General features: G+C 43.2%; 214 protein-coding genes, 15 tRNA genes, 1 other RNA gene, 2 pseudogenes, 1 riboswitch and 1 other annotated feature (2 of these 234 running past the window's edge). Of the genes and pseudogenes, 184 read left to right on the top strand and 48 right to left on the bottom strand.

Annotation, left to right across the window (positions count from 1 at the left end; translation table 11 throughout):
* From rnr to M3M37_RS04095, 6 genes are all read left to right on the top strand, one after another.
* Positions 1-2,058 carry the 3' portion of a ribonuclease R gene (rnr, locus tag M3M37_RS04120; RefSeq protein WP_252794313.1) on the top strand. 297 nt of this gene lie to the left of the window's left edge, so only the last 2,058 of its 2,355 coding nucleotides appear in the window; its start codon lies beyond the left edge, outside the window; the stop codon is at positions 2,056-2,058.
* A gap of 12 nt (positions 2,059-2,070) precedes the next feature.
* A complete protein-coding gene (smpB, locus tag M3M37_RS04115; RefSeq protein WP_252794312.1) occupies positions 2,071-2,544 on the top strand; it encodes an SsrA-binding protein SmpB in 474 nt (157 codons plus the stop codon).
* Positions 2,545-2,606: 62 nt separating this feature from the next.
* Complete coding sequence (locus M3M37_RS04110; protein ID WP_252794311.1) at positions 2,607-3,299, top strand: uracil-DNA glycosylase; 693 nt, start codon at positions 2,607-2,609, stop codon at positions 3,297-3,299.
* 9 nt (positions 3,300-3,308) lie between these two features.
* Positions 3,309-4,283 (top strand): phosphate acetyltransferase, encoded by a 975-nt coding sequence (gene pta / locus M3M37_RS04105; RefSeq protein WP_252794309.1) that lies wholly within the window; start codon positions 3,309-3,311, stop codon positions 4,281-4,283.
* Between the two features lie 14 nt (positions 4,284-4,297).
* Positions 4,298-4,774 (top strand): tRNA (adenosine(37)-N6)-threonylcarbamoyltransferase complex ATPase subunit type 1 TsaE, encoded by a 477-nt coding sequence (tsaE, locus tag M3M37_RS04100; RefSeq protein WP_252794308.1) that lies wholly within the window; start codon positions 4,298-4,300, stop codon positions 4,772-4,774.
* Positions 4,767-5,261 carry a GNAT family N-acetyltransferase gene (locus tag M3M37_RS04095; RefSeq protein WP_252794307.1) on the top strand — a complete coding sequence of 165 codons (495 nt, stop codon included), beginning with the start codon at positions 4,767-4,769 and terminating at the stop codon, positions 5,259-5,261. The genes tsaE and M3M37_RS04095 overlap by 8 nt, the downstream gene beginning before the upstream one ends.
* A gap of 37 nt (positions 5,262-5,298) precedes the next feature.
* Here M3M37_RS04095 and M3M37_RS04090 read toward each other — a convergent pair whose 3' ends face one another.
* Positions 5,299-5,832: a 3'-5' exonuclease gene (locus tag M3M37_RS04090; RefSeq protein ID WP_252794306.1), complete on the bottom strand. Its 534-nt coding sequence runs from the start codon at positions 5,830-5,832 to the stop codon at positions 5,299-5,301.
* 122 nt (positions 5,833-5,954) lie between these two features.
* On the opposite strand from M3M37_RS04090, the gene murB reads away from it, so the two are divergent.
* Positions 5,955-6,854, top strand: a complete 900-nt coding sequence (murB, locus tag M3M37_RS04085; protein ID WP_252795918.1) for a UDP-N-acetylmuramate dehydrogenase — start codon at positions 5,955-5,957, stop codon at positions 6,852-6,854.
* Between the two features lie 56 nt (positions 6,855-6,910).
* On the opposite strand, the gene M3M37_RS04080 is transcribed toward murB, so the two are convergent.
* A complete protein-coding gene (locus tag M3M37_RS04080; RefSeq protein ID WP_252794305.1) occupies positions 6,911-7,564 on the bottom strand; it encodes a DUF1361 domain-containing protein in 654 nt (217 codons plus the stop codon).
* A 161-nt stretch (positions 7,565-7,725) separates the two neighbouring features.
* Here M3M37_RS04080 and cdaA point away from each other — a divergent pair, with 161 nt between their 5' ends.
* The 29 genes and pseudogenes from cdaA to M3M37_RS07460 all read left to right on the top strand — a co-directional run.
* Positions 7,726-8,565 carry a diadenylate cyclase CdaA gene (cdaA, locus tag M3M37_RS04075; RefSeq protein ID WP_252795917.1) on the top strand — a complete coding sequence of 280 codons (840 nt, stop codon included), beginning with the start codon at positions 7,726-7,728 and terminating at the stop codon, positions 8,563-8,565.
* Positions 8,565-9,293, top strand: a complete 729-nt coding sequence (locus M3M37_RS04070) for a CdaR family protein (protein ID WP_252794304.1) — start codon at positions 8,565-8,567, stop codon at positions 9,291-9,293. Before cdaA ends, M3M37_RS04070 begins: the two co-directional genes overlap by 1 nt.
* A 23-nt stretch (positions 9,294-9,316) precedes the next feature.
* Positions 9,317-10,663, top strand: a complete 1,347-nt coding sequence (gene glmM, locus M3M37_RS04065; protein ID WP_252794303.1) for a phosphoglucosamine mutase — start codon at positions 9,317-9,319, stop codon at positions 10,661-10,663.
* 164 nt (positions 10,664-10,827) lie between these two features.
* The gene (glmS, locus tag M3M37_RS04060) at positions 10,828-12,642 is read left to right on the top strand and encodes a glutamine--fructose-6-phosphate transaminase (isomerizing) (RefSeq protein ID WP_252794301.1); all 1,815 of its coding nucleotides are present in this window, start codon (positions 10,828-10,830) and stop codon (positions 12,640-12,642) included.
* 77 nt (positions 12,643-12,719) lie between these two features.
* Positions 12,720-12,854 carry a hypothetical protein gene (locus tag M3M37_RS07440; RefSeq protein ID WP_274705504.1) on the top strand — a complete coding sequence of 45 codons (135 nt, stop codon included), beginning with the start codon at positions 12,720-12,722 and terminating at the stop codon, positions 12,852-12,854.
* Positions 12,855-12,864: 10 nt separating this feature from the next.
* On the top strand, positions 12,865-13,179 hold the full coding sequence (locus M3M37_RS04055; RefSeq protein WP_252794300.1) for a hypothetical protein: 315 nt from the start codon (positions 12,865-12,867) through the stop codon (positions 13,177-13,179).
* Positions 13,180-13,242: 63 nt separating this feature from the next.
* Positions 13,243-14,289, top strand: a complete 1,047-nt coding sequence (locus tag M3M37_RS04050) for a lactonase family protein (protein ID WP_252794299.1) — start codon at positions 13,243-13,245, stop codon at positions 14,287-14,289.
* Between the two features lie 329 nt (positions 14,290-14,618).
* The gene (asnS, locus tag M3M37_RS04045; RefSeq protein ID WP_252794297.1) at positions 14,619-16,010 is read left to right on the top strand and encodes an asparagine--tRNA ligase; all 1,392 of its coding nucleotides are present in this window, start codon (positions 14,619-14,621) and stop codon (positions 16,008-16,010) included.
* 93 nt (positions 16,011-16,103) lie between these two features.
* Positions 16,104-17,510: an MFS transporter gene (locus M3M37_RS04040; RefSeq protein WP_252794296.1), complete on the top strand. Its 1,407-nt coding sequence runs from the start codon at positions 16,104-16,106 to the stop codon at positions 17,508-17,510.
* A gap of 85 nt (positions 17,511-17,595) precedes the next feature.
* On the top strand, positions 17,596-18,252 hold the full coding sequence (locus tag M3M37_RS04035; RefSeq protein ID WP_252794295.1) for a class A sortase: 657 nt from the start codon (positions 17,596-17,598) through the stop codon (positions 18,250-18,252).
* Between the two features lie 82 nt (positions 18,253-18,334).
* Positions 18,335-19,435: a M24 family metallopeptidase gene (locus M3M37_RS04030; RefSeq protein ID WP_252794294.1), complete on the top strand. Its 1,101-nt coding sequence runs from the start codon at positions 18,335-18,337 to the stop codon at positions 19,433-19,435.
* Positions 19,436-19,579: 144 nt separating this feature from the next.
* The gene (locus M3M37_RS04025) at positions 19,580-20,932 is read left to right on the top strand and encodes an FAD-dependent oxidoreductase (RefSeq protein ID WP_252794293.1); all 1,353 of its coding nucleotides are present in this window, start codon (positions 19,580-19,582) and stop codon (positions 20,930-20,932) included.
* A gap of 187 nt (positions 20,933-21,119) precedes the next feature.
* Positions 21,120-23,465, top strand: a complete 2,346-nt coding sequence (gene secA2 / locus M3M37_RS04020) for an accessory Sec system translocase SecA2 (RefSeq protein ID WP_252794291.1) — start codon at positions 21,120-21,122, stop codon at positions 23,463-23,465.
* A 27-nt stretch (positions 23,466-23,492) separates the two neighbouring features.
* Complete coding sequence (gene secY2 / locus M3M37_RS04015) at positions 23,493-24,686, top strand: accessory Sec system protein translocase subunit SecY2 (RefSeq protein WP_338028729.1); 1,194 nt, start codon at positions 23,493-23,495, stop codon at positions 24,684-24,686.
* Positions 24,687-24,710: 24 nt separating this feature from the next.
* Positions 24,711-26,291 carry an accessory Sec system protein Asp1 gene (gene asp1, locus M3M37_RS04010; RefSeq protein ID WP_252794290.1) on the top strand — a complete coding sequence of 527 codons (1,581 nt, stop codon included), beginning with the start codon at positions 24,711-24,713 and terminating at the stop codon, positions 26,289-26,291.
* Position 26,292: 1 nt separating this feature from the next.
* On the top strand, positions 26,293-27,870 hold the full coding sequence (gene asp2, locus M3M37_RS04005; RefSeq protein ID WP_252794289.1) for an accessory Sec system protein Asp2: 1,578 nt from the start codon (positions 26,293-26,295) through the stop codon (positions 27,868-27,870).
* Between the two features lie 4 nt (positions 27,871-27,874).
* Positions 27,875-28,642 carry an accessory Sec system protein Asp3 gene (gene asp3, locus M3M37_RS04000; RefSeq protein WP_252794288.1) on the top strand — a complete coding sequence of 256 codons (768 nt, stop codon included), beginning with the start codon at positions 27,875-27,877 and terminating at the stop codon, positions 28,640-28,642.
* Entirely contained in the window at positions 28,643-30,118 is a 1,476-nt protein-coding gene (locus M3M37_RS03995) for a glycosyltransferase (RefSeq protein ID WP_252794287.1), read from the top strand.
* Positions 30,096-30,950 (top strand): hypothetical protein, encoded by an 855-nt coding sequence (locus M3M37_RS03990; protein ID WP_252794286.1) that lies wholly within the window; start codon positions 30,096-30,098, stop codon positions 30,948-30,950. Before M3M37_RS03995 ends, M3M37_RS03990 begins: the two co-directional genes overlap by 23 nt.
* Before the next feature lie 23 nt (positions 30,951-30,973).
* Positions 30,974-31,159 carry a hypothetical protein gene (locus M3M37_RS03985; protein ID WP_252794285.1) on the top strand — a complete coding sequence of 62 codons (186 nt, stop codon included), beginning with the start codon at positions 30,974-30,976 and terminating at the stop codon, positions 31,157-31,159.
* A 150-nt stretch (positions 31,160-31,309) separates the two neighbouring features.
* Positions 31,310-37,384 (top strand): KxYKxGKxW signal peptide domain-containing protein, encoded by a 6,075-nt coding sequence (locus M3M37_RS03980; protein ID WP_252794284.1) that lies wholly within the window; start codon positions 31,310-31,312, stop codon positions 37,382-37,384.
* An 824-nt stretch (positions 37,385-38,208) separates the two neighbouring features.
* Positions 38,209-40,563, top strand: coding sequence for a preprotein translocase subunit SecA (secA, locus tag M3M37_RS03975; protein ID WP_252794283.1), 2,355 nt, complete (start codon positions 38,209-38,211; stop codon positions 40,561-40,563).
* A 23-nt stretch (positions 40,564-40,586) separates the two neighbouring features.
* Entirely contained in the window at positions 40,587-41,828 is a 1,242-nt protein-coding gene (locus M3M37_RS03970; protein ID WP_252794282.1) for a preprotein translocase subunit SecY, read from the top strand.
* A gap of 12 nt (positions 41,829-41,840) precedes the next feature.
* On the top strand, positions 41,841-43,436 hold the full coding sequence (asp1, locus tag M3M37_RS03965) for an accessory Sec system glycosyltransferase Asp1 (protein WP_252794281.1): 1,596 nt from the start codon (positions 41,841-41,843) through the stop codon (positions 43,434-43,436).
* On the top strand, positions 43,429-45,048 hold the full coding sequence (gene asp2 / locus M3M37_RS03960) for an accessory Sec system protein Asp2 (protein WP_252794280.1): 1,620 nt from the start codon (positions 43,429-43,431) through the stop codon (positions 45,046-45,048). The genes asp1 (M3M37_RS03965) and asp2 (M3M37_RS03960) overlap by 8 nt, the downstream gene beginning before the upstream one ends.
* A gap of 5 nt (positions 45,049-45,053) precedes the next feature.
* Positions 45,054-45,839, top strand: a complete 786-nt coding sequence (locus M3M37_RS03955; RefSeq protein WP_252794279.1) for an accessory Sec system protein Asp3 — start codon at positions 45,054-45,056, stop codon at positions 45,837-45,839.
* Positions 45,836-47,296 carry a glycosyltransferase gene (locus tag M3M37_RS03950; protein WP_252794278.1) on the top strand — a complete coding sequence of 487 codons (1,461 nt, stop codon included), beginning with the start codon at positions 45,836-45,838 and terminating at the stop codon, positions 47,294-47,296. Before M3M37_RS03955 ends, M3M37_RS03950 begins: the two co-directional genes overlap by 4 nt.
* Positions 47,274-48,125 (top strand): hypothetical protein, encoded by an 852-nt coding sequence (locus tag M3M37_RS03945; RefSeq protein WP_252794277.1) that lies wholly within the window; start codon positions 47,274-47,276, stop codon positions 48,123-48,125. Before M3M37_RS03950 ends, M3M37_RS03945 begins: the two co-directional genes overlap by 23 nt.
* A gap of 277 nt (positions 48,126-48,402) precedes the next feature.
* A pseudogene (locus M3M37_RS07460) lies at positions 48,403-48,498 on the top strand (KxYKxGKxW signal peptide domain-containing protein); the annotation flags it as partial.
* A 287-nt stretch (positions 48,499-48,785) separates the two neighbouring features.
* Here M3M37_RS07460 and M3M37_RS03940 read toward each other — a convergent pair.
* The 12 genes from M3M37_RS03940 to M3M37_RS03885 all read right to left on the bottom strand — a co-directional run bounded on the left by M3M37_RS03940 (position 48,786) and on the right by M3M37_RS03885 (position 58,895).
* Complete coding sequence (locus M3M37_RS03940) at positions 48,786-49,007, bottom strand: hypothetical protein (protein ID WP_252794276.1); 222 nt, start codon at positions 49,005-49,007, stop codon at positions 48,786-48,788.
* A 1,383-nt stretch (positions 49,008-50,390) separates the two neighbouring features.
* On the bottom strand, positions 50,391-50,693 hold the full coding sequence (locus M3M37_RS03935) for a hypothetical protein (protein ID WP_252794275.1): 303 nt from the start codon (positions 50,691-50,693) through the stop codon (positions 50,391-50,393).
* A gap of 933 nt (positions 50,694-51,626) precedes the next feature.
* A complete protein-coding gene (locus tag M3M37_RS03930) occupies positions 51,627-52,154 on the bottom strand; it encodes an MSCRAMM family adhesin SdrC (RefSeq protein ID WP_252794273.1) in 528 nt (175 codons plus the stop codon).
* A 513-nt stretch (positions 52,155-52,667) separates the two neighbouring features.
* Positions 52,668-53,066: an MSCRAMM family adhesin SdrC gene (locus tag M3M37_RS03925; RefSeq protein WP_252794272.1), complete on the bottom strand. Its 399-nt coding sequence runs from the start codon at positions 53,064-53,066 to the stop codon at positions 52,668-52,670.
* Positions 53,067-53,219: 153 nt separating this feature from the next.
* Positions 53,220-54,098, bottom strand: a complete 879-nt coding sequence (locus M3M37_RS03920; protein WP_252794271.1) for a hypothetical protein — start codon at positions 54,096-54,098, stop codon at positions 53,220-53,222.
* Between the two features lie 105 nt (positions 54,099-54,203).
* Positions 54,204-54,722 (bottom strand): MSCRAMM family adhesin SdrC, encoded by a 519-nt coding sequence (locus M3M37_RS03915; RefSeq protein WP_252794270.1) that lies wholly within the window; start codon positions 54,720-54,722, stop codon positions 54,204-54,206.
* A gap of 3 nt (positions 54,723-54,725) precedes the next feature.
* Positions 54,726-55,049, bottom strand: coding sequence for a hypothetical protein (locus M3M37_RS03910; protein WP_252794269.1), 324 nt, complete (start codon positions 55,047-55,049; stop codon positions 54,726-54,728).
* Between the two features lie 12 nt (positions 55,050-55,061).
* Complete coding sequence (locus M3M37_RS03905) at positions 55,062-55,610, bottom strand: MSCRAMM family adhesin SdrC (RefSeq protein ID WP_252794268.1); 549 nt, start codon at positions 55,608-55,610, stop codon at positions 55,062-55,064.
* A gap of 195 nt (positions 55,611-55,805) precedes the next feature.
* Positions 55,806-56,228, bottom strand: coding sequence for an MSCRAMM family adhesin SdrC (locus tag M3M37_RS03900; protein WP_252794267.1), 423 nt, complete (start codon positions 56,226-56,228; stop codon positions 55,806-55,808).
* Positions 56,229-56,621: 393 nt separating this feature from the next.
* Positions 56,622-57,164, bottom strand: coding sequence for an MSCRAMM family adhesin SdrC (locus M3M37_RS03895; RefSeq protein ID WP_252794266.1), 543 nt, complete (start codon positions 57,162-57,164; stop codon positions 56,622-56,624).
* A gap of 483 nt (positions 57,165-57,647) precedes the next feature.
* On the bottom strand, positions 57,648-58,055 hold the full coding sequence (locus M3M37_RS03890) for an MSCRAMM family adhesin SdrC (RefSeq protein ID WP_252794265.1): 408 nt from the start codon (positions 58,053-58,055) through the stop codon (positions 57,648-57,650).
* Positions 58,056-58,226: 171 nt separating this feature from the next.
* Positions 58,227-58,895 carry an MSCRAMM family adhesin SdrC gene (locus M3M37_RS03885; RefSeq protein WP_252794264.1) on the bottom strand — a complete coding sequence of 223 codons (669 nt, stop codon included), beginning with the start codon at positions 58,893-58,895 and terminating at the stop codon, positions 58,227-58,229.
* 148 nt (positions 58,896-59,043) lie between these two features.
* Between M3M37_RS03885 and M3M37_RS03880 the strand changes: the two genes are divergently transcribed.
* Positions 59,044-59,754, top strand: a complete 711-nt coding sequence (locus M3M37_RS03880) for an LPXTG cell wall anchor domain-containing protein (protein ID WP_252794263.1) — start codon at positions 59,044-59,046, stop codon at positions 59,752-59,754.
* A 513-nt stretch (positions 59,755-60,267) separates the two neighbouring features.
* The gene (locus tag M3M37_RS03875) at positions 60,268-66,351 is read left to right on the top strand and encodes a KxYKxGKxW signal peptide domain-containing protein (protein ID WP_252795883.1); all 6,084 of its coding nucleotides are present in this window, start codon (positions 60,268-60,270) and stop codon (positions 66,349-66,351) included.
* Positions 66,352-66,502: 151 nt separating this feature from the next.
* Here the strand turns inward: M3M37_RS03875 and M3M37_RS03870 are convergent, their stop codons facing one another.
* The gene (locus M3M37_RS03870; RefSeq protein ID WP_252795881.1) at positions 66,503-67,645 is read right to left on the bottom strand and encodes an ArgE/DapE family deacylase; all 1,143 of its coding nucleotides are present in this window, start codon (positions 67,643-67,645) and stop codon (positions 66,503-66,505) included.
* Positions 67,646-67,771: 126 nt separating this feature from the next.
* Between M3M37_RS03870 and M3M37_RS03865 the strand changes: the two genes are divergently transcribed.
* The 4 genes from M3M37_RS03865 to M3M37_RS03850 all read left to right on the top strand — a co-directional run bounded on the left by M3M37_RS03865 (position 67,772) and on the right by M3M37_RS03850 (position 71,433).
* Positions 67,772-68,479: a type 1 glutamine amidotransferase domain-containing protein gene (locus M3M37_RS03865; protein ID WP_252795879.1), complete on the top strand. Its 708-nt coding sequence runs from the start codon at positions 67,772-67,774 to the stop codon at positions 68,477-68,479.
* A gap of 331 nt (positions 68,480-68,810) precedes the next feature.
* Positions 68,811-69,599, top strand: coding sequence for a 2-keto-4-pentenoate hydratase (locus M3M37_RS03860; protein ID WP_252795877.1), 789 nt, complete (start codon positions 68,811-68,813; stop codon positions 69,597-69,599).
* A 59-nt stretch (positions 69,600-69,658) separates the two neighbouring features.
* Positions 69,659-70,183 carry a GNAT family N-acetyltransferase gene (locus M3M37_RS03855; RefSeq protein WP_252795876.1) on the top strand — a complete coding sequence of 175 codons (525 nt, stop codon included), beginning with the start codon at positions 69,659-69,661 and terminating at the stop codon, positions 70,181-70,183.
* Positions 70,184-70,206: 23 nt separating this feature from the next.
* A complete protein-coding gene (locus M3M37_RS03850) occupies positions 70,207-71,433 on the top strand; it encodes an ArgE/DapE family deacylase (protein WP_252795874.1) in 1,227 nt (408 codons plus the stop codon).
* A 14-nt stretch (positions 71,434-71,447) separates the two neighbouring features.
* On the opposite strand, the gene M3M37_RS03845 is transcribed toward M3M37_RS03850, so the two are convergent.
* Positions 71,448-72,074 (bottom strand): SAP domain-containing protein, encoded by a 627-nt coding sequence (locus M3M37_RS03845; protein ID WP_252795872.1) that lies wholly within the window; start codon positions 72,072-72,074, stop codon positions 71,448-71,450.
* A 282-nt stretch (positions 72,075-72,356) separates the two neighbouring features.
* Here M3M37_RS03845 and M3M37_RS03840 point away from each other — a divergent pair, with 282 nt between their 5' ends.
* The 9 genes from M3M37_RS03840 (at position 72,357) to M3M37_RS03800 (ending at position 79,533) form a co-directional block, all read left to right on the top strand.
* On the top strand, positions 72,357-73,826 hold the full coding sequence (locus M3M37_RS03840; protein WP_252795870.1) for a glutamate--cysteine ligase: 1,470 nt from the start codon (positions 72,357-72,359) through the stop codon (positions 73,824-73,826).
* Between the two features lie 3 nt (positions 73,827-73,829).
* Entirely contained in the window at positions 73,830-74,546 is a 717-nt protein-coding gene (locus M3M37_RS03835) for a gamma-glutamyl-gamma-aminobutyrate hydrolase family protein (protein ID WP_252795868.1), read from the top strand.
* 174 nt (positions 74,547-74,720) lie between these two features.
* Positions 74,721-76,403, top strand: a complete 1,683-nt coding sequence (gene dld / locus M3M37_RS03830; protein WP_252795867.1) for a D-lactate dehydrogenase — start codon at positions 74,721-74,723, stop codon at positions 76,401-76,403.
* A 209-nt stretch (positions 76,404-76,612) separates the two neighbouring features.
* Positions 76,613-77,239 carry a 3-hexulose-6-phosphate synthase gene (gene hxlA / locus M3M37_RS03825; RefSeq protein ID WP_252767433.1) on the top strand — a complete coding sequence of 209 codons (627 nt, stop codon included), beginning with the start codon at positions 76,613-76,615 and terminating at the stop codon, positions 77,237-77,239.
* A gap of 10 nt (positions 77,240-77,249) precedes the next feature.
* Complete coding sequence (locus M3M37_RS03820; protein ID WP_252795865.1) at positions 77,250-77,570, top strand: SIS domain-containing protein; 321 nt, start codon at positions 77,250-77,252, stop codon at positions 77,568-77,570.
* Positions 77,546-77,794, top strand: coding sequence for a phosphoheptose isomerase family protein (locus M3M37_RS03815; RefSeq protein WP_252795864.1), 249 nt, complete (start codon positions 77,546-77,548; stop codon positions 77,792-77,794). The genes M3M37_RS03820 and M3M37_RS03815 overlap by 25 nt, the downstream gene beginning before the upstream one ends.
* Before the next feature lie 173 nt (positions 77,795-77,967).
* On the top strand, positions 77,968-78,141 hold the full coding sequence (locus M3M37_RS03810; RefSeq protein ID WP_338028735.1) for a type II toxin-antitoxin system HicA family toxin: 174 nt from the start codon (positions 77,968-77,970) through the stop codon (positions 78,139-78,141).
* A 43-nt stretch (positions 78,142-78,184) separates the two neighbouring features.
* A complete protein-coding gene (locus M3M37_RS03805; RefSeq protein ID WP_252795861.1) occupies positions 78,185-78,571 on the top strand; it encodes a type II toxin-antitoxin system HicB family antitoxin in 387 nt (128 codons plus the stop codon).
* 203 nt (positions 78,572-78,774) lie between these two features.
* Positions 78,775-79,533 (top strand): NADP-dependent (R)-specific alcohol dehydrogenase, encoded by a 759-nt coding sequence (locus M3M37_RS03800; protein WP_252795859.1) that lies wholly within the window; start codon positions 78,775-78,777, stop codon positions 79,531-79,533.
* 70 nt (positions 79,534-79,603) lie between these two features.
* Here M3M37_RS03800 and M3M37_RS03795 read toward each other — a convergent pair whose 3' ends face one another.
* The 5 genes from M3M37_RS03795 to M3M37_RS03775 form a co-directional block, all read right to left on the bottom strand.
* Complete coding sequence (locus M3M37_RS03795) at positions 79,604-79,819, bottom strand: hypothetical protein (protein ID WP_252795858.1); 216 nt, start codon at positions 79,817-79,819, stop codon at positions 79,604-79,606.
* A 139-nt stretch (positions 79,820-79,958) separates the two neighbouring features.
* Positions 79,959-81,635, bottom strand: coding sequence for a nuclease domain-containing protein (locus M3M37_RS03790; RefSeq protein ID WP_252795856.1), 1,677 nt, complete (start codon positions 81,633-81,635; stop codon positions 79,959-79,961).
* Entirely contained in the window at positions 81,619-83,682 is a 2,064-nt protein-coding gene (locus tag M3M37_RS03785) for an McrB family protein (RefSeq protein WP_252795855.1), read from the bottom strand. The genes M3M37_RS03790 and M3M37_RS03785 overlap by 17 nt, the downstream gene beginning before the upstream one ends.
* Positions 83,637-84,006, bottom strand: a transfer-messenger RNA (tmRNA) gene (gene ssrA / locus M3M37_RS03780). Before ssrA ends, M3M37_RS03785 begins: the two co-directional genes overlap by 46 nt.
* A 35-nt stretch (positions 84,007-84,041) precedes the next feature.
* Entirely contained in the window at positions 84,042-84,815 is a 774-nt protein-coding gene (locus M3M37_RS03775) for a Cof-type HAD-IIB family hydrolase (protein ID WP_252795853.1), read from the bottom strand.
* A gap of 112 nt (positions 84,816-84,927) precedes the next feature.
* Between M3M37_RS03775 and M3M37_RS03770 the strand changes: the two genes are divergently transcribed.
* The 4 genes from M3M37_RS03770 (at position 84,928) to M3M37_RS03755 (ending at position 89,936) form a co-directional block, all read left to right on the top strand.
* Positions 84,928-86,103 carry a class I SAM-dependent rRNA methyltransferase gene (locus M3M37_RS03770; RefSeq protein ID WP_252795852.1) on the top strand — a complete coding sequence of 392 codons (1,176 nt, stop codon included), beginning with the start codon at positions 84,928-84,930 and terminating at the stop codon, positions 86,101-86,103.
* 129 nt (positions 86,104-86,232) lie between these two features.
* Complete coding sequence (locus tag M3M37_RS03765; protein WP_252795851.1) at positions 86,233-87,135, top strand: ROK family protein; 903 nt, start codon at positions 86,233-86,235, stop codon at positions 87,133-87,135.
* A gap of 5 nt (positions 87,136-87,140) precedes the next feature.
* Positions 87,141-88,490, top strand: a complete 1,350-nt coding sequence (locus tag M3M37_RS03760; RefSeq protein ID WP_252795850.1) for a glucose-6-phosphate isomerase — start codon at positions 87,141-87,143, stop codon at positions 88,488-88,490.
* Positions 88,491-88,751: 261 nt separating this feature from the next.
* Positions 88,752-89,936, top strand: coding sequence for an NlpC/P60 family protein (locus tag M3M37_RS03755; RefSeq protein ID WP_252795848.1), 1,185 nt, complete (start codon positions 88,752-88,754; stop codon positions 89,934-89,936).
* A 463-nt stretch (positions 89,937-90,399) separates the two neighbouring features.
* Here M3M37_RS03755 and M3M37_RS03750 read toward each other — a convergent pair whose 3' ends face one another.
* Positions 90,400-91,341 carry a dihydroorotate oxidase gene (locus tag M3M37_RS03750; protein WP_252795846.1) on the bottom strand — a complete coding sequence of 314 codons (942 nt, stop codon included), beginning with the start codon at positions 91,339-91,341 and terminating at the stop codon, positions 90,400-90,402.
* A gap of 380 nt (positions 91,342-91,721) precedes the next feature.
* Between M3M37_RS03750 and M3M37_RS03745 the strand changes: the two genes are divergently transcribed.
* The 15 genes from M3M37_RS03745 (at position 91,722) to M3M37_RS03675 (ending at position 106,152) form a co-directional block, all read left to right on the top strand.
* A complete protein-coding gene (locus tag M3M37_RS03745; RefSeq protein ID WP_252795844.1) occupies positions 91,722-92,663 on the top strand; it encodes an aspartate carbamoyltransferase catalytic subunit in 942 nt (313 codons plus the stop codon).
* A gap of 3 nt (positions 92,664-92,666) precedes the next feature.
* A complete protein-coding gene (locus M3M37_RS03740) occupies positions 92,667-93,935 on the top strand; it encodes a dihydroorotase (RefSeq protein WP_252795843.1) in 1,269 nt (422 codons plus the stop codon).
* A gap of 119 nt (positions 93,936-94,054) precedes the next feature.
* Positions 94,055-94,921 carry a DNA/RNA non-specific endonuclease gene (locus M3M37_RS03735; protein WP_252795841.1) on the top strand — a complete coding sequence of 289 codons (867 nt, stop codon included), beginning with the start codon at positions 94,055-94,057 and terminating at the stop codon, positions 94,919-94,921.
* A 509-nt stretch (positions 94,922-95,430) separates the two neighbouring features.
* Complete coding sequence (gene brnQ, locus M3M37_RS03730) at positions 95,431-96,810, top strand: branched-chain amino acid transport system II carrier protein (protein ID WP_252795837.1); 1,380 nt, start codon at positions 95,431-95,433, stop codon at positions 96,808-96,810.
* A 415-nt stretch (positions 96,811-97,225) separates the two neighbouring features.
* Positions 97,226-98,596 (top strand): branched-chain amino acid transport system II carrier protein, encoded by a 1,371-nt coding sequence (brnQ, locus tag M3M37_RS03725; RefSeq protein WP_252795835.1) that lies wholly within the window; start codon positions 97,226-97,228, stop codon positions 98,594-98,596.
* Between the two features lie 131 nt (positions 98,597-98,727).
* A complete protein-coding gene (locus tag M3M37_RS03720) occupies positions 98,728-99,657 on the top strand; it encodes a DMT family transporter (protein ID WP_252795834.1) in 930 nt (309 codons plus the stop codon).
* A 34-nt stretch (positions 99,658-99,691) separates the two neighbouring features.
* Entirely contained in the window at positions 99,692-100,261 is a 570-nt protein-coding gene (locus M3M37_RS03715; RefSeq protein ID WP_252795833.1) for a GNAT family N-acetyltransferase, read from the top strand.
* Between the two features lie 15 nt (positions 100,262-100,276).
* Positions 100,277-100,409, top strand: a riboswitch (FMN riboswitch).
* A 139-nt stretch (positions 100,410-100,548) separates the two neighbouring features.
* Positions 100,549-101,589, top strand: coding sequence for a bifunctional diaminohydroxyphosphoribosylaminopyrimidine deaminase/5-amino-6-(5-phosphoribosylamino)uracil reductase RibD (ribD, locus tag M3M37_RS03710; protein ID WP_252795832.1), 1,041 nt, complete (start codon positions 100,549-100,551; stop codon positions 101,587-101,589).
* Positions 101,589-102,197: a riboflavin synthase gene (locus tag M3M37_RS03705; RefSeq protein WP_252795831.1), complete on the top strand. Its 609-nt coding sequence runs from the start codon at positions 101,589-101,591 to the stop codon at positions 102,195-102,197. The genes ribD and M3M37_RS03705 overlap by 1 nt, the downstream gene beginning before the upstream one ends.
* Positions 102,175-103,380 carry a GTP cyclohydrolase II gene (ribA, locus tag M3M37_RS03700; protein ID WP_252795829.1) on the top strand — a complete coding sequence of 402 codons (1,206 nt, stop codon included), beginning with the start codon at positions 102,175-102,177 and terminating at the stop codon, positions 103,378-103,380. Before M3M37_RS03705 ends, ribA begins: the two co-directional genes overlap by 23 nt.
* Positions 103,380-103,841, top strand: coding sequence for a 6,7-dimethyl-8-ribityllumazine synthase (gene ribH, locus M3M37_RS03695; protein ID WP_252795827.1), 462 nt, complete (start codon positions 103,380-103,382; stop codon positions 103,839-103,841). Before ribA ends, ribH begins: the two co-directional genes overlap by 1 nt.
* A 103-nt stretch (positions 103,842-103,944) precedes the next feature.
* Positions 103,945-104,544 carry a TetR/AcrR family transcriptional regulator gene (locus tag M3M37_RS03690; RefSeq protein WP_252795826.1) on the top strand — a complete coding sequence of 200 codons (600 nt, stop codon included), beginning with the start codon at positions 103,945-103,947 and terminating at the stop codon, positions 104,542-104,544.
* 32 nt (positions 104,545-104,576) lie between these two features.
* Positions 104,577-105,170: an NAD(P)H-dependent oxidoreductase gene (locus tag M3M37_RS03685; RefSeq protein WP_252795824.1), complete on the top strand. Its 594-nt coding sequence runs from the start codon at positions 104,577-104,579 to the stop codon at positions 105,168-105,170.
* Between the two features lie 86 nt (positions 105,171-105,256).
* Positions 105,257-105,700: a LytTR family DNA-binding domain-containing protein gene (locus tag M3M37_RS03680; protein WP_252795823.1), complete on the top strand. Its 444-nt coding sequence runs from the start codon at positions 105,257-105,259 to the stop codon at positions 105,698-105,700.
* Positions 105,700-106,152, top strand: a complete 453-nt coding sequence (locus M3M37_RS03675) for a DUF3021 domain-containing protein (RefSeq protein WP_252795822.1) — start codon at positions 105,700-105,702, stop codon at positions 106,150-106,152. Before M3M37_RS03680 ends, M3M37_RS03675 begins: the two co-directional genes overlap by 1 nt.
* A gap of 42 nt (positions 106,153-106,194) precedes the next feature.
* Here the strand turns inward: M3M37_RS03675 and M3M37_RS03670 are convergent, their stop codons facing one another.
* Both M3M37_RS03670 and M3M37_RS03665 read right to left on the bottom strand, forming a co-directional pair.
* On the bottom strand, positions 106,195-106,398 hold the full coding sequence (locus M3M37_RS03670) for a hypothetical protein (RefSeq protein ID WP_252795821.1): 204 nt from the start codon (positions 106,396-106,398) through the stop codon (positions 106,195-106,197).
* A 58-nt stretch (positions 106,399-106,456) separates the two neighbouring features.
* Positions 106,457-106,530, bottom strand: a tRNA-Glu gene (locus M3M37_RS03665).
* A 107-nt stretch (positions 106,531-106,637) separates the two neighbouring features.
* On the opposite strand from M3M37_RS03665, the gene M3M37_RS03660 reads away from it, so the two are divergent.
* The 3 genes from M3M37_RS03660 to M3M37_RS03650 all read left to right on the top strand — a co-directional run bounded on the left by M3M37_RS03660 (position 106,638) and on the right by M3M37_RS03650 (position 108,170).
* Positions 106,638-106,710: transfer RNA gene (locus tag M3M37_RS03660), tRNA-Gln, on the top strand.
* Between the two features lie 304 nt (positions 106,711-107,014).
* Entirely contained in the window at positions 107,015-107,305 is a 291-nt protein-coding gene (locus M3M37_RS03655) for an MFS transporter (protein ID WP_252795820.1), read from the top strand.
* Positions 107,274-108,170, top strand: a complete 897-nt coding sequence (locus M3M37_RS03650; RefSeq protein WP_252795819.1) for an MFS transporter — start codon at positions 107,274-107,276, stop codon at positions 108,168-108,170. Before M3M37_RS03655 ends, M3M37_RS03650 begins: the two co-directional genes overlap by 32 nt.
* Positions 108,171-108,180: 10 nt before the next feature.
* On the opposite strand, the gene M3M37_RS03645 is transcribed toward M3M37_RS03650, so the two are convergent.
* The gene (locus tag M3M37_RS03645; protein WP_252795817.1) at positions 108,181-108,534 is read right to left on the bottom strand and encodes a winged helix-turn-helix transcriptional regulator; all 354 of its coding nucleotides are present in this window, start codon (positions 108,532-108,534) and stop codon (positions 108,181-108,183) included.
* 234 nt (positions 108,535-108,768) lie between these two features.
* Here M3M37_RS03645 and M3M37_RS03640 point away from each other — a divergent pair, with 234 nt between their 5' ends.
* Both M3M37_RS03640 and M3M37_RS03635 read left to right on the top strand, forming a co-directional pair.
* Positions 108,769-109,047, top strand: a complete 279-nt coding sequence (locus M3M37_RS03640) for a type II toxin-antitoxin system RelE/ParE family toxin (protein ID WP_252795816.1) — start codon at positions 108,769-108,771, stop codon at positions 109,045-109,047.
* Positions 109,048-109,061: 14 nt separating this feature from the next.
* A complete protein-coding gene (locus M3M37_RS03635; protein WP_252795815.1) occupies positions 109,062-109,361 on the top strand; it encodes a HigA family addiction module antitoxin in 300 nt (99 codons plus the stop codon).
* Between the two features lie 72 nt (positions 109,362-109,433).
* Here the strand turns inward: M3M37_RS03635 and alsS are convergent, their stop codons facing one another.
* Positions 109,434-111,098 (bottom strand): acetolactate synthase AlsS, encoded by a 1,665-nt coding sequence (gene alsS, locus M3M37_RS03630; RefSeq protein ID WP_252795915.1) that lies wholly within the window; start codon positions 111,096-111,098, stop codon positions 109,434-109,436.
* 53 nt (positions 111,099-111,151) lie between these two features.
* Here alsS and budA point away from each other — a divergent pair, with 53 nt between their 5' ends.
* From budA to M3M37_RS03615, 3 genes are read left to right on the top strand one after another with little or no spacing between them, the layout of a single operon-like run.
* A complete protein-coding gene (gene budA / locus M3M37_RS03625) occupies positions 111,152-111,865 on the top strand; it encodes an acetolactate decarboxylase (protein WP_252795814.1) in 714 nt (237 codons plus the stop codon).
* 28 nt (positions 111,866-111,893) lie between these two features.
* Positions 111,894-112,895 carry a serine hydrolase domain-containing protein gene (locus tag M3M37_RS03620; RefSeq protein WP_252795813.1) on the top strand — a complete coding sequence of 334 codons (1,002 nt, stop codon included), beginning with the start codon at positions 111,894-111,896 and terminating at the stop codon, positions 112,893-112,895.
* A 56-nt stretch (positions 112,896-112,951) separates the two neighbouring features.
* Positions 112,952-113,764: a hypothetical protein gene (locus tag M3M37_RS03615; protein ID WP_252795812.1), complete on the top strand. Its 813-nt coding sequence runs from the start codon at positions 112,952-112,954 to the stop codon at positions 113,762-113,764.
* A 255-nt stretch (positions 113,765-114,019) separates the two neighbouring features.
* On the opposite strand, the gene M3M37_RS03610 is transcribed toward M3M37_RS03615, so the two are convergent.
* Together M3M37_RS03610 and M3M37_RS03605 are read right to left on the bottom strand one after the other, a co-directional pair.
* Positions 114,020-114,724 (bottom strand): type 1 glutamine amidotransferase, encoded by a 705-nt coding sequence (locus M3M37_RS03610; RefSeq protein ID WP_252795810.1) that lies wholly within the window; start codon positions 114,722-114,724, stop codon positions 114,020-114,022.
* Between the two features lie 2 nt (positions 114,725-114,726).
* Positions 114,727-116,076 carry a Mur ligase family protein gene (locus M3M37_RS03605; RefSeq protein ID WP_252795808.1) on the bottom strand — a complete coding sequence of 450 codons (1,350 nt, stop codon included), beginning with the start codon at positions 116,074-116,076 and terminating at the stop codon, positions 114,727-114,729.
* Between the two features lie 171 nt (positions 116,077-116,247).
* On the opposite strand from M3M37_RS03605, the gene M3M37_RS03600 reads away from it, so the two are divergent.
* The 22 genes from M3M37_RS03600 to M3M37_RS03495 all read left to right on the top strand — a co-directional run bounded on the left by M3M37_RS03600 (position 116,248) and on the right by M3M37_RS03495 (position 135,118).
* A complete protein-coding gene (locus M3M37_RS03600) occupies positions 116,248-116,829 on the top strand; it encodes a thymidine kinase (RefSeq protein ID WP_252795807.1) in 582 nt (193 codons plus the stop codon).
* 43 nt (positions 116,830-116,872) lie between these two features.
* Entirely contained in the window at positions 116,873-117,961 is a 1,089-nt protein-coding gene (prfA, locus tag M3M37_RS03595; RefSeq protein ID WP_252795914.1) for a peptide chain release factor 1, read from the top strand.
* A complete protein-coding gene (gene prmC / locus M3M37_RS03590; protein ID WP_420842980.1) occupies positions 117,954-118,814 on the top strand; it encodes a peptide chain release factor N(5)-glutamine methyltransferase in 861 nt (286 codons plus the stop codon). Before prfA ends, prmC begins: the two co-directional genes overlap by 8 nt.
* Positions 118,814-119,842 (top strand): L-threonylcarbamoyladenylate synthase, encoded by a 1,029-nt coding sequence (locus tag M3M37_RS03585; RefSeq protein ID WP_252795805.1) that lies wholly within the window; start codon positions 118,814-118,816, stop codon positions 119,840-119,842. The genes prmC and M3M37_RS03585 overlap by 1 nt, the downstream gene beginning before the upstream one ends.
* 21 nt (positions 119,843-119,863) lie before the next feature.
* Complete coding sequence (glyA, locus tag M3M37_RS03580; RefSeq protein ID WP_252795804.1) at positions 119,864-121,105, top strand: serine hydroxymethyltransferase; 1,242 nt, start codon at positions 119,864-119,866, stop codon at positions 121,103-121,105.
* Positions 121,106-121,159: 54 nt separating this feature from the next.
* The gene (upp, locus tag M3M37_RS03575) at positions 121,160-121,786 is read left to right on the top strand and encodes a uracil phosphoribosyltransferase (RefSeq protein ID WP_252767391.1); all 627 of its coding nucleotides are present in this window, start codon (positions 121,160-121,162) and stop codon (positions 121,784-121,786) included.
* 230 nt (positions 121,787-122,016) lie between these two features.
* A complete protein-coding gene (gene atpB / locus M3M37_RS03570) occupies positions 122,017-122,727 on the top strand; it encodes a F0F1 ATP synthase subunit A (RefSeq protein ID WP_252795799.1) in 711 nt (236 codons plus the stop codon).
* A gap of 18 nt (positions 122,728-122,745) precedes the next feature.
* Positions 122,746-122,958, top strand: a complete 213-nt coding sequence (gene atpE / locus M3M37_RS03565) for a F0F1 ATP synthase subunit C (RefSeq protein WP_252750032.1) — start codon at positions 122,746-122,748, stop codon at positions 122,956-122,958.
* A 40-nt stretch (positions 122,959-122,998) separates the two neighbouring features.
* Positions 122,999-123,505, top strand: coding sequence for a F0F1 ATP synthase subunit B (atpF, locus tag M3M37_RS03560; protein WP_252767389.1), 507 nt, complete (start codon positions 122,999-123,001; stop codon positions 123,503-123,505).
* A complete protein-coding gene (gene atpH, locus M3M37_RS03555; protein WP_252795797.1) occupies positions 123,492-124,037 on the top strand; it encodes an ATP synthase F1 subunit delta in 546 nt (181 codons plus the stop codon). Before atpF ends, atpH begins: the two co-directional genes overlap by 14 nt.
* A 31-nt stretch (positions 124,038-124,068) precedes the next feature.
* Entirely contained in the window at positions 124,069-125,610 is a 1,542-nt protein-coding gene (gene atpA, locus M3M37_RS03550) for a F0F1 ATP synthase subunit alpha (RefSeq protein WP_252795796.1), read from the top strand.
* Between the two features lie 20 nt (positions 125,611-125,630).
* Positions 125,631-126,551 (top strand): F0F1 ATP synthase subunit gamma, encoded by a 921-nt coding sequence (locus M3M37_RS03545; protein ID WP_252795795.1) that lies wholly within the window; start codon positions 125,631-125,633, stop codon positions 126,549-126,551.
* Positions 126,552-126,573: 22 nt separating this feature from the next.
* The gene (gene atpD, locus M3M37_RS03540; RefSeq protein ID WP_252767385.1) at positions 126,574-127,986 is read left to right on the top strand and encodes a F0F1 ATP synthase subunit beta; all 1,413 of its coding nucleotides are present in this window, start codon (positions 126,574-126,576) and stop codon (positions 127,984-127,986) included.
* A gap of 12 nt (positions 127,987-127,998) precedes the next feature.
* Entirely contained in the window at positions 127,999-128,427 is a 429-nt protein-coding gene (locus M3M37_RS03535; RefSeq protein ID WP_252795794.1) for a F0F1 ATP synthase subunit epsilon, read from the top strand.
* Positions 128,428-128,570: 143 nt separating this feature from the next.
* Positions 128,571-128,786, top strand: a complete 216-nt coding sequence (locus tag M3M37_RS03530) for a DUF1146 family protein (protein ID WP_252795793.1) — start codon at positions 128,571-128,573, stop codon at positions 128,784-128,786.
* 32 nt (positions 128,787-128,818) lie between these two features.
* Positions 128,819-130,090, top strand: a complete 1,272-nt coding sequence (murA, locus tag M3M37_RS03525; protein ID WP_252795792.1) for a UDP-N-acetylglucosamine 1-carboxyvinyltransferase — start codon at positions 128,819-128,821, stop codon at positions 130,088-130,090.
* Between the two features lie 65 nt (positions 130,091-130,155).
* Positions 130,156-131,181 carry a rod shape-determining protein gene (mreB, locus tag M3M37_RS03520; protein ID WP_252795790.1) on the top strand — a complete coding sequence of 342 codons (1,026 nt, stop codon included), beginning with the start codon at positions 130,156-130,158 and terminating at the stop codon, positions 131,179-131,181.
* Between the two features lie 3 nt (positions 131,182-131,184).
* A complete protein-coding gene (yidD, locus tag M3M37_RS03515) occupies positions 131,185-131,427 on the top strand; it encodes a membrane protein insertion efficiency factor YidD (RefSeq protein ID WP_252795789.1) in 243 nt (80 codons plus the stop codon).
* A gap of 13 nt (positions 131,428-131,440) precedes the next feature.
* The gene (locus tag M3M37_RS03510; protein ID WP_252795787.1) at positions 131,441-131,650 is read left to right on the top strand and encodes a DUF2969 family protein; all 210 of its coding nucleotides are present in this window, start codon (positions 131,441-131,443) and stop codon (positions 131,648-131,650) included.
* Between the two features lie 47 nt (positions 131,651-131,697).
* Entirely contained in the window at positions 131,698-132,876 is a 1,179-nt protein-coding gene (locus M3M37_RS03505) for an FtsW/RodA/SpoVE family cell cycle protein (protein ID WP_252795913.1), read from the top strand.
* Positions 132,877-132,972: 96 nt separating this feature from the next.
* Positions 132,973-134,112, top strand: a complete 1,140-nt coding sequence (locus tag M3M37_RS03500) for a D-alanine--D-alanine ligase family protein (protein ID WP_252795786.1) — start codon at positions 132,973-132,975, stop codon at positions 134,110-134,112.
* A 115-nt stretch (positions 134,113-134,227) separates the two neighbouring features.
* Positions 134,228-135,118 (top strand): helix-turn-helix domain-containing protein, encoded by an 891-nt coding sequence (locus M3M37_RS03495; protein WP_252795784.1) that lies wholly within the window; start codon positions 134,228-134,230, stop codon positions 135,116-135,118.
* Positions 135,119-135,148: 30 nt separating this feature from the next.
* On the opposite strand, the gene M3M37_RS03490 is transcribed toward M3M37_RS03495, so the two are convergent.
* The 5 genes from M3M37_RS03490 to rpsD all read right to left on the bottom strand — a co-directional run bounded on the left by M3M37_RS03490 (position 135,149) and on the right by rpsD (position 138,464).
* Positions 135,149-135,637: a universal stress protein gene (locus M3M37_RS03490; protein ID WP_252795782.1), complete on the bottom strand. Its 489-nt coding sequence runs from the start codon at positions 135,635-135,637 to the stop codon at positions 135,149-135,151.
* A gap of 76 nt (positions 135,638-135,713) precedes the next feature.
* Positions 135,714-135,995 (bottom strand): hypothetical protein, encoded by a 282-nt coding sequence (locus M3M37_RS03485; protein ID WP_252795780.1) that lies wholly within the window; start codon positions 135,993-135,995, stop codon positions 135,714-135,716.
* Positions 135,988-137,286 (bottom strand): replication-associated recombination protein A, encoded by a 1,299-nt coding sequence (locus M3M37_RS03480; protein WP_252795776.1) that lies wholly within the window; start codon positions 137,284-137,286, stop codon positions 135,988-135,990. The genes M3M37_RS03485 and M3M37_RS03480 overlap by 8 nt, the downstream gene beginning before the upstream one ends.
* Positions 137,287-137,306: 20 nt before the next feature.
* Positions 137,307-137,759 carry a YueI family protein gene (locus M3M37_RS03475; protein WP_252795774.1) on the bottom strand — a complete coding sequence of 151 codons (453 nt, stop codon included), beginning with the start codon at positions 137,757-137,759 and terminating at the stop codon, positions 137,307-137,309.
* A 99-nt stretch (positions 137,760-137,858) separates the two neighbouring features.
* Complete coding sequence (rpsD, locus tag M3M37_RS03470) at positions 137,859-138,464, bottom strand: 30S ribosomal protein S4 (protein ID WP_252767372.1); 606 nt, start codon at positions 138,462-138,464, stop codon at positions 137,859-137,861.
* Positions 138,465-138,794: 330 nt separating this feature from the next.
* Between rpsD and ezrA the strand changes: the two genes are divergently transcribed.
* The 32 genes and pseudogenes from ezrA (at position 138,795) to trxA (ending at position 176,901) form a co-directional block, all read left to right on the top strand.
* Positions 138,795-140,504: a septation ring formation regulator EzrA gene (gene ezrA / locus M3M37_RS03465; RefSeq protein ID WP_252795773.1), complete on the top strand. Its 1,710-nt coding sequence runs from the start codon at positions 138,795-138,797 to the stop codon at positions 140,502-140,504.
* A 61-nt stretch (positions 140,505-140,565) separates the two neighbouring features.
* A complete protein-coding gene (locus M3M37_RS03460; protein WP_252795771.1) occupies positions 140,566-141,711 on the top strand; it encodes a cysteine desulfurase family protein in 1,146 nt (381 codons plus the stop codon).
* 20 nt (positions 141,712-141,731) lie between these two features.
* On the top strand, positions 141,732-142,955 hold the full coding sequence (gene thiI, locus M3M37_RS03455) for a tRNA uracil 4-sulfurtransferase ThiI (protein ID WP_252795769.1): 1,224 nt from the start codon (positions 141,732-141,734) through the stop codon (positions 142,953-142,955).
* 20 nt (positions 142,956-142,975) lie between these two features.
* Positions 142,976-143,473, top strand: a complete 498-nt coding sequence (gene tpx / locus M3M37_RS03450) for a thiol peroxidase (RefSeq protein WP_420842976.1) — start codon at positions 142,976-142,978, stop codon at positions 143,471-143,473.
* A gap of 49 nt (positions 143,474-143,522) precedes the next feature.
* Positions 143,523-143,731 (top strand) — a binding site (T-box leader).
* Positions 143,732-143,776: 45 nt separating this feature from the next.
* Entirely contained in the window at positions 143,777-146,452 is a 2,676-nt protein-coding gene (locus tag M3M37_RS03445; RefSeq protein WP_252795768.1) for a valine--tRNA ligase, read from the top strand.
* Between the two features lie 46 nt (positions 146,453-146,498).
* Positions 146,499-147,803 (top strand): bifunctional folylpolyglutamate synthase/dihydrofolate synthase, encoded by a 1,305-nt coding sequence (locus M3M37_RS03440; protein ID WP_252795764.1) that lies wholly within the window; start codon positions 146,499-146,501, stop codon positions 147,801-147,803.
* Between the two features lie 92 nt (positions 147,804-147,895).
* The gene (locus M3M37_RS03435) at positions 147,896-148,909 is read left to right on the top strand and encodes a rod shape-determining protein (protein WP_252795763.1); all 1,014 of its coding nucleotides are present in this window, start codon (positions 147,896-147,898) and stop codon (positions 148,907-148,909) included.
* 57 nt (positions 148,910-148,966) lie between these two features.
* Complete coding sequence (mreC, locus tag M3M37_RS03430) at positions 148,967-149,812, top strand: rod shape-determining protein MreC (protein ID WP_252795761.1); 846 nt, start codon at positions 148,967-148,969, stop codon at positions 149,810-149,812.
* 12 nt (positions 149,813-149,824) lie between these two features.
* Positions 149,825-150,346, top strand: coding sequence for a rod shape-determining protein MreD (mreD, locus tag M3M37_RS03425; protein WP_252795760.1), 522 nt, complete (start codon positions 149,825-149,827; stop codon positions 150,344-150,346).
* A 13-nt stretch (positions 150,347-150,359) separates the two neighbouring features.
* Positions 150,360-151,037 (top strand): septum site-determining protein MinC, encoded by a 678-nt coding sequence (locus tag M3M37_RS03420; RefSeq protein ID WP_252795758.1) that lies wholly within the window; start codon positions 150,360-150,362, stop codon positions 151,035-151,037.
* 2 nt (positions 151,038-151,039) lie between these two features.
* The gene (minD, locus tag M3M37_RS03415; RefSeq protein WP_252795756.1) at positions 151,040-151,837 is read left to right on the top strand and encodes a septum site-determining protein MinD; all 798 of its coding nucleotides are present in this window, start codon (positions 151,040-151,042) and stop codon (positions 151,835-151,837) included.
* A gap of 50 nt (positions 151,838-151,887) precedes the next feature.
* The gene (gene yfmF / locus M3M37_RS03410; RefSeq protein ID WP_252795755.1) at positions 151,888-153,156 is read left to right on the top strand and encodes an EF-P 5-aminopentanol modification-associated protein YfmF; all 1,269 of its coding nucleotides are present in this window, start codon (positions 151,888-151,890) and stop codon (positions 153,154-153,156) included.
* Positions 153,140-154,405 carry an EF-P 5-aminopentanol modification-associated protein YfmH gene (yfmH, locus tag M3M37_RS03405; protein ID WP_252795753.1) on the top strand — a complete coding sequence of 422 codons (1,266 nt, stop codon included), beginning with the start codon at positions 153,140-153,142 and terminating at the stop codon, positions 154,403-154,405. The genes yfmF and yfmH overlap by 17 nt, the downstream gene beginning before the upstream one ends.
* Positions 154,406-154,472: 67 nt before the next feature.
* Positions 154,473-155,369 (top strand): helix-turn-helix domain-containing protein, encoded by an 897-nt coding sequence (locus tag M3M37_RS03400; protein WP_252795751.1) that lies wholly within the window; start codon positions 154,473-154,475, stop codon positions 155,367-155,369.
* 65 nt (positions 155,370-155,434) lie between these two features.
* Complete coding sequence (pgsA, locus tag M3M37_RS03395) at positions 155,435-156,022, top strand: CDP-diacylglycerol--glycerol-3-phosphate 3-phosphatidyltransferase (RefSeq protein ID WP_252795750.1); 588 nt, start codon at positions 155,435-155,437, stop codon at positions 156,020-156,022.
* A 34-nt stretch (positions 156,023-156,056) separates the two neighbouring features.
* Positions 156,057-157,298: a competence/damage-inducible protein A gene (locus tag M3M37_RS03390; protein ID WP_252795749.1), complete on the top strand. Its 1,242-nt coding sequence runs from the start codon at positions 156,057-156,059 to the stop codon at positions 157,296-157,298.
* 129 nt (positions 157,299-157,427) lie between these two features.
* Positions 157,428-158,987, top strand: coding sequence for a ribonuclease Y (gene rny / locus M3M37_RS03385; RefSeq protein WP_252795748.1), 1,560 nt, complete (start codon positions 157,428-157,430; stop codon positions 158,985-158,987).
* Between the two features lie 87 nt (positions 158,988-159,074).
* On the top strand, positions 159,075-159,884 hold the full coding sequence (locus tag M3M37_RS03380; protein WP_252795746.1) for a TIGR00282 family metallophosphoesterase: 810 nt from the start codon (positions 159,075-159,077) through the stop codon (positions 159,882-159,884).
* 16 nt (positions 159,885-159,900) lie between these two features.
* Entirely contained in the window at positions 159,901-162,522 is a 2,622-nt protein-coding gene (gene mutS / locus M3M37_RS03375; protein WP_252795744.1) for a DNA mismatch repair protein MutS, read from the top strand.
* 7 nt (positions 162,523-162,529) lie between these two features.
* Positions 162,530-164,470 carry a DNA mismatch repair endonuclease MutL gene (gene mutL / locus M3M37_RS03370; protein WP_252795743.1) on the top strand — a complete coding sequence of 647 codons (1,941 nt, stop codon included), beginning with the start codon at positions 162,530-162,532 and terminating at the stop codon, positions 164,468-164,470.
* Between the two features lie 18 nt (positions 164,471-164,488).
* Complete coding sequence (gene ruvA, locus M3M37_RS03365) at positions 164,489-165,088, top strand: Holliday junction branch migration protein RuvA (RefSeq protein ID WP_252795741.1); 600 nt, start codon at positions 164,489-164,491, stop codon at positions 165,086-165,088.
* A gap of 9 nt (positions 165,089-165,097) precedes the next feature.
* Positions 165,098-166,117 (top strand): Holliday junction branch migration DNA helicase RuvB, encoded by a 1,020-nt coding sequence (gene ruvB / locus M3M37_RS03360; RefSeq protein WP_252795911.1) that lies wholly within the window; start codon positions 165,098-165,100, stop codon positions 166,115-166,117.
* A 56-nt stretch (positions 166,118-166,173) separates the two neighbouring features.
* A complete protein-coding gene (gene yajC, locus M3M37_RS03355; protein WP_252795740.1) occupies positions 166,174-166,551 on the top strand; it encodes a preprotein translocase subunit YajC in 378 nt (125 codons plus the stop codon).
* 127 nt (positions 166,552-166,678) lie between these two features.
* The gene (gene dinB, locus M3M37_RS03350) at positions 166,679-167,734 is read left to right on the top strand and encodes a DNA polymerase IV (RefSeq protein WP_252795910.1); all 1,056 of its coding nucleotides are present in this window, start codon (positions 166,679-166,681) and stop codon (positions 167,732-167,734) included.
* 69 nt (positions 167,735-167,803) lie between these two features.
* A complete protein-coding gene (locus tag M3M37_RS03345) occupies positions 167,804-168,763 on the top strand; it encodes a DHH family phosphoesterase (RefSeq protein WP_252795738.1) in 960 nt (319 codons plus the stop codon).
* Positions 168,763-170,124 (top strand): DEAD/DEAH box helicase, encoded by a 1,362-nt coding sequence (locus M3M37_RS03340; protein WP_252795736.1) that lies wholly within the window; start codon positions 168,763-168,765, stop codon positions 170,122-170,124. Before M3M37_RS03345 ends, M3M37_RS03340 begins: the two co-directional genes overlap by 1 nt.
* A 246-nt stretch (positions 170,125-170,370) precedes the next feature.
* Entirely contained in the window at positions 170,371-173,013 is a 2,643-nt protein-coding gene (alaS, locus tag M3M37_RS03335) for an alanine--tRNA ligase (protein ID WP_252795734.1), read from the top strand.
* 31 nt (positions 173,014-173,044) lie between these two features.
* Positions 173,045-173,467, top strand: coding sequence for a Holliday junction resolvase RuvX (gene ruvX / locus M3M37_RS03330; protein WP_252795733.1), 423 nt, complete (start codon positions 173,045-173,047; stop codon positions 173,465-173,467).
* 14 nt (positions 173,468-173,481) lie between these two features.
* Positions 173,482-173,778 carry a DUF1292 domain-containing protein gene (locus M3M37_RS03325; protein ID WP_252795731.1) on the top strand — a complete coding sequence of 99 codons (297 nt, stop codon included), beginning with the start codon at positions 173,482-173,484 and terminating at the stop codon, positions 173,776-173,778.
* Positions 173,779-173,867: 89 nt separating this feature from the next.
* Positions 173,868-174,143: a cell division protein ZapA gene (locus M3M37_RS03320; protein WP_252795729.1), complete on the top strand. Its 276-nt coding sequence runs from the start codon at positions 173,868-173,870 to the stop codon at positions 174,141-174,143.
* Between the two features lie 18 nt (positions 174,144-174,161).
* Positions 174,162-176,517: pseudogene (locus M3M37_RS03315) on the top strand (endonuclease MutS2).
* A gap of 72 nt (positions 176,518-176,589) precedes the next feature.
* Positions 176,590-176,901, top strand: a complete 312-nt coding sequence (gene trxA / locus M3M37_RS03310) for a thioredoxin (RefSeq protein WP_252795728.1) — start codon at positions 176,590-176,592, stop codon at positions 176,899-176,901.
* 35 nt (positions 176,902-176,936) lie between these two features.
* Here trxA and M3M37_RS03305 read toward each other — a convergent pair whose 3' ends face one another.
* The 3 genes from M3M37_RS03305 to M3M37_RS03295 form a co-directional block, all read right to left on the bottom strand.
* A complete protein-coding gene (locus tag M3M37_RS03305) occupies positions 176,937-177,152 on the bottom strand; it encodes a hypothetical protein (protein ID WP_252795727.1) in 216 nt (71 codons plus the stop codon).
* Positions 177,153-177,241: 89 nt separating this feature from the next.
* Positions 177,242-178,705 (bottom strand): APC family permease, encoded by a 1,464-nt coding sequence (locus M3M37_RS03300; RefSeq protein WP_252795726.1) that lies wholly within the window; start codon positions 178,703-178,705, stop codon positions 177,242-177,244.
* 390 nt (positions 178,706-179,095) lie between these two features.
* Positions 179,096-180,268 (bottom strand): MFS transporter, encoded by a 1,173-nt coding sequence (locus M3M37_RS03295; protein WP_252795725.1) that lies wholly within the window; start codon positions 180,266-180,268, stop codon positions 179,096-179,098.
* 92 nt (positions 180,269-180,360) lie between these two features.
* On the opposite strand from M3M37_RS03295, the gene M3M37_RS03290 reads away from it, so the two are divergent.
* Positions 180,361-181,971 (top strand): ArnT family glycosyltransferase, encoded by a 1,611-nt coding sequence (locus M3M37_RS03290; RefSeq protein WP_252795724.1) that lies wholly within the window; start codon positions 180,361-180,363, stop codon positions 181,969-181,971.
* A 28-nt stretch (positions 181,972-181,999) separates the two neighbouring features.
* On the opposite strand, the gene M3M37_RS03285 is transcribed toward M3M37_RS03290, so the two are convergent.
* The gene (locus tag M3M37_RS03285; protein WP_252795723.1) at positions 182,000-182,497 is read right to left on the bottom strand and encodes a DUF2507 domain-containing protein; all 498 of its coding nucleotides are present in this window, start codon (positions 182,495-182,497) and stop codon (positions 182,000-182,002) included.
* A gap of 114 nt (positions 182,498-182,611) precedes the next feature.
* Here M3M37_RS03285 and murI point away from each other — a divergent pair, with 114 nt between their 5' ends.
* Entirely contained in the window at positions 182,612-183,427 is an 816-nt protein-coding gene (gene murI / locus M3M37_RS03280; protein WP_252795722.1) for a glutamate racemase, read from the top strand.
* A complete protein-coding gene (locus M3M37_RS03275) occupies positions 183,417-184,010 on the top strand; it encodes an XTP/dITP diphosphatase (RefSeq protein WP_252795720.1) in 594 nt (197 codons plus the stop codon). Before murI ends, M3M37_RS03275 begins: the two co-directional genes overlap by 11 nt.
* Before the next feature lie 37 nt (positions 184,011-184,047).
* Here the strand turns inward: M3M37_RS03275 and M3M37_RS03270 are convergent, their stop codons facing one another.
* Positions 184,048-185,025, bottom strand: a complete 978-nt coding sequence (locus M3M37_RS03270; protein ID WP_252795718.1) for a mechanosensitive ion channel family protein — start codon at positions 185,023-185,025, stop codon at positions 184,048-184,050.
* A 155-nt stretch (positions 185,026-185,180) separates the two neighbouring features.
* On the opposite strand from M3M37_RS03270, the gene M3M37_RS03265 reads away from it, so the two are divergent.
* The 16 genes from M3M37_RS03265 (at position 185,181) to M3M37_RS03190 (ending at position 198,738) form a co-directional block, all read left to right on the top strand.
* Positions 185,181-185,594 (top strand): DUF948 domain-containing protein, encoded by a 414-nt coding sequence (locus M3M37_RS03265; protein WP_252795716.1) that lies wholly within the window; start codon positions 185,181-185,183, stop codon positions 185,592-185,594.
* Between the two features lie 21 nt (positions 185,595-185,615).
* The gene (locus tag M3M37_RS03260) at positions 185,616-186,071 is read left to right on the top strand and encodes a hypothetical protein (RefSeq protein WP_252795715.1); all 456 of its coding nucleotides are present in this window, start codon (positions 185,616-185,618) and stop codon (positions 186,069-186,071) included.
* Between the two features lie 167 nt (positions 186,072-186,238).
* Positions 186,239-187,189 carry a catabolite control protein A gene (ccpA, locus tag M3M37_RS03255; RefSeq protein ID WP_252795909.1) on the top strand — a complete coding sequence of 317 codons (951 nt, stop codon included), beginning with the start codon at positions 186,239-186,241 and terminating at the stop codon, positions 187,187-187,189.
* 78 nt (positions 187,190-187,267) lie between these two features.
* A complete protein-coding gene (locus M3M37_RS03250) occupies positions 187,268-188,005 on the top strand; it encodes a YebC/PmpR family DNA-binding transcriptional regulator (protein WP_252795713.1) in 738 nt (245 codons plus the stop codon).
* Between the two features lie 85 nt (positions 188,006-188,090).
* The gene (gene comGA, locus M3M37_RS03245; RefSeq protein ID WP_252795711.1) at positions 188,091-189,050 is read left to right on the top strand and encodes a competence type IV pilus ATPase ComGA; all 960 of its coding nucleotides are present in this window, start codon (positions 188,091-188,093) and stop codon (positions 189,048-189,050) included.
* A 97-nt stretch (positions 189,051-189,147) separates the two neighbouring features.
* Complete coding sequence (locus M3M37_RS03240; RefSeq protein WP_252795710.1) at positions 189,148-190,038, top strand: type II secretion system F family protein; 891 nt, start codon at positions 189,148-189,150, stop codon at positions 190,036-190,038.
* Positions 190,038-190,343: a competence type IV pilus major pilin ComGC gene (gene comGC / locus M3M37_RS03235; protein ID WP_252795709.1), complete on the top strand. Its 306-nt coding sequence runs from the start codon at positions 190,038-190,040 to the stop codon at positions 190,341-190,343. Before M3M37_RS03240 ends, comGC begins: the two co-directional genes overlap by 1 nt.
* On the top strand, positions 190,327-190,782 hold the full coding sequence (locus M3M37_RS03230) for a hypothetical protein (RefSeq protein ID WP_252795708.1): 456 nt from the start codon (positions 190,327-190,329) through the stop codon (positions 190,780-190,782). Before comGC ends, M3M37_RS03230 begins: the two co-directional genes overlap by 17 nt.
* A 137-nt stretch (positions 190,783-190,919) precedes the next feature.
* Positions 190,920-191,363, top strand: coding sequence for a competence type IV pilus minor pilin ComGF (locus M3M37_RS03225; protein WP_252795706.1), 444 nt, complete (start codon positions 190,920-190,922; stop codon positions 191,361-191,363).
* 210 nt (positions 191,364-191,573) lie between these two features.
* Positions 191,574-192,596, top strand: coding sequence for a class I SAM-dependent methyltransferase (locus M3M37_RS03220; protein ID WP_252795704.1), 1,023 nt, complete (start codon positions 191,574-191,576; stop codon positions 192,594-192,596).
* A gap of 10 nt (positions 192,597-192,606) precedes the next feature.
* The gene (locus M3M37_RS03215) at positions 192,607-193,806 is read left to right on the top strand and encodes an acetate/propionate family kinase (protein WP_252795703.1); all 1,200 of its coding nucleotides are present in this window, start codon (positions 192,607-192,609) and stop codon (positions 193,804-193,806) included.
* A 144-nt stretch (positions 193,807-193,950) separates the two neighbouring features.
* Entirely contained in the window at positions 193,951-195,288 is a 1,338-nt protein-coding gene (locus tag M3M37_RS03210) for an amino acid permease (protein WP_252795908.1), read from the top strand.
* A 119-nt stretch (positions 195,289-195,407) separates the two neighbouring features.
* Positions 195,408-196,802, top strand: coding sequence for a bifunctional metallophosphatase/5'-nucleotidase (locus M3M37_RS03205; RefSeq protein ID WP_252795701.1), 1,395 nt, complete (start codon positions 195,408-195,410; stop codon positions 196,800-196,802).
* Positions 196,792-197,328, top strand: a complete 537-nt coding sequence (locus tag M3M37_RS03200; RefSeq protein ID WP_252795699.1) for a YutD family protein — start codon at positions 196,792-196,794, stop codon at positions 197,326-197,328. Before M3M37_RS03205 ends, M3M37_RS03200 begins: the two co-directional genes overlap by 11 nt.
* Positions 197,329-197,330: 2 nt before the next feature.
* Entirely contained in the window at positions 197,331-198,110 is a 780-nt protein-coding gene (locus M3M37_RS03195; RefSeq protein ID WP_252795698.1) for a TIGR01457 family HAD-type hydrolase, read from the top strand.
* Positions 198,094-198,738, top strand: a complete 645-nt coding sequence (locus tag M3M37_RS03190) for a TIGR01906 family membrane protein (RefSeq protein WP_252795696.1) — start codon at positions 198,094-198,096, stop codon at positions 198,736-198,738. The genes M3M37_RS03195 and M3M37_RS03190 overlap by 17 nt, the downstream gene beginning before the upstream one ends.
* Before the next feature lie 23 nt (positions 198,739-198,761).
* Here the strand turns inward: M3M37_RS03190 and M3M37_RS03185 are convergent, their stop codons facing one another.
* A complete protein-coding gene (locus tag M3M37_RS03185; RefSeq protein WP_252795694.1) occupies positions 198,762-199,403 on the bottom strand; it encodes a VTT domain-containing protein in 642 nt (213 codons plus the stop codon).
* A 239-nt stretch (positions 199,404-199,642) separates the two neighbouring features.
* Between M3M37_RS03185 and M3M37_RS03180 the strand changes: the two genes are divergently transcribed.
* The 11 genes from M3M37_RS03180 (at position 199,643) to M3M37_RS03130 (ending at position 200,670) form a co-directional block, all read left to right on the top strand.
* A tRNA-Asn gene (locus M3M37_RS03180) sits at positions 199,643-199,715 on the top strand.
* Between the two features lie 6 nt (positions 199,716-199,721).
* Positions 199,722-199,812, top strand: a tRNA-Ser gene (locus M3M37_RS03175).
* A gap of 11 nt (positions 199,813-199,823) precedes the next feature.
* Positions 199,824-199,895, top strand: a tRNA-Glu gene (locus M3M37_RS03170).
* A gap of 8 nt (positions 199,896-199,903) precedes the next feature.
* Positions 199,904-199,976, top strand: a tRNA-Val gene (locus M3M37_RS03165).
* A 5-nt stretch (positions 199,977-199,981) separates the two neighbouring features.
* Positions 199,982-200,057: transfer RNA gene (locus tag M3M37_RS03160), tRNA-Asp, on the top strand.
* Positions 200,058-200,115: 58 nt separating this feature from the next.
* A tRNA-Phe gene (locus tag M3M37_RS03155) sits at positions 200,116-200,188 on the top strand.
* Positions 200,189-200,193: 5 nt separating this feature from the next.
* Positions 200,194-200,279: transfer RNA gene (locus tag M3M37_RS03150), tRNA-Tyr, on the top strand.
* A gap of 3 nt (positions 200,280-200,282) precedes the next feature.
* A tRNA-Trp gene (locus M3M37_RS03145) sits at positions 200,283-200,353 on the top strand.
* 14 nt (positions 200,354-200,367) lie between these two features.
* A tRNA-His gene (locus M3M37_RS03140) sits at positions 200,368-200,440 on the top strand.
* A gap of 55 nt (positions 200,441-200,495) precedes the next feature.
* Positions 200,496-200,566, top strand: a tRNA-Cys gene (locus M3M37_RS03135).
* Positions 200,567-200,585: 19 nt separating this feature from the next.
* Positions 200,586-200,670 (top strand) — tRNA-Leu (locus M3M37_RS03130).
* Between the two features lie 196 nt (positions 200,671-200,866).
* Here M3M37_RS03130 and M3M37_RS03125 read toward each other — a convergent pair.
* The 5 genes from M3M37_RS03125 to M3M37_RS03105 form a co-directional block, all read right to left on the bottom strand.
* Positions 200,867-201,466 (bottom strand): TMEM175 family protein, encoded by a 600-nt coding sequence (locus M3M37_RS03125; RefSeq protein WP_252795692.1) that lies wholly within the window; start codon positions 201,464-201,466, stop codon positions 200,867-200,869.
* A gap of 182 nt (positions 201,467-201,648) precedes the next feature.
* Positions 201,649-201,993 (bottom strand): fluoride efflux transporter FluC, encoded by a 345-nt coding sequence (locus tag M3M37_RS03120; RefSeq protein ID WP_252795691.1) that lies wholly within the window; start codon positions 201,991-201,993, stop codon positions 201,649-201,651.
* Between the two features lies 1 nt (position 201,994).
* Entirely contained in the window at positions 201,995-202,375 is a 381-nt protein-coding gene (locus M3M37_RS03115) for a fluoride efflux transporter FluC (protein ID WP_252795690.1), read from the bottom strand.
* A gap of 3 nt (positions 202,376-202,378) precedes the next feature.
* Complete coding sequence (locus tag M3M37_RS03110; protein WP_252795688.1) at positions 202,379-202,525, bottom strand: hypothetical protein; 147 nt, start codon at positions 202,523-202,525, stop codon at positions 202,379-202,381.
* Between the two features lie 80 nt (positions 202,526-202,605).
* Positions 202,606-202,690: transfer RNA gene (locus M3M37_RS03105), tRNA-Leu, on the bottom strand.
* Between the two features lie 170 nt (positions 202,691-202,860).
* On the opposite strand from M3M37_RS03105, the gene M3M37_RS03100 reads away from it, so the two are divergent.
* From M3M37_RS03100 to M3M37_RS03085, 4 genes are all read left to right on the top strand, one after another.
* Entirely contained in the window at positions 202,861-203,388 is a 528-nt protein-coding gene (locus tag M3M37_RS03100) for a MarR family winged helix-turn-helix transcriptional regulator (RefSeq protein WP_252795687.1), read from the top strand.
* Positions 203,389-203,563: 175 nt separating this feature from the next.
* Complete coding sequence (locus M3M37_RS03095) at positions 203,564-205,099, top strand: UDP-N-acetylmuramoyl-L-alanyl-D-glutamate--2,6-diaminopimelate ligase (RefSeq protein ID WP_252795686.1); 1,536 nt, start codon at positions 203,564-203,566, stop codon at positions 205,097-205,099.
* A 51-nt stretch (positions 205,100-205,150) separates the two neighbouring features.
* Positions 205,151-206,404, top strand: a complete 1,254-nt coding sequence (locus M3M37_RS03090) for a carboxylate--amine ligase (RefSeq protein WP_252795684.1) — start codon at positions 205,151-205,153, stop codon at positions 206,402-206,404.
* Between the two features lie 6 nt (positions 206,405-206,410).
* The gene (locus M3M37_RS03085; protein ID WP_252795683.1) at positions 206,411-207,130 is read left to right on the top strand and encodes an aspartate/glutamate racemase family protein; all 720 of its coding nucleotides are present in this window, start codon (positions 206,411-206,413) and stop codon (positions 207,128-207,130) included.
* 35 nt (positions 207,131-207,165) lie between these two features.
* On the opposite strand, the gene M3M37_RS03080 is transcribed toward M3M37_RS03085, so the two are convergent.
* On the bottom strand, positions 207,166-207,501 hold the full coding sequence (locus M3M37_RS03080) for a DUF1516 family protein (RefSeq protein ID WP_252795682.1): 336 nt from the start codon (positions 207,499-207,501) through the stop codon (positions 207,166-207,168).
* 90 nt (positions 207,502-207,591) lie between these two features.
* Here M3M37_RS03080 and M3M37_RS03075 point away from each other — a divergent pair.
* From M3M37_RS03075 to M3M37_RS03050, 6 genes are all read left to right on the top strand, one after another.
* Positions 207,592-207,662, top strand: a tRNA-Gly gene (locus M3M37_RS03075).
* A gap of 219 nt (positions 207,663-207,881) precedes the next feature.
* Entirely contained in the window at positions 207,882-209,573 is a 1,692-nt protein-coding gene (gene argS, locus M3M37_RS03070) for an arginine--tRNA ligase (RefSeq protein WP_252795681.1), read from the top strand.
* Positions 209,574-209,723: 150 nt separating this feature from the next.
* Positions 209,724-211,835 (top strand): transglycosylase domain-containing protein, encoded by a 2,112-nt coding sequence (locus M3M37_RS03065; protein ID WP_252795680.1) that lies wholly within the window; start codon positions 209,724-209,726, stop codon positions 211,833-211,835.
* Positions 211,836-211,884: 49 nt separating this feature from the next.
* A complete protein-coding gene (locus M3M37_RS03060; RefSeq protein WP_252795679.1) occupies positions 211,885-212,232 on the top strand; it encodes a YlbF/YmcA family competence regulator in 348 nt (115 codons plus the stop codon).
* A 56-nt stretch (positions 212,233-212,288) separates the two neighbouring features.
* On the top strand, positions 212,289-213,527 hold the full coding sequence (locus M3M37_RS03055; protein ID WP_252795678.1) for a metallophosphoesterase family protein: 1,239 nt from the start codon (positions 212,289-212,291) through the stop codon (positions 213,525-213,527).
* A complete protein-coding gene (locus M3M37_RS03050) occupies positions 213,517-216,051 on the top strand; it encodes an ATP-binding protein (protein ID WP_252795677.1) in 2,535 nt (844 codons plus the stop codon). The genes M3M37_RS03055 and M3M37_RS03050 overlap by 11 nt, the downstream gene beginning before the upstream one ends.
* A gap of 46 nt (positions 216,052-216,097) precedes the next feature.
* Here M3M37_RS03050 and M3M37_RS03045 read toward each other — a convergent pair whose 3' ends face one another.
* Entirely contained in the window at positions 216,098-216,982 is an 885-nt protein-coding gene (locus M3M37_RS03045; RefSeq protein WP_252795676.1) for a peptidylprolyl isomerase, read from the bottom strand.
* A gap of 121 nt (positions 216,983-217,103) precedes the next feature.
* Positions 217,104-217,544, bottom strand: a complete 441-nt coding sequence (locus M3M37_RS03040) for an HIT family protein (protein ID WP_252795675.1) — start codon at positions 217,542-217,544, stop codon at positions 217,104-217,106.
* 104 nt (positions 217,545-217,648) lie between these two features.
* Between M3M37_RS03040 and M3M37_RS03035 the strand changes: the two genes are divergently transcribed.
* From M3M37_RS03035 to trmB, 3 genes are read left to right on the top strand one after another with little or no spacing between them, the layout of a single operon-like run.
* Positions 217,649-218,416: an ABC transporter ATP-binding protein gene (locus M3M37_RS03035; protein WP_252795674.1), complete on the top strand. Its 768-nt coding sequence runs from the start codon at positions 217,649-217,651 to the stop codon at positions 218,414-218,416.
* Positions 218,409-219,644, top strand: coding sequence for an ABC transporter permease (locus M3M37_RS03030; RefSeq protein ID WP_252795673.1), 1,236 nt, complete (start codon positions 218,409-218,411; stop codon positions 219,642-219,644). Before M3M37_RS03035 ends, M3M37_RS03030 begins: the two co-directional genes overlap by 8 nt.
* The gene (gene trmB / locus M3M37_RS03025) at positions 219,641-220,291 is read left to right on the top strand and encodes a tRNA (guanosine(46)-N7)-methyltransferase TrmB (RefSeq protein ID WP_252795672.1); all 651 of its coding nucleotides are present in this window, start codon (positions 219,641-219,643) and stop codon (positions 220,289-220,291) included. The genes M3M37_RS03030 and trmB overlap by 4 nt, the downstream gene beginning before the upstream one ends.
* Here trmB and M3M37_RS03020 read toward each other — a convergent pair.
* Entirely contained in the window at positions 220,288-220,608 is a 321-nt protein-coding gene (locus M3M37_RS03020) for a hypothetical protein (protein ID WP_252767301.1), read from the bottom strand. The genes trmB and M3M37_RS03020 overlap by 4 nt on opposite strands.
* A 97-nt stretch (positions 220,609-220,705) precedes the next feature.
* Here M3M37_RS03020 and M3M37_RS03015 point away from each other — a divergent pair, with 97 nt between their 5' ends.
* The 9 genes from M3M37_RS03015 to M3M37_RS02975 all read left to right on the top strand — a co-directional run.
* Positions 220,706-221,032 (top strand): thioredoxin family protein, encoded by a 327-nt coding sequence (locus M3M37_RS03015; RefSeq protein ID WP_252795671.1) that lies wholly within the window; start codon positions 220,706-220,708, stop codon positions 221,030-221,032.
* Between the two features lie 16 nt (positions 221,033-221,048).
* Complete coding sequence (gene ytpR / locus M3M37_RS03010; protein ID WP_252795670.1) at positions 221,049-221,678, top strand: YtpR family tRNA-binding protein; 630 nt, start codon at positions 221,049-221,051, stop codon at positions 221,676-221,678.
* A gap of 50 nt (positions 221,679-221,728) precedes the next feature.
* Positions 221,729-224,080, top strand: coding sequence for a DNA translocase FtsK (locus M3M37_RS03005; protein ID WP_420842975.1), 2,352 nt, complete (start codon positions 221,729-221,731; stop codon positions 224,078-224,080).
* Between the two features lie 33 nt (positions 224,081-224,113).
* Positions 224,114-225,463, top strand: a complete 1,350-nt coding sequence (gene murC, locus M3M37_RS03000) for a UDP-N-acetylmuramate--L-alanine ligase (RefSeq protein WP_252795669.1) — start codon at positions 224,114-224,116, stop codon at positions 225,461-225,463.
* An 82-nt stretch (positions 225,464-225,545) separates the two neighbouring features.
* Positions 225,546-228,233 carry a DNA polymerase I gene (polA, locus tag M3M37_RS02995; RefSeq protein WP_252795668.1) on the top strand — a complete coding sequence of 896 codons (2,688 nt, stop codon included), beginning with the start codon at positions 225,546-225,548 and terminating at the stop codon, positions 228,231-228,233.
* Between the two features lie 19 nt (positions 228,234-228,252).
* Positions 228,253-229,095, top strand: coding sequence for a DNA-formamidopyrimidine glycosylase (mutM, locus tag M3M37_RS02990; protein ID WP_252795667.1), 843 nt, complete (start codon positions 228,253-228,255; stop codon positions 229,093-229,095).
* The gene (gene coaE, locus M3M37_RS02985) at positions 229,088-229,660 is read left to right on the top strand and encodes a dephospho-CoA kinase (RefSeq protein WP_252795666.1); all 573 of its coding nucleotides are present in this window, start codon (positions 229,088-229,090) and stop codon (positions 229,658-229,660) included. The genes mutM and coaE overlap by 8 nt, the downstream gene beginning before the upstream one ends.
* A 4-nt stretch (positions 229,661-229,664) precedes the next feature.
* Positions 229,665-230,162 carry a transcriptional regulator NrdR gene (nrdR, locus tag M3M37_RS02980; protein WP_252795665.1) on the top strand — a complete coding sequence of 166 codons (498 nt, stop codon included), beginning with the start codon at positions 229,665-229,667 and terminating at the stop codon, positions 230,160-230,162.
* Positions 230,149-230,686 carry the 5' portion of a DnaD domain protein gene (locus tag M3M37_RS02975; protein ID WP_252795664.1) on the top strand. It continues 794 nt past the right edge of the window, so the window shows 538 of its 1,332 coding nt (coding positions 1-538); its start codon is at positions 230,149-230,151; the stop codon falls past the right edge of the window. Before nrdR ends, M3M37_RS02975 begins: the two co-directional genes overlap by 14 nt.

Raw genomic sequence — 230,686 nt, 5'->3', positions numbered from 1 at the left:
GATGACACCATGAAAGCCATGAACCTGGATAAGGTGCAGATGCAGATTACGAAGGCCGCCCAGAAGAACTCTGACCGGGGGCCCCAAGGAAAAGTCATGGAAATCATGGAACATCACTACGACCACGTGGTGGGGGAATTCGTGAAGACCAACAATGACCTGGGGTACCTGGGGCAGGTTAAGCTTCGCGATAAAAAGTTGACCGGTATGAAGTTCTACGTTGCTGACGCTGGGATTCACCCAACGCCCGGTGAAGTCGTGACGGCCGATATTACCGAATACCCGAACGCTAAGCACCCAGACTACATGGTTGGGGTGGCAAAGCAGGTCATCGGAAGTGTTGATGATCCGGGGATTGATATCCTCCAAATCGTGTACGCGAACGACGTTCCCTCCGAATTTCCGACCGACGTCTTAGAGGCCGCGGATGAGATTCCAGACCACGTTCTTCCTGAAGAAACCAAGGGACGTGAGGACATAACTGATCAAGACCTGGTGACGATTGATGCGGAAGAATCCAAGGACTTGGATGACGCCGTGACCGCTTGGAAGTTACCCAACGGAAACTACCATTTGGGAGTTCACATTGCGGACGTTAGTCACTACGTGAAGCCCGGCAGCCGCTTAGACGAAGAGGCTTATACCCGGGGTACGTCTGTTTATCTGACCGACCGGGTAATTCCAATGTTACCGCGACGGTTATCAAACGGAATCTGTTCGTTGAACGAAGGAGAATTGCGGCTCTGCATGAGTTGTGAGATGGAAATCAATCCGCAGGGACGCGTCGTGAAATCCCGGATTCATCCGAGTGTGATGAAGTCGACTGCCCGGATGACGTATAACGCCGTTAACGAAATCATTGAAAATCATGATCCCGAAACCCGCGCGCACTACGCGGGATTGGTTCCCATGTTTGAAACCATGAACGAACTGCACCAGATTCTGTACAAAGCCCGGCGTCGGCGGGGAGCCATTGACTTTGCTGATGACGAAGCTAAGATCATCGTGGACGAAGCCGGCCACCCAATTGACATTCAGGTGCGGACCCGGGGAACGGCCGAACGCTTGATTGAATCGTTCATGTTGGCTGCTAATGAAACGGTTGCCGAAACTTACCACAAGGCGAAGGTTCCGTTCATCTACCGGATTCACGAAAATCCAGATCCAACTAAAGTGAAGGACTTCTTTGAATTTCTAACTGCCTTTGGAATTAACGTCAAAGCCGATCCCGATCACTTACAACCCAAGACCTTGCAAAACATTTTGACGAAGGTCGAAGGCCAACCGGAAGAAGCTGTAGTTTCCGTAATGCTGTTGCGGAGCATGCAACAAGCCAAGTATAACGAAAAATGTGTTGGTCACTTCGGACTGGGCGCCAAGTACTACACGCACTTTACTTCCCCCATCCGGCGGTACCCTGACATGTTTATCCACCGGCTCATTCATTATTACGAAGACAACGGAATTAATGACACCACGAAGAAAACCTATGCTGATGTAGTAGGGGACGTGGCAGTCCATGCTTCTGAAACCGAACGCCGGGCTGTGGATACGGAACGGGATGTCGACGCGATGATGAAGGCTGAATACATGAGTAATAAGATTGGCGAAGAATTTGACGGAGTGGTTAGTTCCGTGTTGAAGTTCGGGGCCTTTATTGAACTCCCCAACACGGTTGAAGGCCTCGTGCACATTAGCCGGATGACGGATGATTACTACGAATACGTGGAAAAGTACCTAGCGTTAGTCGGCCGCAACACGAAGCGGACCTTTAAGATCGGACAAGACGTCCGCGTGAAGTGTGTGGGCGTGGACGTTGACCAAAGCGCGGTGGACTTCGAAATTGTGAATCCGGAAGAAACGCCAACTAGTGATTTGTTACCCAAGCGAGCTCAGCACAATAACTCTAAGCGGCGGTATAACAATAATAGTCGGCGGCCGGGGAACCACAACGGTTCCAATCAAAACCGGAATCACAACCAGAACGGTGGGAACAAACCAGCCGGACAACGCGCCACCGACCACAAACATCAATTTACGATTCAGAAACGAAAATAAGGACTGATTTACATGGCGCATACGAAACGGAAGCCCCAAACGGATAACGTGGTGGCGACTAACCGCAAGGCTCGCCACGATTATTTCATTGAGCAAACGTACGAAGCAGGGCTGGTGTTGACCGGAACGGAAATCAAATCGGTGCGGGAACGCCGGGTGAACCTGAAGGATGGCTTTGTTTCCATCCGGAATGGGGAAGCCTACCTGATGAACGTGCACATCAATGAATATACCGAAGGCAACCAATTTAATCATGATCCGTTGCGCAACCGGAAACTGTTGTTGCACAAAAAAGAAATCAAGCATTTACAAGAAGCGGTGCAGACTAAAGGGGTCACTATTGTTCCTTTGAAGATGTACTTAAAACACAACTTTGCGAAGGTTTTAATTGGGATTGCCAAAGGGAAACACAGTTACGATAAGCGGGAAACCATCAAGCGGCGCGACCAACAACGTCAAATTGATCGGGTTATGAAACATTATTAGGGGACGGGGGACCGTCCTTTTTTGTTATAATAAGGGTGTAGGATTTGGAAGGGAGCATCACAATGAAACGGTTTATTGATAATGACTGGTGGCCGATTTTAGAGCCAGAGTTTCAAAAGCCTTACTACCAACAGTTACGGCAGTTTTTGGTCAATGAATACCGGACTCAAACCATCTATCCGGCCATGCAGCGGATCTTTCAAGCCTTTGAATGGACGCCGTTTTCAGACACCAAAGTGGTCATCCTGGGACAGGATCCTTACCATGGCCCTCACCAGGCAATTGGCTTGAGTTTTGCGGTGGAGCCCAACGTTACAGTTCCTCCGTCGTTGCGTAACATCTACAAGGAGTTGGACAATGATTTGGGGATTAAACCGGTGCAACACGGTTATCTAAAGCACTGGGCAGATCAAGGAGTACTACTCTTGAACTCCGTTTTGACCGTTCGCAATGGTCAGGCCTATTCGCACCAGGGGCATGGCTGGGAGCAACTGACGGATTATGCGATTGCCAAGTTGTCAGAACGGCCGGAACCAGTGGTTTTCATTCTGTGGGGTCGTTCGGCTCGTAATAAGCTTAAGCTCATCGACCAAGAAACCAACGTTGTGATTCAATCCGCACATCCCAGTCCGCTGTCTGCTAATCGGGGATTCTTTGGCTCGCGACCGTTTTCAAAAACCAACGCGGCCCTGACCGCAATGGGAGAGACCCCCATTGACTGGCAATTGCCAGAACACGTTACGATGACAAATTAGGAGGTTACCATGGATTTATTTGAAAGTTTAAAAAGTAAAATTAAAGGGCAATCCATTCGGATCGTTTTTCCCGAAGGAAATGATGAACGAATCATTAGTGCCGCACATGGTTTACAAGCAGAAGAACTAATTCATCCGATTTTACTGGGACAAGAAGCTGACATTACGGCTGTAGCTGCCAAAATGAACGTTGACCTGACGGGAATTGAAATTATTGACTATCAAAACGTTGATAGTGCACAAACACAAGCCATGGTGCAAGCAATTGTAGACCGGCGGGGTGGTAAAACGTCTGCCATGGAAGCCTTAGAATGGCTGAAGGATCCGAACTACTTTGGCACGGCCATGGTTTACATGGGTCAAGCCGATGGAATGGTTTCTGGAGCTAGTCATCCAACGGGCGATACTATCAGACCTGCTTTACAAATCATTAAAACCAAACCAGACGTGAACCTCATCAGTAGTGCCTTCATCATGCAACGTGACGAAACCCGCTTAATCTTTGCGGACTGTGCCATTAACATTAACCCAGATGAAAATCAGCTCGCTGAAATTGCGACGGAAACCGCAAAAACGGCGGCCTTGTTTGACGTGGATCCCAAAGTGGCCATGTTGAGCTTTTCCACCAAGGGTTCCGCTAAGGGTCCTGAAGTAGAAAAAGTCCAAAAAGCGACGGAAATTGCGCACGAACAAGCTCCCGACCTAGCTCTGGACGGTGAATTACAATTTGATGCGGCCGTGGTTCCAGCAGTTGCTAAAGCCAAAGCGCCGGACTCACAAGTAGCGGGCTCAGCCAATGTCTTCGTCTTCCCGGACCTCCAATCCGGAAACATCGGTTACAAGATTGCCCAACGACTCGGTGGCTTTGACGCCATTGGACCCATCTTGCAAGGTTTGAACAAACCCGTTTCGGACTTGTCTCGGGGTTGCAACGCGGCGGATGTTTATAAGGTTGCTATCATTACGGCCACCCAGGCCTTATAAGCGAGTTGAAAGCAATGGAAAAACAGGTAGTGGTCACAAAGTCAGCGGAAACAGAAGTCCTGGGCGAACAACTAGCGCAGCAACTGCAACCGGGGGACGTAATCCTGTTAGATGGAGATCTGGGTGCAGGCAAAACCACCTTTACGAAGGGAATTGCTCGCGGCTTGGGGATTCGGCAGACCGTTAAGAGTCCCAGTTTTCCGATTATCCGAGAGTATCAATCAGGACGGCTACCACTCTACCACATGGACGTTTACCGGTTAGAAACCGGTGGAGCCGCCGACCTCGGGTTAGATGAGTACTTCACTGGTGATGGCGTAAGCGTGGTGGAATGGTCGCAGTTTGCGGCGACCGAACTGCCCGAAGACTACCTCCGGGTGGCAATTGAACGCCAAGATGACGTGGATGCCAACCAACGCCGGTTAACCCTGCGAGCGCACGGAGCACGGTTTGAAGCATTGTTAGACCGGTGGGGACTATCCAATGAGTGAGGATGTGCGGTTACGTGCCGCGGTTTCAGATGATGCGACCACGTTATTAACGCTAGCAAAGCGACTACGGCAGGAAACGGATTTAATCATGGTTGATGAGCAATTAGACCACTTGACTCCGGCGATGGAAGCCGCCGCGGTTGAACGCTTAAACGCTTCGGGTACGAACTTGGTGGCTGTGGCTGCTGTAAGCACGAAATTGGTTGGACTGGTAACCATTACGGAGCAGAACCCGGCCGTGGGAGAGCTCGGGATTGCAGTTTTAAAAGACTACCAGGGTCTAGGCCTGGGTGCTGCACTCCTTGACCTAGCCGTGGATTGGTTTATAAATCTTAGTCGGTTAGAACAATTAAGGTTAACCGTTAAGGAGAGTAATCAACGGGCGCTCCATTTATATCAGCACTCCGGATTTCAGATTACTCAACAGCAACATGATATTTTTACCATGACATACAAAAACGACCGGTCGGAATCAGCTTCTCGATAAGAAGCCGAACGATGACTGGTCGTTTTTTAGTGACAATTTAAACGTTGTTAATAAAGGGACGGAGCGCTGCCGTGCCAAATTGTTGCTGCTGGACGAGTAAAATGTTAGCACACGCTAAACTATCGTCAAGGGCGTTGTGATGGTGTTCCAACGTAATCCCCAACCGGTCGCTGACCGTGTTGAGTTTGTGGTTCGGAAACTCAGGATAAAACTTTTTGGCGGTTTTAACCGTATCCAGCGTTTGGTAGTGAGGCACTGGAAGCTCGTAGCGTTCTAAGCTCTTTTTTAAGACGCTATTATCAAAGCGATTGTTGTGGGCGATTACCAAGCGATGGGGTTTGAAAAAGGGTTTGATGATTTCCCACACCTCTGGAAACGTTGGCGCGGTTTGGACGTCACGTTGGTGGATCCCATGGACTTGAATGTTGCGCCAGTTAAAGGACGTTTCGGGGTTAATCAACGAGTAGAACTCGTCAACGACCTGGTCGTTACGCACGACCGTTAGCGCCACGGAACACGCGCTGGCGCGCTGATTCGCCGCGGTTTCAAAATCAATGGCGACAAAATTCACAAAAATTCCTCCTTACGGTTGAAAGTAGTGGAACTGATGCTCTTAGTATATCATTTTCCAAGTAGTGTTCCCCGAATGAGCGTGGTAGAATGAAGGAAGATGACCGAAAGGAAAACAGTACGATGACAGTTGATTTAACTACTAAATTTACCGATTTTAAAATTTTAAAAGATGAACCATTAGCTCATTATTCCTGGACCAAAACCGGCGGACCAGCCGATTTTTTGGCGTTTCCAGAATCTGACCAACAGGTGGAAACGTTGGTTCAATATGCTGATCAAATTGGCATGCCGATTACGGTGTTGGGCAATGCCAGTAATTTAATCGTGCGTGACGGCGGAATTCGGGGACTGACCATTATCCTAACCGCGATGAATCACATCCACGTCGACGGCGAGCGGGTAATCACAGAGGCTGGCGCCGCTTACATAGAAACTACCAAGGTCGCCCAACAAGCCGGCCTCACGGGGTTAGAATTTGCCGCCGGGATTCCCGGTAGTATCGGGGGCGGAGTCTTTATGAATGCTGGAGCTTACGGGGGTGAAACCCAATTCGTGCTGGAATCCGCTACTGTTTTAACGCAGGATTTGGCCGTTGAGGTATGGCCCCACGAACAGTTGGACTTTGGCTACCGACACAGTGCGATTCAGGATCAACACGCGATTGTCTTGGGCGCCACTTTCAAGCTCCGTCAGGGTCACAAAGGTCTAATTCAACACGAAATGAACCACTTGAATTACCTGCGCAAGTCCAAGCAACCACTCGAATATCCGTCCTGTGGGAGCGTTTTTAAACGGCCTAAGGGTCACTTCGCTGGCAAGTTGATTCACGAAGCGGGATTACAAGGTTATCGGTTTGGTGGCGCCGAAGTATCGAAAAAACACGCAGGCTTCATCGTTAACGTGGACCATGCTACTGCTACTGACTACCTGCAGGTAATTCACCACGTCCAGGAGACGGTTTTTGCGCAAACTGGGATTCACTTGGAAACCGAGGTCCGGATTATTGGAGTGGAACCATAAAAAAGGCTCATTAAGCTGGTAACGCCTAATGAGCCTTTTTTATTTTCCAATGATTTTTATGCATCTGAACCATTATCCTGGATGATGGTGTAAATCCAGTAAATCACGAGCTGAATGATGGTCATCAAGATGACAAAAATCAGCATTTCCCGGTTCCACATGTTAGCAAACATATGGATGTAAAATTTGGGATTGGTAATCAGGTAAACGGTGTGCACTCGTAGAAAGCGACCAATGTAGAGGCCGACTGAACTTAAAAAGATCAGTACAAAAGTCACCAGCATATTGGTAAATCCCATTTGCAGGTGGAGCTTGGCGGTAATGGCCTTGGCCACGTGAATCAGACTCCAAAAGCCTAGAAAGGCACAGGTTAACGCGCTGATTAAGAGGCAAGTGTAGAGGAACCAAATGTGACCATCTAACTTCAACATTCCGTTAATGTCGTTTGGGTGGAGCCACGACAGGTGGAGCAAATCAGTTAAAATGTAGGGGGCATTGGGATAAAAGAGCAACCAGGCGCAGGTTAAAAGCCAGAAAATTATTACATTTTGCTTGGGTTTGCCGATGTGAAAGCTCAGTTCAATTGGGATGTAGCCTAAAAATGTATTTAACAATAGAAATCCAAAGAGCGAGTCCTTAATAAAGAGCTTGATAAACACCAGCCATACGATGAAAAACAAGCGAACTTGCCATTTTTTTCTGTTTGTCATATTCCAATCACCTCAAAATAGTCTCCTTTCATTAAACCGCAAATTAAGCAAAAAAACTATTAAAGTGTTTCTAAAACCATACCGACCGCCCTATTAAAATCAGCTTGGGGAGTGCTATAATGATTTCTGAAGTCGCCTTAAGTAGGAAGGAACACGAACGAATGGAAATTAATTGGAGTAACATTCTGACACTACATAACCTCAGCAACGTCTTGGACATTTTGGTAGTGTGGATTCTAATCTACGAATTATTTATGCTGTTAAAGGGGACTCGTTCCATCCAGCTCCTACGCGGGATTGTGGTGCTAGTGATTGCCAAAGTGCTGAGTTGGTATCTTGGACTTACCATGACTTCTTGGATTTTGGATCAAGTCATTAATTGGGGAGTGATTGGCTGTATCGTGATTTTTCAGCCTGAAATTCGGCGGGGGCTCGAAAAATTGGGTCAGCAGTCGGTTTTTAAACAATCCCAACAGGCCAATGAACGAACCGAAAAGGTGATTAAAGCGTTGGACGGGGCGATTCAGTACTTGTCCAAACGTCGGATTGGAGCATTGATTGCGATTCAAATGAAGACCGGGCTGGAAGAATGGATTGAAAAGGGAATTGCTTTAGATGCGGACGTTTCCAGTGAACTGTTGATTAACATCTTCATTCCGAACACGCCGTTGCATGACGGAGCCGTGATTATCAAGGATGATCGAATTGCCGCTGCCAATGCGTATCTACCACCCTCAGATAGTAATCTGATTCCCCGCGAATTAGGAACGCGGCACCGGGCTGCTGTCGGTCTTTCCGAAGTCACTGATGCCATTACCATTGTAGTTTCTGAAGAAACGGGGGAAGTGTCTTTCACCCAGAACAATGAATTACTGCGTGGAATGAGTCGGGAAGACTACCTGAAGTACCTGCGCAGTCATTTGTTGCAACCAAGCCAGAAAAAAACGTGGCACGGTGAAGTGCATGACTTTTTTGCTAAACTAATGGGAGGTGGCAAGTAATGCACCGCTTTGTGGATAGTAAAGCATTTGCACTGCTTTTTTCGCTTGTGATTGCCGTGGGTTTGTTCTTCATCGTGAACCAAGCTAAACTAGGCACTCCGAATGCCCGCAATAATCAGGCGAACCAGCAGTTAAGTTCGGATACGCGTAAGCAAATCGAGGTTCCGTTACAACTCAACGTGAACTCTGAGAAGTACTTCGTGGTCGGATATCCCAATCAGGTTCAGGTTCAATTGAAGGGACCCTCGGCACTAGTAACTACCACCGCGAATACCCGGAATTTCAAAGTGATTGCTGATTTAAATGACCTTGGTCCGGGAAAGCACACGGTGCGGCTACAACAAACTGGATTGAATTCGCAACTCCAAGCCACGATTAAACCAGCCAAAATTACCGTAAACATTCAACCACGGGAAACAAAAACTTTGCCCGTAACGGTAGAGTACGATAAGAATCAAATCATGGATGGTTATAAGGTGAACCGGGTGGACCAAGATCTCAAAAAGGTCAGCATTACCGGACCGGAAAATGAGATGGAACGGATTGATAAGGTCGTTGCCAAGGTGAACCTACCAGATGACGTGCACAAGTCAACCGATAAGGCTGCGGTGATTGACGCTGTGGATGCTAAGGGAAAAACGGTTAATGTGGTTATTTCCCCGTCAACTACGGACGTGAAGCTTAACGTGCAAAAAGAAAATCAAAAGAATAATGAAGAGAATAAGTAATTAGAAACGATAAAGGAGTAGCAATGAAATATTTTGGAACTGATGGAATTAGAGGAATCGCGAATCAAGAACTAACCCCAGAATTGGCCTTTCGGGCTGGCCGAGCTGGGGGTTACGCACTCACGAAGCGCAGTGCTGAAAACCACCAGCCCCGGGTTTTGGTCTCACGTGATACTCGAATTTCTGGACAAATGCTAGAAGACGCTTTGATCGCAGGCTTATTGTCTGTCGGAATTGAAGTACTCCGGCTGGGAATTGTAACGACGCCTGGGGTTGCTTACTTAGTTAGAGATCAGGATGCGGATGCCGGCGTGATGATTACAGCTTCGCACAATCCAGCAGAATACAACGGGATTAAGTTCTTCGGTGGTGACGGTTACAAGTTGTCTGACGAGATTGAAGCCGACATCGAAGCCATCCTCGAAAATCCGGTGGATGATTTACCACGTCCAGCTGCCAAGGGACTGGGAACGGCCGATAACTACACGGAAGCCGGACAAAAGTACCTTCACTTCTTAGCACAAACGATTCCAGAAAATTTAACCGGCATGAAGGTGGTGGTGGATGCTGCTAATGGAGCCACTAGTTCGCTAGTGCCACGCTTATATGCTGACCTAGGCATTGACTTCACCACGATGGCCACCACACCGAACGGAATTAACATCAACGACCAGGTGGGGTCCACGCATCCTGAACAATTGCAACGGTTAGTGGTCGATGAAGGCGCCCAACTGGGAATTGCCTTTGATGGGGACGGGGATCGATGTATTGCGGTTGATGAACTCGGAAACATTGTGGATGGTGACAAGATTATGTACATTTGTGGAAAATACATGAATGAACACGGTCGTTTAAAACAAGATACGATTGTTACCACGGTGATGAGTAATCTGGGAATGTACAAGGCCATGGAGGCCCACGGCTTAAAGAGTGTAAAAACCAAGGTGGGGGATCGGTACGTGGTGGAAGAAATGAATCGGAAAGGGTACAACCTCGGTGGTGAACAATCCGGTCACATCGTCTTCTTAGACTTCAATACCACCGGAGACGGCATGTTAACCAGCTTGCAACTGATGTCGATTATGCAGGCGACCAACAAGCCATTATCCGAACTGGCAGCCGAAGTTCGGAAATACCCGCAAAGCCTGGTGAACGTCCAGGTAAAGGATAAGGTCCACGCCATGGATGCTCCTGAAGTTCAGGAAGTAATTCAACAGGTCGAAACGGAAATGAACGGAAACGGACGAATTTTAGTCCGACCGAGTGGGACTGAACCATTGCTTCGGGTGATGGTCGAAGCAGCGACGCAAGAAGATAGCCAGCGGTATGCTGACCAAATCGCAGCGGTCGTGAAACAAGCTAATCAATAAAACGATAAGAACGGTTCTTTGCGAACGGTTCTTTTTTATTGGGCGTAGACCAATTTGTGGTTATGGTTTGACAAGTATTCATGAAAACTCTAATATATAGATTGTGTTAACAAATCAAAAATAATTTAAACATCTATACCAATTTAGAAACGAGGACATTCAATATGTGTGGAGTAGTTGGAGTAACCGGAAATAAGGATGCAACTGAAATCTTAGTCAGTGGTTTAGAAAAATTACAGTATCGGGGCTATGATTCAGCGGGAATCTTTGTCGATCAACCGGATGGAACCGATTACCTGGTGAAAACCACAGGAAGCATTGCCGACTTACGCAAGAAAATTGGACCAGAAGTTCAGGGAACGGCCGGCATTGGTCATACCCGCTGGGCAACTCATGGTGGGGTTACAATTGAAAATGCTCACCCCCAATTTTCGAGTGACGAACGCTTTTACCTGGTTCACAATGGTGTGATCGAAAACTTCCAAGCATTAAAGGACGAATACCTCCAAGGAGTGCACTTCCACAGCCAAACTGATACTGAAGTGGTGGTGCAATTAATTGATAAGTTTGTCAAGGAAGGGATGAGTACCAAGGACGCCTTTAACAAGACGTTAGCACTCTTAGAAAACTCATCGTATGCCTTCATGTTAATGGACCGTGAAGAACCGGAAACAATTTACGTGGCCAAAAACAAAAGTCCGATGTTGATTGGATTAGGCGATGGTTGCAACGTAGTTTGTTCTGATTCGATTGCCATGTTAAACGTGACCCATACTTTCTTAGAAATTCAAGATGGCGACATGTGCATCGTGAAACCGGACGAAGTGATTGTAAACGATGCAGACGGAAACGTGGTCGAACGCGAAACCTTTGAAGTTAGTGTGGATCCAAGTGCTTCTGATAAGGGCACTTACCCATACTACATGCTAAAGGAAATCGACGAACAACCAAACGTAATGCGGAAGCTTTCTGCAGAATATTTAGACGAAGCTGGGCACCCGAAGCTTGACGCCGACTTAGTGGACGCCATTAAGGGTTCCGACCGGATTTACATCGTCGGAGCAGGAACTAGTTACCACGCTGGCTTGGTCGGAAAAATGCAGTTAGAAAAGCTGACTGGGATTCCTGCTGAAGTTCATGTTGCTTCTGAATTTGCGTATGAAGACCCGTTACTTTCTGAAAAGCCATTCTTTATCTTCCTTTCGCAAAGTGGGGAAACGGCCGACAGTCGGCAAGTATTAGTCAACGTTAACAAACAGAAGCTGCCCAGCCTGACGATTACAAACGTGGCCAACTCTACGTTGTCACGCGAATCAACTTTTACTTTGTTATTACAAGCTGGTCCAGAAATTTCCGTGGCTTCTACCAAGGCTTACACCGCCCAAATTGCGCTCGAAGCCATTTTAGCTAAGGCCGTGGGTGAGGCGAAGGAAAACCAAGCTGCCCTTGATTTTGATCTTAAAGGTCAGTTAGCTGTGGTGGCTCAAGGAATGCAAAGTATTGTGGACGAAAAGAACGAAATTAATCAGATTGCGGAAGACTACTTTGTCGACGCTAACCAAGCCTTCTACATCGGACGGGGGATTGACTATACGGTTTCAATCGAAGCTGCTTTGAAGCTGAAAGAAATTTCCTATGTGCACGCTGAAGGGTTTGCCTCTGGAGAATTAAAGCATGGCACGATTGCTCTGATTGAACCCGGGACACCGGTGATTGGCATTATTACCCAAGCTGGCACCGCTGGTTTGACCCGGAGTAATCTGGAAGAAACCGCTGCCCGGGGTGCTAAGACGTTATCGATTGTGAAAAAGAGCTTGGCTCGTCCGGAAGATACCTTTGTAATTCCGGATGTCGACGAACTATTGACGCCACTCTTGAGTGTCATTCCCGCCCAGCTGTTGGCTTACTACACCAGTTTGAACAAAGGTTTGAACGTGGACTTGCCACGGAACTTGGCTAAGAGTGTGACTGTGGAATAAAAAATTGTATAATTAGACAGAAAAGGATTGTTGCGACAATTCTTTTCTTTTTCGCTTAAATAAAGAAGGTGAGTTAAATGAAATACACAAAAAAAACAAAACAAAATAAACACGATCGCAAGGAAGCAACTTGGGAAAAATTTAAGCAACAACAAAACAAGTTAAACGCGGACCGGCGGGGGTTACGGTCGGTCTCAAAACGGCACTGGTAAGGAGCGTTACATGGCACAAAAAAGTCACGAAACCTTCACGTTGATTGAAGAAATTACGCGTTTAGACGGTAGCAAGTACCTAGAAATCAGCAACATGGTTCAGAACGGGCGGGCAGAACTGGCTGCGGAACGGAATTTAATCAAGCAAGTCCGGATTCTGCAACTTAACATTCCGCACTCCGTTCATGTGATTAATTATGAAAATTACATTAATCAGCACTACACGATGCCTGATGAAAACTTGCAAGCATTTGAAGAGTGGGAGAAAACTCCCGCAATGGAGCAGGAAGTCGCCCAAATTTTGAAAGAAAATCACATTGGTTAACGTTGCTTTACCGGATTTTTAGTTTGTGGGATAATGAACAAAAAGAACACGGAGGCAGGAAACATGATTGAAAAATTTCTGATCGGAACGTATACCAAGAATCAAAGTAAAGGAATTTACCAAATTGAATTGGATACGGACAAGCCCGCTTTGCAAAACCTGCAGTTAGTTGCCAAGGCCGGTTCACCAACCTACGTTGCTGAATCAAAGGCCCACCGGATTTATGCCGTGGAACGGGTCATGGAAGATAACGAACTACACGGGGGAGTGGTGGACTTAGACGGGACTACTATTCCAGCGAAGGAACTACAAAAGATCGTGGAAATGGGGAGTAGCCCGGCTTACATTACGGTCGACGAAAAACGTCAATTTGTGTACACTGCCAACTACCATACTGGAGATGTGACCATCTTTAAGATTGGACCGGACGGCTTACTGGCCGCTACCGATCGGGTTCATGATCACGGTCAGGTGGGACCGCGCCCAGAACAGGCTGATGGTCCGCATCCTCATTACGTCGACATCTCGTTTGACGGCCGGTTAGTGGTTTGTGATCTTGGTCTCGATCAGATTTTTCTGTACGATTTAACTCCGGAAGGCAAACTCGAATTAGTGAGTGGCTTAACCTTAGAACCAGGCTTTGGGCCACGTCACATTACTTACATTGAGGAACTGGGTAAGGCTTACCTAGTCGGAGAATTAAGTAGTAAGGTGGCGGTCTTAAACTACAACGAAGAAACCGCGCAGTTTGAAATTGAACAAGTAGTGTCCACTATTCCAGCTGACTGGACGGAACACAACGGAGCTGCTGCCATTCACTTGTCGAGTGACCACCGCTTTATCTACGTTTCTAACCGGGGTAACGATAGCATCGTCGTCTTTTCCGTCCAATCAGACGGAAAGTTAAAACAAATCCAACGGGTTTCTACGGAAGGTGAATTCCCCCGGGACTTCAACTTTAACCGGTCGGAAGACTTCCTGATCGTTGCTAACCAAAACACCGATAATGCCACTTTATTCCAACGGGATGTTGCTTCTGGCAAGTTAACCTTGATCCAAAAGGACTTCACTGTTCCGGAAGGAACTTGTGTGGCCCACCGCCAGGATTAATTGCTGACCGAAAAAGATTGCGTTTTCAGCAGTAGTATTGTATATTGAAATTAAATTAAGACCGCGTCAGGACGAGCGTAAGCAGGATCGTGACCAGCGAGCTAGGGTAAGGTGGAAGCCTAGTACACGGAGCTTACAATTAACACCTGAAGGGTTCTCGACTTGAGAATCGCGGTACCGGTAGTTCGGCCGTTATTGCGAACTAGAGTTGGTTTTTCTTGGAAAAACAATTTGGGTGGTACCGCGAAGACCTCGTCCCTTTCGATGAGGTCTTTTTCTTTGTCCTTAATTAGGGTCCAGCGGTTAATTTAAACAGGGGGAGTAACAAAATGGATGTATTAGTAAAAGATTTATATACAAAGTCGCGTAACGAATTGACAACTCCAATCACCATTTCGGGATGGGTGCGGACGATTCGGAACTCGAAAAAGATTGCCTTTATTGAAGTCAATGATGGTTCGTACATCAAAAACGTGCAGGTGATTGCGAAACGGGATCAACTGAACAATTTCGAAGATGTGATTAAATTACCGATTAGTTCCACGGTTAAAATTACCGGTCAACTTGTGGAAACACCGGATGCTCCACAACCATTTGAACTGCACGCGGATGAAGTGACCATTGAAGGAGTTTCTGATCCAGACTACCCACTGCAAAAGAAGGCGCACTCGTTAGAATACCTGCGGACGATTGCCCACTTACGGCCGCGAACCAACACCTTCTACGCCGTGTTTAAGATTCGATCGATGGCAGCTTTTGCCATTCATGAATACCTGCAACACCACGACTTCGTGTACGTAAACACGCCGATCATCACCAGTAGTGATGCCGAAGGAGCCGGGGAAATGTTCCGGGTTACCACGTTGGATCCAGATCAACCGGAACAAGACGACAATGGTAAAACTGATTTTAGTCAGGATTTCTTTGGTCAGGAAACCAACCTGACCGTGAGTGGACAACTGCAAGTGGAACCGTTTGCCTTGGCCTTTCGCAATGTCTACACCTTTGGACCGACGTTCCGGGCTGAAGACTCACATACAAAACGCCATGCCGCTGAATTTTGGATGATTGAACCAGAAATGGCCTTTGCTGGTTTGCCAGAAACAATTGACGAAATCCAGGGCTTGTTGCAGTACGTGGTGCAATACTTGTTAGACCACGCCCAAGCCGATTTGCAATTCTTAACCGATCACGTGGACGAACACTTGCTGGACCGGTTACAACAAACGGTTGCTGAACCATTTGCTCGGATTACTTACACGGAAGCCATCGAACGCTTGGAACAAGCCGATGCCGACTTTAAGTTCCCCGTGAAGTGGGGGATTGACTTAAAGGCGGAACACGAACAATATCTGGCTGAACAGGTTTTCCACAAACCGGTCTTTGTGACTGATTATCCCCGCGACATTAAGGCCTTCTACATGCGCGATAACGCGGATGAAAAAACGGTGGCAGCGGTAGACTTGTTAGTTCCCCGGATTGGTGAATTGGTCGGAGGAAGCCAACGAGAGGAACGCGAAGACGTGCTGTTGGATAAGCTCCACGAATTTAACCTCCAGGAATCTGACTACGACTGGTACTTGGAACTCCGTAAGTACGGAGGCACGAAGCACTCTGGTTTTGGAATCGGATTTGAACGCTTGTTAATGTACGTAACCGGAATGGACAACATTCGGGATGTTATCCCTTACCCACGGGTACAAGGGAGCATCAATTTTTAAATAAAGGAAGAACGTTTGGACGTTCTTTTTTTCGGGCTTCAAGTGGTTTATAATGATTATCAGTAAAAGATTGATATTGAAAGGATGGTTCAAATGCAAACGGAAACTCCAATGAAACCCCTCACGCGGTGGCTGTTCATCGCGACCATGTTGGTGGGAACCTTTACCATGTCGATTAGTCAATCTTCCTTATCGACGGCATATCCGACCCTCATGAAGTATTTTCTGATTTCGGCGGACACGGTGCAGTGGTTAACTACCGGATTTATGATCGTGATGTGTATCACGATGCCAATCAGTCCATGGTTGTTAAATAACATCAGTTTTAAAACGCTCTTCATGGGTGCCTTACTGCTGTTTGACGTGGGAACGCTGATTATTTTCTGGGGACCCAATTTCTACCTGGTAATGCTAGGCCGGATTATGGAGGCCGCGGCCGTCGGGGTCCTCTTTCCTTCATACCAAACGGTGCTGCTGGAAATCACGCCCGAGGCCAAACGGGGGACCATCATGGGAATCGCCGGTCTGGTAATGGGTTCGGCGCTCGCCTGTGGTCCCATCATCTCTGGAATCGTGCTTCGTTTTACTAGTTGGCGGGGTCTCTTTATCTTCTTCATGGTGGTCATCACCATCGTGTTATTATTGTCATTCTTCGTTATGCGTGACGTGATGCCACGGATTCCGTCTAAGTTAGACTGGCTTTCGGTCTTCTATTCACTCGGGTTGATCGGGCTCTTGTATGTGATTACTAAGGCAGGAGAACCAGGCGCTAATTGGCCTACGTTAATTGGGATTCTCGTGGTTTCCGTGCTCTTACTGACCTTCTTTGTTCATCGACAGTTAAATCTGCCCGAACCGATGTTGGATCTGCGGGTGATGAAGACCTTTAACTACGATCTGGCCGTGTTATTAACCGGTTTTTCTTATATTTCCTTGATTGTGGTGACCATTATCTTCCCGCTTTATTACCAACAAGTGCTAGGGGCTTCGCCGTTTGTTTCTGGAATGGCTCTAGTTCCTGGGGCAGCGCTCTTGAGTCTTTTGAACCCCATTACTGGAACCCTAGCTGACAAGATTGGATTTAAACCTACGATGTTAGTTGGAATGGGCATGATTGTGGTCGGTTGGGGGATTCTCGCCCTCGTCCATATTAACAACATCTGGGGGATGATTGGATTAGCGATGCTAATTGAAGGAGGAAATGCCTTCGTTATGATGCCCGCAGTGACCCTAGGAGCAAACTCATTACCAAACGACCTAGTTTCGCACGGAACTGCTGTGATTACGACGGTGCGACAGGTTCTCGGTTCCACTGGAGTAGCGGTTGCAACGTTGATTCTGGTTAACGTAACCGGGAAAGCCCTACACGGTGGTTCATCGTACATGATGTCTAACCAGACTGGTTTCCATGCCGTCTACTGGACCTTCTTTGGAATTGCGGTGCTTGGTTTCATCATTGCCACGCTGATTCGCTCGACCAGGTCAAAAGATGCAGAATAGCACGACTAATGTGCTAAAATTAAAGTAAACTAAAGACAGTCATCGGTTACCGCATGGCTGTCTTTTTAACGAGAGGATTGGAAACATGACACAGCCCCCCAAAAAACGACGATGGCTCAAATGGGCAGAACGGATTTTGTTGCTTCTATTACTAGTGGTGGGAATTGCCCTGGTTTTTAGCTCCCAACTAGAGGGTTATTGGATTCAGTGGCAAAGTCACCAGAAGGTTACCAATATTTCCCAGCAGGAAGTGAAGCGTGGAGAAACTAAGAACGCGAATTATAACTATCAAAACGTCCAGGCGGTTTCTGAAAATGCGGTATTAGAGAGCGAAAAGGCTCGCAAAACGGATGCAATTGGTTCAATTCAAATTCCAGATTTAGACATTAACTTGCCGATTTTCAAGGGACTCAACTCTGAAAACTTGACGATTGGAGCTGGAACGATGAAACCGGGGCAAAAATTAGGCGAAGGTAACTATGCCTTGGCAGGGCACCACATGCAGAACCCGAAGATTCTTTTCTCACCCTTAGCCAAAGCGAAAAAAGGACAGATTGTGACGATTAAGGCCGGGAAGCAAACCGCTCGCTATCGGATCACTAAGATTAAAGTGGTGCCAGAAACGGACGTCTCGGTAATTAACGATGTACCGGGCAAAAAGCTGTTGACCTTAGTTACTTGTGCCAGTGGTAATCCGGGGGAAACTCGCCGTTTGATTGTGACGGGTGAATTAATTAAATAACCGAACGAAGTCATTTAACTTTTAGGTTAGATGGCTTTTTTAGTTAGTTGTGGTAAGATACGGGCAAACAGGAGGGATAAGCATGGAAAAATTAGCACAGTTACAAGAACATTTACGCGACCAGCAACTAGACGTTGCCTACGTTAGTGACCCCGAAACGATTGAGTACTTGACCGGCTTTGGGAGTGATCCGGTTGAGCGAGTCTTAGCATTATTAGTATTCCCTGATCAAGAACCTTTTCTCTTTGCACCGGCTTTAGAAGTTGAAGATATCCAAAGTACAGGTTGGACGCATCCTGTTTATGGTTACCTTGACCACGAAGCTCCGTTTGCGATGATTGCTAAAAATGTGCGGGATCGGGTCGAAAATCCCATTCACTGGGGGATTCAAAAGAACCAGCTCACCGTGGAACGGCTCCAAGCCCTACAAGCGGAGTTTCCAAAGGCTCAATTTGCTGCTGATTTGACACCTGTGATTGAACGGATGCGCCTGATTAAAACTCCGGATGAAATTGAAAAGTTACGGGCAGCCGGTAAAGAAGCCGACTTTGCCTTTGAGGTGGCCTTTAACACGATTGCACCAGGCAAGACTGAGGCCGATGTCGCAGCTGAAATCGAGTACCAGCTGAAAAAGCGCGGGGTGATGGAGATGAGCTTTGCCACTTTAGTTCAAGCTGGTAAGCATGCCTCTCAACCCCATGGGGACACTGGGATGAACCAGATTAAAGAACACGAACTGGTCTTGCTGGATCTCGGAACGGTGCATGATGGTTACATCAGTGATGCCAGTCGGACGGTCGCAGTCGGGACGCTTAGTGACCAATTACAAGAAATCTATGCCGTGTGTTTGAAGGCGCAGTTAGCTGCTCAAGCAGCGGTGAAGCCTGGAATTACCGCTGCTGAATTAGATAAGGTAGCTCGCGATATTATTGACGAGGCTGGTTACGGTCAGTACTTCATTCACCGGCTTGGTCATGGAATGGGAATGAGTGAACACGAATTCCCGTCCATCATGGAAGGCAACGACCTGAAGCTCGAAGAAAACATGTGCTTTTCGATTGAACCCGGGATTTACATTCCAGGCGTTGCCGGCGTGCGGATTGAAGATTGTGTCCGGGTCACCACGGATGGTTGTGAACCATTTACACATACCGCGAAGACGTTACAAAATGTTTTAAAGTAGGGTAAACGTTGATATAAACGGGAACTAACCGGAATTAGCTAAATTTGCGTAAAAAAATAAACCGTTTTCATTGTACCTTTTTTCACAACGTGGTATATTTGTTTTTAGTAAATAGTAAGCATTAATTTGAAAGAGGGATTAACCATGAAAGTCGTTGTAGTTGGTTGTACTCATGCCGGAACCTTTGCCATTAAACAAACCTTAGCTTCTCATCCAGAAGCTGAAGTGACGGTCTACGAGAAGAACGATAACATCTCGTTCCTTTCCTGTGGGATTGCTTTGTACTTGGGTAAAGAAATTAAGAACAATGATCCACAAGGATTGTTCTATTCTAGTCCTGAAGAATTAAAGAGCCTCGGGGCCGACGTGGAAATGAAGCACGAAGTTACAGAAATTGATCCAGACCAAAAGGTTGTTAAAGTAAAGGACCTTGAATCTGGTTCCGTTACAGAGACTCCGTATGACAAGTTGATTATGACGACTGGCTCATTGCCAGTGGTTCCTCCGATCGACGGAATTCAAAGTGACAAAGTTTACCTGTGCAAGAACTGGCATGACGCTAAGAAGTTGTTTGATGAAGCTCCGAAAGTTAAATCAATCACGGTCATCGGTTCCGGTTACATTGGTGCCGAACTAGCTGAGGCGTACTCTAAGCAGGGTTATCAAGTAAACTTACTGGACGGTTCTACCCGGGTGCTTTACAAGTACTTTGACAAGAAGTTCACTGACATTCTAGCTGCCGATTACGAAAAGAACGGTGTTAACCTGGAATTAGGTTCAAAGGTAACCGGTTTTGAAGAAAAAGATGGCGGGATTTCTGTTTTAACCGCTAACGGGGACGAAATTCACTCTGACATTGCCATTCTTTGTATCGGTTTCCGTCCGAACACCGGTTTATTAAAGGGCAAAGTCGACATGATGCCAAATGGAGCTATCATCACCGACGAATACATGCACTCATCAAACCCAGACATCTTTGCTGCTGGGGACAGTGCTGCCGTTCACTACAACCCAACCGGCCAAAATGCTTACATTCCGTTAGCTACTAACGCAGTGCGGCAGGGGATTTTAGTGGGTGAAAACCTAACGGAAAACAAAGTTAAGTACATGGGGACTCAATCGTCCTCTGGTTTGAAACTCTATGACCGGACCTACGTTTCCACTGGATTGACGATGGCTGCTGCTAAGGACCAAGGAATTAACGCTCGTCAAGTAGTTGTCGAAGATAACTACCGACCAGAATTCATGTTAACCACGGAACCCGTGTTGATGTCATTGGTTTATGAGCCAAATACCCGGCGGATTCTCGGTGGTTCCTTAACCAGTATGTACGATGTTTCACAATCAGCTAACGTCTTGTCTGTGGCAATTCAAAACCAAAACACGATTGATGATTTAGCCATGGTTGACATGCTCTTCCAACCGCAATTTGACCGACCGTTCAACTACTTGAACATTCTGGCTCAAGCTGCTCAAGCGCAAGAGGCAAAAGATTAGATACAGTTTATTTAAAATAATTAAAACCCTTTAAGTTATGTATTTATAACTTAAAGGGTTTTGTTTTTTATATAGTGATTGTTTAATTAATTATTTATTGATGGTACTATTAGAAAATGAGATTCAAATCTCCTTTTTTAATTTTGACTTTATTAGTATTAAGATAAGAAAAATTTGGGTGTATTTCATGCATAAGTATCGTAAATTAGCAAAGAAAATAAAGCAACGAGCTCAAGAACTGCAGACTATGACAGATCAAGAGCTAAAACGACAGACAACTGAGTTACGAGATCAACTTAAGAATGGAAAAAGTTTAGATGACATTCTCATAGAAAGTTATGCAACCGTTTGTGAAGCCGATCGGAGAATTTTAGGATTAACTCCCTATCTAACGCAGATTATTGGAGCCCTTGTATTGCATGAAGGTAATATTGCTGAAATGAAAACTGGAGAAGGGAAAACGCTGACGGCAACAATGCCGCTCTATCTTCATGGTTTAATTGGAAACGGAGTTTTTCTAATTACAGCTAACCCTTATCTAGCTCGAAGAGATGCTGAAGAAATTGGAAAGGTATATCGTTGGCTAGGATTGACGGTTGGATTAGGAGTTCCCAATGATGATGAAGAGGATGATGACGAACGTGAATTAGACCAAATTTATGCTTCTGATATTGTGTATACAACACATAGTAGTCTTGGATTTGATTACTTATTTGATAATTTAGCAACCACTCCAGACAAACAGCACATTAAACGGCTGAACTATGCAATTATTGATGAAATTGATTCAATTTTATTGGATCAAGCACAGACTCCACTAATTGTTTCAGGAGCACCAAACGTTAAGTCTAATTTATATGAACTTTCTGAGTTGATGATTCACCAATTAAAAGAGGGAATCGATTTCAAAACAGCAACTGACGCTAAGAGCGTGTGGTTGACTCCGGCTGGAATCTCGCATTTAGAAGAATTCGCTGGAATTAAAGATTTACTAAGTGAAAAGCACCATAATCTTTATCGGCACCTTGTTTTAGCTCTAAAAGCCAATTATTTATTTACTAAGGACAGAGATTATGTGGTTGAAGCTCAAACCGTTGTTTTATTGGATAAAATGAATGGGCGTAAGTTACCGGGAACTAAATTACAGGCTGGATTACACCAAGCAATTGAAGCTAAAGAAGGCGTAAAACTTAGTGATGAAACTAAGGGCATGGCCAGCATTACATATCAAAACTTATTTAAGTTATTTACTCGAATCTCAGGAATGACTGGAACAGCATTGACGGATGCTGATGAGTTTCGGGATACTTATCATCTTAACACCATCGTGATTCCGACAAATCAAAAGGTAATTCGCAAGGACCATCCAGATCAGGTTTATGTTACTAATCAGGCTAAAATCGAGGCGTCGCTTGCTAAGCTAGAGGAAATTACCCAGCAAAACCGACCAGTTTTAATTGAAACCGGTTCGGTGTCGATGTCAGAGTTATATTCTCGTTTGCTACTTGCTAAGGGTTATGCGCATAACGTTTTGAACGCTACTAGTGCAGCAAAAGAAAATCGGATTATTAAAGAAGCCGGAAATGTTGATTCAATCACAGTGGCCACAGCCATGGCTGGTCGGGGGACTGACATCAAACTTTCTAATGATGCTAAAAAAAACGGTGGGTTATATGTGATTGGAACGGAGCGGATGTCTTCTGCTAGAATTGATAACCAATTGCGTGGACGATCCGGACGCCAAGGAGAACCGGGAGACAGTATGTTTTTTGTTTCATTGGAAGATAAAATTGTGACTGAAAATGCACCTAAATGGGTAAAAAAATTTCGGAAACAATGCATTTCCAATCCTAATTTTGATATTAACCAACCATTAACAGAATTACGGATCAAGCACGTTGTTGATCGGGCTCAAAGTGTACAAAAAAATAGTGAAGTTTCTGGAAGGAGACAAACGTTAGCATTTGATGAAGTTGCTAAGGTACAAAGGAATTATCTATATCAATTAAGAAATAAAATTATGAGATCTGCCGATTTAGATCAGCTAATGATTACTGCGATTAGAACGGTCATTTCAAATTTTGTTAGTTATGTGCATAGTTATACTGAAGTGATGGACTTCATTTATAACAATATTGATTATTTCTTTGTTGATGAAAAGCAGATTTTGGAACAATCTTGGGAAAATCCCTCATTTTTGACCGAATTTCTTTTGAAATTGATTAAACAGCAGGAACAGAAAGTTTTTAAACAGTTTAGTAGCGATGATCAACTTTTATATTACAAACGATTAGTATTATTAAAATCAATTGATTTGATGTGGATTGAACAAGTAGATGCACTACAGCAACTAAAAGAAGTAGTTAGCAATCGAAATTGGGGGCAGCATAAACCAGTTTATGAATATCAAACCGAAGCGCAAAGATCGTTTGAAGCAATGAAAAATGAAATTTATCTACTGATTCTGAAAAATACTTTATTATCTGAAATCGTCTATCAGGATGATGGAACAATTAAACTTGTTTTTGTTTAGATTTGGAATTAATGATGGGGGAATAAAATGAAAGTAGTCTTAAAAAGAGTGATGTTTACTCTGTGGTTGTTAATTATTTTTGAATTAGGGAGCTTAATCCTATTGCCAGGTTTTGCGCCGCGTAATTATGTTAATTCAGTTTTGCAAAATTCATATATTAACGTAGTTTCAGGCAATTTTGGAAGTCAAATTACGGTTCCCAGTTTGTTTGCTTTAGGAATGGGTCCGTACATGACAGCGTTGATTATCTGGCAGACAATTGCTTCAATTAGTGAAAAAACAACGCAACGATTATCACAAAAAGCAGTTGGAACAATTCAAAAATTGTTGACGCTAATCTTCGCTATTTTACAGGCCGTTATGACGGCTTTTTTATTCCTAAAATACAAACCCGATTATTTTGGTTATTCAGAGGCACTATTTTACCTTTTTATCTTAATGATTTTGGTGGCCGGGGCAATGTTAATTGTCTGGATGGCTGATTTAAACGCTAAATTTGGAATCGGCGGAACTAGTATTTTCATTATTCCTGGACTAATCAAAAGTTTACCCAATGTTTTAAATTCCGGGCGAACGGAGCCCCTTCATTTTTCGATACTAGGTTGGTTGATTGTTTTACTGATTGTCTTAGCTTTCGTTTATATTTCGGTGTTTATGAATAATTCGGAAACTAGAATTGAAATTCAGCGAATTAATATTAATAATCGTCTGACTAATTCATATATTCCGATTAAGGTGTTAGTTTCAGGGGCAATGCCGTTCATGTTTGCTTTGTCACTGTTCTCAATTCCTAGTATTTTATTTGCCCAGTCAAACTTGGAAACCTCATTTTTAACTACACTATTTTCCTTTCATAATTGGCAAGGAATCTTTACATATGGAGTTATTATTGTAATTCTCGGCTATGGTTTTGCGTTTGTTAATTTTCAGCCTTCTAATATTGCGAAGTCTTTGAAAAAAAGTGGTGATTACATTATGGATGTGACACCTGGAATTACAACTGAAAAATATTTAACGAATAAATTATTTATAATGGCCTTTTTAGGGAATGTTTTTATGTTAGCAGTGGCACTCATTCCATTAATAATTGGATTGTTCTACGGACCGGCTACGAATTTTTCTTTTTTATTTGGCTCAATTCTAATTTTAGTCACCATGTTAGATGGAATCTTTCAAGAGATTAAAGCTTTATTGATTAAAAACCAATATCAAATTTTTTAGCACTAATACCGCAGGAGCACATTTATGTTTTATTTAATCCCGAACTGGGAAAAAGATTCGTTAAATTTAGATTACGATGTAATTTTAAATTATGCACTGATGTTAGAAGAAAATGATGAGCCATATGTGCTTGTTACGGACACTTTTTCTCCTTTTTTACCATACCAATTAAATCGGTTTAATTTGCTTCATTCTTGCTATTTTCAAACCTTTGATGCGATTCAAGGAGTTTCAAGTCACTTAGGGAAACCACTAGCGCTGGAGGATCTTCCGGAGCTAGATGGATTGGAAAGAATCTATTCGCCCAGCGGAATAATATTGGCTAAAGACGGAGTAAAAGTAGCCTTTGCAGAAATGTTCGCTGATCAATTTTTACAAAAAATCACCTATTTTTCTAATGAAAATCAACGGATTGACCAATTCGATGCCCGTGGCTTTTTAGCACGACGTCAATTTTTGCTTGATTCTAAATTACAAAAGGAAGTTCTGTATGATCCAACCGGGGAAGCGGTGCTGAACATTGATTACACTGCTGCTGATCAAGTTACAATTTTGGCGCATAGCAAGCGCTTTGATAAAACAAAATATACAAGGATGGATGATTTAAAACTAGAAGTCCTAGAAAAGTATTTTGCTAAGGAATCAAATCAGCCCCGCATAATTACAGCAATTGGTCCAGAAAATAAAGAGGTTACGAAGAAATTAAACCAAAATTACCAACTTGCCCTAGCTTTTAATGATACTGATTATCATAATCGTGATTTGATGAAAGCGGCTCTTGCTCTAAATGCACCGATGCTCCTGCCAAGTTCAAACATTGCCACTCAAGTCCAACAAATTAGTGGGAATAATCCAGCTAATTTGCAAGTGGTTTCACCATATACAACTAAATTAGATTTGGGAAACAGTAATAGTAACGACACTCAGATTATCCTATGGTACATCCGTTCAATGGATTCTAAACGATTTGCTAAAATGGCGGTTCCGGTGATTCAAATGATTGTGGCAGATGAGGATTTAGCACTTACCATTGATACACCAGCGCAAGCCATTTTTAATTCGAGTCAAGCACTGATTAAGCAAGCAATTGAGAATTTCTTCCAAATTTCGCTGGATTCCGAAGACTTTCAGTGGGTTCAACATTATTTGCAACAGAAGGCGCGTCACTTAGTCACCGTTGGGTTAGCTAAAGAAGCGAAGATGCGGAAACAAAAATCCAACTGGAAACGCTTAATAAAAGCAGCCGAAACCGTGGATCGGATACGGGTGCAGGGTAATAGTTCAGTTGATTTTTATGACTATGAATTTAATCGAATTCGTGTTTTGGTTGACCTGTCTCAGGTTCCGGATACTTATTTACAAGTAAAAGCAATCAGTGCTGGAATCCCACAAATTAACCACGTAGCCACTCAATTTGTTAAAAACTATCAAAATGGAATTGTGATTAAAGAAGATGATAAATTGGTTGCTGCACTTCAATATTTTGTTCACACCTTAAAAAATTGGAATCAAGCTTTGGTTGACAACGTTAAGGAAATTTCCGCCTTTTCGGGGGCAGCTAATATTAAAAAATTAAAATCAATTTTTAAAGATGGAGGTGCATAGGGTGGTACGACAAACAAAAGTAATTCAATTAGGTGGTTCAGAGCTACCAATTAAAGAGCATTTTAGTGAAAGTTTTACTTTTCAATATTTTTCTTTGAAACTACCGGAAGATGTGGTGGCAATGGAAGATGAATTGTTTAAAGAGGACCAATTACGAAATCGCTATCAACTGGCCGTTTTTATTTTAGGACCGCAGTCGTTCGCATATTTAATGCCACAATTGTTAAAACAATTGCCAGCTCATCAAATCATCTATGGTCAAGCTGATAAAACGACTGTGGAGATTGATGATTTACTGCAGTCTAAGTTTGCAAAACAAGTTGATTTGTTGCGACCTGGTGCAGTGGTTAAGTTCATTGAGGACGTCTTTTTCAAAGGGCAATTTGGATTGCGACTTGAATTTGAGCAAATGGAGGTTACTTCTACTTTTCGGGGTAAAATCACGCAATTAGGGAATGGCCGGATTAGCATCCACGATGCTGATTTAAATGGTTGGACACAGGCGATTAACCAACGGATGACGTTGGCGTTAGAAAAAGAAACTAATTATGAATTTTGGCCGGAATTTAAATTGAATTCAGGGGCAGAGGTTCAGTTTAAACTTTATCTTTTAGATAAAACGGGCGTGGAAATTAAGGAGTGCTATTTAGTTAAAGGGGACGAACTTAAAAAGGGGCAGGCCTTTCGCTTTAAAACTCCTAATGAAGAATGCATGTTGTATGTTTCCGTTTTTTTGAATGGAAATGTGACCGTGTTTTCGTTGCAAAATTTACATATTCGAAAATTTCGTCGTGAATTTGGAACTTATCTAGTTGATGCAAAGCTGATTTCTGATCCGATTAATGATAATGGGCAGATTGCTTACTACTTCAATCCAGGAGATTTCAAACCACCTTTAAATGTTTATTTCAGCGGATTTAGAACAGCAGAGGGGTTTGAAGGAAATCGGATGATGAGTCAGTTAGGAGATGGGCATGCCCCCTTTCTTTTGATTGCTGATGAGCGATTAGCGGGTGGAGCGTTTTATATTGGTAGCAAAGAATTCGAAACCGAAGTTGTTAAAATGATTTGCGATCATCTTAATCAGCTTCATTTCTCTTCTAAAGATTTAATCCTATCAGGGCTATCAATGGGAACTACAGCGGCGCTTTATTATGCTGCTAAATTAGCTCCGTATGCGGTAATAGTGGGGAAGCCCTTAGTTAACTTAGGAACCATTGCTGCTAATGAACGGATTAATCGTCCGCATCAATTTGAAACCGCTTTAGATTTACTCCTGTTACGGGAAGGGTCAACTGAAATTGCTGCGCAAAATAACTTAAATCAATATTTTTGGGATAATTTTTCCAGTGGCGACTTTACCAATACAACTTTTGCCATTGCTTATATGCGTCAGGACGATTATGATCGAGAAGCTTTTCATGACTTATTTAACTTTTTGAAGAATCAAAATCCGTTTATTCGGATTCTGTATAAGGGCCTAACTGGGCGCCATAATGATGATACTAGTGGAGTAGGTGCATGGTTCCAGCGACAATATCAGAACATTCTTGCGCGTGATTTTAACCGAAAGGCATAGACAAATGGATAGTGAATGTACAATTTTAACTTGGGGGCAAGCTTTAAACGCTGCTGAAACGCACGGGGCTCTCGTTAATTATGAAATGGATGGAGTTGAAATTTCAGCCCCCATGCTTCCTCCGGGAACTGATTTATATACGTGGAGATCACAGCAAAGCTTTGATGTGACCCGTTCTCAAGGAGCATTGCCACTCTTAGAAGTAAAAAAGGAATATCAACTAATTAGTAAAATTAGGATGAATCCCGAACAATCAATTTATTTTAAAATTAATACTTATGACCGTAATCAGCACTTGGTTAAAGAATTTATATTAGACGAATCCAATCCTACTTTTCGGTATCCAGAAACAGCGCAATCGTATGAAATTTCGCTAGTTATGAAGGCTAACCATGATTTTACCTTTCATTGGGTAGCACTAATGCCAGTTGACGTCATTAAAAGAATGCGTTTGTCAGTAAGTAATGATTTAAATGCAACGTGGGTTCAGGATCAACATCCCAATATGATTGCTTTGTACCTTGGTCGGAGAGATTCTGAGAGTTGGTTGATTCCAATAAAACCACATCAAACTACGGTAGTCGTAAGATTATCTCCGACTGAACTTAATGACTTATCGCTTGCCAAGTCCGTGCTACAAAAGTTAATTACCAGCATTCAGAGGGAAAATACATTGGAATTACCACTTATGATTAATGGTTATGGATATCCAATGCCTCAGCTAATTAAAATGGTAAATGAATTGATTATAAGTGCAAAAAAGGATAGATAAATGCAGACTAAATCCAACGTCCCACCAATGAATTTTTTTGTAAATCGAGCAATGGGAGTCGGTAATTCTGGAATTGAACATGCTGAATTTTACCGAGCTCATCGCTTTGACGAGGCTCATTTACCGTATCGCTTGGTGTTTGTTCAATTAATTAAAAACTTGCACGAAGCGATGGATAAATGGCATTTGAAAAATCAACAAGTAGTTAATATGTATGAATATTTCGTGTTGGGAGAACGTTATTTAACGGATGGAGTTCAACAATTTTATGAATATCAAGATCGTCAGGTTGCTGATAAGCATGGGGTTCCACTCTTGTTAGAAACAATCACGAGTTCCGGAATTCATATTGTTGAAACGATGATTCGCTACCAAAAACCCCAAGACTTATTTATGGCTTCTAAAGTTGAACTTTTTGAACAAGCTACGGGAGATCGAAAGGTTACCTTTAATTTTTACCGGACTAACCATCAGCAAACCGTAATTCGGAATATTCACCTGTTTAAGCAAAATGGAAAACATTTATTCTTCTGGAATGAAATTCAAGTGCAACGATATTTCTTTGCTCAGCTCGATCTGGCGTTTGGTTCTAAAAGTAATTGGTTCTTGGACCGGGGGGAGGAAAGTGAAGTAGCCCTTTTTTACCCTAAATTTCCCAATAGTAAGGTTATTGAAATGGTGCATGCGGATCACTTGTCCGATCGAAATGATCCTAACCATCCTTTATGGAATAACTATTATGAATATTCCTTAACCCATTTAGACCAAATTGATTTGGTGATTTCTGCAACAGAAATCCAAACCCAAGACTTTCTCAAGGATTTCCCCAATGATAAGCATAAATTTATTACCATTCCTGTCGGTGGAGTTAGCGACAATCACAAGCCCATTAAACCAAAGTGGCATCCTGGAAAACAACTTCACCTAGTGACGGCCTCACGGCTAGCTGGTGAAAAACATATTGATATTGCAGTTCGTGCTGTTGCTAAAATCAAACAACAAGGGTATGACGTCACTTTTGATATTTATGGGATAGGAAGTCAAAATAAGATTATTAGTGACATAATTGCCACTTCATCAGCTGGAGATTACATTCACCTCAAAGGATTTTCAAGTGAATTGGAAAAAGTCTATCCTAAGTATGATGCTTTTTTAACTGCATCATTTTCTGAAGGATTTGGGTTATCAACCGTTGAAGCTTTGAACGCTGGATTACCCGTGATTGGATATAATGCTCGGTTTGGCTCATTAGAAATGATTCACGATGGCCAAAATGGATTCTTAGAACCATTTAAAGTTGGAGACGATAATTTATACTTCAACGTAAATAGTTTGGCTAGGGGGATTAAACGGTTGCTAGATTGCGATTACCCCCAAGTTTGTCAAGCAACGCAGACCACAATGGAACAATTTCGCCATCGTGAAATTACACGGAAATGGGAGGAAGTCGTTCATGCACTACGAATTAGTGAATAAAATTGATGTAAAAAATCCCAGTTGGCCGATCCAAAAACAACGATTAATGGACAAAAATGGGCAACTGATTACACTGGCCCCGGATCCAAATTTGAGAAATCAATTAAATCAAGAAAAAATTAATGGAATTAATGTTTTAGACCAATATACGGGTCGAAAAATTGATTTTAATCCAGATCAATATCTTTACTTTAATCAAGTTCCTACTGTTACTGGAGCAGAAATCTTCATGAATCCCGATTTTAGTGTTGATGTAATTGCTGATGGGGACGTAATCGGGAATGTAATCTTGCGTTCGTTAACTCGTCGACATGTCCAACAAGTAAATTACGTATATCCCAATGGTGAACGTGACTTTACCGAAATTTATGCAAGTGATGGGAAAAAATTCAGTAATGAGATTTACACTGATAATCAATTACAGCGGACGGATTTTTATGATAATCAAGAACGACCAGTGGTTCGTTTTTATTATGACGATGGACAAGTGCAACGAATAACAATCGAGAACTTTACAACGATGCAAATCACAGCAACTTATGAGGTAATGCACCAATTTTTTGCTGCAAAACTCAAACAGATTTTAACGGAACAAGATACTGTGAACATTAACTACCTGGGGATTGAAATGTGGTCGCTAGACAACACTAAATCGCATAATACCTTATATTTAACGGAAGACCCTTTGAATTCTGATGGAAAGATTAAACGTAATTTGTATGATATTTTGCTTGATAACATTAAATTTATTCAAAGTGTTCATATGAATCAAAATCAGTTTGAAAAAATAAAATCCACGAAATTATCCACCGAAAAAATTGTAGTTGAATAGTCTTAATCCAGAGAGGAAATTTCATGAATGCTAAAAAAGATAGTTTGCAAGAGGACATTCAAAGGCGTTTTAATCACGAAAAAAAATTTATTGCGGATGCGGATGACGAAAAACCGAAGGGACATGGATTTATTATCGGAATGTCAGCAATAATGATGGTTATTATTTTAATTAGCACAGTGGCAACCTTTATTTCGATTATGAAGTAGTTAATTAAAACGGTATTGCAAGAGAATGATAATTGATATTAAATATTTTTCTATAATTATATTGTAATTTGTCTCTGAATTTTATAAGCTAGATAGTAACCGTTTATCCGGTTTGTAGAGTAGGAAAATTTTATGATAGGAGAGGTTTGGATGGAGAAGAATGAAAAGCATAAGCAAAATCTTAATCGTCTAGTCCATGAAAATGGAAAGATACATTATAAAATGTATAAGGACGGTAAGAAATGGGTTTTTGCTGGAATTACCATGATGGGTGGGATTTTAGGTGCCGGAGCTACAGTTAATGCTGCGCATGCGGATACAACTAGTGGTGCGGGGAACAATCCTAGTAAAGAAGCAAATAAGGATGTTTTAGCTGGAAATGATTCTGCTACGATTCCTTCTACTTCAGCCAATGATTCTATTGCTAATAACAATAGTAAACAAGACTCACAAGCACATTTAGATAAAGTTTCAGCTAGTATGAGTGAAGCACTATCTACATCAACAAGTGCCAGTCATTCGACTTCAGCTAGTAATTCTGTTAAAAGTAGTAGTAAACAAGATTCCCAATCCAAATCTGATAAGGCTAGCAATAATGAAGCTTTGACAGCTTCAAATATGAACAGTCAATCAAACTCAAATAGTACGAATGCAACGATCAAGAATTCTGCAAATAATGATTTGATTGATTCGCAAGCTCAATCTAGGATTGCTAATAAACAAGGTTCTGCATCAGGAATTATTAGAAGTAGCCAAGTAAGTGATAGCGGATTCAATTCTACTGTTACTTCAAATTCAGTTACAAATTATAATGAGGAGCAGAATGCATACAATGACATTAAAAAGCAAGCACCTAAAGATGCTGTGGTTACTATTAATGTCGATAATAAGATTGCTAACATTGGTCTACCAACTAATGTTGCTCCAAGTGCGGCAGTCTTATCAGCCGTTACAAATGCTGGAAATCAACATGATTTAAAGACCAACTTCCTATACTTGACAGCAACTGCAAACAAACAAGATACATTACATGTTTCACCTGATCCAGATAAAGGTCGGGATGACTTTAATAAAAGTGTAGAGTCTGGAGCAACTTCTAAAACTCCAAGTTCAGTGACTGTTTTAACTCCTGATCAAATTATTAATAATGATCAGTACAAGAATCAGGCAATTAAGGATGGTACATACGCAAATGTAACCGATTTTGCTGGATTAAAACAAGCTTGGGAAAATAACAAAATTCGTTACATTGATATTCATAATGACATCACTCCTAGTGATGGAATAACTTTAAATAACCGGGAAAATGGCAATGATATTATCATCAATGGTAATAATCATAATGTTGATCTTGGTGCCAATGGATTTAAGGTTCAAGGGAATCAAGCACAATCAACTAATGTTACTTTATCTAACATGATGATTAAACAAGGATTCAGCGATAATGTTAGTGAATCTGAATCATTAGTTTATGCTAATAGTGCAAATCAACTAATTGTGAATGTTAATAATATTCATTTAACTAGTTCTTCTAATGGAAAGTATCCGGTTCGGGCCATCTATGGTGAAGGAGCAAAGGTAACTTTCTCTGGAAACAATATTTTTGATGTTACTAGCGAAGTAACTCGTGGGGTTGGTAGAGTAGAAATTGCTGACAATGCGAATGTTACTTTAAATAGAAAAGATAATAGCAATAATACTACTGCTGCTGTTATAACCCCAGATGGAGAGTTTAACTTTAGTACCGTAGCTCCAGAGGGCAGCGTTGGTTATGGTAATGAATTAAAGATTGGAGACGGGGCATCTAATGCCGCTTATACAGTTGAAGGTTCTGTTGCCACTCAATCTCCAGTTACTGGTCAAATTGCTAAGATGAACGTTGGTAATAGTGTTACTTGGACGCAAAAAGGATTCCAAGGATTTATTAATGGGACTCAAGCTACGGTATATCCAAATGCTGAATTTATTTTTGGACAAAGCTTTAAGTTATATGCTCCAATCACGGTTTATCCTGGTTCAATTACTTTGATGGGGAACCAAAAAGTAATCTTTAACGCTGGTTCATTAATTGATATTAGACAAGTTTCAGATGGTTCAATCATTCGTTTGAATGATAAGTCTAGCATTCGATTTATTTCACCTAAGTCTTTACATTTGGCAATCATTGATAAAGATGGTAACCCTGGAACTACCACCGAAGGAATTATTTCTGGTACCGGTAAATTTACCATGAATAACTCTAAGATGATTACTTGGGATAGAACTAATTCCAAGGCCAACATGCCACAAGGACAAGCTTCAATGTCGTTTGACACGTTATCAGTTGAAAATGGAACTAAGACCATGGAAGGATTAGACGGTTCTTCTGGTAGTGGATTTGCAATTATCAGTAACTATACTCGAGAACTAGAAACAGATAATGCTTCTGTTGGTCCGATTGAAATTCAATATGTAGATCGAAATGGTAATGTAATTAGAACAACGACGATGCAACGCTCCAGTGATGATTACATTGGTAAGTACGTTCCTTTGAATAGTGATGAATACGTTAATAAGGAAATGCCAGAACACTACATGTGGGCACTCGGTGATCAAGTTCCAAGTTCTGCCAAGAGTGATGCTCAAAGTGGTGGGGACCCCACGAATATGGAAGATAACGGTGATGATACCGGTCAAGCTGGGATAGCAATTTTACCTCGTGGAAGTAAAAAATATGTTTACAAAATCTACGTTTATGGTAAACCCAATCCAAACGTTACCTACCAGTACATTGATGTAATGACTGGTAAACCAGTTCTAGTTACCGGTGAAAATTCTGAACAAGAAAATGTTCTTTCGAAGCATCAACCAGCAAACTATGGAAACACGATTAACTGGACCGATCCTTACTATACTCAAGAAAATGCCCCAGATAGCTATCATTATGCAACTGGCGAAGAGCTAAAGGGGAATAAACAACCTACTTCAACTTTTGTTACTGAAGATGCCATTAACGTTAAGATTTACGTTTACTCTAACAATTATCCATCACAATCTACTTCAGCAAGCATGAGTGATTCAGCAAGTTCTAAAGAAAGTATTTCTACAAGTACTAGTTCATCAACGAGCACTTCCGTAAGTAGTTCTGATAGTCTAAGTACGTCAACAAGTTCGTCTGACAGTTTGAGTGCATCTGTAAGTAGTTCTGATAGTCTAAGTACGTCAACAAGTTCGTCTGACAGTTTGAGTACATCTGTAAGTAATTCGGATAGCTTGAGTACATCAACAAGTTCATCAGACAGCTTAAGTACGTCGACTAGTTCGTCCGATAGTTTAAGCACTTCCGTAAGCAGTTCAGATAGCTTGAGTACGTCAACAAGTTCGTCCGATAGTCTAAGTACTTCAATTAGTGCCTCTGACAGCTTGAGTCAATCGGAAAGTAATAGTAATGCTAGCGATTCTGACAGTACATCAGTTAGCTCTTCCGATAGTCTAAGTACGTCAACAAGTTCATCCGATAGTTTGAGCACTTCTGTAAGCAATTCGGATAGTCTAAGTACGTCAACAAGTTCATCCGATAGTTTGAGCACTTCCGTAAGCAGTTCAGATAGCTTGAGTACGTCAACAAGTTCGTCTGACAGTTTGAGTACATCTGTAAGTAATTCGGATAGCTTGAGTACATCAATAAGTTCATCAGATAGTTTAAGTACTTCCGTAAGTAATTCGGATAGCTTAAGTACGTCAACAAGTTCGTCCGATAGTCTAAGTACTTCAATTAGTGCCTCTGACAGCTTGAGTCAATCGGAAAGTAATAGTAATGCTAGCGATTCTGACAGTACATCGACTAGCTCTTCCGATAGTTTGAGTACATCTGTAAGCAATTCGGATAGTCTAAGTACGTCAACAAGTTCATCCGATAGTTTGAGCACTTCCGTAAGTAGTTCGGATAGCTTAAGTACGTCAACAAGTTCGTCTGACAGTTTGAGTACATCTGTAAGCAATTCGGATAGCTTGAGTACATCAACAAGTTCATCAGATAGTTTAAGTACTTCCGTAAGTAGTTCGGATAGCTTAAGTACGTCAACAAGTTCATCAGATAGTTTGAGCACTTCCGTAAGTAATTCAGATAGCTTGAGTACTTCGACTAGTTCTTCCGATAGTTTAAGCACTTCCGTAAGTAGCTCTGATAGCTTAAGTACGTCAACAAGTTCATCAGATAGTTTAAGTACATCTGTAAGTAATTCGGATAGCTTTAGTACATCGACTAGTTCGTCCGATAGTTTGAGCACTTCTGTAAGCAATTCGGATAGCTTGAGTACATCAACAAGTTCATCAGATAGTTTAAGTACTTCCGTAAGTAGTTCGGATAGCTTAAGTACGTCAACAAGTTCATCAGATAGTTTAAGTACTTCCGTAAGTAGTTCGGATAGCTTAAGTACGTCAACAAGTTCATCAGATAGTTTGAGCACTTCCGTAAGTAATTCAGATAGCTTGAGTACTTCGACTAGTTCTTCCGATAGTTTAAGCACTTCCGTAAGTAGCTCTGATAGCTTAAGTACGTCAACAAGTTCATCAGATAGTTTAAGTACATCTGTAAGTAATTCGGATAGCTTTAGTACATCGACTAGTTCGTCCGATAGTTTGAGCACTTCTGTAAGCAATTCGGATAGCTTGAGTACATCAACAAGTTCATCAGATAGTTTAAGTACTTCCGTAAGTAGTTCGGATAGCTTAAGTACGTCAACAAGTTCATCAGATAGTTTGAGCACTTCCGTAAGTAATTCAGATAGCTTGAGTACTTCGACTAGTTCTTCCGATAGTTTAAGCACTTCCGTAAGTAGCTCTGATAGCTTAAGTACGTCAACAAGTTCATCAGATAGTTTAAGTACATCTGTAAGTAATTCGGATAGCTTTAGTACATCGACTAGTTCGTCCGATAGTTTGAGCACTTCTGTAAGTAGTTCAGATAGCTTGAGTACGTCGACTAGTTCTTCCGATAGTTTTAGTACATCTGTAAGCAATTCGGATAGCTTGAGTACGTCGACTAGTTCGTCTGACAGTTTAAGTACATCTGTAAGCAATTCGGATAGTCTAAGTACATCGACTAGTTCGTCCGATAGTTTGAGCACTTCTGTAAGCAGCTCTGATAGTCTAAGTACATCGACTAGTTCGTCCGATAGTTTGAGTACATCTGTAAGCAATTCGGATAGCTTGAGTACGTCGACTAGTTCGTCTGACAGTTTAAGTACATCTGTAAGCAATTCGGATAGTCTAAGTACATCGACTAGTTCGTCCGATAGTTTGAGTACTTCCGTAAGTAGTTCAGATAGCTTGAGTACATCAACTAGTTCGTCTGACAGTTTGAGCACTTCTGTAAGCAGCTCTGATAGTTTGAGTACGTCGACTAGTTCGTCTGACAGTTTAAGTAATTCAGATAGCTTAAGTACGTCGACTAGTTCGTCAGATAGTTTAAGTACATCTGTAAGTATTTCTGATAGTTTGAGTACTTCCGTAAGTAATTCAGATAGCTTGAGTACGTCGACTAGTTCATCAGATAGTTTGAGTACATCTGTAAGCAATTCGGATAGCCTAAGTACGTCAACAAGTTCATCCGATAGTTTGAGTACTTCTGTAAGCAATTCGAATAGTCTAAGTACGTCAACAAGTTCATCCGATAGTTTGAGCACATCTGTAAGCAATTCGGATAGTCTAAGTACGTCAACAAGTTCATCCGATAGTTTAAGTACATCTGTAAGCAATTCGGATAGCTTGAGTACATCGACTAGTTCGTCCGACAGTTTAAGTACATCTGTAAGCAATTCGGATAGCTTAAGTACATCAACAAGTTCGTCTGACAGTTTAAGTACATCTGTAAGCAATTCGGATAGCTTGAGTACATCAACAAGTTCGTCTGACAGTTTAAGTACTTCTGTAAGTATCTCGGATAGTCTAAGTACATCAACAAGTTCATCCGATAGTTTAAGTACATCTGTAAGTAGCTCTGATAGTTTGAGTACTTCAACAAGTACCTCAGTAAGTGCTTCCGATAGTTTAAACGGTTCAAATAATTCCAATGGTAGTAACGTTTCAGCTAACGGTTATGAAGTAAATAGTGGTAAGAAAGTAGAAAAACAATCTAAATTACCACAAGCTGGTGATCAATCAAATAACTTTACATTATTAGGGTTGTTGACAATGTTATTGGCTGGAATTGGAATCAAGCTTCGGAAACGTAATGAAAAATAGTTGATATAATAAAAGACGATTGATTAAAGTTGTTTTATTTAAATTTTAATCAGTCTATAAATGAAGATCCTATGGAAGATAGATTTTAACTACCTTTCATAGGATCTTTTTTTGAACAAAATACAAGTTTATTTAAAGCTATTCTCAAAAACTTCAATATTATTTTTAAGTTTATTAATTTTTAGTGGAAGATTAGTGACTGCCTTCAATAATTCAAAAACAACATTAAGTCATGATGGGTTTCAAGTGAAAAACGTATCTAATTCCGATTTAGTAAAGTTAGTCTGGTCGTTAATATAACTATGTCGGACTTCAGATGATAAAAGTTGGAGTAAACAAAAAAGTCTTATTTCGACTCAATGGCGGAATAAGACTTGAAAGTTGATAAAAGATAATAAATAACTTTTAATCTGTTTATTTTGTTATTAGAATAATAATATTTATGAGTAATTTGTTGAGTGCTCAAAAAAATGATACAATGAACTCAATTTTAATTTTGTTTCTATTCTTATTTTCTTCATTAAATTTACGAAAATGAAAAAATCTATATTTTCTTAAGTTTAGCATCTAAAAGTTAATCATAGAGCTCAAAATTAATGCGACTAACGCAAAACCAATGACTCCCATGACAATTTTAAGGCAAACACTCTTTAAGTCAGTTTTTTCTGGTTCAGGACGGCTTTCTTCAAGATGCTTAAATCTTTTTTCAAGGTCCTGATTAAGTAGTTTATGGTTGTTTTTCATAATGAGTGAATTATATAATCATTATCTGTAAGAATCAATTAATTTTAATTATAAATTTGTGAAAGAGGTTCAAGCGGAGAATGGCGTTATTGCAAAAACATCAATATAAAAAAACGGTTCAGCAAATTCTTGATCTAGCTGATCAATATCATGGGATGTCGGATGAAGAATTGCAACAACAAACGAACCTTTTGAAACAAGAAGTTGACGGACAACGCACCCGCTTAAAAGCTATCTTACCGAAAGCTTATGCCGTTGTTTGTGAGGCCGCCAGTCGTGTTTTAGGAATGCGTCCTTTCCCAGTCCAAATTCTTGGGGCAGTGGCCATGGAAGATGGGAACATTGCTGAAATGAAAACCGGAGAGGGAAAAACTTTAACTGCTACGATGCCGATGTATCTGCATGGGTTAACCGGAACAGGGAACTTTTTAATTACTGCAAACGAATACTTAGCTTCTCGCGATGCGCATGATATGGGTAAACTGTATCGGTGGCTTGGATTGACTGTTGCCAGTTCGGTTCCAGAAATTGGACAAAAGCCAGAAGATCGAGATTTGGACAAAATTTATGTCGCTAACATTGTGTATACTACGAACAGTACATTAGGGTTTGATTATCTGTTCGATAACTTAGCCAAAGTGCCGGAGGACCAACACCTACAGGCGTTAAATTTTGCCCTATTGGATGAAGCTGATGCGGTATTACTTGATACAGCGCAAACTCCCTTGGTGATTGCTGGGGTGCCACGGGTGCAGTCTAACTACTACCAAAGTGCAGATCGGGTGGTAAAGTTACTGGATAAAGAAGAAGATTACCAAATTAGTGATGACTTAAAAAATGCCTGGTTTACTCCGCAGGGAATCGTCAAGATGGAAAAATATTTGGACGTGGATAACCTGCTTTCAGGAACTTGGGCTGAGCTTTACCGGCACCTTGTGTTAGCCTTACGAGCGAACTACATTCAAAAAAGAGACCGGGACTACGTAGTCAAAGACGATGAAGTGGTACTAATTGATGCCGAAAATGGGCGGGAACTACCCGGTATGAAGATGCAGGCCGGAATGCATCAAGCCCTGGAAGCCAAGGAAGAAGTGAAGATTTCGATTGAACAGCGAACGATGGCCACAATTACTTATCAAGACTTATTCCGAATGTTCAACCAACTAGCCGGAATGACGGGAACTGCTGCGACGGATCGCAAAGAATTCCTTGAAGTATACAATCTGTCTGTCTTTAAGGTTCCCACCAATCGTCCAGATATTCGAAAGGACTACCCAGACCACCTGTTTATTAGTAATCGGGCCAAGTTGATGGCAACTTTAGACGTGGTCAAGGAAGCTCATGCTAAGGGTCGTCCTGTCTTAGTGGAAACTGGCTCATTGGATCTCTCAATTTTATATTCTAATTTATTGTTAAAGGAACGGATTCCACACAGTTTGTTAAACGCTCGCAGTGAGGTGAAGGAAGCAGAGATTATCCGTCACGCTGGAGAAGTTGGGTCCATCACGGTTGCAACTTCCATGGCCGGGCGGGGAACTGACATTAACATTACACCCGAGGTTGAAAAACTTGGAGGCCTATTAGTACTTGGAACTGAACGAATGCAAAGCAAGCGGATCGATAACCAGCTCCGAGGGCGAGCCGGACGTCAAGGAGCTCCGGGGGCTAGTGTCTTCTACGTTTCCCTCGAAGATAAAGTGGTGGTTGAAAACGCTCCAAAGTCGATTCGGAAATTTGCTTATGAACACGCGCATGATCAAAAGCAAATGCTGAATGATCACGGGCGTTTTCGTGATGCCATTGACCGATCTCAAAAGATTTTGACCAATCAAGAACGAAACGCTCGCTTTGAAACTCTCCAATATGGTGAAGTTTCACGGATTCAAAGAGAGAGTATCTACCAAACGAGAAATTGGATTATGCAGTCTCCCAACCTGGACGCAGTAATCAATCCGTGCTTTGAAGCAGTTGCCAAACAGTTTGTGAATAAGCAAGGACCATGGCTTAATTCTAATCAAACTATGTTGGAATTCATTTATCAAAATATTGATCCAGACTATCAACCCCAACAAAATTTGAAACAAGAGTCGCGTCCCGAAAAATTGAACCTACTTAAGGAAGTAATGGCGAATCGAATTAAGTTGATGCACCAAAAGTTACCGTACCAGGACCAGTGGCTCTACTTCGAACGCTTAGCAGTACTGCGGGAGGTTGACCAAGCATGGGTCGATCAGGTCGATCAACTGGATATGTTGATGCGGGTCACTAAGAGCAGAGCTATTGCCCAGGTGAATCCCATTTTCGAATACCAAAAGGAAGCTCAAAAGGCCTACCAAAAGATGCGGGATAAGATTAAGTTACAAGTGGTTAGAAACTTGACTAACTCAGAAGTGATTCCGCAATCAGACGGAACCGTTGACATTGAGTTCCCATAAGCGAAAGAAAGTGGTTATTACAAATGAAATTTTTACGGAAACATCTTTTACTAACCCGCGTGTTGTGGACATTAGCAATTTTGGTGATTTATCTGCTGGGACAAGCCATTATTATTCCTGGAATTGATCCGGCCGTCGCTAAAGCCATTTTACATCAACAAACCTATCTCCAGATGATGGGAATTACCATTGGAAGTCAATTTCAAGTGCCAACTCTATTCTCACTGGGACTCGGTCCTTATATGATTGGATTAATTGTCTGGCAGGCTATTACGGCATTAGATTTAGACTGGGTCAACCGATTAACAGTCAACCAAACGGGATACATTCAGAAGATTATTTCGTTATTCCTAGCAGTGCTGCAGGGTTTCCAAATGTTAGTATACATATCCCCCGCCTTGGTACCCGTATCGTTTATGAACATGACGATTCCGATGGAGTTTGTGCAAACTGGAATCCTTGTGATTTTGATTGCGGGAGCGATGTTGACCATCTTCATGGGAAACATGAATACCGAAAAAGGGCTTGGGGGGATTTCCATTTTGATTCTACCCGGCGTTTTACTGGGAATGCCTCGGATGTTACAAGCCGGTTGGCAAACTCTTAACTACAAGCTCACGGTGCCGCATTTAATTACAGCTGCAATTGTGTCGCTGGTAGTGATCATTCTGATTGTGATGTTGTTACAAATTGAACTACGGATTCCGTTACAGCGACCTTTGATGGAGGGAAGCGGGGCTGCTTCATATCTGCCATTTAAGCTATTACTGGCTGGTGCCATGCCGTTCATGTTTTCTTCGACGTTGTTCTTGGTTCCACGGGGTCTATTGTCTTCGAACGTAGCGTTACGGAATAACGGTTTTGCACAATTCGTCCAAGCAATTACGAACCAGCAAACGGTTGCCGGAATCATTAATTACGCTGTAATTATTATGCTGTTAACCTACGGATTCGGCTTTATTACGGTGCAACCGCTCCGGTTATCAAAGCAGATGAAAGAAAACAACGAATACATTTTAGATGTCTTTCCCGGACATGCGACAACTGAATACTTAATGAAGAGTTTCTGGTTAATGGCTACCATAGGTGGACTATGCCTAGTAGTCATTGCCACTGTTCCGTTGATTATCGGACTTAAGTGGCCGGGAATTGCCAACTACACTATTTACATTGGGAGTTTGGCCATTCTGATTACCTTGATTCAAGGTCTTTGGGAACAAATCCGAGCACTGTACAGTAAATCACACTATCGCGTTTTTGATTAAGGGGGGTTCAGGGTGGTTTTAATTATTCCAAATTTTGCTGATCGGCAAGGTCAACCACTGGAAGATTTACCGGAGGTAGTACTTGCGCAGATGTTATTACAAACTGAACAACCAGTCGAACTTGCCTTTTTGCAACCAACGTTGTCTTTAAGACGTGATTTGCAGGAACTTGGCATGCCGGACATTCCGTATTGGGATGCATTTGCGGATCTTCAAGAAGTCCACGACGTTGAAGGAATGCCAGTTACAATTCATGATCTAACCTTATCTGGCGACTTGATACCGTTTTTTAACGTTGGGGGGAATCGGATTCTTCTTTATCGTGAGCAAAAATTAGTTGCCGAAGTTCAGACGCGCAATCAAATAGAAGTTGAACGGATTACGCATTATTGTGACGATGGTGGTCAACAACTGGATGAGTATTCGGCCGACGGCTTCCTGAGTACTACAACCTGGCTTAATCTGTCCGGAGAAGTTGAAAAAAAGGCCTGGTTCACTCCATTTCATGAACCAGTTTTTACTATGGGTCCAACGGGAAACTTATCGATTGAAGCAGATTTTCAAAGTCACTTTAAGCAACCAACCTATGCTTGCTTAGAGGATTTGGTACAGGAACGTTACCAAAAGCACTTTCAGGTTCCAAAGCAGGTCATTGTGGCTTACCGAGCTGGTGCGACCCAAACGAATCAATTTCATTTATCATTACCAGCCGCCCAAACGGTGGGATTGCTAGAAACAGGTGTGGATTTTTCATCAATTGTCCAACTTAGTCAGACTTATCCGCAATTACAGTGGGTTTTTCCCAGTCAAAAGCTGGTGGATCAATTCCAACAAACGACCGGGGTTAAACTAGCTAATCCTGTGACGGCGATTGAACCCTACCCAACTACTTTTTCGCCTGGTGGTAGTAACGAATTAGAAGCGCAGTTGGTTTACTGGCAAATCCAGCAGCAAACCGCAGAGCAGCTTGCTCAAACCGTTCAGATCTTAATGCCAGAGTTGTTAGCAAACGATAAACTGGTCTTACTGGTGGGGGGAGATGAAGCTACGCAAAACTTTATTCGTGCTCAACAGGATGAATGGATGACCACTGAACTGGGTGTCGACGTCAATGGTAATGATTATCAAAGTTACATTGAACTGGGGCCCCCTAAGAATTTCCAAACTGAGGCCGAGTGGCTAGACTACATCGATGATCAGATTACGGATGACGATGCCGAGTTCAATGAGGCTGACTTGCATCACTTTTACCAGGCCAGTCTCTTTAACGAACAAGTTCAATATCTCAAACCTAAAGAACAAACGGCTGACTTGTTCCGACGAGTTCGATTGTTCCTGGACATGGGACCACAAGCTGATTTGAAGCGCCAGGTAGAAGCAATTTCTGCCGGGGTTCCAATGATTAGCACTGCACCTACCGACTTAATTAAGGAAGCAGAGAACGGGTTTGAAAACCAGAATCTTTTTGATTTAGCAAAACAAATGAACTATTTTCTTTCTAATTTGCAGCATTGGAACCAAGCGGTTGTGGCCAGCGTGGATTTAATGGAAGCTTATGAGCGCGATCAGCTTTTAGGTCGTTGGAAGGGAGTATTAGACCATGGCTAAGCCTAAATTTGTAACGCCCGTAATTCATGTGGGTCAGGATGACTACACGCAAGAAGCAGAGTACTTTACTCCCGACTACGAGTATTATCAGAGTGATGACGATGCTCTGGACCAAGAAATCCTGGAAGGTCAACCGTTATTTAAAGCCAACGGGAAGTTAAACGGTAAGTACCGAAACGCGGTCTTTATTTTAGACGCTGGCTTTCCGTGGTTTTTAAACGACCGAGTTATGGAGCAGTTACCTGCTAATCAAATTTTGATGCAGTCCAATCTGAACCTTTCAGAAACAACGCGTTCGTTGTTGAAGCTCAAGGGGGCCTTTGAGTTTAATCCTCACGACCCCCAACGCTTAATTGGTGATATCCAACGGTTTTTCTACTATGATCCGGATGGCTATCGGTTCTCACCGCAGGCCTGGCACTATAACTGGGATCAAATACAATCAGTTAGTCAACGAGGAAATGTTTACCATCAGATTAATTTAAAACCTACGGACGACTGGCAGTTAATTATGTCCCCGATGGACTCCTTTTATTTGCCACTCAAAATGGCAAACAAGGTGGCCTTGGAATACCACTTGGGGCCAGAAAACGAACTCGCTCTGAAATTAATTCAGATTGATGCTGATACAAAAGAAGTACTGCGTTCCAGTTTTATTAGTGGTAACGAATTACAAACGAGCATCGACGTAATCGGAACTGAGCGCCCAACTTTTTTTCAGGTCTTGCTGTATGCCCGTGGTAAAGGACAATTAGAAGTGGGAAATCTTCATGTTCGGCGGGCCCGTGGTCCATACGGAGAAATGATGCCCAACGACTGGGTTATTTCTGATCAAAAACAGCATGGAAGTACGGGAGTTTACTTTGACGCGGGTGACATGAAACCGCCACTAAATGTTTACTTTGCCGGATATCGAACCAAAGAAGGTTACGAAGGGCGGCGGATGATGCAAAACTTTGGGGCGCCGTTTCTTTTGATCTCTGACTGGCGACTTGAAGGGGGCGCCTTCTACATGGGCGATACCGAGTTTGAACAACAGATTGTGAACATTATTAAGCAAACGCTACAAAAGTTGAACTTTAAGGATTCCGATCTCATCTTGTCAGGAATGTCCATGGGTACCTTTGGGGCCATGTACTACGGATCCCGTTTAAATCCTGCGGGAATTGTGCTGGGGAAACCGTTGGCTGAACTCGGAACGATTGCTCAAAACGGGCGGGTTAAACGTCCCAACGATTTTCGCACCGGCGAGGACATGCAGTTGTACTACGAACCAGATTTGTCGGATCAGTCAAGTCATGACTTAGACCAACGATATTGGCATAATCTGGAACAGGGAGAGTTGAGTAACACGACCCTTGCGATTGCCTACATGTTACAAGATGACTATAACAAAGACGCTTATCAGGGGATTCGGGATCGGTTTATTGGACTGAACCCGAACGGAAAGTTACTAGCCAAGGGATTTGAAGGTCGACACAACGACCAAACTGGCCCTATCGTCGAGTGGTTTCAGCGACAATACTGGTACCTACTATCACAGTTTGGACGGAAGCAACCCCGTAAGCCCCAAACAACCAATTTGAAAAAGAAACAGCGAAGGGGGTCCTGAAAACGGTGGACATACTATATAGCTTAACCTGGGATGCTGCTGATCCGAATACGGATATGTATGGAGCGCAGATTAATTACAGTGCTGATGGTGTGGTTGAATATCAAAACGAATTGCAACCAGCTGGAAAGAAAATTCACTGGTGGAGTACTAAGTTGCCGGAGGATACCCCGCAGTCAATTGGATACGGGAGCAAGTTACTCCCACAGATTCCGCGGCATGAACGATACCATCTGATGTTAGACGCTGAGATTGAACCAGCTAAATCGGTTGGCCTTCTAGTAGCATCATACGATGCACAGGGTCAACTAGATAAAGAAAAAATGGAATTGGATCAGGAACTGGATTTTGAACTGGGTGAAAATGCTCATGACTATGAGATTGCCTTAGAAAAATTCAACAATGAAAAGGTTACGTTCCGTCGAATGTATGTCATTCCCACTTCGTTGTGGGACGAGATGACGATTGAACCTAGAGCTGATGTGCCTGCCGTTGACTTGTTACCGCGGCAGGACCGGGGAGATCCATCCGGGACCGGAAATTTGATGATTCGGACCGAAAAACGGGTGGTTGATTCCGCGCCGTTGGACGCAGAGCTACTTCATGATCCACTCCGGATTGTTCGGGTGCCGTCTAGATGGTCGGCACTACAACTGGCAGACGTGCTGCAAGAGTTTAAGGATCGTTACAATTTGAAAAACGTTAACTGTTGGGCTGACGATGACACGACACAAAAGTTGATGAGTGAGGCACAAGCTTTGATGTTGAAAAGAAAGAAGGGGATTTTATGAATTTTTTCATTAACCAAGCAATGGGATTGGGAAACTCAGGAGTAGAACATGCTGAGTTTTATCGCGCTGATCGGTTTCGACAGGCTGATTTACCGTTTCGTTTTTTATTTTTAAATTTGGTTCCTGAACTACATGAGGCCATGGATCGTTGGAGACTTAAGGATTCCGAGGTTTTAAACCTGTGGGAATATCTAGTTCTCGGCGGTGACTACCTTAAAACTGGTTTAGCCCAACGGGTTAAACCGCAGAAGTCTGTAATGATTGTGGATGATACCAACACGAACCGGAAACAAGAATTTGTGACTGATTCTGGAATGCGAGTAATTCAACACTTTTACAAGGGGCGCGATAAACAGCATCCTGATAACTCCGTTTTACAAGTGGGTGTTTCGCGGGTTGAATTGTTCAATGCTAAAAACAATGAACGTAAGGTAATGTACTCAATTGAAAACGACCAACACCGGGGTTCAAACGTGGTTAACATTCACCTCTTTGACGAGAAGGGTGAACACCTCTTCTTCCGTAATCTTTACAGTTTGCACCGCTACTTCTTTGAACAAGTAGATCAGACTTATGGTGGTAACAGTAATTTCATCATTGACCGTGGGGAATTTGCCGACGACGTGTTGATGCAAAATCGGATTCCCAATTCGAAGATCATCTACATCGTGCATGCTGACCAACTTTCGGATCGTGACGATCCCAAGTATCCACTGTGGAACGACCACTACGAATACATGTTGGAGCGGTTACACGCTGTCGATAAAGCTGTGACGGCCACGAAGTTACAACGGGATGACATGTTGATTGATGATCCGACTGCTAAAGACATTGTGGTAGCCATTCCGGTGGGGGGAATCCGTGACGGAGCTACGAAACAAAAACGCCGGCGTGCCCATTCACCATTCCGCTTGATTACCGCTTCGCGGTTAGCGGCAGAAAAACACATTGACATCGCAATTAAAGCAGTGGCTGCTTTACATGACCAAGGTGTGAAGATTAAATTTGATATCTACGGTCAAGGAGAAGAACACCAGAAGTTAGTGAAAACGATTGAAGACTGTCATGCCGAGGATTACATCACCATGAAGGGGTTATCCCACGACTTGGAACACATTTATCCGAAATACGATGCTTTTATTTCAACGTCCTTCTCCGAAGGTTTTGGATTAACCTACATTGAGGCTTTAAACGCCGGATTACCAGTAATTACCTTTGATGCTCGGTTTGGCGCTCAAGAGTTGGTTCAAGACGGTGTAAACGGATACCTGACGGAATTTAAACGGAATGATGACGACTTTAACGTGAAAAACATTGAAGCTGCTCTGGAAAAATTAATTAATGGAAAATATTCGAAGTTACAAGGTGCTACTGCTAAGTCGGTGGCAGAGTTCCAAGATCACATTACCGCGGAAAAATGGAGGGATTTAATCGATGGATTACGTACTAGTAAATAACATCGTTGCTGACGACCAATGGCAACAGATTAAGGCGGAAAGTCCAAGCAAACACCCTAACGTGATTTCGCTGGTGTCTGCACCTCTGATTGGTAAGTTTTTTGGTGAAGATGGTGTGAACGGGGTAAACGTTTTAGACCGGTTAACACATCGGAAGTACCATCTGGGTAGCTACCGTTTCTTTAACGACGTCCCAGTCCCTACCTGGTCCAAGATCTTTGTGAATCGGGACGGTAGTATTTCCATTTACGACCACGGTAGTGAAATTGGAAAGGAATTTTTATATTCGAATACCCGGCGGGCTGCTCAAGATGTACGTTATACTAATTTGGATGGAACGCTTGACTACATTGAAGAGTATGCATACGATGGTACGATTTTTAGTAACTTGTTTTATGCTGAAAATGAGATGCTGGAAATGGTCTTTTATGATCAACAGAATCGTCCCGTTGTTCGTTATTACCTCTACCAGGGTGTCATTAACTTGATTACGGTGGAAGATCCGGTAACGCACAAGGTTAAACAGCGATATAATACCTTGAACGAATTTTACAATGCGCAAGTGCGCTCAATTGTGACCGAAAAAGACACCGTGATGGTTAACTATATGGGGGTTGAGTTGGCGGCGTTGAGTGGAACGAAGTCGCACAATGTATTACGGTTAGTGGAGAGCCCACTTGATGATGACCAAAACGTGCGGGGGAACTTGTTAGACATTCTAACCAATGCGATTGATACGATTCAGGAAGTCGAAGTTACTCAAGCTGACTATAATATTCTTAAACAACACAATGTTCCGTTGGATAAAGTTAAGATAATCAAAAAATGAGTTCAAAAGGTTCCTCTAGGTTAATTTAGAGGATCTTTTTTAGTTAGCGATTATTTCTGCTCCTCCCAAATGGGATCCTTATTTAAACAGTTTGTAATTAAATACCGTTAGTGCTTTTTAATTGCTAAAAACCAATCTAATATGGAATAATGTAACTTTGTAGAGATTTTTCAAGTGCTAAAGGATTATTTCGATTAATCGATTTATTTCAGAAACAATTAGTCGTTAATCAGCTGTACTTGATAGTTGTTTAATTAAGAAAGGCAGAGTAGGGAGAATGAAAAAATTTAACCAGCTCCGGTTTGAACAGCTTGTTGATACCAACAAAAAAACTCGGTATCGAATGTATAAATCCGGGAAACAATGGTTAGTGGCAGGAACGGCAACCGTGTCAGGGATGGTTGCTAGTATTCTGCTGGGGGGACCAGTGACAATGGCGGACCCAACCCAAACGTTAAAGCGGGAAGTTGATGGTAATGATCAATTATTAGTGAACCAACAATCTGCTACAGTTCCCGTCCACTCAGAATCATCGCAGTCTACGGACACGACTAGTGCTTCGTCTACGACTGAGAGTGTGCAGAGTGAGTCTGAAACTAGTTTGTCTACCAGTGAATCAACGACGGATACTGCAACAGCTAATGCAGTGATCCATGATAATTATTCACAACATACATATTCAACTTCTACTAGTAATGACACTCCACAGAGTATCAGTAAGGCAGACCAGTTAGATGCGACAACTAAGTTAACCACGGCTACCAGCACTTCACAAAATGTAACTGATGCTAAGTCAATTACGACGAATGATTCGGTAACGTCTACTTCAGTCAATAAGATTAGCACCACCACTAATTCCACCAAACTGGATCGTAGTACCATTTCTGATTCCAATAGTGGAACATCTTCTTCAGTAACCAACTCTGCTACGAGTTTATCTGATTCAACGGGAAGTATTTTTGCGTCTGAAAGTCAGGGGAGTGAACAACCAGGTTCAGTTTCCACTTCACAAAGTTATAGTCAAAGCCAACGGGACAGCGAATCCGACTTAGTTCAAGATCGGATGGACAAGTCTTTGGAAAAAGACCGTTCTTTAAGTGTGTCTACACAAGATTCTATTGTTACTTCGACGAGTGGAAGGCAATCACGTTTGAGTAGTGACCAGGTCGTTTTGGCTGCGACGGGACAACCGGGAACGAAGATTCCTAATCAACCAGCTGGTGAAGATGGTAATACGAATGTGTTTATTAATGGGATTAATAAAGCTATTGATGACATTAATTACGGTTTGAAAAAAATAGGAATGCAACCAATTCCTAATTTGAATGACTTAGGTCTTTCACCAAATGTGGATGGGGTGATTAGCGGTAACCATTTCATTTATGATGGGGCTTCTGGAACCATTAAAATTGAAACCAGTAAAGGATGGTTAACGCTCGGAAATGAGCAGCAAACCACTCTTTATATTTGGGATCCAGTTCTGGGTAAATGGGTTCAAGTTAACAAGAATCCTTATACTACCAATCGATCTAAGCAGAGTATCACGGTTGGTGTAAATCCACGAGATTATCACCTTCAGGTTGGAGACAATATGTACATCCAGGTGGGAGTTGAATCTAAGGATTTAATTAACCAGATTGCTAAATCATTGAAAGACTATGTCGGCCAACGTTTTTCTGGTAGCACTGGAGAAAGAATACTTGTTGCGGCATTTGATGGGGCAGTAGATATTGCCTTAGGTATTTATAATGGCGCCATTGGAACTACTAATGCCCAAACCTTCTCCAAGATTCAAGCGGTTCCCGTTATTGAGAACCTGCCATCAGAATCGGCCTCTGCTTCCATTAGTTTGGAACATTCGATGGTGAATACGTTATCAAATAGTATGTCCAATAGTTGGGGATCAACGAATGGATCTTATACTGATTCTGAATTAAGTTCTCTTAGTGCGTCTCAGAAAGATTCGATTTCTCTGAGTTTGAGTAATTATCATAGTACTTCTGATCAGACTAGTTTTAGCCTGGAACATACTTCCACTGACATTCAAAGCGTAGTTGATTCAGCCATTGCGGCCGGAAAATCTGGATTGAATGCTGATAGCAGCATGAGTGCCTCAACTTCACTGCAAAGTATGCTTAATTCGCAACTTAATTCTACGAGTACTTCGTTGAACTCTGCTGATAGTAATAGTTCTAAGCTTTATTCACAAAGTACATCTGGAAGTAAGTATGTAGCGCAATCGATTCAAGATTCCCAATCAACTTCTCAATCAATTATTGATAATAGTATTTCTTTAAGTGGATATAATTCTGTTTCCTTTAGCGTTTCTAAGTCATCAAGCCAAAATGATGAGCTACCTTCTTGGCTTAATCCTTTTGAAGCTTCAAAAAGAAAGTCGATGATTGCTTCATACTCGCTTTCTGATGCTAATTCTTTGACTGCTTCTGCCTCTAAATCAGCTTCCGAAGCACCTGCTTCTAAGAGTACTTCAACTTCAATCTCTGATTCGATTGCTGATTCGTTAAGCAAGAGTACTAGTATCTCAGCTTCTACCAGCCAATCTACCACGGAATCAACCAGTGCTTTAAGCGCTTCTACATCAAAATCAACCTCTGTGGTGCTTCAAACAATTTCTGAAAATGAATCGGAAATCTACAAGAATTCAATTGTTGATAGTTTGCAAAGTTATTACAGCTCTTTAAGTGCGCAAAATAGTGTTTCTAAATCTGAATCTGCCAGCATGGCATCAAAATCAGCATTAAACTCTGAATCTGTTTCAGCTGCCAAATCAACCTCTACCAGTGAATCTACTGGACACAGTCTGTCAGGTTCAATTTCTGCCTCGTTGTCAGGCAACTCAGACTATGATTCTGGTTCGGTGTCAACCAGTGCATTAAATTCAGCGATTGATAGTCAATCCGCTGAGAGGAGTCAATCAGATTCAGCCAGTGCATCACTTGCTGAACGGAACAGTAATAATTCAGCTAGTGCATCAGCTTCTAAATCTGTTGAACAGAGTGCTTCAACTTCAGCTTCGAAGAGTCAATCCACTGATGATATTATTTCAGCATCAGCTTCTAAATCTGCGTCATCAAACAGTGAATCTGATGATACGACGGATGACATTGGATCCCAATCTCGGAGTACATCTACTTCGATTCTACAATCCAACTCATTTTCAGCCTCAGCCAGTACTTCAACTAGTAAATCTGACTTTACTTCAACCAGCAAATCGAAGAATGACAGTATTTCCACATCCTTGAGCATTTCCAATGCAGAAGATAGTACGAGAGATTCACAATCGGCTTCAACTAGTCAAAGTAATTCGAACTCGGTTTCAAAGAGTAAGATTGATTCAGAATCTACTAGTGTCGTAACTTCTGTTTCTGCTTCAAAATCTCTGTCAGATAGTAAGTCTAAGAGTATTTCCGAATCCGATAGTGCTTCATTAAGTGCATCTAGTTCTAAGGTTGCTTCAACTTCACAATCGGATGTAAATAGTCAATCAACTTCGACTAGTAAAGTTGCAAGTATGGCAAAATCGATTTCAGAAAGTGAATCGTTGTCTGAATCGACATCGACAAGTGGTTCTGCTTCGAAATCAACGTCTGAAAGCGACTCTACGTCATCATCATTGAGTGGTTCAAAGTCTGAATCACTTAGTTTATCGGCTTCGAAGTCGTTTTCAGATAGCTTATCCACTTCAATTAGTTCATCTAGTTCGAAGTCAGCATCCGGAAGTACGTCGGCGAAATCATTGTCAGACAGTCTGTCTACGTCTACGAGTGATTCAGCATCGGTAAGCGGGTCAAGTTCGAAGTCTACTTCTGTAAGTGACTCTATATCCACATTAGCAAGTGAATCTGAATCAATTTCAACGAGTGACTCGTTATCATTGAGTGTTTCAGAATCGTTATCTACTTCTACCAGTGTTTCAACATCAGTAAGTGGATCAAGTTCGAAGTCGATTTCTACAAGTAATTCGACATCTGTATCCGAAAGTGAGTCTAAGTCAATTTCAACGAGCAACTCACTGTCATTGAGCAGTTCAGAATCGTTATCTACTTCTACTAGTGGTTCAACGTCAACAAGTACAACTCAATCGATTTCTACAAGTGATTCGTTATCTGTATCTGAAAGTGAGTTTAAGTCAGTTTCAGATAGCAGCTCGTTATCACAAAGTGTTTCAGAATCTCTGTCTACTTCTACTAGTGATTCAGTATCTACTAGTGGGTCTAGTTCGAAGTCCTTGTCATTAAGTGACTCATTGTCAGTTAGTGGTTCGAACTCGAAGTCATTATCAACTTCATTAAGCGATTCATTATCTGGTTCAGAACATGTTTCTAATAGTGATTCCACTTCAATGAGTGAATCTAGCTCGAAGAGTGGCTCATTATCTTTGAGTATTTCAGAATCATTATCTACATCGACCAGTGATTCAACTTCGACGAGCGGATCTAACTCAAAGTCTGCTTCCGTAAGTGACTCTACATCTGCATCAGCAAGTGGATCTAAGTCAATTTCAACGAGCGACTCGCTTTCTCAAAGTGCCTCTGAATCGAAATCTTTAAGCGATTCGTTATCAGGTTCAACGTCAGTATCTGATTCATTATCTACATCGACGATCGATTCAGCATCTACAAGTGGATCCAGTTCAAAATCAATTTCCATAAGTGATTCCGCATCTGCATCAGCAAGTAAATCTGATTCTATTTCAACAAGTGACTCACTTTCACAGAATGTTTCTGAATCAAAATCAGTATCAGAAAGTAACTCGTTATCGCAAAGTAGTTCAGGGTCATTATCAGCTAGTGGTTCGACATCTACTTCTCTAAGCGAATCATTATCAGGTTCAGAACATGTTTCTATCAGTGATTCTGATTCAATGAGTGCATCTGAATCGAAGAGTGGGTCGGCTTCTAAATCAGTTTCAGAAAGCAACTCGTTATCATTGAGTGGTTCAGAATCATTATCTACATCGACCAGTGATTCAACTTCGACGAGCGGATCTAATTTGCAATCTACTTCTGTAAGTAATTCGACATCTGTATCAGCAAGCGGATTTAAGTCAATTTCAACGAGTGACTCACTTTCTCAAAGCGTTTCTGCATCTAAATCATTGTCAGATAGTAGCTCGTTATCACAAAGTAGTTCAGAGTCACTGTCTACTTCGGCTAGTGATTCAGTATCTACTAGTGGTTCGACTTCTAAGTCGGCATCTACTTCATTAATAGAATCATTATCTGGATCAGAAAATGTTTCTACCAGTGATTCCTCTTCAATGAGTGCATCCGATTCAAAGAGCAGTTCAGAATCGCAATCCCTAAGTGAATCATTATCATTGAGCATTTCAGAGTCACTATCTACATTGACTAGTGATTCAACTTCAACGAGCGGATCTAATTCGCAATCTACTTCTGTAAGTGATTCCACATCTGCATCAGCAAGTAAATCCGAGTCCATTTCAATCAGCAACTCTATTTCACAGAGTGCTTCTGCATCTAAGTCAATGTCAGATAGCAGCTCGTTATCGCAAAGTAGTTTGGGGTCATTATCAGCTAGTGGTTCGACATCTACTTCTCTAAGCGAATCATTATCAGGTTCAGAACATGTTTCCATTAGTGATTCAGCTTCGATGAGTGAATCAATTTCTAAGAGTGGCTCATTATCTTTGAGTATTTCAGAATCCTTATCTACTTCTACTAGCAATTCAACATCAGTAAGTGGATCAAGTTCGAAGTCGATTTCGGTAAGTAATTTGACATCTGTATCAGCAAGCGGATTTAAGTCAATTTCAACGAGTGACTCACTTTCACAGAGTGATTCTGAATCGAAATCTTTAAGCCATTCGTTATCAGGTTCAACGTCAGTATCTGATTCCTTATCAGCTAGTGGTTCAACGTCTAAGTCGGCATCTACTTCATTAAGTGAATCATTGTCTGGATCAGAACATGTTTCAAACAGTGATTCCACTTCAACGAGTGTATCTGGTTCTAAGTCATTGTCATTAAGTGACTCAATGTCAGTTAGTGGATCGACGTCTAAGTCAGAATCAACTTCGACAAGTGACTCACTTTCTCAAAGTGTTTCTGCATCTAAGTCAGTATCAGAAAGCAGCTCGTTATCGAAAAGTGGTTCAGAGTCATTGTCTACTTCAGCGAGTGATTCAAATTCAACTAGCGCATCTAGTTCCATGAGCGATTCCTTATCTGGATCATCTTTCATATCAGAAAGCACTTCTACTAGTGATTCGTTATCAGTAAGTAAGTCTAGTTCTGAATTGAGTTCAACAATTGATTCATTAAGTATTTCTTCCTCGAAATTAGATTCAGAGGTAAATTCACACTCGATGTCTGTATCTGACTCATTGTCAATTAGCGGATCAGCGTCAATATTAGACAGTAAATCTAATTCATCATCATTAAGTGGATCAACGTCATCATCTGACTCAAGTTCAATTGTTGTATCGACATCGAAATCTGAATCAGAAAGTACTTCTACACAAACTTCTGTCAGTGAATCTAATTCCAAATCACTTTCAGAAAGCAAATCACAATCATTAAGTGATTCAGATTCGCTATCTACATCAACAAGCACAACTCAATCGATTTCAACGAGCGACTCACAATCAATGAGTGCATCTGGTTCTACATCAGTTTCGAAGTCTGAATCTACTTCATCAAGGGGATCATTATCTGATTCAGAACATGGTTCTACCAGCGATTCTGTTTCAATTAGTACTTCTACCTCAAAGAGTGAATCGGCTTCTAAATCATTGTCAGATAGTCTTTCCACTTCGACAAGTGAATCAACATCCGTCTCACTAATCGATTCGATTTCTACAAGTGGGTCATCCTCAAAGTCCTTATCATTAAGTAGTTCAGAGTCATTATCCACTTCAACTAGTAGTTCAGCTTCAACCATTTCATCAAGTTCTCAGAGTAATTTGGTATCAACATCATTAAGTGATTCTGTATCTGGATTAGCTTCTGCGTCAGGAAGCACCTCTATTAGTGATTCATTATCAGTAAGCAAGTCTAGCTCTGAATTAAGTTCAACAATTGACTCGGTATCAACATCGTTGGCAGATTCACTGAGCATTTCTGTATCAAAATTAGGTTCAGAAGTTAACTCACACTCGATGTCTGTATCTGACTCAAGTTCGGTTGTTGTATCGACATCGGCATCAGAAAGTACTTCGACAAAGACTTCTATCAGTGAATCAACTTCGAAATCACTTTCAGCAAGCAACTCGTTATCGCTGAGTGGATCTGAATCTACAGCTCTTTCATCGAGTGAATCTGGCTCTACATCAACTTCTAAGTCAATTTCTGATAGTAATTCAGTAAATAGTTCAGAATCCACTTCCAAATACGAAAGTGATTCGGCCTCGACTTCACTTAGTGAATCATTATCTGGTTCAGAATCTATTTCCACACACACATCTGCTATTGGTTCAGATTCTAGCTCTGTTTCAGCAAGCAATTCATTATCACTGAGCGGTTCAGAATCTAAATCAACTTATGAAAGCAACTCAACCAGCACTTCAAAGGGAAATTCAGAATCGACTTCGTTGAGTGAGTCTGATTCTAAGTCACTTAGTGAATCCAACTCAACGTCTACTTCAACGAGTGGCTCATCATCGCAGTCCTTATCAGTAAGCAATTCATTGTCGACTAGTCAATCTGATTCCGAATTGAGCTCTGCAATTGATTCTGCATCGCAGTCATTATCTGCTTCATTGATTGCATCTGAATCCAAATTAGTTTCAGAGGTAAACTCACACTCAACTTCTGTCTCCGATTCAATGTCAGTCAGTGGTTCCACGTCAATGTCTGACAGTAAATCCACTTCGATATCATTAAGTGGCTCAACATTAGCATCAGATTCAAGTTCAGTTGTTTCATCAACTTCTAAATTGGAATCAGAAAGTGCTTCGATGAAAGCATCTGCGAGTGAATCAGAATCAATGAGTGGGTCTGCTTCAGGTTCATTAAGCGAATCATTATCTGGGTCAGAACATGTTTCCGCTAGTGAATCTAATTCGGCAAGTACATCCGACTCTAAGAGTAATTCTGGAGCAACATCACTTTCAGTAAGCAACTCGCTATCCATGAGTGTTTCAAAATCTAAATCAACTTATGAAAGTAATTCAACGAGTGCCTCTACGAAGAATTCCAGATCTACTTCCTTAAGCAATTCAATTTCAACGAGTGGATCTACTTCCTTAAGCCTTTCCGACTCAAACTCAATAGTTGCTTCTGCATCGCAGTCGTTATCTGATTCATTAAGCGCATCCGAATCAATCTTGATTTCAGAAGTAGAATCACATTCAGTTTCCGTCCTTGACTCAATGTCAAACAGCGGTTCAACTTCGCAATCAGTATCAAATTCTGCGTCTACGCAAACTTCTGTTAGCGCTTCAACGTCAATTTCAGATAGTGCTTCGATTTCACTAAGTGCCTCTGAATCTAGTTCAATTTCTGCCAGTGATTCTCAATCCGAATCTCTGAGTGCCTCATTATCAGTAAATAAAGCTGATTCCGAAGAAAACTCAGCAATTGATTCGGCTTCAACCTCAGTAAACGATTCACAGAGTATTTCAGAATCGACAATTGAATCGCAAGTTAATTCACACTCGGCTTCTGTATCTAATTCAATGTCAGTTAGTGGATCCACTTCGAAGAGTGGATCAGTTTCAGACAGCGCTTCGGTTTCATTAAGTGAATTTGAATCATCATCAACTTCTGCCAGTGATTCAGCAAGCGCATCAACAAAGAACTCTGAATCTTCATCGTTGAGTGAATCAACGTCGAAGAGCACGTCTGTTTCGAAGTCGTTAAGTGAATCTGTATCAATATCAGTGTCTGAATCGACGCAGACTTCTGTTAGCAATTCTGTATTCCGGTCAACATCAGAGAGCAAATCTACTTCAACATCATTGAGTGGCTCTACTTCGGTTAGTGGATCAGTAGCAAAGTCTACTTCAATTTCAAATAGTTTATCTGCATTGCTGAGCACATCATTGTCAGATAGCACTTCTGTTTCTGAAGAAAATTCAGCAATTGATTCCGCTTCAACCTCAGTTAGTGGTTCATTGAGCGCATCCGAATCAACGTTAGAATCACAATTAGATTCGCACTCAACCTCAGTATCAGAAAGTACTTCTGTATCGATGTCATTAAGTAGTTCTGTTAGTGCTTCAGCATCAAAGCAGGGGTCTGCATCAGCTAGTGCTTTTGGTTCGCAATCCTTAAGTGCCTCACTTTCAACATCATTGAGCAGGTCTACATCTGTATCGGTGAGTTCATCGCTATCTACGTCAATTTCTATCTTTGGCTCAACTTCAGTCAGTGGCTCAATTTCTGTTAGCGATTCTGTTTCAATTTCATTGTCAGACAGTCAGTCTGATTCTGAATTGAACTCGGCAATTGATTCTGCATCGACATCAGTCAGCGGATCGTTGAGTACGTCAGCATCAACGTTAGAATCACAAATTAACTCACATTCTGTTTCTGGTAGTCAATCAGCATCAGTTTCAACTTCCAATTCGGTCAGTGAATCGCAGTTGATTGATTCTATTTTCAACTCGGTTTCTAAGTCCATCAATGACTTTGAGAGTGCCTCGTTGTCAGAACTTGAATCTGGAATTGCATCACATTCTGCTTCGTTGTCAACGAGTAAGGATGCTTCAGCTTCCGAGTCTGTATCAGTTCTCGGTAGTGAATTGAACTCGAAGTTAACCTCATTGAGAGATTCTGTTTCAACCTCAACCTCTGATAGTTCGGTTACCTCACAGTCTGCTTCAACTTCAAGCAGCACTTCGAACTCAGTAAGTACGTCCGGATCAAACAGCACATCTATTTCTGGATCATCCTCAGCTTCTATGAGCGTCTCAACGTCTGCAAGTGCATTGGTGGTTGATAGCATCTCAACCTCACTGTCAATCGATGCTAGTCAATCAACTTCGACGTCAGTAGCTGATTCAATCAGTGAATCTGAATCGAAGAATGCGTCTGCAAGTACGTCTGTTTCGGTCCATGGTAGTGAACTGAGTTCGAAGCTTACGTCTGTGATTACATCAATTTCAACATCTGGAAGTCAATCGGTTTCAACGTCACTGGTTGATTCGACCAGTACTTCAGACTCGCAGTCAGTATCAACGAGTGTCTCGGTATCGGACAGCGATTCTGAATCAATGTCCGTTTCTGATCGCAATTCGGGATTAACTTCAGCAAGTGAATCAACTTCTATTAGTGGTTCAACTAGCAAGTCGTTATCCGACTCCATTAGTGAATCAATGTCGAAGTTGATTTCTGAAGATGACTCAATGAGGAAAGCAGAATCGTTAAGTGCCTCAGTGTCTGTTAGCGACTCAATGAGCATCTCAGGTTCACAGTCGTCATCAACTAGTACATCGGTATCCGAAAGCACTTCAAAATTAGAATCTATCTTAGATAGCCAGTCCACATCGACGTCCATCAACGACTCGATGAGTATTTCCGACTCCGAAAGTACTTCAACTTCAGAAAGTAGTTCTACTTCAACGTCAATAGGGGATTCGATGAGCACTTCAATTTCGCAATCAGGCTCAGCCAGTTTGTCGACATCTGCATCATCTTCTAATAGTAAGTCCAGTTCGATGAGTGATAGTACTGCTGTTTCAATGAGTGATAGTACTGCTGTTTCAATGAGTGACTCCACAAGTAAGTCCTTATCAGCTTCTGCTAGCGAATCACTTTCGGAATTGGTTTCTGAAAGCAACTCCATTAGCGCTTCCAAATCAGCAAGTGCTTCTGCATCAGCTTCGACGTCAGAGGTTCAATCAATCTTTGAATCCATAAGTAATTCGATTTCGAATTTAACTTCACAGAGCATGTCAATCAGTGCCTCGGCAGCTGACAGTCTCTCTGGAGCAATGTCTAACGCTGTCAGTCAATCAACATCGACTTCGTTGAGTGGCTCCATGAGTTTTTCAACCTCGACAAGTGTCGTTGATTCGATGGTTGATGCTGAAAGTAGTTCGATGAGTGCGTCTACTTCAGTAAGTACTTCAAACAGTTCTTCTGAATCAGATAGTGCGGTTGCTTCGTTGAGTAATTCAATAAGTAAGTCAGTTTCTGAATCAACTTCGCTGAGCGCTTCGATTTCTCAATCGGATTCAGCAAGTGATTTAACATCTAGGGATGTATCACAATCAACTGCTGATCGTCATTCAAACTCTGGCAGTACTTCAGCTAGTCTTTCGACATCTATCAGTCAATCTTCCTCAGTGTTAATTTCAACGAGTGATAGTAAATCGATGGTTGACGTTGAAAGTAACTCGATGAGTTTGTCATCTTTGGAAAGTCGGTCTGCAAGTACCACTACAAGTCAATTAACTTCTAATTCAATGACTGAAACTAGTGCGGGTAGCTTAACTTCAGCTGTGAATTCCAACTCGGCTTCGATGAGTAATTCTAGTTCTGTAGCCAGTGCCACAAACTTTGTTACTCAGAGTGAGCACAAGGCTAAACAGCAGGTGTTACCACAAACAGGTGATACCACCAAGAGCCTGGTAGTTGCTGGATTTGCAATCATGGCTTTGGCCGGATTGGGGATTAAGCGTCGTAAACGTAGTAAGAAATAGGGTAGAACAGCAAGTTTAGATAATTTTATTTGTTACCATGTGACTTTCAATGCAAGTTAACATAATTGGGTAAAATTTATTTTGATGTTATGGTAAATAACCGTAGTTGGGATACGCCTCTTTACTATGAAAAGATCAAATAAGCCTCACTGACTTTAATTAGTCAGTAAGGCTTATTTTTTTATATATTTTAAGGATTATTGACTTTTCAATGCGTTTTATGTACCAAAATATTAAAGATTTTAATCTTCTGACATCCCTAACTTCATACCAATCACATACCCAACCATAAAATTGGCATGTTATATTTTATAACATTATATTCATGTGAAAAAGTGAAGCCTTTGTGTTGATAAAACATTTTTTTAGTGTGATAATCTGTACACAAATGGATTTTTAGAAGAGAATTAGATAGAAATTGTTATCCGATTTTTACGGTAATTATTTCTGTATTATGACTTTTTTTAGAGTCCATGGTATCCAATATTTTATAGGAAAGGCAGAGTAGGGAGAATGAAGAAATTTAACCAACGCCGTTTTGAATCACTTTTCGATACCAACAAAAGAACAAGGTATCGGATGTATAAAGCCGGTAAGCAATGGTTAGTTGCAGGAACTGCTACTGTTTCAGGGATGGTAGCTAGTATCTTGCTGGGTGCTCCAGTTACAATGGCAGACTCTACCCAACAGCTAAAGCGAGAGGTTGATAACGACGACCAACTTCTTGTTAATCAACAATCTGCTACGGTCCCTGCTCACTCTAACTTGAATTCCGAAGCCTCTCAGTCGACTTCATCGTCTGAAAGCGAAAGTAATTCAATTTCTAAGAGCGAGCAGGGTAAGTCCACTGTTAGTAATTCAAGCAGTGAATCAACTACACTGAATACAACTAATAACAGTTCATTAACCAGTTCTAGTAGTTCACAAAGTACAGAATCAAACTCTAACCACCAAGATTCACAGAAGAGTATTAGCAGTGCATCAGCAGAGAATTCCAACGCTAAGTCCACAACAAATACTAGTACATCACAAGCTGATAGTAATACCGTAACTAACGCAAAAGTTTCAACTAGTGATTCTAATGCAGCTGCTAAAGACCTTAATAACTCTATTGCTAGTGAATCAATCATTCAATCAACTTCTAATTCAGAAGATAGCTTGACTGATTCGACAAACAGCATTTTGGGTTATGAAAGTCAAAAGAGTGAAGAACCGAGTTCCGCTTCGACTTCACAAAGTTTTAGTGAAAGTCAAAAGGTTAGTGAATCTGCATTAGTACAAGAAGCATCAGACAACTCACTTTCAAATGACAAGTCATTGAGCATTTCCACTAATGATTCGGTTGCTGCTTCAACTAGTAACAGTGAATCAAGGGTTAACAGTGACAAGCTGGTCTTGGCTGCCAACAATAATGCTGGTCAACCAGGAATGAAGATTCCTAACAAGCCGGCTGGTGAAGATAGCAATACGAATGTCTTTATTAATAGTATTAACAAGGCGATTGATGATGCTAATGCTGCACTTCATACGCATATTCCTACTCTTAATGAGTTAGGGCTTGCTCCTAACGTAGATGGCGTTGTTAACGGAAACCATTATATTTACGATGGTAACTCCGGTTCCATTAAAATTGATACCAGTAAAGGTTGGTTAACGCTTGGTAATGACCAAGAAACTACTCTTTACATTTGGAACCCAGTTACAGGTCAATGGGATAAAGTTAACCAGAAGCCTTACGTAACTAACAATTCTAGAAGTAGTATTTCAGTTAACGTAAACCCACATGATTATGGACTTCAAGCTGGAGATGAAATGTACATCCAAGCTGGAGTTCAGTCTAAGGATTTCATTAACAAAGTTGCACAATACTTTGAAAATTATGTTATCGAACATTTCGGTGATCACTATGCAACTGAAGCATTGAATGCTGCAATTAATGCAGCTGTTAACGTTTATAATGCTGCTATTTCATCTACTAACGCTGAAACTTTCTCTAAGATTCAAGCAGTTCCAGTTATTGAAAACCTTCCATCACAATCAACTTCAGCTTCAGTTAGTCTAGAAAAATCAATGAACACGACTTTATCAGACAGTATGTCTAATAGTTGGGGTTCGATTTCTGGTTCTTACAATGACTCTCAATTAAGATCATTGAGTACTTCTCAATCAGATTCAATCTCATTGAGTTTGAGTAATTTCCACAGCACTTCTGAAGCTACCAGTTTTAGTGCTGAACACACGTCTCTTAATGCACAAAGTGTTGTAGATTCAGCAGTTGCAGCTAACCAATCAGGACTGGACTCAAACGCAAGTCAAAGTGCTTCAATTTCATTGTCAAATGAACTTAGTTCACAACTCAATTCGGTTAGTTCATCTATGAACTCCGCAGATGAATATAACTCTGGTTCATACTCACAAAGTGCTTCTTATAGTTTGCAATCACAAACTTCTGCTCAAGCTGAGCAATCTAGTTTAAGTAACAGTTTCTCTACGAGCATTTACAATAGTAAATTTACTTCAATTCAAACTAGTGGATCAGTTCAAAGCTCTGAAGATGCTAATTTACCGAATGGAATTACCCATCCTTTTAATAGAGCTAGTGCCGTAGATTCGTTATCTCTAGTTCGTTCTACGTTGAATTCTCAATCCGCATCACAATCTGTTGCTGATGCACCCGCATCAATGTCTGCTTCTGCAAAAGTTTCTGAATCGATGTCCGCTTCGATTTCTTTAATTGACAGTAAATTAGCTGCAGATAGCCAGAAAACTGCTGATTCAATGAATGATGCGAGTCAATTGACTTCGAAGTCAACTTCCGTGCAACTTCAGGATCGTTCGGAAGCAGAATCTCAGATTTACAAGAACTCAATTGTCGATAGTTTGCAAAGTTACTACAGTTCACTGAGTGCTAATGCAAGTACGTCTAAATCTGAATCAACTAGTATGACTTCTCAGGAAAGTTTGAATTCTAAGTCTAATTCAGCTGCTAAGTCTACTTCTGCAAGTGATTCTACTGCAAAGAGTCAATCAGCATCTGCTTCAACTTCATTATCAAACAATCCTAGCTACAATCCTGATTCAGTATCCAAGAGTGCTTCTACTTCAGCATTTGACAGTCAATCAGCTGAAAAGAGCACCTCTGAATCGATTAGTACGTCAGTCTCTGAACGAAACAGTAACCAATCTGCTAGTGCATCAGCATCTGCTTCAACTGAAGCAAGTTACTCAACTTCAGCATCGAAGAGTACTTCGATTCAAAGTATCATTTCTTCCTCTGAGTCGAAATCAATGGCAAGTGAATCAAGCGAAACTACTGATGACCGTGGATCTGCTTCACGGAGTACTTCAACTTCAACTCGGCAATCAGACTCTGATTCCAATTCATTAAGTTCTTCTAAGAGCTTCTCTGAATCGGCCTCCACTAGTAAGTCGAAACATGACAGTGTTTCTACATCAGCAAGTATTTCTAATTCAAAAGCTAGTCTTAGCGATTCCAACTCAGAAGTAGCTAGTGTAAGCAGTTCGAAGTCTGTTTCTCAAAGTCTGATTGATTCAACGACGGCGTCAGCTACGCAATCAACTTCGAAGTCTAATTTTGACAGTATTTCAAAGAGTAACTCAATTAAGAGTGAATCAGAATCAACATCGAAGTTAGCGTCTGAAAGTACTTCGACTAAGTCGTTATCGGATAGTGAATCAACGTCTAAGATGGAATCTGAAAGTACTTCAACGAAGTCATTGTCAGACAGTGAATCGACATCGAAGTTAGCTTCAGAAAGTACTTCAACGAAGTCATTATCGGATAGTGAATCAACGTCGAAGATGGAATCTGAAAGTACTTCAACGAAGTCGTTGTCAGACAGTGAATCAACATCGAAGTTAGCTTCAGAAAGTACTTCAACGAAGTCGTTGTCAGACAGTGAATCGACATCGAAGTTAGCTTCAGAAAGTACTTCAACGAAGTCGTTGTCAGACAGTGAATCAACATCGAAGTTAGCTTCAGAAAGTACTTCAACGAAGTCGTTGTCAGACAGTGAATCGACATCGAAGTTAGCTTCAGAAAGTACTTCAACGAAGTCGTTATCAGACAGTGAATCGACATCGAAGATGGTATCTGAATCGGCTAAGAGTCAATCAGACGCATCACTTTCAGAAGCGTCATCAGAATCAGAATCAACCTACCAGTCAGGTTCAGCTTCAGTATCCAAGTACGGTAGTGAACTGAACTCACGGATTGATTCTATAAAAGCCTCTATTTCACAAAGTGAACTTAATTCAACAATTAAATCCGCTCAAAATTCAATTAGTGGTTCGCAAAGCGCTTCTGAATCCACGATTACCTCCGGGATTGCATCACATTCAGAATCAATGAGTGCCAGTGTATCCGAATCTACCGCAATTGATTCAGTCGAGAAGTTAATTAGTGATTCTGAAAGTGCATTCGAATCCGTAATCACTTCTGGGATTGCATCGCACTCAGCATCAATGAGTACTAGTGCCAATGATTCGGCATTAGGATCTAATTACGCATCAGGTTCAGCTTCAGTATCTAAGTACGGTAGTGAACTGAACTCACGAATTGATTCTATAAAAGCTTCTATTTCACTAAGTGAACTTAATTCGACAATTAAGTCCGCTCAAAATTCAATTAGTGATTCAGAGAGCGCTTCTGAATCCACGATTACCTCCGGGATTGCATCGCATTCAGAATCAATGAGTGCCAGTGCATCTGAATCTACCGCAATTGATTCAGCCGAGAAGTCAATTAGTGACTCCGAAAGTGAATTTGAATCTACAATTACTTCCGGGATTGCTTCCCATTCAGAATCAATGAGTGCCAGTGCATCTGAATCTACCGCAATTGATTCAGTTGAGAAGTTAATTAGTGATTCTGAAAGTGAATTTGAATCTACAATTACTTCTGGGATTGCATCGCATTCAGAATCAATGAGTACTAGTGCCAATGCTTCCGCATTAGGATCTAATTACGCATCAGGTTCAGCTTCAGTATCCAAGTACGGTAGTGAACTGAACTCACGGATTGATTCTATAAAAGCTTCTATTTCACAAAGTGAACTTAATTCGACGATTAAGTCCGCTCAAAATTCAATTAGTGATTCAGAGATTGCTTCTGAATCCACGATTACCTCCGGGATTGCATCGCATTCAGCATCAATGAGTGCCAGTGTATCCGAATCTACCGCAATTGATTCAGTCGAGAAGTTAATTAGTGACTCCGAAAATGCATTCGAATCCATAATCACTTCTGGGATTGCATCGCACTCAGCATCAATGAGTACTAGTGCCAATGCTTCCGCATTAGGATCTAATTACGCATCAGGTTCAGCTTCATTATCCAAGTACGGTAGTGAACTTAACTCACGAATTGATTCTATAAAAGCTTCTATTTCATTAAGTGAACTTAATTCGACAATTAAGTCCGCTCAAAATTCAATTAGTGATTCAGAGAGCGCTTCTGAATCCACGATTACCTCCGGGATTGCATCGCATTCAGAATCAATGAGTGCCAGTGCATCTGAATCTACCGCAATTGATTCAGCCGAGAAGTCAATTAGTGACTCCGAAAGTGAATTTGAATCTACAATTACTTCTGGGATTGCATCGCATTCAGAATCAATGAGTACTAGTGCCAATGCTTCCGCATTAGGATCTAATTACGCATCTGGATCTGCTTCAGTATCTAAGTATGGTAGTGAATTGAACTCACGAATTGATTCTATAAAAGCTTCTATTTCGCTAAGTGAACTTAATTCGACAATTAAGTCCGCTCAATCATCAGCTAGCGGTTCGCAAAGCGCTTCTGAATCCACGATTACTTCTGGGATTACTTCCCACTCTGCTTCCGTATCTGGGAGCAACTCGGCTTCTAAGTCAAGCTCTGTAGTTGCTTCTGAAAATGGATCAGTATCAACTTCATTGGTTGATTCTACGTCAACTTCTGTGAGCGATTCTGAAAGCAGATCATCGTCAGAATTAGAATCTGGGATTGCATCGCACACCGCTTCCGTATCTAGTAGCGATTCAGTATCATTATCTGCTTCTAAGAGCGCTTCGTTATCTGGTTCGGCAGTTGAATCAATTTCGAAGTTACAATCAGAAATTAGCTCCTTGAGTACCACTGACTCTTTATCCACGTTAGGGTCAACGTCAGCTAGTGAAAGTGCTTCATCTTCAACGGCTTCTAAAGCAACGAGGGAATCGTTATCAGACCGTGGAAGCCAAATCGCTTCAAACGAAAACTTGTTAAGCACATCTGTTTCAGCAAGTGCCAATGCTAGTGGTAGTTCCTTGAGCACTTCTTTGTCTAATCGTTCAAGTCAATTTGCTTCGAACAAAGCTTCCTTGAGTACTACTGCTTCAACATCAACGACTGGAACTTCATTGTCTACGTCCGCTTCAAATGCTAATTTAAGTTCTGCTAACGCCGCTAATATGAACGCTCAGAACAAGAACAAGCAAACCAAACAACAAGCATTACCACAAACTGGTGACGCCTCACAACCGACGACGGTCCTTGGTTTGTTGATGATTCTTGCAGGTCTTGGTTTCAAGCGACGCAAGGACGACAAAGAATAGTTAAATGATTAGTAAAAACGTTCATTAATTACCTCTCGTAATTAAATCGTTTTGAAAGGATTTATCCTGAGTAATTTAAGCAGGGTGAATCCTTTTTTTGTGCACAAAAAAATCTCCTTTCCTAAGCTGGAAAAGAGATTGGTTTCGTATTTTAATGAGTAATTCCGTTATTGATCATTAATTTTTTATAAATGTCTACAAAGTTAAAGTACATTGATTTTTCAATGTATTCGTTAGAACTGTGCAGAGATTGATTTCCGGGCCCAAAAATCATAAAGGGGAAGTCCTGCGATTTATTGACCAAGAACTTGGCCGCGTCGGTTGTGTAAGTTCCGCCAAAAGTGGTGATAGTCTGACCAGTCACTGCTTGACCGACTTCCTGTCCTCGTTGCACCAATTGGTTTTCAGCGTGTCCGTCTACCGGAGGGAGGTCCATTAAAACGTTCAGATCAAAGTTGTACTTCGAATCTTGTTGTTCTAATTGAGCAATGGCAGTACGCAGAATATTTAACACGGCTGCATTATCAAATTCATCAATGGTGCGGGCATTTAGAGAAACGCCCGCCGTTCCTGGAATGGAGTTAACCTGGGTGCCACCGTTTAGGACAGTGAAGTTAAATAAGAAGTCACCCATAGCGGGATCTGTTGCGGAGACAGTTTGAATCTGATGATTGATTACTTCAATTAAATCAAGTAAGTTTTGCAGCGCATTATTACCAAGTTGTGGCATCGAACTGTGTGCGATTGTTCCCATTGCCGTAATTTGTACATCGAGAGAGCCCTTGTGAGCGTAACAAATTTCATAACCAGTTGGTTCGCCAATGATGAGTGCATCTACGTCTTTCATGTATCCTTCATTGGTTAATTGTTCAGCCCCGTATTCTCCAACTTCTTCGCCTACCGTCAGTAAGAAGCGAACTGTTCCTGGGAATGGATCTGCTTGTTCATGCAAATCCAACATGGCAATTACCATGGCAGCGAGGGCACTCTTCATATCACACGCCCCCCGGCCGTATAACTTTCTGTTCTTTTCAGTCAAGACAAAGGGAGGAGTGCTCCAATCTCCGCCAGGATCAACCACGTCGGCGTGGCCACTAAAAACGGTAATCGGGTGACCATGGCCAATTTCAACGACAAGATTCGCCCGTCCTGGCTGGTAGTTGATGATTTGAGCCGGAATTTGATGACGTCGAAAGACCATTTTAAGGTACTCCGCTACCTCAGCTTCGTGATTGTTGACAGATTGAATTGCAACTAAATCTGAGAGCAGTTTGATCCGTTCTTTTGAATTCATAGTGATCTCCCTTTCGTTTTTTCTTAGGATAGCGGAAAAACAAGAAAAGTCAATTATCCAAGTTGATTTTAGCAGTAATTGCTAGAATTTGATTTAAAATAGTAATGAACAAAAAGGAGGATTATCATGAATCAGAAAATTTTAGTTGTAGAAACCAACGTTGCTAACTTTGCGGGAACTACCCATTTAACTGGACTATGGCTAGGGGAGTCGGCTGAGTTTGTTTCTGTGATGGAGCAAGCCGGGTTTGACATTGACTATGTAAGTCCCAACGGTGGGTATGTCCCATTGGATCCACGGAGCATGAAAGATACATACGTTGATGAAGTTACTTTAAAAACTTATCTAAAGCATGACTACCAGGTTCGAGGATTAGCTCAAACGTTAACTCCCGCCCAGATTAGTCCGGAAGACTACGACGCAATTTACTTTACCGGGGGTCATGGAGTTATGTTTGATTTTCCGGATAACCAGGATTTGCAGAAATTAACGGTAGCTATTTATGAAAATGGGGGCTATTTGTGTTCAGTTTGTCATGGAATTGCCGGCTTGTTAAACGTAAAATTGGACAACGGCAACTACCTGATTGACGGCAAAAAGGTAACTGGGTTTACCACCAGTGAAGAGTTACTGAGTGGGAATTCGAAGCGGGTGCCATTTTTAAACGAGAAAGTGGCGACTAGTCATGGCGCTGAATTTGTGAAGGAACGTCCGTTTAAGAGTTTTGTAGTACAAGATAAACAGCTGATTACAGGTCAAAATCCAGAATCACCTAAAGCAGTGGCTGAACAGCTCTTAAAGAATTTGACTGCTGATGTAGCGGGTTCAAACTAATAAATAATGTTCTTTCCGTGCCTACACAAGAAGCACTCATTGCCAAATTAGCACTAAATTGGGATTCCTTAATTAGAGCTTCAATTACTTTAAATAATAGTCATTAGACCAACTAAAAACGTGCTTATTTGCCAAGTGACTTTTCAAAGGACTTATCTTTTGCGGTGAGTCCTTTTTTTGTGGAACAAATTAAGATAATATCCGAACAATAACTTTATCACGTTTCCTAATGATAGTTTAAAAAATCATTTGACTTCTTTTCTCAATGCGCTATACTGACAAAAATCGAACATTGGGTTGGATTTAATTTAAAGGAAAAGGAAGTGTTAAGATGACTGACCAAGTAGCAAATGCAGATCAAGTAGAGGTGCTGGCTCAAATTCTGTACCAAGCCTACGCCGACCAAGAGCCGTTAGAAATGGCTGATTTTCCTACTTTTTCTGACGAACAGGCCTATCAGGTTCAAGACCGGCTCATGAAGCTCAAACAGCATAAAAGAGGCGGTTACAAGATTAGTTTGACTAGCGCGGAAACGCAGTCGATGTTTGACGCTACGGAACCATTATACGGTGCCCAGTTAGACGAACGCTTCTTTCGTTCCGGTGCTCAGCTACCGGCTAGTTTGTTTTTAGCTCCGTTAGTTGAGGTGGAACTGGTCTTTACTGCACAAGCAGACTTGAGCGTTCAGGACGACTTAGAAGACTTACTGGAGAGAACGACGATTGCTCCGGCGGTGGAAATTCCAGACTGCCGCTTTCGTGATTGGTTCCCTAAATTACCTAAACATCTTGTGATTGCAGATGCAGCCGTTGGCGGTGCCGTAGTATACGGAAAGGAGATGCCTGGGACTAATTTCCAACTAGCAGAGCTAGCTGAGGTTAACACCAAGCTCTTCCATGATCAGGAACAGGTGGCTACAGGAACTTCTAGTGAAGTACTCGGAAATCCAGTTAAATCCTTACGATGGTTGGTGCAAAAATTAGCTAGTCGTGGTCAACAATTACGCGCTGGTGAACACGTTTCGACTGGAACGTTTTTACTTCCTGTTCCATTAACAAAGGGTCACTGGCGGGCTGATTTTGATCACCAACTCGGTTCGGTTGAATTTGACGTCAAGTAAAAAGGGCCCTTCTCTAGGGAAGGGCTTTTTTCACGAAATAAATTAATATTGGAGTTCACATGACAACTGAAATTAAACATTTAACGAATAGTAAACAGACGGTCCGGAATTTACACCAAATGATTGTGAAAACCTTTTGGGATACTTATCGGGGGACGTCTGCTGACCATAACATTGCGGATTATTTGGAGCAAAATTACTCCTTGGAGCAAGTTAAAAAGCAGCTGCAACAACCCAATTGTGCCTTTTACTTTATTTTGGTGAATGGTAAAATTGGAGGTTATATGAAGCTAAATTTTGACGAAGCGCAAACCGAAACTTATCAGGGGAAGTCACTGGAAATTGAAAAACTCTACGTTCTGCCCGCCTTTAAACGGCAGGGGTTAGGGACGAAACTTTTGACTTTTGCTGAAGAGACCGCAGTCAATCGGGATGAAGATTATATGTGGTTAGGGGTATGGAGTGAAAATGAAAAGGCTAAGGCTTTTTACCAAGAAATCGGCTTTCATCAAGAAACTACCCATACCTTTGAACTTGGTGATGACCCGCAAACCGATTTAGTCTTCGTTAAAAAATTAAAATAAGTTGTAAAGTTAGGTGGATAAAAATGGAACAACAGGAAAAACTAGCAGTCTTACGGCAGTTAGTTGGGTTTAAAACAATTGGTGGCAACGAACTCGCGGCCGCTGAGTACATTCGGGATTTATTGGCAGAACACGGAATTAAAAGTGAAATCCATGATTTAGGCCACCAACAGGCGAACTTAATTGCAGAAATTGGCACGGGCCAAAAGCCCGTTTTTACCGTGAGTGGACACCTAGATACGGTAGCCGTTGATGAAGCTGATTGGGACACGAATCCGTTTGAACTGGTGCAAAAAGATGGTCAGTTTTACGGAAGCGGAGTCACCGACATGAAGGGTGGGGTGGCTGCTTTAGTAATTGCCATGATTGAACTCCACGACCGCCAGGTGCCTTTAAACGGAACCCTTCGCCTCGTTTTAACTGCTGGAGAAGAAAGCGATATGCGGGGTTCCCGTGCCTTGCACGCGGAAGGGGTAATGCAGGACGTTGATACGTTGCTAATTGCGGAACCAACGGGTTATCGGACGGTGTATGCGAACAAGGGAGAAGTTGATTTTGTCGTCACTTCCGTCGGCAAAGCAGCGCACAGTTCGCGGCCTAACTTTGGGATTAACGCCATTCAAAACCTGATGGACTTTTTAGAAGCGGTTAAGACCAAGATTGAACAAAAAGCGGAACAACGTCCTGATTCTGTGTTGGGGAAGACCACGTTTACAGTTGATATTTTCCAAGGGGGAATCCAGATTAATGCGATTCCTGCTAAAGCTGAAGCTCAAATTAATACTCGGATTGTCCCGGAATATAATAATGAAGCCGTGATTGCAGATTTTAACGAAACGTTAGATGAATTTAACGCAAACCACGAGGGTGAAATCCAGGTTAAGTTACTGATGAACATTCCGCCGGTGGTTGCTAACCCCGACTCCCGCTTAATCCGGGAGATTGTGAAAATTGCCACGCCATACATGCAGTCGATGCAATATTCGGCAGATGAACAGCAACAAGGAGCTGAAATGTTGGAAAAGCAGGGATTTAATCCCTTTGCGACTGACAAGCTAGCCGTGTTGAGTGCGGCTGGTGGAACCGACGCTTCGGAATTGTTACGTGATAAGTTGGAAGGCGCTAATTACGCCGTCTTTGGTCCTGGAAATCCACTGAAGATGCACCAAACTAATGAAGCTGCCTCGGAACAAATGTGGTTTGACTTCATTGAAATTTATGAAAAATTATTTGCAGAGTACTTAAAGTAAAAAGCGACCGTTGTTTAACGGTCGCTTTTTGGGTGCTGTAATGGTCGTAGTTCAGCCGAAAAACGTTGTAGTAAGTCTGCTGAAAATTTTTTTGTTCCTGGTTGTTGTTTAACATGTTTCCAAAGGATCGCGGCGGTTGCTAGTTTATTGGGGAAAATATTGGTTTCTGGATCCTGGCAAAAATCTTTGACGAAATGATTCCACTGGTAAGTTTGCTCTTCTGAGGTGGATTGAAGTTTCTCTGTACTTAATTCATTTACAGTTAAAAGGTCTTGTATGGTTAAGCGGGAATCATGTTCTTTACGCGCTTTTCTTCGTAGAGCGGCCATTTTTTTGGTGAAATGAAATTCTTTTTGGTTTAAAGCGGTGGCCAAAAAGGTTCTAGTTGCTTTATTAAATTTAAAAGTAGGGTCAATTAGTGGGGTATTTAACGATAATAAATTTGGTGAAGTTGATTTTGGTTGTGAATAAGATTGTTTGATAGTAGAAGGAACCGGATTTCCGTTAAAAAACTCCACTAAGGAATTAAATAAATCAGCCTTGGTACCAGTGGTGGGAAGATTGCGTTCTCGACAAAATTGCATTAGTTCGGTTTTGTAAAAATATTGTTGTTCAAGTTGTTGGAGCGTTAATTGGTTCATTAGATTTCCTTCTTTTAAAAAATAACTTGACATGATGATTGGCACTTAATATATTATATCAAATAATTGAAGGAGGAATTGTCATGAACCGTCGTAAGCAAAACTTAGCCATTATTAACCAAGCTATTATTTTCACGACGGTGAGTGAATGATTCTTGGTTATTTTTACTAGCTAATTAATCAGAGCCTTCCGTCTTTTAAAACTGACGGGAGGCTCTTTTCATTAATAGAAGGGGAGCCATCCAACTTGGATTGGCTCCTTTTTTAGTAGGAGGAAAAACTATGAAAACTGGAACTACGTCACAAACACTGCAATTACCAAGTTACTTGTATCAAGGAACCTTTGGCGTTGAAGTCGAAGAACATCGCGTTAGTTCACGTCACCAATCTTTATCGCAACAATTGCATCCAGCTAGCTTAGGAGAACGCCGTGGGCATGTCTTTTTTCAAAATGATTTTGCTGAGAGTCAGGAAGAATTGGTCACATTACCACATCATTCTACGCGTTCCTGCTTAAATCATCTCCATACGTTACAAGCCGTTTTACAACAGGCCTTACCAGACGATGATTTAATTTGGCCACTGTCAATGCCACCGCGATTAGGAGAAACTGATTTAAATTACTTACCGCAGGGATTTCGAGCGCGACCGTGGTATCAAAAATACCTCGAAAAAATGTTAGAGAAGTATGGTCCTTTTTATGGATTGATGTGTGGAGTGCACGTTAATTATGCGCCCACGACGGCATTGCTTAGTTGGTATCAAAACCAGCACCATCTCACTGATGTAGTTCAAGCTCGCAACCAGATGTTGTTTCAAATTGTCCAACAGGTCCTGGGGTATCGATGGTTATTAACTTATTTATTTGGGGCGGCACCAATTAGTGAGAATCCGGGAGATACCATTCCCACTGACTTACGAGGTTTGCAACCGGTCCGTTCATTTCGCTCAAGTAAGTATGGGTTTAATAATGATGCTAATTTTGAACCTGATTACAGTAGTTTTACTCACTTTGTTAATCAGTTAGAACACTATGTTGCCACTGGGGATTTGGTGGCGCCAAGTGATTTTCATGGACCAATTCGCTTAAAGGGAGTTCCAACTTTTGCTGCTTTACAAGAAGTAGGTGCCCAGTATTTAGAGTTCCGGTTTTTCGATTTGAATCCTTTCTCGCAGGATGGGATTAATCAATTAACCCTGAGTTTTTTACATCTGTTAGTGATGGACGCAGTGGTTAATCCTCGGCAATGGGAAAAAGCGACGTTAAGCCAAGCAGCTGATTATCATGATCGAGTAGCATTACAGCATCCAGAAACGCCAGTAACCGCTTCGGCAAATGCTCAGGTAGAACAACTATGGCAGCGGTTAGATAAAATTGTAGCGGCTGCGCCAGCTGATTTACGCATTAGTCTTAATAAAGCACTTAACTTTGCAAAAATGGCGGTTCACAATCCGGAACAAACGGTTAGTGGGAAGCTAGTTACCTTTATGGAACATGGCTCTTTGATGAATTATGGATTGCGGCGGGGTCGGATGCTAAAACGGGATTATCAGGTGGAGCCCCAGTTGGCTCAGGTGAAAAATGTGCCCGAACAATGGCAAGGTTGTTATCGTGATTGCTGTCGACATGGCTGGAAGGCTGATGTAAAAGATGAGCAATTATTAGTCAAATGCAACCAAAACAGCTATACTCTTAGTAATAAAGCGCAATTTGAAGAATTGTTACAGCGACTAACTGAGAAAGGAAGATGACCAATGAGAATTGGAATTACAGCTAACGTGAACCTTGGGGAACCCAACCTTTACTGCCAACCATTGGCCAATTGCTTGCCCAAAACGTTTATTGACGTGGTAACCAAGCATCAGCACATTCCGGTGATTTTACCGGTGGTTAAACCAGAAATGGCTCCAGAACTAGTTAAAATGGTGGATGCGGTGATTATTCCTGGGGGACAGGACATTGATCCAGAATTTTTTAATGAGAGTCCACAGGAAGAAACCACTGATAGCTATGAACTGCACGATGAATTTGAATTTGCAGTCGCTAAAGCGGCGTTAAATCAGCACAAACCAGTCCTAGGGATTTGCCGTGGCTATCAACTGTTAAACGTAGCGTTTGGGGGGAGTTTGTATCAAGACTTGCCGACCGAATTTCCTGGTCATCCCCGGATTCACGAGCAACGCGGTAAATTAGCGAAAGCAGAGGTACATGAGGTCGAAGTAGAACCAGGTACCCAGCTTTCACGAGCATTAGGAACCCAAACCGGAGTTAATTCGCGGCATCATCAGGGCTTAAACCGAATTGCTCCGAATCTTCATGTGGTAGCAGAAGCCGCCGACGGGGTGCCGGAAGCAGTGGAAGATGATTCGGGATTGTTGCTGGGCGTCCAGTGGCATCCCGAAGATTTATGGCAAACGGATGTCAGTCAGGAACGATTATTCACTACTTTTTTCCGACGGGCTGATTTGTGAAATTAGACAATTAAAGCGTAACATTAAGCATCTTTCATCATTTTTTGATTGAAGGTGCTTTTTAATTTGTGAAGTTTACATTAATATTGTGAAAATAAATTAGATGAATTATAATAGTTTTAGGTTAAGAAAACGGTTACAAATTAACTGTACATAGAAAGAAGATTGAGGACAATGACAGTAATTAATGACTTAGAAAACATCGTGGGGAACCGCTATGTGATTACCTCGAAGGAAAAATCACTGCAGTATCGGGAAGGGTATCGTTCCGGTCGTGGAGACGCCTTAGCCGTGGTTCGTCCAGGTTCGTTATTAGAACTCTGGAAAATTTTGCAAGTGGTCCAAAAAAACGACTTGATTGTAATCATGCAGGCTGCTAATACCGGCTTAACGGAAGGTTCTGTGCCTACTGATGGTGGGTACGACCGTGACGTGCTGGTGATTAACGTGATGCGGATTAAGGGCATGCAGCTGATTGACGATAACAAGCAGGTGATTGCCTTTCCGGGAACCACGTTGCATGAACTAGAAACGAATCTGGATAAGGTTCATCGTGATCCGCACTCTGTGATTGGGTCTTCTAACATTGGAGCCACGGTCATTGGTGGAATTAACAACAACTCCGGTGGAGCTTTGATTCAACGGGGACCAGCTTATACTGAGTTAGCGCTGTATGCCCAAATTACTGCTGACGGGCAACTTAAGTTAGTTAACCACCTCGGCATTGAACTGGGAAGCACGCCGGAAGAAATTTTAACGAATCTTGAAAACCACAATTACTCTGCTAAGGACGTTCAATATGATCCAGACCGGGTGGGGCACAACCGGAACTATGAGGAACGGGTGCGGAACGTCACTTCTGACCAACCGACGCGTTACAATGCAGATCCACAGGAACTCTACGAAGTTTCTGGTTCTGCTGGTAAGTTAGTCGCTTTTGCCGTTCGGTTGGATACGTATCCGAAGCCCAAGGAAACCAAGGTCTTTTACATTGGAACCAACGATCCGGATGTCTTAGAAAAATTAAGACGGCACATCCTGACGAAGTTCAATCACCTGCCAATTTCTGGAGAATACATGCACAAGGATGCTTATGATCTGGCGAAGAAGTACGGAAAAGACTCCCTGATGGTGATTGAATATCTAGGAACCAATCCGCTACCGTTCCTGTTTAGTTTCCGTGCCGCTACCGAGCGAAAATTACGTCATATTCCAACCTTTAAACCCGACTTCATTGACCGGACCTTGCAAAAGTCCAGCGTACTCTTCCCGAACCAATTGCCGAAACGAATGGAAGAGTTCCGGAACAAGTATGACCACTATCTACAACTGAAGGTGGCGGATGATGGGATTGCCGAAGCAAAACAATACCTCGATGAGTTCTTTAAGGACAACGAGGGGAGCTACTTTGAATGTACGCCACACGAAGCGAACGTGGCGGCCATTCACCGGTACGTGGCTGCTTCCGTGCCAATTCGGTACCAAGAAACTCACCAAAAGCAGGGCAACCAAATCTTGCCGTTGGATGTGGCGTTACCACGGAATGAGGAAAAATGGTTTGAAACCTTACCAAAGGAAATTGATGACCAGATTCAATACAAGATGTACTACGGTCACTTCTTAGACCACGTCATGCACCAAGATTACATTTTGAAACCAGGCGTGGATGCCCACGAATTGAAAAAGGAAATGTTAAAATTATTTGACGCCCGGGGAGCCATTTACCCAGCTGAACACAATGTGGGACACTTGTACCACGCTCCAGAGGCATTGGTACATCACTACCAAGAAAATGATCCGACGAACACGTTTAACCCGGGAATTGGATTGACTTCAAAGAAGAAAAACTGGCAATAAATTTCTCTAGGTTTAATCACAATTAAGCAATACCCCATAAATTAAAGATGTAATTTATGGGGTATTTTTATGATTATAATTCTCGTACATATAAGTTAGGACACCATAAATTGCGTTCTTATTGACGCTGTAAGCACATCTTTTTGTAGATGGAATTCAGTATGATAAGGTATTACAGCATACAAAAAATAAGTAAGGGGTAATTAATCATGAAAATTCAACTCGCAATTGACCTAGAAGATGTGGACGGCGCCATTCAATTAATCGACAAAACGAAGGACAGTATCGATATTTTCGAATACGGAACTCCATTGGTAATTAACTTTGGTCTGGAAGGGTTAGCTAAGATTAGAAAGCAATTTCCAGACATCACTTTGTTGGCAGACTTAAAGATTATGGACGTGGCTTCCTACGAAGTAGACCAAGCCTTTAAGTACGGTGCTGACATCACTACTATTTTAGGGGTAGCTGAAGATCAATCCATTAAGGATGCCGTTAAAGCCGCTCACGATGCTGGTAAGGAAATCCTGGTGGACATGATTGGGGTGACTGATGTGGCTAAACGGGCTCGTGAAATTGATGCCATGGGAGCCGACTACATTGGAACTCACACTGGTTATGATTTACAAGCCAAGGGTGAAACGCCATTTGCTACTTTTGCTAAGATCAAGGAAAACGTTACACACACCAAGACGGCGATTGCTGGGGGCATTAAGCTCGACAACGTGGACGAAGTTAAGGCTGCGGATCCGGACCTCTTGATTGTCGGTGGTGGAATTGCCACAACTGACGACCCTGCGAAAACTGCTGCTGAATTCAAAGCTAAATTAAAGTAGGCGCAGACTGATGTGGCAAACGATTCTGGCAGAATTAGGCCGACAAGACGTGACAATCACTAAGGCAGAGTTGGAACGGCTGCAACAAGCACTACGGATCTTTGTCTACGGCGGTGGCCGTTCTGGTCTCGCACTGCGAGGCCTAGCGATGCGCTTGATGCAGTTAGGGAAAACGGCCTACGTGGTGGGTGAAACCACGACCCCAGCGATTCAAGCCGGTGATTTGTTGCTGGTTGCTTCGGCATCGGGAACCACGACGGGGACGGTTAACATTGCTAAAGCCGCGCGGCAAGCGGATGCTGACGTGTGGTTGTTGACGTGTGGTTGTTGACTACGACGGATCAATCACCATTAGCTGATTTAGCTCAGCAAGTGACGCTGTTGCCCGGAAAGAGCAAAGACCTAGTGGGCGAAGAGCAGGCTTCTGTCCAACCGATGGGGAGTTTGTTCGAGCAATCCGTGTGGTTGTTTGGCGATGCACTAACGCTGGCTTATATGCAATTTGCCGGAGTTAGTGAACCGGACATGCGCAAGCGGCATGCTAATTTAGAATAAATGAGATGAAACGGGACTGACTGATGGGTTGGTCCTGTTTTTTTGTGGGGCGATTTAAGGAAAGTTTCCGTAATTAAATAGGGAAGAACAATTTTGTTTTTGTATACGCATTTTATGTGTATAATATATCTATAGAAATGAGTGTGGATTAGTTGCCAATTACCCCTAAAAAGATGGTTAAGTTATTAGAGCAACATGGGTTTATCAAAAAATCTCAAAATGGGACATCACATTTAAAAATGTACAATCCTATTAGTAACGTTACTGTAATCATCCCTCAACATGCGAAGGAACTTGGAAAAGGATTAGAAAATGCCATTTTAAAACAATCAGGGATTAAAAGGTGATCAATTTATTACAAGTTACTAATGAAAAATTGGAGGCAAAATTATGGCAGAAAAAATTTTGGTTTACCCAGTGATTTTGAAACAAGAAGCACATGATGTTTTTGTGACCATTCCAGACATTGATGGTGGTTATACGCAAGGTGACAACGTTGAGGATGCAATTCGAATGGCTCAGGATGCAATGGGAAATTTGTTAGAAGATGTGGATGAAAAGGATTATCCGCAAGCATCAAATCCCAAGGATTTAAAGCTACAAGATGATGAAAATTTAGTTTACGTGGCGATTAACATTGATGATTTTAAAAAACGGTATTCCAAAACGGTCCGGACGAACGTGACCATTCCAAGGGCGTTAAAGGAAAAGGCCAAACGGGAACACATTAATCTTTCGCGAGTTTTAACGGATGCTTTGTATGAAGTAGTGAAATAATTGTGATTAAATGCAAAAGGAACTCCCTCAATGATTGGGGAGTTCTTTTTTGTATTTTTACTTATTTAAATCGTGCTTAATTTTTATAAGATACTTTAAATAAAATTATTCGTTTAATCTATTAGTTATAGGTTATAATTAAATCAGGATAAGTGATAGCGCTTACACCAATTTGAATATTGATTAACTGGAGGTTGATTTTCATGGCAGACCGAATGAAAGATAAAGTAGCAATTATTACTGGTGGTAGTAAAGGAATTGGTTATGCAGTCGCAGAACAATTTGTGGAAGAGGGTGCTAAAGTTACCATTACCTGTCGAAAAGACGATGAAGGGCAAGTAGCGGTTGAAAAACTTAATGCGAAGGTGGCTGGTTCCGCTAAGTACCTCAAACAAGATGTTTCTAATTCTAAACAGTGGAACGAAATCTTTGCGGAAACAGAAAAGGACTTTGGACCGGTAACAACCTTGGTTAATAATGCTGGGGTTGGATTAGGTAAGACCATTGCTGATACGACTGATGAAGAATGGGACCAGGTTCTTGCAATTGATTTGAACGGGGTTTTCTATGGTCTTCGAGAAGCAATTAACCAAATGAGAAAACATTCTATTGCGGGATCAATTATTAACATGTCTTCCATTGAAGGAATTGTCGGAGATCCGATTTTAGGGGCATATAATGCTTCTAAAGGTGCAGTTAAAATGATGACTAAGTCGTCTGCCTTAGATTGTGCTTTAAAAGACGATGGAATTCGGGTTAACTCCGTTCATCCTGGCTACATTAAGACGCCGATGATTTCAGCCGATTTGGAAAAAGCAATGTCACAAAGAACCAAGACCCCGATGGGACATCTAGGAGCACCGGAAGATATCGCGTATGCCTGCGTTTACCTTGCTTCAGATGAATCGAAGTTTACCACTGGAACTGAATTAGTTGTTGATGGTGGTTACACAGCTCAATAATTTGTAACATAAAAGCGCACTTCAGATTATGAAGTGCGCTTTTTGAATTTCTAAATTCAATGATTAATCGTTAATCAACTGATTCGTGGATTAAGATATTTTTGATTTCATTATCAACGATTTCGAGGGAAATTAGATTAACATCTTCTAGGTCTAAAGCCACTTGCCAGAACTCATTGCGGGATAATCCGGTTTGCTGGCGAATGGCTTTAATTCTTGAAGTTGAAGTGGGACGTTCGGTGGGAGCAACAGCTCTAATTGCGGACAAGACTCTTTCTGTGTTCATAACATCCACCTCCTTAGGCTTCAGTCTAACTAAAAAAGAATCATTTGTAAAAAATACTAATGTGATATTTGTGAATCCGAAGTGATAAACATATAATGAAAACAACATAGTTAAAGTAAAACGATATTTATATTAATTATTAGTCATATATATGGCGTTCTTTAATTATATAAGAAACTTGTGCATCAATTTGAGAAGTTATCTTTTTTTTAAATTGATTAAATCCAGTTGATGGATTAAGTATTAAAAATGAAAATGTAGTTTCTTCAAATTCATCTTTATTTATTTTTTTTGATTCTTCACCTGAGGCTGCAATTGCATCAACATTTGCAATTGGCCTAATTCTGTGGTCAATTTTTAGAAGATCAGGATTTTTGGGATCATTTGCGTATGAATGTAGTTGTTTGTGAACCCTATCTTTATTTGATATCTTATGCAATTTCATATATTTCGCATCTAATATAATAGATCCTAAGTAGTTGTTTGTGCTTTTTTTGAAAATATCAATTCTTATGTCAGGCCTTCTTTTATTAAATTTATCTGTTTTTAATGGATGTGTTAAATTAAGTTCCTTTTCAGTTGCTTTTAGTTCTTCATCATAGACAACATTTAAATAAATGTTGTCTTTAAGAGAATCAAATCTTACCAATGTTCCTTGATGTAATTCATTATTTTTATCATTATCAAATATCCATCTGCTAGGTTTATATCCAGATTCATTCAAGGCTTTTAACGTTTTTATGAAAACCCATATTTCATATAATTTTGCTGTATCTTTCCAATAATATTTAAAGGGAACATCAGGATCTAATTTATCTTTAGGATTATTAATTTCGTTAAGTATTTTGTATAAACCATTATATCTTTGATTTAAAATAACGGATCTTGGAATATTTTTTTCTTGAGTTGTATTAACTTTTCCAAAAATTGGACCATTAATAATATTATATAGAGCGAATATTAAACCGCTTATTTTTGATATACTTATTTTTATTTTTCTGGATCTTAAAGAACTGTTTTTTTCGTTTTTTATTTGCTTGTTTATTTTTTCCAAATCTAATTTAGTTGAAATGCTGATACGTAATAATTTATTAAAAACATTTTTAATAAATTGATTTGGAGGAATATTATAATTAGATATTCTTGACGGGGCTAGTACTTTTGTAGACATGTTAGAATAATGCTTTAATGTTTTCCCGTCGATAAATTTTTCTTTACCTTTATTGATCCAATCGTACTTTTTTTGAATTTTAAATTTTGGATGTTTTTCAATTTGGTTAGCAAGGTATTCAATTTTATTACAATAATAAATTAATTTTTCTCTACTTGCTTCTCTAATAATAAAGTTTCTATTTTCATCAAAAGGTTTGTATTTTCCTGATTTATTACTTGATTGAGCAAGCCCAATTGAAGTATTTTCAATATCATCAATCATTCTTTCCCAATCATTTTCGCTTAAATCTTTAAGATCTATTTTAAATTGTCCAAAAAATTTATTTTTTTGATAATTAACGATTATTACATAAATTCCTGGTAAAATTGGAACTCTTTGATTTTCACTTTCGTAAAGATATATTGGCGTATCGTTCGGATAAATTTTTATTTCGTCATTAAAATCTAATTGATTGATTTTTTTGATTGGATAGTCCATTAATGATGGAATTTCCAAACTTATATCATCTACAGATGATTTAAATATTAATTCCAAATTATGGAACTCTTTGAACGTTAGAATTTTATTGGTATTTAAATCTTTCTTGTTTTTACTAAAGATTATTGGTTGACCATTTAAATAAACATTAAATTGTGAATCCATAATCTTCTAGCTCCTTCTTTTTCTGATTTATTATTTTTTTAGTTTTTTCAAAGCTAGAAATTGATTTGTATGCTTCTAAAAGATGATAAATACTTTTTTCATTATTTAAATCTAAATCTAAAAGATCTTTAAGTTGTGATTCAGATCCTTTTATTTTTGTCATTATTCTCTGAGAAATTTGTAAATCAATTGCATTTTTTTTATTTAATTCAGTATTTTTCGGGATATTAGCTATATAATTATTCATTTGATTTATTACTCTCCAACCAATACCTAAGTTTTTGTTTATTTTATATAACAATTCATGCAATGACCATAAAAAGTGAAGGTCAATATCCTCTAAAGATAATTCAGAATTTTCCTTCATTGAATTTAAAATTGTAGTTGTTATTGGACTATCATCAGAATCAGTACTTTCATCAGTATCTATATTTTTAATTTTATAAAATGGAATCAAATCTAATGTAATTATATTTGATCTATCTAGAACTTTATCTGAGAAATCATTAGTTGATTCATCAGTATTTATAGTTCCTACAAATTTTATATTATTTGGTATTTCCATGCTTGAAGGGTACTTGTTAGAGTTAAATATTCTGGGTTCAATTGATTTGTCATATAAAGTTAACTTTCTTTCTCCCTCATTTCTTTCTAAAATTGATAAAAATTGTGAAAAATAATGTTCAACTTTAGCTAAGTTCATTTCATCAAATACCACAATAAATATTTTATCAGGATTTTTTAATGCTTCGTTTATAGTATCTAAAAGTCCACTTTCTCCAGGACGATAAATTGAATTTACTGTATCTAAATATCCCAATAAATCAGAATCATCATCCCAAAACGGTCTTACAGAGATAAAGTTTAAATTAGAATTTGATTTTTCTTTAGGATTTAAAGCATTTGCATAACATGTAACTAATTGTGATTTTCCTGTTCCGCTTAAACCAGCTAGAATTACTAAACCATCTGATTTCATAGACGTGTGAAAATTAATTAAATCTTTTTCACTGTAAAATAATTTAGATTTTCTAGTTATTGACTTAAATCTATTTATAAATTTTAGTTCTTTACTATTTTGTTGGATGTTATCGTCAGTGTGCTTTTTAGTTAATGTAATTTCATCTTCATTTATTTCTGAAATTGATTCATAATCTTCGTTAACCATTAGATCATTTAGTTCATTTACATATTTATTAGAAAATACATTGATAAATTTAATATCTTCAATACCATTATTACTTGGCATGAATAGTAAATCATTTCTTCTATATTGTTTTGATATCCATTCCTCTGATATATGAGATCTTTCTATGTCTTCGGGAAATACACTTATAGTATTTAAATTATTATTTTGTAGCTGTGTATCTTCATTCTCTTTTATTTTATATATATAAGAATCATCTTTATTTTCCCAAATTATATAAAGAGGGATATCTTTCTCAGAATCAGACCATAGTTCCGCTAAACTACCTAAAGATTTACCTGCTATTAAGTTTGCTTCAAAAATTTTATGATTATTAATATTAACGTTTGTGTTTTCAGTTGAAAAAACTGGAATTCTATCAAAATATTTATCATCTGTTTCTACATCGTATTCCCCCAGTATAACCGCATTTTGACCTCTAATTTTTGCACCATCTTGAAAGTATTTTTTTTGTAGTTGTGAAGAAATAATCTTATTTTTTAGATAATTATAAATCTCCTTCCTTCTTGCAAATGTTTCCATAAATTCATTGTCAATTTGTTCTTCTTTAAATGCGGTTGTGTAGACCTGTATTTTTTCATTTTCTTCTATTTCATGTTCATCGTATATGCTATTAGGAATAGAAAGTAATTTTAAGAATATATATGAATTATCATTTCTATCTATTCTTACGTCATCTATTGATTGTAGATAACCAATTGTTGTTATATTTAAAGATTTTTCTCCGCGCATTTCCATATTTGATTCTCCTAAATTAAAATAAAAAGCCTGGCAGAATTTAATCTGCCAGGCTTCAATGGAGTCGGCGGGATTTGAACCCGCGTCCGAATATGCTGCCACCTGAACGTCTACACTCATAGGTCAATTACTTAAATTTCACTTTCCATCACGCCATTAACCGAGGCTAATATGGAAAGCTAACCTGATTGGTCTCTTCTTTCTGCCCCAGGTGGAGACAGAGAAGCGTAAGTCCACTAAATTTAGGACCCAAGACTAACCCATGGACGAAGTTAGCTGGATCTACGTCAGCTGGTGTTTAGGCAGCTAAGGCGTAAGAGTTGGTATTATTTTTTGCAGTTATAATTTAAACTGAACGATTTGACGCATCGTCGTACGGAGTGCAGTTCAAGCACGGACCATACCCGTCGAATCCATAACGACCCCGAAAGATACAATGTACATTGTACCATATCCATTGGTTAAATTAAATCAAAATGACGCAGACCATTGACAATCCCGTGGTTGGTGTTGGCAGTGGTGACAAATTCTGCATGATCCTTGACACGTTCACGTCCATTTTCCATTACAACGGGGTGGTCAACAAAATCTAGCATCGGAATGTCATTGTTTCCATCCCCAAAGGCGTAAGTTGGAATGCCGGTTAAGCCGGTCATTTCCATCAGTTGTTTAATCCCACTGGCCTTAGAAGCTCCGTGGTCAACCACGTCGATACTAAATGGTGAGTTCCGGTAGAAACTTAGCCGGTCGCCAAATTTTTCTTCGTAGACGTCGTCCAAGTCGGTCGTCGTTACAAACATCATGTCAATCGGCCGGTCGTACCAGTACTGACGGTCGACTAATTTGGGAAGGGGAGCGTGGACAAATGCGCAGGCTTTCTTCAAGAGTACGTCGTGACGAGAAGCTCCCTTACCTTCTTGATCCAGGACGGTGATGGAGTTGCCGTGTTGTTTGGCAAAGTCATCGAGTTCGTCGATGGTGTGAGGGTCAATCCGACGTTCAAAGAGTTCCTTGCCTTTGTACATTCCGTGGTCACCGTTTGAAGTAACCGCCGTGTCAATTTTGGTCTTTTTAAGGGTTTCCGGGATTTCGTAGAGAGTTCGTCCGGTGGCAATGACCGGCAAGCCTCCCTTAGCCCGGATTTGATCCATGGCTTCCGCGACTTCGTCCGTCACCTGGGAGTTTTTATCAAAGAGGGTACTATCGAGATCAAAGAAAACTAAATATTTATACATAAATGGGACTCCTTTCAAAACAAGTTTTTATTATAACATTCAATCGCTACTAATTGGTAATGATTCAAGTTACAATGAAACTAACTACATTATAGAAAAACGAGGGATTCAGATGCGAGCAATTGAAATTACAGGTGCTGCTGCCAGTAAAATTGAAGGTGGCTATCCTAAACTAAGCTTAAAGGATTTGGAACAACCAGTTGATGCGACGGACAACGGTGAATTTGTGGCGTTACAAAAGAGCGGGCACTTTGTTGCCAGTGCTTACTTAGCCCAAGAAGGCAATGGGATTGGTTGGATTTTGAGTCGCAAGGAGAACCAAGCCATTAACGCGGCCTTCTTTGAACAACTTTTCCAGAAGGCATTTCAGCTCCGTGCTCCGTTAGTGGGTCAACGGGTAACGGCTTACCGGTTATTTAATGGCATTGGGGATGGCTTAGGTGGTTTAGCCATTGATAATTTCGATGGACAGATCCTATTAACTTGGGAAAACGCTGGACTTTACCACCAACGGGCTTTCATTATGGATGCTCTAAATCAGGTCCTAGACGAATACAAGGGTGTGTACGAGTTAAAACGGTACCAAGCCCAAGCGGCCATTACGCCCGTAACCGACTTAGCCGCTTTTCCTCAGCAACAACAAGTGGTAACGGAAAATGGAATTAATTACGAAATTCAACTGGCCGGGGGAATGAAACCGGGATTGGATTTAGCCTACCGGGAAGTTCGACACCAATTGAAGAACAATTCACACGCTAAATTAGCGTTGCACCTGTTGTTTGACCAAACCGGCTTTGTGACGGCTTCCATTATTGGGGGAGCGGTGCAAAGTGAAGCCGTGGACCAAAAGAATAGTGCGAAGACGAACCTAGTGGCAGAACTGAGTGCTAACGAAATTACCCAAAAGATGCCGAAAGTTCGAACCATGGACCTGCTGGGGTATTTGGATTACGCCACTAAGCACGAGTTGAAATTTGACGTGATTACGATTAACTTACCCGCCTTTCTGCGTTCCAAAAAAGGGAATTTCAACATCCGCAAGGACTTGAATAATTTGTTACAACAGGTCTTTACGTTAGCCACTAAAGAAGCGGACGTCTTCATTACCACTGAAACGCCCGCGGTAACCATCAAGGGCTTGCGCCAAGCTGCACAAACGGCCTTGCAACAATTGGGCCAATCTTTCATCGAAAAGGAAGCCTTCAAGCAACCACTGGATTTCCCGTTTAACCCCGAATACCAACGTGAAAGCCCGATTAAAGGACTCTGGTTTAAGTTCCAACGGTAATTTAAATCCACTAGAAATAGCGAAAGTTTAAAAACTTTGTGTAAACGTTTACAAAAGTTATTGCATTCCAATTTTTCCAGCCCTATAATAAGATTGTAAGATGAATTACCGTCCAAGGAGGATAAGATTATGTTATATGGAAGTATTGAAGCTGGTGGAACTAAATTTGTGTGTGCGGTTGGTGACGAAAACTTTAACGTGGTTGACCAAACCCAATTTCCGACCACAACTCCTGACGAAACATTAGCAAGAACTGTAAAGTACTTTAAGAAATTTGATCACATTGATGCCTTTGGAATTGCTTCCTTTGGTCCAATTGATATCGACAAAAACTCTGATACCTACGGTTGGATCATTAAGACGCCGAAAAAGGGTTGGAGTAACATCGACTTTTTAGGCAAGATGAAGGAAAGCTTCCACGTTCCCATGTTCTGGACGACAGATGTAAATGGTTCTGCTTACGGTGAATACGTAAGTGCTAAGCGCCATGATGAAAACATCAAGTCGGTTAGTTACATTACGATTGGAACTGGAATCGGAATGGGTTCAGTGATTAACGGTGACTTCTTAGGGGTTAAGGGGACACCTGAATTTGGTCACATCAAGGTTAAACGCCATCGTGATGACCTTGATTTCAAGGGAACTTGTCCATGGCATGGTGACTGTCTTGAAGGAGTTGCTTCCGGTCCAACTTTTGAAGCTCGGAACGGTGTGAAGGGGCAAGATACACCAATTTCTGATCCAACTTGGGATATCATTGCTTACTATGCAGCTCAAGCAGTAGTTGATTTAACGGTCACTTTCCGGCCTGACAAAGTTGTGTTAGGTGGAGGAGTCTGCACCCCAGAATTTATCGACAAAGTCCGGGCTCAGTTTACCTTAATCTTTAACAACTACCTTAGCGTGGGTTCATTAGAAAAATACATTACGGGTCCTGAAATTCAACACAACGGTTCTGCTACATTTGGTGACTTTGTGTTAGCCCAAAAAGCAATTGATGACGAAAAGAAGAATATTGAAGTGGGGGAGTAGCACAGATGGCTTACATTAAATTTGATGATTCGAAGGTTGCTCAATTTGTTCACGAAAACGAGTTACCAGAAATGCAAGCCTTAGTAACCGCTGCCGACCAAGAATTACGGAACGGAACTGGTGCGGGAGCTGACTTCCGGGGCTGGTTAACGTTACCAACGGATTATGATCACGAAGAATTTGCGCGGATTCAAACAGCTGCTGAAAAAATTAAGCAAGATTCCGACGTGTTGGTCGTAATCGGAATCGGTGGTTCCTATTTAGGGGCTAAAATGGCTGTAGACTTCTTAAACGGAAGTTTCTACAATTCCAAACCGAAGTCAGAACGCCGGGGCGTCCAAGTGGTCTTTACCGGGAACTCATTGAGCGCTTCTTACTTACAAGAACTCCAAGACTTCGTGGGCGACCGGGACTTCTCAATCAACGTAATTTCTAAATCGGGAACGACGACGGAACCTTCGATTGCCTTCCGAATCTTTAAAGAAAAATTGATTAAGAAGTATGGTAAGGAAGAAGCTAACCACCGGATTTACGCTACGACGGATGCTAAAAACGGTGCTTTACGCCAAGAAGTTGAAGCTAACGGTTACGAAAGCTTTATCATTCCAGATGACGTGGGTGGTCGGTTCTCCGTTTTAACGCCAGTTGGTTTATTGCCGATTTCCGCTACGGGAGCCGATTTAAACGAATTAATGCACGGCGCTGCTGATGCAGCCCAAAATTACCAAGACGCTGATTTAACTAAGAACGACGCCTACCGGTATGCTGCCTTACGTAACATTCTGTACCGGAAGGGTTACGTAACGGAATTAATTGAAAATTACGAACCAAACCTGCGGATGTTGGCCGAATGGTGGAAACAACTGATGGGTGAATCCGAAGGTAAAGATCAGAAGGGGATTTATCCTTCTTCTGCTAACTTTACGACGGACTTGCACTCGTTAGGGCAATACATTCAAGAAGGACTGCGGAATCTGTTTGAAACGGTTGTCAAAGTGGAAAAGCCACCTTACAACGTTGACATTCCAATGGAAGCAGATAACTTGGATGGGTTGAACTACCTGAAGGGTCAATCTTTGAATGAAGTGAATGACAAAGCGTACGAAGGAGTGGTTTTAGCCCACAACGATGGGGGAGTTCCGGTCTTGACGGTCGAAATTCCTGACGAATCTGAATACAGCTTGGGGTACTTAATTTACTTCTTTGAAGTAGCCGTTGGCATTTCTGGTTACTTAAATGGAATTAATCCCTTTAACCAGCCAGGAGTGGAAGCCTACAAACAAAACATGTTTGCTTTGCTAGGTAAACCCGGCTACGAAGAATTAGCTGCTAAATTAAAAAAAGAAACTGATTAATTTCAGTAATGAAAGTGGAGGATGTTTTTGACGTTCTCCACTTTTATTATGGACTGTAAGGTTGGTTAAGGTTAGAGTAGCCTGGTTTGACCTGACTTAAGTATTTCTTAATATTTTCGCAATATATTTCAAAACGATTACAGTTAGATTAAGAACAAGTTGAAGCACCCACAAATGATTTTTGCCATGCTAAGATATGTCTTGTAAGTTAATTAAATTAAAACCTAAAAAGACAATTTCGAAGAGGAGATTATCGTTATTATGAAAAACACTAAAGTTCACTTTAAGATGTACAAAGCAGGAAAGAAATGGTTGTTCGCCGGAATCGCAACTTCAATGATGGCAGGTGCCTTCATGTTTGCTGGTAGCAATACTGCTTCTGCCGATGTTATCTCAACTGGACAACAACACGTTGGAACTTCTTACGCTTGGGGTGGAAGCAATCCTGGTGGATTTGACTGTTCTGGTTTCACGCAATATGTTTACGGTCAAAATGGAGTTAGCTTACCACGGACTGCTGCTGCTCAAGCTGCTGCTGCTCAACCAGTTAGCGCTTCCGAAGCTCAAGCTGGTGACTTAGTGTTCTTCAACGATGGTAGTGGAATTTACCACGTTGGTATCTACCAAGGAAACGGTCAAATGTTGGATGCTCAAAACCGCGGTGTAATTAGTGGTGACTCCATTTCTTACTTCCCAGGTCAAGTAACTTACGGCCGAGTTGGTGGTGGTGCTTCTGCTGCTCAAGCTCAACCAAGCCAAGCACAAACGCAAGGTCAATCAGCAGCAGCTACTGACAATGGTCAACAAGCACAAGCTGCTAATACTGCCCAACCAGCAGCTGATACGCAAGCACAAACTGCTAACACTGATCAACAACAAGCAGCCGCACAACCAGCTGCTGATGACAGCCAAGCACAAGCTGCTAATACCGACCAACCAGCAGCTGACACGCAAGCACAAACTACTAATACTGATCAACAAGCAGCCGCACAACCAGCTGCTGATGACAGCCAAGCACAAACTACTAATACTGATCAACAAGCAGCCGCACAACCAGCTGCTGATGACAGCCAAGCACATACCGCTAACACTGACCAACCAGCAGCTGACACGCAAGCACAAACTGCTAATGCTGATCAACAACCAGCTGCTGAAACTAAACCAGTTCTTACTGATGCTAAGTTGGTTTCCCAATCATCAAACGAAGGTAAGTTTAACCCTGAAACTGGTTACTTCATCAACGGTGACACTCAAATCGCCGTTCGGAAATCAGCTAGTTTGAAGGACAAGATTACTGGTTACCTTCCTGCCGGAGCTAAAATCAGTTACGATGGTTACGTAGTCAAAGATGGGCATGTTTGGGTTGAATACACTGGTTACAACGGTGACAAGTTATACTGCCCAGTTCGTGAAACTCACAAGGTAGCTTGGGGTTCATTCGAATAATCAAATAAACTTTTAAGAAACACTAACTTCGGTTAGTGTTTTTTTATTACTAATGATGAATATTCCATCTGCTATTTCTCATTATGAAGTGAAATCTTTAATTGAAAATGAAATTAAGGTTTTGATTCTAAAATTTTAAAATGAACTTAAAACATATTAGATATTCAGCTGATATGTTTTTTATTTTTATCAACCGCTACCTAAAAGAATTTAACTAAAATCGGTTTGAAGCTCTATTAGATGAAATCCAAAAGATAAGGATTGAATGTATAGATCCGTTAAGCATCGGTTAGTTACAAGAACTGTTACCGCGTCATCTACAAGAATCACTTCAACTTCTGAAAAGAAAGGAGCAGAACAAGTCCGTTTAACCCACTATAGGTTCGGATTTAACCTAGATTTGTTTACCAACAATCTAAAAAGGCACCGTGTCGATTGTGACACGGTGCCTTTTAGGTTCTAATTAAGCATCATATTCTTGTAAGTGACCCCGGAAATCAGCTAGATTTTGGTAACCCTTGGCTGCCATGAGGTCGGCTAACTCTTGGTTAATGCGGGCAAAGGCATCCAAACCTTCTTGCATGACCACCGTTCCTAATTCCACGATGTCAGCCCCACAGAGAATCAGTTCAAAGACGTCGGTTCCTGTGGTGACACCACCAGTTCCGATGATCTTGATTTCCGGACGCAGACGTTGCCGGAAAGCCCGGACGTTGGCTAACGCTACCGGCTTGATATATTTTCCCCCGATGCCACCAAATCCGCCCTTAGGTTTAATTATCACTCGTTCGGTTTCTGGATCGACCACGAGCCCGTTCCCCACACTATTAATGGCGTTGATGTAAGTCAACGGGTATTGGTTTAAAATCTCGGCCATGGCATCGTACTGTTGCAGGTCAAAGTAGGGTGGTAGTTTAACTCCCAGGGGCTTGGTGTAGAAGGCAAATACTCGGTCCAAAATTTCTTTAGTGGCCTCTAAATCGTACCCAATTTGGGGTTTACCCACTACGTTGGGACATGACAAGTTTAGTTCACATAGTCCGGCAAAATCACTGGCTTGAATTTGTTTGAGCGCGTCAATTTGATCTGCCATTTTGGTTCCGGTTACGGATAAATCAATTGGTTTGTTCGTATCGGTATTAGCGATAAAATCAAGGTAGTACGCTAAACCTTGGTTAGGCAATCCCATCGAGTTGATGCTCCCGAGGTCAGTATCAAAATAACGAGGTTGGGGATTTCCCGCTCGTGGGGCGAGGGTGGCACTCTTAGTGGTTAAACCGCCGGCGTCTGACGCTAACACCGCGTTCATTTCTGTTGCGGTTTCGTCCCACACTCCGGCCGCGTTAATCAACGGGTGCTGAAAGGTTTCATTTCCAATCGTTGCGCTTAAGTCAATTGCAGTCATACTCTTCTCCTTTGCACACTGCTGGAGAGCAGTGCCGTTTAACGAAAAAACGCAGTTAGTACGGTCCTGGTTCAGAGAAAAAGACCGCACTAACTGCGTAATTTTACTATCATGCTGAAGATCTCTTGGTCTCTCTGAACCAAATTAAGATTAATTGTATTAATCCTACTGAAGAAGGGCGAGCTTGTCAAGCAGCGGAGGATTGACTTTTGCGCTTAAATTCGTTAAAGTAAGCACCAATTAGACAACTCGATAAAGCGGGTGCTTTAATTCAATCCAGAGAGGTTGACAAGTTAGCTGGCGCTGTTTATTTAGGGACATGCTCGGTTAATTTGGGCATGTCCCTTTATTGTTAGCAAGACAAGCATGAGGAGGAACCAATGGTGAATGCAGCTCAACATGATTTGGTCTCAGTTAGTGATTTAAGTGAAGCAGACGTTCTACATAAGATTCGCTTAGCGCAGTTGTTTCAGGCCGGCAAAACGGTTCGGTTACAGCGACCAACGTTTGCGATGAATTTATTTTTTGAAAACAGTACGCGGACTCACACCAGCTTTGAAATGGCCGAACGCAAGCTAGGGATGCAGGTTTTACAATTCGTGGCTGACGGTAGTTCCGTGACTAAGGGAGAAACGCTGGGGGATACTATCAAAACGATTCAAGCGATTGGCGTTGACGTGGCCGTGATTCGGCATCCGGAAAACGAATACTACCAATCACTGTTAGCTGATGACTTAGACATTAGCATTGTCAACGGGGGAGACGGGAGTGGGCAACATCCGTCCCAATCGTTGCTAGACATGATGACCATTTACCAAGAGTTTGGCACGTTCAAAGACTTAAACATCACCATCGTGGGAGATTTGAACCACTCCCGGGTCGCCCGCTCCAACATGGCATTATTAACCCGACTAGGGGCCCACGTCTCGTTTGCTGGGCCAGAACAATGGTATAACGCCGAGTTTGAACAATACGGGAACTACACCACGATTGATGAAGCAGCGGAGAATGCTGATGTTATGATGCTCTTGCGGGTGCAAAAGGAACGGTTGGGAACTGAACTCCGGGACTTTGATGAAGCCAGCTACCACCAAAAATTTGGACTCACTAAGGAACGGTATGCCCGCTTAAAGCCGACGGCCATCATCATGCACCCGGCACCCGTGAATCGGGGGATTGAGATTGATTCTAGTTTGGTGGAAAAGCCCCAATCTCGGATTTTTAAACAGATGGAAAACGGAGTCTTCATTCGGATGGCGATTTTAACGGACGTGTTGGTGGTCAAGGGTTTGATCAATCCCGCAGAAATCAAAGGAGAATAAGCGATGACAAAGTTATTAGTGAAAAATGGTCAGGTTTATCAAGACCAACAACTGGTGCCTGGTGATGTTTTAATCGAGGATGGCAAGATTGCAGCCATCGGCGAAAACTTGGATCAACCCGATCAAACGGTGGTTGATGCGACCGGAAAAGCCATTTTACCCGGCTTAGTGGACGTCCACGTTCATTTCAGAGATCCCGGACAAACAGCTAAGGAAACGGTGTCTACGGGAAGCGCAGCCGCTGCGCACGGTGGCTACACGACCGTGTGTGCCATGCCGAACGTAACGCCGGTGCCGAACACGCCGGAACAATTAAGCCAGATGATTGCTAAAAACCAGCAACAGGCGCAAATTAACGTGTTACAGTATTCACCCGTGACCGTGGACGAACGGGGCGATGAACTGGTTGATTTTGCTGTCATGAAAGCCGCTGGCGCCATCGGCTTTAGTAATGATGGAATTGGGATTCAAACTGCCAAAACGATGTACGATGCGATGGTAGCAATTGCTCAAACCGGGTTGCCACTCGCTGCTCACGTTGAAGATCACGCTCTAATGAATGGCGGAGTGATGAACGCGGGACAACGCGCTCAAGAGTTGCACTTACCGGGGGCGGTTTCCGTCGCAGAAACGAGCCAATTGGCCCGGGATCTAGAGTTAGCTCGAGTTACTGGTGTGCACTATCACGTTTGTCACGTTTCCACCGCTCGTAGTGTGGAATTAATTCGGCGGGCCAAGGCCGATGGTATTCACGTGACGGCCGAAGTGACCCCGCACCACTTGTTGCTGGATGACAGCATGATTCAGAACGATAATCCGATGTTTAAGATGAATCCACCCCTGCGGACTAAAGCAGACCGGGAGGCCCTGTTAGCCGGCTTACTGGACGGTACGATTGATATGATTGCGACCGACCATGCCCCGCACACGGTAGCGGACAAGGGCAACAGTTTTAAGGATAGTGCCTTTGGGATTACGGGACTGGAAACGGCCTTTCCGCTGTTGTTCACGCAGCTGGTAGAGCCAGGAACGGTTTCTCTGGAACAATTGCTGAACTGGATGAGTTTCAACCCTGCCCGGATTTTTGCGATTCCGGCGCCGACGGACATTAAGGTCGGAAGTGCGGCCAACCTTTCCATCTGGGACTTAGAGGTTGACCGGCAGATTACTGAAGTTGAAATGCAATCAAAAGGGAAAAATACGCCGTTTATCGGCGCTCCGGTCGTTGTCGAACACTTTAAGACGATTTGTAACGGCGAACTAGTTGATTAAAAAATAATGGTAAAAGCCAGAGCACGCTCTGGCTTTTAGTTTGGGCATTTTGACAGCTGACAGAGATTCCCGTAAGATAGATGAGGGCAACAAACGTTCGGACTCAAAGGAGAAAAACGATGAAAAAAATCATGCACTGGCTGGTGGGACTGGTCGCCGGCGTCACCCTGAGTTTAGGGGCGGAAGCGACCGTTAGTTACGCCCAAACGGCAGTGACCACGGCGCCACAAACGACGGCGCTCTATCAACAATTACAACAAACTAACTATCAATCTGGTTCCGCGGCCTATGACGTCTTGAACAACGACCAACCGGATACCATTGCTCCGGTTGATTATTCAGTCAGCCACATCGATTTTTCTAATCTAGATCAGTTAAACCGGGTGGGAACGGCCACGGCTTACCTAACCAAGGATAATTTAGGCAAATCACAAGGAAGAGCCGCTCAGGTCTTTAAACCCACAGGCTGGTCAAACCAACCCAAACGGGTTAACGGCGAACGAGTTTATCCGGTGAACCGGGGGCACCTAATTGCGTACACTTGTACCTTTAACTTGAACCAAAACGGGAAGTACACGCCAGGCGCCAAGGGCTCGATTGATAATCCGAAGAACCTCTTTACCCAAACGGCGTTTGCAAACCAAAAGGTGATGACAATTAACGAGCAAGCGGTTCGGAATGCTTTATCGGCGGGGAAAAAAGTGATTTATCAGGTTACGCCCGTCTTTCAGGGGAATGACCTGATGGCCAAGGGGGTCTGGGTGCAGGCTGTCAGCACGGATGGATCATTTCATTTGAACCGGTACTTGTACAACGTCCAACCGGGCTTGGCCTTTGATTATGCAACGGGGCGGTCGACGGTTGATCACAACATGAACGTGCCGACGCCGATGAACTATGAGAATTATCACGCCAAATCCTATCACAAGGTTGCCGGGGGCTATCGGCACCACAAGGTTCACGTGAACCACCATCATTTCTTTTAAAAAGCGGTTGACAAAATTAGAAACTTCCGTAGAATGAAATTTAACAATTAAGAAAAATTAAAAACGAAGCGTAGCCCAGTTCTAAGTGCCATAATCAAAGAGAGTTCTAGGTTGGTGCGATAGAATGTTTATCCACTTAGACAGATCAGCTACAAGTTGCAACCACGAACGTTTAATAGTGGTTGTTGGGATTGCCCATTATCGCAAACGAGTATCGTTGCCAAGCAACCGTACTTAGAGCCGTTTCATTATGAAGCGGGAAATACTGGGTGGTAACACGTGGAAAAGCGTCCTGGACTGTGCATGAAGCATGGTTAGGGCGCTTTTTTGTTTGCAAGACTACCGGGAGCTAAGAAACCGCTGGGCGGCCGCACTCAAGAGATGGCTAGTGGATCCGGACCACTAGCTAAGTAAGGTGGTACCGCGTTTTTAACGTCCTTGTTCAGTAATTGAACAGGGGCGTTTTTTCTTAGTTGCATTTGATTAAACTAAAGTCAGGAGAATTTTACATGAATGAGTTAGAAACGCCACAACGATTAAAGGGTAAGCAATTAATGGTCTTAGCCTCATTGCTGTTTGCGCTTTTCTTTGGAGCTGGGAATCTGATCTTTCCGGTTCATCTAGGGCAAACGGCCGGGGTCAATTGGGTTCCCGCCGCCATCGGCTTTTTACTATCAGCCATCTTATTACCCCTGTTTTCCATTTTTGCACTGGGAATCACGAAAAGTAAAAATATGTTTGAACTGTTGTTGCCGGTGGGAAGCACCTTTTCTTTACTATTTTTACTGGCGGCCCATGGATCAATGGGGCTTTTGATTGGTTCACCGCGACTTGCAACGGTCACCTTTACGATGGGAGTCCAACCATTCTTGCCGTCTAGCTGGCAGCATCCAGCGTTATTGGTCTTTTCGGGGTTATTTTTCTTAGTAATTGTGCTATTGGCGTACCGGCAAACCAGCATTACCAACAGTGTGGGGAAAGTTTTAAATCCGTTGTTTATTTTGTTAATCCTGTTCCTGTTTGTAGTTGCATTCCTGGTTCGCGGCGACGTGACTCACTTACCGCTAGCTCCCGCTGCCGGTCAGGGCACGACTTCGTTAGTAACCGGATTTTTGGAAGGTTATAATACCATGGATGCTCTGGCCGGCTTAGGCTTTGGCGTTACCATCATTGCTGCAGTGCGCTCGTACACGAAGTCTGATCGTCACCAGGGTCGAAACATTGTTAAAATTGGTTTGGTAGCGATGGGCTTAGAAGCAGTGATTTACGTGGGCCTAATTGCCCTGGGGGTGGTTAGCCTTAGCTACACCAAAGCGAGTGCGGATGGGGGTACCGCCTTTACTCAAATCATGGCGCACTATACTGGGGTGTTTGGCGCTGCTTTACTAGCAACGTTAACGTTATTGGCGTGCTTAACGACGGCGGTCGGAGTTTTAACCTCTTTTGCTCAGGACCTGGGGAATCGGTTCCCGCGGATTGGGTATCACAAGTTTTTAATCGGGGCGAACGTGATTGCCTTTGCGATTGCCAACTTTGGTTTAGACCAAATCATTGCCTTTTCAGCACCCATCCTAAGCCTACTGTATCCGATTGCCATTACCGTAATCGCCTTAGCACTTTTGAACAAATGGGTACAACAAAATCCGGTGGTTTATCGTGGAACGGTGGGACTAGTGCTGATTCCAGCCAGTTTAGACTGCTTGCATACGTTGCCACCGGTGTTGCACCAATTAGCGCCCGTCACGGCTATCGACAATTGGTGCAGTGCGGTGATTCCGTGGTTTAAGCTCGGATTATATTTCATTCCATTCCTGTTAGTAGGATTAGTGGGAAGCAGCTTGGTTGCTTGTTGGCAACAACAAAAGTTAAAAAAGAGTTTGACAAACTAAGCGAGTTCCTGTAAATTAATGACAACTAATTAATTCGAAAAACAAAGCGGAGGAGAGTAGTTTTCCAGTGGCTGTAAGAGAGTTCCCGGGTGGTGCAAAGGGAATCAGCCGCTTGTAAATGAAAGTAACCTCCAAGTTGCAACTGCGAAAAGCCGAGTAGTTGTTGGGAGTGCCCATTATCGCACTGAGTATGTTAGTTTTAACTACATACCTGGAGCCAATCAATGTGATTGGGAAGATGGGTGGTAACACGTGAGAACGTCCTGGACTGTTTCTAGAGCAGTACAGGGCGTTTTCTTTTTGAACTAACATACTCGCAGAGCCCCCAGCTGTGAAGCTGGGGGAAAATAAGGTGGTACCACGGTCACACGTCCTTAGGGAGTGACAATTATGAATTACACTAGGAGGATGCATCATGACCACGATTACTACGGAATCTCAGTCCAAGCTGAGTTTTAAACAATATTTGATCTTAGCCTCACTGCTATTTGGACTCTTCTTTGGAGCTGGAAACCTAATCTTTCCCATTCATCTCGGCCAAATTGCGGGTCACAACTGGTTGCCAGCGGCGATTGGTTTTTTACTGTCGGCGATTTTACTGCCGTTGTTTGCCATTTTAGCCCTCAGTATTACGCAAAGTAACAGTATGTACGACTTGGCGTTGCCAGCCGGCAAGTTCTTTGCAATTGGCTTCTTGGTTTTAACCCACGCCTCGCTGGGTCTGTTAATTGCAGCGCCCCGGACGGCGACGGTTACCTTCTCGATGGGAGTACAACCGTTTATTCCGAAGGCTTGGGCAACCCCAGCGCTCCTGATTTTCTCGCTGTTCTTCTTTGCCCTCACCTTTGGGTTGGCTTACCACGAAGGGAGCGTTACCAAAAACGTGGGAAAAGTTTTGAACCCGATTTTTATTTTACTGATGGTTTTTCTGTTCGTCGTTGCATTTTTATTGTACGGTGACATTCGGGGACTTCCATTGATGCCGCAACCCGGTCAGGGAACCGGTTCGTTGATTAACGGTTTCTTACAGGGTTACAACACGATGGATGCCTTAGCCGGCTTAGGCTTTGGGGTTACCATCATTACGGCGCTGAAAGCATTTGGACAATCCAGTCGGGATCGCTCTTGGTCAGTTGCCAAGGTGGGAGGCCTCACGATGGGCTTTGAAGCCTTAATCTACACCTTCTTGATTGCCTTGGGAGCTGCTAGTTTATCCTTTACTAAGGCTAGTGCTGACGGGGGAACCGCCTTTACAATCATCATGCGGCACTACACCGGAATCATGGGAGCTGGGGTATTAGCAGCCTTGACCTTCTTGGCTTGTTTAACCACGGCGATTGGACTGTTAACTTCGTTGGCTCAGGATTTGAGTCGCCAACTTCCTAAGATTGGTTATCACAAGATTTTACTAGCGGCAACCACCATTGCCTTTTTGATTGCTAACTTCGGATTGGAAAAGATTATCGAATACTCAGCCCCGTTACTGAGTTTCTTGTACCCCTTAGCGATTACCTTAATCCTGTTGGGCTTGTTAAAACCACTGTTAGGGACGAAAACGTTAATCTACCGGGTAACTACCGGAATTGTTTTGATCCCAGCTCTGCTTGATTTCATCCACACGTTGCCCAAACCGCTCTTGAGCTGGACTCCGTTGACTACGATCGATCAATGGGCCTTACACACGATTCCACTGTATCAAGTGGGCTTGGACTTTGTGCCGTTCTTAATCATTGGGTTAATCTTGAGCCTCCTGCTTAATTACGGGAAAAAGGCGCTTACGAACTAAATTAAACTGAGAGTCACCATTGCTTTAGGAATGGGGCTCTTTTTTAGTTGATGTAGCAAAAAGTGACATGGATTGTTTACCTTTGTAATTTTTCTATGTAAGCTAAGGTGAGAAAATTAGGAGGAAAAATCATGAAATCAATGAATCGAGCTACGAAAGGGTTACTATTTGCCATTTTTGCATCCGTATCCTGGGGTTTTTCAGGAACGTTGCAGCAGTTTGTCTCACAGAACGAAACGATTCCGGCTGGTTGGTTCTTATCGGCCCGGACGACGATTGCTAGTCTGATTTTGCTGGGGTTAAGTGCGATTATTTATCGCGGTAAAATCTTTGGCGTCTTTAAGAGTTGGCGTTCGATTGGCTGGTTAGTCGCCTACGGGTTGTTTGGACTAGCCGGGAACATGGGGAGTTTTTACGTGGCCATTCAACAAGGGGGCAGTAACGGTGCCAGCATGGCTACCATCTTGCAGTACTTAGCGCCACTGTTTATCCTCCTGGGGGCCTTGATTTTTCAACGACAACGCCCGAGCAAAGTAGACTTGATCGTCTTTATTTTGGCCTTATTAGGAGTCTTTTTGGCCGTGACAAAGGGGAACTTGAACGAATTATCAATTCCGATGATTTCCTTGGTCATGGGAATTATTTCCGGGATTACGGCCGCGGGTTACGTGGTGCTACCGAAGGAAATTGGGAAGGATAACCCGCCCTTTGTGATCTTGGGTTGGGGAACTTTGATTGCCAGTTTGGCCTTTAACCTCCACCAACCAATCTGGGTGGGGGTTCCGCACCTCAGCATGGGTGGCGTGCTCGGAATCCTCGGAATCATCTTCTTTGGAACGTTGATTACGTTCCCCGCCATTATTTACGCTACTCGCTACACGTCATCTGCTGCCATTAGTTTGGTGGATGCGATTCAGCCGGTAATTACCTTCGTGATTAGTATTTTCTGGTTCCACGCTACTTTAAACATCGTGGAAATGATTGGGGCCGTGTTAATCATCGTAGCCATCTACATCTTGCAGTACTCCGAACGGCACCAAGTTGACCAGTTATCACAATGAGTTTATACTGATTCCAACCTAAGGGGGGATTCAGATGGAACTAATTGTGAATGACGAACTGACGTTGCGCACGCCGGAACCGGAAACGGATGGACCGCGGTTAGCAGCCATCATTGCTAAAGATCGGGAGACATTACAGCAATGGTTGCCATGGGCGGCGACAACCACAACTGCTAGTGAAATTAGTTTTTTACAGGAGTTGGTCACGCAGGCGCAGCAGCACCGCTCGCTACAACTAATTGTTTTGTGGCACGACGAACCGGTCGGCATGGTCGGTTTTAATCGGTACGACCAACTGGATTCCGGGCAACAAAACGCCGAAATTGGCTACTGGCTCTCTAATCAAGCCGTGGGTCATGGCATCATGCACCAGGCCGTGCTCGCACTGTGTCAATATGGTTTTTCGGATTTGCAACTCGATGCGATTACAATTGTGGTGGCGGTGTTAAATCAACGCAGCAATCACGTGGCTCAACGAGCTGGTTTTCAGTTAGATCACGTGGTGCCGAACCAGATTTCCCTTTACGATGGGAGTCAGGTGGACGCGAACTACTGGCTGAAATTTAAACCGGATGGACAATTAGCTCAAAGTCAGGTATATTAAAAGCGACAATTAAATCAGTTTCTTCGGGGCAGGGTGTAATTCCCGACCGACGGTAACGGCAACAGTCGAAGTCCGTGACCCGCATTCGTGCGGTGGATCTAGTGAGAGTCTAGAACCGACAGTATAGTCTGGATGGGAGAAGAAACCAAACAGTTTTTGGACCAGGAGGTGCTCATGGGCACGGACTCGGTCGAAAAGCTTCTTTGCATTAACTTAAAAAACGGGAGCCCCGCAGTTTTTGACTGTGGGGCTTTTTGTTTGCCATGAAAATGAGGGGGTAAAACAAATTGGACGAAATCGCATTGTTACAACAAGCGCAAGCGGCGGCCCGGCAAGGAAGCGGGCACACGTATACTAATCCGGTGGTCGGAGCTGTGATTGTCCGAAATGGTCAGGTGCTGGCCACCGGCTATCATCAGCGCTTTGGAGGACCCCATGCTGAGATTAACGCACTACGGCAGTTAGCGGATCCGCAACTGGCTGAGGGCGCCACGATGGTGGTGACTTTAGAGCCCTGCAGTCATTACGGGAAAACGCCGCCGTGTACGGCTAAGTTAATTGAGGTCGGAATTAAACGAGTCATTATTGGGCAACTAGACCCAAATCCGGTGGTTGCCGGTCGGGGGAAACGAATGTTAGAGGCAGCTGGCATTGATGTTACCGTCGTTAATGACCCGGGGGACTTGAACCAGGCCTACAACTTCTTTTATCAACACCAGCGCCCCTTGGTAACGTTGAAAATGGCCCTGACGCTGGACGGTAAAATGAATCAGATGGGCCAGCAACGGACGTTGATTACCGGGAAAGCGGCTTACCAAGATAGTCAACGACTGCGAGCTGAGCAACAAGCCATTTTAGTGGGCGAACGCACCCTATTAGTGGATGATCCGCAACTGACGGTTCGCAACCAATCTTTGGACTATCCCCCGGTTCGAGTGGCAGTAGTAAATGATGCCGACCAGTTGCCCACGCAGCTCCACCTGTGGGATGACCAAGCACCGACCTGGATTTTAAGTCGGCAACCGAGTCAGCGTGAGTGGCCAGCAAACGTGCGTGTGGTTCCAGATTTGGAGTGGCAGCCGAAAACAATCGTTAATTTTTTGGCGCAGCAAGGGGTTCAATCCCTGTTAGTTGAGGGTGGGAGTACCTTGCAATCCCGCTTTTTAACGGCTGCTTTGGTTGATCGGTTGGTGGTATATCGAGCTCCAATCGTGCTTGGCCACGGGCTAGCGGCCTTTAACGATTATCAGGGGCGACCGGTTGAGTTTGTGCCAGTTCAAGAACAGCAATTAGGCCGGGATTGGCGCTTAGATTTAAGGAGAGAATGATGTTTACAGGAATTATTCAAGGTACCGGGAAAATCCGACGGTGGGATTCCGCTGCTAATTCAGGCCGGATGACGATTGCCAGTCCCTTGCCGCACCAATGGCAGAGTCGGATTGGGGATAGCATCGCGGTGAACGGGATTTGTCTGACGATCGTGGGTTATGACGAACGGGAGTTTAGCGTGGATGTGATGCCGGAAACGACTAACCGCACAAATCTGAAACAGTTAAAATCGGGAGCATCCGTCAACTTGGAACCAGCTTTATTAGCGACCCAACGTCTCGACGGTCACTTTGTGTTAGGGCACGTGGACGTTACGGTTCCAGTGGTGCAGTTAGACCAAGACGAAAACGCCATCCGGATGCGGATTGAATTACCTAGTCAGTACCGAGCAGAGATTGTGGAAAAGGGCTCGGTCACGATTAATGGCGTTAGTTTAACCGTGACAAATGTGGGACCGCAGGACTTTGAAGTTAGTCTGATTCCGCACACGTTGCAGCAGACTAATTTAGGCGACGTGGCAGTGGAGGACCTGGTTAACCTAGAAACGGATGTTTTAGCCAAATACGTGAAAGGAATGATGAGTGATGACAAGAGCAGAACGCGTTAAGGCCGCCGTTCGTCAGTTACAACAAGGGGGCTTGGTGGTCGTAGCTGATGATCAGGATCGCGAAGGTGAGGGCGATTTAATTGGACTGGCTGAAAAGATGACGCCAGCAACGGTGAATCGGATGGTGACACAGGCCCGCGGGTTGTTGTGTGTACCGATGGCGCCGGAGCAGGTGCAACGACTTGGGTTACAGCCAATGGCGCACGAACAGGATGCCTTTGGGACGGCTTTTTTGCAGGGGACGGATGCCAAGGCGACCAGCACGGGAATTTCGGCGGTAGACCGAGCCACCACGATCCAGCGATTGGCTAATCCCCACGCCACTCATGATGATTTTTATCACCCTGGGCACCTCTTTCCACTACAAGCACGGCAAGGTGGGGTGCTCGCTCGGAACGGTCATACGGAAGCTGCCGTCGACTTAGCCAAATTGGCGGGAGCGATGCCGGTGGCAGTCATCATTGAAATTTTGCGACCGGATGGCACCATGATGCGTCAGGCGGAGTTACAGGAGTTTGCCCAACGGCAGGGATATCCATTTATCACGATTGCCGACTTACAGGCTTATCGGAAAGAGCAGGTGCAGCAACAATTGCAACGCCTGGAACCGGTACAGTTGCCGACACAATTTGGGACGTTTCAACTGACGGCGTATCAAACGACTACAAACGAAGAACCGGCATTATTGATTAGTAAGGGTAGAGTGACGGCGGACGAGCCGTTGTTACTACGCGTTCATTCCGAGTGTTTCACCGGTGACGTACTGGGATCGTTACGGTGTGATTGTGGCGAGCAATTAGCCACGGCGTTCCAAACGATTTCGGCTAATAGCCACGGCGCCGTTTTGTACCTACGGCAGGAAGGTCGAGGAATCGGTTTAGCCAATAAATTAGCGGCTTATCGCCTGCAGGAACAGGGATTGGATACAGTAGAAGCTAACCAGGAACTGGGCTTTGCACCGGATGAACGTGATTATGAGCTGGTGGCGGCTATTTTACGTGATCAAGGAGTTACGACGATTGATTTAATGACTAATAATCCGGATAAGATTGAGCAGTTAGAGAGCGCTGGAATCATAGTCCGAAAGCGGGTGCCGTTAGAAATTCCGCCACATGCTACGAACCGGGCGTACTTAGAAACGAAAAAACACAAGATGCAGCACATGCTAAAGGAGATTGACTAATGAAAATGGTAACGGGAAGCTTGAACGGGAACGAACGCAAAGTGGGAATTGTAGTGGCTAAGTTTAACCAACTGGTGACGCAAAAGTTGCTAGACGGAACGATCGCCACCCTGAAACAATGTGGGGTGGAAGATGTGGACATCCAGGTTTACTGGGTCCCAGGTTCCTTTGAAATTCCGCGGGTCGCTAAGTTAGTGAGTGAATCCGGAAACGTAGCTGGTGTGATTGCTTTAGGGGCCGTGGTGCGTGGCGCCACTTCACACTATGATTACGTGTGTTCCCAAGCTACGGCTGGGATTGCGGAGGTTTCGTTAGCTAGTCCCGTTCCGGTGATGTTTGGCGTGCTGACGACGGATGACATGGCGCAAGCGCTGGATCGAGCTGGCGGTAAGGCTGGGAATAAAGGAAGTGAGTGTGCGCAAGGTTTGTTAGAAATGCTTAGCGTGGAAGACCAAATTTAACGATTACGCTTGGATGAGAACGGGGAACCGTTCTTTTTATTTTGCTTAATTTATTTAGGTATGGTATATTTTGGTGGACACTGTCCACAAGAAGGGAGAATTTATGAATCTACGCCAAAAATTATTACAGGCAGGGTTAGAAATAGTTGACCAATCTGGAAGTAAAAATATTTCTCTACGTCAGCTAGCAGATCAATGTGGGGTAACCCACAATAGTCCATATCGTCATTTTAAAAATAAAAATGAATACCTATGGGCGTTAAAGCAGGAAATTTCATTGCTGTTTGGAAATGAAATTTCCAAACAAGTAGCAGATAAGCAATCGGCTGATCAAGCTTTGGTTCAGTTAGGGGTAAACGTGGTTCGATTTGCAACTAATCATCCTAATTACTTTGCGGAACTGTTTTATCCGGATCAAGATGTACCGATTAATTTAGAGACTGGAATGGTGGAATGTAATTATAATGCTCCAGGCTTGGATAAATTTACTCAGTTGGTGAAACAATTGAAAGCAGAGAATCAGTTACAAAGTCCATTTAATCTAATCATGATTCATTTTTGGAGTTTCATCGTTGGGTTAGCTATTTTGGTGCAACATCAGGAACAAAATCAGTTTGTTGAACGGAAAATTAGCATGCAAATTGAAACGATGATTAAGATTTACATCGATGGCGATGGTAAAGCTAGTCCCAAAATTAAATAAGAGCTAGAAGAATATAACTCAAAGGAGTTCTCATGAAAACATTAGTTATTTACGCCCATCCGTATTCACAAAGCTTTAATCATGCGATTTTTAATACCGTAACTACCGAGTTGCAGTCCAATCACATGGAATTTCAAACGTTAGATTTATATTTGGAACAATTTAATCCTGCTTTTTCTCAGTCTGAGTTAGCGTTGTATCACGAAGGAAAGGCACTCGATCCCTTAGTGAAAAAATATCAGCAGGCGTTTAAAGAAGCCCAGCAAGTTATTTTTATTTTTCCAATTTGGTGGAATGACGTTCCCGCCATCGTTAAAGGTTTGGTTGATAAAGTTATGCTGCCGCATTTTAGTTATGAAGAAAAAGCCACTGGATTAACTGGTCAATTAACTAATATTAAACAGACATATGTAATTACCACTTCGAAGGGACCAACCTTCTATTTGAAATATATGATGGGCAATCATTTGCAACGGGTTTTTGTCAATCAAACGTTAAAACAGGTGGGAATGCGCAACCGCCACTGGGTCAATTTCGGTAGTATTAAAAAAAGTACTCCGCAATCTCGAGAACGTTTTCTACAAAAAATTGAGCGACTTCCCATTTTAAAATCGAATCCATACTAACCATTTATCCGCACAAACTGACCACTTAACCAACTAGCCATTGTTTTATCAGCTGGGCTTGCTAAGCTAATCAGCAAGGAGGGAAGATGATGAAAGTTGAATTTGATTTACAGCCCCAATTTGTCCAACCATTTGCAACGTTACACGCTGAGCAAAAGGACGAAGAGTTGCAAAAACTAGCGACAGAAGTCGAACAGTGGGGACGACCGCGCGTAATAACTGGTTATCAGAACCAACAGTCGTTTGCGTTGCCGGTAGCGGAAATTATTCGGATTTATACCGAAAATAAAGCGGTCTATGCCGAAACAGCCACAGGAAAATATCGGCTGCAACAACGGATTTATCAGTTACGTAAAACGTTACCCCGGCATCAGTTCATTCAGATTTCGAGTGCTGAAATTGTGAATTTAGCGGTACTGGATCGATTGGCGCTGAGTCGGACGGGTCAGTACGAGGTACGTTTGAAAACGGGGCAGATTAGCTATGCTTCCCGGCGGTTTGTGCAGAAAATGAAAAAGGAGTTGGATTAATGATGAGACGGATTTGGAATTATACAGTTAGCGGGGCAATTGGCGGCCTATTTATTGGTTTTTGGTTAGCCATGTTGTTTTCAAAACTAAACAGTTTGAATCGTTTGTTTCCATCTAGTCCGGCCTTTATCAGTCATTTTGATTCGGAATTGACAGCCACGGCGGTGGCCGGAGGAATGTGGATGGCAATGGGAGTCGTCTTTTCGCTGAGTAGCTTGATTTTTTGGGTCGAACGCTGGAGCATCACTAAGAAAACGGTTTTGCATTTTATCGTGACCTACGTGCTTTTTTCGACCCTAGCGGTTGTTTCGCAATGGTTCCCATTTAATTTTGCTTATTTTGCAAACTTTACCATCATTTTCATCATCATCTACGTGGTGATGTGGATGATTGAAATGAGAAAGGCCCGGCAAACGATTGCGGAAATTAACCAAAAATTAGCGAAGAAATAAGAAAAACCGACGAACTTCTCGAAATTGAGAGGTTCGTCGGTTTTAATTGTGATTAAAGTAACTGACAGCGGCATAAATCATCAAACTAGCAATTGCAAAGGCGGCGAAGAGCCAAAAGTAAGTGATGAAAAAGCAAAGGATAATTAAAAAGAAGATGATTCCTAGACATCCACAACAGTTACTCCGAAAGCCAGAGATGATTGCTAGTAACAAGAGCAAGGGAAAAACAAAAAATAAGAAGATCATTAATAACCTCACAATTTAAGTGATAGAAAAAGCCGCTCAATGAGCGACTTTTTAGTAATTACCCGTACGAGACTCGAACTCGTAACTCCGCCTTGAGAGGGCGACGTCTTAAACCAGTTTGACCAACGGGCAATAATCATCATATAACGGTTTTATTTTACTCTCCGCGATGATAAAAGTCAATTGAATTAATGTTTGACAAGTTTCCGTTGGCATTGTAGTATATTTAATGTACTTATTGGGTATTAGCCAAACTGGTAAGGCAGTGGACTCTGAATCCATAATGTACTGGTTCGAATCCAGTATACCCAATTACGTGTTTTCACTGATTTTCATACACTTGCAAAAGCTCGCTACGGCGGGCTTTTTTGCTACCTTGGGTTTCACTGGTTTTCGGTTCACTCGTAATATTTTTCGTAACACGCAAATGAAGATCGTTATAATCATAAAGCTGTTAAACACAATAAAAATAAAGAGGCATTCAAATTGATTGGATGTCTCTTTTTTAGGCTCTACTATTTTAATTAACAATAAAATGTTACCTAGTAATTATTTATTCACTTGAATGAATTTTATTTAAGATCTAAATTTTAGGAAATGAAAGGGGAATCATTAGATGTCAAAGAATAAAAAGTTTTTCACTATTTTAGGATTATTTTTTGGAGTATTTGTAACTGGAGCTGATTCCTTTATCATCTCCCCGATGCTTCCAGAAATTGCTCATAGTTTTGCTACATCAATTACTTTGGCCGCTTATGGAGTCACTATTTATGCAATTTGTTTTGCCGTGGGGTCTCCGTTATTTGGGCCATTAGGAAATCGATACAAAAAAAAAGTTGTTAATTATTGGCATTTCAATATTTTTGGTTGGCACTTTGTTATGTGGATTTTCTCACACCTTAATTGAGTTTTATATATATCGTGCAATTGCCGGAATTGGTGCTTCATTATTTGTACCTAATGTTTGGGCATTTATCGGTAGTAACTTTGATGGTAAACAGTTGGATATGGTTATGGGAATTGTAATGTCTGCATTATCGCTTTCAATTGCAGTCGGAGTTCCATTAGGAACCACGCTTGCACAACTAAGCAATTGGCATATGGCATTTTGGGGATCGGCATTATTAACTTTGTTGGCTTTTTTGTTAATCTTATTTGCACCTGAACAAAATCCGATTAACGGTAAGCCATTTTCTTATTTAACTTCATTTAAAAATGTATTTTTAGCAAAAAATGCAGTTCCGGCATTAATGATTACTTTGAGTTGGATGATTGGATTTTACGGTGTTTATACTTTTTTAGGAAGTTATATTCAAAGTGACTTTAATTTAAACATTGCAATGACAGGATATGTGTTTGTTGCATATGGTTTATCTAATTTCATTGCTAGTTTTTTTGGTGGAAGGGTAATGAGTATTTTAGGAAAGAAAAAATCGATTAATTTAAATGCGATTTTTTCCATTATATTAATTTTGGGTTTTATTGTTTTTAAAAATAACATTTGGCTAATTTTGATATTACTTGTTCTATTAGCTTTTGCTCAAGGATTTGGAGTTACGTCTTTAAATGCGTATATTGTTAATGTTGTTCCATCAAATCGATCAACTTTAATGTCATTGAATAGTTCATTTTTGTATTTAGGATTAACATTTGGTTCCGGAATAGGAGGAATTATCTATGAATCATTTGGATTTACAGGGGTATGCTTAATGGCTTCATTAGGATTATTCGTTGCCATGATTATTACAAATCTTTTAAAGAACAAAAATTAACAATAATAAATTATTTATTTTGTTCTTTCTTAATATAATTTTCTCCCCATTTATCCATTTCCTTAATTAAGGGAACCAATGACTTACCTAAATGTGTTAATGAATAATAGGTAGTTACATTTGTTTGATCTTTAATCATAACGTTCTTTTTTACTATATCATCGTTAATCAATTGTTTTAATTGGAGTGCGAGCATTCTACGCGAACACTTGTTAATACTACGACTCAATTCATTAAAATGAAGATCCTTATTCATTAATCTACACAAAATGATTGATTTCCATTTTCCAGATAGGATTGCTAATGTACTATCTAGCGGACAAATTTCATGATGTTTAAGTTCACTTTTAGTAGCGTTATTCATTAAAATCAGCTCCTTAAAGATATTTATCTCAGTATAGTTCATTTATTGGTTACCAATAAACTTGGGACCTTTAATATTTATTTTAAATAGAAACCGTAATATTTTTCGTAATATATCCCATACAGAGTTTAATTTTTTCGCTAATTAATTATTTAAGCTAGTATGAAAACATTATTGACGCGTACACGTGAAACGTGTAGGATTATAGAATATAAAATGGGAATTTTTTATCATATGAAAATTAGATTTAAAGATAAGGAAACACGGAAGTTATTTCAGGGAAAACCCAACAAATTACCAACTGAAATTCAGAGAATGGCTGCAATTAAATTAGTTATGTTAGCTGGGATTAACAACTATAATGATCTAAGAGTGCCACCTTCTAATCATCTCGAAAAGTTACATGGAGATAGAGAGGGGCAATTTAGTATTAGAATTAACAATAAATATAGAATTTGTTTTACAGTTGAGAAAAATAAATTGGATAACGTTGAAATTACAGATTATCATTAGGACGGTGAATTATTATGAATGATGCAGTAAAAATCACGATGGGGGATATTTTAAAAGAAGAGTTCATGATTCCCTACAAACTTTCAGCTTCAAAGTTGGCAAGAGACATTGATGTACCAACCTCTAGAATTCAGGATATCCTGCATGATCGGAGAAAAATCAGTTTGGATACCTCAATTCGCTTAGGTAAATACTTTGGCGCTAGCGAAACTTACTTTTTAAACATGCAAAATTCTGTTGATTTACGTAACTTAGATGATGATGCCGTTAAGGAATACACCAAAATTAAACCAATTAAGCATTTATCAGCCTAATTGAATATTGAAACTACAAAAAGCACCCCCACTTATAAAAGTAGGGGTGCTTTTCAGTATAATCATCAAAGTTTACAGCAACTTCGACGTCTTCAACTTAATGTTGTTTGAGTAATCCACCGGAATGTCAATTACGACTGGTCCATCGGTCTTCATGGCCTTCTTGAAAGCATCCTCAAATTCATCGAGGTTGTTAACCCGGATTCCGGTAGCGCCATACCCATTGGCAATTTCGGCGTAGTTGATGTTATTGAAATCAACTCCGGAGTCCTTTCCGTACTTCGCAATTTCTTGGAACCGCACCATGTCGTAGTGCGAGTCATTCCAAATTAATTGAACGATGTTGGAGTTCAATCGTACTGCAGTTTCTAGTTCTTGACCAGAGAACAAGAAGCCTCCATCACCAGAAACGGAAACAATTTTTTGGTTCGGACGAACTAACGAAGCGGCAATGGCCCATGGCAATGAAACTCCAAGCGTCTGCATTCCGTCACTGAACAGCAACGTCCGGGGTTGGTAAGACTTAAAGTACCGTGCCATCCAAATGTAGTGACTACCGATGTCAACCGTGATGGGAGTGTCTTCGGTGACGTTATTTTGTACCACTTCCAGCAGGTTCAACGGATTCAAACGTTCTTGATCACCAGCTTGTTCGTACTGACGGTAGTTTTCTTCGTCAATCTTATCGTATTCACTGCGCAAGCGATTTAACTCAGCTAACGTATCGGCAGGGAATTCTGGTTGATCGGGAAGGGCATCCGTAATGGATTCCAACGTCTTGGCTACGCTGGTTTGGGTATCAATCACTGGTTGGAAATCGTTAGATAGTTCCGTTTGGACGTCATCAATGTTGATAATCGGCGTATCATTGTTGTGCCAGTTCCGCGGTTCGTATTCCACCGGATCGTAACCAACGGCTAGAACCAGGTCGCTATCACGCAGAATCGAATCACCTAGTTGATTCTTAAAGAGACCAATCCGACCGAAGTAGCGGTCAACTAGGTCCTTGGAAACGACGCCGGCGCCTTGGAAAGTTTCAACGACGGGCAGGGCGTATTTTTGAATCAGATCACGGATGGCCTGCGTATTAGCTGGCGCAGAGGACCTCATGCCGGCTAAAATCACCGGACGTTTGGCTTTTTGAATCCGCTCGGTAATGGCAGTCAAAGTGGCCTTTCCAGCCCGACCGTGGTCCACCTTACCCAAGGGTTGCAAAACGGGACGGGTGACTTCTTCGGCCAGTACGTTTTGGGGCAGGGAGATGAAAGTCGCTCCTTGTTTAGGCGCCATGGCCGTTTGGTAAGCGTTGGTAAAGACTTCAGAAGCATTGTTGGCATCGTGAATCTCAACGCTACTCTTGGTTACGTCACGCAGAATGTCAGTGTTTCGAGCGGCTTGGTGGGTGGCCCGGTTAATGTCGTCTTGCGGAACTTGACCCCCTAAGGCAATCACAGGATCACCTTCGGTAGTTGCCGTTAATAATCCGGTGGCTAAGTTGCTAACGCCGGGTCCGGAAGTAACCATGGCGACGCCGGGCTTTCCGGTTAACCGACCGATGGCAGCTGCCATGAACACAGCATCCTGTTCGTGGCGTGTTACAATGAGTTTAGGTGCACGTTCATCTGGACAATACTCGAGGGCCTCGAACAATTGATCGACTTTGGCCCCAGGGATTCCAAAGCAATATTGGATGCCTTGGTTAATCATTGATTGGACGAGCGCTTCGGCACCGTTCATTTTTGTATCAGTCAAAATAAACAACTCCTTAGTTGAGAAAGTAGGATAAAATTATGAATCAGAATTTATTATACCAGCATTCAACCCTCGCTGACCTAACTGCCGGCTTGTTTTCTGGAACTATGCTCGTTTCGGAACTCTTGAAACACGGTGATACCGGGATTGGAACTGGGGACGGCCTGGACGGAGAATTAATCATTTTAAACGGAACTTTGTACCAGGTAACGTCGACCGGAGCCGTGAACGTCTTACAACCAGACAATCAAGTTCCATTTGCAACGGTCAACTTTGCTAATTATCAACCAGAAACAGCCATCCAAGAGCAAACGCGCGATGAAACGCTAGCCCAAATTGCCGGTCGCCATCCGTGGCAAAACCTGTTCTATTCCTTCCAATTAACCGGAAAGTTTAGTTACATGAAGACCCGCTCGGTGAAAAAACAGAGCAAGCCCTATCCCACGTTGGAACAAGCAGCCAATGATCAGGCTATGTTTGAAAAGCACGACGTCACCGGAACGATGCTCGGCTATTATGCCCCCCAACTGTACAATGGGGTGGCAGTTGGTGGTTTTCACTACCACTTCCTTGCCGACGACCACGACTTTGGGGGTCATGTCTTAGACTTTACGGTAGCCGATGCTAAACTAAGCATGCAGGCCTTTACCGATTTGCAGGAACATTTCCCTGCTACTAATCCAGAATTTTTAAACTTTGACTTTGCCAAGCACAACGACGTGGCTAGTCAAATTAAAAACGCCGAACAATAAAAATTAGGTCAGAAAGAAGTCGATAGTGATGCGGTTTGCGCAGACGCAGGCAGAGATTCAGCAGATGATTGCCGACCAAACCATTCCGGGCGCCTCGTATGCCATGGTGACGGGGCTGAACGTTCAATCTTTCGTGCAGGGCTCCCAACAGCTCCAACCGACGACCCAGCCGTTGCGCGAGAATCAGTTGTACGATTTAGCATCGTTAACCAAGGTGATGGGAACGTTGCCGGTGATGATGCAGTTACTTGAGCAGCAAAAGGTGGGAATTGATGATTCCATTACTAACTACCTGCCGGAGTGGAAGCATCCCCAGGTGACGATTCGGCATTTATTGACGCATACGTCTAACATCGAGGGCTACATCCCAAACCGGAACCAGCTAAACATGAACCAACTGCGCACGGCGCTGTTAGGCTTGGACGTGGGTCCTGATTTGGGGCATAAAATGCACTATCAGGACGTCAATTACATCTTTTTGGGTTGGATTGCCGGGGTGGTGTGTGGATTACCGATTCAGCCGTTGATTAAGCGCATGGTGCTCGAACCGTTGGGACTGATTGACTCCACGTTTCACCCGGATGTGCGCAAGACGGTCCCGACCACGTATGACGAGCAAACGGGAACCAACCGTGTCGGACAGGTGCATGATCCCAAAGCCCAAATTTTGGGCTCTGATTGTGGTTCTGCCGGGCTCTTTAGCTCGTTACGGGATGTCACCCGGTTTGCCCAGTGGATGTTACAACTCACGCCCCCTGGCAAGGTCTACACGCCGGAGATATTTGCGGCTATGTACACGGACCAAACGCCGATGCAGGATGGCAGTCGCTCGTTTGGCTGGCGTTTAGGTAATTACCAGGGTCACCGTTACATCTGGCAGGGTGGGTACACGGGCACGTTATTGTTATTAGTGCCGGACCGAAAAAGTGCGCTGGTCTTTTTATCGAATCGGGTCCATCCGCAGGTTAACGAACACTTTATGGCAGCACGGAACCGGATGATTGATAGTTATTTAGCGGAACTATTTTAGTATATTCAATGTATTTTTGGATTTAAATTTTTATTTCGGGGATGATAGCTATTAAAATGTTTTGGGCAACATTTGTTATACTTTTTATATTTATTAGTTCTACAATTTGTATTTTTTCTCTTATTTTTACTGCTTCCTATTATAATTTAATTAAATATTCTGATTTTTTTTCATATTTCTTTGCTATTACTATAATCATTTCTTGTTTAATTTCACTTTACTGGTGTTTAAATTTTTCTTCTTATCATATTGGAATAAAATGGATTATACTTTGTTCAATTATTTTTATATCCTTTTTTTCTCAAGGAATATTTAATTCTATTAGGAATTTTAACCACATTAGGTTAATAGATACACATATAATATCAAATTACGATAATAGTAAATTATATATAAACGATTCTAAAAATAGAAAAACTTTAGTTAAAGGACTTTTAATTAGTATTGATGGAAAATATTGTCATGCTCATCTTACTTATCCTGCATTAAATAGTTCAAGCAAAGAGAATGAACACAATTATAATTTTTGTAAAATATTTTCTAATTTAGTCACTAGTAATTCATATAGTGTTGGTGAGATTATGCAAAATATTAATGCTGAAGTAGTTTATGATGATAAACATGATAAACAGGAAGAACAAAAATTCAAAAAAATATTTAAAGCAAGTGGATGGAAAAATTTTGAAAAATTAAATATTAATTCATTTGATTTCTATAATTACTCAATAAGAAACAACTTTATGTTTATGGAATCTTTTTATAACATTATTCAATGGATTATTAACTTTTCGACGTTTGCAAATTTCACTTCATTAATTTTTAAAATGAATGAAAGAAAAGATAATAAAAAAAAGTGTACTGCACTATAAAAATTTGATTTTTGTCTAGCTTTTATAGGAAATACAGTGGCGTTATTTTTTTATTAAAATTTAAAAAATAATTACAAGTCATTTATGGATACATCATTGATAAGTAAAGCAAGGAAAGGCATATTGCTAAAATGAAAATAGACAGTTTATTGCTGATGTTTTATTAGCAATAAACTGTCTATTTTCATTGGATAATCACTTTAATTTTTAGACAAGAATCATCTAGTAATAGTGATTTCTAACTGCTTTAAATTATTAGTATGATTCCGGTTTAACCTTGGCTTTCAAATCCGTGAAATCATAATCAGGATATTTATTTTCTAGGGCTTCAAACATCATCTGCTTGGAGAAATTTCCGTTTCGCGCCATGATGGGACCGTGGAAGTAGGTTCCAATCGTGTTCTTGTGAACGGCCCCTTCGGTATGATCTTCACCGTTGTTCCCGTAACCCTTGAGCACTTTTCCCAGCGCGTGTTCGTCGTCACCGAGGAAGGTGATTCCCTGGTGATTTTCAAACCCGTGGTATTTTTGCCCGGTTGCTTCGTTTTGAATCTCGATGTTCCCGATAAACCGGTGTTCGTGTTGTTGTTCAGTGTAGTGGTTCATTGCACTAATCCCAGGAAGCTTGCGACCGCTTGCGTCCACATAGTATTTACCCAGCATTTGGTAGCCACCACAAACCGCGATTAACGGCTTGTTTTGTTCGATGAACTTAATGATTTCATCTTTTTTGTTGGGTAAATCCTTGGCCACCACCATCTGTTCAAAGTCTTGGCCACCCCCAAACACGGCAAAGTCAAAGTCGTCGGCCTTAAAATCATCTTCGAGGCTAACGATTTGGTCGGTCACTTCCACACCGATTTGTTTGGCATAAAAACGCAGGGTCAGAATGTTACCAATGTCACCGTAGGTATTCATTAAGTCCCCGTATAGATGGGCAACCCGGATGTTCATGGTCATGATTATTTTCCTCCCTTAATGTAACCTTGCTTCATTAAGCGGGCCCGCATCTCCATCATGGCGGTGTAGGTCGCTAAAATGTAGACTTTTTGGGTTGGCATGTGTTTGATGTCTTCAATTACCTGGCCTAGGTCGGGTTGAATGGTATGTTTGTCATCAGGCACACCGGCGACCTTCAGTCGGAAAGTAATGTCTTTATACCGTTTTCCTCCGGTCTCAAACTGCTTGATGTCCATATCAGGTAAGCGTTCAAACTCGCCGTCCCAAATCCAGCTAGTATCAATTCCGTCGGCGTATTCCGCGTTTAACAGACCGACAAAGGAGAAGGAATCTGGTTCCGTCGCCAGTAGATCAATCACCTGGTTGGTTCCCACCGGATTCTTGACCAAAATGATACTGACGTCTTTACCTTCCACGTTAATTTCTTCCTGCCGCCCAAAGAGGCGTTGGTTATTTTCAAAGGCGTGGCGAATCTGGTCCGGTTGAATGCCAACTTCACGACCCACCGCGTAGGCGGCTAGCGCATTGTAAATGTTGTAGGTTCCGCCAACGCCGATTTCGTACTGATTGTCGTCGATGGCAAACTTGGAATCCTTGGGGGTTCGTTCCGAAACGTCCGTAACTTTAAAGCGGAGGTCCGGTCGTTGGAAACCACAGTTCGGGCAGAAGTAGTCCCCGAGGTTAGCATAAACAATGTAGTGATAGTGCAATAAATGCTGACATACTGGACACAAAATTCCGTCGGTATTAGGTGCGGCCTTCATGTCACCCGTAGCGGGTTCGTTAGAAAAACCGTAGTAAACCTGCGGGTTCGGGAGTTCTTTGGAATGGAAAATGGGTTCGTCACCGTTGGCTAAGACCACGGCATCGGGCGCCAATTTGATTCCATCAAGAATCTTTTGGTAGGTGGTATAAATTTCACCGTACCGATCGAGTTGATCCCGAAAGATGTTAGTTAAAATAAACATCTTCGGTTTAATTTTTTCCACAATCGGTTTGACGTTGGCTTCGTCAACTTCGAGGACCGCGATTCCCTTTTTGCCTTTGGTGGGACGTTTGGCCTCTAGGAAGGTTGAGGTAATCCCCTGCACCATGTTGGAACCCGTTTTATTGGTTACGATGTTATCGTATTTTTCCTTTAAAACCTGGACCACTAGCGCCGTGGTCAACGTCTTTCCGTTGGTACCACTCACGATGATAACTTCGTAATTTTTGCCGATTTCCTGTAAGACATCTGGATCAATGGCAGTGGTAATCTTTCCGGGGAGGGAGCTTCCACCACCCATGAAGTTATGCAAGAACCAGTACGAGGAACGACCGGCTAACGTTGCAAGTTCACTTCTTAATGTCATTCGGTTTCACATCCTTCTAATTTCTCAATTGCTAATCCATTAAATTTTAGCATAAATCGGATAATTTAACGAAAATAAGCGACGCTAGGGTCGATTGGGGAAATATAATGCAGGAGCGCTAAAAATTAGCTATAATGAAAAATAGAGGAATTTGAGGAAAAAGGTGATAGTGTGGCACAGCTTTTCTTTCGTTATGGCGCCATGAACAGCGGGAAATCAATTGAGATTATCAAGGTGGCTCATAACTACGAAGAACAAGGAAAACGCGTAGTCTTACTCACGAGCGCGTTAGATACCAGGGAAGAACGGGGCATGATTGAATCGCGGATTGGCCTGAATCGCACGGCCATTGCCATTGATCCAGATACAAGTGCTTACGAGATTGTCGAGGAACAAGTAAATCTGATTGACCGGCCCATCAGTTGCGTGCTGGTGGACGAAGCCCAGTTTTTAGAGAAGCACCATATTTTAGAACTTGCCCGCATCGTGGATGAACTGCGCATCCCGGTGATGGCGTTCGGGTTAAAGAATGACTTTCAGAACCACTTATTTTCGGGTTCCAAGTACCTGCTTTTATATGCAGATAAGCTAGAAGAAATGAAAACCATTTGTTGGTTTTGTGAAAAGAAAGCAACGATGAATCTGCGGCTCCACGAGGGTCAACCGGTTTATGAAGGAGAACAGGTGGTGATGGGTGGCAACGAGTCTTACTATCCGGTCTGCCGGACTCACTATCAGCATCCACCCCTGTAAGTTAAATCATTAAGGAAAGAGGAGAATAATGGCTGAAAACCAAATGGATCAAATTTTTGATAAATTACAAGCGGTTTCTGATCGTTACGACGAACTGAATGAGTTAATCAGTGACCCCGAAGTAATTGCAGATACGCAACGGTTTATGAAGTTGTCCAAGGAAGAGGGTGGACTGCGCGAGACCGTCGAAACTTATCATCACTACCAAGATGTTAGTACCGCACTCGAAGAAGACCAGGAATTGTTACAAGAAAAACTCGATGACGACATGACCGAAATGGTGAAGGGCGAGATTGCGGACTTAGAGAAAGAAAAAGCCGAATTAGAGCAAAAGCTCAAGATTTTGCTGATTCCAACGGATCCCAACGACGAAAAAAATATCATCATGGAAATCCACGGGGCCGCCGGAGGAGACGAGGCCAGCCTGTTCGCAGCCGATTTGTACAACATGTACGTGAAGTATGCTGAAATGCAGGGATGGCAGGTCGAAATCATCGACGAAGCCGATACCGAAGTGGGTGGTTTCAAAGAAATCGTGTTGATGATTACTGGAAATAAAGTTTATTCCAAACTGAAATACGAAAACGGTGCTCACCGGGTGCAACGGGTACCGGAAACGGAATCCGCTGGTCGGGTGCACACTTCAACTGCGACGGTGGGAGTTATGCCCGAAGAAGAAGACGTGGACATTGACATCGATCCTGCTGACATTCGGACGGATGTGTACCGGTCTTCTGGGGCCGGGGGTCAGCACATTAACAAGACGTCGTCTGCGGTACGGATGACCCACTTGCCAACTGGAATCGTGGTAGCTATGCAGGATGAACGGTCACAACAACAAAACCGGGCCAAAGCCATGACCGTATTGCGGGCGCGGGTGTACGATTACTACAAGCAACAAGAAGAAGACGAATATAACGCCCAACGAAAATCCGCAGTTGGAACTGGAGATCGTTCCGAACGGATTCGGACCTACAACTTCCCGCAAAACCGGGTAACCGATCACCGGATTGGGTTAACCTTAAACAAGTTAGATAAAGTATTAGCGGGTGACTTAAACGAAATTATCGATGCTTTGATTATTTCTGATCAAGCAGAGAAGTTGGAGCATTTAAACGATGCCGATGCTTAAGCCGAACGCGACTCCCTTTGAAGCCCTTCGTTGGGCTTCTTTGTGTTTTAAAGAGCAGGACATTGATCCTTCAGAAGCTCGTTACCTGTTGATGGGGCAGTTAGGTTGGAATCAGACCCAGTTATTAAGTGACTACCGGACGCCACTTACATCTACCCAAGTGACAGAGTTTGGCAAAAACGTGCGCCGACGAGCTGTCGGTGAGCCGACACAGTATATCTTGGGGCGCGCGCCCTTTTATGGACTAGAGCTGCGGGTGACCCCCGCGGTCCTGATTCCCCGCCCGGAAACGGAAGAATTGGTCGACTTGATCTTGCAGGATCATCGGGAAACAAAGTTACGAGTCCTAGACGTGGGAACCGGAAGTGGGGCGATTGCTTTAGCGCTGAAGCAGGCGCGTCCACAGTGGTCGATTACGGCGAGTGATATTTCGCCGGATGCACTAGCAGTTGCTGAGCAAAATGCCGAGGAGCTGGGCTTGGCGGTTAACTTCGTGACGAGTGACCTGCTGGAGGATTTACCACAGCAACAATTTGACGTGATTGTATCGAATCCACCTTACATTGCCGATGCAGAGGTGAATGTGATGGATCAAACGGTTTTAGACTACGAACCCCGGTTGGCCCTGTTTGCACCCCACGACGGACTAGCGTTGTACGAACGACTAGCGCACAGCATTGCGCCGTATCTTACGGCAACCGGAGCAGTTTACCTAGAAATTGGTTATCACCAGGGGTCTGCGGTGCAATTTCTCTGGCGCCAACAGTTTCCGACGGCTGACATCGAGCTTCGGCGGGATTTAGCCGGTCATGATCGAATGGTACGGATTCAACTAGAAAAGAAGGGATTATAATGGAAACAAAAATCTTTACACCGGCAGAAATTCCTGCTGCCGCCGCGGTAATCAACCAAGAGAATTTGGTGGCCTTTCCCACGGAGACGGTCTACGGATTGGGAGCTGATGCGACGAACGTGGCGGCTGTAGAGAAAGTTTACGCTGCGAAGGGTCGTCCCAGTGATAATCCGTTGATTGTCCACGTGGCGGATCAAGCCACGGTGCGCCAGTATGCTAAAGAGATTACGCCGGCCGTACAAAAACTAATGGATACGTTTTGGCCGGGTCCACTGACGATTATCTTACCCTTAAAGAAAGACGCGTTGGCTCCGCAAGTAACCGGGGGATTGCAGACGGCAGCGTTTCGAAATCCCAATCAGGAAGCAACCTTGGATTTGATTCGAACAGCTGGAGTTCCGTTAGTAGGGCCCTCGGCCAACACCTCTGGGAAACCAAGCCCAACCTTAGCCGAGCACGTTTACCATGATTTAAACGGTAAAATTGCCGGAATTTTAGACGCGGGACCTACTGACTTTGGGGTGGAATCGACCGTCATTGATATGTCCACGGACCATCCAGCCATTCTCCGACCCGGTGCTGTAACGCGCTCGGAGTTAGAGACGGTCATTGGACCAGTGGAAGACCAGTTACACCACGTGAATCAGGCCGAGGTTCCGAAAGCTCCTGGGATGAAGTACACGCACTACTCGCCCGCCGCTGACGTCCAAATTGTAGATCCAGAATTAGATTGGGGAACGGTGATTGCCTGGTGTCGGCAACAAGACGCCCAAATTGGCATTTTAGCCCCGGAAATGACAGTTAAACGGTACAAATGGCCGCGTAATGTAGTAACATATAGCCTAGGAACGAACGTTCAATCCGCTAGCCATCTTTTGTTCGCTGGTTTACGAACGTTTGACCTGGATGATTCGTTTGCGACCATCCTAGTTCAAGGCTTTGCGACCACAGGTTTAGGGGAAGCGTACATGAATCGACTCAATAAGGCAGCTGGTCAGCATCATTTTGGCGACACAGCGACAAATTAAAGAACCCTGGGGGATGAGAAAATGACAGAAGAATACCAACGTTTAGATCCACAGTTATGGGATGCCATTCAGGCTGAAGCAGTCCGGCAGGAAGATACGATTGAATTAATTGCATCCGAAAACATCGCGTCTAAAGCGGTTCGGGCTGCTCAAGGATCCGTGTTAACTAACAAGTACGCCGAAGGTTATCCAGGACACCGCTATTACGGTGGTTGTCAGTACGTTGATGTGGTAGAAACCTTAGCCATTGACCGGGCCAAAGAACTCTTTGGCGCAGAATATGCGAACGTCCAACCCCACTCAGGTTCCCAAGCGAACGAAGCTGCGTATGCTGCGTTCTTGCAACCAGGCGATGTGATTCTAGGGATGGATTTAAATGCCGGGGGCCATTTAACCCACGGAGCTAAGGTTAGTTTTTCGGGTAAGATCTACCATTCTTATGCCTATGGTTTAAACCACGAAACGGAACGCTTGGACTTTGCTGCCATTCGAGAAATTGCCCAAAAAGTGCAACCAAAAATGATTGTGGCTGGGGCCTCCGCATACAGTCGAATCATTGATTGGAACGAATTTCGCAAGATTGCGGACGAAGTGGGAGCTTATTTAATGGTAGATATGGCCCACATTGCCGGGTTAGTGGCAGCGGGATTGCATCCCAATCCAGTCGGAATTGCGGACGTGGTGACCACCACTACGCATAAAACCCTGCGTGGACCACGGGGTGGTTTGATTTTGTCACAAGCCAAGTACGCTAAACAATTAAATTCGGCGGTGTTCCCACGCACCCAAGGGGGACCCTTAGAACATGTGATTGCCGGGAAAGCAGCGGCCTTTCACGAGGACTTACAACCCGATTTTCACGCCTACATGGCCCAGGTGATTAAAAACGCGCAAGCTATGGCGGATGAGTTTAATCAATCTGACCACATTCGGGTCGTATCGGGAGGGACTGATAACCACCTCTTAAACATTGACCTGACTGATACAGAATTAACGGGAAAGGATGCCCAAAACCTGTTGGATTCCGTTAATATTACTACTAACAAAGAGGCCCTTCCAAACGAGCAACGGAGTCCGTTTGTGACGAGTGGGGTACGGCTAGGTACGCCAGCAATCACCTCACGCGGCTTTAAGGAAGACGATGCTAGAGCAGTGGCCCAATTAATCATTAAGACGGTTGAGCATGCTGATGATGAACAAGTCCTAGACGAGGTTCGTGCAGCTGTGCAAGCCTTATGTCAATCTCATCCCATTACACGGTAGACAACTTCGTGATATGATTAAGAGTGGACTGATAAAGAAAAAGGAGTGGGGACGTTGAGTAAGTTTCACGTAATGAATCATCCGTTGATTCAACACAAATTAAGTATTATCCGGGATAAAAATACTGGAACCAATGAGTTTCGAGAAGTTGTAAACGAAATTGCCAATTTAATGGCCTTTGAGGTAACGCGCGATATGCCGCTCAAGGACGTTGAAATTGAAACTCCCATGGGAAAGGCCACCACGAAAAAACTCGCTGGAAAAAAAGTGGCAGTTGTGCCGATTTTACGGGCTGGAATTGGGATGGTTGATGGGATTTTGGAACTCCTGCCGAGTGCCCGAGTGGGACACGTGGGGATGTATCGGGACGAAAAAACCTTCGAACCGCACGAATACTTTGTGAAATTACCGTCTGACATTGAAGATCGGGAAGTTTTAGTCGTGGATCCAATGCTGGCTACTGGTGGGTCGGCCATCATGGCGATTGACGCCTTGAAAAAACGGGGCGCTAAAAACATTAAGTTTGTGTGCTTAGTGGCTGCTCCAGAAGGAGTAAAGGCTTTAGAAGAAGCTCATCCAGACGTTGAGATTTACGCAGCAGCACTAGATGACCGGCTCGAACATGGTTACATTGTTCCGGGTCTCGGTGATGCTGGGGATCGGTTATTTGGAACTAAATAAATTAAAAAGCAGAAATCTTGTGATTTCTGCTTTTTTGCTAACTAATAAATCACGTATAATTGCCGGTCACATTAAATAATTTACTTTGTATTTAACTTCATTTGGTGGTATCATTCTAATGAATTTTAGGATTAGCCATGGTTGTGGCTATTCTTAGAATGAATGGTAAAGCAAGGTGTGAATTCAGCGCCGACTGTTCGCTATTTGAAAGGCAAAAGAGGTGATAATTAGTGGATCAAACTCGTACTTTTCAATTTTGCGGTTTAACCTTCAACGTTGGGAACATGATTTCCGGACTCATCGTTGCAGCAATTGTGTTGGGGTTTGTTTATTTCTGCTCGCGGAAAATTCAAATGAAGCCCACCGGGAAGCAAAATTTATTGGAGTACATGATTGACTTTACGAACGGAATTGTGAAGTCGACGATGCCAAGTGGAGCAACCAAGGATTATGGTTTGTGGGCTTTTACGCTCTTCTTCTTCATTTTGGTATCTAACCAATTGGGATTATTCCTCCACATTGAAGTGGGTGGAATTGTGTACGTAAAGAGTCCCACGGCCGATCCAATCGTTGCAATGTCGTTTGCGCTGATGTCAATGTTGATTGCTCAATTCTCGAGTGTGCAAAAGTTAGGGTACAAAGGTCACTTTGAAACCTACCTGCAGCCCATTCCGTACTTGTTGCCAATTAACTTGATGGAAGAGTTTACTAATTTCTTAACCCTTGGAATTCGGGTGTACGGTAATATTTTTGCTGGTGAATTGCTGGCTGGTTTGATTGCGAAAATGGCATTTTCGCATGGGATTGCAACCCTTGCTATTTCAGCACCGCTTGAAATGGCGTGGATGGCATTCTCGGTATTTATTGGCTGTATTCAGGCCTACGTATTTGTAACTTTATCATGTGTTTATGTTTCTCAAAAGTTATCGATTGAGGAATAAGAAAAGGAGGAAGTATTTATGGGTGCAATTGGAGCTGGAATCGCGATCGCAGGTGCCGCTGTTGGTGCTGGTATCGGTGACGGAATTTTGATTTCTAAGATGCTTGAAGGAATGGCACGTCAGCCAGAATTGAGCAATACCTTACGGACTAACATGTTTATTGGGGTCGCTTTGATCGAAGTTATGCCCATCTTAGCCTTCGTGATTGCAATGTTGGTTATCAACAAGTAATCATTTAATGTTGATTAACAAACAAAGGAGGTGTCAATAGATGTTAGTGGTTGGAGAGGCATTTAATATTGGTGATGCCCTGTTCTACGCGGTCCTCTTCATTATTCTGATGTGGCTGGTCAAGATTGTTGCTTGGAAGCCAGTGACTAAGATGATGCAAGATCGTTCGGATAAAATTGCCAATGATATTGATACGGCCGAAAAGTCGCGGACTGAAGCCCTTGAATTGGCAAAACAACGCAAGGAAGCTTTAGTTAATTCGCAAGCAGAAGCAAACGAAATCATTAGTAAAGCACAACAAACTGGTGACAAACGCCGGGAATCAATTATTAATGACGCAAACTTGGATGCCAAAACCATTAAAGAAAATGCTGAAAAGGATATCGCTCAGCAAAAACGCGATGCCTTGGCTAGCACAAAGGATGACGTAGCTGATTTATCTATTGAAATTGCTTCCAAGATTATTCAAAAGAACTTAGACGCCAATGATCAAAAGACGTTGATTGATTCTTACATTAAGGGGTTGGATAGTCATGAGTCTAACTAAGCTTGATGTTGCGAAACGTTATTCCAAAGCGCTCTATGCGGTGTTAGAAGCTAATGATCAAGTTGAAGCCGGTAGTGCAGATTTGGATGTCATTCGAGCAGTTTTAACTGATGAACCAGAACTTACGGTTGCTTTGGCATCCACCACGCTGGATCATTCACAAAAAGAAACGCTGTTGCAACCATTGTTAGAAAACGTGGCAACGCCAGCGGTGCAAAATTTAGTGAAGATGCTGTTTGACTACGGTCGGATTAGCGATTTAGCTGCGGTGATTGATGCATTCAAGCAATTGTATAATCAAAAACACGGAATTGTAACTGCGACTGTAACGACGGCCGTTCCTCTCTCTGAGGAGCAGCATAACCAGTTAGCTCAGACCTTTGCCAAAAAGGTCAACGCGAACCAGGTTGAGTTACAGGACCAAATCAATCCTGAGATTATTGGTGGAGTAATTTTGCGGTCGCAAGACGTAATCTATGACGGCAGCATTAAAACCAAAATTGATAAAATGAAACGGTTGTTACTGCAGTAATGAGCTCGCAGAAGAAAGAGGTGAAACTTTTATGAGCATTAAGGCTGAAGAAATCAGTGCTCTAATTAAGAAACAATTAGAAGGCTATCAGGACGAGCTCACGGTTGCAGAAACTGGGGTTGTTACCTACATCGGTGATGGTGTAGCTCGTGCCTATGGACTTGATAATGCCTTATCCGGAGAATTGGTTGAATTCCAGAGTGGAACCTACGGAATGATTCAAAACTTGGAAAACAACAACGTCGGAATCGTGGTCCTTGGTGATTACACCGGGATTCGTGAAGGAGATTCCGTCAAAAGAACCGGACGCATCATGGAAGTTCCCGTTGGTGATAACATGGTGGGTCGCGTTGTGAACTCACTAGGTCAACCAATTGATGGTAATGGTAAGATCGAAACGGATACCGAAATGCCGATTGAACACAAGGCACCCGGAATCATGGATCGACAATCAGTTGATGAACCATTACAAACTGGAATTAAAGCGATTGATGCGTTGGTACCAATTGGTCGAGGCCAGCGGGAATTAATTATCGGAGACCGGAAAACCGGTAAAACTTCGATTGCCGTTGATACGATCTTGAACCAAAAAGACCAAGACATGATCTGTATCTACGTTGCCATTGGGCAAAAAGATTCCACGGTTATGCAACAAGTAGAAACGCTCCGGAAGTTTGGCGCCATGGACTACACGATTGTCGTAACGTCCGGACCATCTGAACCGGCTCCGTTGCTCTACATTGCCCCATATTCTGGTGCAACGATGGGTGAATATTTCATGAACAAAGGGAAGCACGTCTTAATCGTCTATGATGATTTGACGAAGCAAGCAAACGCTTACCGTGAACTCTCTTTGATTTTGAGACGTCCACCTGGTCGTGAAGCTTATCCTGGTGACATTTTCTACACCCACTCACGGTTGTTGGAACGGGCTGCTAAGTTAAATGACAAGCTCGGTGGCGGATCAATGACGGCCTTGCCAATCGTTGAAACCCAAGCTGGGGACGTTTCGGCCTACATTCCAACCAACGTTATTTCGATTACCGATGGTCAGATTTTCTTGAACGCAGACATGTTCTACGCCGGAGATCGTCCCGCTATCGATGCCGGAACTTCCGTGTCTCGGGTTGGTGGGGATGCTCAAATTCCTGCCATGAAGAAGGTTGCCGGGACGTTGCGGATTGACCTAGCTTCTTACCACGAACTAGAATCATTTGCCCAATTTGGTTCTGATTTAGATGAAGCAACGAAGGCCAAGCTTGATCGGGGAGCTCGGACGGTCGAAGTTTTGAAACAAAAACTTCACGATCCACTTCCAGTCGAAAAACAGGTCTTGATTTTGTACTGCTTGACGCACGGCTACCTCGACAAAATTGCGGTGGATGATGTGTTACGCTTCCAGAACGAAATCTTTAACTACTTTGATGATCAACACGCAGACTTGTTACAACAAATCAAGGAAACCGGAAAGTTACCAGATGAGCAACAATTAACCACTGCCATTAGTGAATTTACTAAGTTATTTACTTCGACAGCGGCTGCCGATCAAGATCAAGACGCACAGCAAGCTTAGATTTGAAGGGAGGATAACCAATGGCTGAATCAATGAATGAAGTCAAGCACCGGATTGCCTCCACCAAAAATACCCGACAAATTACGGAAGCCATGCAAATGGTGCAAACCGTAAAGTTGAATCAAATTCAAGGGCAAACGGCCACGTATAATGAATACGTCGCTAAAATTAAGGCGGTCGTAATGCACTTGGCTGAATCACACTTGTTAGATAGCCAAGCGCCTTCAAAGACTCAGGACCAAGGTAAAAAAGGTCCAACGGCTTACTTAGTGATTACGTCTGATCGGGGAATGGTTGGTAGTTACAATAGTAACGCGTTACGCGGAACCAATCGGTTCATTGCTGACCATACGCCTAATGCAGATGATTACGTTATCCTAGCAGTAGGTGGTACGGGCGCTGATTTCTATAAAAAGAATGGCGCTAACGTTGCTTATGAGTATCGCGGTGTTTCTGACATTCCGACATTTCAAGAGGTGAAGGGGATTGTGAAAACAATTACCCAGATGTATAATGACCACTTATTTAGTGAACTCTACGTGTGCTACAACCACTTTGTAAACCGGGTTCGGTCTGACTTTCGGGTAGAAAAACTGCTCCCAATGGATCGAGAATCGATTGAACAAAGTATGAGTGGTGCTGATGGAGCCGGAGCTAGCATCCAAACGGAAGCGCTGACCGCTGAATATGAGGTTGAACCTTCTGAACAGGAAGTGTTACACGCCATTTTGCCACAGTACTCTGAAAGTTTAGTGTATGGGGCAATTTTAGATGCCAAGACTGCCGAACATTCGTCAAGCTCAATGGCGATGAAAGCAGCAACTGACAATGCTGATGATTTAATTTCTTCTTTGGAATTAAAATATAATCGGGCTCGACAGGCTGCGATTACGACCGAAATCACCGAAATTACCGGTGGTCAGGAAGCATTGAATCACTAATGATAGGAGGAATTAACGCATAATGAGTGCTGGTAAAGTTGTACAAGTAATTGGACCGGTTGTCGATGTTGAATTTCCCCTAGATGGCGATTTACCTGAAATTAATGATGCTTTGAAAGTCCAAAAAGGCGATAACGATGTTTTAGTAACAGAAGTAGCGCTGGAATTGGGTGACGGAGTGGTCAGAACGATTGCCATGGACGGAACCGATGGTTTACGTCGTGGGATGGAAGTTGAAAACACGGGAGCTCCCATTGAAGTTCCTGTGGGTAATGACACACTAGGACGAGTATTTAATGTTTTAGGGGAAACCATTGATGGTGGCCCTAAATTTGGTCCTGATGCAGAACGATGGGGAATCCATCGGGAAGCACCAAAATTTGATGAAATTAACCCGTCAACTGAAGTGTTGGAAACGGGAATTAAGGTTATTGACTTATTAGCCCCTTACATTCGGGGTGGTAAGGTTGGATTGTTCGGTGGTGCCGGAGTTGGTAAAACCGTTTTGATCCAAGAATTAATCCATAACATTGCACAAGGACACAACGGAATTTCCGTCTTTACGGGGGTTGGAGAACGAACCCGTGAAGGAAACGATATGTACTTCGAAATGAAGGGTTCGGGAGTTCTGAAGCAAACGGCCATGGTGTATGGACAAATGAACGAGCCGCCTGGTGCCCGAATGCGGGTTGCCTTGACGGGACTGACGATTGCCGAATACTTCCGGGATGAGGAAGGTAAAGACGTGCTGTTATTTATCGATAACATCTTCCGATTTACCCAAGCCGGAACGGAAGTTTCTGCCCTGTTAGGTCGGATTCCTTCGGCCGTAGGGTACCAGCCAACGTTAGCCACGGAAATGGGTCAATTGCAAGAACGGATTACCTCGACGAAGAAGGGTGCCATCACCTCGATTCAAGCGGTTTATGTTCCTGCCGATGATTATACCGACCCGGCACCCGCAACGACGTTTGCCCACTTGGATGCCACGACGAACTTGGAACGGTCTTTGACCCAACAAGGGATTTATCCAGCCGTGGACCCATTAGCATCAACTTCATCCGCTTTGGATCCTGCGATTGTCGGGGACGAACACTTCCAAGTTGCTAGTGAAGTGCAACACGAATTACAGCGGTACCGTGAATTGCAAGATATCATCTCCATCTTAGGGATGGACGAATTGTCTGACGAAGAAAAGACCATCGTTGGTCGGGCTCGTCGGATCCAATTCTTCCTCTCACAACCATTCTCAGTGGCCGAAACGTTTACGAACGTTCCTGGTAAGTACGTTTCCGTGAAGGATACGGTTGCCGGCTTTAAGGGCATCTTAGATGGTAAGTACGATTACATTCCTGAAGATTTCTTCAGAAATTGTGGTCCCATTGAAGATGTGGTTGCTAAATACGATGCTGCCCAAAAGGATACCGACAAGTAAGGAGGGATCTAATTGGCTGAAGCAAAAAATGTTTTAACCGTTAGTATCGTGACTCCGGACGGGCCGGTTTATACTAATGAAAATTGTTCATTAGCAGTCGTGCAAACGCAAAGTGGTGATTTGGGGATCATGGCCAACCATATTCCCGTGATTGCTGCCTTGCAGATTGCGCCGGCTGAATTTAAAAATCAGGACGGTCAATCTGATACAATCGCTGTTAACGGTGGTTTCGTGGAATTTTCGAATAATGAGTTAACGATCGTAGCCGATAGTGCGGAACGCAAAGATCAAATCGATGTGGACCGGGCTAATAGTGCCAAGGAACGGGCTCAACGAGAACTTGAAGAAGCCAATAGTAAACACGATGCCGATACAATGAAACGGGCCGAAGTTGAACTTCGCCGGGCCTTGAATCGAATTAATGTTGCTAATCAGCGTTAATTTTGATAAAGGAAAGTCATGTTCGCATGGCTTTCTTTTTTTTTCTGTGAGGGAAGCCAAAGCGGTGCGCTCGGGGTAGTTTCAACGACAGTATGGTTATTTTATGATAAGATTAAGGATAGCAATAAACGGAGGAATGAAAAATGAATGGATTTGGATTACAAGCTTTGATAAGTGTAATTAGTCAGCTTTTTTTTGTGATTTTAGCATTTTGGGCCATTCAAGGAATTCATTTTGAACGGTTTTTACCGATTAAAGAACAGCAGGGCAAAGTTCTATTGGTTTTAATGGCCATTGTGATTGGTTCTTTAAGCAGTAATTTCTTTCTTTCCTTTATTGATAACATCAAAAATTTATAATTCTTATTTTAAAAGCAGCTAGGAGAAGAAAAATGGATAAAATTATTGTTCGCGGTGGCAACCGTTTATCCGGAAGTGTGCACATTGAAGGAGCTAAAAATGCGGTGCTACCCATTTTAGCAGCAACTATTTTAGGGAGTAGTGGGAAGAGTGTCCTAACGAACACGCCGATTTTATCAGATGTGCACGTCATGAATGAAGTGTTGCGAAGTCTGAACCTGCGGGTTAATTTTGACGAAAATCATAATCAAATTACGGTTGACGCAACGGGCGAGATTAGTAGTGAAGCTCCCTTTGAATATGTTTCAAAGATGCGGGCTTCCATTGTGGTCTTGGGACCACTGCTGGCGCGCCTAGGTAAGGCTCGAGTTGCCCTGCCCGGTGGTTGTGCGATTGGTTCCCGTCCGATTGACATCCATTTACGTGGTTTTGAAGCTATGGGAGCGACGATTGAACAACACGAAGGTTACGTAGAGGCAACGGCGCCTGAGGGACTTCACGGCGCAGAAATTTATTTTGACTTTCCTAGTGTCGGAGCAACTCAGAACGTAATGATGGCTGCCACCTTAGCTGACGGGGAAACTGTGATTAAAAACGTAGCACGGGAACCAGAAATCGTTGATTTAGCCGATATGTTGAATGCCATGGGCGCGCAAATTGAAGGCGCCGGGACGGATACTTTGACCATTCAAGGGGTGGATCAGTTACACGGAGTGGACCATAAGGTTGTACAAGACCGAATTGAAGCTGGGACCTTCATGGTTTCTGCGGCCGCTACGCAAGGAAACGTATTAGTGGAAGATGCTGTTATGGAACACAACCTGCCTCTCGTTGCTAAGTTACGAGAAATGGGCGTGGAAGTAACTCAAGAAGAAGCTGGAGTGCGAATTGTGGGACCAGCCACTTTGAAACCAGTTGACATCGAAACCGCTCCGTATCCGGGTTTTCCGACGGATATGCAACCACAAATGACCGTCTTACAGTTAGAAGCGGACGGGGTTAGTACGTTAACCGAAACGGTCTTTGAAAACCGGTTTATGCACTTAGACGAATTACGGCGGATGAACGCTAAATTTGAAATTAAGGGGAACACGGTGGTCATGCACGGTCCCACTAAGTTTGAAGGGGCTGAGGTGGCTGCGACTGATTTACGGGCGGCCGCGGCCCTCATTATTGCCGGATTAGTTGCAACTGGGGAAACCCAAATTACGAATCTCCAGTACTTAGACCGGGGTTACTACGAAATTGAAAAGAAATTACGCCACCTGGGAGCTGATATTGAACGAGTTTCAACAGGTGAATAGCGTGATAATCATGTACTTATGATATAATTTACACAACTAGTTTTAATTAAGAAAGGAAGAAAATTATGGCTGAAGATATCGGAATTGACTTAGGAACAGCCAATGTGTTGGTATCTGTAACTGGAAAAGGGGTCGTTTTAAACGAACCTTCCGTGGTTGCAATTGACACCAAGACTAACAAGGTACTCGCTGTCGGAAAAGAAGCCTACGAAATGGTCGGTAGAACCCCCGGCAACATTAAAGCCATTCGTCCCTTAAAGGATGGAGTAATCTCTGACTTTGATGTCACGGAAGCGATGTTAAATTACTTCATTAAAAAATTAAGTGTTAAAGGGATGGTTTCCAAACCGAAGGTAATGATCTGTGCGCCAACCAACATTACTAATATTGAACGAAAAGCTATTATTGAAGCGGCTCAAAAATCAGTGGGAGGAGAGGTTTTTCTAGAAGAAGAACCCAAAGTAGCTGCCATTGGAGCTGGGATGGATATTTTTCAACCAACGGGAAGCATGGTGATTGATATTGGAGGGGGAACTTCTGATATTGCAGTGGTTTCGCTGGGAGATATTGTGGCTAGCAAGTCGTTGAAATTAGCCGGAGACGTCATGAACCAAGATATTGTGGATTACATGAAACGGACCCACAACATTATCATTGGGGAACACACGGCAGAAAAAATCAAAAAATCAATTGGAACAGCGAAAGCAGATCCCAATGATATTAAAGAACTTCAGGTGCGGGGACGCGATGCCGTGAGCGGAATGCCGATTTCGGTTACGATTAACAGTGGTGAAATTGCCGATGCCATTCACCTGTCAGTGCAAATGATTATTAATGCGGCCAAAAGCGTTTTGGAAACGATTCCTCCAGAATTAGCTGCTGACATCATTGATCGCGGAGTGATGTTGACCGGAGGTGGTTCCATGCTGAAAAACATTGACGTGGTGATTTCTGATGCCCTAACGGTACCCGTGATGGTATCAGAAGACCCGTTGGAAAACGTGGCCAAGGGAGCTAGTTCGCTTCTGGAACACATTGATACGATGAAGAAACCTCAACAAAAGTTTAGCTTATTCGGTAGCAATAAATAAGCCGTGCAAACGTTCTTAGTCAAGCTCATTCGGGCTTATCAAAATGGAATCTCTGCACATACACCGCCAACCTGTCGCTATCAGCCGACCTGCTCGCACTATACTCAGACTGCCATTGAACGATTTGGTAGCTGGCGGGGGTTGGTGATGGGAATTGCTCGTATCCTGCGGTGTAATCCGCTGGTTCCGGGAGGCTTTGACCCGGTACCCACTCATTTTAGTGTCCGGCGGAATCAAGTTAAGTAGAATGGAGGTTAGAATGAGTCGTAAAGAAAAGCAAATCGAATTAGAAGTGGTAGAAACACCCCAACACCAAAATTTAGTTCAAATTAAAGGTCAAACGGTGGGTAAAATCGTGGCCAATGCGGACAAATTTGACTGTTACGTGGGGGACCAAGTTTTCCATGAAAAAAACGAAGCGGATGCGCTCCAACAAGTCATTCGTGAATATAATTTACACCAACGGTAACCTCAGATTTAAATGAAGGAGAGTTAGTTGTGTTTCAAAGAAGACAAATGCAAAGTGACGATCGCATCGATTGGAGTATTATTTTTTGTGTTCTGATGTTAGCGTTGGTGGGATTAGGATCCATTTACGTAGCTGCTTCGCACGATACGGGATCCGTTTCGGTGGTAAGAACCGTGGTATCTCAGTTAGTCTGGTACGCCATTGGAGCGATTGCCGTGGTGGTAATCATGCAGTTTGACGCCCAACAACTATGGAAGATTACTCCTTACGTTTATTGGTTTGGAATTGCGTTGTTGTTCCTGGTGCTGTTTCTGTACAGTCGGGCTTATTATGTGCAAACCGGAGCCAAAAGTTGGTTTGCCTTTGGACCGTTGACGTTTCAACCGTCTGAAATTATGAAGCCGGCGTATATTTTGATGGAAGCCCGCGTTATTGCAACGCACAATAATGAGTACCCCATTCATACGGTACGGAGTGATTGGAAGTTACTGGGTAAAATGGTACTTTGGACGTTACCAGTCGTTATTTTACTAAAGGTACAAAATGACTTTGGGACGACGGTTGTGTTCTTAGCCATCTTAGGTGGGTTAATCATCGTTTCTGGGATTAGCTGGAAAATTCTTGGTCCTGGAATTATCGCGTTTGTAACCTTAGTAACTACGGCCGTGATGTTAGTGGTCACTAGCGGTGGCCGAACGATTTTAGGTCACTTAGGCTTTAAACAGTACCAGTTTGAAAGAATTGATAGCTGGTTGCACCCCGCTTCTGATTCTAGCAACCAAGGATTCCAACTCTGGCAGAGTATGAAAGCGATTGGTTCAGGCGGATTAACCGGAACCGGTTTTAACGTGTCTCACGTGTACGTTCCAGTGCGTGAATCCGATATGATTTTTTCCGTGGTGGGAGAAAACTTTGGTTTCATCGGGGGAACGCTCCTGATTTTACTGTATTTTCTGCTGATTTATGAAATGATTAAGGTGACGTTCCAAACTCGTAACGTCTTTTACGCTTACATTTCGACAGGTGTAATTATGATGATCCTGTTCCATGTGTTTGAAAACATTGGGATGAGCATTGATTTAATCCCGATGACCGGGATTCCGTTACCTTTCATTAGCCAAGGAGGTTCCGCTCTGATTGGGAATATGATTGGGATTGGCTTTATTATGTCGATGCAGTATCATAACAAGAATTCGATGTTTAGTAACGTGAAACAATTTTCGTAAAAGTCTACTGCGGTAGGCTTTTTTATTTGGCGTTTTAACTGGTGCAAAAAAGTGTTATACTTAAGTTTCCAAAACACACGAATGGGAGAAAAGAAGATGACAGATAAAAAGCAACACATTGCGTTATTATTTGGTGGAGATTCTTCAGAACACGACGTTTCTAAACGATCGGCGCACAACATTTTTGATGCCATGGACAAGGATAAATATGACGTAAGTCTCTTTTTGGTAACCAAAGATGGCTTTATTTTAGATGATGCGGCTTCCCACCGGATTTTTGCCGGAGAAGCAGAAGAAGAGGTAGCGGCTGAAGTGGTCCCCCAATTGGATCGTGAGCAGCCGTTGGCACCCATCTTAAATCTGGATAGTACGAAAAAGATCGATGTCTTTTTCCCAATTATCCATGGAAACCTTGGAGAAGATGGAACCATTCAGGGACTTTTACGCTTATTACAAAAGCCTTACGTTGGTAGTGGGGTTCAAGCCTCGGCACTAGCCTATGACAAGGACTTTACGAAAAAGATTTTAACGGCGACGGGTGTACGGAATACAAACTACGTATTGGTGACGCCGGAAAATGTTGCTGACTGGAGTTACGCAAAGATTAGTCAAAAGCTTGCTTCCCAAATTTTGTTTATCAAACCATCCCGACAGGGTTCTTCCATTGGAATCCATAAGGTGGAAAATGAAGCAGAGTACGAAGTAGGCATGCAAGATGCGTTACGCTACGACACGAAAGTCTTAGTTGAGGAAGCAATTGAAGGACCGGAAGAGGTGGAAATTTCCATCTTGGGAAATGAACACCCCGAAGCTTCCAAGATTGGGGCCATTAAAGTCCCAGCCGGAGATGCTTTCTACACTTACGACAACAAATTCGTGGATGCTAGCGCGGTTCAATTTACGATTCCAGTCGAACTACCGCAACCAGTTAGTGAAGAAATCACCCGAATGGCTTTACGTGCTTACCAAGCCCTTGAATTAAAGGGAATGGCACGGATTGACTTCTTGGTTTCTAAAGATTTCACCCCATACCTTGGTGAAATTAACACGTTACCAGGTTTTACTAACATCTCGTTATACCCACAACTGTGGGAAGCAACCGGTATTAGTTATACAGAATTAATTGATCGCCTGATTGAGCTCGCTAAGGATGAGTTTAAGCGACAAGCTGCCATCTTGCATGACTTCAAACCACTGCAATCTAAGGATCAAAAAAAGGTTTACAAAGCTAAATAATGCAAAATGCCTCTGGAGAAATCCAGAGGCATTTTTTAATGGATTGACAAGCACCAAGAAACATAGGATAATAATACTTATTTTTTCGTAGATAATTTGTTAGAGGAGCACATTAATGTTGATCTTCCCATCTCCACAGTTGTTAACGGAATTGAGCCGCCTAGTTAGAACCAAACGGCAACAAATTCATTTATCTCAGGCTGAATTAGCCCGTGGGATTTGTACCCAAACGACCATTAGCACTTTAGAGAACGCAACCAGTTTTTCTAAATGGGAGATTGTCCCGTTGCTCTTAACGCGGTTAAGGATTGATCCCCAGGAGCTAGAAAAACACTACTGTCAGCGTTATTGCTATGGGGAACAGCAACTCCAGGAATTGGAAAGTTTATTATTTCAATTTAAATTTAAGCAGGGAGCCCAGCAACTGGCGCACATTAAAGTTGAAAATTTGGACTCACGCGTGTTATTGAGTCGCTATTATTGCTATTCTGTTTTTTTGCAACTCATGTTAGAGAAAAACTTAGAAGCCGCGATGATTGCTTTTGATCACTCTTTAGATTATCAAACCACTACAACAAACCAGCCCTTTATTCACGGATTGGCCCATTTAGGGGAGGCAGCCACGTACCAACAACTTAAGTTCAATCGTCGCGCCCAACAAGCACTTATCAAGGCTTTGGAACAGCTAGAGCAGCAGTTGCAGACAAAGGTGGAATCATTATTGCCGTTAGTCCGCTTTGGCATGGCCGTGACCACCTTAGGATTGGTGTTACAACTACATGCTGAAACACAGGTTGCCTGTCAGTTATTAATAAATTATCTGCAGCAGCACTATTCGTATTACTGCTTAGCTGATTTGTATTACCTAGAAGCCTCCTGTTTTCAAGCCCTGCAACAACCAGCGACTGCCAGTCATTTAATGCAACGAGCTGATCAACTGGTGCATCTAAAAAATAACAGTAAATTAGAGCAAATTTATCAAATATATCAACCTAAAAATTCCTAGCAGGTTTGCCAGGAATTTTTTGGGGTTTTATTAATTGCTTTGTTTTCCTAATTGTCGTTCGGGAATTAATTCATTTTTAAGGTTGGTTTTCACCACTAAGACGTCACAAGTTGCGGATCTCGTTACGTATTCTGTAACTGAACCAATTAACAAGCGCGCCACGGCATTCAGTCCAGTGGCTCCCATGATGATTAAATCGACGTTTAATTCGTGGGGCAGATCCTTGGCAATAATGGTTTTAGGGGCACCATATTCAATCGAATAGTCAATGTCTTCTAGACCAGCTTCGTGCGCCGTCTGTACGTACTTTTCTAGTCGTTTTTTACTTTTATCAGTAATTTCATCAACGATGCTGTTATCAAAGCTAGAAACGTCTTGGTAAGCCCGCGTATCAATGGCATGAACGAGATGCAAGTGAGATTCATTTCGTTTGGCAATGGCTACGGCCTTTTCAAAGGCCAATTCAGCACCGTAAGAACCATCAACGGGAACTAGGATGTTGCGATATTCTTGTAACATAAACAATCACCTCATTTAGATTTGTAAACCATCTAATCAACTTTATTTTAACGCTCTTTCTGAAAAATAGTAGGGTCTAACGGTTCATAAAGGGAATTAACAATAGTTCGGGAATTAAACAACCCAAACAGCCACCGACTAGCGCAATAACCAGAAGGGGAGTGTTGTTAAGCAAAATGGCTCCCACGGTTAACCCGGCCAAAATTAGCAAGCAAATCCCACTAATTTTCAGGATGCGTTGTAATTTTGGATTCTCCTCCGGGTGAAAAAGGAGAAACGAGCGCTGTTGGTGAAGGAGAAAGTACAGCCCATTTCCAGCTAGGAGTAGGGCAAATAGTAATGCTAAGAGATTAATCATGATGATCCTCCTTGGAAGTTTGGTCCTGATGCTGAGCTTGTTGTAATTTTTGGTACTGTTCAGCGTAGGCGCGTTCCATTTTGCCAGTCGTTTTAGGTTGGTAGTACTGAGCATCCTTAATCTGATCGGGTAGATATTGTTGGTTGACCCAACCGTTTTTAAAGTTGTGGGGATACTGGTAGCCGACGTGGCCTAGTTCCTTAGCACCTTTGAAATGAGCATCCCGAAGGTAAAGAGGAATTTCTCCGTAGTTACCGGAACGAACGTCTTCTAGCGCAGCGGCCATCGCAGCCATCGCTGAGTTGGACTTAGGAGAAAGCGAAAGTTCGATGATAGCGTTGGCCAGGGGAATTTGGGCTTCGGGTAATCCCACTCGTTCAGCGGCTTGCACGGCTGTGACCGCTCGTTCGGCGGCCGGTGGATTGGCGAGGCCAACGTCCTCATAGGCGATTACCATTAACCGACGGATGAGGGAGGTTAAATCTCCGGCCTCAATTAGCCGGGCTGCATAGTGCAACGCCGCATTGGCATCAGAACCCCGAATGGATTTTTGCAGGGCGGAGAGAACGTTATAATGGGCGTCACCGTCCTTATCCTGGGTTAGAGCCTGCTGTTGCAAGCAAGCCTCAACGTCTTTAAGCGTGACGTGAATTCTGCCCTTAGTTTTGGGAGTCGAACGGACGGCCAACTCTAAGGCATTCAGAGTACTACGTAAATCACCATTGGTACGATGGCTAAGAAAATGCAATGCAGCTGAATCAAGGTCGACCGGCTCATTCCCAAGTCCCCGTTCTGCATCATGTAAGGATCGTTCGATGGCCGTTTCAATATCTGCGCTAGTAAGCGGATGAACTGGGAAAATTTGAGTTCGTGAGCGGATGGCTGGGTTGATATTGATGTACGGATTCTCAGTCGTCGCGCCAATTAAAATAATCTGTCCGCTTTCTAGTAAGGGGAGAAGAAAATCTTGTTTGGTTTTATCAAGGCGATGAATTTCATCCAACAATAACACCACGGTACCACTCATCTTAGCTTCTTCGGCCACAATTTGTAGATCTTTTTTGGTATCGGTGGCAGCGTTTAGAGAGCGGAAAGCGTATTTTGAGGAACCAGCAATGGCACTCGCAATACTGGTTTTCCCGGTTCCTGGAGGACCATATAGAATCATGGATGATAATAAGTGAGCTTTTACCATCCGATTAATAATTTTGCCGGGGCCAACGAGGTCTGGTTGACCTACGACTTCTTCAATTTTAGTGGGACGCATCCGATATGCGAGTGGTTTTTGCATAAAAGCCTCGGTCTAATGATTTAATGATGGAACAGGCGCTGCCAAAAGGATTGATGGCCAGATTTTTGTGGTTCCTCTGGTTGCGGAGCAGGGGCATGAAACGCAATTGATTCCACGTTGATGGCGTTCGGAGCAGCAATTACAACGGCCGCTTGATCAGCAGCGGTTCCGTAGTCAGCGTTGTTTTTAAGGGTAAACTTGGCGTGTAACTCACCGGCTAACTTAAGGTAAGGGCTTTGGAGCGCACTATCTAGGTTACCGTTTATTAATACACTGTAGTTAGAATGTTGTTCTAATAATTGTCGGACCTGCTTGATGGCGGCATCGTTACCAACTTCTCTGACGGAGACGACCAGGGCGACTCGTTCGCGGAATGTTCCGAGGTATTGGCGTTGCTCATCAGGATTGATTTGGGGCGTGCCCCCGTTCATAGCTTGGTCCAGACGATCTTGGACGTTATTTTCGTTTGGCATGCTTAGTGCTCCTTTCTAATCTTATTTCTTATTGTATCATCAAGTTGATGGTAACAAAAAAAGAGCGCCCTCCAGTAGAGGGTGCTCTTGAACCACTGATTAACGGTTGTAGAATTCAACCACTAAGGAAGTGTCGATGTTAGCATTTAATTCGTCAGGTTGAGGAAGCCGAGTTAAGGAACCTTCTAACTTGTCAGCATCAAAGGAAACGTAAGTAGGGCGGCTAACCACTGCTTCAACTGCTTCTTTGATGATGGCGAGGTTCTTAGACTTTTCCCGAACGCCAACTACTTGACCAGGTTCAACTTCGTAAGAAGGAATGTCAACCCGTTTGCCATCGACCGTGATGTGACCGTGGTTAACTAATTGACGAGCTTGGCGCCGCGTCGTAGCTAAACCTAAGCGGTAAACCACGTTATCAAGCCGTTGTTCCAACTTAATTTCGAAGTTATCACCGTGCTTACCTTCACGAATCTTACCAGCCTTTAAGAACAAGGAGTAAAATTGACGTTCAGTTAAGCCGTACATGTAACGCATCTTTTGCTTTTCGCGTAATTGAACACCGTATTCAGAAAGTTTTTGACGCCGCCCTTGACCGTGAACACCAGGTGCATAAGGACGCCGTTGTAACTCTTTACCAGTACCTGATAAAGAAATGCCGAGTCGACGAGAAATTCGCCAACTTGGTCCAGTATATCTAGACATAATAAATCCTCCAATAAAATAATTTTGGAGTAAAATAACCAAATGTACACTTAGTATTCGTGCATGTCTCTCAGAACTTTCACCTTAGCAGCCGGTGGGTTACTAATTAAACTATTCAAGATAGCAAAGACATGTTGACGAGCTTACCGTGTACCGCTGCATTATTTTACACAAGCTCCATTCTAGCCGGAATATGCAGACTTGTCAACGGGAGCAGCTGATTTTCTAGGGAGAGAGGCTGCTTTCTTTGCGGTGATTATGGTATAATCCAAAGAGACTGTGAGAGTGACAGTTAGTTAATAAATCTAAATTAGGCGAAGGTCGAAAATCATGCTAAACGTTATTATTGGGATTATAGTTATTATCATTATTATTTATCTTGCCGTTGTGGTGTACCAACGAACCCAATTAAAGCAAGCTAAAGCTATGAACCTTGAATTGACGCGATTGAAAAATTTATCGCTCACGGATCAATTACAAGCGGTGGGACAACTGACGTTAACGGGGGACTCGTTAACTAAGTTTCAGGAAGCCCAAAAAAAATATCAGAACGTCCAACAAACCCAATTTCCGGATGTGTCCCAGAGTTTAACGGCTGCTGAAAAGGATGCCAAGGGGGTTAATTTCTTACAGACACGTGATGACGTTGATCAAGCCCACGCTAAGCTGGAAGCGGCTGCGACCGATTTAGATCAGGTGCAAGCCACCCTCACGAACATTCAGAAAATGGAACAGGCCCACCAACAAGCCGTGGTTGATTTAGAAACTAATTATCGAAAACTGCGCAAGACCTTGTTAAATGATAATAGCAAGTATGGACCAGCGATTGATGCGCTGGAAGGACAACTTTCATCAATTGAAGATACCTTTGCAGACTTTTCGGCGTTAACCCAACGTGGTGACCATCAGAATGCAGAAGCCATGCTAGGGGATTTGAAGCAAGCTACGACTTCTTTAGAGCAAAAGATGGAGTCCATTCCAGAACTGTATCAGTTAAACCACGAGCAGTTTGTGAACCAGCTGCAAGAAATTGAATCAGCGTATGCCAAATCACGGGCAGAAGGATTTTGCTTTGCGGATGATGATTTTTCGGTGACCCTAAAAGAATTGCAGCAAGCCGTTCAGGATAACTTAGAAAACATTAAACACCTTGATTTGAGTTTCGTAAGAGAACAAGATAATGAAATTGAAAAGCGGATTAACGACCTTTATGATCGGTTGGAAACGGAAATGAAAGCCCGGCTGTTCGTTGATAAACAGCTTGATGTGATTGGTCGCTTTATTCAGCATGCTTTGCAGCAAAATCAAACTCTCGCGGATGAATTAGAACGGTTGAGCCATAATTATTCATTAGAACATGGAGAAGTGGAAAACACCGAACGGCTCCAAGAGCAGATTAGTTTGATTAACCAAAAGTACCAGGACGACTGCCAGACGATCAAAGAAAACCAGGCCATTTACTCCCAAATTGCGGCAGACCTGAAACAATTCCAGCAATCCTTGACGAACATTGAAAAGAAGCAACGGGCGCTGAATGATTCGATTGCCGATTTAAGTGAGGAAGAGCAGCAAGCGCAACAGACTTTAGAGGATTTAACTGCCGAGTTACATGCCATTCATCGTCGGGTTGAAAACCTGAACTTGCCTGGGGTCTCTGCAGACTACGCCGAGTACTTTGAAATGGTTTCTAAAGAAGTGCAACATTTGAAAGCCACCATGAACAAAGCTAAAATTAGTATGGATGACGTCCAAAAGCAGTTGGAACAAATCAAGCACGATCGTGATCAACTTCAGGATAAGACCAGTGACTTGATTGACCAGTCGTTATTAGCGGAACAAGTGATTCAGTATGCGAACCGTTATGCAGCAACGAACCCGGCAATGGCAGCCGCCATTCATAAGGCTCAGCAGCAGTTTGAACAGGACTATCGGTACGAGGATAGCCTTGCGACGATTGCCAACGCTTTGGATCAGGTTGAACCGGGTGCCTTTAACCGAATCGAAGACAATTATTACAAGAATAAAGCCCAGAATAATTAAATAGAAGAAAGCCAGGTCGATTTGCTGCGGCCTGGTTTCCTTTTTCAAAGGAGTGATTACCATGATTTATTTTGATAACAGCGCGACCACTAAGGTGAATCCGGATGTGCTAGCAACCTATAACCAGGTGAGTGAAAATTACTGGGGGAATCCCTCTAGTTTGCATAACTTTGGTGAAAAAGCAGACCAGTTATTGATTCAGTCGCGCCGCCAGATTGCCAGTCAGTTAGGCGTGCAGCCGGCAGAAATCTTTTTTACCAGCGGGGGAACCGAAGGAGATAACTGGGTTGTAAAAGGAACCGCGCTAGCTAAGCGTCAATTTGGGCGGCACTTAATTACCACTCAGGTTGAACATGATGCCGTTAAACACTCAATGCAACGAATGGAAGAGCTCGGATTTGAGGTAACGTATCTCCCGGTGGATGAAGAAGGGCGGATTCGTCCGGATGATTTACGCCAAGCAATTCGCTCGGATACGACCTTAGTTTCCGTGATGGCGGTAAATAACGAGATGGGCGCCGTGCAACCATTGGCTGAAGTGGCGGAGATTTTACGGGATTATCCGAAGATTCACTTTCACGTGGACGCCGTTCAGGGAATTGGCAAAGGATTGCACGATTTGATTTTTAACGACCGGGTTGACTTTGTAACCTTTTCGGGGCACAAATTTCATGCACCACGGGGCGTAGGCTTTATTTACGGACGAACCGGTAAGAAATTGATGCCACTTTTAGACGGAGGTGGTCAGGAACGCGGGCAACGAAGCGGGACTGAAAATCTACCAGCGATTGCGGCGATGGCCAAGGCCGTCCGCTTACTAAAACAACACGAACAGCAAACGGTGGCAACCGAACAGGAATTACGTCTGAACCTGCGGGATTACCTGCAACAGTTTGCAAAGGTCCACATTTTTTCGGGCACCGGACCGCATTTTGCGCCTCATATCCTGTGCTTTGCGATTGAAGGAGTGAAAGGGGAAACCATCGTGCATGCGTTTGAAGAGGACGATATTTATTTGTCAACAACCAGTGCATGTTCGTCGAAAAAAGGCCTAACTTCTAGTACACTGAGTGCAATGGGAGTGGATCCAGAAATTGCCCGCGGAGCCGTCCGCATTTCTCTGAGTGACCAAAATACGATGGCAGAGGTCGAACAGTTTAAGCGGGTTTTTGCCAAGTTATACGAACAATTTAAAACCTTGAGTTAAAGAAAAAGGGAAGTGACAGAATGGAATACAGTGAAATTATGGTTCGCTACGGGGAGCTTTCCACAAAGGGAAAAAACCGCAAGGAATTCATTCGCCAGTTGGGCCAAAACATTCGCAACGTGTTAAAACCGTTTCCTGCGGTTGTGGTGAAAGCCCAACGAGATCGGCTACACGTGGTGTTGAACGACCAACCAGCTCAACCGGTCATGGACGCCTTGCAACAAGTGTTTGGGATTGAAACCTTCTCGCCGGTGGTAAAACTACCCAAGGACGCTAGTTTAGCTGACATTCAGCAAACGGCGGAACAAATGATTAAGGAACAATACCAACCCGGACAAACTTTCAAAATCGCGACCCGGCGCCAAAATAAAAACTATCCGTTAAATACCTATGGTGTTGATGATGGAGTCGGCAGTTACATTTTAGAGACCATTCCGGGAATTCAAGTCCAAATGAAAAACCCAGATATCAACCTCCAAATTGACGTTCGTCTAAGTGGAATCTACTTATCGAGTGTCACGATTCCGGGGGCACTGGGTCTGCCAGTTGGAACCGGGGGACGGGCCACGATGATGTTATCCGGAGGGATTGATTCACCGGTAGCGGCCTATCTAGCCATGAAGCGGGGAGTGAAGGTTGATATGATTCATTTCTTTAGTCCGCCATACACTAGCCAACAAGCCCTCGCGAAAGCGAAGGACCTGGCGGCGAAACTCGCGGCCTTTGGAGGTACCATTGACTTCATTCAGGTCCCGTTTACTAAGGTGCAAGAAGAGGTGAAAAAGCGGGTTCCAGAAGGATACCTGATGACGATTCAACGGCGGATGATGCTGCGGTTGGCGGCGGCCATTACGATTGACCGCCACTGTAACGGGGTCTTTACCGGAGAATCATTGGGACAAGTAGCTTCGCAAACGCTCGAAAGTATGCGGGCGATTAACGATGTGACGACCCTGCCTGTGCTTCGTCCACTAATCTCATTGGATAAAACCGAAATCATTAAAATTGCGCGGGAAATTGATACATACGACCTCTCAATTATGCCATTTGAAGATTGTTGTACGATTTTCACTCCACCTGCTCCGAAAACGAAGCCGGATTTAGAGAAAACCCACGAATTTGAACAGTTGGTAGACGTAGACGGTTTAATGCAAGATGCTTTAGCTGGAATTGAAGTCACGAAGATTAACGTGGGGGATGACTATCTCAACTCCCAAGAAGACGTTTTTGCTGAATTATTATAAGGGACAATCAGAAAGGAATCATGATGAAAGTTAAATTAATGGATCACGAAGTTGAATTAGTGGGAACTCCACCGGTAGTTGGGGATCGCTTACCGGAATTTACGGTGCAAAACGATCAAAATCAGCCAGTTACTACTACTGATTTACTGGGGAAACCAATGATTTTGTGTGCCGTTCCAGATTTGAATACGGACGTGTGCAGCATGGAAACCAAGAAGTTTAACCAACAAGCGGACCAGTATCCCGCTGCACGGTTTGTGACAATTTCCAACAACTCGATTGCAGAACAAACGGACTGGTGTGCGGCCAAGGGTGTACAAAATTTAGCCGTGTTATCCGATGAGCAAGGAGAATTTGGTCAAGCCACGGGCTTGTATGTTCCTAGTTTCAAGCACCTTGCTCGGGCCGTTTTTGTCGTAGACGCGCAGGGAAAGATTACGTACGAAGAAATTTTGGATCAAATTGCGGCTGAACCTGATTATCAACAAGCTTTGACGGCTTTAGAACAACTTCTTTAAGAAAGTAGTTGACGGATTAGCTAAAGTTCAGTATATTAATGGGCAAACAATAAATGTAATGAACAAGAGGCAAGTTGGAACCAGTTAGAAGCGAGAGAGCGTTGGTGGGAGGCTCTTAACGAAGCCAATTTGTGTAACTTGGGAGCAGTTATTACGAAATCAGTAGTTATAACCGGTTACCGCCGTTATCGGAATTGAGTTGGGATTAACAACTTTGTTAATTCAATTTAGGTGGTACCGCGAGCATTCGTCCTATTGTGAAATAGGAACGAGTGCTTTTTTATTTTTGAAGGGGTGAATTTGATGAGTGAGGAAGAAGCAAAAACAGCCATGTCCACGAAGTTTGATCCGCAAGCCGTGGAACAAGGAATGTACCAAAAATGGGTTGACGAAGGTGTATTTAAACCTAGTGGGGATGAAAAGGCCAAGCCATATTCAATTGTCCTGCCGCCACCAAACGTAACGGGAAAACTCCACTTGGGACACGCGTGGAATACGACGCTGCAGGACATGCTGATCCGGCAAAAACGGATGGAAGGGTACGATACGCTATGGTTACCAGGCATGGATCACGCGGGGATTGCAACGCAGGCCAAAGTAGAAGCTATGTTACAAGACGAAGGCATTTCACGGTATGATCTAGGTCGAGAAAAGTTCATTCAACAGGTTTGGGACTGGAAGGATAAGTTTGCTGCTACGATTCACGAACAGTGGGCCAAGCTGGGCTTATCTTTAGACTATGATCGCGAAACCTTTACCTTAGATGACGGAGTTTCAAAGGCCGTCCGGAAGGTCTTTGTGGACCTGTACAACCAGGGCTTAATTTACCGGGCTAAGTACATCATCAACTGGGATCCCCAAGCTAGAACGGCCCTCTCAGACATTGAGGTGGAACATAAAGACGACAAGGGTGCCTTTTACCACGTGAAGTATCAATTTACGGGTGACACCACGTTTGCTGGCAAGGATTACATTGAAATTGCGACGACCCGGCCCGAAACCATGTTTGGGGACGTAGCTGTGGCAGTTAATCCAAGTGACGAACGTTACAAAGACTTAGTGGGGAAGACGGTCATTGTTCCGTTGGTTAATCGGGAAATTCCGATTATTGCAGACCACTATGTTTCACCTGACTTTGGAACTGGAATGGTAAAGATTACCCCGGCTCACGACCCGAATGACTTTAAGGTCGGGAAACGACATGATTTAGCAGAAATCAACACGATGAACGAGGATGCGTCCCTTAACGAAAACGCCGGGAAATACAACGGGATGGATCGGTTTGAGGCCCGCAAAGCCATTGCTGATGACCTGGAAGCCGCCGATGCGATGCTGAAGGTTGAACCAATCGTCCATTCGGTTGGACACTCCGAACGGACGGGAGTTCAAGTGGAAGCCCGCTTGTCCACCCAATGGTTCGTGAAGATGAAGCCCTTGGCAGAAGCCGCTTTGAAAAACCAACAAACGGATGATGCGGTGAACTTTGTCCCAGAACGGTTTGAAAAAACGTTTAGTCGGTGGATGGAAGACGTACACGACTGGGTTATTTCCCGGCAACTCTGGTGGGGACACCGAATTCCAGCGTGGTACAACAAGCACACTGGTGAAATGTACGTGGGTGAAACCGCACCGAAGGACATTGAAAACTGGGAACAGGATCCCGACGTGCTGGATACCTGGTTCTCATCTGGATTGTGGCCGTTTACAACCATGGGCTGGCCAGACACCGACTCGCATGATTTCAAACGCTACTTCCCCACTTCGACGATGGTTACCGGTTACGACCTGGTCTTCTTCTGGATTTCCCGGATGATTTTCCAAAGTCTCCACTTTACTGGTCGGCGGCCTTTCAAGGACGTCTTACTGCACGGTCTAATTCGGGATGAACAGGGTCGCAAGATGAGTAAGTCCCTTGGGAACGGAATTGACCCCATGGACGTGATTGACCAATACGGTGCGGATGCCCTCCGATGGTCCTTATCTACCGGAACGACGCCCGGTCAAGACGAACGGTTTAGTTACGACAAGATGGATGGTTCCTGGAAGTTTGTCAACAAGATTTGGAACGCGAGTCGGTACGTAATCATGAACCTCGGGGAAATGGAAAAACCAGAGTTGCCAGCTGAATCAGACTGGAATCTTGCCGATCGCTGGATTTTAGCTCGTTTGAACAAGACGGTAGCAGCTGTTCGGGAAAATTACGACAAGTACAACTTTGGAGAAGCCAACCGTTCCTTGTACGATTTCATCTGGAACGATTTCTGTGACTGGTACATTGAAATGAGTAAGGAAACGTTAACTGGTGACAATGAACAAGCTAAGCAAAACACGCGTAACGTGTTAGCGTACGTTCTTGACCAGTTCCTCCGGCTCTTACATCCAGTTATGCCGTTTGTAACGGAAAAAATCTGGCTCTCGATGCCGCACGAAGGCAAGTCATTGGTAACGGCAGCTTATCCAGAAGTTCATGCTGAATTTACCAATGAAAATGCCGAAAGCGACATGGAACACTTGATTGAAATCATCAAAGCGGTTCGTAACATTCGTGCCGAAGCAGGAGCTCCGTTAGGAAATCCAGTTGATATCCTGATTAAGACCAAGGACACGGACTTACAACGGGTGTTAGAAAACAACCGGGAATATCTGGACCGGTTCGGGCACCCACAAAAGTTGGAAATTGGTGCTAACGTTTCCGTACCGGACTTGGCAATGACAGCCGTGGTGACGGATGCTGAAGTTAGCATTCCACTGGCTGAATTGATTGATTTGCACGAAGAAGTGCAACGGTTAACCAAGGAAGTTGAAAAGTTCCAAGCCGAAGTGGATCGTGCTAAACTAAAGTTAGCGAACGAAAAATTTGTGGCTAATGCTCCGGCAACGGTGGTTGACGAAGAACGCAGTAAACAAGCTGATAACGAACAAAAATTAGTGGCCGCCAAGAAACGGTTAGCTGACGTTCAAGCAGCCTTAGATGATTAAAAAACAAGCCCAGAAAATTCTGGGCTTGTTTTTTCGAGGAGTAAACATGAGCACAGATTACGAAATGGCACTGGCTTATATTCATGGGCGACCGCGGATTAAAAAGGAAACCACTCAGCGGCGGATTAACGAGCTACTGCAGCGGTTGGGTCATCCAGAACGCCAAATTAAAACAGTTCACGTTGTAGGGACCAACGGGAAGGGCTCGGTTGTGGCGTACCTGCAGCAATTATTAATGGAAAGTGGACTCTTAGTGGGAGCATTTATTTCACCATTTATCGTGCGGTTTAACGAGCGAATCCAGATTAACCAGGTGCCAATCCCGGATCAAAAACTGGTCCAACTCGTGCAACGGGTACGCCCTGTGATGGCTGAGTTAGATGCCGAGGATCCGGAACTAGGTCCATCTGAATTCGAACTGATTACGGCATTGATGTACTTGTATTTTCACGAACAAGGAGTGCAAATTGCCCTAGTGGAGGCGGGCATTGGGGGGCGTTCTGATTCAACGAACGTTGCCGATCAGGCACTCATGACCATTATTACTACGATTGGCATGGATCACATGGCCATTTTAGGGGATACGCTTACCAAGATTGCGACCGACAAAGCCGGGATGATTCGCGAAGACCGTCCGACAGTGACCGGTCCACTTCCTAACGAAGCCAATCAAATTGTGCAGCAAGTGGCAACTAACCGTCACAGTAAACTCTTGCAACTGCGCCATCAGTTTGACTATCAACGACTTAATGCCCAGTGTTTTTCATTTCAAGACCAGTTTGGAAATATCGACCGGGTTACGACCAAGATGATTGGTGATTTTGAGATGGAAGATGCCGCTGTTGCAATTGCGGCTTTTCGTGCTTTAGCCCAGCAAACAGCGTTGATGCCGGTGACGCAGACTAAAACTGTGATTCAGAGTGCGATTCCAAAGACCCAATGGGCCGGACGGCTGGAGGTTGTACGGGATCGACCTCGAACTTTGATTGACGGAGCGCATAACGTGCCGGCCGTTCGGCGATTGTTAGAAACGCTGGATCAGTTTCCAGAACGGCAATTTAACGTGGTGTTAGCGGTGTTAGCCGATAAACAGTATCAGGAAATGGTTGCACTGTTACGCAGTGATCCCCGAATTAATCTGTATCTCACTGAATTTGCTGGAACAGGACAACGGGGGAGTGCAGATTTTTCTACCCCAATGTTTGCTGATTTAGATTACATTGCAGACTGGAAAACTGCCATTACCGTTGCCCAGCGACGGACTTCACAGAAGGATTTAACGCTAATTACGGGATCGCTCTTGTTCATTGCAACCGTGCGTGCTTGGTTTTTTGCAAACGATAAAAATTAAAGAATTGCTAATAATTTCAAACACGAGCCGTAATGGAACGCAATATGATATACTGGGATTATTAATAAGAAATTAAATATTACAATAAAGGGATGAACATTTTGTTTGGACTAGGAACTAAAAACATTGGAATTGACTTAGGGACTGCCAACACACTTGTTTACGTTGAAGGCAAGGGAATCGTTTTAAGAGAACCCTCTGTCGTGGCACGTAATGCCAAAACAGGTGAAATTGTGGCAGTTGGAAACGAAGCACAAGAAATGCTAGGCCGGGCGCCTGCTAGCATTGAAGTTATTCGCCCCATGCGTGACGGGGTAATCGCTGATTATGATACGACGGTCGCCATGTTGAAGTATTACATTGGGAAGGCCTTGGGGAATCGGAACGTCCGTCCCTATGTCATGGTTTGCGTTCCCAGTGGCATTACCACGGTGGAAAAACGAGCTGTAATTGATGCGACTCGAGTTGCCGGTGCTCGGGATGCCTACGTGATGGAAGAGCCATTTGTAGCAGCAGTTGGAGCTGGATTACCAGTCATGGATCCAACTGGGAGCATGGTGGTTGATATTGGTGGAGGAACTACAGACGTTGCTACCCTTTCCTTAGGTGGCATCGTTTCGTCTCGTTCCATTCGGATGGCCGGAGACAAGTTGGACGAAGCCATTGTTTCGTACGTGCGGAAAAACTATAACCTCTTAATCGGATTACCTACTGCAGAACACGCCAAAATTACGATTGGCTCTGCTTCGATTGAAAAAGCGCGACAAATGGAAGGGGAAGCCGTTCGGGGACGTGATTTACTGACTGGATTGCCTAAGTCAACGGAAATCACGGCAGAAGACGTTGCTACTGCTATTCATGAAGGAATCTTGGAAATTATCAACGCCATTAAAGAAACCTTAGAAGCTACGTCCCCTGAAATTTCCGCTGACGTTGTGGACCATGGAATTGTCTTAACTGGTGGGGGTGCTTTGATTCAGAACCTGGACGAAGTGATTTCGGATGCTACCAAGGTCCCCGTTAGTGTTGCTCAAGATCCGCTTGATTGCGTGGTTCTTGGAACCGGTGAATCATTAAAGAGCATGGAAGTCATGAAGAAAAAATAAAACAAATAAGCGGGGAATCCCGCTTATTTGTTTTATTGAATTGAATGGGAGATTGATATGCATAAGCTTTTTTCCAGCCGGAACTTGGTGATTTTGGTAATTTGTCTGGTCCTGAGTATGGGCCTGATTACCGGGACGGTTGCCATTCGAAACAAGCGGGCCACTCCGCCCATCATTCAAAGAATTGGCAATGATTTAGTGGGATTTGGAAACCAGACGTTGGGCTTTCCCGTTGGAATCGTGGATGGTTTTTTTGCGAATACGAATGATTTGCTCAACACTTATCACGAAAATCGAATTCTAAAGGGGAAAGTTGATCAAATCGAAGCTACCCAAACGAAGAATGCAGCGTTAAGTTCCGAAAACCAACAGCTAAAACGACAATTAAAGATGGACAAGACCCTGACGGATTACACCAAGGTTAATGCCAACGTCATCGCACGGACTCCTTCTAATTGGCAACAACAACTGGTCATTGACAAGGGAAAGATAAACGGAATTAAAAAGAATATGCCGGTCCTAGTGAACCAAGGTTTAATTGGTCGAATTAGTGAAGTTAACGACACCAATAGTAAGGTTGAGTTAATTACTGATAGTGGCGACGGTGCGAACCGGTTTGCGGTCGAGGTTGCTGGTGAAAAGGGTCCCGTGGATGGATTAATTTCTGGTTACAACAATGCTAACAATGAGCTTGAAATGGGAAGTCTAACCTCAAAAGACAAGATTAAAAAAGGTGCCAAGGTAATGACTAATGGTCTAGGAGGAACGACGCCGAAAGGACTGTACGTTGGAAAGGTCACCGGTATTTCGGGAGCCGCTAACGGAATTTCAGAACAAATTAACATCAAGCCAGCCGCTGATACCCGCAGCATTGACGTTGTTTCGGTACTGGGGAAGAAATAGGAGGCGCGCCTTATGAAGAAAAAAAAACGTCATATTTTGTTTCCGTTAGGGATTATTATTGCTTTCCTTTTTGAAGGATCCATCATGCACTTCTTTTCTGGAGTACTAGCGGGGACATTTCCGATGGTTCCCTATCTAACGCTTCTATGGTTTGTGTATGCGATTTTATTTGTGAAAGATCTTTCGGAGCTACATCTGTACTGGTGGGCCTTTGGAGTTGGAATTGTGTATGACCTGTATTACATTGGAGTTTTAGGTATTTATACCTTTTTGTTTCCATTGGTCGTCTATGTTACCAAGTTACTAAAAAATTACATCGAAGCTAACTTTGTTAGTGGAACATTAATTTATCTAATTGATTTAGTTATTGTGTTAGTATTAGGTTATGCGGCAGGTCGAATTGCACATTTGGTTTATTTTTCTGGAATGCATTTTATGGCCTTTGCCTTCGGTCCGACGATTTTACTGAATCTCATGCTCTTTTTATTGTTGTACTATCCAGTGAGTCTGTTGTTTGACCAATATCGATCATAGGAGTTTTCAACTTATGAAAAGTGTGATGTTAAAAGGAAGCCAAACTGGTTTTCAAGTTACAATTAGTGACGAAGCTGACTTTCAGCAAGCCGTCCAAGAATTTAAAAAGTTAATGACCCAGTTGGCTACAAAAAATCAGAATGCCTCGGAACCGCAAATTGAGTTTACAATTTTATCCGGGAACCGAGCACTTTCTGCTGACCAAAAACAACGGTTACGCAACATTGTTAACCAAGCCGGAAACTTGGTAATTAAGGAATTTAAAGCAGATGTCATGTTAAATGATGAAGCCTATCATCTGCGCGACGAAAACCGGGTTACGATTATTGATCAAACAATCCGTAATGGTCAAGATTTACGGGTTAAGGGCGACGTGCTCTTTCTAGGTTCAATTCACCAAGGGGGCCGTTTAATTACAAATGGAAACCTTTTTAGTATGGGAAAAGTAAAGGGAATTGTCCACGTTGGTTTTCCTGTAGATGAAAGTAAACTAGCCATTGGGGACTTTCACGAAGCCCAACAGGTTCGGATCGGAGAACAGATTGAGATCATTGCCGATCAACGTCAGCCGGTTTCTACGGACGTGCGAACGGTTATGCACGTGAACGACTTGCACAGTATCGACTACAGTAATTTGGATAACATCAAAGCGATTAGTCCAAAATTCTTTAGTAGAATTGGAGGAATTTAGTGATGGGTGAAGCAATTGTAATCACATCTGGAAAAGGTGGGGTTGGAAAAACAACGACGTCTGCTAACATTGGGACGGCCCTAGCTCTGATGGGGAAAAAGGTTTGTCTATTAGATTTAGACATCGGATTGCGGAATCTCGATGTGGTGCTGGGATTAGACAATCGGATTATGTATGACATTGTGGATGTTGCTAAGGATCGAGCCCATTTGGTTAAGGCACTTATTAAGGATAAGCGGTTCGATGGGAATTTGTACTTGTTGCCAGCTGCGCAAACTACAGATAAAAATGCCCTTACAGAAGAAGAAGTTAAAAACATTGTGGATGAGTTAAAACCACAGTTTGACTATGTTTTAATTGACTGTCCTGCTGGGATTGAGCAGGGCTTTTTGAACGCTGTTGCGGGGGCAGACCGAGCCATTATTGTCACCACTCCCGAAATTTCTGCAGTTCGGGATGCCGACCGAGTGGTTGGTATCTTAGAAAAGCACCCGTTACATGAATCTCCCGAGTTAATCATCAACCGGATTCGGCCGAACATGATGGATAATGGGGATGTAATGGACGTTGATGAAATTACCCAACACTTAGGAGTAAAGTTGTTGGGGATTGTGATTGATGACGATGAAGTGATTAAAACATCCAATCACGGAGACCCCATTGTTTTGAGTTCAGATAATGTGGCTGCTAAGTGTTATCAAAACATTGCACGCCGGGTCATGGGAGAAACGGTACCGTTGATGCCCATTCAGGCGGCGAAACCTAGCTTCTGGGATCGACTTAAACACTTATTCAAGTAGACAACTACAACCCTTAGGAATTCGCTAAGGGTTTTTTTATTGGAGGAAGTATGCAGAACAAGACAGCACGGATTCATTTTAATCAGCAACCTGGGAATAAATTTAAGACGACTACGATTGCCATTGATTTTGTGGAACCATTAGACCAGCAAAATCTTGAAAAACGGGTGTTATTAGCAGAATTGATGGAAAATTACAGTCAAAAGTATGCCAGTAAACTGCAAGTTGCTCAGCGTTTGGCAGAGTTATATGGAACACAATTTGGCACTTCTGTTTTTCGAGTCGGAAATCAAGCGGTGTTACGCTTTTTAATTAGTTTTGCAGATGAACGGTATCTTCCCAATGGAGTTGACGTAACTACCCCAGTGAGTGACTTTATCACTGAGATGCTTTTTCATCCACTGATTGATGAAGGCGAATTTCCTCCTGACTTATTTCAGTTACACCAACAAAATTTGATTGATTATGTTAAGAATTTAGACGATGACAAGAAGTACTATGCCGGCCGCCAGTTACAGGAACTCTATTTTGCAGAAACTCCGCTTCAAGGCAAAAGTGTGTTAGGGAATGTGCACCGGCTACAAAATTTAACCAGTGCTGAAGTTGCTCAGTATTACCAAGAAATGATAATGGACAATGAAATTTTTGTGTCGGCACTTGGGACGGCATCACCAGCAATAATGGAGGACCTCCAACCCCAGTTTGAGCAGTTGCAGTCCACTACCAGCGATGCTAGCGATGTCTTATCCCGAATGGTTCCACAACAAATGCACACCAAGGTGGAACCCGTGCAGCAACAACAATCACTCTATCAACAGGCTTATGCGCTCCCGGTGCTCCGTACCGATTTAGACTACTATGCTGCTGTGGTAATGAACGGTTTGTGGGGCGGAACGGCCAGCTCGTTAATGTTTCGTGATATTCGCGAGCGGGACAGCTTAGTTTATTACATTAACAGCAGTTATAATTCCACGGTGGGCTTGCTCACAATTCAAAGTGGAATTGATGGAGAGCAACAGTCGCGGGTTCAAACGTTGATTCAAGCAGAACTGCAACGCTTGATTGATGGCGATTATTCCACTGCTGATTTGGACCAGGTCAAAGAAGTCTTAACCTCAAGCTTTAAGAGCCGTGCCGATAGTCCGCGCCGCTTAATTAACCAACAATTTTTACAGCAACTATTGGGACATGATGCCAGTGGGGCCTGGGAAAATCACATTCAGCGCGTTTCTAAAGCAGAAATTAGTGCTGTTGCCAGCCAGCTACAGTTACGGGCCACCTTCTTTTTGAAAGGAGCTTCTAATGCAAAAACATTATAATCAATATGACGAAACGGTAGAAAGCACCCGGCTTGCGAATGGAATGAAAGTAATCGTTAATCCGAAGCCCCAGTTTAATTCAATCTATGCAATGCTAACTGCGGACTTTGGCTCGATTAACGTCCGACTCAAAAATCGGACCGTTCCAGCTGGAATTGCCCACTTTATGGAGCATAAGTTGTTTGATAAGGAACATTACGATTCCAGTGATCACTATGCTGCTCTAGGTGCAAGTGACAACGCCTTTACTAGCTTTGCGCAAACTAGTTATCTGTTTACGGCCACTGATAATGTGATTGAGAACCTCCGGGTGCTGTTAGACCTGGTCTATCATCCGTTCTTTAGTCCGGAAAAAATTGCCAAGGAGCAGGGGATTATTGGACAAGAAATTTTGATGTATCAAGATGATCCTAACTCGCGACTCTATTTTGATACGATTGCCAACTTGTATTCTAACTCGCCGTTAAGCGCTGATATTGCCGGCGACATTCCTTCGATTGCTCAGATTACGGAGGCTGATTTGTACGCTACCTACCGCCAGTATTATCAACCCGGTAATTTGACTCTGACACTTTGTGGGCCGGTGACGTTAGCAGAAATTTTACCTGTTTTACAAACATTACCAACTACCCAAGGCGATCAGGCCGAGTTACGGAGACTTAAGCAACAAACGAAGCGGGACATTCAAAATAGCGTGGTGATTCCTCAGCGAGAAACCTCGTTATCAGTAACCACGCCTAAGCTGGCGGTTGGTTATCGAGGACCGGCACCAACTAGAACGGGACGGGATTTTGCTCAGCAAGAATTAGCCTTTGGCATTTTTCTCCAGTTGCTGTTTTCTGAAGATTCGGATATTTATCAACACCTTTACCAAACTGGGATTATCAATGATTCATTTGGCTTTGATTTTGAAATGGAAGCAGATTATCACTTTTTGATTTTGGCGATGGATACAGAGCAGCCCGAACGCTTTAGTGATGCGATTGGAAATGTGATTGAACAAGCCCTTCAGGATCCGCAGCGCTTAGCTCCGCAGTTTAATTTGATTAAAAATGAAGAGCTCGGGGAGCGAATTAGCCAAATGAATTCGGTCTCTGCCATTGCTAACCAATTAGGTACAGCTTTAGATGGATACACTAATTTGTTTGATGAAATTGAAATCATTAACCAGTTGGATTTGAAAACAGTTGTTAAGCTGGCACAAGCCTTCTTTCGGGCTAGTCAAAAAACGATTAATCTAATTAAGTAGCTGGTCGTGTTTTCAGTATTCTGGATATGATATACTGACAATAAATTAAGGAATTGGAGTTGAAAAAATGAGTGAGGAAAGCAAGCAAACTAGTAATTCTGAAATCGGAGCTCAATTAAAGGCGGCCCGGGAACAAGCCGGTCTTTCAATCGATGAACTCCAAAAGCGGACTAAGATTCAAAAACGGTACTTAACGGCGATCGAAAATGGTGATTTTAATGCATTACCGGGTCAATTTTACGTCCGGGCGTTTGTGAAGCAATATGCAAACGCTGTGGGTCTAAACGGGGAACAATTCTTACAGGATGCTCATTTGACCACCGCTAAGGTTAGTCCTGATGCTGATTCATTACAAACGACCGAACCAGCTGAGGCTGAAACCGGTCGGACTGCTAATCAATCAACGAATAGCCCTAACCTTTCTAAGAACCAGAACCAAATGGATCGCCAAAAAATGATTCCATTGGTCGGACTAGTAGTAGTGGTGATTATTATCATCGGAGTTGTGATCTTTGCCGTTGCTAAGACCAGACAAGATAGCAACGCTACGGCACCTAAAAACGCTAAAGTAACGGTTACTAACGATGATGCTAAGAAGAAAAAGTCGGAAAAACAAACCAAGAAGAATAACTTAAAGGAAGGGCAAACGGAAATTAAGCAGGTGAAAGACAGTACCAGCGACTTTACCGTTAAAACCGGAAATGCCACTTCTAAGTTAGATTTAGCGGCTACTCAAGCCACGACCGTAACGGTGAAACTGGATGGAAATCAAGTTTATAGCGGCACGGTAAATCAAAATGCGGGACATCAAGTTGAGATTCCAAAGAACACCAAAGAGGTTAACATCCACCTCACGAACGCTCCAATTTCGAGCGTGAAGTTAAACGACCAACAAGTAATGCTTCCTCAACCGGCAGCAGGTCAAGATGCCAACCAGCGGGATATGAACTTTAAATTTGAATAATAACGAACAATGGCGGCCTGTGTAACAGCAGGGCGTTATTTTCGGTTTGAGGAGGATTTTTTGTAATGAATTTACCTAATAAATTAACCATGTTTCGGATTATCCTGATTCCCATTTTTCTATTGTTATTAGCATTGCCGATTAGCATGGGGTCCGTGGTTGTGGCTGGAACCATGATTCCAGTGAATCAGTTATTGGCAGCTCTAGTGTTTATTGTAGCGGCTTTGACCGACTTTTTAGATGGTCAGATTGCGAGACGAAAACACCTCGTCACTAACTTTGGGAAGTTCGCAGATCCGTTAGCCGATAAAATGATTGTTATGTCAGCTTTCATCATGCTGGTGGGGGTCGGTGATAACAATGTTGCCGCTTGGATTGCTGCCATTATCGTGTGTCGGGAATTGGCGGTTACGGGCTTACGCCTAATTATCGTTCAAAACGATGGTCAAGTCATTGCAGCTGACTGGTCAGGAAAAATTAAGACCTTTTTTGAAATGATTAGTGTGATTTTGTTGCTGTTGAACAACGTTTTTTTCAATAACTTAAATTTACCGGTCGGACAGTTTTGTTTATACGTGGCCTTAATTGCGGCCGTATACTCTGGAGTTGAATACTTCGTGAAGAATCGGAAGGTCTTTGCAGATTCCTTCTAAGTAAGCAAGACAGTAAATAGGAAGAAGTTCGAAAATGAAAGCAGAAATTATTAGCGTTGGCACCGAACTGTTATTGGGCGAAATTGTGGATACCAGTACGCCGTTCATTGCTCAGCATCTTGCTAACTTGGGAATTGATGTGTACTTTACGGCTACGGTAGGGGATAATCCCGAACGTCTGGCTACCACCATTCACCGGGCTGCCCAGCGCAGTGACTTGGTGGTTTTAACGGGGGGACTTGTTCCAACGGAAGATGATTTGACGAAGAAGATTTTGGCTAAAGTTGTGCAACGGCCGTTGGTTGCGGAACCGGAATCAATGACTAAAATTAAGACCTTTTATGCAGAAACCAAGCGGCCGCAACCCATCCACGCTGATCTAATGGGGGAAATCATTGCAGGGGCAACCGTCTTACCCAATGAAGTTGGCTTTGCGGTGGGAATGTTGTTAACTACCGAACAGTGTCGTTATTTGGTCCTTCCCGTTCCCCCAACTGAGTTACAACCGATGTTTGAAAAAGAAGCAGAGCCACGGTTAGCCCAATTAATGCAAAGTGGTCAAGTGATTAAGTCTCGGGTCATGCGCTTTTTTGGAATTGGCGAACCCGCGCTAGAAGACTGTCTCCATTCATTGATCGCCGGGCAGCAAAATCCAACACTTGCCACGTATGCCAAACAAAATGAGGTTACGCTACGGATTACCGCCAGTGGCAGTAATGAGGGCACCGTAGTTCAGTTGTTGGATGAAACAGAGCAGCAGGTTTTGCATCTAGCAGGACAGTATTTTTATGGCTATGGTGATGATAATTCATTGGAACAGGTGGTGGTACACCTTCTGCAACGGCGGCAGTTAACCATTACCGCTGCTGAATCATTAACTAGTGGTTTGTTTCAAAGTACGCTCGCCAACGTTGCCGGAGCATCGCAGATTTTTTCGGGAGGCTTTGTTACATATGCCGCTGCCGCGAAAGAGCAATTAGTAAACGTTCCGGTCACTACGATTGCTGCTCATGGAGTGGTTTCAAAGGAAACAGCGATTGCCATGGCAACGGGAGCCCAACGACAGTTACAAACTGACTTAGCCATTTCGTTTACTGGAGTGGCCGGTCCAGATGAGCTAGAGGGACATCCAGCTGGATTCTTTTGGATTGGGCTATCCTTACCAGATGGGCGGGTGCTTACTAAAAGTTTCCAGTTTTCCGGTTCTAGAAATGCCGTCCGCGACTATGCAGTTAAGTCAGGGCTAAAGCTAATTTACGATCAGTTCCAAGGTTAGTTATTGACAAAGAAATAACTGTTTCAATGGTCTTGGTTGACAGTTAAATTTTTTAACATTAAACTGGATAAGTGGCAAACGTGGTGAACGTTTGCTTCTTTAAAATTCAAGTGATACGGGGGAAAAATAATGGTATTCGCTATTGTTGGATGCGCCGCTATCGCTATGATTGTTGGTTTTTTAATCGGGCAATTTACTCATAAACGAACGGTAGAAGCGAAGCTGACTGCCGCTCATCAAAATGCTAATGATATTCTAACCGATGCGCAACGTCAGGCAGAGCAGCAACTCAAAGATGCTACTGCTAAAGCCAAAAAAGACGGTAATGCTTACCGAAATAAGGTCGAAAAGGTCTTAAAAAAACGGCGTGATGATATTCAGCGCCAAGAAGATTATTTACTGAAACGGGAGGAAGCTCTAGATCGTAAGGATCGGGCTTTTGAAAAACGGGATGATAATCTAAACCGGTTAGAGGAACGCATTAGTAGTGAGAAAAAGGTACTGGAAAAAAAGCAACAAGATGCAGATGCACTTATCGCAAAACGGCAGGCCGAGGTCACCAAGGTTGCTTCCTTAACTGAAGCAGAAGCACGCGACTTAGTGCTGGATGAAACAAAACGTGATTTAGCAGACGTGCGGGCGCGGATGATTAAGCAAAATTATGAATCCGCTAAACAGACGGCTGCCCAGGACGCGAAGAACTTAATTGTAGAAGCCCTACAACAGAGTTCTGCAGATATTGTTTCAGAAACCACGGTGTCCGTTGTCGCCCTTCCTAACGATGATATGAAAGGAAGAATCATCGGTCGGGAAGGACGAAACATTCGGACTTTTGAAACCGTAACGGGAGTTGATTTAATTATTGATGATACTCCCAATGCGGTGGTTCTAAGTGGATTTAATCCGATTAGAAGAGAAGTTGCCAAGTTAGCGCTTGAAAAGTTGATTAAGGATGGACGGATTCATCCCGCTCGCATTGAAGAAATGGTCGAGAAGAGTAAAAAAGAACTCGACCAACAGATTCAAGAAGAGGGCGAAAACGTCATCTTTGATTTAGGAATTCATTCCATGAATCATGAATTAGTCAAGTTAGTGGGACAATTGAAATATAAAATTTCATACGGACAAAACGTCTTGTCCCGCTCCATTCAGGTTGCTAAATTAGCTGGAGTTTTTGCAGCTGAGTTAGGTGAAGATGTAACTTTAGCAAAGCGCGCTGGATTATTACACGAAATTGGACGGGCAGCAGCGAGTGGGACCGACGAATCTTATGTCGAAGCCGGAGTGGACATCGCCAAGAAGTATGGCGAAGATCCGGTAGTCATCGATGCCATTCGACTTGAAGATGAGTTGAATGAACCCCACACCCTAGTTTCTGAACTAGTTGATGTTGCCAATCGAATTTCGATTACCCGACCGGGAGCCAAGAGTGACTCGTTAGAGAGCTTTGTGCACCGGTTGGAAAAGCTGGAGAACATTACCAACAGTTTTGATGAGGTCGAAAAGAGTTATGCCGTCAAGGCCGGCCGTGAAATTCGGGTAATTGCGAAACCAGAAAAAATCTCTGATTCACAAGCAATTGTGTTAGCTAGGGAGATTAAGGACAAAATTGAAAATGAAATGAATCATCCGGGTCACGTCGAGGTAAAAGTGATTCGGGAAGTTCGTTCCGTTGAATATGCTCAGTAGAAGACTGGTTGGTGCCAGTCTTTTTTTATTTAGAAATTTCCATGGTAAAATAGAAGTAACAGAATAACTTTAGATAGGCGGACAGGCATGCAATTTTTATTTTTAGGTGACGTGGTTGGTGAAATGGGAATGCAGTTAGTGGAACAGTATCTTCCCGAGTTAAAAAAAGAGTTTAAACCACAAGTTACCATCGTAAACGGGGAAAACACGACCAAAAGTGGGCGCGGGATCACCCAAAAACTATTTAAAGACCTAATGAAAGCCGGGGCGGACGTTGTGACCCTGGGTAATCACGCATGGAATAATCAAGAAATCTTTGCCTTTATTGATCAAACCCCTAATCTACTGCGCCCGTTAAACTATCCTGGAGCCAAGGTCCCTGGGCATGGCTATGCTACATTAAACGTTAATGGCACTCAAGTTGCCGTGATTAACTTACAGGGGCGGGTGTTTATGGAAGCAACTGATGATCCGTTTGCAGCTGTTGACCGGCTTGTCACCCAACTGCATGCAGAAGGAATCAAGGTCATCTTTGTTGATTTTCATGCCGAAACGACCAGCGAGAAAAAAGCCATGGCCTTGTTTTTAGACGGACGGGTTTCAGCTGTAGTTGGGACTCATACCCACGTGCAGACGAATGATCCGCAAATTTTAACGGATGGGACTGCTTTTTTGACGGATGCTGGAATGACCGGTCCCGCTACAGGTGTGATTGGAATGGAGTATCAACCCGTCATTCAAAAATTCTTAACGGCGCGCCCTAATCGTTTTGCAGTTGAAACAACGGGAGCTGGAATTTTGTCCGGATGTGTGGTTAACGTTAACCCACAAACTGGTCAGGCTAAAAAGGTGCAAACGATTTTAATTGACCATGACCATCCGTACCAGAACGTTTAAATGAAAGAGTGAAGAAATGGCAAAGGCAGCAAAGAACACAGCAATGATGGAGCAGTATCAAAAAATTAAAGACCAGTATCCAGATGCGTTTTTGTTCTATCGGATTGGGGACTTTTATGAGCTTTTTAATGATGATGCAGTGAAGGGGGCCCAGTTACTGGAACTGACTTTAACGGCGCGGAACCACAATGCTGATGATCCGATTCCAATGTGTGGGGTTCCCCATCACTCGGCGCAAAATTACATTGATACGCTAGTGGATCAGGGATACAAGGTGGCCATTTGTGAACAGGTTGAAGATCCCAAACTTGCCAAGGGCATGGTGAAACGGGAAGTGGTCCAGTTAGTAACCCCTGGAACGCAAACGGACAACCATGCTGAGACTGCCAAGGTTAATAACTATCTAACTGGAGTAGTAGCGGACGAGGACCAGCACCAGTTCGGCCTTGCTTACATCGAACTTTCAACGGGGGAACTAAAGGCCTGTCAGTTGGCGAGTCAGGAGGCGGTTTTAAATGAGATCATTAATTTGAATTCCAAGGAAGTGGTGGTTGCCGGGGAGCAGTTAACCTCTTTAACCACGCAGTTGGAAAAATTAGGCATCTTAGTTTCCCATGCTGAACCGGCACCGATTGCTAATGAGCAATTATTAGCCGGATTACGTAGTCCCGCGTTACGCCAAGCGGGCGAGTTATTGTTAACCTACGTGACAGAAACCCAAAAGCGTAACTTAGCTCACATTCAACCGGCGGTGCAGTACCAACCGAACTCCTTTTTAAAGTTAGATCATAATTCACAGTACAATTTAGAACTGACGAAAAACATTCGGACGGGTAAAAAAGCGGGCACCTTACTGGGCGTTCTTGATGATACGAAAACGGCCATGGGGGGACGAAAACTCAAGCAATGGTTGGACCGACCGTTACTTCAACCACAGCAGATTGAAACGCGGCAACGCTTGGTTAAAACGTTGCTAGATCATTATTATGAACGCAACGAGCTTAGAGAAGCACTCGTTCAGGTGTATGATCTGGAACGATTAGCGGGACGGATTGCCTTTGGTGGAGTTAACGGACGCGATTTAATGCAACTGGCCACCTCGTTAGCGCAAATTCCGAAGGTTAAACATGTTTTAGATGAGCTAGAGACACCTGAGTTTGCCGATTTGTATCAGCAATTGGACGATCTCCACGATGTAAAAGATTTAATTGAAGCAGCGATTGTGCCAGAACCCCCAATTTCTGTGACCGAAGGGGGCGTTATTAAGCCCGGTTACAACGAAAAATTGGATCAATACCGGGATGCGATGCGGAACGGAAAGCACTGGTTAGCTGATTTAGAAGCCCAAGAACGCCAAGCCACGGGAATTAATAACCTGAAGGTGAAGTATAACCGGGTCTTTGGCTACTTTATTGAGGTTTCCAAGGTGAACCTGGCTAAATTACCGGAAGACCGCTACTCGCGGGTGCAAACGTTAACGAACGCTGAACGTTTTACGACACCGGAATTAAAGGCGAAGGAAACCATTATCATGGAGGCCCAGGATAAATCACAAAGTCTGGAATACGAACTGTTTACCCAGTTGCGGGACCAAATTAAGCAAGAGATTCCCCGGGTGCAAAAGTTGGCTAGTGGCATCGCCAGCCTAGACGTGTTGCAAAGTTTTGCTCACGTTAGCGAACGCAACCAATTTGTGCAACCGACCTTCAATAAAGAGCATCGCCTCCAGATTACGAACGGACGGCACCCCGTGGTGGAAACGGTTTTAGGACCACAGGAATACGTCCCGAATTCCATTGAGATGGATCCAGAGACGCAGGTACTCTTGATTACTGGACCCAACATGTCCGGAAAGAGTACTTACATGCGACAACTGGCTTTAATTGTCGTGCTCGCTCAGATGGGATGCTTTGTTCCCGCAGAAGCAGCGGAACTCCCGATTTTTGACCAAATTTTCACCCGGATTGGGGCGGCGGATGACCTGATTTCTGGGAAGAGTACCTTCATGGTGGAAATGAAGGAGGCCAATCAGGCACTGCAAACGGCGACCGCCAACAGTTTGATCTTACTCGATGAACTGGGACGGGGGACCTCTACGTACGATGGAGTGGCGCTGGCCCAAGCTATCATTGAATACATCCATAACTACATTCACGCTAAGACGTTATTTTCGACGCATTATCACGAACTCACCGACTTGGATCAAGAACTAGAGCATCTACAAAACATTCACGTCGGGGCCGTAGAAAAGGACGGTCAGTTGGTCTTTTTACACAAGATTATGACGGGTCCTGCCGATAAGTCGTATGGAATCAACGTGGCCAAGCTGGCGGGGTTACCTGATCAGTTACTAGAACGGGCGCAAACCGTGCTCGATCAGTTGGAAGCAGAAAATGGACAATACTTAACGACTCAGGTGCACCAATCCAGTCGGGAGCCGGATACTTCCCAAGCGACAGAGGAACAGTTAGAGTTATTAGCCCCGGCGCCGCAACCCCAGCCAGTTGGGTCTAGCAAACTAACTAGCACCGAAAAACAGTTACTTAAAGCAATTAAACAAACTGATTTAATGGGAAAAACCCCATTAGAACTAATGAACTTAGTCTACCAGTGGCAGCAACAATTACGAAAGGACTGAGAGATTCATGGGAACGATTCACGAATTACCGACAATTCTGGCCGATCAAATTGCGGCCGGAGAGGTAATTGAACGACCAGCATCAGTTGTAAAGGAATTGGTAGAAAATGCGATTGATGCACATAGTACGCGGATTGATGTTGAAGTTAAACACGGTGGCATTGACCGAGTACGGGTGACCGATAATGGGGATGGGATTGCCCCAGATCAGGTACGGTTGGCATTTCGACGGTTTGCCACCAGTAAAATTGAAGATCAAGCCGATCTTTTTCGGGTGAACTCGTTAGGTTTTCGGGGCGAAGCCCTGCCGAGCATTGCCTCAGTGGCCCAGGTCGTGATGAAAACCTCAGATGGAGTGCACCCGGGAACTGAAATGCAGATGAAGGGTGGTACCGTGCAGACTGAACTTCCCGCAGCCACGCGACGGGGCACGACCGTTGAGGTTACGGACCTCTTCTTTAATACGCCCAAACGCCGTGATTATTTAAAGTCCAGCAGTACGGAGCTTGGTAAAATTACTGAGATGATGAATCATCTAGCTTTGAGTCATCCAGAAATTGCCTTTAGCTTGGTGCACGAGGGAAAGGAACTGCTGCGCACTTCGGGCCGTGATAACCTGCAGCAGGTGATTGCCGGCATTTACAGTAATCAAAGTATGAAGAAAATGATTGCGGTGCAGGCGGAAAATGACCAATTTCAACTAGCGGGATATACGAGTTTGCCGGAACTAACTCGGGCCAGTCGCAAGTATCTATCAGTGATTGTGAACGGTCGCTTTGTTCAAGATTCCGAATTAAACCGGGCCATTATTGCCGGCTACGGTTCGAAACTGATGGTGGGACGTTACCCGGTGGCTGTCCTTAAAATTACCATGGACCCCAGTCAAATGGATGTAAACGTGCACCCGACGAAGCAATCAGTCCGGTTATTGAACCGAGATAAGTTGGGTCAGTTTATTGAAGCCACGATTTACCAAACGTTGGCGCAACAAAATCTGATTCCAGAAGCCTTGGATAATCAGCACTTTAAGAGTGGGGTGGCACGCCATAATTCGGTTGAGGTGGCCTTGAACTTAACGTCTGGTTCGGAACTACCGGAGACCGCGGAAGCAACTACGGCTTTTGAAACACCAGCAGTAGTAGCGGAAGAAGTTGTCGAAGCTCCACATGAACCCATTATCATTCAGGACCGAGCCGAATTACAGCAATCAGCGGTTCAATCGTTTCAGCGCCGATATCAACAAGAACGTTTGCCTGATGATCCGCTACAAGGAACCATAGAGAAACAAACGGTTGCGAGTACTGCTGAACCAGTCACGGCTCCTGTTTCAGAAGAACGATTTCCGGAACTGCGGTTTGTGGGTCAGGTTCACGGCACCTATTTAGTGGCTGAAAGCGAGCTGGGGCTCTACATTGTTGATCAACACGCGGCCCAGGAACGAATTAATTATGAACGACTGCGGACCGATGTGGGGTCCGTTGCTGCTGACCAGCAGCACTTACTGGTTCCGATTGTCTTAGACTATCCCGCTAGTGATGCGTTGGTGATCAAGCAACATCTGGATGATTTTGCAGCGATTGGATTGGAACTGGAACCGTTTGGGGCCAATAGTTTTATCGTGCGTCAGCATCCAGCTTGGTTTCAAACGGGGGAAGAGGAACAAACCATCCGCGAATTAATTGACTGGGGGCTCGCCCACCAAAAGCTTTCGGTAGCAGCTTACCGGGAACAGGCGGCCATTATGATGAGCTGTAAGCAGGCGATAAAAGCCAACCATCATCTGGATCACAAGCAGGCCCAAGCCCTGTTGGATCAGTTGCATGAGTGTGAAAATCCCTTTAACTGTCCGCACGGGCGCCCGGTTTTGGTTAATTTTTCGCCCACGGATTTAGAGTCCATGTTTAAACGAATTCAAGATCCCCATGAAGCCGAACGATGGGAATTATAACGGAAATGAGGAACAACGGTGTTTGAATATTTAAATGGAATTGTGACTAGCGTTAGCCCCCAGACCATCGTCATTGATGTCAACGGGGTGGGGTACCTAGTGTACGTTGCTAATCCGTACCATTTTGAACGGGCGGATCAAGCCCCCCAAAAAATTTATGTCCACCAAAACGTCACTGACTCCAGTCAAACGTTGTATGGATTTGCGACGGCGGAGGATAAGCAATTATTTGAACAATTACTGAACGTGTCAGGAATCGGAGCTAAAAGTGCTTTAGCCATTATGGCAGGCAACGATAATCAGGGCTTAATTACTGCCATTCAAACGGAAGACGTCCAGTTTCTGACGAAGTTTCCGGGAATCGGGAAGAAGACGGCCCGCCAGATTATTTTGGACCTTCAGGATAAGCTCCAGACGCAAACGGTTGCGCAACCAACGATGGAACAGACGACTCCCGTAACAGAAAATGCCCAGCTAACCGATGCTCTTAGTGCTCTACAGGCGCTGGGATTTAAAGAAAAAGATGTAGTAAAAGTAGGCCAACAATTACAAACCACCGACGAAAATTTAACGACTGATCAGTACCTAAGTCAGGGCTTGAAATTACTTACCAAGTAGAAAGGGGGAATTAACGTGGAGAAGCGGATTATTACGCAGGATTCCGATGACGAGGAACGATCCTTTGAACAAACGCTGCGCCCCCAGACTTTTGCTCAGTACATTGGCCAATCTGAACTAAAACGGTCATTGCGGGTTTACATTGAAGCCGCCAAGCAACGCGAAGAATCACTTGACCACGTGCTACTATTTGGACCACCAGGATTAGGGAAAACCACTCTAGCCACGGTGATTGCCAACGAGATGGGCGTGCATTTAAAAACGACCAGTGGTCCGGCAATTGAAAAGAGTGGGGACTTGGCAGCACTATTAAACGAACTCGAGCCCGGCGACATTCTCTTTATTGATGAAATTCACCGGTTACCCAAGGCCGTGGAAGAAATGCTGTATTCAGCGATGGAAGATTTTTACATTGACATCATAGTGGGTCAGGGTCCCACAGCGCACCCAGTTCACTTTGCTTTACCCCCGTTTACGCTAATTGGGGCAACGACTCGGGCGGGGTTGTTGGACGCGCCCTTTCGGAATCGGTTTGGAATTGTGGAGCACATGAATTACTATCAAACGACTGAACTAGAACAAATTGTGCAGCGGTCGGCCCAGATCTTTCAAACTAAGATTCAACCAGAGGGCGCCCACGAAATTGCCTTACGATCTCGGGGCACACCCCGGATTGCCAACCGGTTGTTAAAACGGGTTCGTGATTTTGCCCAAGTCTTAGGCAAGGAAGAAATTGACGTGGCCAGCGTAGATCAGGCGCTTACGGCTTTAGGTGTTGATAGTGAGGGACTTGATCGCACGGACCGTAAGATTTTAGCGACCATGATTGATTTTTATAACGGGGGACCGGTTGGATTGAACACCCTGGCGGCTAACATCGGTGAGGAAACGGAAACCGTGGCCGAAATGTGTGAACCCTACTTACTGCAAAGTGGCTATTTAAAGCGAACGGCTCGAGGAAGAATGGTCACCCAGGCGGCCTATCAACATTTAGGCCGTCCCTATCCACAGAATGAAACCAAACCCTAGTCGACACAGTTTTTTTTTGCTAAAATTAGGGTAGTAACGAAATTGAGGTGAGAATAATGGGACAATATGCTGGAATTATCGTAATCGTTGTTTTGTTTGCTTTGATGTACTTCTTCATGATTAGACCGCAAAAGCAACAACAACAAAAACACCAAGAAACCTTGAAGACCTTGAAAAAGGGTGACCGCGTGGTAACGATCGGTCGGCTTCATGGTGTGATTGATAACATTGATCGTGAAAAGAACTTGGTTACGATTGATTGTGACGGGGTTTACTTGGATTTTGACTTGAACGCAATTGCAAACGTTGAAAAGGCTCCTGCTGCTACTCAACCAACTGCTAAGTCAGAAGCACCCAAGGATGAACAACCACAACCATCTGAATCTGCTGCTCCCAAAGCAGAACAAGCAAACGATGACCAAGCACAGAAGTAGGAAATTAGTCTGGTAACAGACTTTTTTTCTGGAATGAAAACGAACATACGTTTGGGAAAGGGGTAGTCTGGTGGACGAGCAGGTGGAATTGCAACAGTTAATTAAGCGCCGGATTTTGCACGTTGATATGGATGCCTTTTTTGCTTCCATTGAAGAACGGGAACATCCAGAGTTGGCGCAGGTCCCGTTGGTGATTGCAAAAGATCCCCGTCACACCGGCGGTCATGGGGTGGTTACTACCGCTAATTATCATGCCCGTCAGTTCGGAATTCATTCGGCCATGCCGGCTAGTCAAGCGCTTGAACTTTGTCCCGATGCAGTTTTTAAAGCGCCTGATTTTCCCCTGTTTCGCTCAGTTTCTGACCAAATTCACGAAATTTTTCATGAGTACACGGATCGGATTGAAACCGTTGCCCTCGATGAAGCTTACTTAGATGTGACCACTAACAAACAGGAGTTGGAGGACACAGTGCTATTAGCACACTGGTTACAGAGTGAGATCTGGGAAAAAACCCATTTAACTTGTTCGACGGGGCTTTCTTACAGCAAGTTTTTGGCCAAAGAGGCCTCTGATTACCGTAAACCGGCGGGAGTAACGGTCATTAATCCCGCGGATGCTCATGACTTTCTGATGGCGTTACCGATTGCCAAATACCGGGGCGTCGGGAAAAAGACGCTCCCAAGGATGGAAGCCTTAGGAATTAAAACCGGTGCTGATTTATACCGGTTTTCGGAATTAGAACTAATGAACCAGTTTGGTAAGTTTGGCTATTTTTTGTACCGTCGGGTCCGCGGCATCGATGAACGACCGGTGGAATACCAACGCGAGCGAAAATCGATTGGCAAGGAACGGACCTATAATCCTTCGTTACAAAGTCGAGGCGAGGTGCAGACTCAACTACAAAAGTTAGCCGAGTTAGTGGTGGCGGCGTTACAAGCACACCAAAAACACGGCAAAACAATCGTGGTTAAGGTCCGCTATCAGGATTTTACGACCATTACTAAACGCGTAACTGAAGCGGACTTTTTTGCATTGGATGCGCAAACCCTCTACGAACGAGCGCTCGCTATTTTTGACGAGCTTCCGCCGGCGACCGTGGGAATTCGATTGGTAGGAATTACGGTTACGAACCTTGCCGAATTGAACTTTCAAACCATCAATTTACCGTTAACCACCAGATAGGGGTTTGCGAACGGAACCAGAAAGGTTATACTTAACTGTTAAAACCTTTCACGTCAGGAGTTATGCACCATGAGCATTCAAACAGAAATTTATCAAGAAGTGGCCGCTGCTAATCCGATTATTATCCACCGTCACCAACGGCCGGATCCGGATGCGATCGGCTCTCAGATGGGACTGGCTGCCATTATTAAGGCTAGTTTCCCGGACAAACAGGTCTACTGCGTAGGGAAGCAGTACGAGGGCTTTAAATCCCTGGGGACCACCGATGAGATTAGCGATGAAACCTATCAAAATGCGTTGGTAATCGTAGTTGACACCGCTAATCAACCCCGAGTGGATGATCAACGGTTCACGACCGGAAAAAAGTTAATTAAAATTGACCATCACCCAAACGACGATCAGTTCGGGGATTTAATGTGGGTTAACGATGAAGCTTCCAGTGTGTCCGAAATGATTTATGACTGGTATGACGCTAACCCTGCATTAAAAATGTCCGATCATGCCGCTGAACTGCTGTATACGGGAATTGTGGGTGACACGGGTCGCTTCAAATACCCAGCCACCACGAGTCATACTTTCTGGGTTGCGAGTCAGCTGGCTCAGCACGATTTTTCTACGACGGATGTGGCCCAAAAAGAGGACGAGATTGACATTCCGTTGGCCCATCTAGCCGCCTACGTCTACCAAAATCTACAAATTACGGAGTCGGGAGCGGCCTACGTGTTCCTGACCAACGAAGTGATTGCCCAAATGGAACTCGGTGATGACAGTACGTCGGCCGTGGTTCCACTGCCTGGAAACATCAAGCAGGTTGTTGCCTGGGCCATCTTTGTGCAACAAAAAGACGGCAGTTACCGGATTCGCTTACGCTCCAAGGGTCCGTCAATTAATGAACTAGCCAAATTACATCACGGCGGGGGCCATCCGCTCGCGAGTGGGGCCACCGCCGCCGATGAAACCGAAATTAAAACGGTGGTTGAACAATTAAATCAAGTGACCACTGTTTATGCAACAGAAAGGAACGCTTAATGAGTGCTTCGTTTACAGACTATCATTTTCAGCCGTTTATCATGGAAGCCCTGCAGGAATTAGACTTTAAAAAACCGACCCCCATTCAAGCCCAGGTCATTCCAACGATTCAACACGGTAATAGTATCGTGGGAAAGTCCGCGACGGGAAGTGGAAAGACCCATGCCTTTTTACTGCCGTTGTTCGACCAGTTAGATCCAGCTGACCACCGCCCCCAGGTGATCATTACCACGCCGAGTCGGGAGTTATCCTATCAAATTTACGAAAACATTAAGCAATTGGTACGCCATAGTTCCAGTGTTATTCACGTGGAAAATTACGTGGGTGGGACCGACAAGGAACGCCAGTTAGAAAAATTAGATCGGGAACAGCCACAGGTAGTGGTGGGGACGCCCGGCCGGATCTTAGACATCGTGAAAAGCGGAAAGTTGGAAATTAACGCTGCCCGGCGGTTGGTGATTGATGAAGCCGATATGACCTTGGATTTGGGCTTTTTAACGGAAGTAGACCAAATTGCGGCTCGAATGGCGAAGGACCTGCAGATGATGGTCTTTTCCGCCACCATTCCGCCCAAGTTGAAACCTTTCCTGCAAAAATACCTGAAAAATCCAGTGATTACTGATATTCCCACGGAACACGTGATTAATGCAGACGTTTCTAACTGGTTAATTTCTACTAAAGGTCAGGACAAGAACCGGTTAATTTTTCAATTGTTAACCATGGGGAATCCGTACCTGGCGTTGGTCTTTGCCAACACGCGCGGACGGGCCGACGAACTGGAAAAGTATTTACAAGAGCAAGGATTAAAAGTAGCGAAGTTGCATGGGGGAATGCAACCCCGAGTCCGTAAGCGGGTGATGAAACAGATTCAAAACCTCGACTTTCAGTACGTGGTGGCAACGGATTTGGCCGCCCGAGGAATTGATATTACTGGAGTGTCATTGGTCATTAATGATGATTTGCCGTCTGATTCCGAGTACTTTGTGCACCGCGTGGGACGAACCGGGCGAAACGGGATGCCGGGAACGGCCATTACGCTCTACGCCCCTGATGAGGAAGCAAAAATTGCGGAGTTAGAAGCAAAGGGTGTGCAGTTCCAGCCCAAGGAAATTAAGCATGGTGAAGTGGTTGATACCTATGACCGTCGACGCCGGCAACAGTACCGCGGGCATCACGACCAGCTTGATGGTTCCACGCTGGGTATGATTAAGAAAAAGAAAAAACACGTTAAACCTGGTTATAAAAAGAAAATTAAGCGCGCCATTAAAATTAAAGATGATCAGAACCGAAAGATTGAACTGCGCCAACAAGTTCGCGCCAAGAAGAAACAGAAAAAGCGCAGTTCGCAGCGTTATCAATAATTGACAAGCTGGCCTAATTCTGACTATAATTTGCTTGTGGATATCCGTTTAAAACTGGCTTCTAACAGAGAGGACGAACAGCTGAAAGCGTCTGAAGTGGCTTTTGAATTTGGGCTCCCACGTATGAACTAACGCTCCCCGCGTTATCAGGGCTAAAGAGGTTAACGACAACATCGTTGCAAACAGAGTGGTACCGCGTTTCGGCGTCTCTGGTCGCAACGATGTTTTTTCTATAAGGAGGAAAAAATGAAACAACTTACTAGTGGTCAAATTCGCCAAATGTTTCTTGATTTTTTTCAGGAAAAAGGACATGAAATTGTTCCCAGTGCATCACTAATTCCGAAGGATGATCCGACGTTACTATGGATCAACTCCGGAGTAGCGACCATGAAGAAATACTTCGATGGTTCGGTTGCTCCCGCTAATCCACGGATGACCAGTTCGCAAAAAAGCATTCGGACCAACGACATTGAAAACGTGGGGCGGACGGCTCGGCACCAAACGTTGTTTGAAATGTTGGGGAACTTCTCGGTGGGTGACTACTTTAAAAAAGAAGTGATTCCGTGGGCCTTTGAACTCTTAACCAGCGACAAGTGGTTTGGCTGGGATAAGGAGCGGTTGTATGTTACCTATTATCCAGAAGATAAGGAAACCAAAGAGTTGTGGGAACAAGTCGGGATTGCTCCGGATCACTTGATTCCTGCTGAAGATAACTTCTGGGACATTGGTCAGGGACCTTCTGGACCAGACTCTGAAATCTTTTACGACCGGGGGGAAAAGTACGATGACTTAGCACCCGATGATCCAGAAAATTATCCGGGTGGGGAAAACGAACGGTACCTCGAAGTTTGGAACATCGTCTTTTCCCAATTTAACCATACGGCGGAAGGAACCTATGAACCACTGCCCCGGAAAAACATTGATACGGGAATGGGATTAGAACGGGTGGTTTCGGTCTTTCAAGATGCCCCCACGAACTTTGAAACCGACCTGTTTTTACCGTTAATTAAAAAAACGGAAACTTTCAGCGATAAGCGGCACTATGGTGACAACGCCACTGACGATATTGCCTTTAAGGTAATTGCCGATCACATCCGGGCGATTACCTTTGCGATTGGTGATGGTGCCCTGCCTTCTAACGAAGGGCGTGGCTACGTAATCAGACGGTTACTACGGCGGGCCACGGTCAATGGGCATCAACTTGGAATTGACGGAGCCTTTTTGTATCAACTAGTTCCGGTGGTTGGTGAAATTATGCAATCTCACTACCCACACGTCCTAGAACAAAAGGATTACATCCAAAAGATTGTGAAGAGTGAAGAAGACCGGTTTAACGCGACCCTGAACGACGGAATTAAGCTCCTGGATGATTTAATCCAAAAAACTAAGGAAGCCGGCCAAACGGAAATTGCCGGTAAAGACGCCTTTCAGTTGTATGACACCTATGGTTTCCCACTTGAATTAACGGAAGAATACGCTCAAGACCGAGGCATCCACGTTGATGAAGCTGGTTTTGATCAAGAAATGGAACAACAGCGGAATCGCGCCCGGTCAGCCCGGGGTAGCAAAGGATCCATGAAGGTCCAACGGGACTTATTATTGGACATTAAAACACCGAGTGAGTACGTGGGTTACGAGCAGCTCACCGTTCCTGCGGCTGAGCTCCAGGACATAATTGTAGATGAGCAACTCGTTGACGATGCTAAGGTTGGGACTGCTGAATTAATCTTTGACCGGACCCCGTTCTATGCAGAAATGGGTGGACAAGTGGCTGACATTGGAACGATTTACAACGAAGCCGGTCAAGCGGTCGCTACGGTGACGGACGTGCAACATGCTCCTAACGGACAGAACTTGCACACGGTTAAGGTTACTGGTGAACTGAAAAAGGGCGATCATTACCGGTTAGACGTGGATCGTCAGTTCCACGCGGGAGTGGAACGCAACCACACGGCAACCCACTTGTTGGATCAATCACTGCGCAATGTGTTAGGTGGTCACACGGAACAGGCCGGTTCGTTGGTAAAACCAGATTACCTGACCTTTGACTTCAATCACTTTGGCTCGGTTACAAAAGAAGACTTAGCCAAGGTTGAACGGATGGTCAACGACCATATCTTTGCTGCACTGCCGGTTGAAACGGTGGTGACGGACCAAAAGACTGGAAAAGAAATGGGCGCCATTGCCTTGTTTGATGACAAGTATGGAGACAAGGTCCGGGTTGTGAAAGCCGGGGATTTTTCGGTGGAATTCTGTGGTGGTGATCACGTGCATAACACCAGTCAAATTGGGTTGTTCAAAATCATCTCTGAAAGTGGAGTGGGAGCCGGAATTCGTCGGATTAAGGCGGTTACTGGTAAATACGCCTTTGACTACCTAAACGACGAAGAAAAGATGTTGAATGAAATTTCCCAAACGGTGAAGGTTCCGACCAACGAACAAGCGCCTGGTCGGGTGAAGGAACTCCAAGCCCAAATTAAGGAACTGGAAAGCACCCAGGAATCGTTAGAGGCGAAGTTAGCCAACCAGGAAGCCCAGGATCTCTTCACGAATCCGGAGACGATTAACGGCGTGACCTTAATTACCGGACAATTAGAAAATGCTAACATGAACCAACTGCGCGAACTAGCCGATACTTGGCGAAACGAAGCTCGTTCCAACGTCTTGGTATTAGGAACGGCAACGGATGGAAAAGCCAACTTACTGGTTGCCGTTGATGAAGCTCACGTAAAGGATGGAATTAAGGCCGGGGATTTGATTAAAGCCATTGCCAGTCATATTCAAGGGGGCGGAGGTGGTCGTCCGAACCTTGCCCAAGCTGGAGGAAAGAATCCAGCGGGGCTACCCGACGCTTTCAAGGCTGCTGCTGATTGGTTAGCAACAAAGTAATTAGTACCCTTCCAAATGATAGGATGTTAAAATGAAGATCATGGGATTAGACGTGGGATCCAAAACGGTGGGCGTGGCCATCAGTGATGCTTTAGGCTGGACCGCTCAGGGAGTCGAAATTGTTGCCATTGATGAAGCTGAAAAGGAATTCGGCTTAGAGCGGATTGGCGAACTAATCGCTGAAAACGACGTTCAACTAGTCGTGATTGGGCTACCCAAAAACATGAACAACACTTCGGGTCCCCGGGTGAAGGCTTCCAAACGTTACGGTAAAATGGTTCGAGCTAAGTTCCACGTTCCCGTGGAATTTGAAGACGAACGGCTCACCACGGTGGAAGCGGAACGGATGCTGATTGAAAAAGCAGACGTATCCCGTGCCAAGCGCAAACGCGTTATTGATAAAGTCGCAGCAGAGTTGATTTTACAGGGATACCTGGATCGCAATCACGTTTAAGGAGGAATTAAACGATGGCTGAAGAACCACAAGCAGAACAAATTACCCTCGTTGATGAGGATGGTAACGAAATTTTATATAACGAATTATTCACCTTTTCGTCAGAGGATTACGGACGTTCTTACATTCTGATGTATCCTGCTTCTGAAGAAGGCAACGACAGCATTAACATTGAAGCTTATGCCTTGCCGAAGGGAGCCGATCCGACGGCACCAGATGATGCTGATTTGGAACCGATTGAAAGCGACGAGGAATGGGAAATGGTCCAAGAAACGTTAAACACGTTCTTAGATCCAAATGGCAAAATGTAGCGCTGCACCAGAAGAGGGGACCAACACGTTAGTGTTGGTCCCCTTTTTCCCGTCATCATGATAAAATAGACCATATTGGAGGGATTGACGTGAATAATAAACGAAGATTTAAAACCCGAATTGGCAAGAAAGAGTACACGTTAATTGGAGCGGCATCTGATCAACACATGCGGGCCGTGGCTAAAATTTTAAACGATGACTTAACGAAACTACAGAGCCAATCCCAAAACCTGAGCGAAGAAGATGCGGCCATTTTATTGGCCTTTAATGCCATTTCAGAGCAGTTAGACAAACAGTTGGAATTAGATCAGCTCCGTACCAAATTACAACATGATGATCCAGATGAATCAGACACAACTAGATAAACAAGGGGTTGTTAGTCTATGAACGATAAAATTTTACAAACATTAGAATATCAGCGAATTAAAGACCAAATCGCACCGTTTCTAGTAACGGAAGCCGGGCGCACCGAATTGCAACAACTCCTGCCTAGTTCAGATCAAGCTACTGTTCAGCGCTGGTTAGATGAAACCGACGATGGGGCTCATTTACACCGCTTGAATCGGACGATCCCGTTACCGAAAATAAAGGACATTAAGCCGGCCGTGCAACGGCTAGCGGTGGGGGCCAACTTAAACGGGAAAGAATTGGCGCGCATTAACGCGGTGCTCTTAGCTAGTTTACGAGTGCAGCGTTTTTTTTGCTGATCTCGCTGCTGACCATGTGGAGCTCAACTTATTGGATCAAGAAGCCACGACTTTTGCGGTGCTTCCAGAAATTAGTGAACGCTTACGCCGGTCTGTCGACGAAAACGGCTTTTTAAAGGACGAGGCGTCGTCAACGCTGCGCTCCATTCGGCGCCGGATTTTGCAGTTGCAAGGAACGATTAAGGGGCGGATGGAAAGCTACATGCACGGTAAAAAGGTGAAGGACCTGAGTGAGACGGTGATTACCATCCGGGACGATCGCTACGTAATTCCGGTTAAGGCGGAAGCCAAACAAAAATTTGGCGGCATTGTCCATGATCAAAGTGCAACGGGACAAACTCTCTACATCGAACCGGCCAGTGTGGTCGGGTTAAACAATGATTTACGGAGTGAACAGATTAACGAACGCGAAGAGATTAAACGGATCTTACGGGAACTTTCTGATTTACTTCGCCCTGAACAAGCGGCTTTACGGCAAAATGCCGAAAAACTAGGTCATTTTGACTTTATTAATGCGAAAGCTCGGTCGGCGGCCCAGCTAAAGGCGACGAAACCAGCTTTATCCGCTACCAATCAGGTGGAATTGAAGCAGGCCCGGCACCCACTGATTGACCAGGCCAAAGTGGTGGGCAACGATTTAACCTTGGGATTTAATTACCGCCAAATTATCATTACTGGACCCAATACCGGGGGGAAAACCATTACCATGAAAACGTTGGGGGTATTGGAACTGATGGCGCAGTCAGGGTTATTTGTCTCCGCGAATGAAGGCAGTCAAGTGGGACTTTTTGACGAAATTTTTGCAGACATTGGGGATGAACAATCCATTGAGCAAAACTTGAGTACGTTCTCCTCCCACATGGATAATATTATTCAGATTTTGCGGCAAACCACGAAGAAGAGTCTAGTGCTGATTGATGAACTGGGAGCCGGAACTGATCCACACGAAGGAGCCGCGCTAGCGATTTCCATTTTGGATGCGATTGGTACCAAACAAAGTGAAGTTTTGGCTACCACTCACTATCCAGAGTTGAAGGTGTACGGTTATAATCGTCCGGAAACCATCAACGCCTCGATGGAGTTTGACGAAGCCACTTTGCAGCCAACCTATCGCTTATTAATGGGGATTCCCGGCCAGAGTAATGCCCTAAGCATTGCCGCTCGGTTAGGTTTACCCGCTGATATAGTTGCAGAGGCCCGGTCGTTGACTAGCCAGGATAGTCAGGAAATTAATCGCATGATTAGTCAACTGACCAAGCAAACGAAGGCGGCAGATGAGCGCGCCCGGAATTTGGAACAGCAGTTGGCAGAGGCAACCGATTTACACGCTGAACTGCAAACAAAGTTCAACCAATTTACGGAACAACGTGATCAGCTAATGAATACCGCCAAGCGGGATGCTAATCAAATTGTTTCGCGGACCAAACGCGAAGCCAATGCGGTGATTGCTGATTTACATCGGAAGCAAAAGCAGGGCGCTAACATTAAAGAACACGAGTTAATTGCGGACCAGGGGAAACTGAATGCGTTAGAGCAACACCCAGAACTACAACATAATCGGGTGTTACGGCGTCAAAAAGCTCGCAAGGCCTTTCACGTGGGCGATGACGTTCTGGTGAAAACCTACGGGCAACGTGGGGTATTATTAAAAAAAGTGGGGAATCATGACTGGGAAGTAGAACTCGGGATTCTGAAAATGAAGGTAGCTGAGAGTGACCTGGAAAAAGTTAAACCCGAAGTACCACAGCGCAATGCGAAGGCTAGCGTCCGGCGAACCAAATCTAGTGGTTTATCTACGACTTTAGATTTACGGGGTGTGCGTTATGAAGAAGCAATGCAGCGCTTAGACCGCTACATTGATGCTGCTTTACTGTCCGGTTATCCGTCGGTGACCATCATCCACGGAAAGGGGACCGGTGCGTTACGGTCGGGAGTCACTAACTACCTCAAACGAAACCGACAGGTCGCTTCCTTTGGATTTTCACCGGCAAATGCTGGTGGTGATGGTTCAACGGTGGTAAAATTCAAATAAGCTTAAATAATTGTAATTTAGAGTAAAGTTGTTATACTTACAGATAGTAAGTTAATAAAGGAGGAAATTAACATGGTACACGAAATTACGGATGCTAATTTTGCTGCTGAAACAGCAACTGGAACAGTGGTCGTTGATTTTTGGGCTCCTTGGTGTGGCCCTTGTAAGATGCAAGGTCCAGTCGTTGAGGAATTAGCTAACGAAGAAACGGACATCAAGTTCTGCAAGATGAACGTTGATGATAACCAACAAACTGCCGGTCAATTTGGAATTATGAGTATTCCAACGCTTTTAATTCTTCAAGACGGTAAAGTGGTTGACCAAGTGGTTGGTTACCACCCAAAGGCTCAATTACAAAAGACTTTGGCGAACTACACGGCCTAAGCAAAAAAGGAAGCTCAATCATGAGCTTCCTTTTTTTATGGAGTTTGATCGTGAATAACGGCAATCATGACCACCAGGATGCCAATGCCAAAGAGGCAGAGGCAGTAAACGTTGTCTAAAAAGTGATTAAACCGCTCCTGTTGGGGAGAGAGTGATTTTCCCGTCCTAATAAGGTAACTAACCCCTTGCAACAATAAACAGATTAGCATGATGATGACTAGTCCCGCGGCCACGATTTCTTTTTTACTCATCGAATCACTTCTTTCTCGATCAATCTTTCACATTTATTATATTATGAAAAAGAAAAAAGGAGCCGAATAACGTCTCCTTTTTCACTAGATTATAAATTTTCTTCGATTTCTTCGTCACTTTCGCCAGGTAATTCAGAATCAGCGTTCCGGTAACCATAGGCAAAGTAGATGATTACACCGATTAAGAACCAAACTACGGAGTAAATCTTAGCTTGGATGTCTAGACCCATGAACACCGCTAAGGAGCCTAAGAAACCTAAGATTGGCAGAACGGGGAAGAATGGTTGCCGGTAAGCAGCCTTCGGTAAAGTTTTCCCTTCCCGTTTTCTGAGAGGGTACATGGCTAAGGAAACCGCCATGAAGGCAATCAAAGTTCCGGCAGAGATTAACTGAGCGAGGAAGGTGAACGGGAAAATAGCTCCCATGACGATTCCTACGGCCGTGATAATCCAGAGGGCGTTGGCCGGAATATTTTTCTTGTTCAGTTTACCTAGCCCTTTTGGAAGCATTTTATCTCGTCCAAACGAGTAAATTAACCGAGAACCAGCCATCATCATTCCAATCAGAGCCACTAACATTCCCACGACGGCTACGGCTTGAACGACGGAAGCAATGATCACGTGCCCTTCCTGTCGTAAGGCCCAACCAACTGGTTCAGCGTTACCAGCGTACATGCTGTACTTGAACATTCCCACTAAGACCAAAGAAACAGCAACGAAAAACATCGTTCCAATGATTAGGGAACCAATGATTCCGCGAGGCATCGTTTTTTGCGGGTTCTTGGCTTCAGCAGAGTTAGCGGCAATCGAGTCAAATCCAATGTAGGACAAGAAGATGGTTGAGATTCCGGCGTAGATTCCTTGCCAGCCTCCAAACATGGTTCCGTCGGCGTTCATGTGTGGTTTCGGGAAGAACGGAACATAGTTTTGCGCCTTGATGGCAGTGGCACCAACTACCACGAAAGTTACGATGGCTAACAGTTTTAGGACCACTAGCACATTGGCCACTTTAGTGGTTTGTGAGTCACCCCGAAGGAGAATAAACGTTACTAAGGCAACCACTAATACGGCAATCAAGTCAAAGACTCCACCGTTCGTACCCAAGGGGTAAGCAATCGCGTTGGGAAGTTTCCACCCGAGCGGGGAAATAAGCCCCTTCACGTTTGCCGATAGTCCCGCGGCCACGAAGGCTACCGCAATCAGATATTCGGCCAGTAAAGCCCAGCCGACCACCCAACCCCAGAACTTTCCGAAGAGAACGGAAATCCAGGAGTAGGCTGATCCGGCAAATGGTAAAACTGAGGCCATTTCAGCGTAGTTCATGGCTACTAATCCGGCCACGACGGCAGCCAGTAAAAAGGAAATTACCACGGCGGGACCGGTATAGTTAGCGGCCACCACGCCGGGTAACGTAAAGATGGAAGTGGATAAAATTGTTCCTAATCCAAGGGCCAAGAAGTCTTTAACGGTTAACGTTTTTTCCAATTTCTGATCCTTATTGGCATAGAAACGAAAATCAACCTTTTCGTTCATTTTTTTGAAGATATTTTTCATGTGCTCCTCCTTTGAAGCTTGTTGAATCTTGAATTAGGAATTCAACTAGTTTTGGTAGGTCCCATTGGTAACATTCAAAACCCAGGTTGGAAATGATGGTGCGCTAAATGAAGTTCGTCCCTCCTTTTTATGAAAAAAACCACCCAGAATCTAGAAGAAACTGGATGGTTAAAAGGCATGAAGCAAGTCCATCACAGTTTCTCGATGAATCTGTGTGGACTTAAACAAGTTTCCAATGGTTAGAAACAGGTTGCATTATCCACACGTCGTGTAATTAATCCGACTAAAATGAATAATGCAATTACACTGGTAGACAGCTCGGCCATTGGAAAAACTCCTTTGTTTAAGATTTTGTAAAAGTATAAGCTGAATCCAGATGGCTGTCAACCATCATTTTGATTGTTTTTTGAGGCGACGAGTTAGGGACCAGGTGGTTAGAAGTCCGCAAGCCGTTAAGAAGGCACCTCCGAATCCAAGGGAGGGAATGCCCAGGTGATCGACAATTAAGCCACCACAGGCGGAACCAACCGCGATTCCCACGTTACTAAAGATGGGATTAAACGAAGAGGCCAGGACTAAGGACTGGGGATAAGCTGTTTCCGCGATGGACATGTAGAACAACTGCAGGGTGGAACCAGCTAGATAGATGGTAAAGCCCATGATTAAAATGGCACCAAGTACCACCCAGGCGACGTTAAAAAATAGAGAAGTGGCTAGCAGAGCCACTAATTGGAGGGTGTAAAATTTGATGCTACGAGGTAAGCCGTTGTGAGCAGCCAAATTTCCACTATATTGATTACTTAATAGGGAAGCAACACCGTACAAAAGCAGGAAAAATGTAACAAAAGTTAAACTGTAACCCAAGTGATTGGTTAGAATCGGGGTCGCGTAAGTGTAGACCACGTAGACACCCCCGAGGTTAAAGACAGGAATTAAGATTCCTAGTTGAATGCGATGATCAGTGAAGATCTGAAACTGTTCCGTAAAGTGTTTGACGGGTTGTTGGTGTAACGAACCGGGCAAGGAAAAATCAAATAACACGAGAACAATTCCAGCCAGCACGGCAATGATTAAAAAGATCAGGCGCCAGCCAAATAGGCCGCTGAGCCACGTTCCCACCGGAACTCCGAAAACGGAGGCAATGCTAAAGCCCGAAAAGACCCAGGCCACAATCCAGGCCCGTTTGGATAGCGGGGCGATGTGGGTCGCAAACGTAATCGTGATGGAAATGGTAATTCCCGACACAAGGGCGGTGATGACACGTGCCACCGTCAACATGGTAAAACTGGACGCTACGGCAGCCAGTAAATTACCCAGAATAAAGCAGCTGAGCACCACGTTCATGACCTTTTTCAGCGAACTTTTCCCAATCAGTAACGATAAAATGGGGGTCGAAATGGCATAGATGAGGGCAAAAATGGTCGTTAAAAAGCCAACACTAGCAAAACTGACTTGAAATGTTTTCGCAATGTTTCCTAAGACCCCGATGATAATAAATTCGCTCATGCCTAGGATAAAGGCAATGGCAATTAAAATGAGGGTTTGAACCTTAAATTCTTTCATTGATAGACCTCCTGTTGCTTTTTAGTCGTCTCCTCAGCTTACCAAAAAAATGTATAATGTTTAAAGATGTTTAAAGTAAATGGGGAAAAATAATGGCAAAAATAAAAGTGAAGCGACCTTCTCTCCTAATTATGTTGCTGTTACTAGGGTGGAGTGCGCTTTTAATCGGAATTTTTTCGTACAGTTCACCGCTGTATGACTTTAACTATACTGGCGATAATAATAACTATCTAACGGTGGGCAAGGCATTAATGCACGGAATGGTGACCTACCGGGACGTCTTTGAACAAAAGGGTCCCTACGTGTATTTGCTGTACGGATTAGCTAGTAAAATTTCTTTTACCACCTTCTGGGGAGCGGCCCTCTTTGAGATAATTGGTCTGTGGCTAATTACGCTAGTGACGTGGAAATTGGATAGTTTATGGTTTAAGCAACGAAACGCCGTCTTATTAGCATTAGCTTCCGTAATCCTGGTGCTGATGGAGCCCTACTATAGTTATGGTGGAACGGTGGAATTCTGGGTTTACCCAGCCATTCTCAGCGCATTATTGGTGGTCTGCCAATTTGATCAGGGATTGCCCGAGTTACCGAAATGGCAATGGATTTTCCAGGGATTCCTGGTCGGAGTGATCTTTTTGGCAAAGTACAGTCTCTTAGGGACTTGGATTGCTTTTTTTGGTGGGTTAGCTATCTGGTTAATCCTGCAAAAAAATTGGCGTGAGTTCGGCCGGATGATTGGTTGGGCTGGACTGGGATTTAGTTTGAGTACGATTCCCTGGTTGCTTTATTTTGCCTGGCAGCGAGCGCTACCGGCTTTCATCCGCGTTTATTTTATTGATAACCTAACCCTCTACAGTAAAAACCGGGGGACCCCTTTGCAAAAGTTGGGGCATTCTGGTTTAGAGTTAGCTCATTTTCTAACTTTAGAACAACCGATTCTAGGGATCATAGTCGTTTTGGGGTTGGGCTTTTTAATTTGGCAACGAACTATCATACGTCACCCCACCAAATGGTTATTAATTGTGATGATGTTGAGCAATGCGCTGTTTGCGCTCTATGGGGGTCAGTTTGGTCCGTACTACGATTTGGCCTATTTTCCAGATCTATTGTTCTGTGCGTTGTTGGTACTTGTAGGCTTAAAGACGTTGTTGTCATCAGTCACTAAGTGGCGGTGGAACCAGCATCCGGTGCGTAATGATGTGCTCTTTTTAATTGTCCTGGGAGGTTCGCTAATGTTATTGAACCAAAATCCGTGGTCCTCGCGGTTGGTTCCCAATAATCCTTCGGTCACACTCCATCCCACTGCCCAACGTCAAGAACCGGCTCAGCTGCAATTTGGCAAAATTATGCGTCAACAAAGTCAGGGCCGACCGACCTTGTTGACGTTTGATTTCTTGGAAAATGGCTTTTATCTAACCGCTGGGGCATATCCAACCGTTTACTTTTTTGAAAAAAATAACATTCCCGAAACAAAACTTCCGGCGATGTTAGCGACGGGGATTAACGCGATGAAACGAAAACAGGTTGAATGGGTGGTAATTGCGACGCCACCCACTAATAACTGGGAACGAGGTAAGAGTTTGCAAACCCGGCAGGGACGCCAGGGAGTACGCGTGATCCAACGAAATTATCGGTTGGTAGCAACTCATTCCCAACTGTCCCAGGGAAACCCAACGCAGTACTGGTTATTTAGAAGCAAATAAAAAAGAGGTGGTTAAAGCCTCTTTGTGATTATTTAGGATCTGATTGTGGAAATACAACTGTGGGGTTCGCAATTTGTTCAGGAGCTGGTTGATTAGGATCGGTAACCACGGTAATTTCAATGCCGCCGGTCAGTTTCTTTTTGGATTCGGCTTCCGATAGACTGCCACTGTTTTGTTCCTGCGTTTGGGCTAGAAATCCGGTTTCTAACATAAATTCGCAGTCCTTATTCATCTTTAACCGGTTATTAATTGGTTGTCCGGTTAATTGCCAAACCACTTTTTGACTCGATTCCTTTTGTTTATTTAGGGTTCCCCAGTGGTTAGCAGCAAAAAAAGCCGGTAAATCAGAATTAGTAACCGGAAATTTAATGGCTAAATTTTTCCCGGCCCAGTATAAAATGTCACTTAAATCATCATTTAACAGATCTGGTAGTAGTTCATCGCGAAGGATAAAATTATTCCAGTCAGTTAAATCGGGGACTAAAGCTTGGTACTTATTAAAATCGCTTGGGTTTTGTTTACTCATATTGTTAATTGCTCCAATCAAAAGACTTTGCTCTTCATTCTATCATAACGACCGATTGAAAAAAGAATCATTTATTTTTATAGTATAATGAATTTAACGAAAGGGGAGATGAAAATGAACGAAGCGCCACTGGCTTTTATGGATTCTGGCGTTGGTGGGCTCACGATTTTAAAACCAGCGTTTGCCCAGTTACCTGCGGAAAATACCCTGTTTTTTGGGGACGAAGCGCATTTACCGTATGGTGAAAAGCAACCCCAACAAGTAATTGATTATTCTTTACAGATTGGACGCTTTTTTGTAAAAAAACAAGCAAAGCTGATGATTATTGCTTGTAACACTGCGTCAGCTTTAGCACTACCTACCTTACAGGCTGAATTACCGATTCCAGTGCTTGGAGTTGTGGAAGGCGGTAGTCGAGCGGCGATTCAAGCTACAACCAATCATAAGATTGGGATAATCGCAACCCGGGCGACGGTTAACAGTCATGCCTATCAACGTGCCATCCACCGACTTTCTTCCCAAGCGGAAGTGGTTGAGCTAGCCTGTCCGACCTTTATTCCGTTGGTAGAACAAGGGGATTACCACAGTGAACGAGTGCAACAGATGGTAATCGACGGCTTAGCGCCCTTGCAGGGCAGTGGAATTGACACGCTCGTTTTAGGCTGTACGCATTTTCCCATTATTAGAGAATTGATTCAATCCGTAATGGGACCTACAGTTACCCTCGTTGATCCTGGAGCAGAAACGATTGCTGAAGCTCATCAAGTTTTAGAACAACGGCAGTTACTAGCTCAAGACCAGCATCCGTTTCATGATTTTTATACTTCAAGTGATCCCGAACGGTTTCAGCAAGTGGGATCACAATGGCTCAATCGAAAGGTGGACGTACAGTTGGTCACGCCAAGCCAACTTTCAAGTTATGACAACTAAACCAGAAATTGTAATTGCATCAAGTAATCCAAACAAGATTCGAGAATTTAAGGAGATGCTGGAACCTCTGGGTTTTACGATTAAATCGATTGCTGATTTTGATAATATTCCGGCGATTGATGAGAACGGGAAAACCTTTGAAGAAAACGCAACGATTAAGGCGCAAACGGTGGCTCAGGCTTTACAAGTTCCCGTATTGGCCGACGATTCGGGGTTAGTGGTTCCAGCTATTAATGGAGAACCGGGGATTTATTCGGCTCGATATGCAGGAGATCATGATGATGAAGCCAATAACCAGAAGTTGTTGAAACGATTGCAACATTCAGATGATCGGAATGCCTATTTTCACACGTCCCTCGTGGTCATGAAACCGACCGGAGAAAAACTGCACGTGACGGGGATTGTATCTGGAGAAATCCTGACGGAACCTCGCGGTGAGAATGGTTTTGGTTACGATCCGTTATTTTACGTGCCCACGCTGCAAAAAACATTAGCGGAATTAACCGATGATGAAAAGAATCAAGTTAGTCACCGGGGTCGAGCTTTAGAGAAGTTACAACAAGTTTTGAACGACTGGTGGTAAAAAAACAACCTACTTTTTCAAAAAGTAGGTTGTTTTTTTATTTAGTTTTAAAGGGGGTTGCTGCCGGTGTGCTAGCGGGAGTAGTTGGTTTTTTCGGTGGTTGAACTGTTTGCGGAGATAAAGGTAGTTCAATTCCGGCAGTTTGGATGGCCGTTAGATAAGCCTGGAGGTAATCAGCCTGCACGTCATCCTCTGTACCACTCTTACAAGTAATGCAGGACTCAATTGCTAATGAACCATCGGAGAGGTAGACGGTTCCAAAGATTAGTGGTTCACCAATGACAGCCTTGTCTTGACCCGCCTTTTCTTGATTCACTTCTTTCATGATTGATTCAATCTTTTTGATGGGAGCATCGGGGGTAATCCTAATATCGACTAAACTAGTTAAATCACCACGAGAAAGATTGGAAATGATCGAAATGTTCCGGTTGGGAATAAAGTTCAGGGTTCCAGTTCCACTGCGGACCTGGGTTGTCCGTAAACCGACTGCCGCTACGAATCCGTCGATTCCGTTAATTTTAACGTGTTCTCCGACCTCAATTTGTCTTTCAGAGAGAATAAAGAAACCACTAACGATATCACTAACAAATCCTTGGGCTCCAAGTCCAATTGCTAAACTAAAGATTCCCGCTCCGGCAATCAGGGTACCCACCGGAATTCCCATTACGGACAGGATGGAGTACAACCAAAAGAACAAGATAATGTAGTTGTAGGCATTTTCCAAGAGACTGTAGATGGTTTTGTTGCGTTTTCGCCCGGGATCGGTCGCCAAATTGGTCGCTTTTTTCTGCTGTTTGACGTCGCGGTGGTGAAAAACGTGGTAAATAATGCTTTTTCCCACCTTTGCAATGATTAAAAATAGCACTGAGAGGAACACAATGGTGACAAGCTTAGAAGTCAAATCAGTCAGAATTTGATTCCAATTAAAACTATTTAAATACCGGTTAATGAAGGTATTGTTAGTGTACTGGATTAAATTAGCGGATGTTTGACTGAGCAGAGTGGCTAGTTGCATAATCAGTCTCCTTTTTTAAAGTGATTTATTCTCCCATTTTAGCAAAAGTTTCCCCCTAAATTAAAGTGAGATTGTACGTAAGATTGGTTTAAGATTGTTTTAAATTATGATTAATGCTATTCTTAACCTGTTAGAAACCATCTAGGAGGTAAGTTATGACAATTGGAGGAATTGCAGCTTTAATTGCTGCTTTAGCATTTTTGCTGTTAGTAATCTTTTTATGCGTTACCTTAGTTCGCGTGGTCAAGGTTTTGGATGGTGTTTCGGAAAACTTAGAAAAAGTGACTGGAAACATTGATCAACTCAGCCGCCAAACGGATGAATTATTGACTACGGTTAACGCGAAGTTGAACCAAGTTGAACCAGTATTCCAGGCAGCTGCTGACCTGGGAACGACTGTTTCAGACGTTAATAATGGAACTCGAGCTACCATTGAAAACATTAAGAACCGGGTGGAATTATTTACGAAGACTTCTGTTTTTGGAATTGCTGCGAACCGAATTTCTAAGTACTTTGCCAAACGCAAGGATAAGAAAGCGACTAAATCAGTCAAACAAAGTGGTAATTAATTAAATTTAGGAGAAATCACAATGGATATGAAAAAAGGTTTATTGTTAGGAAGCGTCTTAGGTGGAGCAGCTGCATACTTAGCCTTTCGGACGTTAGATGCTGAAAAAGAAGCAGAAATCCGGAAGCGGATTCTCGAATCTGCGGAAGATGCTAAAGATCGGGCCGTTGATTACGCTTTTTACGCTGCTGATGCATTAGCAGATGCCCGTGAAATGGTAAACGATAAGGTGACGGATTACAAAGATTCTTTATCTGATACCTCAACCAAGGTTAACGCGAAGTTGAATGATTTGAAGGATGATCTCAGTCAATTACAAGACTACTTAAACACGACGCCAGTTCCGAAAGACCAATTGGCCGAGGAAGAAAAGGGCGACGAATCAGACGACATTACGGTTGATATGGACGATGCGTTTTCTCCTAAGAATGATGGAGACGATCCGGTCGTTCCACCTCATGCTGATCACCAAAAATAAACAAAAAAAAGTCCGATGAGGGCTTTTTTTGTTGGCAAATTTCTTGAATGAAAACGGTTTCTTTGGTATTCTAAAGGGAGATACATGCATTTTAGAAAAGAGGGAGCGCCTTGAAAAAAAAGCAAACGGTAACGATTTATGATGTAGCCCGGGAGGCCCAGGTTTCCATGGCAACTGTTTCTCGAGTCGTTAATCATAATCACAACGTTAAACCAGCTACAGAAAAAAAAGTTATGGAGGTAGTAAAGCGGTTAAACTATCGTCCGAATGACGTTGCCCGGGGACTAGCTAGCAAAAAGACCACCACGGTGGGAGTGATTATTCCCAACGTAACTAATTCTTATTTTGCAGCGTTGGCGCGGGGTATTGATGATATCGCCGAAATGTACCAATATAACATCATTCTGACTAATTCTGATGGGGACGAGCAAAAAGAGGTTAAAGCTCTAAACACGTTATACTCCAAACAAGTTGATGGGATTATTTTTATGGGCAATGAGCTTAGTCCGGCCGTTCGTGATGAATTTAAGGCGGAACGAATCCCAGTCGTTTTGGCTGGTTCAGTTGATCCCCAAAATGATTTCCCCAACGTTAACATTGATTACCGCCAAGCCGTTTCTAGCCAGGTTGATCAGTTGTTGAACACTGGCAATCAACGAGTGGCCTTTGTGGCTGGAAGATTAAACCGCGCCATTAACCAGGATTTCCGGCTTCCAGGGTATCAAGCTGCCTTACAGTCCCACCAGGTTCCATTCGACGATCAGCTTTTATTTGAAGCTGCTAATTACGACGATGGTTATGAACTTTGTGATCAATTGTTAGCCCACCAAGCTACGGCTGCAATGGTTAGTAATGACGATGCAGCCGCTGGAATTATGAATGGGATGAATGATCGTGGCGTTCAGGTTCCCGAACAGTTTGAAGTGGCCACCAGTGATAACACTAAAATCACGGAAATGACCCGCCCGACCTTGTCCACGATTACACAACCGCTGTATGACGTGGGAGCGGTCGCAATGCGATTGTTGACCAAGCTAATGGATAATGATGAAATTGAGCAAAGACAAGTTTTACTACCATTTGGAATGAAACAGCGCGGCTCAACCAAAGGTGCGTAGGTTGATTATAGCAACGGTTGTTGCTATAATTGAAAATGTTAATTTCGAATTTCGAATTACGGAAGGAGTGCTTTAGAAATGTCAGGACATTCAAAATGGCATAACATTCAGGGCCGTAAAAACGCTCAAGATGCTAAGCGAGGAAAAATTTTCCAAAAAATCTCAAGAAACTTATATCAAGCCGCTAAAGCAGGTGGAGTTGATCCAGACGGGAACCCCCAATTACGGTTAGAATTGGAAAAAGCACGGGCAGCTAACATGCCAAAGGACAACGTTCAACGTGCTTTGGATAAAGCGTCTGGAGTTGGCGGAGCTAAGTTCGAAGAAGTAACTTACGAAGGTTACGGGCCTGGTGGAACTGCCGTAATGGTTTCTACTTTGACTGATAACAAAAATCGGACCGCTGCTGCAATTCGGTCTGCCTTTACTCACCACGGTGGTTCCCTTGGTACCAATGGTTCGGTTTCTTACATGTTTGATCGGAAGGGTTACATTGTTGTTTTACGTGACCAAACTGATGATGACGAAGATTCTATGTTAATGGCAGCACTAGATGCTGGTGCCGACGATATGAAGGCGACAGTAGATGAATACCAAATTTTCACTGAACCAAGTAGTATGGCAGCCGTTCGTGATGCTCTTCAAGACGCTGGTTATCAACTGGATAACTCCGAAGTTCGGCTGTTCCCACAGACTACAACAGAAGTTCCAGAAGATAAGGTCAGTCAATACACTGGCTTAATTGATGAACTGTCTGATAATGACGACGTTCAAGACGTTTATGAAGCAGCTGTTTTGCCAGAAGACGTCGAATAACATTTAAATATTTACTCAAAAGTCGCAATCTTTGTGAAGATTGCGACTTTTTTTGCGTATTTACAGACAAAGGATGTGAATAAGCATGGAAATTAAGCAACTATTTCAGGAAATACTAACCTTAGCCATTGAAAAGCGAGCTTCCGACGTGTACTTTTTACCCAAAAGTACCAATTATGAGGTTAAAATGCATACGGTCACAGGAGTAATTCAACTTTCAGAGTTAGATAAAGAAATTGCACAACGCGTCTTAACTTATTGTAAATATCGAGGTGGGATGTCAATCACGGAAAAACGGCGTCCCCAGCTAGGGGCGTTGCATTTTCACTGGCGGGACCGTTTTTTCCGAATTCGGTTAGCCACTGTAGGTAGTTTCAATCAGCATGAAGCATTAGTGCTCCGGATTATCTACGATGGTGATGATCAACATTGTCAATTTTTTAATCCCCAAATTCTGTCCCAACTACGACAGCTAACCCACCACCGTGGATTACTGTTGTTTGCAGGCCCCACTGGATCTGGTAAGACTACGACCATCTACGAGTTGGCTCGGTCGCTCCCAGCTACCGAAATGATTATGGCAATTGAGGATCCAGTAGAGATTTTTGAAGATCGTTTCTTACAGTTAGAGGTCAACGAACAAGCGGGGATGACTTATTCCAATCTCTTAAAGGTGGGCTTACGACAACGACCAGATGTATTTATCATTGGGGAAATCAGAGATCAGGAAACGGCCCAAATTGCGATTCGAGCTTCACTATCTGGGCATCTGGTCTTAAGTACCATTCATGCTAAAAACTTGGCTGGGATTGAAGCTCGCCTGTTGGATTTAAACGTTACCAAAGCTCAGTGTCAAGCAGCCTTGACTGCTACAGTATACCAGCGGTTACTTCCGAGTACGCAAACGGGAACCAAGGCACTAGTAGCTTGGCAAGGCGGTTTGCAAACACAAGCAAAGGGACGGAGTTGGCAGGTAGAGTTACAACGAACGAAAGAGGAGGGGTTGATTACAGATGAATGTTTTCAAAAATTTGCCAATGGGTAAAAAGCAAACCGTTCCCTTGAAAAAGCAAGCGGAATTATTTGCTTCTTTATCGGAATTAATTAGGAACGGTTTTTCTCTTGTTGAGAGTTTGGAATTTATGGAAACCATTGCACCGGCAAATGTCGCACTGATTAGAATCATTCGTCAGCAACTCAACCAAGGTAAAAGTCTGTCTGCAGCAATGCAATTCTTCCTGGCGCCCGATTTGTATCAGCAGTTACGCATTGCGGATGAACATGGAGACGTAATTAGCGGTATGTTCGATATTAGTCGATTTATTCAATTAAATATGCGCCAACGACAAAAAATTAAAGCCATCGTGGTGTATCCCTTGGTATTAGTGAGTTTATTAGTTGCGATGGTTTTACTGATTAAGCTAGTGATTATGCCTCAAACTGCTAGTTTACTGCCCACGGATTCCCCTCCCGCACACTCACGAGCGATTTGGTGGCTCGGAGGAGGATTAGTGATTGGAACAATTGGATTTCTAACGCTGGAATTGAAACACAGGCCGGGGGACAAACGAGCCCAGTTACTAGTTAAACTACCAGTGGTAGGGCGATTGTTTCGGAATTACTATGCTTATTACGTGGCTAATAATTTAGCATTGATGTTTAAGAATGGTCTTGACTTGCAGCAAATCATTGGTGTGTTCCAACAATTTGCGCCACACAGTCTCCTCTGGGAAATGGGGCGGCAGGCAGAACAATCAATTCAAAGGGGATCTGGATTGCTGGCTGGATTTCAGTATTATCAGTTTATTGCGCCGGAAATGATGGCTTTTTTAGAAAATGGAAGTGAACAGGAGCGGGTAAGCCAAAATTTACTGGCCCTCAGTGAACTGTATTTCAGGCGTTTAATGCAAAGTTCGGATGCGCTCATTAAGTTGATTCAACCGCTGTCGTTTTTAGCAATTGGTGCTTTAATTTTTTTGACCTATTTACAAATGCTGCTGCCAATGTATCAAGCCATGAAAGGAATTTATTAATGCTAACTAAATTACGTAATGGTTTCACGTTGATTGAAATGACGATCGTGCTTTTTATCATTTCGTTGTTAATTCTGATTATTATTCCAAACTTAGGTAGTCAGAAGAAACACGCTCGTTCGGTACACGGGTCTGCCATGACTTCCATGGTCCAGACGCAAATTGACTCGTATAGCGATGAATTAGGCGATGGCAATGTGACTTTTCCAAAACTAATTGAACATCACTATTTAACTGATAAACAGGTGCAACAAGCCCAGGCAGAAAACATTGCAATCGAGGGTAATCATGCATATCAAAAGTAAACGGCAGGGATTTACGTTGTTAGAGAGTTTAATCGTGTTGGGATTAACTACGTTGACGTTGGTTACTTTAAGTGTCGGCGTGCGCTGGTTTAACGAGGCAAACGTGACCGAAGCGGCCTTTTGGCATGATTTTGCTAATACTTGGAATCGGACGTTAGTATTAGCTCGGCAGAACCAAACTCCAGCGACGGTAACCTTTTTACCGCACGATCAGGTTGTTTTTCGCAGTTACAATCACGGTAACCAGTTTAAAAAACGAGTTAGTTTACCGGCGGGATTAAGTCCGGTTCGGTGGTATGAGGTTAAGATTACCGATCAAGGGTACGTAAAGCCCCAAACACTCCGGTGGTTATCTAGTGCTAGTCACATCGAAATCTGGCAGAAATTTCAGTTAGGATGGGGGAGTTATGTCAACGAAAAACATAAAACGAATTCGTAAGGGAATCACTTTTGCTGATTCGTTAGTGGGGCTCTTAGTAATTTACGCTGGGAGTCTTTTTTACTTTGAAGGAACTCAACTAATTCATCAGCGGATACAAGATTGCGACCAGCAATTACGGGTGGTTAGGAGGGCATATGAACAGCACCTGGATTCCAAATTGGAAGTCTAATCGTTCTGGATTTACGTTGGTTGAAACGATTATTTCGCTGGGATTAATTTCTATCGGGGTTAGTTTGATGCTGATGACAGTTAGTTTAATGCGGACGGACGTTAAAACGCAGAGTCACTCGTTACAGTTTTATCGATTTGTGGATGTCTTGGAATCGCATCATTTTAATTTTAAAGTAGATCGTTGTACCACCAGTTCGGTTAATTTAACCAGTCAAACGGAGCAACAACATTATTATTTAATGCTAGCTAAGCAGACCTTGAAATTACGGACGAGTCAAGGTGGGTACATGCCATTGTTAATGGACGTCCAAAAAACGAATTTTACGGTTCAACGTCATTGGCTAGTCATTAAAGTGTTGATGGAAGGAAAATGGTATGAAGCGCATGCACGGTTGGTGCCAGGGTAATTTAACCTTGCTCTCAATTTGTTTTTTAATTTTAATTTGTACGGTAATGCTATATCAGTTCCAAATGGCTAATATGTATATTGAAAGTAATCAAACCAGAATCAAATACTACCAACGCCAACTGTAGATTACCTGCGGTTAATCTTGAAATACCGGGGGTGATTCGGTACTATGGTCATAGATGGATTGCCCACCAAAGGAGCTGATTAAGTGACAGAAGAACAAACAACACAGTTATTTCAGGTTTTTGATCAATCGGCACAAATTTTACAGCAGGCGCTGGAAACATCTTATTTGGATGCCTTTATCGAGACTGCTGATAATATGATTGATGGCAACCAGGTTCGGGTTGAAAATGGGATTCCTAACGAACAACAGGTACAAACCATTACCGAATTGTATCAGCAGGTTAATTACCATGATCTTGATGCGAATATGATTCGCAAAGCGATTCAAATGGTAATGATTAAAGCAATTAAGGTGGATCAAATTCAGGCCATTCATCAAATTACTCCCGATACCATTGCATACACGATGGGTTACTTAGCGATTCGGTTGGTAAACAAGCAATCAGTTGTAAAAATTCTGGACCCAGCGGTTGGTTCCGCTAACTTGTTGACTGCAGTGATGAATCAATTACAACAAGAAGCCCACGAAAAGGTTTCTGGAATTGGAATTGATAATGATGATTCTTTGATTTCCGTTGCCAGTATCAGCGCGCAGATGCAGGGACTTAATTTGGAACTATTCCATCAGGATGCACTGGATGAATTACCAACTACTCCAGTTGACTTGGTGGTTTCAGACCTGCCAGTGGGCTATTATCCGGTTGATGAACGGGCGCAACACTTTGCGACGCGTTCTGATGAAGGCCATTCGTACGTGCACCATCTTCTAATCGAACAAGCGGTAAACTATCTAGTTCCCGGTGGGTTTGGCGTTTTTCTGGTTCCTAGCGGATTATTCCAAAGTCCAGAAACAAAAGGATTGTTGAAATGGATGCAGGACGAGGTTTATTTACAAGGAATTCTTAATTTACCGGGTGAGTTATTTCAGAACGAAGCTGTCCAAAAGGCAATCATGATTGTCCAAAAACACGGTGATGGCACTCAACAAGCCGGACAAGTGATGCTCGGTGAGTTCCCGTCGTTTAAAGATCCAGAAGCATTCCAAAAGTTTCTAGCGGAAATTGTAGAGTGGGAAGAACAAGATTTACTGAATAAACATCAATAAGGAGATTATTATGAGTAAAGTAATTGCAGTTAATGCTGGTAGTTCGACGTTAAAGTTTAAATTATTTGAAATGCCTGCCGAAAAAGTTGTTGCAGAAGGAGTGATTGAGCGAATTGCTCTTCCTGATGCCCACGTTGAAATTAAATATGGCGACGGACAAAAATTTGAACAGGTTACTGAAGTTAAGGACCACGAAGCTGCCATTCAGATTCTGTTAGATCAATTGCTTGATTTAAAGATTATCAGTGATTACAACGAAATTAACGGAGTCGGTCACCGGGTTGTTGCCGGGGGAGAATACTTTGATCACTCAGTTGTGATTACCCCAGAAGTTCTGGAAAAAATTGAAAGTTTAAGTGAATTTGCTCCTTTGCACGAACCCGCTAATGTGTTGGGAATCAAAGCATTTAAGAAAATTTTGCCTGACATCATTAGTGTGGCCGTGTTTGATACGGCCTTTCACGCTACCATGCCAGAAAAGAACTACCTGTACAGTTTGCCATATGAATATTACGATAAATACAAGGCTCGGAAGTACGGGGCTCACGGAATTAGTTACCGGTACGTTTCCCAACGGACTGCCGAATTATTAGGAAAACCAGTTGAAGATTTGAACTTAATCATAATGCACTTAGGAGCTGGAGCTTCTATCTGTGCGGTGAAGGGTGGTAAGTCATATGATACTTCCATGGGCTTCACTCCTGTTACCGGAGTAACCATGGCGACCCGTTCTGGCGACGTTGATCCTTCCTTATTAGCCTACGTGATGGAAAAAGAAGGAATGACTAACATTGAAGATATGATTAAAGTTTTAAACGAGAAATCGGGATTACTGGGAATTTCTGGAGTTTCTGCTGATATGCGTGATGTAGAAGCAGTTGAAGACACTAACCATCGAGCTAAAATTGCACGAGAAATTTACGTAAACCGAATTGTTCGTTACATTGGAACGTATCTAGCTGAATTAGGTGGGGCAGATGCAATTGTCTTTACTGCTGGAGTAGGAGAAAACAGTATTACGGTTCGAAAAGAAGTGACGGATCAACTGCATTACTTTGGCATCGGCGTTGATGAAGAAAAGAACAACGTTCGTGGGGTTGAACGCGACATTAGTGCTGCTGGTTCTAAAATTAAAACGATGTTAGTTCCAACTAACGAAGAGTTGATGATTGTTCGGGACGTAGTAGAACTAGCTAAAGAAAATAAATAATTGCATTTTAAAGGAAGTTTCCCCGGGAAACTTCCTTTTTTGCTTAGACAGATGTTCAAGAATTGGGTATAATCAAGTTAATTAAGATTTTCACTAGACGAAAGGATGTCAGTCGTGAGTAAAGATAATGAAGCAGCCCCAGAAATGAACCGGGGCTTAAAAAGTCGCCACGTGCAATTAATTGCCCTTGGAGGAACCATCGGAACTGGTTTGTTCTTAGGAGCCGGGAAGTCCATTCATCTAGCGGGTCCATCTTTGATTTTGGCTTATTTAATTGCGGGAATCGCGTGTTTTTTCTTGATGCGCGCCTTAGGGGAACTGCTGTTATCTAATACACGGAGTGTCTCCTTTATTGATTTTATTGAAAAATATTTAGGTCCCAAAACGGGATTCGTGGCTGGATGGACTTACTTGGTCTGTTGGATTACGATTGCAATGGCAGAAGTAACGGCGGCTGGTTTGTACATGCAATTCTGGTACCCAAAACTTCCCATCTGGGTCACGGGATTATTCTTACTAGTAATTCTGTTCCTGATGAATTCCATTACCGTATCTGCCTTTGGAGAAACCGAGTTCTGGTTTGCGATTATTAAGGTGGTTGCCATCTTACTTCTAATTTTAACGGGAGTCGTACTGGTAGCTATTCACTACAAAACTCCGGTCGGGTATGCTTCGGTTTCTAACCTAACAAACGGCAGTTTCTTCCCGCACGGTTTAAGTGGTTTCTTTTTATCCTTCCAAATGGTGGTCTTTAGTTTTGTGGGAATTGAAATGATTGGAATGACTGCCTCTGAAACGAAGGATCCAGAAAAGATTATCCCTAAATGTATTAACGATGTGCCGGTTCGGATCATCCTCTTTTACGTTGGATCATTGTTAGCATTAATGTGTATCTTCCCTTGGCAATACATTTCTCCATCATCAAGTCCGTTTGTGCAGGTCTTTCAAGGATTAGGGATTCGCCCGGCCGCTGCCATTATTAACTTCGTGGTGTTAACGGCTGCTGCTTCATCTTGTAATAGTGCCATCTTTACTACAGGTCGGATGCTATACTCGTTAACGCAAAAATCAGAAAATAAACTGGGAAAGAAATTGGGGAAATTATCGCACCGCGGATTACCAACTAACGCCATCTTCTTTTCTACGGTAATGATTGGTTTGTCGGTCATTCTTGACATCATTGTTCCTAGTGGAGTGTTTGAATTCATTTCTAGTGTGGCCACAACTTGTTTCTTATTTATTTGGTCTTTGATTGTAGTAGCTCATTATCGTTACCGGAAGCAATTAAGTTCAAAAGCAACCAGCAAGTTGACCTTCAAAATGCCGCTCTTTCCGTTTTCAGACTTCTTTACCATCTTTTTTATGATCTTTGTGGCAATTGTCTTACTTTTCCAAACCCAAACGCTGATTGCCTTAATCGGTTCGGTCGTTTGGTTAATTGGATTGTACCTGTTCGAAACTTATCGGACGAGAGCTGCTTAATTATTTTTTCAAAAACCCGCTTGGTCTTGGTAGAGGCCGGCGGGTTTTTCGCTACAAAAGAGTTGACTATCAATGGTAGAATGGATTCAGGCTGAACTTCAACGATTAGAGGTAAAAACGTGAAAACAAAAGTTGCAATTTTACACACGAACGATTTACACTCGCATTTTGAAAATTTTCCCCAGATTATTCAGTTAATGAAAACGCGAACCCGAGCATTGGAACAAGCAGGATATACCGTTTTTCGCGTTGACGATGGGGACGCCATTGACCGGTTTGAGCCGCTCACGGATGCAACCGGGGGTCAAGCAAACATTGAGCTTTTAAATCAGATTCATTACCATGCGACCACAATTGGTAATAACGAAGCGCTAACTACTTCGCATGAAGAACTTAGTCATTTATATGACCAAGCAAACTTTCCCATTGTATTAGACAATGTGTTAGATGCAACGACTGGAATGGATCCAACGTGGTCGCAACCATTTGTAGACTACAAACTACCGGATCAAACCCGGGTGCGGTTCATGGGAATGACCTTTCCGTATCCAACTTTCCGCTTTATGGGCTGGATTGCTCAACCGGTTTTACCCACGATTACTAACTGTTTAAAACAGTGGCAGGGGCAATATGATATTCTGATTTTGTTATCACATTTGGGGATTAATCAGGATCGTCAGATTGCGGATCAGTTTCCTGAAATTTCAATTTTAATTGGAGGGCACACACATCATTTATTGCCACACGGGGAAATACGGCATCACACGTTATTGACCGCGGCAGAAAAATGGGGACACTACGTTGGTGAAATTACGTTTACGGTGGAAAATCACCAGGTTCAAGATCAAACAGCTCGGGTGATTCCAATTTCACCATTAGCACCTAATTCAGACGAGCAAGCTCAAGTTGAACAATGGCGGAAACGAGGTCGAGACCTCTTAGCTAAACAATCGGTAGCGGAATTACCTCATGCTTTTAAAACATCGTTTGTAGACGATAATCCATTGGTGCAGTTGGGACTACGAGCGGTAGAAGAAAGTTTGGGCGTTCAAGCAGCCGTTTTGAATACGGGATTGTTTTTACATGACTTACCGGCTGGAATTGTTAACATGGAACAAATTCAACGGATTCTACCACATAACATTCACGTTATGAAAACCAAACTATGGGGTTATGACCTCTGGCGGTTGATGAAAGAAATGCAAAAGAATCGTAACTTTTTGATTGCTTTTCCCCAAAAGGGAATGGGCTTTCGGGGTAGCCAATTTGGACGCTTAGTCGCTGCCGGACTTCATTTTAATGATCAAGGGCAATTGCTGTGGCATAATGACCTGATTGAACCCCAAAAACGGTATGAGATTGGGTTGTTAGATCATTATCAATTTATTCCCTTTTTCCCAACCATTGATTTAGTGGGTCAGAATACCATTTATTTTGATAAAACTTTAAAAACGGTTTTGGCTGATTATCTAAGTCGCCATTATCCGACTCAAGGAGAGCAACATGGATCATAGTCAAATTGAAGATTTAATTGAGCAACGTAAAGTAGAAAGAAAGCCATATGCTGAAATTCAGCGGGTTGACGAGACAACGTTAAACATTAATGGCCATGTCTATACGATTGAAACGAATGTGCGGGATGCTTTTGATCTCGGTGAGTTTAGCAACCGCTTTAACCCCATTTTTACCCACTACGATTATATTGTGGGGGATTGGGGCTACGGACAGTTGCGGTTAGCTGGCTTTTATCGTGACGACCGCAACGTCAGTGAAGATTTACGGTATCGTACGATTCAGGACTATTTGGTGGAAGTCGCTAATCTAGGTACGAATTATTTCATCATTAAAAATTTGGATCCAATTGTTCGTCCTGTTGGCGGAAAATCTGGATTTCAAACGAACCGGCGTCCTAGGGAAAAACACAATAAGAGAAGGCATCCGAACCGAACTCGGAGTCAGTCACGGTCACCGCAATCATTTCAAACGGGAAAGCAGCGCCGTAAACGCCAATTTACCATTCGACAAAGAAGTGAGGACTAACGATGACCCAGTATCGAGGTTACCTAATTGATTTAGACGGAACGGTTTACCAAGGAAAAACACAAATTCCCGCAGCCCAACGATTTATTGCTCGCCTGCAGGAAAATGAGATTCCTTTTTTGTTTGTAACGAACAACACTACGAAAAAACCGGCTGAGGTAGTCGCTAATTTGGCACACAACCATAACATTTATGTGCAGGAAGCCAATGTTTATACCGCGGGGATGGCAACGGCTGAATATTTACAGGACGATGCCGAGCAGCGGGGCTTACCACTGACGGTCAACGTAATTGGGGAACCGGATTTAAAGAGTTTAATTAGTCAGGCCGGTTTTGATGTTTTTGCTAATAATCCTGCCTACGTGGTGGCTGCACTAGATTATGATTTAACCTACGAAAAGATTGCTCAAGCAGCCTTAGACATTCAGAAGGGAGCCCGTTTTATTGGCACGAATGCGGATACGTTGATTCCAACGGAGCGGGGCAAGTTGCCTGGTGCTGGTTCAATTATCGATTTACTGCGATATGCCACTCAAGTGGATCCGGTTTTAATTGGTAAGCCCAACGATTTGATCATTAAAAATGCAATTAAATTATTGCAGTTGCCTGCAGATCAAGTAGTGATGGTAGGGGATAACTACCAAACAGACATTAAAGCTGGGATGAAAGCGGGAATTGATACCCTGCTGGTTTACACCGGGGTCTCAAAACGAGATCAAGTTCAGAAAGAGGACCGGCAACCGACCCATGAAATCGAGAGTTTCGATGATTGGCAAATTTGATGGGTGGCTAGTGCTTTCGTATTGTTTATTACTAGCGTGGCTCCTTGGTTTTGCAATCATCGTGGGAATTAATTCCGGGTGGGTATACCATCTTTGTGTCTTACAACTGCACTTAGACCAGCACTTCCACGTTTCCGTTGCCACGTTACAACGTAATCTGAACCAGATGATTGCATACATCCAATTACCCTGGAAGCAATCGATGCACTTACAGGTCTATCAGTTATCTCCAGCTGCTCAATCCCATTTTCGAGATGTGAAGGGGTTAGTGGAAAAAATTGAATTAGGCTTTATTTTGCTCACTGGATGGCTAGGCTGGGCAATCTTTAAGCGACAACTTAACCGGCAAATTTGGCGGCTAGAAGGGCTTTTGAACGTAACCATCGTTGGTTTAATTGTGGTAGCTGGGCTTCTCCTAGTTGATTTTCAAGATTGTTTTATTTATTTTCATCGCCTGGTTTTTCGGAATCAGAATTGGATTTTTAATCCACGGGTAGACCCGATTATTAATGTGTTACCAGACCAATACTTTGCAGCCGCATTTGGATTAATCGCAATCACATTTTTAGTAGCATTGTTAATGTTACGGATTATTGCCTATCACCAACTAAAAAAGGCAGGTTCTTAGAAAAAGAACCTGCCTTTACTTACTTATTTAGCCGAATAACGTTCCTTTAAAATTCCAACCACAGCTGGGATTAATGAGATTCCGATGATGGAAATAACTACTAAAGAGAAGTGTTCTTGAACGAAGGGGATGTTTCCAAAGAAATAGCCACCACCACAACAGAGGATTACCCACGCAAAGCAAGCCGCCAAGTTGTACTTGATAAATTTTTGGTAGCTATAGTCACTGCTGGCAGCAACAAAGGGGGCAAAAGTTCTAACGATGGGAATAAAACGGGCAATGAAGATGGCAACCGCTCCGTACTTATCAAAGAAGGAACGAGCGCGTTGTAAATCCTTTTCCTTAATGAAGCGTCCGAAAAAGTGGTTTTTCGTAATTCCCATTCCAACTTTCCGGCCAATCATAAAGTTTAACGAGTCACCTAGGATTGAAGCTAAAAGGAAGGAAATTACAAAAATCCAAATGTTTAATCCGTATTGGGGATTAGCAGCCAGGGCTGCTGCTGCAAATAAGAGGGAATCACCGGGGAGGAAGGGGAGGATTACCGCTCCGGTTTCCACAAAGATAATGAGGAACAAAATTAAATAAGTCCAATTACCAAAAGCGTTTACTAAATAAATTAGATGTTTATCGATATGTAAGAAAAAGTCGATTAAAAAATGCATGCTAAAACTCCATTTCTAAAAAGTTATCCTTGCTCTATTTTAGCAAATAACTAGGCTGAAAAAATCGAATTAAGGATATTTTAATATAAAAAAAGTGTTGACTGATGCAGGCATTCTTGATAAGATAATCAATGTTGTTGAGAGCAATCTGTTTGATGATTTCAAACAAAAAGTGATTGACATCTAAGACAAATTCATGATATTATATTGTAGTTGTCTTGAGAACTTAAGATATTTATTCCGACATAGCTCAGTTGGTAGAGCACCTGACTGTTAATCAGGTTGTCGACGGTTCGAGCCCGCCTGTCGGAGTATTATGGAGAGTTGTCCGAGAGGCCGAAGGAGCATCATTGGAAATGATGTAAACGGGTAAAAGCCTGTTTCGAGGGTTCGAATCCCTCACTCTCCGTATTCATTAATGACCCGCTGGTCAAGTGGTTAAGACACTGCCCTTTCACGGCAGTAACATGGGTTCGAATCCCGTGCGGGTCACTCATTTTGGAAGATTAGCTCAGTTGGGAGAGCGTCTGCCTTACAAGCAGAGGGTCACAGGTTCGAGCCCTGTATCTTCCACTTTTGGTTCGTTGGTCCAGTCCGGTTTAAGACGCCTGCCTGTCACGCAGGAGATCACGAGTTCGAGTCTCGTACGAACCGTTGTTGCAGGAATGCAACATTAATTGAATAGCGTTATTAACAATGTCATAAATGGTTTGGCTCGGTAGCTCAGTTGGTAGAGCAACGGATTGAAGCTCCGTGTGTCGGCAGTTCGATTCTGTCCCGCGCCATTTATGGAGGGGTAGCGAAGTCTGGCTAAACGCGGCGGACTGTAAATCCGCTCCTTCGGGTTCGGTGGTTCGAATCCACTCCCCTCCACCATATAGGGATATAGTACAACGGTAGTATGTCGGTCTCCAAAACCGCTGATGCGGGTTCGATTCCTGCTATCCCTGTTTATGATGTTATGGCGGTAGTGGTGAAGTGGTTAACACATCGGTTTGTGGTACCGACACGCGTGGGTTCGATTCCCACCTACCGCCCTTTTGATTGTCTTGCATCTGCAAGAAGAGGGCATTTAAACTTAAATGTTTTTCTGGCGGTATAGCCAAGTGGTAAGGCAGAGGTCTGCAAAACCTTCATCGTCGGTTCAAATCCGACTACCGCCTTTGGCTCAATCAATCTTTTGCCGAGATGGCGGAATTGGCAGACGCGCTGGACTCAAAATCCAGTGATCATTGCGATCGTGCGGGTTCGACCCCCGCTCTCGGCATTAAGTTAAAATAAGCAACGTCTTTATAAAGACGTTGCTTATTTTTTTAGATATTATTGTTTCTGGATTTTCGGAAAATCATTTTACCCAAGTTAGGCAAAGTTAAATTAATTTGCACTAAATTAATGCTTAAATGGACCATAATAAAACCCCGGATAAATTTTATTTTAGCCGGGGTTTAACTAATCGATACAAATTAATTTTTGATTTGATCTAACTTATCACTATCATCATTAGTCCGAATTCCATTCAAAACGACCTCGATGAAGCCAATGAACAGGCCTGCAGGTGGAAAGAAAAAGACCACGACGATTAAAACAACTAAGATTAAAGGGAACCACACGCTGCCAATGAAGCGGTAAATAAACATTCCTCTAATCTTGGCGGCTGGACCACCGGTTTTTTCCAGTTCGTCTGCAATTGCCTTACTCAAGAAGAGGTAGGCATAGCTCCAAAACGCAAAGACCAATAAATAAAAAATTTCAGGATCCGGATCATTAATGTAACGACCAACCCAGGCTGTTGAAACCGGAATCAATGACATGGAAAACAACCAGAGATTATTGAGCCAATAAATTTTTTTCGAGATGTGGGTGGCCAACATAAACATATAGTGTTGGTTATACCAGGCCACGGCAATGAAGAGGGCACTTACAATGTAAGCAAAGAAGTACGGTGCTTCTTCAAATAGGGCCGAAAAATTAGGATTCTCAGGGGCCTTTAACTCCAAAATCATAATGGTCACAATAATTGCAATGACGGCATCAGTAAATGCCTCTAAACGCGGTTTATTCATAAACTGCTCCTTCTCACTTAAGCATTAAATTTTAAGAATGAATTACACGATAAAATTCCTGCCGATTCACTCTTAATCAATTTAATTATAAGCCTAAATGATGCTTGTTTCGCAGGCGATTTTTAATTTGTTAATTCTACAGTCATCGGAAGCTAAAAAAAATCTTGCCCAACTGAGCAAGACTAAATCATTTGGATGAATTGATAGCCGAGGTAGCAAGCTAGCAAACCACCGCCATAACTGATTAGCAGGTAGACACATAACCGAAGATACTGATGTTGAAAGAAGAACGAGGCCAATTCGCCGTTAAAAGTGGAGTAGGTGGTAAATCCACCGATAAAGCCGATTAGTAAGGAAACAAACAGACTTGCAGAATGGGCACCGAGGAGCAAGCCGGCAATCAAACAACCGGTTAAATTGACCAATAAGGTGGCCCAGAGCCCCAGTCGTTTAGCTTTCATAATGTTAGTGATGGTAGAACGACCAACAGCACCGATGCCACTGCCTAAGACCAGTGTTAAAAACATGTTAAATAGCCTCGCTTTCTCGCAAGGAGTTGGAATATTGATCCCCTAAAATGGCACAGATTACGCCACCGATGATGGTAATCAAAAGATAGATTGCTAAGCCAGCGTAGTGCTGATTAAGCAGAAGATGACCAACATCAAGTGTGATTCCAGAGAAAGTAGTGAACGAGCCAATTCCACCAACACCAACGGCTTTACGAACGGCAGGGCGACAATGGAATTTAAAGGCCCAGTAATTATTCCACAGAGGTAGCAGAAAGGCTCCGCCAAGATTGATTAATAGAGTAGCGTAAGGGAAAACGAGGTCTGGAAGCAGGTCAGTTAGACTAATTCGAAGACCGCCGCCGACGATTCCCCCAATGAGAACTAAGAGAGGTTCCACAGGCTAATCCTTCCTTTCTGATTTTAACTGAGTGGTTAAAGACCAGTGAGTTAATCCGGCTAAGGCCACTGCTTGTAAACAAATTCCCAGACCACCGACGACTAAAGATTCAACGAGTAGAGGGGTATTTTTGGGTTGGGTTGATTTCATGGCACACTCCTTTTGTTTAATGTTATTATTTATTCTAAATAAAAAGGAACCGATGTAAAATCCACCGATTCCATGCAGAGTGCCCTGGGTGAGATTCGAACTCACACTTGATCAAATCAAACAGCGACCTGAACGCTGCGCGTCTGCCAGTTCCGCCACCAGGGCATAACCAGATTGTACCACAGAAAAAAATGAAAATAAACAGCAAATTCACTTCTTTTTTGGGGAAATTTGTAGTAACATAAAGGAAAATCATCACAAGTTGTTAATGGCAATGCGAGTGATGAAGTTCGAATTCACAAATTGGGTTTTAATCTGGGCTTAACTAAGGAGAAATGACAAAATTAGAAAGAAAAGGGATTACAATGGCAGCAAACAGTGCGAAAAAAAAGACCAAAAACGTTTATCTATCGAATGAAGATTTGGATGATATAAAGAGCCAGTTGTGCTTTGCAATTTATAGTACCAATAAGAAGTTCAATCATTTTTATCAAGAGGTTTTGAAGAGCTTTGATCTTACATATCCACAGTATTTAGTGATGATTGTCCTTTGGGAATATTCTCCGATTACGGTTCATCAATTAGGGCAAAGTATTGACCTTGATAGTGGCACTTTGACCCCCTTATTGAAACGACTTGGGAAAAAAGGCTGGATTACTAAGAGTCGTTCTACTGAAGACGAACGAGTTGTAAACGTTTCGTTGACTCCTTATGCAGAAGAAATGAAAGATAAAATCCGTGATCACGTAGCTAAAGCGTTTGAAGCCCTTGGATTAGACAAGGATGACGTTCAAGAATCAATGGAAGGTCTTTATAGTATTTCGAAGAAATTAGATAATTTAGATTTAGAACAGTTTAATTAAAAGTTGCCCAATAAAATTAAAACCCTGGGAAAGTAGCTGGCTTGGCTACTTTCCTTTTTTGTATCTTAGGGCTTTTTTTGCTAGAATTAAAGGGGTTTGGTAGTAAATTACCGCTGATAAATTTTTAATTATTTAATGAAACTACAAATCCAACTAAAAATGAGGTAACAAAACGATGTTGAGCGTTGCGGAAATTATAAAATTATTACAGGAACATCATTTATTAAAGTCAACGAATGCCACTGATGAACAAATTACATTTCAGGACGTTAGTTATGATTCTCGAACGGTTACGAAGGGAGCTCTCTTTTTCTGTAAGGGAAATTTTCACCCCGCTTATTTAAGGACCGCTCAACAACAAGGAGCCACTGGATTTGTAGCAGAAGAGCATCAACTAGAAAGCGCAACTTTAATCGAATTTGTAGTCAGTAACGTGCAAAAAGCAATGGCCTTGTTATCGGCGGCTTTCTTTGATTTTCCCCAAAATGAACTAACGACGTTTGCCATTACTGGGACCAAAGGAAAAACGACCACGGCATACTTTTTACGAGAAGCGATTAATAAAGCCACTGAGAATCGAACGGCCTTGTTTTCGACCGTTAATACCATTCTAGGACCCAAGCCTCGTGACACGTTTAAGTCGGCGCTAACGACCCCAGAATCATTAGATTTATTTAAAAACATGCGGACGGCCGTTGACCGGGGAATGAAATTTCTGGTAATGGAAGTTTCCTCGCAGGCATACTTGAAAAATCGGGTATTTAATTTGCACTTTGATGTAGGTAGCTTTTTAAATATTTCACCGGATCACGTGGGGGAAAATGAACATCCTACCTTTGCGAACTACTTGCACTGCAAGGAACAGTTACTGGTGAATTCCAAACAAGTGGTGATTAACGCTGCCACTGACCAGCTGCAAGACGTTTATTTTGCGGCTAAAACCACCACTGATCCAGAAAATATTTACCTATATGCCCGCAATGGGACTGAAACGGCACTACCCGTTCAATTGGACTTTACCTTTGATAGCGAAGCCGATACGCTGACGGATAATGAGATTTACCTTCGGGCTTTAACGTCTAAGGCACAGGCGCTAAAATTGGACGGTAAATATCAAATTGGGATTCCTGGTGATTACAATGAAACCAATGCGGTGGACGCAATCATTAATGCCGGCTTGGCTGGCTTTCAGCGGGAACAACTTTTAACCGGATTAGCGGAAACCCAGATTCCGGGTCGGATGGAACGCTACGTGAGTCGTGGTCACGGGACGGTTTACGTTGATTATGCACATAATTACGCTAGTACTAAGGCCTTGCTCCAATTTTTAAAGACGCAGTCGCCAGAAGGAAAAACGATTGCAGTGGTTGGCAGTCCTGGTAATAAGGGGATTGACCGGCGGGAAGGATTTGGTAAAGCCCTGAGTGAAGAAGCCGATGTGGCAATTTTAACTACCGATGACCCGGCCTTTGAAGATCCGGTAGCGATTGCGAAAACCATTGATAGTCATATTAATCACCAGCGGGTGCAAGTCCATTACGAAATGGATCGGGAAAAAGCGATTCAAAAAGCAATCCAAATGGGGACGCCTAGTGATATAATCGTGGTTCTAGGGAAAGGACAAGATCCTTATCAAAAGATTAAAGGAGTTGATACTCCTTATCCCACTGATTCAGTGGTCGTTAGAAACTTTTTAGACCAGCTTCAGTAATTAGACTGAGTGGATTTGATCCTGGCTAAATCTAAGTAAAGAAGGCAGAAAATGAAAAATGCAGTTCCAAACTTTACTCCAATCCTATTAGGGAGTGATTTTAACGTTTATGGAATGGCGCGCTCTTTTTATGAATTAAACGGTAAACCAGTTCGGGCCATTGCCCAGAAGAGATTAGCACCGACGCGCTATTCTAAAATTGTGGATTTGACTTTTATTCCCGATTTTAGTGAGGATCCGGCTTGGATTAACGCCATGCGGAAGCTCAAGCAGGAGTACGCTAACCACCCAGAACCGGTCCTGTTGATCGGTTGTAGCGATGGGTATGCGGAGTTAATTGCTAAGCACAAGGACGAATTAGAAGATGTATTTGTGTGTCCATATGTCGATTATCAATTGTTGAAACAGTTAAACGACAAGGAAAATTTTTATCGACTCTGTGAAAAGTACGACTTACCGTATCCTGGCACCAAAATTATTTCGCGCGCGGACTACCAACAAAATCAGATTGACCAACCATTTGGTTACCCAGTGGCGGTCAAACCTGCTAACAGTGTCGAATGGGTTGACATTCAGTTTGAAGGGCGGAAAAAGGCCTTTATCATTCATGACGAAGTCGAATACCGGTCGGTAATTGGGAAAATTTTTGACAATGGTTACAAATCAGATGTGATTGTCCAAGATTTTATCCCAGGAGACGACAGTCGCATGCGGGTGGTTAATGCTTACGTCGACCAGTATCATCACGTTAAAATGATGAACCTCGGCCATCCATTACTGGAAGATCCAGCCCCTGGAGCAATTGGCAATTACGTTGCTATTTTACCGGAATATAACGAGGCCATTTATCAACAACTTAAGCAGTTTTTAGAGCAACTTAACTACGTGGGTTATGCCGATTTTGATTTAAAGTGGGACGAACGGGACCAAACATATAAGGTGTTTGAAATTAATCTTCGCCAGGGTCGGAGTAGTTTTTATGTGACTCTGAATGGCTGTAACTTAGCCCAATATCTAGTAGAAGATTACGTTACGGACAGCTTGAAAGATCGACCCATCGTGTTAGGAAATCACGACCCAAAGAACTGGAAGCTCTGGTTAGGAGTTTCCAAACGAACGTTTGAAGAGTATGCTCACGATAACCGCGAAAAAGAGTTAGCGGTCGAATTAATCCAGCAGGGTCAATACGGAAATACGTTCTGGTACAATAAGGACGAGAATCCGATGCGTTGGTTGCTCTGGAAATGGATGGATCATAAGTACGCGCAAAACTTTGCGAAGTACTTCCATTTAGAAAAAGGATGAGGAAAGATGAAAGACTTTTTTACGATTTTAGGTGGGATGGGCACGGAAGCAACGGAAGCCTACATTCATTTATTGAATGAACGGACGCCAGCGCATCGCGATCAAGATTATTTGAACTACGTCTTGGTGAACCATGCGACGGTTCCCGACCGAACTGATTACATTGTTGATCCTAAACATCAGCCTAATCCATTGATTCCCTTAGCAGAAGACGTACAGCAACAAAGTCAGCTAGGACCAAAATTCTTTGCGCTACCATGTAATACAGCTCATTATTTTTATGATCAACTGCAAGCCCTAACGGAGATTCCAATTTTACACATGCCTAATTTGGCGATTGCAGCGGTGGCCCAAAAGTTTCCCAACGCGAAACGCGTGGGACTGATTGCTACCGATGGAACGCTCAAAGATCGGGTTTATGAAGTTCCGATTCAAGCTGCTGGCTATCAATTTGTGATGCCTACTCCAGAAATTGCCCAAGAAACCATGACGCTGATTTATGATGACGTTAAGGCGCAAAACTGGGTGGATGAGGATTTGTATCATCACATTTTGCAACAAATGGTAGAGGACTTAGATTGTGATGTCGTCATTTTAGGTTGTACCGAGATTTCGGTGGCCGAAGAACGAGCAGGGCATGCTGATTTTCCGGTGATTGATGCACAAGGAGAATTAGTCGACGAATCGATTCGGTTAGCACTAGATGCTCGCCAACAAAATAATTAATTAAAAAAACTGCAATCGATTCGATTGCAGTTTTTTTAGAGTAAACCCAGGGCTAATCCCATTGCGACAATGATACTGATGATAGTCGCAATGGCAATGGCTCTGGTAAGCAAGCCTAGGAATTTACGTTGAAAGGTGATGTCGATCAGCGAGGCGGCGACCACACTGGCGACAAAATTGGCGCCAGCTAACCACGGTTGTTGGTTAAAGTGGTGTAACACTAAAACCACCTCAAGAATTAAAATAATAATGTATAAACCACGACTAATGATAAGCGCCTTGACCACTTGTTTATCCTGATGGAGAAAAATTCCCCAGCAAGTTGAAGCCAGCAAGAGTAGCCAGGCGCACAGAATTACGGGAACTAACATTGCATTAACCTCCAAATTATCTTAATTCTATCACACTCAAAGATTGAGAATGACATGGAACTAAAGACGTGTTATAATCTTATTTGTATCGCGGGTGTAGTTTAGTGGTAAAATTCAAGCTTCCCAAGCTTGCGTCGCGGGTTCGATTCCCGTCACCCGCTTTATAATTCCACTGATAAAAGAGTAGTAACTTTAAAACTTATTGAGCGATCCTAGGACGGTGTAAGCTAGGTTAGGTTGAGATGATGAAGGCGTGCTTTTTAGGGATTAAATGAATAATTGAGTGGGTTATAACCAAATAGAGTGGTACCGCGGGCTTCTCGTCTCTTACATTATCGATTTAATGTAGGAGTTTTTTTATTTTAAGGAGTGAAAAGAAAATGGATTACAAACAACTAGTAGCTGATGTTGTGGCTGATGCGGTTGACAATCAAGTTAGTTCCAGTGATATTTATGCAAAAATTGAAACGCCGAAAACGGCGCAAAATGGCGATTTAGCCTTTCCTGCTTTTATGTTGGCGAAGGTCATGCACCAAAATCCAAAGATAATTGCAGAACAAATTGCCAGTGAGATTAATACGGATGCTTTTTCCCAAATTAAGGCAGTCGGCCCCTACGTAAACTTTTTCTTAAATCAGGGCCAGGTTAGTGCACAGGTGCTAGAAACCGTTTTAACGGAGAAAGATCATTACGGAGATAACCACGATGGTGATAACGGCGTGGTTACGATTGACATGTCATCTCCAAATATTGCTAAACCCATGTCCATGGGTCACTTGCGATCTACGGTGATTGGAAATTCGATTGCTAAGATTTTAACTAAAAATGGTTACCGTCCCATTAAAGATAACCACTTAGGTGATTGGGGAACCCAATTTGGAAAGTTAATTACGGCGTACCTGAAGTGGGGGAATGAAGAAGACGTTAAACGTGATCCCATCCACTACTTGGTGAAATACTACGTTGAATTTCACCAGCGTGATGAGCAAGATCCTGCTTTAGATGAAGAAGCGCGAGAATGGTTCAAAAAGTTAGAAGATGGGGATCCAGAAGCCGTTAAGTTGTGGAAATGGTTCCGCGACGTTTCCTTAAAGGCCTTCAATCAAACTTACAAAAAGCTGGGCGTTGATTTTGACACCTACAACGGAGAATCGTTCTACAACGATAAGCTGCAAGACGTGGTTGATACCCTGAAAAAGGATGGCTTACTTGAAAAATCACAAGGTGCTTCAGTGGTTGATCTTAGTGACCAAGACTTAAATCCAGCCTTAATTTTGAAAACGGATGGGGCCTCTTTGTACGTTACCCGGGACATTGCAACAGCCATTTATCGTGATGAAACCTATCATCCAGTGATGAACCTGTACGTTGTGGGTTCAGAACAAACCTACTACTTTAAACAGTTGAAGGCCGTTTTGCAGAAGATGGGCTTGCAATCTGCAGCTGGATTACATCACGTTCCGTTTGGATTGATTACGGTGAACGGAAAAAAATTGTCCACGCGTCACGGAAACATCGTGTTACTGAACGAAGTTTTGGATGAATCAGTTAAAATGGCTGCCCAGCAAATTAAGGAAAAGAATCCCACGTTACCTAATCAACAGCAGGTTGCTGAAGAAGTGGGCGTGGGCGCTGTAATTTTTGGGGACCTGAAGAATTCTCGGATTGATAGTATCGACTTTAACCTCCAGGACCAACTGAAGTTTGAAGGAGAAACTGGTCCTTACGTTCAATACGCTCACGCTCGAGCTGAAAGTGTCTTGGCTAAGGCTGGCAAACGGGATTATCAAGCTGGTAATCATCAATTAACCGATGATGAAGCTTGGGAAATCGTGAAATTATTACAATCATTTCCAGCCGTGGTTAAAAAGGCCAACGCTGAATTTGAACCATCTGTGATTGCTAAATATTCCTTACGGTTAGCCAAGGCGTTCAATAAGTATTATGCGCACACAAAAATTTTAACGGATGATGAGCAACTCGATGCTCGTTTGGCACTCGTAAAGAGTGTTTCTATCATTCTAAAAGAAGCATTACGGTTATTAGGAGTTCAGGCTCCTGATGAAATGTAATTGGGGCACACTTAAAGCAGGGATCACCAAGGTGGTCCTTGCTTTTTTGCTTAAGAATTCGTAAATTGAAGGCAGACTTCATCTGAGAGACATGTTTTTTGAACTGAGATAGGTTACAATTGTTGGTAAGCTCAAAGAGGAGAATGATTAATGATGCAAGCGAAGCAAACCCCTTGGTGGAAACGATTCTTACGAGCCAGTTGGAATCAATTGAAACGATTGAATCACCGGTTCTTACTGACCCGTTGGTTAATCATCATCGTTTTGTTAATTACGTTAGTTTCAGTAACGTACCTAACGGTGGTGGCCAAAACCGCTCACGTTCGTGATCTAGAATCCAATCTTTCTCGGTCTACGGTTATTTATGACCAAAATGGAACCCAGGCCGGTAAACTATATGCCCAAAAGGGAACCTACGTAAAGGCAGATAAAATTTCCCCAGACATTGCGAATGCCATTATTTCCACGGAAGACCGTAATTTTTATCATGAGCATGGTTTTTCGGTCAAAGGATATGGACGCGCATTGTTATTAGCGATTACCAATAAATTAACCGGTAAGAACCAGATTAGTGGGGGTGGAAGTACGATTTCGCAGCAACTAGCGAAAAATACGTTCCTTTCCCAACAGCAAACCCTGTCACGAAAATTCAAAGAACTGTTTATTTCCATTGAAATTGAAAACATCTATTCGAAGCAGCAAATTCTAACGATGTACATGAATAATGCTTACTTTGGTAACGGAGTCTACGGGGTGCAGGATGCTTCTCGGAAATACTTTGGGATGGATGCTGACGAGTTACCGGTGCAGGATGCTGCTGTACTGGCGGGAATGTTACAAAATCCTAGTAATAATCCGATTGATCACCCGGAAGCGGCTAAAGAACGGCGAAACGTCGTTTTACAGTTGATGGCCGATAACAAAAAGATTCCGCAAAGTAAGGTGAAGTACTATCAATCGCTCCCGTTAGGAACGAAGGATACCTTTACGGTGGGGAATAACTACAAATACCCGTACTATTTTGATGCAGTAATTAATGAAGCCATTAATAAATATGGATTGTCCGAAAAGGCCATTATGAACAATGGCTACAAAATTTACACTAATTTGAACCAACAACAACAGCAAAGTTTTCAAGCAGACTTTAAAAATCCAAATCTTTTTCCCCAAGATGCTGCGGATGGAACGAAGGTGCAAGCCGCCTCAGTTGCCTTGGATCCAAAGAGCGGGGGAGTACAAGCCGTTGTCGGTGGTCGAAATAAGGATGTTTTCCGAGGCTTTAACCGGGCGACAGACATTAAACGGCAACCTGGATCAACGATGAAACCCCTTGCCGTCTACGCTCCCGCACTAGAAAACGGCTTTAAGTATGATTCGGAATTAGTTAATAAAAAGTTATCCTACGGAAAAAATCACTATACGCCGAAAAATATCAATGACGTTTACACCGGCAAGGTCCCCATGTATCAAGCCCTCGCACAAAGTCTAAATGCGCCCGCTGTGTGGACATTGGATCAAATTGGGGTAAACAAGGGTTATGAAGCCGTGCAGAAGTTTAATTTGCCGGTTACCAAAAAGGATGATAACCTGGCCTTAGCATTAGGGGGACTTTCAACGGGAGTTTCACCACAGCAGTTAGCAGGTGCCTATACGGCCTTTGCCAATCAAGGGAAACTAACGAAGCCGTTTTACATTACGAAAATTGTTGATTCAACCGGAAAAACGATTGTTCAAAATGATGGAGCCACTCCGAGTCAAGTAATGTCTAAAGACACTGCTCGCCAGATGACCAGCATGATGCTGGGGGTCTTTGACTACGGGACGGGAACCACGGCGAAACCAGCTGGTTATCAAGTAGCTGGGAAAACTGGGAGTACCGAAGCCGATAGCAGTACTGATGCGGATGCGACACGAGATAAGTGGATCGTGGGGTATACGCCTGACGTGGTGGTTGCTACTTGGGAAGGTTTTGATAGCACAAATGCCAATCATCATTTAGAAAATCTGAGTGGAACGGGGGTCAATTCACTGTTTAAACACCAGATGGAACAAATCTTGCCAGATACCGCCCAGACGCAATTTAAAGTTCAGGACTCTGCTACGATGGTGGCTGCCAAACGCAGTCGAACGAATAGAAGCACGGCTACTAATGGCAGTGCGTGGACGCAAAAGGCTGAGGAATTGAACCAAAAATTGCTTGATAAGGGAAGTGACTTGACCGATAAAGCGATTGAGAAGGCGCGGAGTTTGTTAGGTTTTTAGTAGCCAGTATGTTAGAATTAAATTAGTATAAATAAAAAGGAGAACAATAATGTCAGATAACAAGATTATGGAACAAGCGCAAAAAATGCAAGAAACAGTGGTTAAATCAGAAGAATTTACTAACTTGAAGAACGCTTTTGAAGCTTTAAAGAACGAAAAAGAATCATACAAAGTTTTCACTGACTTTCAAAAAAACCAAAGTGATTTACGGCAAAAACAAATGGCCGGTCAAGAAATTACTCCAGACGATATGAAGTATGCTCGCGAATTGGCCGACAAAATGAACGATCTTCCAGCCATTAAAGTGTTAATGGAACGGGAAAAGGCCATGGGTAAGTTAATTGATGATGCTAACATGGTAATTACTGAACCATTGCGTCAACTTTACGAAGGCTAATTCAAAAGAAGTGCTGGAAACGGTGCTTCTTTTTTTGTGGCAAAAAGGAGAAAGTAATGAAGTTTATTCATACGGCCGATTTACATTTGGACACGCCGTTTACTGGAATTAAGGATGATGAAGCAGCGCCCACGGCTCTATGGGAGACGCTACATGCTGCTCCCTATGTTTCTTTTGAACGGATTGTAACGGATGCCATTCAAGCATCCGTTGACTTTGTATTAATCGTAGGAGATGTGTTTGATAGTAAAAATCCGAGTGCGGCGGCGCATAATTTTTTGTTGGAACAACTACAACGATTAAATGAGCATCAGATTCCGGTTTTTCTGTCGTTTGGAAATCATGACTTCCAAACGAATGGGAAAGCACAGTTACACTTTCCGGAAAACGTGCAGGTTTTTGGTCCCCAAGTGGAAACAAAACTACTAACTTTAAAAGACGGGACCACCGTTGCCATTAGCGGGTTTAGTTATGACCAGCAGGCGGTTGCTACTGACATGGTTCGTGCTTACCCAACCGGCAGTCAGGCTGATTTTACAATTGGAATGTTGCACGGAGCGGTTAAGTCTGGTACTGATTCACGGTACGCGCCCTTTACCGTACCGGAATTAGAGGAAAAGGGCTATGACTACTGGGCCCTAGGGCACATTCATAAGCGGCAACAATTAGACGCAAATTCACCGATTAACTATCCGGGTGACATTCAGGGACGGCACAAAAATGAGCCAGGTGAAAAGGGATACCTGCTGGTGTCGACTGATTCGACTGATCACAGACTTACTACCGAATTTGTGGCGACTTCTCCCGTGGTTTATGCACCTTTAGAAATCACCATTACGCAGGCCATGAGTGTAACCGAGGTAGTTGACCAACTGGTTGCAACCATTCAAGCGGCAGATTTTTCTAAATTACACCTGCTAAACGTAGTTTTGAACGCCACCACAGCTGGGATTAATACCACCGTGGCGGTTAATTCCCAAAATGGAATCTTACTAGGACAACTGCAGCAAGCACTACGCTCGCAGTATGACCAACTAAACGCGTGGGTTTACGAACTAACTGTTAATGAAACTGAATCATTGCAGTTTGCTGATTTGGATGAGGCTTTCTGGCGGGATACTCAGGCAGAGGTCTTTACCGAGAGTCATGTCAATGAGTTGGCCAAGAAACTCTTTCAACAGGACTTTATTTATCAAGCTTTAGGAAACCCAACCGCATTGACCGAATTACGGCGCCAGAGTGAAACATTCCTGCAGGGAAAAACGAATCAGGAGGAGTTTACGGATGAAGATTGACACAATTGATGTTTACAACTATGGTAAGTTGAACCATCTGCACCTCCAGTTTGCGGATTTACAAATCATTTATGGTAAAAATGAAGCAGGGAAAACGACTCTGATTAATTTCATTTTAGACATTTTGTTTGGCTTCAAAAACCGGCAGGCCAACCATCCATATGCTCCAAAGGATAAAAGTCAAATGGGTGGTAAGTTGACGGTCTCTACCGATTCAGAACGATTAGTGATTGAACGCGTGGAAGGAAAAAAGGGCGGTGATTTGTCCTTATTCGATGCTCAGGGTAATCCGGTTGCAAACGAACGCCTACAACAGTTGTTAGGCCCAATTAACCGTGATGTATATAACAAATTATTTTATTTTGATGCCAGTGCCGTTGAAACAATCCAAAAATTAACCACCACTGAATTAGAGGAACGAATTCGTCGGATTGGGGTAGTGGGTATTAATCAATGGTTGGGATTAGAAAAAGAGATCAAGTCCGAAACAGACGACCTATATAAACTACGCGGAAAAAAGCCTGCGCTCAACCAAAAATTGAAGGAATACGATGAACTAAGTCAGGAAATTCAACGGGCGCAAACGCAGTATCCGGAATACCTAAAATTAACGCAGCAAATTGCCCAGGGACAAACCGAAGTAGATAAATTAGAGCAGCAGGAAGCAACCACTCAAAAGGAGTTGCAACAGACCTATAAGGATCAGCAAGATTGGTCCGAATATCAGGAATTGCAACAATTAGAGCAGCAGGATTTAACTCCACATCCTGGTTATACGCAGGCTGATTTAGACCAACTACAACGCCTGCAAACGGAAATTAATTTTTTAAAGCAAAGCGTGGCTAAGACGCACGAGCTGGTGCAGAAGGCACAGCAACGCACGGTTCCGACGCAGTACCAATTTTACTTACAACACCAACATCAAATTGATAATTTGAGTGAACAACTAGCACAAGCCCAAGATCAGTGGCAACAACAACGAAATCTACAGGGCCAACTAGATTCAGAAACTAGTCGTTTACATGATGACGAGTTAGAAACTGGGGGAGCAGCGGCCGCGCCGTTTACTGCCGCTGATTATCAACGGGTGGAGCAACTGCTCCAGCAGCAAACTATGCTCCAAAACGCTGAACAGGTGCCTACCAGACAATCAACCTCAACTCCGTCACATTTACCAATCATTCTAATGATTTTAGGAGCCGGGTTGCTCTGTTTAGGAGTTGTCTTGGGTAAAAGTCTGTTAATTGTTCTCGGATTGGTCGGGCTTTTATTGTTGGGTTATGGAGGATATCTGCAATGGCAAGCAGGATCGCAATCCAGTGCTGCTCATCAAGATGAGAAAAATGCAGTGCAACTTCAACAGATTGCAGACCAATTACAGCAGTTCGGTGAACAGTATCATATTTCTGACGTGAACCAATCGTTATGGTTAACTACTTTACAAACGAGCATCAAGAAACGGGAACAACAAAAAGCACGTGTCGTTCAGTTACAACAGCAAGTTAATCAAGTAACGCAAGAATTAAACCACTACCTCCAGCAGTGGCAATTTGGTGAGCCATTCCTGCATCTGCAAGAACAACCGGTTGCCCAACAGTTAAGTACCATTCAAAAGTGGTTGGCTGGACTTAAGGATGAACGCCAACGACAAGAACAGTTAGACCAGCGACTGCGTGAAAATGAACAGCAATTAACCCATCTAGAACAGGAATTGCACCAACGAGAAGATCAATTGCACAGTGAGTTGGCCAAGCAGCAGGTTGCTAATTTGAACGAGTTTAACGTGCGCTTAGAGCAAGAACAGCAGCATCAACAGTTAAGCCAGCAAAAGCAACGACTGCAACAAAAGTTTACGCCTACGTTAGTTGGTCGGTTGCAGCAATTCAAGACCAAGGCAGAAGTAGAAGGGCAAGTCCAAAGTCTAGAAGCCAAATTACAGCAAATTCAAACGCAGCTTAGGCAAGTGGTGCAAACAACTACCGTCCAAAAGACGCAATTACAGCAAATCAGTCAGGACGGGACGCTGGCTAAATTACGGCAGCAGCAGGCCAATCTGGAAGCTGAAATTATTGATCTATCGAAACAGTGGCTTGTGCTACAACTTTCCTTTGACTGGATTGAAAAGGTGTTAAACGAAGCTAGCCACGGTCGGTTCCCGAGGGTGCAACAGTTAGCACAACACTACTTTGCGATCTTAACTGATCAACATTATCAACAGATTCGCTACCAGCAAAAATTAGAGGTGGTTACCAAAACTGGGCAACGATTTAAGGTGGCCGAATTATCACGGGGGACAATGCAACAGCTTTACCTTGCTCTAGTTTTTGCCTTAACGGTTTCGTTTAGCGATGAGTTTCCGTTTCCAATCATAATTGATGACGGATTTGCTGATTTCGATGAGGTACGAACGCAACGGGCGTTAGAACTACTAGAAACGCTCTCGCAAACGACTCAAATTATTTATTTCACTGCCAACCAAAGCCCAATTAAGGAAGCCGCGGTCAAGCATCTAATTGAACTTTGATTAACTAAAAAAACTCAGACAAATGTCTGAGTTTTTTTTAATCTAGTTATTTTTTGGAAGTATCAATGTAACCAGATAAGATATTCTTCATGCTGGAGTCTTCGATTTGAACGTGACCGTCCTTCAGGACTTCCGAAACAACCTTGTGAACCGTCTTTTGGTCACTCAAGCGTTCGTTAGCTAATTGTTCCTTAACTTCGCTCTTGTGTTCCTTTAAGGTTCCCTTCTTAGGGTGTTTAACCATCTGAATCACAGCGTAACCGTTCTGGGTTTTAATTGGTTCCTTGGAGTAATCACCGTTGTTAAGTTTGTAAGCTGCTTTTTTAACGGAGTTATCAATACCAGAAGTGGAATTATCAAAGCTAACTTCTTGACCACCGTTTTTCTTGGTAGTGTCGTCAGCACCATACTGCTTAGCGACATCTTTCCAACTAGTTCCGTTGTCTAAGTCAGAAATAGCTTTTTGAGCAGTGTCTTTATCGCTTACAGCTAATTCCTTGACGGTAACCTTAGGCTGGTACTTTTTAAATTGTTTTTCTAGTTGCTTGTTTGAGAAGTCCGTCTTATCCATAACGGCTTCTTTTAATAGGAGGTTGTTTCGAATGGATTCTTTCAGTTGACTTTCTGTCATTCCTTGTTGTTGTAAGATGGAGTCAAACTGCGTTCCATATTGTTTCTTGTATTGGTCAAATTGCTTGTCAACTTCAGATTGTTTAACCTTACTACCGTATTCATGTTCCAAACATTTGTTCAGAATCATTTGTTGTAATTGAGCCTTCCCTTGTTGGGTTGACTTCATTTTATCGTAAAATTGTTCTTGTGTAATCTTACCGCCATCAGTTGTGGCAACGGTTTTACCCTGACCACAGGCAGCCAGTGACAGACTAAGTAATAGTCCAGCGGCTCCGACGGCCCATTTTTTCTTATTCATAATAATATATCCACATCCATTTCTTTAAAAATTACAGAATTATCGAAAACAACTCTTTTAACAATATAACATACTTGTAATTATCTGACGTTTTTCTCGGCAAACTTAAAAATAATTTAATTTAATCCGGCAGGTGTTTTTGAATGGATGTTTGCAATGCTTCGTATTTAGCTTGATTGTATTCCTTAGTGTGATCTCCAAAGTGAATGGAGAAATCGTCTTCAGTGGTGTAACGCGGAATTAAATGAAAATGTGCGTGGAAAACTGATTGATAGGCGATTTTTCCGTTATCATTCACAATGTTCATTCCGGTAATTTTAGGGTTAGACGCTTTAATTGCTCGGGCAATTTTGGGAATTCGCGCAAAAACTTGCCCCGCTTGGTCTGCATCAAAGGCAAAAATGTCTTGAATGTGACGTTTCGGAATTACTAGGGTATGACCAGGAGTCGCTTGTGAAATATCTAAAAAGGCAAGTACTTGATCATCCTCGTAAACAGGGAAACTGGGAATTTCTCCTTGAATGATTTTGCAAAAAACACATTGGTCATCAAATTGTGGCATTTTAATCACTCCTTTACTTCTTCATTATACACTAGATCAACCGCAAGTTTTGAACTCCTTATGGTATAATCATTCATAAAACGACGAATGAAAGAGTGAATTTAATGACTTTAGAAGTTAATCAACTAACGGGAGGCTATTCTAGCATTCCGGTTTTAAAGGCGGAAACCTTTGACGTTCAGGACGGAGAATTAGTTTCGTTAATCGGCCTAAATGGAGCGGGTAAATCAACTACCATTAACCACATTATTGGGCTAATGACTCCATTTTCGGGAACAATTACGCTAAATGGACTCCAAATTCAAGATGATGTGCAACGTTATAAACAACAAATTGCTTATGTGCCTGAGATGCCGGTCCTTTATCCAGAATTAACCTTACGGGAACACATTGATACAACGATTATGGCCTATAATTTAGATCAAGCAGTAGCGTGGGAACGGGCTGATCGGTTATTGAAACTCTTTCGCCTGGAAAATAAGTTAGAATGGTTTCCGGCTAATTTTTCGAAGGGAATGCGCCAGAAGGTGATGATTGTCTGTGCTTTCATCACTAACGCCCAATTATTAGTAATTGATGAACCATTTTTGGGATTAGATCCACTAGCAGTTGATGACCTCTTGAACCTGATTGATCAAAAAAAGGCGGAAGGAGTTAGCGTCTTGATGTCGACCCACGTTCTGGATACGGCTGAAAAACACTGTGACCGGTTTGTCCTCATTAATGATGGTCAGGTAAATTATGAAGGGACGATGCCCCAAATTAAGGAACGCTATCATGAATTAGGCGATTCATTAACTGATATTTATTTGGCATTAGCGCGCCAGCAGGACCAGCTAAAATCGAATGTAAAGGGTGATAAGGATGCATAATTTGTTTCAGCACCGGTTAGTTGACCACTGGATGCAATTAACGAAGTACCTGCGCTACGTTTTTAATGACTTCTTTGTCATTGCCCTAATGTTTTTTGTGGGGGCACTAGGCTTAGCCTATTCTAATTTTTTGCGGGGCCTGACTCCTCATCAATGGTGGCAACCCATCATTATCATCGCGGTTCTTGAACTCGGGCTACAATTGGGACGCTTGGCAACCTTAATCATGGCGCCTGATCGAGTTTTTTTGGCTCCTCAGGAAGGGCAATTACAAGGTTACTTTCGCCAATCTTTTATTTATAGTTTATTGATGGCCGGCCTCATGCAAGCGGGCGTGTGGTTTGCTTTACTTCCGTTTGTAAGTGTTAGTTTGGATTGGAATCTAATTCAGCTAGCTATGGGCTTTTGCCTCAGTCTGCTTTTAAAGTGGGACTGGTTGAGCTATCAATTCTGGACGTTGCGAAATCATCAGCGCTTAACCTGGTGGCGCCAACCGTTATTTCAGTGGTTCCTTCCGCTCTTGATTTTTAGCATGGGAATCACGGTTAACTTATGGGTCGCATTTGGATTAGCAACTGGATTACTGATAATTAGTGGTTGGTTAATTCAGAAACAGGTTCCGCCGTTGAACTGGCAGGGGATTGTAGCCGCCGAACAGCTTCGGATTCTCCGGATTTATCGTTTTTTTGCGCTCTTTACGGATGTACCAACGGTAGGACCACAACCTAAGCGCCGAGCATATTTGGACCGATTTTTCCGCAGAATTCCCCAAAATCAACACCATTTATACACTAATTTGTACGTTCGCACCTTTTTCCGGGACGGAGAAACCAGTTCGATGTATGTCCGCTTATTAGTGGTCGCAGCGGTCATTCTCTTTTTCTTAGATAATTCGGTTGTGGCTGTGATTGTGGCGCTCACTTTGCTTTATTTAACGGGAATCCAACTGCGCCCGTTCTTTACCTTTTTTGCTAATAACGTGTTTACTCGTCTCTACCCGGTTCAGACCTCGGATCAGGTACGTAATTTTCGGCAATTTTGGCAATGGCTCTTGGTAATCGAACTAGTACTGGAAGTGGTGGTCTTGTTACTTGGAAAAGCACCGATCAGTGCCGCTTTCATCAGTATGGTAAGTGGTTCAGTCATTATTTGGTGGTTAATGACACGCTTCGTTCGTAAAAGTCAGGAACAGGAAGGAAACAATTACAGGAAGGAAACAATTAAATGAGAATTCGCAAAAAAAAGTGGGCCTTGCCCTACATGCAGGACCATCCAGATTTTGCTGTGTTAGAACCTGAACGTTACGTGGGTCAGTGGGCTAGTCGCTTTGCTAATCCCCAAGCACCCATTCACATGGAAATTGGTTCAGGAAAAGGTCAATTTATCATTGGCATGGCCCAAAAACATCCAGATGTTAACTACATTGGTATCGATTTAGAAGATTCAGTGTTAGCGATGGCTGTTAAAAAAGCTGTTAACTCAGGATTAAAAAACGTCCAGTTGATTTTAACCAATGGTGGGGACGTAGCGGACCTATTTGAAAAGGGTGAAGTACAACAATTGTATTTAAATTTTTCTGACCCTTGGCCGAAAAAACGTCACACTAAGCGGAGACTGACTTCGCCTAACTTTTTAGCCAGTTACCAACGAATTTTACCTGCTAACGCACCGTTGGAATTTAAAACCGATAATCGCGGTCTGTTTGAGTACTCCTTGGTTAGTTTGAATAATTTTGGATTACAGTTTGAACGGGTTAACCTAGATTTACACCACGGGAATGCCGAAGAATTAAACGAAAACGTGGAAACGGAATACGAGGAAAAGTTCAAAGAAAAAGGCCCCATCTATAAGATTAGGGCCCGATTTCCGGATTAATTAATTTGATCTGAGAGAGGTTTAATGCGGTATAGTTCCTGTTCATCTGGATTGTAGAGAAATGAGTATGATTCCTTTAAACCAGTTTCTTGATTGATAAAACTAACCCCACACTCATATTCCAAGCCGGCGTGATTATCAAAATCAATCCAGTAACCACTAAAATCTTGGTCGCCAAATTCAGCAGCAATTGCTTCGGTTAATCCGTCTTGAATGGCGATTTGTTGAGCTCGTCTGCGTTTCTTAGTGAAAACGTAGGCAGCGGTCCCAACTAATGAGAGCAAGGTGGTGGGAACTAGATATTTATGCTTAGCCATTTTTAAAATCCTTTCTTTTGCTTTTATCCTTTTAATTATATAACATTTTAATTGTTCACGGGTTATAATCATCAAAAATTAAATAGGAGTATTTATTATGGAAGAATTACCAATCATGAATCAAACGCAACTTGAAGCTCACCTCCAGGATGGTAAGTACATCCTCTTTTTTACCGCTGGTTGGTGTCCAGACTGTAATTTTATTAAACCGTTCATGCCTCTCATTGAAAAGAACTTTCCTGAATACACCTTTATTAAGGTTGATCGGGATGATAACATCGATTTATGTAAAGAATTAGACGTGTTTGGAATTCCTAGCTTCATCGCTTACGATCATGGCACTGAAATTGGCCGGCTCGTTAACAAAGCTAGAAAAACCCAAGCTGAAGTTGAAACGTTCATTAAAAGTTTACCAGCAAAATAAACAGGAGTAAAAGAACATGATTGCAAGTTATAACCCCGCACAAATTGGTGACGTTCTGGTAGTTGTTTTGGGACCTGATAATGGTCCCCAACAGGTTGACCAACGTGATCAAATCGTTGAAATTAAAGATCAAAATGGAAATGTAATTGGCTATAATTTTTTTGCAGCTCAAGCACTTTTGCCAGAATTAGCTGACCAAAATGGGCAGGTTGATTTGACACCAGAAGAGGTACAACAGCTTAACCAACAATTGCAAGCAGCTGGTTTTGAAGCAAATTTACCAGAAACGGAAACTTCGAAATTTATCGTGGGTTACGTCAAAGAAATGAAAGAACACCCCAAATCATCACACTTGCACATCACTACAACTGAAGTTGAAGCCGGACGGACGTTACAAATTGTGAGTGGTTCTCCGAACATGCAGGAGGGAATTAAGGTGGTCGTGGCTGAAGTTGGAGCTATGATGCCAGATGGTTTAATGATTTGGCCCAGCACCTTAAAAGACGTTGAAAGTGATGGCATGATTTGTTCGGGACGAGAATTACGGATTCCAAATGCACCAGATAAACCCGGAGCATTGATTCTCCCGGATGGATACGAGGTTGGGCAACCATTTGATTTTAAACAAGCGCAAACCCTTTTTTAGCGAATAGTCTCTATTCGCTTTTTTGTACTAAAAAAGGAGAATGAAAGGGAATGACAATGAATCATTACGATGGTCCCGCTTTTTTTCGGAAGTTTTATGTAGAACGGAAAAGTCTTGGGATTAAAGCTCCTATTTTTGATCCCAATAATTCTGAACGTTCCGATTGGTCTGCACCAGTAATCAGACAGCAGGAACGGGCAATCACAACCAAATCTGCTGGAACTTCTAAAATTGATCAATCTAAAAAAAAGAAGCAGACGGTGTCTCAACTGCAAACCGAGCGCCAGCAGCAGTCGCATCCAGCTAACCTAGTGGAAAAGACACGCGCCTTTCAGCCCCAGTTTGTGCCTGATAAGGCTGCTTTTTACAGTTCTCAACGAACTGAGTTTAATCGGAATTACCAACGGGCGATTACGGCGCTAGAATCAAATCCTGAAGATTTGATTTTATTGGCAACTGCTCAGGGAGAAGATTCGATTGCTGAGCCAGAGATTGCCATTTCGACAGTTACCGAGCCAGCTCAATCAACCTCCACCACGTTGATGGTTACTGAACAACCAAACAACGAAGCTGCAACATCCTCATCAGTTGATTCACAAAATGAAAACAAAAATGAAAACACTGTGGATAACTATCAATCAAGAGCTGTTAAACTTGATCATAGCAAGGGATTAGGTCATTCATTAGCAGATATTTTGCAGGCCGAACGGGGACAGGCCGACCACTTAAGTTTATTTGAAAGGGACAATGTTCCTCAGATGAAACCAGCATCACAAGCAACGACAGCTGCGGGAAAAGATTCTGGAATTTCAACTGAAGTTACATCTAAAACAGCGGCTGCTCATTCCGAACCAGAACCGCTAGGTAAGCTAGACCAGCAACCGGAAACTAGTGCCAGTGCTTCAGAATCATTAGAACAATCAGATTCGTTATCCACTAGCACGATGATGACCACTGACGATCAAACTGTTTCTGATGAACAAATGGGATACCACTTTCCGCAATTAGAGCTATTAAAGCCATCAGTCCAGGTCGATGAAGCCGACTTAGATAACTGGATTGCTGATCAAGCCGAAAAACTCGATGATACTTTGCAGGCCTTTAACGTTGATGGTCATGTGGTTGATTGGACAAATGGTCCGACGGTTACTCAATTTCAAGTCAAGCTGGCACTGGGAGTTAAAGTTAGTAAGGTTACCAACCTGAATGATGATTTGAAACTAGCCTTAGCAGCAAAAGACATTCGGATTGAAGCACCCATTCCAGGACGCTCCACGGTAGGAATTGAAATTCCGAACCCGAAGCCACATCCGGTCATGTTACGGGAAATTTTAGCGGATCAGCATTTTCAAACGGACACGGTCAAAACCGAAATTGCTATGGGGATGAACATCGAAGGACAACCGGTGATGGCTGATTTGAAAAAGATGCCGCACGCCTTGATTGCCGGGGCCACTGGTTCAGGGAAAAGTGTCTTTATTAATAGTTTGTTGTTATCGTTGCTGTACCATGCCACCCCCCGCGATTTGCGGATGATTTTAATTGATCCGAAAGCCGTCGAATTGGCTCCCTACAATGAAATTCCGCACTTGCTGGCTCCAGTAATTTCGCAACCGCAAGAGGCTGCAGCCGCTTTAAAATGGGTTACAGAGGAAATGGATCGCCGTTACGAACGACTAACGGCCGCTGGGGTTAGAAACATTGAGCAGTATAATCGGCAAGCACAAAAGACAGACCATGCTGCCGATCGGTTACCATATATCTTGGTTGTAATCGACGAATTGGCCGATTTGATGATGACATCTGCCAACGAGGTTCAGGATTACATTGTCCGAATTACTCAAAAAGCCCGGGCCGCCGGAATTCATTTGGTGGTGGCCACGCAGCGTCCTAGTGTAGACATTGTGACGGGAACCATTAAAAATAACATTCCGACCCGAGTGGCTTTTATGGTTTCTAGTCAAGTTGATTCCCGCACAATTATTGATCAAGCTGGCGCTGAACGCTTGTTAGGGAAGGGTGATATGTTGTATCTTGGTAATGGTGCAAATAAACCAGAACGACTACAAGGGGCGTTTGTAACCAGTGAGGAAGTTGAAAAGGTGACCGATTTCGTTCGAACGCAGGGACCAGCTCACTATGAGTTTCAACCAGCTGGCCTCTTAAAGAGTGCTAATCAAGCCGCCACCCATGATGAACTATGGAATTCGGTTTTAGAGTACATTGCTGGAGAAGAGAATGTGTCAACCTCGAAATTGCAACGAGTCTTTTCGATTGGGTATAACCGTGCCGCTAGTATCATTGACGACCTAGAACAGCATAATTTTATTTCTGGGCAACAGGGATCCAAGCCGCGAGAAATTTATCTAACTAAAGAGCAGTATGCACAACTTAACCTCTAACTAACAACATAGAAGGGAACCAGTTTAAAAATTATGACAGAAGCAGAACCAAAGTTAACCAAGGAGTTAACTTATTACTTTGTGGGGATTAAGGGAACCGGAATGAGTGCAATGGCCCTCGTAGTGAAGGACATGGGTTTTCAGGTTGAAGGATCAGACATTGACAAATATACTTTTACCCAAAAGGGGTTAGAAGATGCCGGCATTCCGATTCACTCCTTTAATCCAGATAACATTAAACCGGGCATGGCATTGGTCGTCGGGAATGCGTTTAAGGATGATCAACCAGAGGTCTTACGAGCCAAAGAATTAGGCCTACCGATTTACCGCTACCCTGAATTTTTAGGTCAATTAATTAAGGGGTATACCAGCATCGCAGTTTGTGGTGCGCACGGAAAAACCAGCACGACGGGATTGTTAGCCCACGTGTTGAGTGGAATTGCTCCAACTGATTATTTAATCGGAGATGGATCAGGGAATGCGGTTCCCGATGCTCGTTTTTTTGTTTATGAAGCAGACGAATACCGACGCCATTTTATGCCAACTTACCCTGACTATGCCATTATGACTAACATTGATTTTGATCATCCAGATTACTATACCGGAATTGATGATGTGTTTGATGCCTTTCAAACTTTTGCTAGTCACGTTAAAAAGGGCATTTTTGCGTGGGGGGATGATCCCTATTTACGTAAGTTGAAAGTAGATGTTCCTGTTTACTACTATGGAACGGGAGAAAATGATGATTTTCGTGCCCTTGATGTAAAACGGACGACTACCGGTTCAACCTTTAACGTTGTCTTTCGAGGTCGGGACTTAGGTCGCTTTGAAATTCCCCTATTTGGGGAGCATAACGTGTTAAACGCACTCGCTGTAATCGCAGTTTCTTACTTTGAAGAGGTTGATTTAGCGGAAATTCGCCGCGAATTGATGACTTTCAAGGGGGTTAAACGGCGGTTTGCCCAGGTGAAGGTGAACGACATGACCATTATTGATGACTACGCCCACCATCCTTCAGAGATTCGGGCTACTTTAGACGCTGCTCGACAAGAATATCCCAATAAAAAGATTGTGGTGGTTTTTCAACCACACACCTTTAGTCGGACCATTGCGTACCTGGATGACTTTGCTGACACGTTGGGAAAAGCGGATCAAGTGTACGTCACCAAGATTTATGGCTCCCCTCGCGAAAAATCTGGTGATGTCTCTAGCCAGGACTTAGTTGATAAGATTCCTGGTAGTGCTCTGATTACTGAAGACAATATGTCACCACTTTTGGACTTTCATGATGACGTCGTAATCTTTATGGGAGCGGGAGACATCCAGAAGTACGAACGTACTTACGAAGATTTACTGAGTCATTTGAGTAAAAAGGTTAATTAGCAAAAAAGCATGGCGGGTAGTCATGCTTTTTTTCGCATAATTAATCAGGTAAAATGAAGTTAAAATAACGGAGGAAGTTTAGATGGGTGTCAAAAAGATATTATTAATTGACGGCAATTCCTTATTTTATAAGGCTTTTTTTGCTCTCTATCAATCGTTAGACCGCTTTACTAATCAAGAGGGACTCCATACGAATGCATTGTATGGATTTAACCGGATGTTAAATGACATGTTAGCTCGAGTGCAACCTGATGCAGTCTTAGCGGCGTTTGATGCTGGTCAAACTACCTTTCGGACTAAAATGTATGACGAGTACAAGGGTGGCCGGGATAAAATGCCGGAAGAATTGCGAGAACAGTTTCCGTATGTGATGGATTTATTGAAGGCTCGCGGCATTAAGACCTACGAACTCGATAACTTTGAAGCTGATGATATCATCGGGACCACTGCCAAACAGGCGGAAGCAGCTGGATATGAGGTAACGGTTGTGACCGGCGATCGGGATTTAACCCAACTTTGTTCGAAACAAACCACTGTAAAAGTTTCAAAAAAGGGAGTTAGTGACATCGAAGCTTACACTCCTGAGTACGTGGAAGCAACGATGGGAATTAAGCCTGCTCAAATTGTGGATGTGAAAGGGTTGCAAGGAGATACCTCTGATAATTATCCGGGAGTAGAAAAGGTTGGACCCAAAACGGCGCTTAAATTAGTGAAGCAGTTTGGGACGATTGAGAACCTGTATCAACACCTAGACGAGGTTTCTGGAAAAAAATTAAAGGAACACCTGGTACAGGACCAAAAACAAGCCTTTTTATCTAAGGAACTAGCAACCATTAAGCGCGATGCGCCCCTCACGGTGGGCTTATCCGACATGAAATATTTGGGTGATCAAGAACCAGCACTGCAAGATTTTTACCAAAAAATGAACTTTCGCAGTTTCTTAACGGAAGCTGGAACAGAAAAAACAGTAACTACAGAACTGCCGAAGGTAGAATACACGATTTTGACCGCTGAAAATGCAGTGGAATTAGATCAGTTTACTACCGAAATTGCGGTTAACGTGGAAATGTTGACGGCTAATTATCACGTGGCGGATCAAGTCGGATTGGTACTAGGGACTCCAGAGAACTGGTACGTAACAAATGACATTGACTTAGTGGAAAATGAGCACGTTAAACGATTGTTAGAGAGTACTACCGTCAAAAAGAACGTTTTTGATAATAAAGCGCAACGTGTCGCTTTGCAGCGGGATGGAGTTCGATTACAAAACGTTGACTTTGATATGTTGCTGGTCTCGTATTTGTTAAATACCTTGAATAACGCTGATGATGTGGGCGAGGTGGCCCTGCAACACGATTATCAAGGAGTTTTGCCAGATCAAGATGTCTATGGGAAAGGTAAAAGTCTCAAGTTACCGGAGTTACCCGCATTTTATGCCCATTTGGTGCGCAAAGCGTTAGCGATTAGTTCATTAAAGGACCAAATGTTGACGGGACTAACGGAACACCAACAGTCCAATTTATACCGGGAAATGGAACTGCCGTTATCGGAAGTACTAGCACAGATGGAAATTACCGGAATTAAGGTTGATCCAGAGCGTCTAGATGAGTTAAAGAGTAAGTTTCAAGAACGAGTTTCGGAATTACAGCAGGGTATTTATCAGGACGCCGGTCAGGAATTTAACATTGGGTCTCCGAAGCAGCTGGGAGAAATTCTGTTTGAAAAACTCAAGCTCCCGGTAATTAAAAAGACCAAGACCGGTTATTCAACCTCGGTCGACGTGTTAGAAAAATTAGCTCCCGAACATCCCATCATCGAAAAGATTTTAGCCTACCGGCAGTTAACCAAGTTAATTTCCACCTATATTGATGGGATTAAGAGCGATATCCTTAGTGATCAAAAGGTGCACACTCGTTACCTGCAAACATTAACCCAGACGGGACGGTTGTCTTCGGTTGATCCCAACTTACAAAACATTCCGGTGCGGACGGAAGAAGGACGTAAAATTCGTGAAGCCTTTGTTCCATCTCATCCGGACTGGGTCTTATTCTCTTCCGATTACTCCCAAATCGAGTTGCGGGTGTTGGCCGCCATTTCCGGTGACCAGAACATGAAAGCAGCCTTTGCTAGTGACGAAGATATCCATGCGGTCACTGCCCGTCGCATTTTTGAACTAGGCGAAACGGAGACCGTAGACGCAAACCTAAGACGGCAAGCCAAAGCGGTTAACTTTGGGATTGTGTATGGAATTAGTTCGTACGGATTGGCTCATAACACCGGAATTTCTAATCCGGAAGCCAAGCGTTTTATCGATAAGTACTTTCATGAATATCCGGGAGTAAAGGAGTACATGGATAACAGCGTGGCGTTTGCTAAACAGCATGGATATGTCGAAACAATTTCGAAACGGCGCCGTTACATCCCGGAAATTACATCCCGGAGTTTTCACCAACGCCAGTTTGCAGAACGAATCGCGATGAATTCTCCCATTCAAGGAAGCGCGGCCGATATCATTAAAGCGGCCATGATTCGCATGAATCACGTGTTGGCAACGGAAGGATTACAGGCACGGATGTTGCTGCAAATTCATGATGAGTTAATTTTGGAAGCACCCCAAACAGAAGTTGCAACGTTAGCTAAAATTGTGCCGGAGGTCATGGATTCGATTATGAAAACGGATCCGTTGCTCCAAAAAGCGGCCGTTAATTTTGACGTTCCGTTAAAAGTGGAGAGTCATTCCGGTGACAATTGGTATAATATAAAAAAATAAAACGAATGTAGGTGGAAAAATGCCTGAATTACCAGAAGTAGAAACCGTCCGTTCCGGACTAACTAAATTAGTGCAAGGCGCAACAATTGAATCCGTTGAAGTCTTGTACCCGAAAATGATTAATATCCCTGCTGCTGATTTTGAAAAGGAGCTTGCGGGTAAACAAATTATTCGGATTGACCGCCGGGGAAAGTATTTATTATTTCGACTCAGTGATGATTTAACCCTGGTTTCGCACTTGCGGATGGAAGGAAAATACGAAGTTGAGCCAGAGGGATCGCCACGACCTAAACATACCAATATCGTTTTTCATCTCAACGATGGCCGCGAGTTGTGGTACAAGGATACTCGGATGTTTGGAAAAATGGCGCTCGTAAAGGATGACGAGGTCATGAATTTATCAGGATTAAATAAAATTGGTCCCGAACCAACGGATGCTGACTTAAGTTTTACGTATCTTAAAGAACGACTGCATAAATCCCATCGAAAAATCAAGGCCTTCTTACTGGATCAATCCCAAGTCGCAGGTCTCGGTAACATTTATTGTGACGAGGTGCTGTGGATGTCTAAAATTCATCCAGAGCAAATGACTAACTATGTTAGTGATGCAGAGATTGAAACGCTTCGGCAAAACATTATTAAAGAAATTGCTGCTGCCATTAAAGGGCATGGAACCACGGTGCACTCGTATTCGAACGCCTTTGGTGAAGCCGGCGAATTTCAAAATCAACTACAGGCTTATGGTCGGAAAGGTGAACCGTGCCGACGATGTGGAACACCCATGGAAAAAATTAAAGTGGCTCAACGGGGAACGACCTTCTGTCCCCAGTGCCAAGTGGTTCATGGTGATTTAAGTGACTAGAATAATTGGATTGACGGGCGGCATTGCCACCGGTAAATCAACGGCAGCTGCTTATTTGCGGGAACAAGGGTTTCCGGTTTTGGATTTAGATCAACTGACGCATGAGTTAGAGGACTACGATCATGATGTGATTCAACAAATTACGGCCATTTTTGGCTCAGCAGTACAAACGGACGGACAGATTGATCGCCAAAAATTGGGTCGCGTTGTTTTTAATAATCCGCACCAGTTAAAACAACTAGTTCGGATTATTAATCCGGCCCTATTAAAGGTCATCACGGAAACAACGGCTTCTGACTGGTTGATTCTGGATGCCCCGACCTTGTTTGAAAACGGGTTTACCAGTTACGTAGATTTAATTTTAATGGTGACCTGTGACCCCCTGGTCCAGATGCAGCGGCTAATTGCGCGGGATCAGGTTTCGATTAGTTGGGCTAGTCGATTAATCGGGGCCCAGTGGTCACAACAAACTAAGGCTGCTTTAGCCGATCAGGTCGTTGACAGTACCTACGGCAAACAGCAACTTTGTCGAGAACTCCAGCGTTTTATTGAGAATCTGAGGTGAAATAATGAAGTGTCCAAGGTGTCACCAAGCTTCGTCTAAAGTGATTGATAGTCGTCCCCTAGATGGGGGAACAGAAATTAGGCGGCGGCGAGAATGTGAGCACTGTGGTTATCGGTTTACCACGTTTGAAACAATTGAAGCTACTCCGTTACTGGTTATTAAGAAGAACGGTGACCGGGAAGAATTTAGTACTGATAAATTACTCCGAGGGATTATTCGTTCGTGTGAAAAACGGCCGGTGTCGATGGCGCAAATGAATGAGATCGTTAATCAGACCAAACAGAACATCGAAAATCAAGATACCGGCAGTCATGAAGTTTCTAGTAAAGCAATTGGGGAATCCGTTATGAACGGTCTTAAAGATGTGGATGAGATTGCGTACATTCGGTTTGCCAGTGTGTACCGTCAATTTAAAGACATGAATGAATTTTATGCTAAAATGCAAGAATTAATGGGAAATGAGACAGCTTCATCATCAGAAAGTGATCATGATGACAAATAATCAGCATTCAATTGATCCGCAAAGTAAGTTTCAGGTTCTACGAGCACATGAATTGACCACAGAACAGCGAATGAGCCTGGATCGTTTGTATTTACCAATGATTGGTAACGATGCATATGCGTTGGTTAACTTACTGTGGCACCAACCGCAACAATTTCAGGGTCATTTTAGTTTGATGAGTACGTTACAAATTGATGCAGAAGCACTATACCAGGCTCGGCTAAAGCTAGAGGGAGCAGGGTTATTGCAGGTGTATACAGACCAAACCCAGTTTCATTACCGGTTGGTGGATCCACTGACGCCGGTGGTCTTTTTCGAAAATGACACGTTAAGTCAATTTTTGTTGGAAATGGTAGGCGAAAATCAATTTGTAGAACTAACGCAGCAATTGTTACCGACTCCGGTTGATGTAAGCAATTTTGATGATCAGACCCACAGCTTTTGGCAGGTTTTTGCGACGCAACCAACAACTGGTGCTCCGTTAGTCAAAGCAGCTCAGCAGCGGTCCCAGATTTCTGAATCAA

The organism is Fructilactobacillus carniphilus (assembly GCF_024029675.1).
Classification (GTDB): Bacteria; Bacillota; Bacilli; order Lactobacillales; family Lactobacillaceae; genus Fructilactobacillus; species Fructilactobacillus carniphilus.
The sequence above is the reverse complement of the archived record's forward strand: the minus strand, read 5'-3'. Positions and strand labels throughout refer to the sequence as shown.

Bases quoted from the DNA above. Each gene is read 5' to 3' on its own strand.
- smpB (WP_252794312.1), top strand. From the start codon at position 2,071: ATGGCGCATACGAAACGGAAGCCCCAAACGGATAACGTGGTGGCGACT.
- M3M37_RS04110 (WP_252794311.1), top strand. From the start codon at position 2,607: ATGAAACGGTTTATTGATAATGACTGGTGGCCGATTTTAGAGCCAGAG.
- pta (WP_252794309.1), top strand. From the start codon at position 3,309: ATGGATTTATTTGAAAGTTTAAAAAGTAAAATTAAAGGGCAATCCATT.
- tsaE (WP_252794308.1), top strand. From the start codon at position 4,298: ATGGAAAAACAGGTAGTGGTCACAAAGTCAGCGGAAACAGAAGTCCTG.
- M3M37_RS04095 (WP_252794307.1), top strand. From the start codon at position 4,767: ATGAGTGAGGATGTGCGGTTACGTGCCGCGGTTTCAGATGATGCGACC.
- murB (WP_252795918.1), top strand. From the start codon at position 5,955: ATGACAGTTGATTTAACTACTAAATTTACCGATTTTAAAATTTTAAAA.
- M3M37_RS04080 (WP_252794305.1), bottom strand. From the start codon at position 7,564: ATGACAAACAGAAAAAAATGGCAAGTTCGCTTGTTTTTCATCGTATGG.
- cdaA (WP_252795917.1), top strand. From the start codon at position 7,726: ATGGAAATTAATTGGAGTAACATTCTGACACTACATAACCTCAGCAAC.
- M3M37_RS04070 (WP_252794304.1), top strand. From the start codon at position 8,565: ATGCACCGCTTTGTGGATAGTAAAGCATTTGCACTGCTTTTTTCGCTT.
- glmM (WP_252794303.1), top strand. From the start codon at position 9,317: ATGAAATATTTTGGAACTGATGGAATTAGAGGAATCGCGAATCAAGAA.
- glmS (WP_252794301.1), top strand. From the start codon at position 10,828: ATGTGTGGAGTAGTTGGAGTAACCGGAAATAAGGATGCAACTGAAATC.
- M3M37_RS07440 (WP_274705504.1), top strand. From the start codon at position 12,720: ATGAAATACACAAAAAAAACAAAACAAAATAAACACGATCGCAAGGAA.
- M3M37_RS04055 (WP_252794300.1), top strand. From the start codon at position 12,865: ATGGCACAAAAAAGTCACGAAACCTTCACGTTGATTGAAGAAATTACG.
- M3M37_RS04050 (WP_252794299.1), top strand. From the start codon at position 13,243: ATGATTGAAAAATTTCTGATCGGAACGTATACCAAGAATCAAAGTAAA.
- asnS (WP_252794297.1), top strand. From the start codon at position 14,619: ATGGATGTATTAGTAAAAGATTTATATACAAAGTCGCGTAACGAATTG.
- M3M37_RS04040 (WP_252794296.1), top strand. From the start codon at position 16,104: ATGCAAACGGAAACTCCAATGAAACCCCTCACGCGGTGGCTGTTCATC.
- M3M37_RS04035 (WP_252794295.1), top strand. From the start codon at position 17,596: ATGACACAGCCCCCCAAAAAACGACGATGGCTCAAATGGGCAGAACGG.
- M3M37_RS04030 (WP_252794294.1), top strand. From the start codon at position 18,335: ATGGAAAAATTAGCACAGTTACAAGAACATTTACGCGACCAGCAACTA.
- M3M37_RS04025 (WP_252794293.1), top strand. From the start codon at position 19,580: ATGAAAGTCGTTGTAGTTGGTTGTACTCATGCCGGAACCTTTGCCATT.
- secA2 (WP_252794291.1), top strand. From the start codon at position 21,120: ATGCATAAGTATCGTAAATTAGCAAAGAAAATAAAGCAACGAGCTCAA.
- secY2 (WP_338028729.1), top strand. From the start codon at position 23,493: ATGAAAGTAGTCTTAAAAAGAGTGATGTTTACTCTGTGGTTGTTAATT.
- asp1 (WP_252794290.1), top strand. From the start codon at position 24,711: ATGTTTTATTTAATCCCGAACTGGGAAAAAGATTCGTTAAATTTAGAT.
- asp3 (WP_252794288.1), top strand. From the start codon at position 27,875: ATGGATAGTGAATGTACAATTTTAACTTGGGGGCAAGCTTTAAACGCT.
- M3M37_RS03995 (WP_252794287.1), top strand. From the start codon at position 28,643: ATGCAGACTAAATCCAACGTCCCACCAATGAATTTTTTTGTAAATCGA.
- M3M37_RS03990 (WP_252794286.1), top strand. From the start codon at position 30,096: ATGCACTACGAATTAGTGAATAAAATTGATGTAAAAAATCCCAGTTGG.
- M3M37_RS03985 (WP_252794285.1), top strand. From the start codon at position 30,974: ATGAATGCTAAAAAAGATAGTTTGCAAGAGGACATTCAAAGGCGTTTT.
- M3M37_RS03980 (WP_252794284.1), top strand. From the start codon at position 31,310: ATGGAGAAGAATGAAAAGCATAAGCAAAATCTTAATCGTCTAGTCCAT.
- secA (WP_252794283.1), top strand. From the start codon at position 38,209: ATGGCGTTATTGCAAAAACATCAATATAAAAAAACGGTTCAGCAAATT.
- M3M37_RS03970 (WP_252794282.1), top strand. From the start codon at position 40,587: ATGAAATTTTTACGGAAACATCTTTTACTAACCCGCGTGTTGTGGACA.
- asp2 (WP_252794280.1), top strand. From the start codon at position 43,429: ATGGCTAAGCCTAAATTTGTAACGCCCGTAATTCATGTGGGTCAGGAT.
- M3M37_RS03950 (WP_252794278.1), top strand. From the start codon at position 45,836: ATGAATTTTTTCATTAACCAAGCAATGGGATTGGGAAACTCAGGAGTA.
- M3M37_RS03945 (WP_252794277.1), top strand. From the start codon at position 47,274: ATGGATTACGTACTAGTAAATAACATCGTTGCTGACGACCAATGGCAA.
- M3M37_RS03940 (WP_252794276.1), bottom strand. From the start codon at position 49,007: ATGGTACTACGATCCAGTTTGGTGGAATTAGTGGTGGTGCTAATCTTA.
- M3M37_RS03910 (WP_252794269.1), bottom strand. From the start codon at position 55,049: ATGGTTGAAGCTGAACTACTAGTTGAAGTGGATAATGACTCTGAACTA.
- M3M37_RS03890 (WP_252794265.1), bottom strand. From the start codon at position 58,055: ATGCTATCAACCACCAATGCACTTGCAGACGTTGAGACGCTCATAGAA.
- M3M37_RS03885 (WP_252794264.1), bottom strand. From the start codon at position 58,895: ATGGAGTTGCTTTCAGAAACCAATTCCGAAAGTGATTCGCTAGCAGAA.
- M3M37_RS03880 (WP_252794263.1), top strand. From the start codon at position 59,044: ATGTCTAACGCTGTCAGTCAATCAACATCGACTTCGTTGAGTGGCTCC.
- M3M37_RS03875 (WP_252795883.1), top strand. From the start codon at position 60,268: ATGAAGAAATTTAACCAACGCCGTTTTGAATCACTTTTCGATACCAAC.
- M3M37_RS03870 (WP_252795881.1), bottom strand. From the start codon at position 67,645: ATGAATTCAAAAGAACGGATCAAACTGCTCTCAGATTTAGTTGCAATT.
- M3M37_RS03865 (WP_252795879.1), top strand. From the start codon at position 67,772: ATGAATCAGAAAATTTTAGTTGTAGAAACCAACGTTGCTAACTTTGCG.
- M3M37_RS03860 (WP_252795877.1), top strand. From the start codon at position 68,811: ATGACTGACCAAGTAGCAAATGCAGATCAAGTAGAGGTGCTGGCTCAA.
- M3M37_RS03855 (WP_252795876.1), top strand. From the start codon at position 69,659: ATGACAACTGAAATTAAACATTTAACGAATAGTAAACAGACGGTCCGG.
- M3M37_RS03850 (WP_252795874.1), top strand. From the start codon at position 70,207: ATGGAACAACAGGAAAAACTAGCAGTCTTACGGCAGTTAGTTGGGTTT.
- M3M37_RS03845 (WP_252795872.1), bottom strand. From the start codon at position 72,074: ATGAACCAATTAACGCTCCAACAACTTGAACAACAATATTTTTACAAA.
- M3M37_RS03840 (WP_252795870.1), top strand. From the start codon at position 72,357: ATGAAAACTGGAACTACGTCACAAACACTGCAATTACCAAGTTACTTG.
- M3M37_RS03835 (WP_252795868.1), top strand. From the start codon at position 73,830: ATGAGAATTGGAATTACAGCTAACGTGAACCTTGGGGAACCCAACCTT.
- dld (WP_252795867.1), top strand. From the start codon at position 74,721: ATGACAGTAATTAATGACTTAGAAAACATCGTGGGGAACCGCTATGTG.
- hxlA (WP_252767433.1), top strand. From the start codon at position 76,613: ATGAAAATTCAACTCGCAATTGACCTAGAAGATGTGGACGGCGCCATT.
- M3M37_RS03820 (WP_252795865.1), top strand. From the start codon at position 77,250: ATGTGGCAAACGATTCTGGCAGAATTAGGCCGACAAGACGTGACAATC.
- M3M37_RS03810 (WP_338028735.1), top strand. From the start codon at position 77,968: ATGGTTAAGTTATTAGAGCAACATGGGTTTATCAAAAAATCTCAAAAT.
- M3M37_RS03805 (WP_252795861.1), top strand. From the start codon at position 78,185: ATGGCAGAAAAAATTTTGGTTTACCCAGTGATTTTGAAACAAGAAGCA.
- M3M37_RS03800 (WP_252795859.1), top strand. From the start codon at position 78,775: ATGGCAGACCGAATGAAAGATAAAGTAGCAATTATTACTGGTGGTAGT.
- M3M37_RS03795 (WP_252795858.1), bottom strand. From the start codon at position 79,819: ATGAACACAGAAAGAGTCTTGTCCGCAATTAGAGCTGTTGCTCCCACC.
- M3M37_RS03790 (WP_252795856.1), bottom strand. From the start codon at position 81,635: ATGGATTCACAATTTAATGTTTATTTAAATGGTCAACCAATAATCTTT.
- M3M37_RS03775 (WP_252795853.1), bottom strand. From the start codon at position 84,815: ATGTATAAATATTTAGTTTTCTTTGATCTCGATAGTACCCTCTTTGAT.
- M3M37_RS03770 (WP_252795852.1), top strand. From the start codon at position 84,928: ATGCGAGCAATTGAAATTACAGGTGCTGCTGCCAGTAAAATTGAAGGT.
- M3M37_RS03765 (WP_252795851.1), top strand. From the start codon at position 86,233: ATGTTATATGGAAGTATTGAAGCTGGTGGAACTAAATTTGTGTGTGCG.
- M3M37_RS03760 (WP_252795850.1), top strand. From the start codon at position 87,141: ATGGCTTACATTAAATTTGATGATTCGAAGGTTGCTCAATTTGTTCAC.
- M3M37_RS03755 (WP_252795848.1), top strand. From the start codon at position 88,752: ATGAAAAACACTAAAGTTCACTTTAAGATGTACAAAGCAGGAAAGAAA.
- M3M37_RS03750 (WP_252795846.1), bottom strand. From the start codon at position 91,341: ATGACTGCAATTGACTTAAGCGCAACGATTGGAAATGAAACCTTTCAG.
- M3M37_RS03745 (WP_252795844.1), top strand. From the start codon at position 91,722: ATGGTGAATGCAGCTCAACATGATTTGGTCTCAGTTAGTGATTTAAGT.
- M3M37_RS03740 (WP_252795843.1), top strand. From the start codon at position 92,667: ATGACAAAGTTATTAGTGAAAAATGGTCAGGTTTATCAAGACCAACAA.
- M3M37_RS03735 (WP_252795841.1), top strand. From the start codon at position 94,055: ATGAAAAAAATCATGCACTGGCTGGTGGGACTGGTCGCCGGCGTCACC.
- brnQ (WP_252795837.1), top strand. From the start codon at position 95,431: ATGAATGAGTTAGAAACGCCACAACGATTAAAGGGTAAGCAATTAATG.
- brnQ (WP_252795835.1), top strand. From the start codon at position 97,226: ATGACCACGATTACTACGGAATCTCAGTCCAAGCTGAGTTTTAAACAA.
- M3M37_RS03720 (WP_252795834.1), top strand. From the start codon at position 98,728: ATGAAATCAATGAATCGAGCTACGAAAGGGTTACTATTTGCCATTTTT.
- M3M37_RS03715 (WP_252795833.1), top strand. From the start codon at position 99,692: ATGGAACTAATTGTGAATGACGAACTGACGTTGCGCACGCCGGAACCG.
- M3M37_RS03705 (WP_252795831.1), top strand. From the start codon at position 101,589: ATGTTTACAGGAATTATTCAAGGTACCGGGAAAATCCGACGGTGGGAT.
- ribA (WP_252795829.1), top strand. From the start codon at position 102,175: ATGACAAGAGCAGAACGCGTTAAGGCCGCCGTTCGTCAGTTACAACAA.
- ribH (WP_252795827.1), top strand. From the start codon at position 103,380: ATGAAAATGGTAACGGGAAGCTTGAACGGGAACGAACGCAAAGTGGGA.
- M3M37_RS03690 (WP_252795826.1), top strand. From the start codon at position 103,945: ATGAATCTACGCCAAAAATTATTACAGGCAGGGTTAGAAATAGTTGAC.
- M3M37_RS03685 (WP_252795824.1), top strand. From the start codon at position 104,577: ATGAAAACATTAGTTATTTACGCCCATCCGTATTCACAAAGCTTTAAT.
- M3M37_RS03680 (WP_252795823.1), top strand. From the start codon at position 105,257: ATGATGAAAGTTGAATTTGATTTACAGCCCCAATTTGTCCAACCATTT.
- M3M37_RS03675 (WP_252795822.1), top strand. From the start codon at position 105,700: ATGATGAGACGGATTTGGAATTATACAGTTAGCGGGGCAATTGGCGGC.
- M3M37_RS03670 (WP_252795821.1), bottom strand. From the start codon at position 106,398: ATGATCTTCTTATTTTTTGTTTTTCCCTTGCTCTTGTTACTAGCAATC.
- M3M37_RS03655 (WP_252795820.1), top strand. From the start codon at position 107,015: ATGTCAAAGAATAAAAAGTTTTTCACTATTTTAGGATTATTTTTTGGA.
- M3M37_RS03645 (WP_252795817.1), bottom strand. From the start codon at position 108,534: ATGAATAACGCTACTAAAAGTGAACTTAAACATCATGAAATTTGTCCG.
- M3M37_RS03640 (WP_252795816.1), top strand. From the start codon at position 108,769: ATGAAAATTAGATTTAAAGATAAGGAAACACGGAAGTTATTTCAGGGA.
- M3M37_RS03635 (WP_252795815.1), top strand. From the start codon at position 109,062: ATGAATGATGCAGTAAAAATCACGATGGGGGATATTTTAAAAGAAGAG.
- alsS (WP_252795915.1), bottom strand. From the start codon at position 111,098: ATGAACGGTGCCGAAGCGCTCGTCCAATCAATGATTAACCAAGGCATC.
- budA (WP_252795814.1), top strand. From the start codon at position 111,152: ATGAATCAGAATTTATTATACCAGCATTCAACCCTCGCTGACCTAACT.
- M3M37_RS03620 (WP_252795813.1), top strand. From the start codon at position 111,894: ATGCGGTTTGCGCAGACGCAGGCAGAGATTCAGCAGATGATTGCCGAC.
- M3M37_RS03615 (WP_252795812.1), top strand. From the start codon at position 112,952: ATGTTTTGGGCAACATTTGTTATACTTTTTATATTTATTAGTTCTACA.
- M3M37_RS03610 (WP_252795810.1), bottom strand. From the start codon at position 114,724: ATGACCATGAACATCCGGGTTGCCCATCTATACGGGGACTTAATGAAT.
- M3M37_RS03605 (WP_252795808.1), bottom strand. From the start codon at position 116,076: ATGACATTAAGAAGTGAACTTGCAACGTTAGCCGGTCGTTCCTCGTAC.
- prfA (WP_252795914.1), top strand. From the start codon at position 116,873: ATGGATCAAATTTTTGATAAATTACAAGCGGTTTCTGATCGTTACGAC.
- prmC (WP_420842980.1), top strand. From the start codon at position 117,954: ATGCTTAAGCCGAACGCGACTCCCTTTGAAGCCCTTCGTTGGGCTTCT.
- M3M37_RS03585 (WP_252795805.1), top strand. From the start codon at position 118,814: ATGGAAACAAAAATCTTTACACCGGCAGAAATTCCTGCTGCCGCCGCG.
- glyA (WP_252795804.1), top strand. From the start codon at position 119,864: ATGACAGAAGAATACCAACGTTTAGATCCACAGTTATGGGATGCCATT.
- atpE (WP_252750032.1), top strand. From the start codon at position 122,746: ATGGGTGCAATTGGAGCTGGAATCGCGATCGCAGGTGCCGCTGTTGGT.
- atpF (WP_252767389.1), top strand. From the start codon at position 122,999: ATGTTAGTGGTTGGAGAGGCATTTAATATTGGTGATGCCCTGTTCTAC.
- atpH (WP_252795797.1), top strand. From the start codon at position 123,492: ATGAGTCTAACTAAGCTTGATGTTGCGAAACGTTATTCCAAAGCGCTC.
- atpA (WP_252795796.1), top strand. From the start codon at position 124,069: ATGAGCATTAAGGCTGAAGAAATCAGTGCTCTAATTAAGAAACAATTA.
- M3M37_RS03545 (WP_252795795.1), top strand. From the start codon at position 125,631: ATGGCTGAATCAATGAATGAAGTCAAGCACCGGATTGCCTCCACCAAA.
- atpD (WP_252767385.1), top strand. From the start codon at position 126,574: ATGAGTGCTGGTAAAGTTGTACAAGTAATTGGACCGGTTGTCGATGTT.
- M3M37_RS03530 (WP_252795793.1), top strand. From the start codon at position 128,571: ATGAATGGATTTGGATTACAAGCTTTGATAAGTGTAATTAGTCAGCTT.
- murA (WP_252795792.1), top strand. From the start codon at position 128,819: ATGGATAAAATTATTGTTCGCGGTGGCAACCGTTTATCCGGAAGTGTG.
- mreB (WP_252795790.1), top strand. From the start codon at position 130,156: ATGGCTGAAGATATCGGAATTGACTTAGGAACAGCCAATGTGTTGGTA.
- M3M37_RS03510 (WP_252795787.1), top strand. From the start codon at position 131,441: ATGAGTCGTAAAGAAAAGCAAATCGAATTAGAAGTGGTAGAAACACCC.
- M3M37_RS03505 (WP_252795913.1), top strand. From the start codon at position 131,698: ATGCAAAGTGACGATCGCATCGATTGGAGTATTATTTTTTGTGTTCTG.
- M3M37_RS03500 (WP_252795786.1), top strand. From the start codon at position 132,973: ATGACAGATAAAAAGCAACACATTGCGTTATTATTTGGTGGAGATTCT.
- M3M37_RS03495 (WP_252795784.1), top strand. From the start codon at position 134,228: ATGTTGATCTTCCCATCTCCACAGTTGTTAACGGAATTGAGCCGCCTA.
- M3M37_RS03490 (WP_252795782.1), bottom strand. From the start codon at position 135,637: ATGTTACAAGAATATCGCAACATCCTAGTTCCCGTTGATGGTTCTTAC.
- M3M37_RS03485 (WP_252795780.1), bottom strand. From the start codon at position 135,995: ATGATTAATCTCTTAGCATTACTATTTGCCCTACTCCTAGCTGGAAAT.
- M3M37_RS03480 (WP_252795776.1), bottom strand. From the start codon at position 137,286: ATGCAAAAACCACTCGCATATCGGATGCGTCCCACTAAAATTGAAGAA.
- M3M37_RS03475 (WP_252795774.1), bottom strand. From the start codon at position 137,759: ATGCCAAACGAAAATAACGTCCAAGATCGTCTGGACCAAGCTATGAAC.
- rpsD (WP_252767372.1), bottom strand. From the start codon at position 138,464: ATGTCTAGATATACTGGACCAAGTTGGCGAATTTCTCGTCGACTCGGC.
- ezrA (WP_252795773.1), top strand. From the start codon at position 138,795: ATGCTAAACGTTATTATTGGGATTATAGTTATTATCATTATTATTTAT.
- M3M37_RS03460 (WP_252795771.1), top strand. From the start codon at position 140,566: ATGATTTATTTTGATAACAGCGCGACCACTAAGGTGAATCCGGATGTG.
- thiI (WP_252795769.1), top strand. From the start codon at position 141,732: ATGGAATACAGTGAAATTATGGTTCGCTACGGGGAGCTTTCCACAAAG.
- tpx (WP_420842976.1), top strand. From the start codon at position 142,976: ATGATGAAAGTTAAATTAATGGATCACGAAGTTGAATTAGTGGGAACT.
- M3M37_RS03445 (WP_252795768.1), top strand. From the start codon at position 143,777: ATGAGTGAGGAAGAAGCAAAAACAGCCATGTCCACGAAGTTTGATCCG.
- M3M37_RS03440 (WP_252795764.1), top strand. From the start codon at position 146,499: ATGAGCACAGATTACGAAATGGCACTGGCTTATATTCATGGGCGACCG.
- M3M37_RS03435 (WP_252795763.1), top strand. From the start codon at position 147,896: ATGAACATTTTGTTTGGACTAGGAACTAAAAACATTGGAATTGACTTA.
- mreC (WP_252795761.1), top strand. From the start codon at position 148,967: ATGCATAAGCTTTTTTCCAGCCGGAACTTGGTGATTTTGGTAATTTGT.
- mreD (WP_252795760.1), top strand. From the start codon at position 149,825: ATGAAGAAAAAAAAACGTCATATTTTGTTTCCGTTAGGGATTATTATT.
- M3M37_RS03420 (WP_252795758.1), top strand. From the start codon at position 150,360: ATGAAAAGTGTGATGTTAAAAGGAAGCCAAACTGGTTTTCAAGTTACA.
- minD (WP_252795756.1), top strand. From the start codon at position 151,040: ATGGGTGAAGCAATTGTAATCACATCTGGAAAAGGTGGGGTTGGAAAA.
- yfmF (WP_252795755.1), top strand. From the start codon at position 151,888: ATGCAGAACAAGACAGCACGGATTCATTTTAATCAGCAACCTGGGAAT.
- yfmH (WP_252795753.1), top strand. From the start codon at position 153,140: ATGCAAAAACATTATAATCAATATGACGAAACGGTAGAAAGCACCCGG.
- M3M37_RS03400 (WP_252795751.1), top strand. From the start codon at position 154,473: ATGAGTGAGGAAAGCAAGCAAACTAGTAATTCTGAAATCGGAGCTCAA.
- pgsA (WP_252795750.1), top strand. From the start codon at position 155,435: ATGAATTTACCTAATAAATTAACCATGTTTCGGATTATCCTGATTCCC.
- M3M37_RS03390 (WP_252795749.1), top strand. From the start codon at position 156,057: ATGAAAGCAGAAATTATTAGCGTTGGCACCGAACTGTTATTGGGCGAA.
- rny (WP_252795748.1), top strand. From the start codon at position 157,428: ATGGTATTCGCTATTGTTGGATGCGCCGCTATCGCTATGATTGTTGGT.
- M3M37_RS03380 (WP_252795746.1), top strand. From the start codon at position 159,075: ATGCAATTTTTATTTTTAGGTGACGTGGTTGGTGAAATGGGAATGCAG.
- mutS (WP_252795744.1), top strand. From the start codon at position 159,901: ATGGCAAAGGCAGCAAAGAACACAGCAATGATGGAGCAGTATCAAAAA.
- mutL (WP_252795743.1), top strand. From the start codon at position 162,530: ATGGGAACGATTCACGAATTACCGACAATTCTGGCCGATCAAATTGCG.
- yajC (WP_252795740.1), top strand. From the start codon at position 166,174: ATGGGACAATATGCTGGAATTATCGTAATCGTTGTTTTGTTTGCTTTG.
- dinB (WP_252795910.1), top strand. From the start codon at position 166,679: ATGGATGCCTTTTTTGCTTCCATTGAAGAACGGGAACATCCAGAGTTG.
- M3M37_RS03345 (WP_252795738.1), top strand. From the start codon at position 167,804: ATGAGCATTCAAACAGAAATTTATCAAGAAGTGGCCGCTGCTAATCCG.
- M3M37_RS03340 (WP_252795736.1), top strand. From the start codon at position 168,763: ATGAGTGCTTCGTTTACAGACTATCATTTTCAGCCGTTTATCATGGAA.
- alaS (WP_252795734.1), top strand. From the start codon at position 170,371: ATGAAACAACTTACTAGTGGTCAAATTCGCCAAATGTTTCTTGATTTT.
- ruvX (WP_252795733.1), top strand. From the start codon at position 173,045: ATGAAGATCATGGGATTAGACGTGGGATCCAAAACGGTGGGCGTGGCC.
- M3M37_RS03325 (WP_252795731.1), top strand. From the start codon at position 173,482: ATGGCTGAAGAACCACAAGCAGAACAAATTACCCTCGTTGATGAGGAT.
- trxA (WP_252795728.1), top strand. From the start codon at position 176,590: ATGGTACACGAAATTACGGATGCTAATTTTGCTGCTGAAACAGCAACT.
- M3M37_RS03305 (WP_252795727.1), bottom strand. From the start codon at position 177,152: ATGAGTAAAAAAGAAATCGTGGCCGCGGGACTAGTCATCATCATGCTA.
- M3M37_RS03300 (WP_252795726.1), bottom strand. From the start codon at position 178,705: ATGAAAAATATCTTCAAAAAAATGAACGAAAAGGTTGATTTTCGTTTC.
- M3M37_RS03295 (WP_252795725.1), bottom strand. From the start codon at position 180,268: ATGAAAGAATTTAAGGTTCAAACCCTCATTTTAATTGCCATTGCCTTT.
- M3M37_RS03290 (WP_252795724.1), top strand. From the start codon at position 180,361: ATGGCAAAAATAAAAGTGAAGCGACCTTCTCTCCTAATTATGTTGCTG.
- M3M37_RS03285 (WP_252795723.1), bottom strand. From the start codon at position 182,497: ATGAGTAAACAAAACCCAAGCGATTTTAATAAGTACCAAGCTTTAGTC.
- murI (WP_252795722.1), top strand. From the start codon at position 182,612: ATGAACGAAGCGCCACTGGCTTTTATGGATTCTGGCGTTGGTGGGCTC.
- M3M37_RS03275 (WP_252795720.1), top strand. From the start codon at position 183,417: ATGACAACTAAACCAGAAATTGTAATTGCATCAAGTAATCCAAACAAG.
- M3M37_RS03270 (WP_252795718.1), bottom strand. From the start codon at position 185,025: ATGCAACTAGCCACTCTGCTCAGTCAAACATCCGCTAATTTAATCCAG.
- M3M37_RS03265 (WP_252795716.1), top strand. From the start codon at position 185,181: ATGACAATTGGAGGAATTGCAGCTTTAATTGCTGCTTTAGCATTTTTG.
- M3M37_RS03260 (WP_252795715.1), top strand. From the start codon at position 185,616: ATGGATATGAAAAAAGGTTTATTGTTAGGAAGCGTCTTAGGTGGAGCA.
- ccpA (WP_252795909.1), top strand. From the start codon at position 186,239: ATGGCAACTGTTTCTCGAGTCGTTAATCATAATCACAACGTTAAACCA.
- M3M37_RS03250 (WP_252795713.1), top strand. From the start codon at position 187,268: ATGTCAGGACATTCAAAATGGCATAACATTCAGGGCCGTAAAAACGCT.
- comGA (WP_252795711.1), top strand. From the start codon at position 188,091: ATGGAAATTAAGCAACTATTTCAGGAAATACTAACCTTAGCCATTGAA.
- M3M37_RS03240 (WP_252795710.1), top strand. From the start codon at position 189,148: ATGGAAACCATTGCACCGGCAAATGTCGCACTGATTAGAATCATTCGT.
- comGC (WP_252795709.1), top strand. From the start codon at position 190,038: ATGCTAACTAAATTACGTAATGGTTTCACGTTGATTGAAATGACGATC.
- M3M37_RS03230 (WP_252795708.1), top strand. From the start codon at position 190,327: ATGCATATCAAAAGTAAACGGCAGGGATTTACGTTGTTAGAGAGTTTA.
- M3M37_RS03225 (WP_252795706.1), top strand. From the start codon at position 190,920: ATGAACAGCACCTGGATTCCAAATTGGAAGTCTAATCGTTCTGGATTT.
- M3M37_RS03215 (WP_252795703.1), top strand. From the start codon at position 192,607: ATGAGTAAAGTAATTGCAGTTAATGCTGGTAGTTCGACGTTAAAGTTT.
- M3M37_RS03210 (WP_252795908.1), top strand. From the start codon at position 193,951: ATGAACCGGGGCTTAAAAAGTCGCCACGTGCAATTAATTGCCCTTGGA.
- M3M37_RS03200 (WP_252795699.1), top strand. From the start codon at position 196,792: ATGGATCATAGTCAAATTGAAGATTTAATTGAGCAACGTAAAGTAGAA.
- M3M37_RS03195 (WP_252795698.1), top strand. From the start codon at position 197,331: ATGACCCAGTATCGAGGTTACCTAATTGATTTAGACGGAACGGTTTAC.
- M3M37_RS03190 (WP_252795696.1), top strand. From the start codon at position 198,094: ATGATTGGCAAATTTGATGGGTGGCTAGTGCTTTCGTATTGTTTATTA.
- M3M37_RS03185 (WP_252795694.1), bottom strand. From the start codon at position 199,403: ATGCATTTTTTAATCGACTTTTTCTTACATATCGATAAACATCTAATT.
- M3M37_RS03125 (WP_252795692.1), bottom strand. From the start codon at position 201,466: ATGAATAAACCGCGTTTAGAGGCATTTACTGATGCCGTCATTGCAATT.
- M3M37_RS03120 (WP_252795691.1), bottom strand. From the start codon at position 201,993: ATGTTTTTAACACTGGTCTTAGGCAGTGGCATCGGTGCTGTTGGTCGT.
- M3M37_RS03110 (WP_252795688.1), bottom strand. From the start codon at position 202,525: ATGAAATCAACCCAACCCAAAAATACCCCTCTACTCGTTGAATCTTTA.
- M3M37_RS03100 (WP_252795687.1), top strand. From the start codon at position 202,861: ATGACAAAATTAGAAAGAAAAGGGATTACAATGGCAGCAAACAGTGCG.
- M3M37_RS03095 (WP_252795686.1), top strand. From the start codon at position 203,564: ATGTTGAGCGTTGCGGAAATTATAAAATTATTACAGGAACATCATTTA.
- M3M37_RS03090 (WP_252795684.1), top strand. From the start codon at position 205,151: ATGAAAAATGCAGTTCCAAACTTTACTCCAATCCTATTAGGGAGTGAT.
- M3M37_RS03085 (WP_252795683.1), top strand. From the start codon at position 206,411: ATGAAAGACTTTTTTACGATTTTAGGTGGGATGGGCACGGAAGCAACG.
- M3M37_RS03080 (WP_252795682.1), bottom strand. From the start codon at position 207,501: ATGTTAGTTCCCGTAATTCTGTGCGCCTGGCTACTCTTGCTGGCTTCA.
- argS (WP_252795681.1), top strand. From the start codon at position 207,882: ATGGATTACAAACAACTAGTAGCTGATGTTGTGGCTGATGCGGTTGAC.
- M3M37_RS03065 (WP_252795680.1), top strand. From the start codon at position 209,724: ATGATGCAAGCGAAGCAAACCCCTTGGTGGAAACGATTCTTACGAGCC.
- M3M37_RS03060 (WP_252795679.1), top strand. From the start codon at position 211,885: ATGTCAGATAACAAGATTATGGAACAAGCGCAAAAAATGCAAGAAACA.
- M3M37_RS03055 (WP_252795678.1), top strand. From the start codon at position 212,289: ATGAAGTTTATTCATACGGCCGATTTACATTTGGACACGCCGTTTACT.
- M3M37_RS03050 (WP_252795677.1), top strand. From the start codon at position 213,517: ATGAAGATTGACACAATTGATGTTTACAACTATGGTAAGTTGAACCAT.
- M3M37_RS03045 (WP_252795676.1), bottom strand. From the start codon at position 216,982: ATGAATAAGAAAAAATGGGCCGTCGGAGCCGCTGGACTATTACTTAGT.
- M3M37_RS03040 (WP_252795675.1), bottom strand. From the start codon at position 217,544: ATGCCACAATTTGATGACCAATGTGTTTTTTGCAAAATCATTCAAGGA.
- M3M37_RS03035 (WP_252795674.1), top strand. From the start codon at position 217,649: ATGACTTTAGAAGTTAATCAACTAACGGGAGGCTATTCTAGCATTCCG.
- M3M37_RS03030 (WP_252795673.1), top strand. From the start codon at position 218,409: ATGCATAATTTGTTTCAGCACCGGTTAGTTGACCACTGGATGCAATTA.
- trmB (WP_252795672.1), top strand. From the start codon at position 219,641: ATGAGAATTCGCAAAAAAAAGTGGGCCTTGCCCTACATGCAGGACCAT.
- M3M37_RS03020 (WP_252767301.1), bottom strand. From the start codon at position 220,608: ATGGCTAAGCATAAATATCTAGTTCCCACCACCTTGCTCTCATTAGTT.
- M3M37_RS03015 (WP_252795671.1), top strand. From the start codon at position 220,706: ATGGAAGAATTACCAATCATGAATCAAACGCAACTTGAAGCTCACCTC.
- ytpR (WP_252795670.1), top strand. From the start codon at position 221,049: ATGATTGCAAGTTATAACCCCGCACAAATTGGTGACGTTCTGGTAGTT.
- M3M37_RS03005 (WP_420842975.1), top strand. From the start codon at position 221,729: ATGACAATGAATCATTACGATGGTCCCGCTTTTTTTCGGAAGTTTTAT.
- murC (WP_252795669.1), top strand. From the start codon at position 224,114: ATGACAGAAGCAGAACCAAAGTTAACCAAGGAGTTAACTTATTACTTT.
- polA (WP_252795668.1), top strand. From the start codon at position 225,546: ATGGGTGTCAAAAAGATATTATTAATTGACGGCAATTCCTTATTTTAT.
- mutM (WP_252795667.1), top strand. From the start codon at position 228,253: ATGCCTGAATTACCAGAAGTAGAAACCGTCCGTTCCGGACTAACTAAA.
- nrdR (WP_252795665.1), top strand. From the start codon at position 229,665: ATGAAGTGTCCAAGGTGTCACCAAGCTTCGTCTAAAGTGATTGATAGT.